This is a genomic window from uncultured Alcanivorax sp. (genome assembly GCF_947258575.1).
Taxonomy (GTDB): domain Bacteria; phylum Pseudomonadota; class Gammaproteobacteria; order Pseudomonadales; family Alcanivoracaceae; genus Alcanivorax.
Window position 1 is genome coordinate 57,072 of record NZ_CAMYIV010000006.1, and the last position, 184,830, is coordinate 241,901.

The 184,830-nt window shown below is 58.9% G+C and carries 181 protein-coding genes, 4 tRNA genes and 1 other RNA gene (1 of these 186 cut by a window edge); 115 read left to right on the forward strand and 71 right to left on the reverse strand.

What is annotated here, in order from left to right; all coding sequences use genetic code 11:
- The 4 genes from Q0Y02_RS06835 to Q0Y02_RS06850 all read right to left on the reverse strand — a co-directional run.
- Positions 1 to 119: the beginning of a DUF2804 domain-containing protein gene (locus tag Q0Y02_RS06835; RefSeq protein ID WP_297766296.1), read on the reverse strand. It extends 916 nt beyond the left edge of the window; only the first 119 of its 1,035 coding nucleotides appear in the window; it begins with the start codon at positions 117 to 119; its stop codon lies beyond the left edge, outside the window.
- Complete coding sequence (locus Q0Y02_RS06840) at positions 116 to 928, reverse strand: DUF1853 family protein (protein ID WP_297766299.1); 813 nt, start codon at positions 926 to 928, stop codon at positions 116 to 118. Before Q0Y02_RS06840 ends, Q0Y02_RS06835 begins: the two co-directional genes overlap by 4 nt.
- Complete coding sequence (locus Q0Y02_RS06845) at positions 925 to 1,473, reverse strand: PadR family transcriptional regulator (RefSeq protein ID WP_297766304.1); 549 nt, start codon at positions 1,471 to 1,473, stop codon at positions 925 to 927. The genes Q0Y02_RS06840 and Q0Y02_RS06845 overlap by 4 nt, the downstream gene beginning before the upstream one ends.
- Positions 1,474 to 1,750: 277 nt before the next feature.
- Positions 1,751 to 2,437, reverse strand: a complete 687-nt coding sequence (locus tag Q0Y02_RS06850; RefSeq protein WP_297766307.1) for a hypothetical protein — start codon at positions 2,435 to 2,437, stop codon at positions 1,751 to 1,753.
- A 167-nt stretch (positions 2,438 to 2,604) separates the two neighbouring features.
- Between Q0Y02_RS06850 and Q0Y02_RS06855 the strand changes: the two genes are divergently transcribed.
- The 5 genes from Q0Y02_RS06855 to Q0Y02_RS06875 all read left to right on the forward strand — a co-directional run bounded on the left by Q0Y02_RS06855 (position 2,605) and on the right by Q0Y02_RS06875 (position 7,130).
- Positions 2,605 to 3,072, forward strand: a complete 468-nt coding sequence (locus Q0Y02_RS06855; RefSeq protein WP_297766310.1) for a YbjN domain-containing protein — start codon at positions 2,605 to 2,607, stop codon at positions 3,070 to 3,072.
- A gap of 24 nt (positions 3,073 to 3,096) precedes the next feature.
- The gene (locus Q0Y02_RS06860) at positions 3,097 to 3,762 is read left to right on the forward strand and encodes a 2OG-Fe(II) oxygenase (RefSeq protein ID WP_297766313.1); all 666 of its coding nucleotides are present in this window, start codon (positions 3,097 to 3,099) and stop codon (positions 3,760 to 3,762) included.
- The gene (locus Q0Y02_RS06865) at positions 3,711 to 5,765 is read left to right on the forward strand and encodes a hypothetical protein (protein ID WP_297766316.1); all 2,055 of its coding nucleotides are present in this window, start codon (positions 3,711 to 3,713) and stop codon (positions 5,763 to 5,765) included. The genes Q0Y02_RS06860 and Q0Y02_RS06865 overlap by 52 nt, the downstream gene beginning before the upstream one ends.
- Positions 5,766 to 5,933: 168 nt before the next feature.
- On the forward strand, positions 5,934 to 6,383 hold the full coding sequence (locus tag Q0Y02_RS06870) for an Hsp20 family protein (RefSeq protein WP_297766319.1): 450 nt from the start codon (positions 5,934 to 5,936) through the stop codon (positions 6,381 to 6,383).
- Positions 6,384 to 6,611: 228 nt separating this feature from the next.
- On the forward strand, positions 6,612 to 7,130 hold the full coding sequence (locus tag Q0Y02_RS06875; RefSeq protein ID WP_297766322.1) for a hypothetical protein: 519 nt from the start codon (positions 6,612 to 6,614) through the stop codon (positions 7,128 to 7,130).
- A 99-nt stretch (positions 7,131 to 7,229) separates the two neighbouring features.
- Here the strand turns inward: Q0Y02_RS06875 and gap are convergent, their stop codons facing one another.
- Complete coding sequence (gene gap, locus Q0Y02_RS06880) at positions 7,230 to 8,246, reverse strand: type I glyceraldehyde-3-phosphate dehydrogenase (RefSeq protein WP_297766325.1); 1,017 nt, start codon at positions 8,244 to 8,246, stop codon at positions 7,230 to 7,232.
- Positions 8,247 to 8,416: 170 nt separating this feature from the next.
- Here gap and ffs point away from each other — a divergent pair.
- From ffs to Q0Y02_RS06905, 5 genes are all read left to right on the forward strand, one after another.
- An RNA gene (ffs, locus tag Q0Y02_RS06885) (signal recognition particle sRNA small type) lies at positions 8,417 to 8,513 on the forward strand.
- 156 nt (positions 8,514 to 8,669) lie between these two features.
- A complete protein-coding gene (dnaX, locus tag Q0Y02_RS06890) occupies positions 8,670 to 10,535 on the forward strand; it encodes a DNA polymerase III subunit gamma/tau (protein WP_297766327.1) in 1,866 nt (621 codons plus the stop codon).
- Between the two features lie 28 nt (positions 10,536 to 10,563).
- Complete coding sequence (locus Q0Y02_RS06895; RefSeq protein ID WP_272961727.1) at positions 10,564 to 10,881, forward strand: YbaB/EbfC family nucleoid-associated protein; 318 nt, start codon at positions 10,564 to 10,566, stop codon at positions 10,879 to 10,881.
- A 12-nt stretch (positions 10,882 to 10,893) separates the two neighbouring features.
- Positions 10,894 to 11,493 carry a recombination mediator RecR gene (gene recR, locus Q0Y02_RS06900; RefSeq protein WP_297766330.1) on the forward strand — a complete coding sequence of 200 codons (600 nt, stop codon included), beginning with the start codon at positions 10,894 to 10,896 and terminating at the stop codon, positions 11,491 to 11,493.
- A gap of 176 nt (positions 11,494 to 11,669) precedes the next feature.
- Complete coding sequence (locus Q0Y02_RS06905; protein ID WP_297766333.1) at positions 11,670 to 12,812, forward strand: acyl-CoA dehydrogenase family protein; 1,143 nt, start codon at positions 11,670 to 11,672, stop codon at positions 12,810 to 12,812.
- A 147-nt stretch (positions 12,813 to 12,959) separates the two neighbouring features.
- On the opposite strand, the gene Q0Y02_RS06910 is transcribed toward Q0Y02_RS06905, so the two are convergent.
- Both Q0Y02_RS06910 and Q0Y02_RS06915 read right to left on the reverse strand, forming a co-directional pair.
- Positions 12,960 to 13,952 carry a putative solute-binding protein gene (locus Q0Y02_RS06910; protein ID WP_297766336.1) on the reverse strand — a complete coding sequence of 331 codons (993 nt, stop codon included), beginning with the start codon at positions 13,950 to 13,952 and terminating at the stop codon, positions 12,960 to 12,962.
- A 125-nt stretch (positions 13,953 to 14,077) separates the two neighbouring features.
- Complete coding sequence (locus Q0Y02_RS06915; RefSeq protein ID WP_297766338.1) at positions 14,078 to 15,100, reverse strand: AraC family transcriptional regulator; 1,023 nt, start codon at positions 15,098 to 15,100, stop codon at positions 14,078 to 14,080.
- Positions 15,101 to 15,292: 192 nt separating this feature from the next.
- Here Q0Y02_RS06915 and Q0Y02_RS06920 point away from each other — a divergent pair, with 192 nt between their 5' ends.
- From Q0Y02_RS06920 to Q0Y02_RS06945, 6 genes are read left to right on the forward strand one after another with little or no spacing between them, the layout of a single operon-like run.
- A complete protein-coding gene (locus tag Q0Y02_RS06920) occupies positions 15,293 to 16,066 on the forward strand; it encodes a hypothetical protein (RefSeq protein WP_297766341.1) in 774 nt (257 codons plus the stop codon).
- Between the two features lie 13 nt (positions 16,067 to 16,079).
- Entirely contained in the window at positions 16,080 to 17,705 is a 1,626-nt protein-coding gene (locus Q0Y02_RS06925) for a GH3 auxin-responsive promoter family protein (RefSeq protein WP_297766344.1), read from the forward strand.
- Positions 17,702 to 18,793, forward strand: coding sequence for a hypothetical protein (locus Q0Y02_RS06930; RefSeq protein WP_297766349.1), 1,092 nt, complete (start codon positions 17,702 to 17,704; stop codon positions 18,791 to 18,793). Before Q0Y02_RS06925 ends, Q0Y02_RS06930 begins: the two co-directional genes overlap by 4 nt.
- On the forward strand, positions 18,790 to 19,749 hold the full coding sequence (locus tag Q0Y02_RS06935) for a hypothetical protein (protein ID WP_297766352.1): 960 nt from the start codon (positions 18,790 to 18,792) through the stop codon (positions 19,747 to 19,749). Before Q0Y02_RS06930 ends, Q0Y02_RS06935 begins: the two co-directional genes overlap by 4 nt.
- Positions 19,746 to 20,909 (forward strand): efflux RND transporter periplasmic adaptor subunit, encoded by a 1,164-nt coding sequence (locus Q0Y02_RS06940; RefSeq protein ID WP_297766355.1) that lies wholly within the window; start codon positions 19,746 to 19,748, stop codon positions 20,907 to 20,909. The genes Q0Y02_RS06935 and Q0Y02_RS06940 overlap by 4 nt, the downstream gene beginning before the upstream one ends.
- Positions 20,906 to 24,187: an efflux RND transporter permease subunit gene (locus Q0Y02_RS06945; RefSeq protein WP_297766358.1), complete on the forward strand. Its 3,282-nt coding sequence runs from the start codon at positions 20,906 to 20,908 to the stop codon at positions 24,185 to 24,187. The genes Q0Y02_RS06940 and Q0Y02_RS06945 overlap by 4 nt, the downstream gene beginning before the upstream one ends.
- Positions 24,188 to 24,435: 248 nt before the next feature.
- Here Q0Y02_RS06945 and gpmA read toward each other — a convergent pair whose 3' ends face one another.
- Positions 24,436 to 25,182 (reverse strand): 2,3-diphosphoglycerate-dependent phosphoglycerate mutase, encoded by a 747-nt coding sequence (gene gpmA / locus Q0Y02_RS06950; protein WP_272975507.1) that lies wholly within the window; start codon positions 25,180 to 25,182, stop codon positions 24,436 to 24,438.
- A 236-nt stretch (positions 25,183 to 25,418) separates the two neighbouring features.
- On the opposite strand from gpmA, the gene rnd reads away from it, so the two are divergent.
- The 5 genes from rnd (at position 25,419) to Q0Y02_RS06975 (ending at position 28,108) form a co-directional block, all read left to right on the forward strand.
- Positions 25,419 to 26,492 (forward strand): ribonuclease D, encoded by a 1,074-nt coding sequence (gene rnd, locus Q0Y02_RS06955; protein WP_297766363.1) that lies wholly within the window; start codon positions 25,419 to 25,421, stop codon positions 26,490 to 26,492.
- Positions 26,492 to 26,797 (forward strand): YcgL domain-containing protein, encoded by a 306-nt coding sequence (locus tag Q0Y02_RS06960; protein WP_272962194.1) that lies wholly within the window; start codon positions 26,492 to 26,494, stop codon positions 26,795 to 26,797. The genes rnd and Q0Y02_RS06960 overlap by 1 nt, the downstream gene beginning before the upstream one ends.
- Positions 26,790 to 27,242 (forward strand): YcgN family cysteine cluster protein, encoded by a 453-nt coding sequence (locus tag Q0Y02_RS06965; protein ID WP_297766368.1) that lies wholly within the window; start codon positions 26,790 to 26,792, stop codon positions 27,240 to 27,242. The genes Q0Y02_RS06960 and Q0Y02_RS06965 overlap by 8 nt, the downstream gene beginning before the upstream one ends.
- A gap of 66 nt (positions 27,243 to 27,308) precedes the next feature.
- Positions 27,309 to 27,656 (forward strand): hypothetical protein, encoded by a 348-nt coding sequence (locus Q0Y02_RS06970; protein ID WP_297766371.1) that lies wholly within the window; start codon positions 27,309 to 27,311, stop codon positions 27,654 to 27,656.
- The gene (locus Q0Y02_RS06975; protein ID WP_272962191.1) at positions 27,653 to 28,108 is read left to right on the forward strand and encodes an HIT family protein; all 456 of its coding nucleotides are present in this window, start codon (positions 27,653 to 27,655) and stop codon (positions 28,106 to 28,108) included. The genes Q0Y02_RS06970 and Q0Y02_RS06975 overlap by 4 nt, the downstream gene beginning before the upstream one ends.
- A gap of 191 nt (positions 28,109 to 28,299) precedes the next feature.
- Here Q0Y02_RS06975 and Q0Y02_RS06980 read toward each other — a convergent pair whose 3' ends face one another.
- From Q0Y02_RS06980 to Q0Y02_RS07005, 6 genes are all read right to left on the reverse strand, one after another.
- A complete protein-coding gene (locus Q0Y02_RS06980; protein ID WP_297766374.1) occupies positions 28,300 to 29,025 on the reverse strand; it encodes a class I SAM-dependent methyltransferase in 726 nt (241 codons plus the stop codon).
- Positions 29,018 to 29,380 carry a PilZ domain-containing protein gene (locus Q0Y02_RS06985; RefSeq protein ID WP_297766377.1) on the reverse strand — a complete coding sequence of 121 codons (363 nt, stop codon included), beginning with the start codon at positions 29,378 to 29,380 and terminating at the stop codon, positions 29,018 to 29,020. Before Q0Y02_RS06985 ends, Q0Y02_RS06980 begins: the two co-directional genes overlap by 8 nt.
- 5 nt (positions 29,381 to 29,385) lie before the next feature.
- A complete protein-coding gene (locus tag Q0Y02_RS06990; RefSeq protein WP_156964860.1) occupies positions 29,386 to 29,538 on the reverse strand; it encodes a hypothetical protein in 153 nt (50 codons plus the stop codon).
- Between the two features lie 172 nt (positions 29,539 to 29,710).
- A complete protein-coding gene (locus tag Q0Y02_RS06995; RefSeq protein ID WP_272975499.1) occupies positions 29,711 to 32,041 on the reverse strand; it encodes a TRAP transporter large permease subunit in 2,331 nt (776 codons plus the stop codon).
- Positions 32,042 to 32,227: 186 nt separating this feature from the next.
- On the reverse strand, positions 32,228 to 33,241 hold the full coding sequence (locus tag Q0Y02_RS07000) for a putative solute-binding protein (RefSeq protein ID WP_272975498.1): 1,014 nt from the start codon (positions 33,239 to 33,241) through the stop codon (positions 32,228 to 32,230).
- A gap of 64 nt (positions 33,242 to 33,305) precedes the next feature.
- Positions 33,306 to 34,334, reverse strand: a complete 1,029-nt coding sequence (locus Q0Y02_RS07005) for a hypothetical protein (protein ID WP_273009268.1) — start codon at positions 34,332 to 34,334, stop codon at positions 33,306 to 33,308.
- A 203-nt stretch (positions 34,335 to 34,537) separates the two neighbouring features.
- Here Q0Y02_RS07005 and Q0Y02_RS07010 point away from each other — a divergent pair, with 203 nt between their 5' ends.
- Entirely contained in the window at positions 34,538 to 35,872 is a 1,335-nt protein-coding gene (locus tag Q0Y02_RS07010) for an AarF/UbiB family protein (protein ID WP_337894137.1), read from the forward strand.
- A gap of 363 nt (positions 35,873 to 36,235) precedes the next feature.
- On the opposite strand, the gene Q0Y02_RS07015 is transcribed toward Q0Y02_RS07010, so the two are convergent.
- The 7 genes from Q0Y02_RS07015 to Q0Y02_RS07045 form a co-directional block, all read right to left on the reverse strand.
- Complete coding sequence (locus tag Q0Y02_RS07015; RefSeq protein ID WP_297766390.1) at positions 36,236 to 37,429, reverse strand: putative solute-binding protein; 1,194 nt, start codon at positions 37,427 to 37,429, stop codon at positions 36,236 to 36,238.
- Between the two features lie 129 nt (positions 37,430 to 37,558).
- Positions 37,559 to 38,641, reverse strand: a complete 1,083-nt coding sequence (locus tag Q0Y02_RS07020; protein ID WP_035246529.1) for a putative solute-binding protein — start codon at positions 38,639 to 38,641, stop codon at positions 37,559 to 37,561.
- Positions 38,642 to 38,765: 124 nt separating this feature from the next.
- Positions 38,766 to 39,932, reverse strand: coding sequence for a putative solute-binding protein (locus Q0Y02_RS07025; RefSeq protein ID WP_035246532.1), 1,167 nt, complete (start codon positions 39,930 to 39,932; stop codon positions 38,766 to 38,768).
- Positions 39,933 to 40,228: 296 nt separating this feature from the next.
- Positions 40,229 to 41,005, reverse strand: a complete 777-nt coding sequence (locus Q0Y02_RS07030) for a YciK family oxidoreductase (protein WP_035246535.1) — start codon at positions 41,003 to 41,005, stop codon at positions 40,229 to 40,231.
- Positions 41,002 to 41,682 (reverse strand): HAD-IA family hydrolase, encoded by a 681-nt coding sequence (locus tag Q0Y02_RS07035; RefSeq protein WP_272974467.1) that lies wholly within the window; start codon positions 41,680 to 41,682, stop codon positions 41,002 to 41,004. The genes Q0Y02_RS07030 and Q0Y02_RS07035 overlap by 4 nt, the downstream gene beginning before the upstream one ends.
- 172 nt (positions 41,683 to 41,854) lie before the next feature.
- A complete protein-coding gene (gene ubiG, locus Q0Y02_RS07040) occupies positions 41,855 to 42,553 on the reverse strand; it encodes a bifunctional 2-polyprenyl-6-hydroxyphenol methylase/3-demethylubiquinol 3-O-methyltransferase UbiG (RefSeq protein ID WP_035246877.1) in 699 nt (232 codons plus the stop codon).
- A gap of 13 nt (positions 42,554 to 42,566) precedes the next feature.
- Entirely contained in the window at positions 42,567 to 43,910 is a 1,344-nt protein-coding gene (locus Q0Y02_RS07045; RefSeq protein WP_297766399.1) for a TRZ/ATZ family hydrolase, read from the reverse strand.
- A gap of 327 nt (positions 43,911 to 44,237) precedes the next feature.
- Here Q0Y02_RS07045 and gyrA point away from each other — a divergent pair, with 327 nt between their 5' ends.
- The 12 genes from gyrA (at position 44,238) to Q0Y02_RS07105 (ending at position 58,630) form a co-directional block, all read left to right on the forward strand.
- Positions 44,238 to 47,006: a DNA gyrase subunit A gene (gene gyrA, locus Q0Y02_RS07050; RefSeq protein ID WP_297766402.1), complete on the forward strand. Its 2,769-nt coding sequence runs from the start codon at positions 44,238 to 44,240 to the stop codon at positions 47,004 to 47,006.
- 173 nt (positions 47,007 to 47,179) lie between these two features.
- Positions 47,180 to 48,262 carry a 3-phosphoserine/phosphohydroxythreonine transaminase gene (gene serC / locus Q0Y02_RS07055; RefSeq protein WP_277672736.1) on the forward strand — a complete coding sequence of 361 codons (1,083 nt, stop codon included), beginning with the start codon at positions 47,180 to 47,182 and terminating at the stop codon, positions 48,260 to 48,262.
- Positions 48,263 to 48,274: 12 nt separating this feature from the next.
- On the forward strand, positions 48,275 to 49,357 hold the full coding sequence (pheA, locus tag Q0Y02_RS07060; protein ID WP_277672737.1) for a prephenate dehydratase: 1,083 nt from the start codon (positions 48,275 to 48,277) through the stop codon (positions 49,355 to 49,357).
- A 124-nt stretch (positions 49,358 to 49,481) separates the two neighbouring features.
- Positions 49,482 to 50,594: a histidinol-phosphate transaminase gene (gene hisC / locus Q0Y02_RS07065; RefSeq protein WP_297766408.1), complete on the forward strand. Its 1,113-nt coding sequence runs from the start codon at positions 49,482 to 49,484 to the stop codon at positions 50,592 to 50,594.
- Between the two features lie 125 nt (positions 50,595 to 50,719).
- Complete coding sequence (locus tag Q0Y02_RS07070; RefSeq protein ID WP_297766412.1) at positions 50,720 to 52,963, forward strand: bifunctional prephenate dehydrogenase/3-phosphoshikimate 1-carboxyvinyltransferase; 2,244 nt, start codon at positions 50,720 to 50,722, stop codon at positions 52,961 to 52,963.
- Positions 52,960 to 53,643 carry a (d)CMP kinase gene (gene cmk, locus Q0Y02_RS07075; RefSeq protein ID WP_297766416.1) on the forward strand — a complete coding sequence of 228 codons (684 nt, stop codon included), beginning with the start codon at positions 52,960 to 52,962 and terminating at the stop codon, positions 53,641 to 53,643. Before Q0Y02_RS07070 ends, cmk begins: the two co-directional genes overlap by 4 nt.
- Before the next feature lie 174 nt (positions 53,644 to 53,817).
- Positions 53,818 to 55,500, forward strand: coding sequence for a 30S ribosomal protein S1 (gene rpsA, locus Q0Y02_RS07080; protein ID WP_297766419.1), 1,683 nt, complete (start codon positions 53,818 to 53,820; stop codon positions 55,498 to 55,500).
- Positions 55,501 to 55,568: 68 nt separating this feature from the next.
- Entirely contained in the window at positions 55,569 to 55,919 is a 351-nt protein-coding gene (gene ihfB, locus Q0Y02_RS07085; RefSeq protein WP_290511045.1) for an integration host factor subunit beta, read from the forward strand.
- Positions 55,920 to 55,976: 57 nt separating this feature from the next.
- Positions 55,977 to 56,207: a lipopolysaccharide assembly protein LapA domain-containing protein gene (locus tag Q0Y02_RS07090; RefSeq protein ID WP_297766424.1), complete on the forward strand. Its 231-nt coding sequence runs from the start codon at positions 55,977 to 55,979 to the stop codon at positions 56,205 to 56,207.
- A complete protein-coding gene (lapB, locus tag Q0Y02_RS07095; RefSeq protein WP_297766426.1) occupies positions 56,204 to 57,373 on the forward strand; it encodes a lipopolysaccharide assembly protein LapB in 1,170 nt (389 codons plus the stop codon). The genes Q0Y02_RS07090 and lapB overlap by 4 nt, the downstream gene beginning before the upstream one ends.
- Before the next feature lie 166 nt (positions 57,374 to 57,539).
- The gene (gene pyrF, locus Q0Y02_RS07100) at positions 57,540 to 58,235 is read left to right on the forward strand and encodes an orotidine-5'-phosphate decarboxylase (RefSeq protein ID WP_297766430.1); all 696 of its coding nucleotides are present in this window, start codon (positions 57,540 to 57,542) and stop codon (positions 58,233 to 58,235) included.
- 92 nt (positions 58,236 to 58,327) lie between these two features.
- The gene (locus tag Q0Y02_RS07105) at positions 58,328 to 58,630 is read left to right on the forward strand and encodes a helix-hairpin-helix domain-containing protein (protein WP_297766433.1); all 303 of its coding nucleotides are present in this window, start codon (positions 58,328 to 58,330) and stop codon (positions 58,628 to 58,630) included.
- A 168-nt stretch (positions 58,631 to 58,798) separates the two neighbouring features.
- Here Q0Y02_RS07105 and Q0Y02_RS07110 read toward each other — a convergent pair whose 3' ends face one another.
- Together Q0Y02_RS07110 and Q0Y02_RS07115 are read right to left on the reverse strand one after the other, a co-directional pair.
- Positions 58,799 to 60,085, reverse strand: coding sequence for a succinylglutamate desuccinylase/aspartoacylase family protein (locus tag Q0Y02_RS07110; protein WP_297766717.1), 1,287 nt, complete (start codon positions 60,083 to 60,085; stop codon positions 58,799 to 58,801).
- Between the two features lie 50 nt (positions 60,086 to 60,135).
- Complete coding sequence (locus Q0Y02_RS07115) at positions 60,136 to 62,016, reverse strand: ATP-binding cassette domain-containing protein (RefSeq protein WP_297766436.1); 1,881 nt, start codon at positions 62,014 to 62,016, stop codon at positions 60,136 to 60,138.
- A gap of 294 nt (positions 62,017 to 62,310) precedes the next feature.
- Between Q0Y02_RS07115 and Q0Y02_RS07120 the strand changes: the two genes are divergently transcribed.
- Together Q0Y02_RS07120 and Q0Y02_RS07125 are read left to right on the forward strand one after the other, a co-directional pair.
- Positions 62,311 to 63,441, forward strand: coding sequence for a sterol desaturase family protein (locus Q0Y02_RS07120; protein ID WP_297766439.1), 1,131 nt, complete (start codon positions 62,311 to 62,313; stop codon positions 63,439 to 63,441).
- Between the two features lie 111 nt (positions 63,442 to 63,552).
- Positions 63,553 to 63,960 (forward strand): SMI1/KNR4 family protein, encoded by a 408-nt coding sequence (locus tag Q0Y02_RS07125; RefSeq protein WP_035246574.1) that lies wholly within the window; start codon positions 63,553 to 63,555, stop codon positions 63,958 to 63,960.
- 251 nt (positions 63,961 to 64,211) lie between these two features.
- On the opposite strand, the gene trmY is transcribed toward Q0Y02_RS07125, so the two are convergent.
- Positions 64,212 to 64,811 (reverse strand): tRNA (pseudouridine(54)-N(1))-methyltransferase TrmY, encoded by a 600-nt coding sequence (trmY, locus tag Q0Y02_RS07130; RefSeq protein ID WP_297766442.1) that lies wholly within the window; start codon positions 64,809 to 64,811, stop codon positions 64,212 to 64,214.
- 451 nt (positions 64,812 to 65,262) lie between these two features.
- On the opposite strand from trmY, the gene Q0Y02_RS07135 reads away from it, so the two are divergent.
- From Q0Y02_RS07135 to Q0Y02_RS07145, 3 genes are all read left to right on the forward strand, one after another.
- Positions 65,263 to 66,105, forward strand: a complete 843-nt coding sequence (locus tag Q0Y02_RS07135) for a hypothetical protein (RefSeq protein WP_297766445.1) — start codon at positions 65,263 to 65,265, stop codon at positions 66,103 to 66,105.
- Between the two features lie 473 nt (positions 66,106 to 66,578).
- On the forward strand, positions 66,579 to 66,899 hold the full coding sequence (locus Q0Y02_RS07140; RefSeq protein WP_297766447.1) for a hypothetical protein: 321 nt from the start codon (positions 66,579 to 66,581) through the stop codon (positions 66,897 to 66,899).
- 125 nt (positions 66,900 to 67,024) lie between these two features.
- Positions 67,025 to 67,240 (forward strand): TIGR02450 family Trp-rich protein, encoded by a 216-nt coding sequence (locus Q0Y02_RS07145; RefSeq protein WP_297766449.1) that lies wholly within the window; start codon positions 67,025 to 67,027, stop codon positions 67,238 to 67,240.
- A gap of 75 nt (positions 67,241 to 67,315) precedes the next feature.
- Here the strand turns inward: Q0Y02_RS07145 and mscK are convergent, their stop codons facing one another.
- Positions 67,316 to 70,681 (reverse strand): mechanosensitive channel MscK, encoded by a 3,366-nt coding sequence (gene mscK, locus Q0Y02_RS07150; RefSeq protein ID WP_297766452.1) that lies wholly within the window; start codon positions 70,679 to 70,681, stop codon positions 67,316 to 67,318.
- A 354-nt stretch (positions 70,682 to 71,035) separates the two neighbouring features.
- On the opposite strand from mscK, the gene Q0Y02_RS07155 reads away from it, so the two are divergent.
- From Q0Y02_RS07155 to Q0Y02_RS07165, 3 genes are all read left to right on the forward strand, one after another.
- Entirely contained in the window at positions 71,036 to 72,058 is a 1,023-nt protein-coding gene (locus tag Q0Y02_RS07155; RefSeq protein WP_297766456.1) for a phospholipase, read from the forward strand.
- A 239-nt stretch (positions 72,059 to 72,297) separates the two neighbouring features.
- On the forward strand, positions 72,298 to 73,626 hold the full coding sequence (locus Q0Y02_RS07160; protein ID WP_297766459.1) for a peptidylprolyl isomerase: 1,329 nt from the start codon (positions 72,298 to 72,300) through the stop codon (positions 73,624 to 73,626).
- A complete protein-coding gene (locus Q0Y02_RS07165) occupies positions 73,623 to 74,231 on the forward strand; it encodes a hypothetical protein (protein ID WP_297766463.1) in 609 nt (202 codons plus the stop codon). The genes Q0Y02_RS07160 and Q0Y02_RS07165 overlap by 4 nt, the downstream gene beginning before the upstream one ends.
- On the opposite strand, the gene Q0Y02_RS07170 is transcribed toward Q0Y02_RS07165, so the two are convergent.
- The 10 genes from Q0Y02_RS07170 to Q0Y02_RS07215 form a co-directional block, all read right to left on the reverse strand.
- Positions 74,174 to 75,028: a PA2778 family cysteine peptidase gene (locus Q0Y02_RS07170; protein WP_297766466.1), complete on the reverse strand. Its 855-nt coding sequence runs from the start codon at positions 75,026 to 75,028 to the stop codon at positions 74,174 to 74,176. The genes Q0Y02_RS07165 and Q0Y02_RS07170 overlap by 58 nt on opposite strands.
- 153 nt (positions 75,029 to 75,181) lie before the next feature.
- A complete protein-coding gene (locus Q0Y02_RS07175; RefSeq protein ID WP_297766469.1) occupies positions 75,182 to 75,571 on the reverse strand; it encodes a PA2779 family protein in 390 nt (129 codons plus the stop codon).
- Positions 75,572 to 75,618: 47 nt separating this feature from the next.
- Positions 75,619 to 77,778 carry a selenide, water dikinase SelD gene (gene selD / locus Q0Y02_RS07180; protein WP_297766719.1) on the reverse strand — a complete coding sequence of 720 codons (2,160 nt, stop codon included), beginning with the start codon at positions 77,776 to 77,778 and terminating at the stop codon, positions 75,619 to 75,621.
- Positions 77,778 to 78,551 (reverse strand): PhzF family phenazine biosynthesis protein, encoded by a 774-nt coding sequence (locus tag Q0Y02_RS07185; RefSeq protein ID WP_297766472.1) that lies wholly within the window; start codon positions 78,549 to 78,551, stop codon positions 77,778 to 77,780. Before Q0Y02_RS07185 ends, selD begins: the two co-directional genes overlap by 1 nt.
- A 37-nt stretch (positions 78,552 to 78,588) precedes the next feature.
- Positions 78,589 to 80,085, reverse strand: a complete 1,497-nt coding sequence (locus tag Q0Y02_RS07190) for an ABC transporter permease (RefSeq protein WP_297766475.1) — start codon at positions 80,083 to 80,085, stop codon at positions 78,589 to 78,591.
- The gene (locus Q0Y02_RS07195) at positions 80,082 to 80,732 is read right to left on the reverse strand and encodes an ATP-binding cassette domain-containing protein (RefSeq protein WP_297766478.1); all 651 of its coding nucleotides are present in this window, start codon (positions 80,730 to 80,732) and stop codon (positions 80,082 to 80,084) included. Before Q0Y02_RS07195 ends, Q0Y02_RS07190 begins: the two co-directional genes overlap by 4 nt.
- Positions 80,733 to 80,744: 12 nt before the next feature.
- On the reverse strand, positions 80,745 to 81,617 hold the full coding sequence (locus Q0Y02_RS07200) for a putative selenate ABC transporter substrate-binding protein (protein ID WP_297766481.1): 873 nt from the start codon (positions 81,615 to 81,617) through the stop codon (positions 80,745 to 80,747).
- Between the two features lie 171 nt (positions 81,618 to 81,788).
- Entirely contained in the window at positions 81,789 to 82,892 is a 1,104-nt protein-coding gene (mnmH, locus tag Q0Y02_RS07205) for a tRNA 2-selenouridine(34) synthase MnmH (RefSeq protein WP_297766484.1), read from the reverse strand.
- A 391-nt stretch (positions 82,893 to 83,283) separates the two neighbouring features.
- Positions 83,284 to 84,153 carry a MaoC/PaaZ C-terminal domain-containing protein gene (locus tag Q0Y02_RS07210; RefSeq protein WP_297766487.1) on the reverse strand — a complete coding sequence of 290 codons (870 nt, stop codon included), beginning with the start codon at positions 84,151 to 84,153 and terminating at the stop codon, positions 83,284 to 83,286.
- Between the two features lie 234 nt (positions 84,154 to 84,387).
- Entirely contained in the window at positions 84,388 to 85,035 is a 648-nt protein-coding gene (locus Q0Y02_RS07215; protein WP_035246611.1) for a TetR family transcriptional regulator, read from the reverse strand.
- 300 nt (positions 85,036 to 85,335) lie between these two features.
- Between Q0Y02_RS07215 and Q0Y02_RS07220 the strand changes: the two genes are divergently transcribed.
- The 4 genes from Q0Y02_RS07220 to Q0Y02_RS07235 all read left to right on the forward strand — a co-directional run bounded on the left by Q0Y02_RS07220 (position 85,336) and on the right by Q0Y02_RS07235 (position 89,261).
- Entirely contained in the window at positions 85,336 to 86,454 is a 1,119-nt protein-coding gene (locus Q0Y02_RS07220; protein ID WP_297766494.1) for a ferredoxin reductase, read from the forward strand.
- A 64-nt stretch (positions 86,455 to 86,518) separates the two neighbouring features.
- A complete protein-coding gene (locus Q0Y02_RS07225) occupies positions 86,519 to 87,676 on the forward strand; it encodes an acyl-CoA desaturase (RefSeq protein ID WP_297766497.1) in 1,158 nt (385 codons plus the stop codon).
- Between the two features lie 125 nt (positions 87,677 to 87,801).
- On the forward strand, positions 87,802 to 88,821 hold the full coding sequence (locus Q0Y02_RS07230) for an AraC family transcriptional regulator (protein ID WP_297766499.1): 1,020 nt from the start codon (positions 87,802 to 87,804) through the stop codon (positions 88,819 to 88,821).
- 161 nt (positions 88,822 to 88,982) lie between these two features.
- Complete coding sequence (locus Q0Y02_RS07235; protein WP_297766501.1) at positions 88,983 to 89,261, forward strand: hypothetical protein; 279 nt, start codon at positions 88,983 to 88,985, stop codon at positions 89,259 to 89,261.
- 53 nt (positions 89,262 to 89,314) lie between these two features.
- On the opposite strand, the gene Q0Y02_RS07240 is transcribed toward Q0Y02_RS07235, so the two are convergent.
- From Q0Y02_RS07240 to Q0Y02_RS07265, 6 genes are all read right to left on the reverse strand, one after another.
- Positions 89,315 to 90,640 (reverse strand): Na+/H+ antiporter NhaC family protein, encoded by a 1,326-nt coding sequence (locus Q0Y02_RS07240; protein ID WP_297766504.1) that lies wholly within the window; start codon positions 90,638 to 90,640, stop codon positions 89,315 to 89,317.
- Positions 90,641 to 90,903: 263 nt separating this feature from the next.
- Positions 90,904 to 91,386 carry a redoxin domain-containing protein gene (locus Q0Y02_RS07245; protein WP_297766507.1) on the reverse strand — a complete coding sequence of 161 codons (483 nt, stop codon included), beginning with the start codon at positions 91,384 to 91,386 and terminating at the stop codon, positions 90,904 to 90,906.
- Positions 91,383 to 92,567 carry a sialidase family protein gene (locus Q0Y02_RS07250; RefSeq protein ID WP_297766510.1) on the reverse strand — a complete coding sequence of 395 codons (1,185 nt, stop codon included), beginning with the start codon at positions 92,565 to 92,567 and terminating at the stop codon, positions 91,383 to 91,385. Before Q0Y02_RS07250 ends, Q0Y02_RS07245 begins: the two co-directional genes overlap by 4 nt.
- Positions 92,567 to 94,786, reverse strand: a complete 2,220-nt coding sequence (locus Q0Y02_RS07255) for a TonB-dependent receptor (RefSeq protein WP_297766513.1) — start codon at positions 94,784 to 94,786, stop codon at positions 92,567 to 92,569. The genes Q0Y02_RS07250 and Q0Y02_RS07255 overlap by 1 nt, the downstream gene beginning before the upstream one ends.
- Positions 94,787 to 95,028: 242 nt before the next feature.
- A complete protein-coding gene (locus tag Q0Y02_RS07260; RefSeq protein WP_297766515.1) occupies positions 95,029 to 95,523 on the reverse strand; it encodes an FxsA family protein in 495 nt (164 codons plus the stop codon).
- A gap of 56 nt (positions 95,524 to 95,579) precedes the next feature.
- A complete protein-coding gene (locus Q0Y02_RS07265) occupies positions 95,580 to 96,494 on the reverse strand; it encodes a LysR substrate-binding domain-containing protein (RefSeq protein ID WP_297766518.1) in 915 nt (304 codons plus the stop codon).
- A gap of 95 nt (positions 96,495 to 96,589) precedes the next feature.
- On the opposite strand from Q0Y02_RS07265, the gene Q0Y02_RS07270 reads away from it, so the two are divergent.
- Entirely contained in the window at positions 96,590 to 97,507 is a 918-nt protein-coding gene (locus tag Q0Y02_RS07270; RefSeq protein WP_297766521.1) for a sterol desaturase family protein, read from the forward strand.
- Between the two features lie 311 nt (positions 97,508 to 97,818).
- On the opposite strand, the gene Q0Y02_RS07275 is transcribed toward Q0Y02_RS07270, so the two are convergent.
- Entirely contained in the window at positions 97,819 to 99,237 is a 1,419-nt protein-coding gene (locus Q0Y02_RS07275) for a 3-oxoacyl-ACP reductase (RefSeq protein ID WP_297766524.1), read from the reverse strand.
- A gap of 312 nt (positions 99,238 to 99,549) precedes the next feature.
- Between Q0Y02_RS07275 and Q0Y02_RS07280 the strand changes: the two genes are divergently transcribed.
- Together Q0Y02_RS07280 and Q0Y02_RS07285 are read left to right on the forward strand one after the other, a co-directional pair.
- On the forward strand, positions 99,550 to 100,836 hold the full coding sequence (locus Q0Y02_RS07280; RefSeq protein WP_272980385.1) for an acetyl-CoA C-acetyltransferase: 1,287 nt from the start codon (positions 99,550 to 99,552) through the stop codon (positions 100,834 to 100,836).
- A 160-nt stretch (positions 100,837 to 100,996) separates the two neighbouring features.
- Positions 100,997 to 102,004, forward strand: a complete 1,008-nt coding sequence (locus Q0Y02_RS07285; protein ID WP_297766530.1) for an alpha/beta hydrolase — start codon at positions 100,997 to 100,999, stop codon at positions 102,002 to 102,004.
- 4 nt (positions 102,005 to 102,008) lie between these two features.
- Here Q0Y02_RS07285 and Q0Y02_RS07290 read toward each other — a convergent pair whose 3' ends face one another.
- Positions 102,009 to 102,611: a TetR/AcrR family transcriptional regulator gene (locus Q0Y02_RS07290; RefSeq protein ID WP_297766532.1), complete on the reverse strand. Its 603-nt coding sequence runs from the start codon at positions 102,609 to 102,611 to the stop codon at positions 102,009 to 102,011.
- 223 nt (positions 102,612 to 102,834) lie between these two features.
- On the opposite strand from Q0Y02_RS07290, the gene Q0Y02_RS07295 reads away from it, so the two are divergent.
- The gene (locus Q0Y02_RS07295) at positions 102,835 to 104,853 is read left to right on the forward strand and encodes an NADPH-dependent 2,4-dienoyl-CoA reductase (RefSeq protein ID WP_297766534.1); all 2,019 of its coding nucleotides are present in this window, start codon (positions 102,835 to 102,837) and stop codon (positions 104,851 to 104,853) included.
- Between the two features lie 100 nt (positions 104,854 to 104,953).
- Here the strand turns inward: Q0Y02_RS07295 and Q0Y02_RS07300 are convergent, their stop codons facing one another.
- Positions 104,954 to 106,207, reverse strand: a complete 1,254-nt coding sequence (locus Q0Y02_RS07300; protein WP_297766536.1) for an NADH:flavin oxidoreductase/NADH oxidase family protein — start codon at positions 106,205 to 106,207, stop codon at positions 104,954 to 104,956.
- Between the two features lie 99 nt (positions 106,208 to 106,306).
- On the opposite strand from Q0Y02_RS07300, the gene Q0Y02_RS07305 reads away from it, so the two are divergent.
- Positions 106,307 to 106,642, forward strand: a complete 336-nt coding sequence (locus Q0Y02_RS07305) for a metalloregulator ArsR/SmtB family transcription factor (RefSeq protein WP_297766538.1) — start codon at positions 106,307 to 106,309, stop codon at positions 106,640 to 106,642.
- A 12-nt stretch (positions 106,643 to 106,654) separates the two neighbouring features.
- Complete coding sequence (locus Q0Y02_RS07310) at positions 106,655 to 107,089, forward strand: hypothetical protein (RefSeq protein WP_062817866.1); 435 nt, start codon at positions 106,655 to 106,657, stop codon at positions 107,087 to 107,089.
- A 35-nt stretch (positions 107,090 to 107,124) separates the two neighbouring features.
- On the opposite strand, the gene Q0Y02_RS07315 is transcribed toward Q0Y02_RS07310, so the two are convergent.
- On the reverse strand, positions 107,125 to 107,520 hold the full coding sequence (locus Q0Y02_RS07315) for a TM2 domain-containing protein (protein ID WP_035246668.1): 396 nt from the start codon (positions 107,518 to 107,520) through the stop codon (positions 107,125 to 107,127).
- A gap of 13 nt (positions 107,521 to 107,533) precedes the next feature.
- Positions 107,534 to 108,727 (reverse strand): formate-dependent phosphoribosylglycinamide formyltransferase, encoded by a 1,194-nt coding sequence (gene purT, locus Q0Y02_RS07320; protein ID WP_297766546.1) that lies wholly within the window; start codon positions 108,725 to 108,727, stop codon positions 107,534 to 107,536.
- A gap of 348 nt (positions 108,728 to 109,075) precedes the next feature.
- Here purT and tadA point away from each other — a divergent pair, with 348 nt between their 5' ends.
- Positions 109,076 to 109,528 carry a tRNA adenosine(34) deaminase TadA gene (gene tadA / locus Q0Y02_RS07325; protein ID WP_297766550.1) on the forward strand — a complete coding sequence of 151 codons (453 nt, stop codon included), beginning with the start codon at positions 109,076 to 109,078 and terminating at the stop codon, positions 109,526 to 109,528.
- A 168-nt stretch (positions 109,529 to 109,696) separates the two neighbouring features.
- On the opposite strand, the gene Q0Y02_RS07330 is transcribed toward tadA, so the two are convergent.
- The 4 genes from Q0Y02_RS07330 to Q0Y02_RS07345 all read right to left on the reverse strand — a co-directional run bounded on the left by Q0Y02_RS07330 (position 109,697) and on the right by Q0Y02_RS07345 (position 112,973).
- Positions 109,697 to 110,854, reverse strand: coding sequence for an OmpA family protein (locus Q0Y02_RS07330; protein ID WP_297766554.1), 1,158 nt, complete (start codon positions 110,852 to 110,854; stop codon positions 109,697 to 109,699).
- A gap of 194 nt (positions 110,855 to 111,048) precedes the next feature.
- Positions 111,049 to 111,846, reverse strand: coding sequence for a GGDEF domain-containing protein (locus Q0Y02_RS07335; protein ID WP_297766558.1), 798 nt, complete (start codon positions 111,844 to 111,846; stop codon positions 111,049 to 111,051).
- Between the two features lie 84 nt (positions 111,847 to 111,930).
- A complete protein-coding gene (locus tag Q0Y02_RS07340; RefSeq protein WP_272974460.1) occupies positions 111,931 to 112,443 on the reverse strand; it encodes a chalcone isomerase family protein in 513 nt (170 codons plus the stop codon).
- Positions 112,425 to 112,973: a nuclear transport factor 2 family protein gene (locus tag Q0Y02_RS07345; RefSeq protein ID WP_272974459.1), complete on the reverse strand. Its 549-nt coding sequence runs from the start codon at positions 112,971 to 112,973 to the stop codon at positions 112,425 to 112,427. Before Q0Y02_RS07345 ends, Q0Y02_RS07340 begins: the two co-directional genes overlap by 19 nt.
- A 98-nt stretch (positions 112,974 to 113,071) precedes the next feature.
- Here Q0Y02_RS07345 and Q0Y02_RS07350 point away from each other — a divergent pair, with 98 nt between their 5' ends.
- Genes Q0Y02_RS07350 through Q0Y02_RS07365 form a run of 4 tightly spaced genes read left to right on the forward strand, consistent with a single transcriptional unit; the run spans position 113,072 to position 116,677 of the window.
- Positions 113,072 to 113,611, forward strand: coding sequence for a DUF2878 domain-containing protein (locus tag Q0Y02_RS07350; protein ID WP_272974458.1), 540 nt, complete (start codon positions 113,072 to 113,074; stop codon positions 113,609 to 113,611).
- Positions 113,604 to 114,377, forward strand: coding sequence for a DUF1295 domain-containing protein (locus Q0Y02_RS07355; protein WP_297766566.1), 774 nt, complete (start codon positions 113,604 to 113,606; stop codon positions 114,375 to 114,377). Before Q0Y02_RS07350 ends, Q0Y02_RS07355 begins: the two co-directional genes overlap by 8 nt.
- Positions 114,374 to 115,396 carry a cyclopropane-fatty-acyl-phospholipid synthase family protein gene (locus tag Q0Y02_RS07360; protein WP_297766569.1) on the forward strand — a complete coding sequence of 341 codons (1,023 nt, stop codon included), beginning with the start codon at positions 114,374 to 114,376 and terminating at the stop codon, positions 115,394 to 115,396. Before Q0Y02_RS07355 ends, Q0Y02_RS07360 begins: the two co-directional genes overlap by 4 nt.
- An 18-nt stretch (positions 115,397 to 115,414) precedes the next feature.
- A complete protein-coding gene (locus Q0Y02_RS07365) occupies positions 115,415 to 116,677 on the forward strand; it encodes a HAMP domain-containing sensor histidine kinase (protein WP_297766572.1) in 1,263 nt (420 codons plus the stop codon).
- Between the two features lie 3 nt (positions 116,678 to 116,680).
- On the opposite strand, the gene Q0Y02_RS07370 is transcribed toward Q0Y02_RS07365, so the two are convergent.
- The 3 genes from Q0Y02_RS07370 to Q0Y02_RS07380 all read right to left on the reverse strand — a co-directional run bounded on the left by Q0Y02_RS07370 (position 116,681) and on the right by Q0Y02_RS07380 (position 119,399).
- On the reverse strand, positions 116,681 to 117,520 hold the full coding sequence (locus tag Q0Y02_RS07370; RefSeq protein WP_272974454.1) for a GAF domain-containing protein: 840 nt from the start codon (positions 117,518 to 117,520) through the stop codon (positions 116,681 to 116,683).
- A gap of 94 nt (positions 117,521 to 117,614) precedes the next feature.
- A complete protein-coding gene (locus Q0Y02_RS07375; protein WP_272974462.1) occupies positions 117,615 to 118,304 on the reverse strand; it encodes a response regulator transcription factor in 690 nt (229 codons plus the stop codon).
- A gap of 102 nt (positions 118,305 to 118,406) precedes the next feature.
- Positions 118,407 to 119,399 (reverse strand): helix-turn-helix domain-containing protein, encoded by a 993-nt coding sequence (locus tag Q0Y02_RS07380; RefSeq protein ID WP_297766580.1) that lies wholly within the window; start codon positions 119,397 to 119,399, stop codon positions 118,407 to 118,409.
- A gap of 126 nt (positions 119,400 to 119,525) precedes the next feature.
- Between Q0Y02_RS07380 and Q0Y02_RS07385 the strand changes: the two genes are divergently transcribed.
- Positions 119,526 to 121,313, forward strand: coding sequence for an acyl-CoA dehydrogenase (locus tag Q0Y02_RS07385; protein WP_297766583.1), 1,788 nt, complete (start codon positions 119,526 to 119,528; stop codon positions 121,311 to 121,313).
- Between the two features lie 381 nt (positions 121,314 to 121,694).
- Here Q0Y02_RS07385 and fabB read toward each other — a convergent pair whose 3' ends face one another.
- On the reverse strand, positions 121,695 to 122,909 hold the full coding sequence (fabB, locus tag Q0Y02_RS07390) for a beta-ketoacyl-ACP synthase I (protein ID WP_297766585.1): 1,215 nt from the start codon (positions 122,907 to 122,909) through the stop codon (positions 121,695 to 121,697).
- 9 nt (positions 122,910 to 122,918) lie between these two features.
- Positions 122,919 to 123,446: a 3-hydroxyacyl-[acyl-carrier-protein] dehydratase FabA gene (gene fabA, locus Q0Y02_RS07395; protein ID WP_272974742.1), complete on the reverse strand. Its 528-nt coding sequence runs from the start codon at positions 123,444 to 123,446 to the stop codon at positions 122,919 to 122,921.
- Positions 123,447 to 123,841: 395 nt separating this feature from the next.
- Here fabA and Q0Y02_RS07400 point away from each other — a divergent pair, with 395 nt between their 5' ends.
- The 17 genes from Q0Y02_RS07400 to Q0Y02_RS07480 all read left to right on the forward strand — a co-directional run bounded on the left by Q0Y02_RS07400 (position 123,842) and on the right by Q0Y02_RS07480 (position 139,376).
- Positions 123,842 to 125,812, forward strand: coding sequence for a heme lyase CcmF/NrfE family subunit (locus Q0Y02_RS07400; RefSeq protein ID WP_297766589.1), 1,971 nt, complete (start codon positions 123,842 to 123,844; stop codon positions 125,810 to 125,812).
- On the forward strand, positions 125,802 to 126,344 hold the full coding sequence (locus Q0Y02_RS07405; RefSeq protein ID WP_297766592.1) for a DsbE family thiol:disulfide interchange protein: 543 nt from the start codon (positions 125,802 to 125,804) through the stop codon (positions 126,342 to 126,344). Before Q0Y02_RS07400 ends, Q0Y02_RS07405 begins: the two co-directional genes overlap by 11 nt.
- Positions 126,341 to 126,787, forward strand: coding sequence for a cytochrome c-type biogenesis protein (locus Q0Y02_RS07410; protein WP_297766595.1), 447 nt, complete (start codon positions 126,341 to 126,343; stop codon positions 126,785 to 126,787). The genes Q0Y02_RS07405 and Q0Y02_RS07410 overlap by 4 nt, the downstream gene beginning before the upstream one ends.
- A complete protein-coding gene (locus Q0Y02_RS07415; RefSeq protein WP_297766598.1) occupies positions 126,787 to 127,812 on the forward strand; it encodes a tetratricopeptide repeat protein in 1,026 nt (341 codons plus the stop codon). Before Q0Y02_RS07410 ends, Q0Y02_RS07415 begins: the two co-directional genes overlap by 1 nt.
- Before the next feature lie 294 nt (positions 127,813 to 128,106).
- A complete protein-coding gene (gene adk / locus Q0Y02_RS07420; RefSeq protein WP_297766601.1) occupies positions 128,107 to 128,763 on the forward strand; it encodes an adenylate kinase in 657 nt (218 codons plus the stop codon).
- A gap of 749 nt (positions 128,764 to 129,512) precedes the next feature.
- Complete coding sequence (locus Q0Y02_RS07425) at positions 129,513 to 129,659, forward strand: hypothetical protein (protein WP_297766604.1); 147 nt, start codon at positions 129,513 to 129,515, stop codon at positions 129,657 to 129,659.
- Between the two features lie 257 nt (positions 129,660 to 129,916).
- Positions 129,917 to 130,684, forward strand: coding sequence for a hypothetical protein (locus Q0Y02_RS07430; RefSeq protein WP_297766607.1), 768 nt, complete (start codon positions 129,917 to 129,919; stop codon positions 130,682 to 130,684).
- 464 nt (positions 130,685 to 131,148) lie between these two features.
- Positions 131,149 to 131,382, forward strand: a complete 234-nt coding sequence (locus Q0Y02_RS07435) for a bacterioferritin-associated ferredoxin (protein WP_297766609.1) — start codon at positions 131,149 to 131,151, stop codon at positions 131,380 to 131,382.
- A 136-nt stretch (positions 131,383 to 131,518) separates the two neighbouring features.
- Positions 131,519 to 131,998: a bacterioferritin gene (gene bfr, locus Q0Y02_RS07440; protein WP_297766611.1), complete on the forward strand. Its 480-nt coding sequence runs from the start codon at positions 131,519 to 131,521 to the stop codon at positions 131,996 to 131,998.
- 90 nt (positions 131,999 to 132,088) lie between these two features.
- Positions 132,089 to 132,165: transfer RNA gene (locus Q0Y02_RS07445), tRNA-Arg, on the forward strand.
- 315 nt (positions 132,166 to 132,480) lie between these two features.
- Complete coding sequence (locus tag Q0Y02_RS07450) at positions 132,481 to 132,723, forward strand: OadG family protein (protein ID WP_052042634.1); 243 nt, start codon at positions 132,481 to 132,483, stop codon at positions 132,721 to 132,723.
- Between the two features lie 13 nt (positions 132,724 to 132,736).
- Positions 132,737 to 134,533 carry a sodium-extruding oxaloacetate decarboxylase subunit alpha gene (oadA, locus tag Q0Y02_RS07455; protein WP_297766617.1) on the forward strand — a complete coding sequence of 599 codons (1,797 nt, stop codon included), beginning with the start codon at positions 132,737 to 132,739 and terminating at the stop codon, positions 134,531 to 134,533.
- On the forward strand, positions 134,526 to 135,824 hold the full coding sequence (locus Q0Y02_RS07460) for a sodium ion-translocating decarboxylase subunit beta (RefSeq protein ID WP_297766620.1): 1,299 nt from the start codon (positions 134,526 to 134,528) through the stop codon (positions 135,822 to 135,824). Before oadA ends, Q0Y02_RS07460 begins: the two co-directional genes overlap by 8 nt.
- A gap of 251 nt (positions 135,825 to 136,075) precedes the next feature.
- The gene (locus Q0Y02_RS07465) at positions 136,076 to 137,074 is read left to right on the forward strand and encodes a DUF5924 family protein (protein WP_297766622.1); all 999 of its coding nucleotides are present in this window, start codon (positions 136,076 to 136,078) and stop codon (positions 137,072 to 137,074) included.
- Between the two features lie 353 nt (positions 137,075 to 137,427).
- Positions 137,428 to 138,306 (forward strand): hypothetical protein, encoded by an 879-nt coding sequence (locus Q0Y02_RS07470; protein ID WP_297766625.1) that lies wholly within the window; start codon positions 137,428 to 137,430, stop codon positions 138,304 to 138,306.
- 121 nt (positions 138,307 to 138,427) lie between these two features.
- Positions 138,428 to 138,712 carry a hypothetical protein gene (locus tag Q0Y02_RS07475; RefSeq protein ID WP_297766628.1) on the forward strand — a complete coding sequence of 95 codons (285 nt, stop codon included), beginning with the start codon at positions 138,428 to 138,430 and terminating at the stop codon, positions 138,710 to 138,712.
- Between the two features lie 265 nt (positions 138,713 to 138,977).
- Positions 138,978 to 139,376: a hypothetical protein gene (locus Q0Y02_RS07480; protein ID WP_297766632.1), complete on the forward strand. Its 399-nt coding sequence runs from the start codon at positions 138,978 to 138,980 to the stop codon at positions 139,374 to 139,376.
- On the opposite strand, the gene Q0Y02_RS07485 is transcribed toward Q0Y02_RS07480, so the two are convergent.
- On the reverse strand, positions 139,373 to 140,527 hold the full coding sequence (locus tag Q0Y02_RS07485; RefSeq protein WP_297766635.1) for a YbfB/YjiJ family MFS transporter: 1,155 nt from the start codon (positions 140,525 to 140,527) through the stop codon (positions 139,373 to 139,375). The two genes, Q0Y02_RS07480 and Q0Y02_RS07485, sit on opposite strands and share 4 nt — an antisense overlap.
- 617 nt (positions 140,528 to 141,144) lie before the next feature.
- Between Q0Y02_RS07485 and Q0Y02_RS07490 the strand changes: the two genes are divergently transcribed.
- From Q0Y02_RS07490 to Q0Y02_RS07515, 6 genes are all read left to right on the forward strand, one after another.
- Positions 141,145 to 142,473 carry a CmpA/NrtA family ABC transporter substrate-binding protein gene (locus Q0Y02_RS07490; protein WP_297766720.1) on the forward strand — a complete coding sequence of 443 codons (1,329 nt, stop codon included), beginning with the start codon at positions 141,145 to 141,147 and terminating at the stop codon, positions 142,471 to 142,473.
- A gap of 28 nt (positions 142,474 to 142,501) precedes the next feature.
- Positions 142,502 to 143,503, forward strand: coding sequence for an ABC transporter permease (locus Q0Y02_RS07495; RefSeq protein WP_297766638.1), 1,002 nt, complete (start codon positions 142,502 to 142,504; stop codon positions 143,501 to 143,503).
- Positions 143,504 to 143,523: 20 nt separating this feature from the next.
- Positions 143,524 to 144,363 carry an ABC transporter ATP-binding protein gene (locus Q0Y02_RS07500; protein WP_297766641.1) on the forward strand — a complete coding sequence of 280 codons (840 nt, stop codon included), beginning with the start codon at positions 143,524 to 143,526 and terminating at the stop codon, positions 144,361 to 144,363.
- 126 nt (positions 144,364 to 144,489) lie between these two features.
- Entirely contained in the window at positions 144,490 to 145,668 is a 1,179-nt protein-coding gene (locus tag Q0Y02_RS07505; protein WP_297766643.1) for an alginate export family protein, read from the forward strand.
- A gap of 109 nt (positions 145,669 to 145,777) precedes the next feature.
- Positions 145,778 to 146,428: an ANTAR domain-containing protein gene (locus tag Q0Y02_RS07510; RefSeq protein ID WP_297766644.1), complete on the forward strand. Its 651-nt coding sequence runs from the start codon at positions 145,778 to 145,780 to the stop codon at positions 146,426 to 146,428.
- A gap of 278 nt (positions 146,429 to 146,706) precedes the next feature.
- Positions 146,707 to 147,879 (forward strand): CmpA/NrtA family ABC transporter substrate-binding protein, encoded by a 1,173-nt coding sequence (locus Q0Y02_RS07515; protein WP_297766645.1) that lies wholly within the window; start codon positions 146,707 to 146,709, stop codon positions 147,877 to 147,879.
- 128 nt (positions 147,880 to 148,007) lie between these two features.
- On the opposite strand, the gene metE is transcribed toward Q0Y02_RS07515, so the two are convergent.
- The gene (gene metE / locus Q0Y02_RS07520; RefSeq protein ID WP_297766647.1) at positions 148,008 to 150,299 is read right to left on the reverse strand and encodes a 5-methyltetrahydropteroyltriglutamate--homocysteine S-methyltransferase; all 2,292 of its coding nucleotides are present in this window, start codon (positions 150,297 to 150,299) and stop codon (positions 148,008 to 148,010) included.
- A 147-nt stretch (positions 150,300 to 150,446) separates the two neighbouring features.
- Here metE and Q0Y02_RS07525 point away from each other — a divergent pair, with 147 nt between their 5' ends.
- Positions 150,447 to 151,370: a LysR family transcriptional regulator gene (locus Q0Y02_RS07525; protein WP_297766648.1), complete on the forward strand. Its 924-nt coding sequence runs from the start codon at positions 150,447 to 150,449 to the stop codon at positions 151,368 to 151,370.
- A 234-nt stretch (positions 151,371 to 151,604) separates the two neighbouring features.
- Here the strand turns inward: Q0Y02_RS07525 and Q0Y02_RS07530 are convergent, their stop codons facing one another.
- The 8 genes from Q0Y02_RS07530 to Q0Y02_RS07565 form a co-directional block, all read right to left on the reverse strand.
- Positions 151,605 to 151,991 (reverse strand): DUF6713 family protein, encoded by a 387-nt coding sequence (locus Q0Y02_RS07530; protein WP_297766649.1) that lies wholly within the window; start codon positions 151,989 to 151,991, stop codon positions 151,605 to 151,607.
- 71 nt (positions 151,992 to 152,062) lie between these two features.
- The gene (locus Q0Y02_RS07535; RefSeq protein ID WP_297766650.1) at positions 152,063 to 152,527 is read right to left on the reverse strand and encodes a DUF1456 family protein; all 465 of its coding nucleotides are present in this window, start codon (positions 152,525 to 152,527) and stop codon (positions 152,063 to 152,065) included.
- Positions 152,528 to 152,628: 101 nt separating this feature from the next.
- The gene (locus Q0Y02_RS07540; protein WP_297766652.1) at positions 152,629 to 152,946 is read right to left on the reverse strand and encodes a multidrug efflux SMR transporter; all 318 of its coding nucleotides are present in this window, start codon (positions 152,944 to 152,946) and stop codon (positions 152,629 to 152,631) included.
- 147 nt (positions 152,947 to 153,093) lie between these two features.
- Positions 153,094 to 153,939 (reverse strand): CHAD domain-containing protein, encoded by an 846-nt coding sequence (locus Q0Y02_RS07545; protein WP_297766653.1) that lies wholly within the window; start codon positions 153,937 to 153,939, stop codon positions 153,094 to 153,096.
- 75 nt (positions 153,940 to 154,014) lie between these two features.
- Positions 154,015 to 154,185, reverse strand: coding sequence for a hypothetical protein (locus Q0Y02_RS07550; RefSeq protein WP_297766654.1), 171 nt, complete (start codon positions 154,183 to 154,185; stop codon positions 154,015 to 154,017).
- Positions 154,178 to 154,651, reverse strand: coding sequence for a CYTH domain-containing protein (locus tag Q0Y02_RS07555; RefSeq protein WP_297766655.1), 474 nt, complete (start codon positions 154,649 to 154,651; stop codon positions 154,178 to 154,180). Before Q0Y02_RS07555 ends, Q0Y02_RS07550 begins: the two co-directional genes overlap by 8 nt.
- The gene (locus Q0Y02_RS07560; RefSeq protein ID WP_297766657.1) at positions 154,635 to 155,048 is read right to left on the reverse strand and encodes a DUF4279 domain-containing protein; all 414 of its coding nucleotides are present in this window, start codon (positions 155,046 to 155,048) and stop codon (positions 154,635 to 154,637) included. Before Q0Y02_RS07560 ends, Q0Y02_RS07555 begins: the two co-directional genes overlap by 17 nt.
- A gap of 3 nt (positions 155,049 to 155,051) precedes the next feature.
- Positions 155,052 to 155,603: a lipocalin family protein gene (locus Q0Y02_RS07565; protein ID WP_297766658.1), complete on the reverse strand. Its 552-nt coding sequence runs from the start codon at positions 155,601 to 155,603 to the stop codon at positions 155,052 to 155,054.
- Positions 155,604 to 155,761: 158 nt separating this feature from the next.
- Here Q0Y02_RS07565 and ccmA point away from each other — a divergent pair, with 158 nt between their 5' ends.
- From ccmA to Q0Y02_RS07605, 8 genes are all read left to right on the forward strand, one after another.
- Positions 155,762 to 156,319, forward strand: coding sequence for a cytochrome c biogenesis heme-transporting ATPase CcmA (ccmA, locus tag Q0Y02_RS07570; RefSeq protein ID WP_297766722.1), 558 nt, complete (start codon positions 155,762 to 155,764; stop codon positions 156,317 to 156,319).
- Positions 156,316 to 156,984, forward strand: a complete 669-nt coding sequence (gene ccmB / locus Q0Y02_RS07575; protein ID WP_035246779.1) for a heme exporter protein CcmB — start codon at positions 156,316 to 156,318, stop codon at positions 156,982 to 156,984. The genes ccmA and ccmB overlap by 4 nt, the downstream gene beginning before the upstream one ends.
- A complete protein-coding gene (gene ccmC / locus Q0Y02_RS07580; protein WP_297766661.1) occupies positions 156,985 to 157,743 on the forward strand; it encodes a heme ABC transporter permease CcmC in 759 nt (252 codons plus the stop codon). It abuts the gene before it with no gap.
- Positions 157,743 to 157,931, forward strand: coding sequence for a heme exporter protein CcmD (gene ccmD, locus Q0Y02_RS07585; RefSeq protein WP_035246784.1), 189 nt, complete (start codon positions 157,743 to 157,745; stop codon positions 157,929 to 157,931). The genes ccmC and ccmD overlap by 1 nt, the downstream gene beginning before the upstream one ends.
- Entirely contained in the window at positions 157,928 to 158,383 is a 456-nt protein-coding gene (ccmE, locus tag Q0Y02_RS07590; RefSeq protein ID WP_297766664.1) for a cytochrome c maturation protein CcmE, read from the forward strand. The genes ccmD and ccmE overlap by 4 nt, the downstream gene beginning before the upstream one ends.
- 235 nt (positions 158,384 to 158,618) lie before the next feature.
- Positions 158,619 to 160,106: a RimK family protein gene (locus tag Q0Y02_RS07595; protein WP_297766666.1), complete on the forward strand. Its 1,488-nt coding sequence runs from the start codon at positions 158,619 to 158,621 to the stop codon at positions 160,104 to 160,106.
- A 320-nt stretch (positions 160,107 to 160,426) separates the two neighbouring features.
- Positions 160,427 to 161,743: a DUF2157 domain-containing protein gene (locus Q0Y02_RS07600; protein ID WP_297766668.1), complete on the forward strand. Its 1,317-nt coding sequence runs from the start codon at positions 160,427 to 160,429 to the stop codon at positions 161,741 to 161,743.
- The gene (locus tag Q0Y02_RS07605; RefSeq protein ID WP_297766670.1) at positions 161,740 to 162,246 is read left to right on the forward strand and encodes a GDYXXLXY domain-containing protein; all 507 of its coding nucleotides are present in this window, start codon (positions 161,740 to 161,742) and stop codon (positions 162,244 to 162,246) included. Before Q0Y02_RS07600 ends, Q0Y02_RS07605 begins: the two co-directional genes overlap by 4 nt.
- Positions 162,247 to 162,398: 152 nt before the next feature.
- On the opposite strand, the gene Q0Y02_RS07610 is transcribed toward Q0Y02_RS07605, so the two are convergent.
- Positions 162,399 to 163,052 carry a glutathione S-transferase family protein gene (locus Q0Y02_RS07610; protein WP_297766672.1) on the reverse strand — a complete coding sequence of 218 codons (654 nt, stop codon included), beginning with the start codon at positions 163,050 to 163,052 and terminating at the stop codon, positions 162,399 to 162,401.
- A 185-nt stretch (positions 163,053 to 163,237) separates the two neighbouring features.
- On the opposite strand from Q0Y02_RS07610, the gene Q0Y02_RS07615 reads away from it, so the two are divergent.
- The 7 genes from Q0Y02_RS07615 (at position 163,238) to Q0Y02_RS07645 (ending at position 167,248) form a co-directional block, all read left to right on the forward strand.
- Positions 163,238 to 163,313: transfer RNA gene (locus Q0Y02_RS07615), tRNA-Glu, on the forward strand.
- Between the two features lie 34 nt (positions 163,314 to 163,347).
- Positions 163,348 to 163,423 (forward strand) — tRNA-Gly (locus tag Q0Y02_RS07620).
- Between the two features lie 103 nt (positions 163,424 to 163,526).
- Entirely contained in the window at positions 163,527 to 164,198 is a 672-nt protein-coding gene (locus Q0Y02_RS07625; RefSeq protein ID WP_297766674.1) for a histidine phosphatase family protein, read from the forward strand.
- Positions 164,199 to 164,242: 44 nt separating this feature from the next.
- Positions 164,243 to 165,175 carry an ABC transporter ATP-binding protein gene (locus Q0Y02_RS07630; RefSeq protein ID WP_297766676.1) on the forward strand — a complete coding sequence of 311 codons (933 nt, stop codon included), beginning with the start codon at positions 164,243 to 164,245 and terminating at the stop codon, positions 165,173 to 165,175.
- A complete protein-coding gene (locus Q0Y02_RS07635) occupies positions 165,172 to 165,945 on the forward strand; it encodes an ABC transporter permease (protein ID WP_297766677.1) in 774 nt (257 codons plus the stop codon). The genes Q0Y02_RS07630 and Q0Y02_RS07635 overlap by 4 nt, the downstream gene beginning before the upstream one ends.
- A gap of 55 nt (positions 165,946 to 166,000) precedes the next feature.
- Positions 166,001 to 166,840, forward strand: a complete 840-nt coding sequence (queF, locus tag Q0Y02_RS07640; protein ID WP_297766679.1) for an NADPH-dependent 7-cyano-7-deazaguanine reductase QueF — start codon at positions 166,001 to 166,003, stop codon at positions 166,838 to 166,840.
- A gap of 39 nt (positions 166,841 to 166,879) precedes the next feature.
- Positions 166,880 to 167,248 (forward strand): DUF4870 domain-containing protein, encoded by a 369-nt coding sequence (locus tag Q0Y02_RS07645; protein ID WP_297766681.1) that lies wholly within the window; start codon positions 166,880 to 166,882, stop codon positions 167,246 to 167,248.
- Between the two features lie 159 nt (positions 167,249 to 167,407).
- On the opposite strand, the gene Q0Y02_RS07650 is transcribed toward Q0Y02_RS07645, so the two are convergent.
- Entirely contained in the window at positions 167,408 to 168,889 is a 1,482-nt protein-coding gene (locus tag Q0Y02_RS07650; protein ID WP_297766683.1) for an AbgT family transporter, read from the reverse strand.
- A 575-nt stretch (positions 168,890 to 169,464) separates the two neighbouring features.
- Between Q0Y02_RS07650 and Q0Y02_RS07655 the strand changes: the two genes are divergently transcribed.
- From Q0Y02_RS07655 to Q0Y02_RS07675, 5 genes are all read left to right on the forward strand, one after another.
- On the forward strand, positions 169,465 to 169,869 hold the full coding sequence (locus tag Q0Y02_RS07655; RefSeq protein WP_297766685.1) for a hypothetical protein: 405 nt from the start codon (positions 169,465 to 169,467) through the stop codon (positions 169,867 to 169,869).
- Between the two features lie 225 nt (positions 169,870 to 170,094).
- Complete coding sequence (gene umuD, locus Q0Y02_RS07660) at positions 170,095 to 170,526, forward strand: translesion error-prone DNA polymerase V autoproteolytic subunit (RefSeq protein WP_297766687.1); 432 nt, start codon at positions 170,095 to 170,097, stop codon at positions 170,524 to 170,526.
- A gap of 4 nt (positions 170,527 to 170,530) precedes the next feature.
- A complete protein-coding gene (gene umuC, locus Q0Y02_RS07665; protein WP_297766689.1) occupies positions 170,531 to 171,796 on the forward strand; it encodes a translesion error-prone DNA polymerase V subunit UmuC in 1,266 nt (421 codons plus the stop codon).
- A gap of 66 nt (positions 171,797 to 171,862) precedes the next feature.
- On the forward strand, positions 171,863 to 172,954 hold the full coding sequence (locus Q0Y02_RS07670) for a DUF262 domain-containing protein (RefSeq protein ID WP_297766691.1): 1,092 nt from the start codon (positions 171,863 to 171,865) through the stop codon (positions 172,952 to 172,954).
- Positions 172,955 to 172,993: 39 nt separating this feature from the next.
- Positions 172,994 to 173,617 carry an MAE_28990/MAE_18760 family HEPN-like nuclease gene (locus Q0Y02_RS07675; RefSeq protein ID WP_297766724.1) on the forward strand — a complete coding sequence of 208 codons (624 nt, stop codon included), beginning with the start codon at positions 172,994 to 172,996 and terminating at the stop codon, positions 173,615 to 173,617.
- A 130-nt stretch (positions 173,618 to 173,747) separates the two neighbouring features.
- On the opposite strand, the gene Q0Y02_RS07680 is transcribed toward Q0Y02_RS07675, so the two are convergent.
- Entirely contained in the window at positions 173,748 to 174,017 is a 270-nt protein-coding gene (locus Q0Y02_RS07680) for a hypothetical protein (protein ID WP_297766692.1), read from the reverse strand.
- A 131-nt stretch (positions 174,018 to 174,148) separates the two neighbouring features.
- Here Q0Y02_RS07680 and Q0Y02_RS07685 point away from each other — a divergent pair, with 131 nt between their 5' ends.
- From Q0Y02_RS07685 to Q0Y02_RS07740, 12 genes are all read left to right on the forward strand, one after another.
- Positions 174,149 to 174,358, forward strand: a complete 210-nt coding sequence (locus Q0Y02_RS07685) for a hypothetical protein (protein ID WP_297766694.1) — start codon at positions 174,149 to 174,151, stop codon at positions 174,356 to 174,358.
- A 2-nt stretch (positions 174,359 to 174,360) separates the two neighbouring features.
- On the forward strand, positions 174,361 to 174,582 hold the full coding sequence (locus Q0Y02_RS07690) for a hypothetical protein (protein WP_297766696.1): 222 nt from the start codon (positions 174,361 to 174,363) through the stop codon (positions 174,580 to 174,582).
- Between the two features lie 2 nt (positions 174,583 to 174,584).
- Positions 174,585 to 175,292, forward strand: coding sequence for a hypothetical protein (locus Q0Y02_RS07695; protein ID WP_297766698.1), 708 nt, complete (start codon positions 174,585 to 174,587; stop codon positions 175,290 to 175,292).
- On the forward strand, positions 175,289 to 175,612 hold the full coding sequence (locus Q0Y02_RS07700) for a hypothetical protein (RefSeq protein ID WP_297766700.1): 324 nt from the start codon (positions 175,289 to 175,291) through the stop codon (positions 175,610 to 175,612). The genes Q0Y02_RS07695 and Q0Y02_RS07700 overlap by 4 nt, the downstream gene beginning before the upstream one ends.
- A gap of 2 nt (positions 175,613 to 175,614) precedes the next feature.
- On the forward strand, positions 175,615 to 175,926 hold the full coding sequence (locus tag Q0Y02_RS07705; protein WP_297766702.1) for a hypothetical protein: 312 nt from the start codon (positions 175,615 to 175,617) through the stop codon (positions 175,924 to 175,926).
- Between the two features lie 13 nt (positions 175,927 to 175,939).
- On the forward strand, positions 175,940 to 176,068 hold the full coding sequence (locus Q0Y02_RS07710; protein WP_297766703.1) for a hypothetical protein: 129 nt from the start codon (positions 175,940 to 175,942) through the stop codon (positions 176,066 to 176,068).
- A 312-nt stretch (positions 176,069 to 176,380) separates the two neighbouring features.
- The gene (locus Q0Y02_RS07715) at positions 176,381 to 176,623 is read left to right on the forward strand and encodes a major capsid protein (protein WP_297766704.1); all 243 of its coding nucleotides are present in this window, start codon (positions 176,381 to 176,383) and stop codon (positions 176,621 to 176,623) included.
- A gap of 492 nt (positions 176,624 to 177,115) precedes the next feature.
- On the forward strand, positions 177,116 to 178,027 hold the full coding sequence (locus tag Q0Y02_RS07720) for a virulence factor TspB C-terminal domain-related protein (protein WP_297766705.1): 912 nt from the start codon (positions 177,116 to 177,118) through the stop codon (positions 178,025 to 178,027).
- 4 nt (positions 178,028 to 178,031) lie between these two features.
- Positions 178,032 to 178,346: a DUF2523 family protein gene (locus Q0Y02_RS07725; protein ID WP_297766706.1), complete on the forward strand. Its 315-nt coding sequence runs from the start codon at positions 178,032 to 178,034 to the stop codon at positions 178,344 to 178,346.
- Entirely contained in the window at positions 178,346 to 179,401 is a 1,056-nt protein-coding gene (locus Q0Y02_RS07730) for a zonular occludens toxin domain-containing protein (RefSeq protein ID WP_297766708.1), read from the forward strand. Before Q0Y02_RS07725 ends, Q0Y02_RS07730 begins: the two co-directional genes overlap by 1 nt.
- 54 nt (positions 179,402 to 179,455) lie before the next feature.
- Complete coding sequence (locus tag Q0Y02_RS07735; protein ID WP_297766710.1) at positions 179,456 to 180,697, forward strand: hypothetical protein; 1,242 nt, start codon at positions 179,456 to 179,458, stop codon at positions 180,695 to 180,697.
- Positions 180,694 to 181,689 (forward strand): tyrosine-type recombinase/integrase, encoded by a 996-nt coding sequence (locus Q0Y02_RS07740; protein ID WP_297766712.1) that lies wholly within the window; start codon positions 180,694 to 180,696, stop codon positions 181,687 to 181,689. The genes Q0Y02_RS07735 and Q0Y02_RS07740 overlap by 4 nt, the downstream gene beginning before the upstream one ends.
- 43 nt (positions 181,690 to 181,732) lie before the next feature.
- On the opposite strand, the gene Q0Y02_RS07745 is transcribed toward Q0Y02_RS07740, so the two are convergent.
- The 3 genes from Q0Y02_RS07745 to Q0Y02_RS07755 all read right to left on the reverse strand — a co-directional run bounded on the left by Q0Y02_RS07745 (position 181,733) and on the right by Q0Y02_RS07755 (position 182,945).
- Positions 181,733 to 181,820, reverse strand: a tRNA-Ser gene (locus Q0Y02_RS07745).
- A 127-nt stretch (positions 181,821 to 181,947) separates the two neighbouring features.
- On the reverse strand, positions 181,948 to 182,391 hold the full coding sequence (locus tag Q0Y02_RS07750) for a YiiD C-terminal domain-containing protein (RefSeq protein ID WP_297766713.1): 444 nt from the start codon (positions 182,389 to 182,391) through the stop codon (positions 181,948 to 181,950).
- A complete protein-coding gene (locus Q0Y02_RS07755; protein WP_297766714.1) occupies positions 182,388 to 182,945 on the reverse strand; it encodes a nitroreductase in 558 nt (185 codons plus the stop codon). The genes Q0Y02_RS07750 and Q0Y02_RS07755 overlap by 4 nt, the downstream gene beginning before the upstream one ends.
- Before the next feature lie 238 nt (positions 182,946 to 183,183).
- Here Q0Y02_RS07755 and Q0Y02_RS07760 point away from each other — a divergent pair, with 238 nt between their 5' ends.
- Positions 183,184 to 184,728: an adenylate/guanylate cyclase domain-containing protein gene (locus Q0Y02_RS07760; RefSeq protein ID WP_297766715.1), complete on the forward strand. Its 1,545-nt coding sequence runs from the start codon at positions 183,184 to 183,186 to the stop codon at positions 184,726 to 184,728.
- The last annotated feature ends 102 nt before the right edge of the window (positions 184,729 to 184,830 follow it).

Here is a 184,830-nt window from a genome sequence, read left to right on the forward strand (position 1 = left end):
ATCGGGGTGCGGTAATCCGCATCGCGACCGTTGATGGTTGCGACGGTCTCGGGAAATACGCCAAGGGCGACCTGGCCCTGGTGGTCTACCAGTGCCGGAGGTTGAGGCTGAAAGTTCATGTGTTTGGCCAGCTGACAGGAACAATAAACCCCGGGGTATCACGGTGGCGTTGGGTCACCATGAGGGGGCGTTGACGGGTTTCAACATAGTCAATCAGGGTGGGGGTAGCAATCAAAGTGGTACTTTTGTCCGACATGAATGGACAGGGCCAGTAAGGCCGCTCAACAATTGACCATTCGCCGTCATCCAGCGCATCGCTGGGTAGCCACCAGCCCCGTTCATGGCCCGGGTGGGGTGGCTGGCCCGAGGTGGGGGTATGCTGCCGGTAGAACAGCCTTCCCCGGCTCAGCAGGGCAGTGCCATCCGGTTGCCAACCTTGCTCGGCAAGCTGGGCGCGCACTTCCGGCATGGAGGAACGCGGCAGCTGCTGGTCGAACAGATGACGTGCCTTGCGGTCCAGGGTGTCGTGGCTGTTGGGGCCAAACCAGGCCTGCTCTGTGCCCAGGTAAAATTTCAGGGCCAGCTCCCAGTGCCAAAGCGTTCCGTCCATATGATCGCGGACCAGCAGGTCCAGCTCCCCGAGGGTGCGGCCCTGGTGGCGAAAGGGCAGATTACTGGCGATTCGCTCCAGATTGTTGCTGGCATCCACCAGGGCGCAGACCCATTGCTCGAACATCAACCCCAGTCGTCTCGCTGGCGTGTGTGCCTGCAGGCGCAGTGAGGCTCGTTCCGGCAACCCCGGGTCGAGTTGGTATTCGCGTTTTAGCAGCTCGCCGGCATCATGGCAGGGAGAGGGGCAGGGCAGGAGGGATGGGGCCTCCACCAGCCAGCGCAACAGGCCGGCCGGTGTATGAGAGGCTGTGGTCATACTGAAGTGGATAGAATCTCGCGTTTGTTTAATGCCGTTTTTACCTCATCAGCCCAGTGAAGCCAGGCCTGTTGATCGAGAATACCCCGGCGCAGGGTTAGATAGGTAAACAGATCCTTTTCACGGCCCTGTTCATCCAGCTTCTTGGCCAAGGCCTCGAAGGTATGCAGGCGTTCACGACGCAGATCCGCCTGGTCATCCAGCTCGCGCAGGATCGACGACGAATCCGACAGGGCGCCACCGGCAATTTTTACCATAAAGGCGTCGCGGATGCGCGGTGGGGCTGCGGGTTTTCGAAGCCATCGAATCAACTCGTCGCGGCCTTCTTCCGTGATCCGGTACAATTTCTTGTCCGGTTTGCCATCCTGGGGGATATGGCGAAATTTCACCATATGCTGGTCATTGAGTTTTCCCAGCTCCAGGTAAATTTGCTGATGGGTGGCGTTCCATACCAGCCCGATGCTGTTAGCAAATTCGCGAGCGAGGTCGTAACCGCTGGCTTCCTGATCTTGAAGCAGGACAAGTATGGCATGGCGCAAAGACACGGCTCACTCCTCGTTTTATTATGTGACGTAATACTATTTTGATAGTAGAGAGCCGTGTTATTGCTGCGCAATCCGTTGAATAAGTAGTTTTGTAAAAACTTGGTGAACTTACACCACAGCCAAAGTGCAATGTAAGTAATTGTTATCAAAAGGCATGCACTCTGTAGGCCGAGCAGGCCATAAAGGAAAAGATTGTTTCTGTCAGGCTTACAAGGCGCGAAGCAAAAGAAGTAACCCGAAATCCTGTCAGTAACGTCAGGATTTCGGATTTTGCCGATCAGGAGGAGCGGGGAGTAAGCGGGATCAGCTGGCTTGCCTGAAACTCCGCGGAGGCCTTGAGCTGTTCAGCGTTCAGTTTGGGGACCAGGTTGTTGATCAGGCTGCGTGATGCCTTGCGGGTAGTTTCCACGCCCATGCTGGCCAACTTGCGCAGCACCGGGCCGAATTGCAGCAAGGCCATGGGCCGCTCGAAGTACCAGTCGATGGCCTGATCGGTCAGCGCCAGCAGGTAGCGCACCAGCTCTTTTCGCGCCTTTTCGGGGTTTTCTTCGCACAGACCGGGCAGGCTTTTTCCCAGGGCCGCCATTTCCTCATCCACCGGGAACGCCACGTACCAGAAATCCTCGCCGGGAGCGGGCTGACGAACCAGATCCATGTAGTCAGCGGCTGCGCGGTTCTGCTGCAGATCCAGCTTTTTGGCGCTGCGGCTGACCACCAGGTGGGTGGTCTTGCTGATGGTCTGGGTAGTCATGCGGACCACTTTCATCATCCCCGGGGATAACTGGGCTGCCTCGGCGGCTCGGGTCAGAAAGGCGGTGAGGGCCTCGTCGATGAAGATGCCCATGATCGCTTCGATCTCCTTGGGCTCTGGCCGGGAGGCGCCACCATGCATACGACGGATAAAACCGTCGGTTTTCTCATGCAGGATATCGCTTGAGCGGAAGGCAACGTGCGGTATTGTCATTATTCGGGTCCTGAAGCAAGGGATAAGGAATCATACCCAGCCTGACCGCGGGCTCAAATGACCGAAACTGGTGTGGCCTGACTATTCCTGATGGCACGACTCAGCTATTTCTTTTTGTGTTCCAATGGAAGATGATTCGCGCCCTGCGGGGTAGGCTAGGAGAAATCATGTTAGGCGTCGTCAATGCGGATGCGGAGCAGGTAAAACAGTGGCTCCAGCAAGCGAATATTCGGCATTACATCTGTGAGCACTGCCACGGGCTGCATCTGTCCGAGCTGCAGGAGCGAGAAGGGGTGGTGGATGCCCGTTTGTTCGTGGAAGAGGATGGCATCCTGCTGACCACCGAGCTGGAATTGCGCCCGTCGGCCCTGTTCGCCGTGCAGGCGGAGCTGACCCGGCTGAATATGGCGTATCCGTCCATCAAGCTGTTCCTGGATGTGAGCGATGATTCTCTGCCCCGGCTGGTTGCCTGCGACCTGCTGCTGGGCCGTCACGGCGTTTCCTTCGAGCAGTTTATCTACTTTGTCCAGGCCACCGTGGATGCCACGGTGCAATTGCTGGATGAAGGCCAGGAGTTTAACTGGCTGATCTGGCCGGACGAGATGGACAGCGGTGCCGGTGAGGCTCTGCACTAACGATTCGGTTCGGGAGGCACTGCGGTGCAAGACAATGCGGATTCACTGGGTGGCGTCGGCGGCGATCGCCTGGACGGACTGATCGACGGGCTGGTCCAGCATGGCTATGCCATTTCGCCCGGTTATGTCCCTTTGTCGCTGGTGCGAGCCCTGCGCGAGGAAGCGCAACTGCGCGACCGGCAGGGTGAGTTTCAGCTGGCCGGTATTGGTCGGCGCCAGGTGCACCAGAAAGACACCCGGGTCCGCAGTGATCGGACCTGCTGGCTAAGAGCAGAAACTCTTGCCCAGTGTCAGTTGCTGGAAGGGCTGGAAAGCCTGCGGGTAGCGGTGAACCGGTCGCTGTTCATGGGGTTGTTCGAGCTGGAATCCCACTTCGCCATTTACGGGCCCGGTGATTATTACCAGCGCCATCTGGATGCCTTTAACGGCAATAACGGGCGCCTGTTGTCCGTGGTGTTGTACCTCAACGAAGGCTGGCAGAGCCAGTGGGGCGGGCGCCTGCGGCTGTGGCCGGAACCTGATGCCCAGGGGGTGGCCACCGAAGTGGAGCCCCGCGGCGGTACCCTGGTGGCGTTCCTCAGCGAGAAAATTCCCCATGAAGTCTTGGCAGCCACCCGGGAACGCTACAGTATTGCCGGATGGTTTCGCTGCAACAACACCACCGCCGACTGGCTCGATCCGCCACGCTGATAATTGCCCTGCTGCTGGGGCAGAGTGGCGCGTGGGCGGCGGTCTGTGCCAACCCCGGTCGCGATGGCCAGGGTGGCAGTGATGCCTTGATCAACAGTTATTTCACCGGCCCCGACACCCAGACTCTCTCCCCCGGCACCCGAACCTTTTCCCTGACACGCCAACGCGGCCAGATCCCCCTGCATGCCGGTGATCTGGCTCTGCTACTGCAAGTGCAGAGCGCCTCCATGGACACTGCCAACCGTACTGGTTATGGCCAGCTTCAGGGGCATGGCCTGGTGGCCGAGTGGGTGCGGGTGGATCGTGTGGAGGGAGAGCAGGTGTGGATTCAGGGCGAGGGTGCCGGTGGTGGCCTGGTGCACAGCTATGTAAATGCACCGGCCAGTGGTGAGCAAGGGCGCCGTCGTTGGCAACTGGTGCGAGTTCCCCAGTACGAGCATTTCTCGTTGCAGCAGGATGCCCGGGCGCTGCCCTGGGATGGTCGCACCGGTGGGGTGCTGGCCCTGGATGTGCGACGCAAGGTGACCCTGAACGGGCACCGGTTGTCGGTGGCGGGTGCCGGTTTTCGCGGGGGGCCGGCGTTGTCGTTGCAGGGCGCGTTGGGGCGGCCGGCTGATTGGCGCTACCCGGCGCCGTCGGTTCAGGATCGACAAGCCGCGTACGGCCATCACGCCAGCAAAGGCGAAGGCCTTGCTGGCACGCCGGTGTTGCTGATGGATACCGGTGGCGGTTATCCCGGTGGCGACATGGGGCGCGGCGCACCGGCCAATGCTGGCGGCGGAGGTAATGGCCTGGATTTATCCCACCAGCGGTTGGGTAATGGTGGCGGTGGTGGCAACGGGTCTGCCGGTGGCCATGGCCTGCCGGCGGAAGGCGGTGGCCGGGGTGGTCATCCTGCCCCCCGGGTGTTGGTATTGGGCGGTGGCGGTGGTGCTGCCGCCAGACGCCAGGGTGATGGCGGTCAGGGCGGCGCCGGAGGTGGGCTTCTGTTGATCAGGGCCGCCGGCCTGCAGGGTCAGGGGGCGCTGGATCTACGCGGCGCAGCGGGCAGTGCTGCCGGTGATGTGGGCGGTGGCGGTGGTAGCGGCGGCACCCTGTGGCTGGATCTGCCGGTCACCGATTCACTGGCGGTTACTCCCGAGCACGCGGGTGGCGTCGGAGCCAAAGGGGGCGGTCAGGGTGGCGATGGCCAGTTGCTGTCGCGAGGCGAGCGTCAGTGGTCAGGATTTCAGTCCCTGACGGTGGCGGGTGCCGAGGCAGGATTCCGTTGCCGTCCCGCCGGCCACTGGGTTACCGGCGTGTTGTTCGAGGATAACGGTGCGAGCGACGGCCAGGCCTTCAATCAGCGTCGCGATGGCGACGAGGCCCCACTGCCCGGACTGACGCTGACCTTGCAGGATCCGGCCAGCGACTGGCAAAAAACCACCACCTCCGCTGCGTCCGGTGCCTTCCAGTTCCGCTTGTCGGAAGCGCAAAGTCGTGGCCAGGCACTATGGATGTCACTCACCTTGCCGCAGGGGTGGTCGTTGCCGGTACTGCCTTCACTGAACGGCAAGCCGGGTCAGCGCCATGGCAACCAGGTTCGCTGGCAGGTGACGGCCAGCGCCGATCGCCACTCCGGGCCGCTGCCTCTGGGACTGATTGCGGAACCGGGCTGGCAGGCGCCTGATGACACGATACTGCCACCGGGGAGCACCGCAGTGCTGGCCTTTGAATACCGCGCGCCGGTGACCGGGCAGGTACAGTTCCACAGTGATCACCCGGCGGTGCGTGGTTTGTTGATGGATCGGGCCTGTTCCGGCGACAGCGAGCAATGGCAAAGCGGGCAGAATGCCGGCTGGCCGGTGACCGCCGGTGAGCGGTTGTGCGTGCGGGTGCCGGTACGTTTTGATGGTCAGCCAGCCCGCATCCCGGTGACGGCCACAACACTGCCTGATAATGCGCCTGCCGATTTTATGATTACACCCCAGCAGACCTCGGTAAAAATTCTTCCCGGGTCTTGAAAGTTTTTCCACCATCCCCATTTATTTCACTGTGACAACCCGGCCGGTTGGAACCTTGCTGACATCGTGGATGGCAGCGGTTCCGTGTCACGCACAATTCTGTAAACCTTTTTTCAGTGGATGCCGAAAGAACCTGTGGGTCTGCTGAAGAGTATGGAGATATGTGTGATGAATACCGGATTTTCCCTTGCCCCCCTGTTTCGCCATTCCGTGGGCTTCGATCGTTTTGATGAACTGCTGGATGCCGCCCTGCGCGCGGACCAGTCCAACGGTTATCCGCCTTACGACATCATCCGCGAAAGCGATGGTCGTTACCGTATCGTGATGGCGGTGGCCGGTTTCGGCCGCGATGATATCGAGATCACGGTACAGGAAAACGAACTGCGCATTCGCGGCAGTCTGCCACCGCAGAATGACGGCGAGCGTACCTGGTTGCATCAGGGTATCGCCCGGCGAGCCTTCGAGCGTACCTTCAAGCTGGCGGACCACGTGGAAGTGGACGGCGCCGGCCTTAACGATGGCCTGCTCACGGTGACCCTGAACCGTGTGGTTCCCGAGGAAAAAAAGCCCCGGATAATCCCCGTTGAAGGTGAACAATCGCCAACAAATCGTAATTAAATCGCTGCACTTTGTGACGCGTTTTCTGTGACATAGTTAAGGGGCCGATAAGGCCCCTTTTTGCTAGTTTGGGAGTGATGTGTAGCGGCATCGACCCGATATAACCAAAGGGTCTTAAGCGGAGACTGATCATGCTCACCGGATCAGTGCAGAGTCGTTGTTATCCAGGTCAGGAGGGCCGGAACTCTGCCAACCCAATCCATTGTCAGCCACAGGGAGCGGCATGCAATGAAACGTCTGTATTACTTCGCAAAATCACTGACCTCTGTTCAGGGGATAACCACAGATCTGCGCCTGGCGGGGATCGGTGAAAACCGCCTGCATGTGATGGGCAATGACAGCTCGGCCATGGCCCAGGCCCATGTGCATACAGCTACCCCCTGGGAAGAAACCGATATCATGCACTCCGGCTTTGTGGGAGCGCTGGGTGGCATGGGTGTGGGCCTGGCGGCCGGGTTTCTGCTTGCTGGTGCGGATCCCTGGGGCATGCAGCTGGACACCGGTGCGATCATCGGCGTGACCCTGTTCGGCACCTGTTTCGGGGCCTGGCTGGGTGGCCTGCGTGGGGTATCGTCCCGCAACCATCACCTGACGCCCTATCTGGACCGGGTGGAGCAGGGTGACTACCTGATGATGGTGGATGCCGATGATGAGGTGCAGGCCAGCAAGGTGGAAAAAGTCATGCAGGGCCATCGCCACGAAGCGGAAGAGGCCGGCCGCGAGGAGCACTTCAGTCCGTTTGATTAAGACCTTTGTTGGAGCCTTGCTCGCAAGGCGAATGCCGTGACTGAACCCTTCGCCTTGCAAGCAAGGCTCCAACGGGCCTGATCATGCTGACGCCCGGTTTCAGGCGTCCATCCAATACGCTGCCACATCCAGCATGCGGTGGCTGAATCCCCATTCATTGTCGTACCAGGCCAGCAGTTTCAGCTGCTGGCCCAGCAATCGGCTATGGTTGGTATCCACTACGCAGGAGTAGGGCAGGTGATTGAAGTCGCTGGAGACCAGCGGCAGATGATTCACCGCCAATACGCCCTGCAGATCGCCATGGGCCGCATTGCTCAGTGCCTCATGGACTTGTTCCAGGGATTCCACCTGCTCCAGGGTGACGGTCAAATCCACCAGCGACACATTCAGGGTCGGCACCCTCACCGCCAGGCCATCCAGTCGTCCTTTCAGATGGGGCAGTACCAGCCCCACGGCTTTGGCGGCGCCGGTGCTGGTGGGGATCATGTTCACCGCCGCCGCCCGGGCGCGCAGCAAATCCCCGTGGGCCTTGTCCACCAGGTTCTGGTCGTTGGTATAGCTGTGGATGGTAGTCATCAGGCCCTGGCGAACCGTAAAGGCCTGGTCGAGCACTGCCACCATGGGCGCCAGACAGTTGGTGGTGCAGGAGGCGTTGGAGACAATCCGTTGTTCGCGGTTCAGTACCGAATGGTTGACCCCGTAGACCACGGTGGCGTCGGCGTCGTCCACCGGATAACTGGCGAGTACCCGCGGGGCTCCAGCGTCAAGGTGGGCGCTGAGGGCGTCGTGGCTCTTGTACTTGCCGGCGCATTCGATCACCAGATCCGGTGTCAGCGATTTCCAGGGCAGATCTTCCAGCCGGCTTTCGGCGAAACAGGGGATTCGGTGGCCGTTGATTTCCAGGTGGTTGCCGTCGTAATGCACGGAGTGGGGCCAGCGGCCGTGGGTGCTGTCGAATGCCAGCAAGTGGGCGAGCACATCAAAATCTGCCAGATCGTTAATGGCAACCAGTTCGAAACGGTCACCGGCGGGATGTTCACTGATCGCCCGGACAATACAGCGACCGATGCGGCCAAAGCCGTTGATGGCAATGCGAATCTTCTTGCTGCTTGTCATGGCACACTCTCCGTCCACCATAGACTTTCAGTGTAGACCCGGGTTGTCACCACGGCCAGCCTGATCAAGCTTTAGGCAGATGGACAGGGCGTATCTTGCAATGGCCGGTCGCTTTGGCCACAATGCGCCCTCGCTCTGCGGCTCCGGTCGCAGGCGCGTAATGGTCGACCCGTCGGTCCCCCCGCAACGACAGACTGTGAACTCCGCCAGGCCCGGAAGGGAGCAACGGTAGCAGTGGACTCGTGTGCCGGGGTGTGGCTGGCGGGAAGACCTCCAATCTTCCCCCCGCCGATACCCGGCATGCTTTTACCGAACACGCCTTCTGCACTGTCTTCCCTGCAGGAACTTCGTTAGCATTAAGCCCTTCATGAGACACCTCTTTTCCGCCGAATACCGGTGTCGATCCCTGTTGGTTGGAGTGCTATGAGTTATCAGGTTCTTGCCCGGAAATACCGTCCCCGCACTTTTGATGAGCTGGTGGGGCAGGAGCACGTCTCGCGGGCCCTGATGCATGCGCTGGACCAGGATCGCCTGCACCATGCCTATCTGTTCACCGGCACCCGCGGGGTGGGCAAGACCACCATCGCCCGCATCCTGTCCCGTTGCCTGAACTGCGAGCAGGGCGTCAGTGCCCGTCCCTGTGGTGTCTGCCCTACCTGTGTAGAGATCGGCGAAGGCCGCTTCGTGGACCTCATCGAGGTGGATGCGGCCAGCCGTACCAAGGTGGAAGATACCCGCGAGCTGCTCGACAACGTGCAGTACGCGCCGACCCGGGGCCGCTACAAGGTCTACCTCATCGATGAGGTGCACATGTTGTCAGCGCATTCCTTCAACGCGCTGCTAAAGACCCTGGAAGAACCGCCGCCCCATGTGAAGTTCCTGCTGGCCACCACCGATCCACAAAAGCTGCCGGTGACGGTGCTGTCCCGCTGTCTGCAGTTCAGCCTCAAGGCGTTGCCGGCGGAGCAGATCGCCGGCCATCTTCAGGCCCTGCTGGACAAGGAAATGATCCGCTACGAGGCGCCGGCCCTGCTGGCCCTGGGCAAGGCGGCCCAGGGGTCCATGCGCGATGCGCTCAGCCTGACCGATCAGGCCATTGCCTTCGGCAGCGAGCAACTCAGCAGTGAGGCGGTGAACGCCATGCTGGGTACCGTGGATCGCAACCATGTGCTGACCCTGCTGGTGGCGCTGGCGGAACAGGAACCGGCCGGTGTGCTGCAGGCGCTGGCCACCGTCAGCGAGCATTGCCCCGGGGAACTGGCACTACTGGACGAGTTGATCAGTCAGCTGCACCAGCTGGCAGTCTGTCAGGCGGTGCCGGGCAGCCATGACGAGACCATTACCCAGCTGGCGGCGGCGCTGAGCGCCGAGCAGGTACAGCTCTATTACGATGTGGCTGTGCGTGGCCGTCGGGATCTTCAGGATGCCCCTGACAGCCGCGCGGCGCTGGAAATGCTGTTGCTGCGCATGGTGCTGTTTACCCCCAAAGGGGTCTTGCCGACCCGGGGGGAACACGCCGGCGCAAAAAAGCCTGAAGCGGCGACGCCGTCGGCACAAGCCGGCGGCAAACCGGATTTGCGAGCCCTGCTGGACCGGCCCGCTGCTGCCCCCGCGCCGCCAACGCCGCCCACTTCCCAGCCCGCTGCCAGTCCGGTTGTGGAGTCGGTGCCTCAAGGTGGCGCCACCTCCGCCGCCCTGGCTCAGGTGGAACGTCCAGGTCGTGAGGAGCCCAGTCAGCAGACGGCGCCTGAGCCCGTTCCATCGGAGCCCGAGCCGCCCCAGCCTGAACCGGAGCCCACAGCGGAGCCGGTGCCGGAACCCGTTGCAGAGCGGCCGACGCAGAGCGCCGCAGAAGAGCCGCCGCTGGCGCCGCTGCAGGAACCGACCAGCGAATCCGAGGTGGCCACCTGGTGGGCCGCTCTGCTGCTGCGTCTGGACCTGGACGGCACCGTGCGCAATATCGCTCGCAACGCAGTGCTGGTGAGCCGGGAAGACACGGTCTGGACCTTGCGTATCAGCACCGGGCACGAGGTACTGGTTAACCGGGAACGGCTGGACGAGTTGAGTGGTGCGCTGGAAAATTATTTCCAGCGGCGCATCCAGATCCAGGTGGATTACGAACGCCGAGCCGGCGATACCCCGGAAGCTATGGCCGAAGCCCGGCGTCAGGAACTGCTGGTTGATGCCACCCGAACCCTGCATGAGGATCCGGTGGTGCAGCAGCTGGTAAGCACCTTTGATGGCCGGCTGGACGAAGGCAGCGTAACGCCAAAAGAAACAGTGGAATAACTCCCGGTCAGTCCGGGTGGAGACAATGATGGATTTCGATATCAACTCTCTCATGCAACAGGCTCAGGCCATGCAGGAGAAGATGAAAAAGATGCAGGACGAGGCCGCCAATGCGGAAGTCACCGGTGAATCCGGTGCCGGCCTGGTGAAGGTGACCATGAATGGTCGTCACGACGTCAAGGGCGTGGACATTGATGCGTCCCTGATGAGCGAGGACAAGGAACTGCTGGAAGACCTGCTGGCCGCTGCTGTTAACGATGCCGTGCGTCGGGTGGAAAAGCAGCAGCAGGACAACATGCAGAACATGGCCGGCGGTTTTCCCTTTCCGCCGGGCTTCAAGCCGTAAGGGGCACTGTCTGTGAAGCATGCGCCGCTGGTTGACCAGTTGATTCACGCCTTTACCTGCCTGCCCGGCGTCGGGCCCCGCTCCGCCCAACGCATGGCCTATGCCCTGCTGGACCGTGGCCGGGAAGAGGGCCGCCGGCTCGGCGATGCCCTGCATGCGGCCATGGATGGCGTGCAACACTGTCAGCGCTGCCGCAATTACGCGGAAGAGGACCTCTGCCCGGTGTGCAGCGATCCCAAGCGTGATTCCGCTCTGGTCTGTATCGTTGCCACCCCGGCGGATGTGCTGGCCTTCGAGCAGTCCGGTGAATACCGCGGTCAGTACTTCGTGCTGATGGGCGAATTGTCTCCCCTGGATGGTATTGGTCCCCGGGAATTGGGGCTGGATGTGCTGGAGCAGCGCTTGAAGCAGGGAGAGATCAATGAATTGATTCTGGCCACCGGCACCACCGTGGAGGGCGAAGCCACCGCCCACTATGTGCTGGATCTGGCCCAGGAGGCCGGCATCACCGTCAGCCGTATCGCCCAGGGCGTGCCCATGGGCGGCGATCTGGAGTTCGTTGATGGCGCCACCCTGGCGCAGGCCCTGCGCGGTCGTCGTCCATTTGCGTGAAACCGGCACCAGACCTCTGTGGGAAGCGATGCTTGCATCGCGAATAAGCCCACCCGGTTAACCCAAGCATCGCTTCTCACTGAAGAGCGCCAGATACCCCTCTGGCCTCTTGCTGCTTCCCTCTGCTATGTTAGCCACCAAGCAAGCGCTAGGTCAGCTAATAAAAAGGAGGCTCTGTGAGCGCGTTGGATTATTTCAATGAAACCCACCAGATGGTGCGCGAAACCGTTCGCAAATTCGTGGAAAGGGAAATCCTGCCCCATGTGGATGACTGGGAAGAAGCCGGTGAATTTCCCCGCGAGCTTTACAACAAGGCCGCCGATGCCGGCATCCTGAGCATCAATGCCCCGGAAGAGCTCGGTGGCACCGGCGAAGATGTGTTCATGAAGATCGCCGCCTGCGAAGAGCTGGTGCGGTGTTCGTCCGGCGGCCTGTGCGCCAGCCTGGGCTCCCTGGATATTGGTCTGCCGCCGATCTGGAAGTGGGGCAGTGATGCCATGAAGCAGAAGGTGGTGCCGGAGGTGATCGGTGGACAGAAGATCTCTGCCCTGGCCATTACCGAACCCAATGGCGGCTCCGATGTGGCCAACCTGCGCACTCGCGCGGTACGCGATGGCGACCACTATGTCGTAAACGGCGCCAAGACTTTCATCACCAGCGGTGTGCGTGCGGACTATTACACCGTGGCAGTGCGCACCGGGGACAAGGGCTACGGCGGTATCAGCCTTTTACTGGTTGAGAAGGGTACCCCGGGCTTTTCCGTGGGCCGCAAGCTGAAGAAGATGGGGTGGTGGGCGTCAGACACCGCCGAGCTTTTCTTCGAGGATTGCCGGGTGCCGGCGGAAAACCTGATCGGCCCGGAAAACGGCGGCTTCTACTGCATCATGAGCAACTTCCAGATGGAGCGTCTGGTGCTGGCGGTCACCGCCAACAGCACAGCCCAACTGGCGCTGGATGAGGCCATGCGGTACGTGAAAGAGCGGGAAGCCTTTGGTCGTCCCCTGGCCGGGTTCCAGGTCACTCGTCACAAGCTGGCGGAAATGGCCACTGATGTGAAAGCCAGCACCGAGTTCACCTATCGGGTGGCTGCCAAGATTGCCGCCGGCGAAAACTGCGTGCTGGATGTGTCCATGGCCAAGAACGTGGCTACCCGTTGTGCCGACCGGGTGACCTATGATGCGGTCCAGTTGTTTGGCGGCAGCGGCTATATGCGCGGTACCGTGGTCGAACGCCTGTATCGCGACAACCGCATCCTCTCCATCGGCGGTGGCACCCACGAGATCATGAACGAGGTGATCGCCAAGCAGTTGGGGCTTTGAGTGGCAAGCTCCAAGCTTCAAGCTGCAACACGGTAAAGGGTTTTGTATTCTGAAACGCAAGAGGCCGCGTCCAATCTATGGGCGCGGCCTCTTTGCTTTAGAGCGCCAACAAGCTTCAATCGCGTTGTAGCTTGTAGCTTGTAGCTGTCAGGTGCACTCCGCCCGTGTCTGATCCATCTTGCAGCGTACCTTGCGCAGCAGGCCGAGCATGTCCGGATCGTAATAGCCTTGCTCGCGCAGTTGGTCGCGGGCTTCCTGCATCATCACTTCGTATTCACTCTTGTCGGCATCCGGGATCTGCACCCACCAGCGCTTGTCGACCTTTTCGGCCTCCTTGTCCAGCTGCTCGGTGATGCGGTTCAGGTTGTTGTAGAAATACTCGCGGGACTTCTGTGCCATCTCGGCGGGGAAACGGTCCTTCTTGGCAACCAACTGAATGGTTAGCTGGGCCAGCGGGTAGTCGATGATGCCGCCATCCGGGCTCAGTCCCTTGTAGAGTTCCAGCGCATCATAGGCCACCAGTGGAGCGACGATGACATCGACCACGCCGTTGTTGAACTTGGTGGAGAAGTTGGTGATGTCGGATCCCACCGGGGTGGCGCCAACCTGGGAAACCAGAATGGCCTGGGTTTCATCATATTCCAGCACTGCTACACGCTTGCCGGCCGCCTTGGCCAGGGAGTTGACTTCCCGGTCGTTCACGAAGACATAGGCTGCACCGGCCGGGGCCACGCCCATGACTTGATAGGACCCCTGGGAGAGTTTGTCGGCGGTTTGCGGGTGCGCCAGCACTTTCAGGACAACGTTCATGTGTTCCATGGAGGGAATGGCGCCGATGGAATCGATGGTGCCGGCGTACTTGTTGAAGTTACGACCGCGGATACCCGTGATCAGGGCAGCATCACAGACGCCGGCCTTGAGATCTTCAGCAGCAATGGCTTCGTTGGTATGGGGAATCAGCTCCACTTCCAGTCCCCAGCCCAGGGCGGCAGTCTGCCAGTCTTTCATGGCACCCATTACCGGACCCACGTTGCCGACGATATCAAAGACACAGATTTTGCGTTTGATGGATTCGGCCTGGGCGGCCAGCGAAGCGGTGAGGGCAAAGGCCGTAGTGACGGCGATAATCAACTTCTTCATGGATCTATCCTGCTTGTTATTGCTGGTATGAAGGTGTGCAGCATGGTGCCCTTGATACTAGTGGGAATGATGGGGAAATGGAAAAACCCAAGCGCCTGCCCCTGGAGCGATTAGGTCAATTTCCATCAGTTACGGTCAGGGCGACTGGCACGACGGACTTCCCCCGGGGTACGTCCGGTCCAGCTGCGGTAGGCCTTGCTGAAGCTGGCCTGATCACTGTAACCGAGCTGGTCGGCGATCTTTTCCAGTGGCATGTCCGTTTCCAGCAGATAGCGGCTTGCGAAAGTTTCGCGGATGTCATTGCGGATGCCGCTGAAGGCAAAACCGGCCAGACCCAGATGACGCCGTACTGATCGCGGGCTCATGCCCAGTTTCTGAGCCACCCGCTCCAGGGTGCTGTCACGGCCCGGGCCGTTCATGATTTCGTGGCGCACCTTGATGACCACCTTCAGGCTGTTATCGCCCTGGATCTGTTCCCGGGAGCGGGCGGCGGCCAGGTAGGTGGCTACGCTGGCATCGTCATCCTTGGCCTGACGCCCCGATAGCGGCATCAATACCTGGTTATGTGGCCGGTTGAACTTTACCTCTACACCGTCGGCCAGCCGCTGCCAGGCGAGACTGTTGCCGGGGCAGGCAAAATCAAATTCGAACGTGAACGTTCGACAGACCAGTGATGCCAGTGCATGGATGCTGCCCATGTAGATCTTGGCCACCATGGGTTTTAGTTTTTTCAGGTCCCAGTTGTCATGCAGGCGGATGGAAATCAGTTCGCCAGTGCAGTGAATTTCCATATCCATCAGTGGTAGCGATACCCGTAGATACTGCACCACCATGTTCACCAGCTTGCGGTAATCCTGTTGTCGCAACAGCGCAAATCCGAACAGCCCATGACCTTGCAGGTCCAGCTCCTGACCGAAACGAAACGGTGCGGTGTGATCGTTGAGTAGACGGTTGCCGTTGTGTAGCAGATGTTGCACCTGCCGCATGGAAAGATAAGCGTCCGGATTGTCGAGCATATGACCATCAATGCCAGATCCTTCGAGCACTACCGTGCCATTAATTCCATGTTTTTGTACAAACCGCAAAAAGCGGCGGGCATAACGGACTGAGATGAGAGGAACGTCGAGTGCCATTCCGTCGTTTTTCATTTTTATTATGCCTGATGCAGTTGTTGTTATGCTTGTGATGAAGCTCTCATTAGGCTGGCTATCTTGCCGGTTTTAAATACTGCTTGCCCTTTTTAACAAAAAAATGGCCGCTTTAACTATTAAGTCGGTCACCTTCCATGGAGATGATGAGCCCCGCTTTTTTGTGCATAAAAATAATCATGGAGCAGAAAAATGCAAAGGGAAAAAACAGAAACCCTTAAAGCTCGTTATCTACCCCTTTCCAAAGTATCAGTTCCGATCATGCGAAGAATGTATGAGATTTATTCGGGGTACTACGAAAATATAAGTCTGGATATTTTTTGTCGGGACATGGTGGAAAAAAGTGGCGTGATCCTGGTGGAGGAAAAACCGACCAAGCGCGTGGTTGGTTTCTCTACCCTGAAAACCCTGGACATGAATGTGGCCGGCCGCCAGGTAAAAGGCGTCTTTAGTGGCGATACCATCATCGAAGAAAAATACTGGGGTAGCCGGGCTCTGCAGGTGACTTTTTTCTTTCGCATGATTCGTGAGAAGTTGCGTCATCCTTTTCGCCCCCTTTTCTGGTTGCTGATATCAAAAGGCTATAAAACCTATTTGTTGATGGCGAATAACTTCCACAATTACTACCCGCATCCGGAAGGAAAGAGTGACCAGCTTGCGCCTCTAGTGGATTCCTACTGTGAGCGCTTGTTTGCCGATTACTACTGTGAAGAGAAAAAACTGCTGGATTTCGGTGAGGGTTATACTCACTTGAAATCCGATGTGGCAAACATTACCGCAGAAATGCGCCAGGCAAATGAAAAGATTCAATTTTTCGAAAAACGTAATCCTACCTGGAACCGGGGTACCGAATTGCCTTGTATCGGGGAAATCAACTTTTCCCTGCTGTTCAGTTACCCGTTCTCTCTGTGGCGTAAACAACGAAGAAAAACAAAAACGCAAATTGCAGCTGTAGCCTGCGAATAAAACCGGGGTAACCATGTTCGGACATCGTTTGCTCAAAATGGCCGCCTGGCCGGGGGAGCGGCGCTTTGCCGCCGGGCGGGCACATCTGGAAAGCGTGCAAAGGCGAAAACTGGCGTTGCTGCTGCGCAAGGTGGCAGCCTGTGAGGTCGGGCAGCGCCAGGGCATAACGGCAGACTGGCACTGGGAGACCTTTGCCGAGCGCGTACCGGTCAGCGACTACGAGCACTGGCGTAACCCGGTTGATCGTGCTCGCGAGTCTGGTGGCAATGCCCTGATACAGTCTCCTGTGGTTCGCTATCAGCCCACCAGCGGATCCACTTCGGCGATCAAGTGGATTCCCTATACCCGCCATTTTCTCTCGGAACTGGATAACGCCATCAGCCCCTGGATCGTGGACCTGTACCGTCAGTTCCCCAGGCTCAGGCAGGGCCGTCACTACTGGTCCATGTCCTGGGTGCCGACCTCGCTGCGGGACAACATGCGGGAGGATATCAACGACGATATTCAGCTCATGTCCATGGGAAAGCGGTTGTTGGCTGGTGCTACCCAGGCAGTACCCCAGGATGTGTCTCTGGCGCGCACGTCCGAGGATTCCCTTTTTGCCACGCTGGCCTATCTGATCAGTGATTCTTCCTTGTCCATGATGTCCATCTGGAGCCCCACTTTCGGTTTGGGCTTGCTCAAGTCCATGGCCACGTGGCGTGAGGAATTGGCCGAGGTGTTGGCGACCGGCTCCTGGGGCAACCGCATGCTGGGCAGCAATACCCAGTCCTGCCCCCGATCCACCCGGGGGGCGGAACTACTGCGTCAGTGGGATGGCCGCCTGAGTGCGGATTTCTTTATGACATTGTGGCCGTCACTGGCGCTGGTCAGTGCCTGGGATACTGCTGCGTCCGGGCCCTGGGCCCGGCAGCTGCACGCCCTGTTGCCGCAGGCGGCGTTCCAGGGCAAGGGGCTGTGGGCTACCGAAGGGGTGGTCACCATTCCCTATCAGGGGCAACACGCGCTGGCCTATCGCAGCCATGTGTATGAATTTCAGGACCCGTCCGATGGCACCATCTATGCGCCCTGGGAACTGGAGCAGGGGCAGCAGGTGATGCCCTTGCTCAGTACCGGTAGTGGCCTGCTGCGCTATCGCCTGAAAGATCTGGTCCGTGTTGATGGCATGCCGGGGGGGATTCCTGCGCTGACCTTCCTGGGGCGTGCTGGTACCACGGACATGGTCGGTGAAAAACTCACCGCGGCGGCGCTGGATGCCGCGCTTGCCAGTATCGCCTTGCCGGTAAAAACCCTGCCTGTGTGCACGGTGGCAGTGGAGGATGCCGGTGAGGGTATTCCCGGTTATGTGCTGTTGCTGGAAGGGGAGAGCGCGGAAAGTGCAAAAGTGGCAACTGCCCTCGACAGTGCCCTGCAGCAACACTTTCATTACCAGCTGGCCCGCAATCTGGAACAGCTGGCACCGCTGCGTTGCGTCATTCACCCGGACATGCGCGAGCGTTACCTTCAGCAGTGCCGCGAGCGGGGCATGATCGAAGGCAACATCAAGATGGAGTCCCTGCAGTACTGGCCCGGAGAGTTGCCGGTATGGCTTCGCCACTCGCAGGCATCGGCTCGGGCAGTCGGGGAGGCAGTGCTGTGAGTTACCGCATACGCCAGGCCCGGCAGGAAGATAACGGCGCTATCCTGTCGCTGTTGCAGGGCACGCCTCAGCCCGGTGCAGTCACCCTGAATTTCGAACGTAATCCGGACTACTTTCGTGGCGCCCGGGTGACCTGTGAAGAGCCGGATGTCTGGGTGGCGGAGCCCCGTGAGGGCCAGGGCTCGATCGGCGCGGTCTACAATGTAGGCTGGCGCAATGTGTGGGTAAACGGGCAGGCGAAGCCGGTGCGTTACGCCCACGATTTGCGTATTGCACCACACTGTCGCGACGGCATGATTCTGCACCGGCTGTTTCGCCAATTGCGCAAGCAACTGGCGGACGGTGAGTGGATGCAGACCACGGTGTTGCGCGACAACATGGCGTCCCTGTCCACGGTGGCCAGTGGTCGAGCCGGGCTGCCCACTTATTATCCGTCGGGCACCATTGAAACCAGCATGCTTTATACCCGGGCTCGCCCCCGCAAACTGCCTGACGATGTGGTCATTCGCCAGACTGGTGAGACAGACCTGGATGCTATTTCCCAGCTGCTGCGCTATCAAGGCGCCCAGAAACAGTTTTTCCCCTATTGGGATGTGTCTCGCGTGCGGGGTGATGCCTATTGCTACGGGCTCAGCCCGAGCAACTTTATCGGCTTGTGGATTGGTGGAACGCTCAAGGGGCTGATGGGGTTCTGGGATCAGCAGGGTATCAAGCAGACACGAGTCCTGGCCTATGCCCGCGGCATGGGTGTCATGCGCCATCTTTACAACACCCACAGCCTGCTGCGTGGCGGTATGAAATTGCCGGCACCGGGCGGTGTGCTGTCCTACCTGACTCTGCACAGCCTGGTGGTGGAGGACAATCGCCCGGAGCTGCTCCGGCTGTTGCTGGACGATGCCATCAGCCGCTTCCATGGTCACTATGATGCACTGGTATGTGGTTTTTTTGCCCAGGACCCGCTGGCCCGGGTGCCAGCGAGTTACCGTCGCAGGCTGTTGCTCAGCGACCATTTTCTGGTGAGCTATGACGGCGATCCGCGAGACCAGCTCGACGGGCGCCTGCCCTATGTGGAGGTCGCTCGCCTGTGAGTGCCAGCGCAACAGACTACATCGGCATGTGGTATCGGGCCCGCGCCCGGCTCGGTATTGATGATCGTATCGAGTTTATCTTCATCACGCCGGGTACCGGCAAGCGCCATACCGTTGCGCTGCGCCATCGAGACCATGATGGCGTGGGGGGTATCGCCGAGTCCCTCAAGCGTATGGGGGTTCGTCAGCCAACCATGCCCCTCAGCCGTCAGACACGGGCGCCCTCGTTTTGGCGGCGCTGGCAGTCACGGCCAGAGCAACGTCTGCCACAATCGCCACAATGGCGTGCTTTTGACGCGTCTCTGCAGGAACAGCCGGATGAGCCACTGGTGCAGTGGCTGAGCCCGCAGCAGACCCGAGGGTTACGGCAGCGTGCCGACGCCAAGCGAGTGTCGCTCAACAGCCTGCTGTTGCTGGCTCTGCATCGTGCCGTGGCGGAGACCCTGATGACGGGCCCCGGTCCGGTGAGCTGGTGTTTCCCGGTGAATATGCGCGGGGTAGTGCCCATGGGGCGGCCGGGGATGAACCTGTCCAGCGCCTTTTATCTGACCGTGGATCGGGATGACACGCCAGAGCAGCTGGATCGCACTATCCGCAGCTACCTGAAAGCCAATATTCACTGGCGCTACTGGCACCTGGCCCGCATTGGCCGGGTGATCGGTCAGAGGGGGGTGGATTGGTTGTGTGGTCGCCTGCTCAACGGCCCCCAACACGCGGGGTCCTTTTCCAACCTGGGAGACTGGCAAATCGATTTTGTTTCTGGCGGCTTGCCTCCGGATACGGTGTTCGTTTGCTGCGGTCCGGGCAGCCCCAATCACCCGGTGGCTAATGGCATGATGATCGTCAACGGCAGCCTCAATCTGGCGCTGAAGCTGCACCCCTCCCTGGGGGCATCACAGGCGGTGGCCGAGCAATGCCTGCAACGCTGGGTTGAAGGGCTGGGAGTGACGGCATGAAACGGATTCTCAGTCTGCGTGCGTTGGTGGCCCTGCTAGCGTCCTTGGCCATGGGGCTGGCGGTGATCGCGCTCTATCTGGTGCCACCGGCTACCCCCACCCTGAAAACGGAAGACACCATACTCGCGCTAGATACCTGGCAAGTGGAATGGAAAGACGTGGTGATCCCGGTGCACAGTCAGGGCCTGGTTCGCGCTCGTCACGAATTACCCCTGAGTCTGGAAGTCTCCGGCCGGGTGCAGGAAGTATCGCCGCTGCTGGCGGACGGCGGGCGGGTCACTGCTGGCGAGGTACTGCTGAAACTGGACCCGGAGCCCTTTGCCCTGGAAGTCACCGCCCAGCAGAACGCGGTCCACGCCGCGCGCCTGCACCTGGAAGAAACCCGGGCGCGAGCGCGGGTGTCCGGGTCCTCCAAACGGTCTTCCGCACTGGGCCGTTTCGAGCCGCAACTGGACGAAGCCAACAGCCGGCTTGCTTCCGCCCGTGCCGGGTTGCGCCAGGCCCAGCGTAACCAGGAACAGACCGAGCTGGTGGCGCCCATCAGCGGGCGGCTCAAAGCCGTTCAGGTGATGGCCGGTCAGCAAATTCAGGCCGGCAGTGTGCTGGCGCGGTTATATCAGGAAGACATGGTGGAAGTGCGTCTGCCGGTGCGCGATGAATGGCTGGCTCTGCTTGGCATCATGCCCGGCGATGAAACGACCCTGCGGCGGGTCAACGTTACCCTGCGCGGCCGCTTTGCCGGCCGCGATGGCCAGTGGCAGGGCACGGTGGTGCGGCGTGAGGGCGGCCTGAACAAGAACCGCATGATGCATCTGATCGTCCAGGTCACCAATTCGCAAGACGGCCTCCCCCTTGAGCCTGGCGTGCTGGTGCAGGCGGAGTTGCGTGGAGCGCCGACGCGCAACGTGGCGATGCTGCCCCGGGCGGCTCAGGCCGGCGAAAATACGGTCTGGGTACTGGATAAGCACAAGCGCTTGCGTCGTCAGTCGGTGGCAGTGCTGCATCACGATGACGACTACCTCTACCTGCACGATGGAGTGACAGCGTCGTCACGGGTGGTACTGGCCGGTGATCTGCAACTGCTGGAAGGCATGCGTATCGATCCCCGCGTTCCTGCCAGTGGGCTGGCGGACCGTTCTGTCACTGAGACAACCCTGTGAATCGCAGTATTGCCTGGTTCGCCCGTAACGGCGCAGTAGCCAACCTGCTGATGATCACCCTGCTGCTGGCAGGGTTGATGGCCATCCCCCACACCCGCCAGGAAACTTTGCCCAACGTGCCGCTGGATCGCATCGGCATCTACGTGGCCTGGCCCCAGGCCACCCCGGAAAGCGTGGAAGCCATGGTCTGCACGCCGGTGGAAACCGCCATCGACGATGTGGAAGGGGGCTCCGAGCTGATCAGCGAAGCCCGCGAGGGGTTGTGCTCGGTGCAACTGGATGTGCTCAAGGGCCATGATACCCGCGCCGTGCTGGAGCAGATCCGTACCCGCCTGGAAGGGCTGGACACCTTGCCCCGCGACGCCGAGCGGCCCCGGGTGCAGGAGCTGATCGTGCGTAACCGGGTGGTGCGCTTGCTGCTCAGCGGCAGCCTGTCGCGCCAGGATATCTATCAGCTCGCTCACAATGTGCGCAGGCAGCTGCTCAATCATGAGGCGGTATCCAGCGTGGATATCGAGAACCTGCCGGAGCGGGAAATGGCGCTGACCGTGGCGCGGGATGATCTCTACCGCTATCAGCTCACTCTGGAAGGCATGGCCGCTGCGGCCAGCGAGAGCGTGGAGCGTATCGCCGGAGGGCTGTTGCGCAGCGACCGGGGTGATTGGCTGTTGCAGACCGGCCAGCAGCCGGGAGACGCCACCGCCTACGAGCAGCTGGTGATCCGCCAGTCGGAGCAAGGCGACCTGCTGCGGCTGGGGGATGTGGCGCATATCGAGGACGGTTTCTCCCGGGACAGTCAGGCTGCCTGGCTGGACGGGCAGCCGGCGGTGGCCCTGGATGTCTACCGGGTGGGCGACCAGAACGTGCTGGACGTGGCCGGGGCCGTGAGCGGCTATCTGCAGGAGGCGGAGCTGCCCCGTGGCGTGGCCCTGCGGGTGTGGACCGATGACGCCGCCCAGTTCCGCGAACGCTCCCACCTGCTGTGGCGCAATGCCCTGCAGGGGCTGGTGCTGCTGACCCTGATGCTGGGGGTGTTTCTCACCCTGCGCCTGGCGGGCTGGGTGGCGCTGGGGATTCCGGTGTGCATGCTGGGCGCCTGTGCCTTGCTGCCGGTACTGGGCGAATCCTTCAATACTATTTCCCTGTTCGCCTTTATTTTGGTGCTGGGCATCGTGGTGGACGATGCGGTGATCGTCGGTGAAAGCATCGATCAGCAACGTAGACAGGGCGGCATGAGTGGCCAGGAAGCGGCCATCGCCGGCGCCCAGCGGGTATCGAGGCCGATCCTGTTTGCGGTGCTCACGACCCTGTTTGCCTTTGCGCCGCTGTTGTTTCTGCCCGGCCCGGAAGGGGCCTTGATGCGCGTAATCCCCATCGTTTCTATGGCCATTCTGGTGCTGTCGCTGGTGGAGTCCCTCTGGATTCTGCCCTCGCACCTCAGCTATGACCGCCCGGCCCGGGGCATCTGGCGCAAGTCCGAGCAACTCTCCACCCGTATCAACGCCGGGTTGGACCGCTGGCTGGAACACCGCGCCCGGCCATTGCTGCGCCGCGCGCTACGTTGGCGCTATGTGCTGGTGGTGGTTTTCGTGGGGCTGTTTATTTTCTGCTGCGCCCTGGTCAACAGCGGCTGGCTGACCATGGTGCTGTTCTCCCGGGTGGAGGGGGATAGGGTGATGGCGGAAGTGGTGTTTCCGCAGGGTACCGGCGAGGCGCGGCTGCTGCGTGAAGTGCAGGCTCTGGAGGGCTCTGCCCGCAAGCTGTCTGCGCAGTTGCAGGGCGACGATCAGCCGGTGACCGTGGACGCGGTGTTTGCCGAGCAGGGGGTACGCCAGAAAACCTCCAATGCCCGCGATCCGGGTGCCCGTTTCCGGGTGCGGGTGACCCTGGCCATTGGTGGCGATACCAGTGCCCTGCCGCCCCGGGAGCTGGCCAGCCTGTGGCGCGACCAGCATGGGCCGATCGCCGATGCCCTGTCGGTAAAATTCCACGCCAGTCTGATGCAGGTGAAGCCGGACATTCACGTCAACCTGTTCCACCCGGACCTGGCCACCCTGCAACGGTTGAGTGAGCAGACGGCGCTGGCCCTGTCGCGCATGGAAGGGGTTCACGAGGTGGCCAACAACCTGCATGCGCGGCGCACCATTGTGGATATCGGCCTGCGCGAGGAGGGCAAGCTGGCGGGCCTGCGCGAAGAACAGCTTGGCTCACAGATCCGCAATGCCTTCCACGGCATCGAGCTGGACCGCTGGTTCGAACAGGACCAGGAGGTGCCGGTGATGCTGCGCCTGGCCAGCGGCGACAGCCGCCGTATCAGCGACCTGGAACGCCTGCCGGTGCAGCTGCCGGATGGGGAAATCACCGTGCTGGCGGCAGTGGCAGATCTGGATCGTCGCCAGGTACCGGCCATGATCAGTCATTACGATGGCCGCCGCAGTGCCACCGTCAGTGCCTTCGTGGATGAACATGTGACCTCGCCCGCCCAGGTTATGACGGCGTTGCGCGAACAGGTGCTGGCGCCCATGCAGACGGCGGATGAACAGGCCGGCTGGACCGTGGCTGGCAAGCAGGCGGCGATCCAGGATTTCCTCGATCATTTGTCGATCAGCTACCTGATTGCTCTGGCGGCCATCTTCTTCCTGCTCACGATACTGTTCGGCGGCTACGGCCAGCCGCTGCTGGTGATGGCGGCGATTCCCTTCGGCATGGTGGGCGCCTTCATGGGCCACTTCCTGCTGGGCTACAGCCTGACGCTGTGGTCTCTGGTGGGGGTGATTGCGGTGAGCGGGGTGGTGGTCAATGACAACCTGGTGCTGATCGATGCGGTCAACAGCTTCCGTGCCCACGGCATGCGCCTGCGTGATGCGGTGATCGAAGGGGTCAGTGGCCGTCTGCGACCGGTGATGCTGACCTCCATCACCACCTTCGCCGGGGTGGCGCCGTTGATGCTGGAAACCAGTGTCCAGGCCCGCTTCCTGATTCCCATGGCGGTATCGCTGGCGTTCGGCGTGTTGTTTGCCACTCTGGTCAGCCTGCTGCTGGTGCCCTGCCTGCTGGTGGTGAGCCATGATGCACGCACCCTGATCCAGCGCGGCCTGGCCCGCTGGCGGGCGCCGGAGGCTGCGGAGGACGACAGCGTGGACATGGCCTATGAGCGGGGCCGCATGACGGCCTGGTGGGTTACCACCAACCCTTACCAGGATGCCGTCCTGCGTTCCGCCTGGGAGGCCGGTCGGCAGGATCATGGAGCTACCAGCGACGCGACAGAACACCCGTAGGAGCCAGCGATGCTCAGAATCGCGAGTGACGAGTTACGAGGAGCGAACCCCGGTTTTCGAAACTCGTGACTCGTACCTCGTGACTTTTTCGCCAGCAGGCTGGGTTATTCGCTACGCTAACCCTTCGGGCCGCACGGAACTACATGCGTTACTTCGCTACGCTCCGTTCCTGCATGGATGGTTGTCCACAAAAAAGCCCGACCCGGTTTCCCGGGTCGGGCTTTTGCGTCAGGCCGTCAGCGTCTTGCTTATGCCTTGCCCTGATTGGCCACAGCTTCGGCTGCCTTGGCCACTTCCTCGGCGTCGCCCAGGTAGTAGTTCTTGATTGGCTTCAGGTTGTCATCCAGCTCGTAGACCATCGGCACGCCGGTGGGGATGTTGAGCTTGACGATTTCCTCGTCGGAAATGTCGCCCAGGTACTTAACCAGTGCGCGCAGGCTGTTGCCGTGGGCGCAGATCAGTACCTGTTTGCCGGCTTCGACCTGCGGCTTGATCTCGCTTTCGAAGTAGGGCACGAAGCGATCCACGGTGTCCTTGAGACTTTCGGACAGGGGGATCTCGTTCTCGCTGAGGCCCTGGTAGACCCGGAAGTTGCCGGCGTAGCGTTCGTCGTCGCGCTCCATCTTCGGCGGCGGGGTGTCGTAGCTGCGGCGCCAGATATGCACCTGATCGTCGCCGTACTTGGCGGCGGTTTCTGCCTTGTTGAGACCCTGCAGGGCACCGTAGTGGCGTTCATTGAGACGGTAATCGCGGATCACCGGAATCCACATCTGATCCATGTTATCGAGGATGGACCACAGGGTGCGGATGGCGCGCTTGAGCACGGAGGTGTAAGCCACATCGAACTCAAAGCCTGCTTCCTTCAGCAATTCGCCGGCCTTGCGGGCTTCCTCGCGGCCCTGATCAGTGAGATCCACGTCTTTCCAGCCGGTGAAACGGTTTTCCTTGTTCCAAACGCTTTGGCCATGGCGGACCAGTACCAGTTTCGTGCTCATGGGTTATTCCTGTGCGGTTTTCAGTGCGGCGCAAAGCGTAGCAGAAAAGCGCCGGGAAATTGAGCGTGAGCCGGGATATTTCGCTGGAATTCGATCCGCTGAGTGCAATTTTTCACACTGTCTTCAGGCGGTTATCTGGTCGACTCGCGGATAAATCCCATATCGGCGGCCTGCGTTGCTGAAATGTGCCGCCCTGAGCCCGTATAATCGTCGCCAATTCAGACTCAGGCGACTTCATGGCTTATCTCTGGTGTGACAACAGCGACGACATCACCTCCTGGCGCTCCGGGTTGGCGGCGACAACGCCTCTCTATCTGGACACCGAATTCATGCGCGAGCGCACCTTCTGGCCGCAACTGGCCCTGGTGCAGGTTCACGATGGTGAGCAGATCCGGCTGATCGATACCACCAAGGCGAGCGGCCCGGATCTGGCGCCTATGTTTCAGCAGCACACCCTGGTGATGCATGCCTGCTCCGAGGATCTGGAGGCCATCGCGGCGTTCAGCGGTGACTACCCGGCGGCCATCGAAGATACCCAGATCGCTGCCGCCCTCACCGGCGAGGACATGCAGCTGGGTTACCAGAGGGTGGTGCAGATGCTGCTCGGAGTGGACTTGCCCAAGGGGGCTACCCGCACCAACTGGCTCAAGCGACCGCTCAGCCAGGAGCAGTTGCTCTATGCCGAGGATGATGTGAAATACCTGCCCGAGGTGACCGACATCCTCCGGGGCCGGTTGGTAAACCTGGGCCGTGAAAGCTGGTGGCGGGAAGAATGCGAGCGGCTGCTGGCCCAGGCCCAGGCGGTAACCGCGCCGGAAAAGGCCTGGCGCAATGTGAAAGGCGCCGGCCTGCTACAGGGTCAGGCGCTGGCGGTGCTGGCGGTGTTGACCCCCTGGCGGGATCGCATGGCCCGGGAGCGGGATCTGCCCAAGGGCTTTGTGCTCAAGGATGCCCAGCTACTGGATCTGGCCCGCTCCAGCCGCAGCGACCGTGGTTTGTTTTCGGAGCTGGGTCTGCATCCCAAGGTGGTTCGCCGCGATGGTGATACCATTCTGGAATTGCTGGCAGAGGGCCGACGCGGCACGCCGCCGGAACCCTTGCCGGGGCCGCCGGATGCTCACCAGAAAAAACTGGCCAAGATCCTGCGTAAACGGGTCGGTGAGATTGCCGAGTCCATGAACATGAAGCCGGATGTACTGATGCGCCGTCGCTGGCTGGAGTCCTTGATCCGCCACCCGGATCAGGTGCCCGAGCCACTCACTGGCTGGCGCCATGAGATTGTCACCAGGCCCTTACTGGAGTTGCTTTGATGTTGAAGGGCAAGCTGTTCTGCTCGATCTATAAAAGCCGCCGCAAGGCTGGCATGTACCTGTATGTGGATCGGCAGAAGGGAACCGGAGACCTGCCCGAGGTGCTGTTGAAGCAGTTTGGCAAACCGGTGCATGTGAGCGACATGATTCTCAGCCCGGACCGGCCGTTGGCCCGGGCCGAGGTCGCCAAAGTCATGGACGACATCCGCATCAAGGGGTTTTACCTGCAAATGCCGCCGCCACCGGATGAAGACATGTTCATGGCCGATGGCCATCCTGACAAACCGGCAGGGCCGGATGCCTGAGAAGGGCCTGCGTGAACGTTTCTGGGAACTGCCTCTGGGGGAGTTGTCGAAACCGGAGTGGGAAGCCCTGTGTGACGGCTGTGGCCGTTGCTGTCTGGTGAAGTTGCAGGATGAGGACAGTGGCGAGCTGGCCTTCACGAACCTGGCCTGTCGTTATCTGGATAGCCAAAAATGCCAGTGCCGGGTGTACGATAATCGCTTTAGCAAGGTGCCCGATTGTATCCAGGTCACCGAAGCAGTGGCACGGAACACCGCCTGGTTACCGTCCACTTGCGCCTACCGACTGCGTGCCCACGGGCAGCCATTACCCGCGTGGCATCCGCTGATCAGTGGGGATGCGGGAACGGTCAGGCAGGCGGGAATCAGCGTGGCCGGGCGAGTGGTCTCCGAGCAGCTTGTGCACGAAGACGATTGGGAAGAGCATATTATTCACTGGATAGAGTAGACGGCTTTAATCTGGGCTCAGTGCGGCCTGCTTTATCTCTGATACCTGAACCGGATGGGAGTCATTGTGACAACACAAGCGTATATGTGGGGCTGGTTGGCGTACTTGTTGGGCTGTCTGGGTGTGCTCTTCGTCTGGTGGTGGCTGACCCGGCCGCTGGCCGTGTGGGCCAAGGTGCCGTTGCGTATCCTGCTGACAGCGCTGCTACTGACCCCCTGGTCGGTATCACCGCAGCATGATGAATGGGCGCCGGCCTGGGTGGTGACACTGTTCGACGGGTTGGCCCAGGAAGATGTGAGCCTGTGGCGTGCTGGAGGCCCGCTGCTGGCCATGCTGGTGGTGGCCCTGATCGTGGCGGCGCTGGAACTGTGGCGTCAGCGGCGCAAGCACAACGTCGGGGCCGCTGAGCAATGAGCGACTGCATTTTCTGTCAGATCCGCGACGGCAAGCTGCCTGCCAGTGTGGTCTACGAGGATGACCGGGCCATGGTGATTCTGGATCTGTTTCCGATCCGCGAAGCCCATTGCCTGGTGATTCCCAAGACCCATGCGCCCTTGCTGGAACAACTGGATAGCCCCTTGACGCACCATCTGATGGACTTGGCACGGCGTACCATCGTGGCCCAGAAAAAGGCCGGATTGGCGGTGAGAGCCCATAACGTGGTGGTCAATGATGGTCGTGAAGCCAATCAACACGTGCCCCACGTTCATGTGCACGTGATCCCCCGGCGCGGTGGCGACACCCTGGCGACCGCCTTCACCTGGGCTACCCGACTGCTCAACGTCTTCGGCCTGGCCCGCCGCCGCAAAAGACTGGATCGCCTGGCTGGCCTGCTGGCGGAGCATTTTCCGGAAGCCGCTAAATAGTTAACAGTGAATAGTTAACAGCGTCGCGAGTTGGCGGTGTTTTTGATCTGGAACGCAAAAGGCCGCGCGCAGCCTTTGGGCGCGGCCTGTTTTTGGAAAAGAACAACAAAAGACTTGATAGTGTTCCTCAGATCGCAGCCTGAGACTGTTCACTGTTCACTGTTCACTGTTCACTGTTCACTGTTCACTGTTCACTGTTTGCGCCAGGCACGTACCCGTAATGGCCAGTGTACCGTGCGCAGCCCGTCCCCCCAGGCTTGCCTGAGCGTTGGTGCGAAGTCGTCCAGCGGATGCTCCCCGGTCCGGGCGGCCTGGACCAGGGCGGACCAGGTGTCCAGATAGCCGAGCATGTCGCTAGCCGTCCAGTTGCGGGTAATGGCGTCGCCGGGGTAGGGCAGTGTGGGCCAGGGCAGGCTGGCATCCGGGTAGCCGGCCACCACTTGGGCCCTTTCAGGCGGCCACCAGGGCGCCAGCGGGCCGTCGTGAAAATCCTGGATCATGCTTCCCAGTCCTGTCACCTCACAGACCCCGTAACTGATCAGTGCCAGCATGCCGCCGGGGCACAAGGTGCGTTGCGCTTCAGCGTGAAAGGCAGCCTGATCAAACCAGTGGTAGGCCTGGGCGACGGTAATCAGGTCCAGGCTGGCGTCTGCCAGCGGTAATCGATGGGCCATACTAAGCAGATAGTGGCTGCGCGAGGCAGGGGCTGCCAGCAACTGCTCATGGCTGATGTCGGCACCTAGCACCTGCCGGAACCAGGGCTCCAGGCCCCGGCTGGCTTGACCGCTGCCGCAGCCCAGATCCAGTGCAAGATGATGGCCTGTGCTCTGATTGCTCAGCCACTGGAAAAGAGAAGGAGGGTAGGTGGGGCGAAACTGCTGGTACTGACTGCCGCGCTGAAACAGCGATTCAGTCACTGAAGAAACCGTCGTCATCGAAGTGGGCAGCCCACAGTCGGCCATCCGCCCGTTCCAGGTCCAGAGCAATACCCGCCATGAGCTGGCCTTCCGGAGCCGCACACCAGGCGACAGTGCCGTAGAGATGGTAAGTGCCGTGCTCTTCGAGCAGGGCCACCCATAGCTCCACATCGGTATTGGGCTTGATCGGGGCCGGTAGTTCAATGCTGATGCCCGCCAGCGAGACATCGTTTGTGGTCAGATACAGACGATCAGCGGGATCCAGCGACCCTGACTGGCTGGGAAGCAGCGTCAGCGCCAGGTTTTCTTCACGCGAAGTGCGAGGGAAGCGACGATTGTCCATTGCCGTTGCCATAGGATTTATCCGTAAATCATTCTGTCGACGGCATAGGCGGCAATCGCCATGGTGGCGACCACCCCTGCCAGGAACAGCAGGAACAGCAGAGCGGGTTTAACCGTTTTCGGCAAGGGTTCGGTTTCCCGTGGAGTGCGGGTCTCCTGCGTTTTGCTCATCAGCCATCTCCCTGATTTATCCCGATACTTTACAGTATCAGCTATCCGCGGACGATAGGAAACTGGTATCGAATCAGGCGGCTGCCTGAGTGCGGGATTGTCGGCCGAATGGCAGACAAAAAAGAAGGAGCCCTGAGGCTCCTTCTTTGGTGGGTTGAGATGAGCGCGGAATTTAGCCGCCAATCTCGATCTTCTGGAACATGTACTCATGCACCGAATCGGACATCAACGGTAGATAAGATACCAGCAGCAGCGCTGTCAGCATCACCGCGATGGGAAGCAGGAACTTCTCATAGCGACGGAAGAAGCTGCCTTCCTTCAGCTTGGCCGATTCTACCTCGGCTTCGCCGACTACCTGTCTCGTCAGCAAGTGGTTGAGTGCCACCGGTGGTGACAGATAACCCAGCTCAAAGGCTACCAGGGTAATCATCCAGAAGTGCAGCGGCGCAATGCCGTTGTCGAAGGCTATCTGTGCAATGGTGGCATTCACCAGGATCACCGCCCCGTAGGGGTCCATGATCATGCCGATGATCACCATGGTCACTACCAGCAGGGTCATGGCCAGCCAGACGTTGGCGAAGGTTTCCGGCAGGTTCTCCATGACACCGGAGCGCTCGATGATGCCGCCTACGCTTACGGACAGTGCCATCAGCATCAGCAGGGCACCAATATGGCCGGTGGTCTCGTTGGTGGCAAAACGCAGAGAGGTCTCCAGTTTTTCGCCAACCCCTTTCTCTGGTTCGTAATGGGTGTCGATATGCGGCTTTTTCATGAAGTACTGCAGCAATACCGCACCCCCGAGGAACAGGTTGCGCCACAACAGCCCCCAGAACAGGGACTCCAGATCCTCGGCGGAGGTGCCGGTGGGAATATTGCCAGCTTCCAGCATCGCATTGATGCCTACCAGGTTGTACATGGAGTACGCCAGGAGAGGAACCAGTACCACAGTAAACAAATGCAGGGATTTAGTGCTCAATTTCTCGTAGATGAGAATGGAAAGCAGCATTACCGGCAGGATGATTGGTGCATAGTTTTCGTTAAGCTCGGTATCCAGCAGGTCCCGGAAGAACACCAGCACCGTACCCATGATGATCACATAGGGCAGCAGTGGAACCAGGCGCTTGATGCTGGCCGGCACGGCTTCGGAGAAGGGGGCAATTCGGGCCGCTTCGGTCCGCGCAAACTGGCTGTAGATGAAGAACAGCAGCAGCGACAGGCCGAAGATCTTCAAGCCTGAGGTGAACAGTTCGTCCGTGGTTACGGAGTTGTTCAGGGCGGCAATGATGACCACCAGCAGACAGGGACGCAGTACCACACCCATGGAACCTGACATGGCAGTGGCAGCAAGAGCCAGCTGCTTGCGGGCGCCGGCACGGATCAGCTCGTTGTAGATAGTGGCACCGGCAGCAATAACGAAGATACCGGAGGCGCCGGTAAAGGCGGTAGGAATCGCAGTAACGGCGAGTACCACAAAGCACATCAGTTCCGGGGACATTTTCCACGGACGCAGTACATCAAACACCAGATGGGCCATCTTGGTCTGGCGCAGCATCATACCGATCCAGATGTACAGAGCCAGGCTCAGGAACAGGGTGGACAGTTCCATCATCATGCCCAGGTAGACACTGATACCGTGGTAATAGCCCTGGCTGACGAACTGGATGCCTGCGGTGATACACATGAAGCTGTACAGCGGAATGGTCAGCAGGGCTTTGCCCCAGCTACCGCCTTCTTCCAGATCCTTGGGGGGCTTGACCAACTGCCAGAGCGCGGCCAGGGACAGCAACGCGAAACCGGCGATCCAGAACTGGTGAAGATAGAAGTGGTTGACCTGAACCCCGTCGGCCATGGCGCTGACTTCTTCGCCACGGTAAATCCAGGCAGACATCAGCAACATCACATTGGCGGAAAGCTGGCCAAGACTGGAAACGAAATGGTCCTTGCGGGTCTGTGCCGGACGCAGGGAAATATGGTGACGTGTCAGGGTGGCTGTGGCAGCACAGATAATCACCAGAATACAGAGCAGCAGTCGCTTGTAGTGGCCTAGCGTGGTCACGATCTTGGCCACACCGCCTTCCAGGGTCCGGAATGCAATGACCCCAGGGGTCACTTTCTCCTGCACCATGGTGTAGGTGGCCCATTTCTCGCGGCAAATCTGCTGCGAGGATTCCAGCGAAGTACGCAGGGCGTCTTCATTGACCTCGGTGCCGAACATGCCGGCAAGAGGGTCATCTGCCATCTGTTGTTTCTTTCTGATGATGGCTTTTTCCAGCTGTTCATCAATATTGGCGTCTGGATTACAGGTCGGCTCCTGGAGAATGCCAGCACCCCGTAACTGGAAGTAGCCTTCCCAGGTATTTTCACCAATTTTCAGCAATTGAGAGTGAATGACTTCCCCTGACGCGAGAAATACCGTCAGCAACAGGAGAATCAGGGTTGGTAGCGATGACAACCATTCACCGACGGAACGGTTCGCCACTTTCATAGAAGAAGGTTTGTCCATTGTGCACCCGGTTATTGTTATACCGTCTTGGATTGGGGGAAGAGGCAACCCATGGGCCCTCAAAGCCTTTTGCCGCATTCCAGGACAGTGTAAACACCTTGACTACCCGGCAGACGCAGGCCGGGTGACAGAAGTAGGTTGCTAGGGAAAACGGGGCCGCGAGACCCCGCTTGAATCTTTATAGGCTTACTCGACCGGATTAACGCATTCCGCGCGGGAAGGCTCTTCCTTGCAGCGCACCTTGCGTAGCAGGGACATCATGTCCTTGCTGTAAACGCCATCATTGGTCAGTGCAATACGGGCTTCGCGCATCATTTCGTCATAACGCAGCTTGTCGGCCTCGGGGATGCGAATCCACCACTTCTTGTCGACTTCGTTGTTGGCGTTCTCAATGACGGTCATGGCACGGTCGAACTGGCCGAGCATGTACTTACGGGAGCTGTTTGCAAAACCGTCCGGGAACCGGTCTTTCTTCAGGATCACCTGGGCGGTCAGCTGGCCAAGCACGTAGTCGATCATGCCGCCGTCCGGCTGCATGCCCTTGTACAATTCCAGCGCGGAGTAGGCAGCAATGGGGGCAAAGCAGATGTCCACAGAGCCGTTGTTGAAACGGCCGGAGAAGTTGGTGATGTCAGACATTACCGGAGACATGCCAACACGGGACGCCATGCTGGCCTGGGCGCTGTCGTATTCCAGTACGGCGATGGATTTGCCTGACAGTTCGCTCACCGTGTCGATGGTGCGATCTTTCACAAACAGGTAGGCGGCACCCATGGGAGCAATGCCGCCCACTTCGTAGGGACCGGAAACCAGTTTCTCATTGATGGACGGGTTGCCGCTGGCCAGCACGGTTATGACGGTTCGCATGGCGTCATAGGAGGGGATGGCACCGATGGAGTCCAGGCTGCCGGTGTAGTTATTGAATTGGCGGCCACGGATACCGGTGAGCACGGCAGCATCACACTGGCCAGCTTTCAGATCCTCGGAGGCGATTTTCTCGTCAGTGTAGGGCTTCAGCTCCAGGTCAACACCCCAGCCGAGGGCTGCGGTCTTGTAATCCTTCATGATGTTATAGATGTCACCGTTGGCGCCGATGATGTCAAACACACACATGGTCCGCTCTTCAGCGGCTTGGGCAGGGCTGAATGTCAATGCAAGTGCAGCAGTGGCTGCAGTGGTAAACGCCTTCAAATAGCGCATGGCTTGTCTCCTGGTTACTTCTTAATCTAATTCAAAGCGGCCCCAACCGGGGCCGCAAACAGGCTTACAGCAAATCGTCAATATTGATCGCCGGTCCAGACTTGGCGGCGTCATCCCAGAAACTACCGAGACCACCAATAGGGGTGCGCTTACCGGTATTTTCTGTCCATTCCCGGTCGGAGATGCCAGTAACGATGAAGCCGGCAATGGCATCCATCATGGCATATTCCGGGTCCAGGTTTTGGTCGTTGGCGGCAAAGTCACGAATGGCTTTGCGCATACGTTCGTCATCGCCTTTGCTGAAGGCGCTCATGGCATACAGGGCACTGCCCAGACGAACGCCACCGTCAAAGCCGGCTTTGGCGGACGCTTCCAGTTCTTTCCATGGCTCGGCATTGGGCGGAGCCAGCATCGGCAACAGGTTCCAGACAGCAGCACGGGCACCGCGTGGCACACCCCACCACTTGTCGTTCTCCAGGCACTTCATGTTTCGCTCAACCTTGGCAGCCAGATCGCGGGGTACACCCACGGCGCCATCGGATGCGCCATCATTGAGCAGGGCCTGGACACCGGAGATATTGCCGACCATCCATACCAGTTCGTCGAAATCGGTTTTCAGCTTGGGACATTCGCCTTCTTTCTGTTCACCAAAGGCGGTGAGCATGTTCTGGTAGGCGGTATACTGTCGCTGTGCTGCAACCGCAGACCAGCGCTTCTGCTCGATGCGGGCGTCCTGGGCTTCGTTCACATTGCCATCCTTCACCGCACGCATGTAGCGCAACTCGGCATCGATGGCGATCTGTTCGGCACAGGTGGCGGCCGTGGTGAAGACCATGGCACCCAGCTTCTCGGGGTGAGAACCGACGCGTTCAAAGGCCATCAGCAGCGGAGTCTGGGCTTCGCCGGTGACACAGGCCATGCGTACATCATCAAACGTGAGCATGTAGGGAAGCATTTCGGAGCGGCCGAAGCTGATCAGCACGTCCCCGGTTGTCTTGTAGATGACGCCACAGCCTTGCAGAGCCAGGATGGCGCCCCCTACCAGGGCCAGACGGGAATGTCGTAGCATTTTTGTCAAGGTCAGAGAACCCATTCTAAAGCTCCTTAGTTATTGTTCTCGAATTAGCGGATTCAAAGGTACGAAAGTCCGTCTATTGGCACAAGCGGCAATTACAAAAAAGCCTGCAAGCAATTACAAACAATAAATTTGCTTTATGATGGAATACGTTACGTTGTGCAGCGCACCCACCAGGAAAGTAAGACTTTATTATGACCGACCATACTGATATCAAAGACATGAAGGCCTGGCTGGCAGGCGAGAGAAGCGGTGTTTCTCTGGCCATGAATACGGCCCGTGGCGGCTGGCGGATACTGGAGACGATCGGGGTGGTCGGTCGCCAGGGGTTAAGCTGGATGCTCGGCGATCGCCCGCCAGTACCGGCTTTGCTGCGCACGACCTTTGAATCCCTGGGTACCACCTACATCAAGCTTGGGCAGTTTATTGCCAGCTCGCCGTCGATTTTCCCGGAAGAGTATGTCGAGGAATTTCAGCGCTGCCTGGACCGTACCCCGGCACTGCCATTTCACTATATTCGCGAAACGATCGAGAAAGAGTTGGGTGGATCGCTGGAGTCTCTCTATCAGTCTGTCGACCCAAAGCCATTGGCCAGTGCGTCTATTGCGCAGGTTCATGCGGCGAAGCTCAAAAACGGCCAGGACGTGGTGATCAAGGTTCAGCGGCCCGGTGTCCGTAATGTGCTGCTGACGGATTTCAACTTTCTCTACTTTGCTGCCCGGGTTACCGAGCGGCTGGCGCCAGGTCTGTCGCGCTCCGCCATTTCCGGTGTGATCGAGGAGTTGCAGGCCGGCATGCTGGAGGAGTGCGACTTCATCAAGGAGGCTCACAATCTCCAGGCGTTCAATGCTTTCCTGCGTGACACCGGCAATACCTCGGCTGTCGCGCCGGATCCGGTCATGTCTCACACCACCGGCAAGGTGCTGACCATGGAGCGCTTCTTCGGGGTGCCCCTCACCGACATGAATGTGCTCAGGCAATATACGGATGATCCGGCGCAAACTCTGATCTCTGCACTGAATACCTGGTTCTCCAGCCTGATGCTGTGCGATTTCTTCCATGCGGATGTGCATGCTGGCAATTTGATGTTGCTGGAAGACGGTCGGGTGGGATTCATCGACTTTGGTATTGTCGGCCGGATCCGCCGTGAGGCATGGGATGGCATGGCCAAATTCTTTGATGCCATCGGACGTGGTGATGTTCGCCAGATGGCGGAGGCCATGGCGATCATTGGCATGACCCGGGAAGAGGTGGATGTGGATGCGCTGGCGCGGGATATCGAAAGCCTGCAAGGGGCGCTTGGCCAGGTCGATCCGTCTGCTCTGGTGCAGGCCGACCGCAACGACAAGGAAGTGAACCGCTTGCTGATGGATCTGGTGAAAATCGGTGAGGGCCACGGCATTCGTTTCCCTCGCGAATTCGCCCTGCTACTCAAGCAGTTCCTCTACTTCGATCGTTATGTGCAGGTGCTGGCACCTGAAATGGATATGTTCAGTGATAATCGCGTCGATATGTTCGGCGCGATTGATGATATGCCGGGCGGTTTTCTGCACTAAAAGCAGCTAGCTACAAGCTGCACTGGTAGGGTAGGCAAAGGTTGGAATGTTCCTCGTGCTTCGTCATTTCTACGAAGCCGCTGTAGGAGCGGCGCTTGAGCCGCGAATCGCGCTTGCGCGGAAATCGACCGCAGGGCGATCAGACATTTGAGTGTTCGACAGGTCTTTCCAGAAAGAACGGCGGCTAGGTTTCTCCTTTGCCGCCTCGCTCGCTACGCTCGGTTCGCCATGCAAGCGTGGGCTCCTACAGCCTTTACTGGACCGCCTACAAGTAACTTCATGGAAAAACCTCGGGCAGGGCGCTGCGTGCTTTGCAAGACCCTGCCGCGTCGCAGCTAGAAGCTTATAGCTCGTAGCTGCTTTTCACTCCACCGGATCCGCACATTCCCCTTTCGACGGATTGAGTTTGCAGCGAATCTTGCGTTGCAGGGTCAGCATGTCCGCATCGTAGTAGCCTTTTTCGCGCAAGGTCAGGCGAGCTTCCTGCATCATGGTTTCGTACTCGCGCTTGTCCGCATCCGGGATTTCGATCCACCAGCGGTCCGGTACCTTGGCAGCTTCCTGGTCCAGTCGTTCCTTGATCAGGTGATAGCTGTTGAAAAACTCCTCGCGAACCAGCTGGGCCACCTCGTTGGGGAATTTATCCTTGCGACCGATCAGTTGCATGGTGATCTGCGCCAGCGGGTAGTCGATGATGCCGCCATCCGGTGACATGCCCTTGTAGAGTTCCAGCACCTCGTAGGCCACCAGCGGGGCTGCCAGTACATCGACGACGCCGTTGTTGAACTTGTTAGGGGCAGAGACGATATCGGAGGCGACAGGGGTGGCGCCGATTTGCGAGACCATTTCCGCTTGGGTCGGGTCATAGTCGAGGACGGCTACCCGCTTGCCCGCTGCATTGGCCAGGGTGTTGATGGTTCTGTCGTTAACGAACACATAGGCGCCACCAGCAGAGGCCAGGCCGAGAATGACGTATTCGCCACTCACCATCTTGTCGGCAGACTTGGGGCTGGCCATGACCTGCAGCAGGATTCTCATGTGCTCGTCGCTGGGCACGCCGCCGATGGAATCAATGGTGCCGGTGTACTTGTTGAAAAGGCGACCGCGCAGGCCAGTGATCAGGGCTGCATCGCAGACGCCAGCCTTCAGGTCTTCCACCACCACACTTTCGCTGGTGTAGGCTTGAATATCAAGCTCTACGCCATATTCCAGCAGGCGGGTGCGCTGATCTTCGGCTGCCTTGTAGATGGGCCCGGCACGACCGGCAATATCCCAGATACAGATGCGTCGTTTCAGGGGTTCGCCCATGCTGAAGCCGGCCACTTTCTGCATCGCGTCGATGCGGTCGTCGAGACTGCGACTCTGATCGTAGGCAATGGCGCGCAGTTTCTCTGCGAGCTCGGGGGTAAGCGATACGCCGGGGGCAAACTTTTCCAGCTCGGCCTGTTGTGTCGGCGTCAGATTTAGTTGGTTGTCTGCGTGGGCGATGAGGGCGCCGAGCAGCAGGGGGAGAATGAGCAGTTGGCGAAAAAAAGTCACGCAAGCCTCCATGGGCATTTTATTGTTTGAACCGGAAGTCGTCGCTTCAGGTTGAACGCCCATTGTGACAGTCGTGACTGGTGAGTCGCTGGCTGGCCAGCCGGGGTGGCTGGCCGCGATGCCAACGATGACGTCACCGCATCAGCTTTATTCCGTATCCTGGCTGCATTCGGGGCGCTGAGGATCCACATTGCAACGAATACGTTTCATGATTTTCAACATGGTGGCGTCGTAATAGCCGGTTTCGCGCAGTTTCAAACGCGCAGCGCGCATCATGCTGTCGTATTCCTGTTTTTCATGGTGATCCACGTCAATCCACCAGGTTGCAGGGATCTGTCCCGCTTCTTTTTCCAGGGCATTCTGGATAGACGAAAAACTGTCTGCTGCCACTTCCCGGATCACTGCCGCGAATGCGGGAGGAAAACGATCAGTTTGACCAATCAACTGGGCGGTGAGCTGAACAATGGGGTAATCAACGATGCCGCCGTCGGGTTCCATGCCCTTGTAAAGTTCCAATACCTGATAAGCAACGAGAGGTGCGGGCAGTACATCCACGCTGCCGTTGTTGAACTGATTGGGCGCCGTGGCAAGGGTAGTAGCCACCGGGGTGGCACCAATCTGGGCAACCATCTTCGATTGGCCGGGATCGAAATCCAGTACGGCAATTTTTTTTCCTGCGACGCGCTCCAGTGAATTCAGTCTCTTGTCATTAACAAATAAATAGGCGGCGCCGGCGGGGGTAACTGCCAGAGTCTGATATTTGTTGCTGACCATGTTTTCGCTGAGCTGAGGCAGGGCGATGGATCGCATCAGCATATCCATGTGCTTCAGCGACGGCAGGGCGCCGATAGCATCGATAGTACCGCTGAAACGGACGAACTGGCGGGCGCGAAAACCGCTCATCAGGGCAGCATCGCATTGACCGTTTTTCAATGATGCGACCATGGCGCCTTCGTTGGTAAAGGCCTCCAGGCTGATATCAATTTTATAGCGCAGCAAATCCAGGCGGAGGTTGGTGGCGCCGTTGAAAATGGGGCCGGAGCGACCGGACAGATCCCACAAACAGATATGACGCTTGAGCATATCGTCCGGGCCCAAGCCCATTTCCTCACGCGCTTCCGCCAGGTGTTTTTCCTGCTTGGGAGTCAGTGTCAGAGCCTGACTGGTGCAAGCCAGAGACAGCAGGGCCGAGCCGAGAAGGCTGGTAAATAGGGTGCGATAATTCCCCATGACGCTTCCTTATTCATTCGTTGTCATGCTTATATCATGGGGAAGAGAAGGGAAGTTTTACCGCCTGTATGACAATTGTACGCGGCGCCAGGCGGCGCCGCGTACTACACGCCTTAACGTCTGCTCAAGTGATGCTGCATTCGGAGCGGGTGGGGTCGAATTTGCAGCGTATTTTGCGTTGCAGATCCAGCATGTCGCTGCTGTAGTATTTCTGCGCACGCAGTGCATCGCGGGCATCCTGCATCATCACTTCGTATTCCCGCTTGTCCTTGTCAGGAATGGCGATCATCCAGCGCTCAGGCACTCGGCGTGTTTCCACTTCAATGCGCTTTATCACGTCTGGGTAGGCTTCAAAGGAGGCCTCACGAATCAATTGCGCCACTTCATTGGGAAACTTGTCCAGGCGACCGATCAACTGCATGGACAGTTGTGTTAACGGGTAGTCGACCACCCCACCATCCGGGCTCATGCCTTTATATAGTTCGAGAAGCTCATAGGCGACCAGGGGGGCGGGCAGAATATCGATCTGGCCGTTGTTGAACTTGTTGGGAGCGCTGACGATATCGGTGGTAACGGGGGTAGCACCGATGGCCGCCACCATTTCTGCCTGGGTTTCATCATAATCGAGAACGGCAACCCGTTTGCCGGCAGCCTTGGCCAGGGAGCTGATGCTTCGGTCGTTAACAAAAATATGTGCGGCACCCGCCGGGTAGATGCCCATCACCACATAATCCCCCTGTACCATGTGACCAGCCTGTTTCGGATGAGCCATCACTTTAAGTAAGGTTTGCATATGCTTCTGGGACGGCACTGCGCCAATGGCATCCACACTGCCGCTGTAAAGATTGAACTGGCGAGCACGCAATCCGCTCATCAGGGCAGCATCGCAACGGCCGGCCTTGAGCTCATCCACCATGACGGTTTCGTTGGTGTAAGGCACCAGATCCAGGTTGATGCCGTATTCCAGGGCCAGCGCCCGTTGCTCCATAGCCGCATTGAATACCACGCCGTTACGCCCGCCGATATCCCAGATGCAGATGGTCCGTTTGAGGGTGCTGCCGGCGGGCATCTGATCCAGTCCCACCATCTGGCTGATGGCTTTAAGTCGGCTGCGAACCGGCATCTCTCTGGTGTAAAACACATCCTCGAGCTTTTCGAGGGTGGAGTCATTCAATGTGATGCCGGGCAGTAGTGCCTGGAGTTGCTGCTTTTGAGCTTGTGTCAGGTTGGCCGCGCTCAGTGATGAACACAGCAGACTGACTAGAAAGAAAAGGGTAATGGGGGTGCGCATGGTGATCTCCCTGATGCCGCATTCTTGTTATAGACAATACATTTATCACGCGCTGGCAGGATAAGGGAGAGCTTTGGCGCAGGGGGTGACCGCGTTACGGCAATCCCCGTCGAAAGGGTCAATGGTGGAGCGAGTTGAAAGTTCAAAGTTTAAAGTTGAAACGCGGGCAGGGCCGGGGGTTCATTTCAGTCCAGTGCCCGCGCTGCATTTGGCCGCTGGCACTGGACCGGACAGAGACGTTCCAAACGTGATCGCGCCTTTTCAACTTTGAACTTTTAACTTTCAACTCAGAGTTTTTACTTAGGCTGCGCGTCGATGGATTCCCCGTTCACATCGCGGCTGTCCGGGCCGAGCAGGAACAGGTAGGGGGCCATGATCTCGTCCGGGGTTTTCAGTGTCTGCGGGTCCTCGCCGGGGTAGGCCAGCGCGCGCATGTCGGTGCGGGTGCCGCCGGGGTTGAGGGTGTTGACGCGAATGTTGCTGGTGTTCTCCAGCTCTTCGGCCAGCACCTGTGCCAGGTTTTCGGTGGCGGCCTTGGAGACGGCATAAGCACCCCAGAAGGCGCGGCCCTTGCGACCAACACTGGAGGAGGTGAACAGCAGGCGAGCATCGTCGCTGGCACGCAATAGCGGCAGCATGGCCTGGGTCAGGTAGAAGGCGCTGTTCACGTTCACCTGCATGACCGAGTCCCAGGTGCCGACACCGTAGCGCTCCAGCGGAGTGATGTCGCCGAGCACGGAGGCGTTATGCAGGATGCCGTCCAGGCGTCCGAATTCCTTGTCGAACAGGCCGGCCAGTTCCTGGAAGTCTTCCGGGCGGGCCACCGCCAGATTCACCGGTGCCAGGGCTGGCTCCGGGCCGCCAGCGGCCTTGATCTCGTCGTAGACCTTTTCCAGCTTTTCCGGGGTGCGTCCCAGCAGGATCACGGTGGAGCCGTGGCGAGCCAGGGTCAGGGCGGCGCTGCGGCCGATGCCGGCGCCCGCGCCGGTGACAAGGATAATGCGATCCTTGAAAGCATCGGCGGGGCATTGGTAAGCCAGTGCTTGTGCATTCACGGATGATAATTCGCTCATGCGGTACTCCTTGTGTTCATCGTTTGCAGCAGAGGCAACAGATCGCTGCCCTGTTCCAGATAATAATCGGCCTGCCAGTCGTGGGGGTCATCATCCGCGTCGATATAACCGAAGGCCGCCACGGCGGTGGCCATACCGGCATTCTGGCCAGCCTGGATATCACGCAGATGGTCGCCCACGTAGAGGCAGTGGGCCGGGGTTACGCCGTCCTGGCGAGCCGCCATCAGCAACCCTTCCGGGTCCGGCTTGCGCTGTTTTACATGGTCCGGGCAGATTGCCGCGCTGACGCGCTGGTCTAGATGCAGGCCCGCCAGCACCGGCCCGGTGAACCGTGACGGCTTGTTAGTGACGATGCCCCAGGGCAGACCATTGGCATCCAGCCAGTCCAGCGTCTCTGCCATGCCGGGAAACAGGCAGGTATCCACAGCCAGATGCTGCTCGTAGGCGTTCAGAAGTTCATCCAGTAGCGGCGGAAATTCGGTATCCTCCGGCCCTGCGCCAAAACCAAGCTCGGTGAGCGCGCGGGCACCGTTGGAGACATTGGCGCGCACTGCGGAATAGCTGACTTCCGGCCGCCCATGTTGTTTCAGCAGGGTATTGAGCACCGTATAAAAATCCGGAGCGGTATCAATCAGGGTGCCGTCCAGGTCGAAATAAACGGCTTCAAGCTTTTCCATATAGTCTCTCTACAACGCCGCTGCAGGAGCGCCGCTTGAGGCGCGAAACGAGCGAAGCGAGTAACGAGGTTCGATTTGCGAAAAAGCAAAACCGGTTGTGCCTTTCGCAGCTCGTTACTCGTACCTCGAAACTGTTTTTTCGCGCTTCAAGCGGCGCTCCTACAGGGAAAAGTTATTCGCCTTTGACGGCGTGCATCAGGTAGTTCACCGACACATCCCGGTTCAGCTTGTAAACCTGGGTCAGCGGGTTGTAGACCATGCCGGTGGTGTCTTTTACTTCCAGCCCCGCGTCCCGGGCCCAGCCGGCCAGTTCCGAGGGCTTGATCAGCTTGGCGTATTCGTGGGTGCCCCGCGGCAGTAGGCGCAACACATATTCGGCACCGACGATGGCAAACAGAAAGGCCTTGGGATTGCGGTTGATGGTGCTGAAGAATATCTGCCCGCCGGGTTTCACCAAGGTGGCACAGGCCCGAATCACGGAGGAGGGGTCGGGCACGTGCTCGAGCATTTCCAGGCAGGTGACCACGTCATACTGCGCGGGCCGCTCCTCGGCGATTTGCTCCGCCGGAATCTGCCGGTATTCCACCGCCACGCCGGCTTTCTCCGCGTGGATACGTGCCACCGACAGCGGCGCTTCACCCATGTCGATGCCGGTGACCTCTGCGCCACGCCGGGCCATGCCTTCGGACAGCAGGCCGCCGCCGCAGCCGATGTCGATGACTTTCTTGCCGGGCAGGCTGACGCGCTCGTCGATGTAGTTCAGACGCAGCGGGTTAATGTCGTGCAGCGGGCGAAACTCGGAATTGGGGTCCCACCACTGTTCCGCCAGGGCATTGAATTTGGCGATTTCGCCAGCGTCTACATTGGGAATCTGCGGTTGTTGTTCAGTCACGGTCGGCTCCGGCAATTTTTTCCTGCCACTGCTGGGCATTCTTGAGGATCACGGCTTCGTTGAGGGTGGTGAGTGTGCGGTTGTCCATCAGGCAGCGCCCACCCACCCAGGTATGCGTCACCTGGTCGCGGCTGGCGGCATAGATCAATTGCGCCACCGGATCATAGACCGGCTGGGTCTCCAGACGGTTCAGATCTACCGCTACCATATCCGCCTGTTTGCCAATTTCCAGTGAACCGATCTGGTCGTCCCGGCCCAGGGCGCGGGCGCCGTTCAGGGTGGCCATCTGCAGTATGTCGGCGGCGGGCAGGGCATCGGCCTGGAGGCTGACTCCCTTGCCCAGGAAGGCGGCCATGCGGGCCTCGCCGATCATGTCCAGATCGTTGTTGCTGGCGGCACCGTCGGTGCCCAGGGCCACGTTGACCCCGGCCTTGCGCAGTTTTTCCACCGGTGCAAAGCCGCTGGCCAGCTTCAGATTGGATTCCGGGCAGTGCACGACCTGGGTGCCAGTTTCGGCCACCAGCGCAATTTCGTCCTCGGTGAGCTGGGTCATGTGCACTGCCAGCAGACGCGGCGAGAGCAGGCCCAGGTTTTTCAGGCGAGTGAGTGGCCGCTCACCGGTGTTGCCCACCGCCATCTGGATTTCTCCGGCGGTTTCGTGCACGTGCATCATCATCGGCACGTCCAGTTCCTCGGCCAGAGTCAGCACCTTCTGCAGCGGGCCATCGGACACGGTATAAGGCGCGTGTGGCCCGAAACCGATCTGAATGCGCGGATCATGGCGCCACTCGTCCATGGCATCGGTGGCCAGGCGCAGGTAGTCCTCCGGCCCGGCGCCCATGGGGGTTGGAAAATCCAGGATCGGACAGAACAGGCTGGCGCGCAGGCCGGCTTCCACGGTGGCGCGGGCGGCGCTGGCCGGGAAGAAGTACTGGTCGGCAAAGCAGGTGGTGCCGGAGCGGATCATCTCCGCCGCCGCCAGCCGGGTGCCGTCGAACACGAATTGCTCGCTGACGAACTGGCCTTCCGCCGGCCAGATATGTTTTTCCAGCCAGGTCATCAGCGGTAGGTCATCGGCAATACCCCGCAGCAGGTTCATGGCGGCGTGGGTATGGGCATTGATCAGGCCGGGAATCAGCAGGTGGCTGTCCAGCCGGGTGACCGTAGCGGCCTGCCATTTCTCATCGGCCAGGGCGCCGGGCAGCAGGTCGATAATCTGGCCATCACGGACGACCAGGGCATGGTTTTCCAGTACCTCGGCACTGGGCGCCTTGTCCTGCGCGACCGGGGCAATCCAGCGGGCGTGGACGATCAGGTCAGCCTGATTGTCGCTCATGCACAACTCCTTGATATCACAGAAGGGACTCCCCCTCGAATTGTGGGCGCAGTATAGCGTGTCAAAGGCGCTCTTGCCGCCACGATAACAATGCCGCCTGACTATGGCGCCGAAGCCGCCCGGTTGTGCTATCATCCGGGGCTTTTCCGGGCTTCGTGCCAGGAGCAGGAATGTACGCCCGGTCCGCCGCTGTTGGCAGCGAGCGGGCTGTCATAAGAACAGACTGCACAGGGTGCCATCGGCACGCTGTGAAATCGGCCCTGATCAGGGGCCGGCTTGGGAAAGCCGCAGGGGCTTTCCCGATACTTGTGGAAAGTAAGGATCGCTATGACGGATCTCGCCAGAGAAGTTACCCCGGTCAACATCGAAGACGAACTCAAACAGTCGTACCTGGATTACGCCATGAGCGTGATCGTGGGGCGGGCTCTGCCGGATGTGCGCGACGGCCTCAAGCCGGTGCATCGCCGCGTACTGTTCGCCATGCACGAGCTGAATAACGACTGGAACAAGGCCTACAAGAAGTCCGCCCGTGTGGTCGGTGACGTTATCGGTAAGTACCACCCCCATGGTGACTCCGCCGTTTACGACACCATCGTGCGGATGGCGCAGCCGTTTTCCCTGCGCTACATGCTGGTGGATGGTCAGGGTAACTTCGGTTCCATCGACGGGGATTCCGCAGCCGCCATGCGTTACACCGAAGTGCGCATGGCCAAGATCGCTCACGAGCTGCTGGCCGATCTGGACAAGGAAACCGTGGATTTCGTCGACAACTACGACGGCACGGAAAAGATTCCCGATGTGATGCCCACCCGGGTGCCCAACCTGCTGGTGAATGGCTCCTCCGGTATCGCCGTGGGTATGGCCACCAATATTCCGCCGCATAACCTGGGCGAAGTGGTAGACGGCTGTCTGGCGCTGATCGACGACGACAGCCTGACGCCGGACGACCTGATGGAATACATCAAGGGCCCGGATTTCCCCACCGCCGGCATCATTAACGGTCGCGCCGGGATCGTGCAGGCCTACCGTACCGGCCGTGGCCGCGTCTACATGCGTGCCCGTGCCGAGATTGAGCCGACCGACAAAAGTGGCAAAGAAGCCATTATCGTCCACGAGATTCCCTACCAGGTGAACAAGGCGCGGTTGATCGAGAAGATCGCCGAGCTGGTGAAAGACAAGAAGATTGAAGGTATCACCGAGCTGCGCGATGAGTCCGACAAAGAGGGCATGCGTATCGTGATCGAGCTGCGTCGCGGCGAGAACGCCGAGGTGGTGCTCAATAATCTCTACCAGCAGACCCAGATGGAGTCGGTGTTCGGTATCAATACCGTGGCACTGGTGGATGGTCAGCCCAAGACCCTCAACCTGCGTGAGTTGCTGGATGCCTTTATTCGTCACCGCCGTGAAGTGGTGACTCGCCGTACCGTGTTTGAACTGCGCAAGGCCCGCGAAAAGGCCCACTTGCTAGAAGGTCTGGCGGTGGCGCTGAGCAATATCGATCCGGTGATTGCGCTGATCAAGGCGTCCCCCAGCGGCGCCGAAGCCAAGGAAAAACTTCTGGGCAAAGGCTGGACCCCCGGCGATGTACTGCAAATGCTGGAGCGCGCCGGTGGTGAAAACGCGGCTCGCCCGGATGGCCTCGATGAGCAGTTCGGTCTGCGTGATGGCCTTTATTACCTGAGCCCGGAACAGGCCCAGGCCATTCTGGATCTGCGTCTGCAGAAGCTGACCGGTCTGGAACGGGAAAAACTGATCAACGATTACCAGGAACTGCTGGAGCAGATTGCCGAACTGCTGAAGATTCTGGGTAACCCCGAACGTCTGATGGAAGTGATCCGTGATGAACTGAAGGCGGTCCGTGAGGAATATGCCGACGAGCGCCGTTCCGAAATCGTCACCTCCCGTCTCGACCTGAGCATGGAAGACCTGATCGCCGAAGAAACCGTGGTTGTGACCCTGTCCAACGGTGGTTACGCCAAGATGCAGCCCATTGATACCTACCGGGCGCAGAAGCGTGGTGGCCGTGGCAAGTCTGCCGGCCAGCTCAAAGACGAGGATTACGTGGAGCACCTGCTGGTGGCAGGCACCCACGACACCCTGTTGCTGTTCACGGATGCCGGCAAGGTCTTCTGGCTGCGTACCTTCGAGCTGCCGCAAGGTGGCCGGGCGTCCCGTGGCAAGCCCATCGTCAATCTGCTGCCGGCACTGGGCAATGACGAGCGCATTACCGCCATCCTCCGTCTCGATGCGGAAATGGTACGTCAGCAGAAAGCCGCTGGCGTGGAAGCAGAAGTGGACGAAGACGACGTTATCGATGCTATCGATGCGGACGAGGTGGTCGAGGACGCAGTTGAAGATGGCGATGAGGCCGAAGTGGTGGCCGACGCCATTCCCGGTCCCTTTATCTTCATGGCGACCTCCAGTGGTATCGTCAAGCGTACCGCCCTGGCCAACTTCGCCCGTCCACGCAGCTCCGGCCTGATTGCCGTGAAACTGCAGGAAGGCGAGCATCTGGTCAATGTGGCGATTACCCACGGCGACGAAGATGTGATGCTGGTGGCCCGTAACGGCAAGGCCGTGCGTTTCCATCAATCCAAGGTGCGTGTCATGAGCCGTCTGGCCCGTGGTGTGCGCGGCATCAAACTGGCTGATGGCGTGGACGTGATTTCCCTGATCGTGCCGGAAGCAGAGGGTCAGATCCTGACTGCCTCGGAAAACGGCTACGGTAAGCGTACCCCGCTCACCGACTACCCGACCAAGGGTCGTGGCGGCCAGGGCGTGATCGCCATGGTGGTCAACGAGCGTAACGGTGAGCTGGTCGGCGCTGCTCAGGTGTTTGGTGAAGAGGACATCATGCTGATCTCCAACCAGGGCACTCTGGTGCGCACCGGCGTCAATCAGGTCAGCACGTCCAGCCGTAACACCCAGGGCGTGCGTCTGATTCGTCTGGGCGACGGCGAGAAGCTGTGTGGCCTGGCCACGATCCCCGAGCTGGAAGGCGACGAGGACGACATCGAAGAAGGCGAAGTGCTGGAAGAAGGGGATGTTACCTCTGAAGCACCGGAGTCTGACGCCTCTGACGACGCCGAGGAATAACCTGTAGGAGCACCTCTTGAGGTGCGAACCTTGTCCAATCGTGGGTGGTTCGCACCTCGAGAGGTGCTCCTACGGTGTTTTCTAAATGATTCGACGAATTACCCGAGCCCGGTGTTACCGGGCTTCTTTGATTCACCGGTTTGCTACTTTCAATCTAGTCACGGAGAAAATGCATGTCCCGCGCCTATAACTTCTGCGCAGGTCCGGCGGCGTTGCCGACGGATGTTCTGGAGCAGGCCCGTCAGGAAATGCTGGATTACCAGGGCATGGGCCTGTCCATCATGGAAATGAGCCATCGGGACAAGGTGTTCGTGGAAATTGCCGAAAAGGCCGAGCAAGACCTGCGCAGCCTGATGGGGATCAGCGACGACTACGCCGTGCTGTTCCTGCAGGGCGGTGCCTCCTCGCAATTCGCCATGGTGCCCATGAATCTGCTGGGCGAGGGCGAAACGGCGGATTACATCAATACCGGGCAATGGTCCAAGAAGGCGATCAAGGAAGCCGGTCGCTACGGCAACATCAACGTGGCCGCCAGCAGTGAAGACACCAATTTCACCACCGTACCGCCACAGGACAGCTGGCAGCTGTCGGCCAATCCGGCCTACGTGCATTACTGCCCCAATGAAACCATCGGTGGCCTGGAATACAGCTTTGTGCCGGACGTGGGGGATAGCCCCCTGGTGGCAGACATGAGCTCTACCATCCTCTCGCGCCCCATTGATGTGAACCGCTTCGGGGTCATCTATGCCGGTGCCCAGAAGAATATCGGCCCTGCCGGCCTGACCCTGGTGATTATTCGCAAGGACCTGCTCGGCAAGGCCGGCGCCCACGTGCCGGCCATGCTCAATTACCAGACCCACGCGGACAATGGCAGCATGTACAACACGCCGCCCACCTTTTCCTGGTACCTGGCCGGGCTGGTGTTTCAGTGGCTGAAGAAGCAGGGCGGGGTGGCGAACATGGCAGAAACCAACCAGCGCAAGGCCGAAAAGCTGTATGGTTTTATTGATAACAGCGGCTTCTACAGCAACCCGGTGGAGAAAATCAGCCGTAGCTGGATGAATGTGCCCTTTGTGCTGGCCGATGCCAACCTGGATAAACAGTTCCTCAGCGAAGCCGACCAGGCCGGCCTGTTGAACCTGAAGGGCCACCGCAGCGTGGGTGGCATGCGTGCCAGCATCTACAATGCGGTACCGGAAGCCGCAGTAGATGCGCTGATCGCCTTTATGGCGGACTTCGAAAAACGCAACGGCTGAGCGGGGACCGCCATGACCGAATCACTGGACAATTTGCGTAACCAGATCGACGAGCTGGACCAGCGGCTGCAGGATCTGCTCAACGAGCGCGCCACCCTGGCCCACAAGGTGGCCGAGGTGAAGACCGCCACCGACCCCAACCCGGTGTTTTATCGCCCGGAACGGGAAGCCCAGGTGTTGCGCCGGGTCAAAGAGCGCAACCAGGGGCCGCTGGATGGCGAAACCATGGCGCGGTTTTTCCGCGAGATCATGAGCGCCTGCCTGGCCCTGGAGCAGCGCATGAAAGTGGCGTTCCTGGGCCCGGAAGGCACCTTTACCCAGCAGGCCGCCCTCAAACACTTTGGCCATGCGGTGGAAAGCGTGCCGCTTGCCGCCATTGATGAAGTATTCCGGGAAGTGGAAGCCGGGGCTGCCCACTACGGCGTGGTGCCGGTGGAGAACTCCACCGAAGGGGTGGTCAACCACACCCTGGATACCTTCATGACCTCCAGCCTGAAAATCTGTGGCGAGGTGGAGCTGCGTATTCACCATCATCTGCTGGCCGGCGAGCACACCCGTCGCGACAAGGTCACCCGGGTTTATTCCCACCAGCAGACCCTGGCTCAATGCCGCCAGTGGCTGGATGCCCACATGCCCGGGGTTGAGCGCATAGCGGTCAGTTCCAACGGGGAAGCCGCTCGTCGCCTTAAGGACGAATGGAATGCCCTGGCCATTGCCGGGGAAATGGCGGAAGAGCTGTATGGGCTGGAAGCGGTGCAACGCAATATCGAAGACCGCCCGGACAACACCACCCGCTTCATCATCATCGGCCGGCAGGACACGCCGCCGTCCGGCAACGACAAGACCAGCCTGATGATCAGCGGCAAGAACCGCCCGGGCCTGCTCTATGAAGTGCTGGCGCCGTTCCGGGATGAAGGCATTAACCTGACCCGCCTTGAATCCCGGCCCTCGCGGACGTCCAATTGGAGTTATGTGTTCTTCGTGGACTGCGAAGGCCACAAGGAAGATGGCAAGCTGCAGCCGGTGCTGGACAAGCTGGAAGCGGCTGGCAATACCATCAAGCTGCTGGGCTCGTACCCGAAAGCGGTGTTGTGACACAGGGTTGGACAATGCTCTATCGGCTGGCGATAAGCTGTGGGAGCGGTCGTTCGACCGGGAAATTTCACCACAGGCCGGAAATTGCGGTCGAACGACCGCTCCCACAGTTCAAGGAGTCATCATGACTTGCGACTACATCGAACTCGCCAACAGTGGCGTTCAGCAGCTCAAGCCCTATGAGCCGGGCAAGCCCATCGAGGAGCTGGAGCGGGAACTGGGCCTCACCGATATCGTCAAGCTGGCCAGCAATGAGAACCCCTTGGGCGCCAGCCACAAGGCCCTGCATGCGCTCAAGCATCTGCATGAGCTGCACCTGTACCCGGACGGCGCCGGTTTTTCCCTGAAGGCAGCGCTGGCTGAAAAGCTGGGTGTGCAAACCAATCAGCTGACCCTGGGTAACGGCTCCAACGATGTGCTGGACCTGATCGCCCGTGCCTATCTGCAGCCCGGCGATGAAGCGGTTTTCTCCGAGTACGCCTTTGCGGTGTATCCACTGGTGACCCTGGCCTGCAATGCCAGGCCGGTGGCGGTGCCGTCCAATCTCTATGGCCACGATCTGGCGGCCATGGCCGAGGCGGTCACCGAGCGCACCCGGGTGATTTTCGTGGCCAACCCGAACAACCCCACCGGCACCTGGTTCAACGCCCATGCCCTGGATGAGTTCCTGTCGCGGATCCCGGAGCGGGTGATCGTGGTGCTGGACGAGGCCTACTTCGAATACGTGGAAGAAAGTCACTACCCGAACGGCATCGAACGCCTGCAAAAATACCCGAACCTGGTGGTAACGCGCACTTTCTCCAAGATTCATGGTCTGGCCGGCCTGCGTATCGGCTATGGCGTCTGCAACCCGCAAATTGCTGATGTGCTGAACCGGGTACGCCAGCCGTTCAACGTCAACACCCCGGCCATGGTGGCCGCCGAAGCGGCGCTGTCCGATGATGATCACATCGAGAATTCCCGCAGCGAGAACACCAGCGGCCTGGTGCAGATCGCCGAAGGCCTGCAGAAGCTGCACCTGGAACAGATCCCCTCGGTAGCCAACTTCATCGCCTTCGACTGCGGCCGTGAGGCACAGCCGGTCTACGAAGGCCTGCTGCGCGAAGGCGTGATCGTGCGCCCTCTGGGTGGCTACGGCATGCCCAATCACCTGCGCGTCACCGTGGGCACCAGCCGCGAGAACGAGCGTTTTCTGCAAGCCCTCAAGCATGTGTTGAAGGAAATGGCGGATGGGTAACGCCCAAACCTTGGAAATGCCCGCTGTAGGAGCACCTCTTGAGGTGCGAATCGTACTTGGCACGGCTTGTTGCAAGCAGGTTCGCGCCTCGAGAGGCGCTCCTACAACAAAATTGGGGTGTTGCCATGTCTGAACCCCTTTTCAACCGCATTGCCGTTATCGGCCTGGGCCTGATCGGCGGCTCCTTTGCCGCTGCTGCTCGCAAGCACGGGTTGGCCGGGTCCATCGTGGCCGGTTCCCGCTCGGCGCGCACCCTGGAGCAGGGTATCGCCCTGGGCGTGGTCGACGAAGGCAGCCAGGATCTGGCTGAAGCGGTCAAGGGCGCCGATCTGGTCTTTGTCTCCACCCCCGTTTCGGCCATGGGCAAGGTGTTGAGTGCGCTGAAGCCGGGCCTGTCCCGCACGGCAATCATCACTGACGGCGGCAGCGTCAAAGGCAATGTGATCACCGCGGCCCGTGTCTCCCTGGGCGAGCATTATTCCCGCTTCGTGCCCGGCCATCCCATTGCCGGCAAGGAAAAGAGCGGCGTTGGGGCTGCTGATGCGGACCTGTACCAGGATCACCGGGTCATCCTGACGCCCAACGAGGCCACAGATCCGGCTGCCACCGCCCGGGTGCGCGCGATCTGGACCGCCATGGGCGCGGAAGTGTTGCAGATGGCGCCGGATTACCACGATCAGGTACTGGCGGAAACCAGCCATCTGCCCCATCTGCTGGCCTTTTCGCTGGTGGATACTCTGGCCCGGCAGGGCGACTCCACGGAGATCTTCCGCTATGCTGCCGGCGGTTTTCGCGACTTCACCCGTATCGCCAGCTCCGATCCGGTGATGTGGCATGACATTTTCCGCGAGAACAAGGCCGCGCTGCTGCAGTCCCTGGACCTGTTCAGCGACGGTATCGCGCGCTTCCGCCAGGCGGTGAGTGACGATGATTCCGATGCCCTGATGGGCATCATGACCCGGGCCAATACGGCCCGGGCCCATTTTATGGCCATGAACGGGCGCACGTCCTATACCCGCGCCCACCATTCAGGTGACGACACAACCATGACAGACAGCAGCAACAGCAACCCCACCTTTGTGGTGACCCCGGGTGGCCGACTCACCGGCCGGGTACGGGTACCCGGCGACAAATCCATGTCCCACCGTTCCATCATGCTCGGCTCCCTGGCCGAAGGCGTGACCCAGGTAGAAGGCTTCCTGGAAGGCGAGGACGCTCTGGCAACGCTGCAGGCATTCCGCGATATGGGGGTGGTCATCGAAGGCCCCCACAATGGTCAGGTGACCATTCACGGTGTCGGCCTGCATGGCCTCAAGGCCCCGGGGAAGCCGCTTTATATGGGCAACTCCGGCACCTCCATGCGTCTGCTCACCGGCTTGCTGGCCGGCCAGGCCTTCGATGTGGAGCTCACCGGTGATGCGTCCCTGTCCAAGCGTCCCATGGAGCGGGTGGCCAGCCCCCTGCGCGACATGGGTGCCCAGATTTCCACCGGTAACGAAGGTCGCCCGCCGGTGCGCATCCGCGGTGGTCAGCCGCTCAAGGGCATTCATTACGATCTGCCGATGGCCTCTGCCCAGGTGAAGTCCGCCGTGCTGCTGGGCGGCCTGTACGCTGAAGGCGACACCTCGGTGACCGAGCCGGCCCCGACCCGCGATCATACCGAACGGATGCTGGGTGGCTTTGGCTACGACGTGCGCCGTGAGGGTGCCACCAGTGCGCTGAGCGGCGGCGGTACACTCACCGCCTGCAAGCTGGAAGTGCCGGCGGATATCTCCTCGGCGGCCTTCTTCCTGGTGGGTGCCTCCATTGCCGAAGGTAGTGAGCTGACGCTACCCCACGTGGGTATCAACCCCACTCGTACCGGCGTTATCGACATCCTCAAGCTGATGGGGGCGGATATTCGCCTGGAAAATCAGCGCGATGCCGGCGGCGAGCCGGTGGCGGACCTGGTGGTGAAAGCGGCGCGCCTGAAAGGCATCGAGATTCCCCAGGCGCTGGTGCCCCTGGCCATTGATGAATTCCCGGCCATCTTCATTGCGGCTGCCTGCGCCGAGGGCGACACCGTGTTGCGCGGCGCCGAAGAGCTGCGGGTGAAGGAATCCGACCGTATCCAGGTGATGGCGGACGGTCTGGCCGCGCTGGGCGTGGATCATGAAGTGTTCGAGGACGGCATCCGCATCAGCGGCGGCACCTTCGGCGGCGGCGAGATCCAGTCCCACGGTGACCACCGTATCGCCATGAGCTTCGCCATGGCGTCCCTGCGAGCCACTGGCCTGATTACCATTAATGACTGCGCCAATGTGGCCACCAGCTTCCCGGGCTTTGCCCAGCTGGCCGCCCATGCGGGCTTGAACCTGGAGGTGAAATGACTGCTCCGTCCACCGCGGTATTGACCATCGACGGACCGGTTTCCTCCGGTAAGGGCACCGTTGCCCGATTGGTGGCAATCCGTCTCGGCTGGCACCTGCTGGATTCCGGTGCCCTGTATCGGGTTCTGGGTTATCACGCGAGAAATCAGGGGCTTGCTCTGGATGATGAGCCCGCCCTGGTGGAACTGGCGAAAACCTTGCCGGTAAGATTTATTGAGCGGGAGGGCGAAACCGCGGTGATTCTGGATGGTGAGGATGTGTCCAACATCATCCGCCAGGAAAGCGTCGGTGAACTGGCCAGCCAGGTGGCCGTGCTGCAGCCGGTACGTGATGCGCTATTGGCCCGCCAGCGGGTGTTCGCCGAGGCCCCCGGCTTGGTGGCGGATGGCCGCGATATGGGTACCGTGGTGTTTACCTCTGCCCCCCTCAAGATTTACCTCACCGCCAGCGCTGAAGAGCGCGCCAGACGGCGCTTTGAGCAGTTGAAGGAAAAGGGCTTTGATGCTACCCTCGCGACCCTCGTCGAGGACATCCGCACCCGGGATGACCGTGACATGAACCGTGAGGTGGCGCCATTGCGCCCGGCAGACGATGCCGTGGTAATCGAATCCACCACCCTGACGGTTGATGAAGTGGTTAACCGGATCCTTGAAGAGGCTGCCGCACGCCAACTGGTGTGAAGGTAGCACACGTTGTTGAAACCCTTCGATAGTGCACTGTCGAGGGGTGATTCTGTGTCAAGCGGCCGATCTGCTCAACCCTGAAAAAGTAAGCCAGCTGGGGAAGGGCGGGTCTCATTTTTTTACTAACCCATGTCTGCTGGTTGGCATGTGCGAAAACACTGAGTGAATTTCATGACCGAATCTTTTGCTGATCTCTTTGAAGAAAGCCTTAAGGACCTGGACGTTGCCCGTGGTTCTATCATCAAGGGTACTGTTGTATCCATCGATAGCGACTGGGTAACCGTTAACGCAGGCCTGAAATCCGAAGGCATTATTGCCCGTGAAGAATTCCTTAGCGAGGCAGGCGAACTGGAAATCGCCGAAGGCGACGAAGTAGATGTAGCCGTAGATGCCATCGACGATGGCATGGGCTTCACCCGCCTGTCCCGTGAAAAAGCCAAGCGCGCCGAAGTCTGGGGCGAGCTGGAAAAAGCTTTCGACGAAGACGAGATCGTAAAAGGTATGATTTCCGGCAAGGTGAAGGGTGGCTTCACTGTCGATATCGGCCCGATCCGCGCGTTCCTGCCCGGCTCTCTGGTAGATATCCGTCCGGTTCGCGATGTCGCGCACCTGGAAGGCAAAGAGCTGGACTTCAAGGTCATCAAGCTGGATCCCAAGCGCAACAACGTTGTGGTTTCCCGTCGCGCAGTGATGGAAGCCGAGCACTCCCAGGAGCGTGAAGCTCTGCTGGAAACCCTCCAGGAAGGCATGGAAGTCAAAGGTATCGTGAAGAACCTGACCGACTACGGTGCGTTTGTGGACCTGGGTGGCATCGACGGCCTGCTGCACATCACCGACATGGCCTGGAAGCGTATCAAGCATCCGAGCGAGATCGTCGAAGTGGGTCAGGAAATCGACGTCAAGGTACTCAAGTTCGACCGCGAGAAGATGCGTGTTTCCCTGGGTCTGAAGCAGCTGGGCGAAGATCCGTGGCACGACATCGTGGGCAAGTACCCGGAAGGCACCCGCGTCAAGGCGAAGGTGACCAACCTGACCGATTACGGTTGCTTTGCCGAAATCGAAGAAGGTGTAGAGGGTCTGGTTCACGTATCCGAAATGGATTGGACCAACAAGAACATCCACCCGTCCAAGGTTGTAGAGATCGGCGACGAAGTGGAAGTGATGATCCTGGACATCGATCAGGACCGTCGTCGTATTTCCCTGGGTATCAAGCAGTGCCAGTCCAACCCGTGGGATGCCTTCGAAGAGAAATACCAGAAAGGCGAGCGCATTTCCGGCAAGATCAAGTCCATCACTGACTTCGGTATCTTCATCGGTCTGGAAGGCGGCATCGACGGTCTGGTGCACCTGTCCGACATTTCCTGGGAAGAGCAGGGCGAAGATGCCGTGCGTAACTTCAACAAGGGCGATGAGCTGGAAACCGTGGTTCTGTCCATCGACGCAGAGCGCGAAAGAATTTCCTTGGGTATCAAGCAGTTGACAGACGATCCGTTTGCTCAGTATGTTGCTGCTAATGACAAGGGCGCAATCGTTAAGGGCGTAATCAAGTCGGTAGACGCGAAAGCGGCCATCGTGGAGCTGGCAGAGAACGTGGAAGGCACCCTGCGTGCCAGCGAAATCAGCCGCGACCGCGTTAACGATGCGACCGAAGTGCTCAACGTCGGTGACGAAGTGGAAGCGAAAATCACCAACGTTGATCGCAAGAACCGTGTTCTGAGCTTGTCCATCAAGTCCAAGGACCAGGCCGACGAGCGTGAAGCCATTGACGGACTGTCTGAACAGCAGGATGCCAATGCGCCGAAGACCATCGGTGATCTGATCAAGAAACAGATGGAAAGCAGCAACGAGTCATAATACGGCTCCTCCCGGGGACCGGCATCGTGCCGGTCCCACTGGGCTGGGAGCCCAGGGAGAAAGCTGTAATGGCGTTAACCAAGTCAGAATTGATTGAGCGGATTGCCGATCGGCAAAACCAATTGTCGCCCAAGGATGTGGAGCTGGCAGTCAAAACGCTTATCGAACAGATGGCCGATTCTCTGGCCGGCGGAGGTCGTATCGAAATACGCGGCTTCGGCAGTTTTTCCCTCCATTTTCGTGCGCCCCGTGTGGGACGCAACCCCAAGACCGGTGCCAGCGTCGAGCTGCACGGCAAATATGTTCCCCACTTCAAACCCGGTAAAGAGCTGCGCGAGCGCGTTAACGATTCACTGCATGAAGAAAGTGGTGAAGGTGTTGATAATGGCGCAAGCGGCAATCAGGCTGCCGTTAACTAAACCCCGTTTGTTGTTACCGCCCGGCACAGACCTGGCCAGTAAAGAGGGAACCTTACGATGCGAAACCTGTACCGGATTCTGGTAATTCTGGCTGTACTGGCCGTCTTTCTTTTCGCTTTCCTGTTTGTCACCAGTAACCGTGATCTGGTGACGCTGGATATGCTGTTTTATCAATGGCACTGGGACGTGTCCCTGGGCGTGCTGGTGATCGGTGTACTGGCTATTGGCCTGTTTCTTGGCTTGCTGGCCGGTATCGGGCTGCGCGGCCTGAAGAGCCTGTTTTCATGAGTGAATCGTTCTGGCTGCTGCCGTTCTTTTTTGTTGCCATCGCCGCCGGGTTTTTCCTCGGCAAGCGTGAAAGTAAACGTCGGCAGCGTCGGCGCATGGCCTCCCTGTCCAAGGACTATGTGGCCGGCATCAACTTCTTCCTCAATGAAGAGCCGGACAAGGGCATTGAAGCCCTGCTCAAGAGTCTGGACGTGAGCGAAGAGGGTCTCGATACCCATCTTGCCCTGGGCAAGCTGTTCCGCAAGCGCGGCGAGTTTGATCGCGCTGCCCAGCTGCATACCCATCTGCTGGAACACGGCGACTATGGCCGCCCGGTGCAGGAAGAAATTCAGCTGGAACTGGCCCAGGATTACCTGGCCAGCGGCATCTTCGATCTGGCCGAGCAGGTCCTGCTGGAAATGCTGGACCAGGATTGCCAGGCCAAGGATGAAGTCTGCCAGCAGCTGATGGGCCTGTACGAGCAGGAACGCGACTGGGTCAACGCCATCAGCATGGGCGAGCGGTTGATCAAGAACCGCCCGGCGCTGGGGCCGGTACTGGCCCAGTATTGCTGCGAACAGGCAGAAAACCTGCGCCGCGACGGCGACATCAATCCGGCTCGCCGCATGCTGAGACGGGCGCTGTCATTCGATGAGAAGTGTGTCCGCGCCAGCTTTGCCGAAGGCGAGCTGGAAATGGGCGAGCAGAACTGGGACGCTGCCATCCAGGCCCTTCAGCGCATCTGGGTGCAGGACAGCGACTTCTTCGATGAAGCGCTCGACAAGCTGCGCACCAGCTACCAGCAGCAGGAGAAAGACGAGGAATTTATCCAGATGCTGGCGGACTACAGTGCCGAGAAACCCAGCACCAGCCGTATCCTACTGCTCGCCGAAACGCTCAAGGAGCGCTACGGCGACAAGGAAGCCGCGGACTTCATTGCTGAATACATGAAAGCCAACCCCTCGGTACGTGGCCTCAACCGGATCATCGACATGAGCCTGGCCGGCAGCGCCGAAGGAGAGGCCCGCGAGCACCTGGGTGTGCTCAAGCAACTGTCGGAGCAACTGCTCAACGACAAGAGCCTCTACAAATGCCGCCGCTGCGGTTTCGAAACCCCCTTGATGCAATGGCGCTGCCCAAGCTGCAAGCGCTGGGGCTCCATCAAGCCGGTGGTCAAGGAAGTCTAGCCGCCTCCTCCTTGTAGGAGCCATGCTCGCATGGCGAAGGCTCGCGCCAGTTCGCCATGCAAGCATAGCTCCTACGGTTATTCTTTCAGGCTGGCTTGCGGCACTGGTTGAACAGCTACCTCGCAACTCATACCATACCCGCCACCAATCCCCCGAGGACGCTCCCATGCCTATCTCCAGCCCTGTTATCGTCGCCCTGGACTATCCCGATGCCGCCCGGGCGCTGGCCATGGCCGATCAGCTGGACCCGGCCAAGGTGCGCGTTAAAGTCGGCAAGGAAATCTTCACCCGCAGTGGCCCGGCCATTGTCGAAGGCCTGCACAAGAAAGGCTTTGAGCTGTTCCTGGATCTGAAATTCCACGACATTCCTAACACCGTGGCCGGTGCCGTGTCCGCTGCGGCGGATATGGGAGTGTGGATGGTCAATGTGCACGCCAGCGGTGGTCAGCGCATGATGGAAGCCGCTGCCAATGCCATCGCCAACCACGCCAGTCGCCCCCACCTGATTGCAGTGACCGTGCTGACTAGCATGGAAGCGGCAGATCTGGAGCAGGTCGGGGTCACAGACGAGCCCCGGGTGCAGGTGCAGCGCCTTGCCGAGCTGGCCAAGCGCTCTGGCATGGATGGGGTGGTGTGCTCCGCCCAGGAGGCGAGCATGCTCAAGGCGGCTTGCGGTCAGCAATTCGAGCTGGTTACTCCGGGTATCCGCCCTGCAGGCGCTGATGCCGGAGACCAACGTCGCGTGTTGACGCCGGTGCAGGCACGGGATGCGGGTGTGGACTATATGGTGATCGGCCGTCCGATTACCCAGGCTGCGGAACCTACAGCGGTAGTGGACGAGATACTACAAAGTCTTGCCTGAGCCACTTACGCAATCTGTCACGCTCGACTGATAACGTCTCCTCGCTCGGCTTTCTATGGTGTGGTCTCCAACTGATAAAAATGGAGATCAACATGAAAGCATTGAAAGCGGTTGTGATGTCCCTGCTGCTGGCATTGAGCCTGCCGGCTCTGGCCGTGGAAGTGGACGCGGTCAAGGATGCAGCCAACACCCAGGTTGAAAATCGTATCGACCTGAACACGGCAGACGTTACCCAGCTGCAGGAACTCAAGGGTGTGGGGCCGAAAACGGCGCAAGCCATCGTGCAGTGGCGTGACAGCCAGGGGCCCTTTACCAATGTGGATCAACTGTTGGCCATCAAGGGCATCGGTGAAAAGACCCTGGCCAAGATGCGCGACAGCCTGGTGGTGCAGTAAACAAGTCCCCGCCCCGTTGGAGCTTTGCTCGCAAAGCGAAGAGGTAGCGGATACCGTTCGCCTTGTGAACAAGGCTCCAACGAATGGGAGTTGGGTGCAGGTTTTAAGGCATCCACAAAAAAGGCTTCCTGGAAGAAGCCTTTTTTGCTGTCTCTCTGCTTGATCGTCTCACTCTTCCGAATGACTTTCCTCTTCTTCCGCCTGGCTCAGGTCATCGGCCCGGTCTGCTTCAGGGTCCGGCGCCGGTGAGTCGTGGGCGGGACTGCCCTCGGATGGCTGGGTTTTCTGTTCTTTTTCCCGGGTGGCTTTTTCTGCCTTTGCTTCCACTTCCTCGGTGGTTTTTTCCTCGCCGATACGGAAGGCGGCAAAGCCGGCGTGGACCACCTGGTTCACCGCCATTCCCAGAACCCGGCCGTTATAAGGGGCAATGATGGCACTGCCGGTATTGCTGATCGGGTCGGTGACGGTGCCGAGCACCTGGCCTTTCTTCACTTTCTGGTTCAGCTCCACCTCGGCAAGCAGAATGCCGCCCTGGGTGGCGCGAATCCATTCCGACTCATAGAACACCGGTTGCGGCGCACTCCAGAAACGGCTGGCCTTACGCATACCCAGGTTTTCCAGCAGGGTGTCGATGGCCTGTACGCCGTAGCTGACGGCCTCGGTTTCCAGCCGGTTGGGGCCGCCAGCTTCCATGGTCACCGCGACAATGTCCTTTTTCACCGCCGCGTCGCGCAGCATGCCGGTGACACCGGGGCTGTGCAGTACGGTCATGCCGCCGAAGTGCTTGGCAAAGGCGACCACATCCGGGTTGTCCAGGTCGGCGCGAAGTTGCGGCTGGTTGACCCGTTTCTGGGAGCCGGTGTGCAAATCCACCAGGTAATCACAGTGGCGCACGATATTACTGAACAGGGAGTGAGCCACGCGACTGGCGGCACTGCCTTTCTTGTTGCCGGGGAAGTAGCGGTTCAGATCCCGGCGGTCACTCAGGTAGCGTGAGCCACTGCGAAAGCCATCCAGATTGACGATGGGCACGCCGATCACGGTGCCGGCCAGCTGGTCCGGTTCCAGCTCGTACATGAGCCGGCGCACCATCTCGATGCCGTTCAGTTCATCGCCATGAATGGCCGCAGTGAGACACAGCCGTGGCCCGGGCTTGTCGCCATGGGCGACCAGCACGGGCACCGGGGTGGCGATGGAGGCGAACGATTGATCCGGGGTCCAGTGCAGGGTGGCAAAGCTGCCCGGTTCCACTTGCCGTCCCAGCAGGGGCAAGGGCAGTGGAGCCGGTTCGGCCGGGTCATCCGCTACGGCGCTGTCGGCCTTGTCCGTGTCCGTATTGCCGTCACCGGCAGTGACCTGGCCATCGCTTTCCTGCTGGCGTTCCACGGCCCGTTCCTCGTCTTCCACTTCATTGGCCCAGCCTGGCGTTGCCGCCAGGCCGAACAGGACAAACATTGCCGTGATAGCGAATGAGGACCATGTTTTATACACAAAAACTCCTTGATTCAGCCAAGCTGATCCAGCTCGTCCCAGCGAGCGAAGGTGGTTTCCAGTTTCGCCTGCAGCTCGGTTTGTTGCTGTTGGGCGGCGCTGATCTCGGCCGGATCACCCTTGAAGAAAGCCGGGTCCGACATACGAGCCTGCACCGCTTCCAGTGCCGCTTCCAGTTGCTCGATCCGTTCCGGTAATTGCTCCAGCTCCCGCTGATCCTTGTAGGACAGCTTTTTGGCTTTGGGTGCAGTCGGGGCCGGTTCGAGCACTGGCTTGGCGGATTTGACGGTTTTTCCCTTCACAGGTTCCGGACGCTGCCGCAACCAGTCCTGATAACCGCCCACATAGCTGTTGAGCTCGCCGTTTTCGAACACCAGGGTGGAGGTCACCACATTGTCGATGAACTCCCGGTCGTGGCTGACCAGCAGCAGGGTGCCCTGGTAGTTCATCAGCTGCTCTTCCAGCAGCTCCAGGGTTTCCGCGTCCAGGTCGTTGGTGGGCTCATCCAGGACCAGCAGATTGAAGGGGTTGGTGAACAGCTTGGCCAGCAGCAGCCGGTTACGCTCGCCGCCAGACAGAGACTTCACCGGCTGGCGCACCCGGCTCGGGTCGAACAGGAAATCCTGCAAATAGCCGATCACATGCTTGCTCTGGCCGTTGATGGTGACCACATCGGAGCCTTCGGCCACGTTGTCGATCACGCTCTTTTCCTCGTTGAGGGTATCGCGCAGTTGGTCGAAATAGGCCACCTGTAGCTGGGTGCCCAGCTTCACGTTGCCGCTATCCGGTGCCAGCCGACCCAGCAGCAGGCGAATCACGGTGGATTTACCGCAGCCATTGGGGCCAAGGATACCGACCCGGTCGCCGCGCAGCAGATTGACCGAGAAATCCTCCACAATGGTCTTGCCGTCCACGGTGTAATTCAGGTGCTCGGCTTCCACCACCACCTTGCCGGAGTTGTCGCCGCTCTGGATGGTCAGGCTGGCGGTGCCGGTGCGGTTGCGGCGCTGGGCGAATTCATCACGCATGGCCTTGAGCGCACGTACCCGGCCTTCGTTACGGGTACGGCGTGCCTTGATGCCCTGGCGAATCCACTTTTCTTCCTGGCTGAGTTTCTTGTCGAACTCGGCATTGGCACGCTCTTCCGCTTCCAGAGCCGCCTGCTTGCCGCTCAGATACTTCTCGTAGCTGCCCGGCCAGCTGGTCAGCTTGCCCCGGTCCAGCTCGATGATGCGAGTGGCCAGCGAACGGATAAAGGCCCGGTCGTGGGAAATGAACACCAGGGTGGCGCCGTAGCTCTTGAGAAATTCTTCCAGCCACTGGATGGAATCCATGTCCAGGTGGTTGGTAGGCTCGTCCAGCAGCAGGATATCCGGCTCCTGTACCAGCGCTCGGGCCAGCAGCACCCGGCGTTTCATCCCCCCGGAGAGGCCGGCAAAGGCCTGATCGCCATCCAGTTTCAGTTTGGACAGCACCGTATCCACCCGCTGGGACAGCTGCCAGGCACCACAGGCCTCGATCTCACTGCTCAATTGTTCAAACCGGGCCAGCATTTTGTCGTCAGCATCGCCAAGGTGGTGGACCAGCTCGGCGTGCTCGCTGAGCAGGGCACCGTGCTCGCCCAGCCCTTCAGCTACCATGAAGTGGACGCTGTGATCCTGGTCGTCCGGCACTTCCTGCTCCAGGCGGGCCACGGTCAGCCCCTGGGTCTTCTCGATCTGGCCGTCATCCGCATGGATCTCTTCGGCAATCACCTTCATCAGGGTGGATTTGCCGGCGCCATTACGACCAATCAAACAAAGCCGCTCCCCCGGGTCGATGGACAGGGTGACGTGATCCAGCAGCGGCTGCTGCCCATAACTGAGCTGAATGTCGCGGAGGGTAATGAGAGGCATACTTTATGGATAACCAAATATGTGAATAATGGGGCGGAGCAGTTTCAAGCTACAAGCTGCAAGCTACAACGCGGGTCAGGCAGGCAGAATACTGTGAGCTCTCCGACCGCGATTATCGCAGGGTGGTCGCGGGCTCAATGCTGTTCCGTAACCCCATTGCTTGATCGCGTTGCAGCTTGCGGCTTGTAGCTTGCAGCTATGTTTCTTGAACGCGCAGTGTAGCAGCTTGTTACGGGCGTGTAGTGGTGTCTGAACGGATCATCGGGCAGCCTTGGCCCAGAAGGAGAACAACAGATGACAGACTTTTTGCGGGAACGTTACGAAGAGGTGGATCTGACCCCGGGCCAGGGCAAGATCACCGCCACCGTGTCCATTGGATTGGGGGTTCTGGCGCTGATGGGCAGCTTCTGTTTCCTCTACCCGGAGCTGCTAACCACCCCGGAATTCCGTGCCTTCTACAACGCCGAGGTGCTACGCATTGCCCTGTTCATCGGCATCGGTATTGGCTTTGTCTGTGGCTTTTTCAGTGTGCTGCGTCATCAGGAAAAGCGCTACGGCATTATCGGCATGGTGCTGGCCTGCATGGCCGCGCTGATCGGCTCCGGGCGGCTGGATGTGCCGCCGGTGGAAGGTCGCAGCCTCTATGCCGGGCTCGACTATTTCATCCTTACCCTGTTGGTACTGGCGCTGGTGTTTATCCCCCTGGAACGGGCCTTCCCCAAAGACCCGGACCAGAAAACCCTGCGCGGGGGCTGGGTCACGGATATCAAATACTTCCTGTTCAGCCATGTGGGCCTGCAGCTGATCAGCTTCTTCACCATCATCCCCATTCAGGTGGTGCTCCACGACAAGGTGGACATCGGCTTCCAACAGGCCATCGCCAGCCAGCCCCTGTGGCTGCAGTTCATCGAGATTCTTATCGTTATCGATCTGGGCAGCTACTGGATTCATCGGGCCTTCCACGAAGTGCCATGGCTGTGGAAATTCCATGCCGTGCATCATTCCACTACCCAGATGGACTGGCTGGCCTCCTCACGCCTACATGTGGTGGAAATCATCGCCAACCGCTTTATCGGCTACCTGCCCATCTTCATTCTGGGCTTTTCGCCGTCGGCGGTGTACGCCTACCTGGTGTTCGTGTCCTTCCACGCCATCTTTATCCACGCCAATGTGCGCTTCCGCTTTCCGGGCATCCGCTGGCTCATCGCCACCCCGGAATTCCACCACTGGCATCACTCCTCGGAAGACCAGGCCGTGGACAAAAATTACGCCGCGTTTCTGCCCATCTACGATAAACTGTTCGGCACCCTGATCATGCCCAACCGGCTGGCTGCCGAGTACGGCACCCGGGCCAGCACCAAGGTGCCGGAAGGCGTGGTCGACCAGTTCCTGTTCCCGTTCCGTCGGGATCACCGCCAGGAATAACATTTTCCTGTAGGAGCTATGCTTGCATGGCGAACCCGAAGTCGGAGTTCGCCATGCAAGCATAGCTCCTACAAAATATCGTCAACGAATATGCCAACCGGAACGCTGTAAATGGATGACCTGATCGACCTGCTGCGCGAACGCCACCAAGGCGCACTGGTGGCCCTGGAGCTGCCGGACGAAGACCGGCTGGTGGAAATCGAGGAACAACTGCTGATTTCCCTGCCAGGAGAGTACAAGGAATTCCTGCTCACCACCGGCGACATTATTTGCGGCAGCCTGGAACCGGCCACCGTCACCGACGACTACGCCCACAACTTCCTCCCCGAGCTGGCCGCCCAGGCCTGGAGCCAGGGCATGCCCCGTTCGCTGATTCCTGTCTGCCAGGCCGAAGAAGGCGTTTACGCCATCGGCCAGGACGGCCAGATCGTCTTCTGGGTACCGGGGGAGGGCGTCAACGAGGACGAGGATTGGAGTTCTATCTGGCAGTGGGCACGTGAGGTGTGGCTGGAAAGCTGATTAAGAGCAGTTAATAGTCAACAGTGAATAGTTAATAGCGAAAACCGCGGCATGACCTCTGACGGAGCCGCTGTAGGAGCGCCTCTTGAGGCGCGAATGACGCTTTGGACGAAGCCGCTGTAGGAGCGGCGCTTGAGCCGCGAATCCTCGTTTGCAAGGGCATCGCCCGTAGGGCGATCAGGGGCTTGGTTGCCACAACCGATTCGCGGCTCAAGCGCCGCTCCTACAGCGGCCCTGTAGAACCGTTCCTCCTACATCCCCGCCAAATCCAGCTCATTCTGAATCAACACCACACACTGCGACGCGAACAGCATCCGCGGCCCCAGGCTGATCTTCTCCGCCCCCAGGCGCTTCAGGCTGTTGAAGGTCTTCTTTGGCATGGGGATATGGTCGGTGAGCAGAAAGCAGGGGTTCTCCCCGAAATCCACCTCACGAATGCTGTCCCCCTTCTTGTCCATCACATACAGCTGATGATCCTCCGCCAGATCCTTCACCAGCCGCTCAAAACTCAGCGTCCGCACCCGGATGCCCGGTTCCACGGCCCGTTCCTGCTCCTTGCCCAGCCCCTGTGACACATCCAGCGCGTTGGCCACCTTGGCCAGCAACGCTTTCTCATGGAAGCCGCCAATACTCTGCATCTCCGCCCCGGTGAAGCTGATGGTGCGGGAGTAATCCTGGGTGCTTTCCAGCACCAGATGCACCACCACATCATCCCGGTGAGACTGGGCCACAAACAGGCTGTTCATCAGCGTATGGGCGAGAATTTCCGTATGGGCATCACCACCCACATTGGCCAGCAGAGCCTGGCTGTCGGTGGGGGCGGCGCGGGCGCGGAGGACGAAAGTACGCATATTACTCCTGGCTAAGATGACGCAGCCGACGATTGTAACCCCCTCGTTAGCGCTTTGCTCGCAAAGCGAAGGCCTGGGGTACGCCATAGGTGATGAGGGAAGGGAAGTAGTGACTTGTCGTAACGCCTCCTGTCGAGGTGTTAGACGATATTGCCCTCCTTTTTTCACCCGCGCGCAAGTTGAATATGTAGGATATGGCTTACATATTTTTGTAAGTGGCTGAGATAAAGTGATTTTTCAGATTTTTGGCTGCAAGAAAAGTCCGGGTAAAAATTCCCGTTCAACACGCAAATGCAAGAAAAGTCAGCTGAGAATGGTTCCTGAGTCGCGGTTAAAAGACTGATTGCCTTGGCTTTTCGGGTAGATTCAGAGAAAGCTGGAGACGGGGATATATTGCAAAGTGATATATCGCATCTGCAATTGAATACGCTGTTAGGGTAAAAGGAAAATTATGCAGCTTGATACCGGCTTTTCCTGTAATTCTGTTATTTGGTTAACCAGTCTTCCGGATTCTGAACTCGGTCCCACTCTCAGAATGGTGGAAGATATGGAGTCATTAAAGGCTGAAATATCTATCGGGTTTCAGCATATTCAGGTTACTAGCACGGCCCATCTCAAAAGCCTCTTGGCAGAGCTTTCTTGTCATGCATCTGAGAACGGAATGCGACCTTTATTGCACTTCGACATGCATGGCAACAAGGAAGAAGGGCTGCATATTGCTCAGTCCTCTGAATACTGCTCTTGGGATGAGCTTTATAGCAACCTTCAAGGTCTTAATCAGGCAACTGGAAATAACTTGGTTGTAGTCGGCGCAGCGTGCTTTGGTCTTCGATCAATTATGCCGATAAAGCTAGATAAGCCCGCTCCCTTCTTCGTTCTTTTAGCGCCAGAGGAAGAGGTTTGCGTTGGGTTTCTAGAAGATAATACCGTGCGCTTTTATCGCAAGCTTTTTGCGTCAGGAAGCCTTGATACTGCATATAGCCGTTATTTATCTGACGAATTCAAGTATTTTCATTGTGAGAAGATGCTTTTTATAGTTGTTGCCAAGTATATCAGGGCTGGGTGTAAAGGTAAGTCCGCCCAGGAACGGCGAGAACGGCTTCTTACAGAAGTGTTCAGTCAAGGTATGGAAAAGACAGAAGATAACTTGAGATCGGTACGCAATAAAATCAAGGAAGGACTGAAGCCTGACCAAGCATTATTAGATAGGTATGCAAAAAAATTTTTAGTGGGCAGAACATGCAGTTTCAGCATGCAGCAACTTCTAGGAGTCTTGGATGGCGATAAACCCTAACAAATTGCTGCACTCGGATAAATTACTCGCTTCGCTCACAATTTACCGGTGAGCAAGGCGCTAAGAGGCATCATGTTCTGGAAGCGGAAAGGATTATTCAGGCTAATTCCTGTGCTCCCCACGAACTATCGAAGTATTTGCCTACATGCTATAGAGATCGCGTCCGATCCCTGCGTGGTAGTAAATAATGATGTTATTACTGATTTCTCCGAGCGGGGTAAACTCACCCAAAAGGGAATCCGTAACTTCAACAATTTCGAGATTCGGGATCGGGATGTTGGAATCGTGGGTTTTCATGATCATCCCAATGAAATGTGGATCAATGAAAACTACCAAGATTTCGCCAATTACTGCGAACGTCAAGGTTGGCTTCAAATCCAAGGGCCGGCTTCTTAATAATCGGCTTTGCGACGCCCTACGCTGGCGCTCCGGTGCGTCGCAAAGCCGCTGCGTTAGAGTTCAAAGGTAAAACAATGAGAAAACTGCATATTGCAATCTCAACTGACAGAATCGATGAAACCATCGAGGATTATTCAGAGCGGTTAGGCGTGCGGCCCTGCTCCTCCATTCCAGGCGAATATGCTCTTTGGAGAACCGAGTCTCTTAATGTTTCCGTGCGCCAAGATTCCTCTTGTGCTCCGGGGTCTCTGCGGCATTTGGGTTGGGAAGATCCTTCGGCTACCGAGTTTTCACAGGACTCTGACGTAAACGGCATTGTGTGGGAACGATTCGCCGCACAACACCAAGCTGATGAGATCAACGAAATATGGCCAGAGGTCAAATATCAACCGTAAACTCTAAAAATAGCTGCAGGTGACGTTTGACCCGACCCCGCTCCCGTTCTTGCTACCGCAAAAGCAGGCGTCGCCTCAAACGTACCTGAGTTCAGGCGTTATTAAGTGACAATTGAAGGCTAGCAATGAATAAAATCAATCCCCAAAAGTTGCTTAACAGCAAGTGGACTGCGGTCAAGCCAGTGAAGAAAGAAAAACATTTTCTGGTGACAGAGGTCGAGTTTGATGAAGAGGGTGAGGTTATTCACTGCCTGATAGAGGCGGTGATATCAAACCGTTCAGATTCTATTGACTGGAAAGCACTAAGAGATGAATCGAACTGGAAGCAGGGCTGGAAGTAGTTATTTCGGTCGTGTGGCTTCTGGAGAGCCGGGCGCAGGGCGGAGATACCCGGTCGGTATTTCCGCCCTGCGGGTTTAGCGGGGGTCGTTACTTTCGTTGTGTTCGCCATCGTTGGCTTTGTGCGCCTGCGTATTGCCGTCTTGCTGTCCGGTTTTTTCCTGTTTTTCCCCCTCAATGCACAGCTTGTCGCCATCCCCATTGCGGATATGGATATCCAGCTGGCTGAAGGCGATTTCGATGTCGTGTTCCTTGCACAGGGCATCGATGTGGCGGTTGAGCTCGTCGGTGGCGGCCAGGCGGTCGCCGATGTCGTTCACGTGGACGCGCAGTTCGTGGTCCAGGGTGCTGGCGCCGAAGGTGAGGAAGAACACCACCGGTTCCGGATCACGTAGCACCCGTTTGTTTTCGCGGGCGGCCTGCATGAGGATGTCGCGGCATTTCTGCAGGTCGGAGCCGTAGGCGAAGCCCACCTTGATGATGATGCGGGTGACGGTGTCGGAGAGGGACCAGTTGATCAGTCGCTCGGTGACGAACACCTTGTTGGGCACCAGGATTTCCTTGCGGTCGAAATCGATCAAGGTGGTGGCGCGGATGCGGATGCGGCTGACGGTGCCATCCAGGTTGTTGATGGTGATCACGTCGCCGATGCGGATGGGGCGCTCGAACAACAGGATGATGCCGGAAATGAAGTTGGCAAAGATTTCCTGCAGACCAAAGCCCAGGCCCACACCCAGGGCAGCCACCAGCCACTGCATCTTGTCCCAGCTCAACCCCAGAGCACCGAACGTGATGATCACACCGCTGGCCACAATCACATAGGAGAGCAGGGTGGTGGTGGCGTAGCTGGTGCCCTGGCGCAGGTCCATGCGTGACAGCACCAGCACTTCCAACAGGCCGGGCAGGTTGCTGGCCAGCAGGAAGGTGACAGCGCCGATGATAAGGGCGGTCATCACATCGCCCAGGCTGATGGGTGAGGTGCCACTGGCCTGGCCGGCAGCGTCGGCGGTTTCCCAGAGCACGATGTTTTCGGTGTAGGAGAAGGCGTGGAACACATCTGCCCAGACCCAATAGACCAGCAGGCCGATACCGGCGATCAGTGCCAGGCGGATCAGGCGCAGGGATTGCTGGTTGACCTGTTTCAGGTCCAGCTGCGGTTCTTCCACTTCTACGGCTTCTGATGCAGCCGAGGAGGTGTCGGAGCCCTTCTGGTCGGCTTCCCGCTGGGCCACTGCGCGCCGGTAGGCCAGCCGCTGGGCGGCCACGGCCAGGCCGCGCACGGCCACGGCGTCGAGCAGAATCCACAGCACCACCAGATAGAGGCTGTAGATCATGTGGCCGGTCAGACGCACTGAGGTGTAGTAATAACCGATGCCGATCAGCACGGTGAGGATCAGCGGGGCGGTGGCGCACAGGCCGGTGGACAGGCCTTTCATGGTGCGACTGTAATGTCGCCCCGGGTAACTCTGCGCCACGGAGGGCAAGCTGATCATCACCACCACCAGGCTGACGACCATGATGACCAGGCCCAGGCGGTCGTTGCTCAGCTGGGCGGGCCACTGGTCGCCGAAGGCGATGATGAAGGTCATGGGGATTATGGCCAGGCCGGTGAGCGCCAGGCGGCGACGCATATGCTGATTATGCTCGCTGTCCCAGCGGAAATGGCGCTGGGCGATACCGCCGCTCTTTAGCAGCCGGTAAAGCATTTCGAACACCAGCCAGAGCAGGGCGAGTTGTGCCAGGGCGGCCCCCAGTACGCTGGTGATGGTGCTGGGCTGACGCCATAGTCCGGCGGCAATCACGGCCAGGGCGATGGGTGCGGGAGAGGAGATCAGCACGGTATAGATCAAGCTCAACGGCGTGTGCAGCTGGCTGTCACGGCGCAGGAAGCCCACATCCTTGTTCATGGTGTCGATGCGTTTTTTCAGTCGTGGGCGCAGCAGCAGGAGAATAATGGCGGGGATGGCGGCCAGCACCAGCCAGCCCCATTTTCCGGTAAGCAGGTCACGGGTGCCCTGCCAGAGGGCTTTCCAGGGCATGTCGCGCAGTTGCTGGGTAATGTGCCCGGGCAGCTTGCCGAGCCATTCCAGGCTCACTGGCTGGGTGCTGGGCATCCAGAAGGTTTGCTCGGAGATAATGCTGTGCAGGCTGCGCGACACCTTGTCCAGTTGCTCTTTGTTGAGCTGGGTACGCGTGAGGATGGCCAGTTGCCGACCCAATTCCTGATTGAGCTGGTCGTACAGCTCACGCCGCTCCCGATGCAGGATAGTAAAGGCCTGCTCCAGATCCGCAGAGAGCTCCCCTTTGAGTTTTTCCTGTTCCGGCAGGGGCGAGTTATCCAGCGACTGGATCTTTTGCTCCAGCTCGAATTGCTCCAGGCGGGCGTCGGAAATGCGCTTTTGCAGGTTCATGTCCGACTGGCTTTGCGGCAGCCGTTTCTGTTGCTGGTACAGCACCCGTGACAGTAGCAGGCTGCCATCCAGCAGGCGGATCTGATCGTTGACGGTGCTGGACAGGGCGCGGGCCTTGTCCAGTTGCGTCTTGGTGTCGATGGCGCGGCGCAGCAGACTGTTGACGGCCTGGCTGGTGCGGGCGAGTTGCTCACGCAGGGCCTGGTTTTCCGCCCTGGCATTCTGGATTCGCTTGTTTTCGAGCACGGTCTCCGGCAGTGATGATTCCGGCGAGTTGGCCATCTCTTCCAGCTGATTGATACGGCGTTTCTGGATCAGGGGCTGCACGGCATCAAGCTGCGCTTCCAGGGTGGCTTGCTCGGTACGCAGTAGCTGTTGTTCCAGGCGGGCCACATCCTGTTTCTTGTCGACGACGGTGAGTTCCTGATTGTAGCGCTCGATACGGGTTTCCAGGGCACGCAGTTCGGTATTGAGCCCCTGCTCCTGTTTGTCGTTGAGCGGCTCACCGTTTTCGTCGGTACCTTCATTGAGCCGCGAGCGGATGGTATCCATGCGCTCCATGGCCTTGCTGATCACATTCTGGGCCTGCTCGGGCAGGGTCTGGGCGCGGGTCAGCTCACCATTGACCTCAGCCAGGCGGCTCTGGTTCTTTTCCAGCGCATCCAGACGGCTGGTCAGTCTCTCGATCAGGGCCTGCAGCGCCAGGCCCTTGTACTGCTCGGCCCAGTCCTTGTCCTGCTGTTGCCGGGCCTTGGCCAGCTCGGCGTTGAGGCGCGCCCGCTGGGTGGATGCCTGGCGTGCGAAGGTTTCCAGATCCTTGATGGTTTGCTGGTTGCTGTCGATCTCGCGGCGTAGTTCCAGGGTCTGTTGCAGGATTTTCTTGTCAGGATTGGCGTTGTCACCGCTGCTGTCGTCGCTGCCGGAGATCTGTTTTTCCAGGTCGCCGACGCCGGGCAGGGAAAAGCCACCGATCTGTGCCTGTGCCATGACGGGGAGAAAAATCAGCAGGAAAAGGGCCAGACGTCGATCCATAACCAGAAAGCTCCAGTGGGTAAGGGGGGCTATCAATGTGTTTTGCAGGGGAAGGTCGCCGCGCCCTGCAGAGACGATTTTTTACGCCCAAGTCTGTGCAAGCTTACCAAGGCGTTGCAAGGGGCGCAGCAGTTGTTCCGCCTGTGCCGGCATCTGTTATCGGACAAACAACGGTGTCCCTGTTTTGTCATCCCTTTTGGGCAGGGTGAGTGTTGCCATTGTAAACAGGAGCTCTGCTGCCCCTGGCAGAAAATGTCCATTTTTTGTCCGGCTACGTCCTAGGGCGAAGCGGTAAGTGTGTTTATTGTTTAACCAATAAACACAACAAACTTCATAAGAATTGGGAGGGGACCCATGAACAAGCTCGCACTCTGCGGCCTGCTGGCCGCCGCTATCGTCACTGCGCCTGCCCAGGCGTTTCAGCAGATCACCCACAAGCGCATTGCTATCGATGCGGTGGACTACATGAAGAATCACCCGGGTAGCACCGAGTACAACCGCCTCAAGGCCTGGGTCAACGCCGCCGGTTACAGCATGGAGCAGTTCGCCGAAGTGATCGGGCAGGGCGCCTATGACGTGGATGATTTCCAGGATACCTACCTGTGTGGGGCGGTCTCCGGTGATTGCGTCTATGCGCCGGTATTCAACGCCGGTGCGTCGCTGGTGAACTACACCTCCTACTGGCACTTCCAGAATCACACTCGCAGTTCCGATGTGCACGGTAATGACTTGGGCGGGTACAACTACGATCTGCTCACGGTCTGGGGCGATATCGACAATATTGCCGCGTCCTGGCTGTATGGCGATTACCTGGATGATGGCCCCGGTGGCATGACCGGCTGGTGGTGGTCGGATGATCCGCAGTACAACACCTACGGTATTACCGAAGCCAATTATCGGCAGGGTAGCTATTCCAGCAAGTCCATGTACGACGACTTCGAGGAAATGCCGTTCCAGCCTATCGATAACCTGGGGCAGTACTGGTACAGCCAGTTCCTCAGCCAGCCCACCGCCCAGACCCTGGGGTTTGTGTTGCACACCACTGACTTGCTGCAGCCCCACCATGTGTGGACCACCTCGGCCCTGAATCACAGCGGCTGGGAGTCCTGGGTGGCGGATTACTACGACAGCGAAAACCTGAACGACACCGCCCTGGTGGATCAGGCCCTGCAGAACTTCACCCCGCTGTCGCCCACTGGCACGGATATCCGCCCGCTGCTCACCGAGGGTGGCGCCCTGGCCTATGGCAATGGCGGTATCGTGTTGTCCAGCACCGACCATGTAGACCGGGTGCAGGTAGGGCAGACGGTGATCCCCAACGCCATCGCCATGGTGGTGCATCTGCTCAACCACGCCGCGCACCAGGTTAATCCCTGATACCGGTAACCGGCTCATAACCGGGCCGGTGTTTCCCCGTAGGGTGCACTGAGCCTAAGGCGAACTGCACCATGCAAACGCCAGATCGGTGCAGTTCGCGTAGGGTGGATTAGGCCGAAGGCCGTAATCCACCATTATATGATCCGACGTCCGGGGTGGTGGCTTTGGTGGATTACGCCTTCGGCTAATCCACCCTACGGTAATGAACGAGCGATAAGAGAGGATGGAGGAAAACTTCCATGGCAATGCACCGATGGATGTTGGCGATGGTGTTGGCGCTGTTTGCAGTAGCTGGCTATGCCGGCTGGCAGCAGTGGGGGCCGCTGCCCGACAGCGTGGCCGCCCGTGTGGATGGTGATGCCATTCCCGCCGCAACCCTGGACGTGTTCGTGGCTGCCGCTCGTCGCAGTGATCCGGACATCAGCCGGGAAAGCGTGCTCAAGGGGCTGGTGGAAAACCGTCTGCTGGCGGCGGTGGCGAAGGCGCAGCATGACCATGACGCTCACCCTGAACGGGTGGGTTATGACAGTGCCACCCGACACGAGCAGCAACGTTTCAAACTGATTCGCACGGCCTATGCAGAGGAACTACGCGCAGCAGTCACCGAACATGGCATGCAGAACAGCCTGGACAGCCTGACCACACCGCTGGCCCTGTCCCGCGAGGCGCTGGCGCCCATGTTGACCCTGGAGCAGGCACTGTACAGCACCATGACTGACGCCCAGCAACAAGCGGCCAGCCACTATGTACTGGCCCGCTATCGCTTTGCCGACGACCAGCCGGAACAAACGCTGACCCTGTGGGATCTTTACCGGCGGCAGAACATCCAGTTGAAGGTGCAGATGCATAACCTCAACCTGGGTTTTATTCGTGAAGCAGTGAAACAGCAGCTGATCATGGCCTATGTGTTTTACTGGTTTGAGCAACAGGCCGGTCTGTCACGAGCGGCCATCGCCGCTGTGGATCGCAGCATCGACGATGCCCTGCAACGGGATACCCTGATGCATGACATGGGGCTGATGCAGGACATCCACGACGACAACCCTGAACTGCGAGAGTTGGCTGCCCAGGTGAGCGATGTGCAGCTTGCCGACTACTACGCGGCAAACAAGGAACAATTCACCCGTGTGGAGCGGGTGCGCGCGCGGCATCTGCGAGTGAATAGCCAGCAGCAGGCGGACCGGGTGCATGCCTTGATCCGCGATGGCCTGTCGTTTGACCAGGCAGTAGCGGATTACTCCGTAGCACCGGACCGGGATCAGGGCGGCGAGCTGGGCTGGATTGATCGGCAATCCCGGCAGGATCACTGGACTCGGGCACTGGCGTTTGTGCAGCCTGAAGGCGTAGTGTCGCCTCCGTTTCGCAGCCCCGGTGCTGATGCCGCTCCCTACTGGGAGCTGTTTCTGGTGGAAGAAAAAGTGACGGCCTACCAGAGCCTGGAGAGCGAATCGGTCCGCTACCGTGCGGGTCGGGCGGTGGCTCAGCAACTGTTGCAACAACGCTTCCAGAACCTGCTGGCGCAGGTCACTGAGCAGGCATCGCTGCGAATCAATCAGGAGGTGCTGTGATGAAGGCGCTGCTGGTTGCCCTGTTGCTGGGCGCGGTGGTCGCGGTGATGGCCAGGTGGTTGCCGAGTGCAGCACAGGCGCCGCTACCGGGGGTGACCGATGACGGCTCGGCGGTCGAAGGGATCGCAACGCACAAAGAGCAGGAAAAAACGGCCACGCCTTTGCCCATGACCGACACAGTGGCGGAACGTCAGCGGCCATCGCGCGCTTCCCGCGTGGCCGATCCTGCCGCCGGGCCGGTGCCCTCGCCACAAGCGGTAACGGCCCTGCGTGAAAGCATGCGCCATGGTGATCCGCGTAAGCCGCCGTTGGCCCCGCGCACGAATCTGCGTGAGCCGCCCAGCGCTGCCGAGCTGGCCGACCCGGCGCTGTATCAACAGTACGAGCAGCGCCAGCAACAGAGCGTGTATGCCTCGTTTGCCAACGCCGTTGATCAGCGTATTCCGGAACTGGAAGCGATGATTGCCAAAGGCCGCGCCAGCGGCATCAGCGAGGCGCAACTGGCGGAAGGCGAAGCCAAGCTGGCCAAGTTGCGTGAACAGCGTGATCAGTTATCGGCACTACAGGTAGAACCGGCCGACGAGGCCTCGTCGGAACAGGATTGACCGGTCAGCTCCACGACGCTCTCGCGGATGGCTTTGTCCTGCGGGGAAAGGGCATGGGCACGGCAGATGCTGTCGCTGGCTCCCTCCGCATCGCCCAGTGCCTGCTGGGCGTAAGCCAGGTTGTTCCAGGCGGCGGCAAAGTCCGGCGCCTGGCGGGTAGCGCGTTGGAAGGCGTCGAGCGCCGGTTGTTGTCGGCCCTGGTTCCACAGGCTGTTGCCATGGCCGAACCAGAGTTTTCCGCTGCTCGGGAACGCCTCTACCGCCGCCGGCCAGAAGGCCTCGGCATTGGGCAGGGCGGAAATCGCCCGGAACAGGGTGTCCGGTTCCGCACTGGCAGGCAGTTTACCCGGCTCGACCAGAGTGAAGCCCCATTGATCGGCGCGGGCCCAGGTGCGGATAAAGCGGTTCCAGTGGCTGGTCTTGCCGGCGTCGGTGCCACTGTGCAACACCATGGTGTTGCCCTGCTCCTGATAGCCGGTGACGACGGCAAAATGCCACTGGGGCCAGCGACGCAGGGCCAGGTTCTGTAATACCAGCACTGGTCGGCCTGCCTGCAGTTCGCGGAACAACGCCTCGCTATTTTCCACCGGATAAGCCATCAGACCGCGGCTGCGGGCGGCGGCACGCAACTCAATGCCCAGGCTGCCTTCCCGTTCCGGTAACCACACCTCGTCTACCAGGCTGTCGGCGCTTACCGGCTTGCCGGCCCATTGCAGCATCATGGCCAGAGCGGCGGGGCCGCATTGGTATTTTTCCTGGGGGACAAAGGGCACCACCAGCTGCTGCTCGGTCTCCACCTGGGCACTTTGCGGAGGCGGGACACTTTGGCATCCACTCAACGAAAGCAGAGCCAGCAGGCTGACAAGGCATGCCAGGTTAAAAGGGCGTGTAAACGTTGGGCGTGAAAGGCGAGGAGCGATGGGCTCCTCGCCGTAGGGGACAGCCATGGATCAGTTAATGGGATCGATGGCCGGAAAAACGTTGGTCGCGCCGAGCAGGTCGAGCAGGATCAAAATCAGGATGATGGCGAGGATTACGCCAACTACGCCCTGACCGGCGGGCAACTCTTCCGCTTTCTGGGCCAGCTGCTGCAACTCCTGATCCGTAAGACGGTCGAGACGCTGGCTCACCTGGTCCTTGCTGACACCGTAATCACCCAATGCCTTGGCGGCGACCTTGTGGTCCATCAGCTCCATTACCTGCGCCTTCATGGCCGCGCGGTCCTGTTGTTGAATGACCGTATCGTTACCGATCATGGCGGCCTGGGCGGCCGGCACAATCATCAACTGCATGAAAAGCAGCAATGATGCACTGAGAATACCGGTAATACGCTTGGTCATGGGATATCTCCATTCAGCTCGATTAATTCAACACTAACATCTTGACCCTAATGCAGAAGAATATCTCTCGAAGACTCGTTATTTTTTACAAGGACTTTACCAATTTCTGATGCGTTCACTGCGGCTTCACGCAATTGCGTCAGGGCCCGGGGCAGGGCCTCTTCGGGAATGCTGAATAGCAGGCCGCCGGCGGTCTGTGGGTCGCACAGGGTAGTCAGTAGCGGCTCTGCAACCTGCTGCGTATCGCAGTGCATCAACACGTTCCGGTTGGCCTCGTTGAGGGTGCTGCTCACCCCCTGTTCAATCAGCGACAGGGTGCCGGGCAGCAAGGGAATGCTGTCGGTATCGATGGCCATGGCCACATGACTTTGCTGACAAATTTCATGGAGGTGGCCGAGTAGACCAAAGCCGGTGACATCGGTGCAGGCATGCACGGGAAAATCCTGCATGACCTGTTGGGCGATGCGATTGCTGATCAACAAGTGGTCCAGAGTGGCATCCAGCCAGGGGCCGTGCAGTTTGTCTTTCTGCATCATGGCGGCCAGCTGTACGCCGCTACCCAGGGGTTTGGTGAGCAGCAGGCGGTCGCCCTCCCGGGCACCGCGCTTGTGCCAGAGTTGTTGCGGGTCCGCCTGACCGTTGACGGTAAGGCCGGCGGCCATCTGCGGGCCTTCGATGGTGTGGCCGCCCACCAGGGTGCAGCCGGCGGCGTTCAGTTCTTTCACCGCACCGGCCATCAACCGTTGCAGATCCCGGCCCTGCAATTTCGGGTGATGCCAGGGCAGGGTCACGTTGGCGAGGGCGGAGTGGGGCGTGGCGTTCATGGCGTACAGATCGCTGAGGCTGTGCAGCGCCGCTACCCGGCCGAACAAAAACGGTTCGTCGATAAAGGCCGGAAAAAAATCCAGGCTCTGCACGAGACGTTGGTTGTCGGCCCAGCGAATGATTGCCGCGTCATCGGCGGCATCCACCCCGGCCTCGATGCCTTCACGGATATGAGGCTGTAGATCCCGCAACGCATCATGGAGCGCACCACTGCCTACCTTGGCGCCACAACCGGCACAGTGCAGGGTATCCGGGTCCGCCGGTGGTGGCGTCATCGTGGGTAACTGATCGCCGAACTTGTTCATAAAGGCCCGGTCGATACGGTCTTTCCAGCGCCACACCCAGTGCCCGGCGGCGGACAGGGCGCCGCCACGGCTGGCCACCGCCTGTTTGCCCCCGGCGGAGAGCAGCGAGAGAAAATGTTTTTGTGGATGATAGACCTGCAATGGCTGACCGGTGATGGCGGCGCGCAGGTTATGGGCCAGCACCTTGGCCTGACGCACCGCGTAGACGCCGGCCTTGGGCAGACTGTCAGGAAAGGCGGCACAATCACCGGCGGCAAACACGCGGTTGTCGCTGCGGCTTTGCAGGGTGGCTTGTACATGCACAAAGCCTTTTTCGTCAAAGTCCAGATCGCTGTTGGCGATGACTCGGGTGCCACGCACGCCGGTGCACCAGAGCACTCGCGAGGCGTTCAGGGGGGCGTCGTTGGCGTAAAGGGTGCCATCGCGTTTTTCCACTCGCGTGTGCTCGCGCAGCTGGATACCGTAGTCATCCAGATACCGTCGCATGCGACGACGCACCGACTCCGGGTAGCTGGGCAGAAGGATGCCGCCGCTGATCAGTGACAAGGGTGTATGGCGTCCCTCACGGCGTTGAGACTCGGCGATGGCCAGGGCCATTTCGGTGCCGCCGGCACCGGCCCCGACCACCGCCAGAGGGCTGTCGCCATCGCGCCATTGTTGCCAGCGTTGATGGAAACTGGCCACCGGTTTTACTGGCACGATATCCGGGTGGTCTTCGCCCACCGGTTGCAGGTTCGGGGTGGCGCCCACATCCAGGCTCAGCCAGTCGTATTCCAGGGTGCTGCCATCGTCCAGAGTGAGGCGGCGCTCGGCGCTGCAGATCGTTGTCACCGCGGCGCGGATAAAGCGGGTGCCGGTGGCGATGCACAGCCGGTACAGGTCCACATGGGTATCGGTGAGGCTGTAGTGGCCGGCAATCAGGCCAGGCAACATGCCGGAGTAGGCACTGAGGGCATCCGGAGACACCAGGGTGATTCGCACACCGGGTACCGGTTTCATGGCCAGCATGCGCAGGGCCAGCGCATGGCTGTGGCCGCCGCCCACCAGTACCAGATCGTGATTGGCCGACGGAGTCATCACAGCAGGATATCGCCTTTCAGAAAGCAGCGAGCCTGGCCACTCAGGGTGACCCGGTCACCCTGTAGGGTGCAGTGCAGCTCTCCACCCCGGGCGGAAAGCTGGCGGGCGTGCAAAGACGTTTTGCCCAGCCGCTCGGCCCAGTAGGGGACCAGGGTGCAATGGGCGGAACCGGTTACCGGATCTTCCGGCACCCCCTTGGCGGGGGCGAAAAAGCGGCTGACAAAATCGCAGTCGTCACCGGGGGCGGTGATCATGATCGCAAAGGTATCCAGCTTGCCGATGGCGGTGAAATCCGGCTGAAAGTCGCGCACCTGGTCGGCGCTGTCCAGCACCACCAGGGTGTCACGGGCCTGTAGCACGTCCTTGAGAGGAATGCCCAGCGCCTGCTCGAAGGGCTCGTGCTGGCTGACCGGGTGCCCGGGGCGAGCAGGAAAATCCAGACTGAAGGTCTGGCCACTACGGTCTATATAGAGCGCGCCGGAGGCGGTGTTGAAACGAATCCGCTCACCGGGAAAGCCCAGCGCATTGAACACCACCCAGGCAGCGGCCAGGGTGGCATGGCCACACAGATCCACTTCCACACTGGGGGTAAACCAGCGCAGCGTGTAGCCGGTGTCGTCCGGCACCAGAAAGGCCGTCTCCGACAGGTTGTTCTCCATGGCGATGTTCTGCAGCAGGACATCGTCCGGCCAGCGTTCCAGCGGCACCACCGCTGCCGGATTGCCGGCAAACAGGGAAGAGGTGAAGGCATCGACTTGATAGAGTTTCATGAGCTGCCTTGAAAATAACGTGTTCGTTTCATTGGTTTCATAATCCCAACCCCGGCTTCAGCCGCAGCCGCTTGCGCAACCCCCGCGACAGCGCATCCACCGCCAGATTGAGCATGACCGTGGCCAGGATCAATAGCAGGGTCCGGTCGAAGCGGAATTCCGCCACGCTGGAATCAATATAGAAACCCAGGGTATGGATGCCAAGAATCCCCAGCACCGCCGTTTCGCGCATGATCACTTCCCATCGATAGAGCAGGAAGGCCAGCAGATTGGGAGTGACCCGGGGCAGCACTTCCCAGGCGTAGCGGTTGATGCCGGTAGGAGCGTCCGCGCGCAGTTTCAGGCTTTCGCTGAATCGGCCGGTGAGGTGGGCGACGATAGCGCCGGTGTGCAGGGCGAGAGCCAGAATGCCGGGCAGCATGGACGGGCCGAGCAGAATCAGGAAAAAGAAGGCGAGAAAGAATTCCGGGGTGGTGCGCATGACCACCAGCAGGCCATGCCCGGCGGTGCGACTGGCCCGGTTGCCGAACAATGGTGAGATCAGCGGGAACAGCAGCAGCGACAACAAGCCGGTGAGCAGCAGGGCGCCGAGGCCCAGTACCAGAGTCTGCCAGAGCCCCGGCCACAGTTGTTGTTGCCAGAGCATGGCGAACCAGTGCCACAGTTCCATGAGCCCACCGCCCTGGCGTAACGGTAGTGGCACCAAGTCCACGGTGACGAAGCGCACCAGATTATCGAGCCGGCCGGTGAACAACGGCGGTGCCCAGGCGATGGCGGCCAGCAGGTACACGGGGATCAAGGCCGGGCGCAGCCACCAGCGCAGGGTAAAGATGATGGCAAAGAACAGGTACAACAGGGCAGCGCCCTGGTCGTAGCTGCCTTCCCGAAAGGCGGTTTCCAGGTGAAAGCCCAGGGTGGGCAGGCCGATAAAACCGAGGATGGCGGAGGCGCGGATGGCGCATTCCAGCCGGTAGCCGCCGTAGGCCTTGAAGGCCTGCCAGACCAGCGGCAGGCGGGCATAGAAGAACACGCTCAGGCGCTGGCCGCTGGCAGGCAGGGCGCCGGCGGGAGCCGGGTCCGCCTCTTCCAGAAATTCACCGAAGACCTTGGCGAAGATGCCCGCGTAGGGAATGGCGATGGCCAGTACCCCGGTGACGGTGCTCAGCCCGGCTACCTGCAACAGCAGCAGGCCCCAGAACAGTTCGTGGACGGCGCGGATGCTGGCGGCAACGCCCCGCACCCAACGGTGATGCCAGGCCATGGCCATGAGAAAGCCAAACAGGGCGGCCAGGGCGGTGCCTTGCCAGGCGAAGGCCAGGGTGTTGGCCAGGGCCCGCCAAAGGTTATCGGTGGAGAAAAAATCCGGTACCAGAAAGCCCTGGCCCATGCGCAGTAGTTCGCTACCGGGGGAGGAGCGGGTGATGTCCAGGTCGGCCGCCGCCAGGGCGATCAGCCCGGCCACGGCCAGCCAGAAGCTGGCCCGACGCCACCGGGCGGCGGTGGTGTTGACGCGCTGCCGGACGGCGGAGCTCATTGGTAGAGCGTGTCCAGATCACCCAGGTTCAGGGTGCTGGCGGGGGCATCGAGCAGAATCTTGCCGTCGCCCAGACCGATGATGCGGTCGCAGCATTGCAGCGCCAGCTCACGATCATGCAGGGCGACCACGGCGGTTTGGTGGCGGGCCAGCGACCGTTGCAGCAGATCAAGCCCCTGATGTTCGTCCAGACTGGAGACCGGTTCGTCGGCCAGCAGCACCGCGCGCTGCGTATAGAGCGCCCGGCCCAGGGCAACCCGTTGCGCCTGACCGCCGGATAGCTGGTCCACGCTGGTGAACAGCTTGTCCTGTAACCCCAGTTCCCGGGCCAGTTCTCCCACGCTGGACTTTTCCCTGGCGCTGGGCCAGATCAGGTTGCGCAGGTTGGTCAGCGTCGGGTTACGGGGCAGGGCGCCCATGTAGAGGTTGTGGAAGACGCTGAGCATGGGTACCAAGTCACCGGCCTGGGGGCACCAGGCACAGCGGGCTTCCTGCTGCTGGCGCAGGGCGGCCAGCAATGTGGATTTGCCGGCACCGGAAGGACCCAGCAACGCCACCTTCTCGCCGTCGGCAATGGTCAGCGACAGGGACGCAAACACGACCTGGCCGGGATGGCCAAGCCGTGCGTTCTCAAGATGGAATGTCAAAATCCGATCCTGTTACTGCGCGTCCAGCAGGCCGATGGCTTCGGCGGTGTCCTCGATGGGCGCAAAGTCGTCATTGCTGGCAGGAATGAATTTTTCCCGCGGGAACGCATTCAGCAGAACCGGATCATCAATAGCCAGCAGGGCGTCGGTGACGCGCTGGGTGAAGCCGTCGCCGAACTTGTCATTCAGGTCGCCGCGCACGGTCCAGTGATAGTCCGGATAGCCAGGGGTTTCCCAGATGACCTGCACCTTGTCGGTGTCGATCTTGCCTTCTTCCAGTTCCCGCTCCCATACCTTGTAGTTCACTGCGCCGGTGGCGTAGGCGCCGCTTTGCACCAGGGCAATGGTGGCGCTGTGATCACCGGAGAAGCCGACTTTCTCGAACAGCTGGTCCGGGGACTCGTTGAAGGCCTCGCGCAGGTAGAACTCCGGCATCAAGCGCCCGGAGGTGCTGCCCTTGGAACCAAAAGTAAAGGACGTCTGCTCGACAAAGGCGTCGGTGAGCGTCTCGGACGGGCTCAGGCCAGTGCTGGTGTTGGCGATGAAGTAGGACTTGAAGTCAGGGTCTTCCAGGCCCTGGGCGATGGCCTGGGACCCGCGCACCAGACGACGGGCCTGGACACCGGACAGACCGCCGAACCAGGCCATCTGCACTTCGTTATTGCGGAAGGCCGTGACGGCGGCGGCATAGGATTTCACCGGCACATATTTCACCGGCACGCCCAGTTGCTCTTCCAGATAGAGGGCAACCACGCCGAAGCGTTTTTCCAGTTGCGATTCATCCTGATCAGGGATGGCGGTGAAAACGAAGGTCCCGGTATGGGGTTCGTTACAGGCAGAAAGCAGCAGTGCTGCAAACAGGGCGGCAAGAAGCTTGAAGCGCATTGTTGACTCCGTTCAATAGGGAGGCTTACCGGACAAAGTGAACATCTCATCGCGGGCCCGGCCAGACACGACAAGGGGATTATAGAGCGCTTAGCCGGGGATGCCAGCCAGGAACCTTGCCGAAAGAGAAATATCCGTTGGAGCTTTGCGAGCAAGGCTCCAACAGTCGCTTCAGGCTTCAGGTGTCAGGCGTTCTTCCAGAAACGCCATGACCTCGTCGCGGCTACCCTCAAAGACGATGTCCCCTTCCCGGCGGGAAAGCATGTAGTCGTACATGGGGTCGTAGTAGTCGCTGAGCAGAGTGCGGATCCAGTCTTCGTGTAGCACGGTGTCTCCGCTGATGCGCTGTACGGCCAGGGCTTCGGACAGTTGCTGGCGGAGCTGCTGGTGACGCAGCCCGCCCAGCCGGCGGCGGATGCGGTCCATGGCGGCGAGTAGCTCTTCCCCCAGATAGTGGAGAGCCTGTTTTTCGCCGAAGTGCTGGCGGTATTCTTCCAGCGGCCCCACCACATAATCTTCCAGGGTCACCTGCACCCGTGATTCCAGCGTCTCGTTGATGATGATGCGCGGGCAGGCCTTGATCTTGTCCTGCAGGGAAAAGGGCAGGTGGCAGCGGCCGATCAGCTTGCTTTCGTCTTCCAGTAATACCTGGGCCGGGTTCTGCGCCCGCTGCTTGAGCATGGCGATGGCCAGGGCATTGTCGAAATCGATCTGGGTAGGCTGGCCGCCGGGGCGTCGGCCGAACGAGGAGCCACGATGATGGGCCAGGCCTTCCAGATCCACGGCATTGGTCTGGCTTTCGATGACCCGGGTCTTGGCGCAACCGGTGCGGCCGCAGAGGATCTCGAAGGGCAGGGTGGCAATGCTGGCTTCCATCTCGTCGAGAAGGAAGCGGCGCATGGCCTTGTAGCCACCGGTAACCAACGGCGCATCGATCCCGGCTTCCCGTAGCCAGGCCTGGGTGGTCTGGCTGCGCAGCCCGCCCCGAAAGCAATACAGATAACCGTTCGGGTTGGCCTGCCACCATTGCTGCCAGGCCTGCATACGCTGTTCCCGTTCCTCGCCGCTGACTAGCTGGTTACCGAGGTCAATGGCCGCCTGCTGGCCATGCTGCTTGTAACAGATGCCGATCTGGTGGCGCTCGTCGTCGTTGATCAGAGCGATATTGGTGGTGCCGGGGAAGGCGCCCTTGGCAAATTCCACAGGGGCACGCACGTCCAGCAGAGGCGTGTCGTTCAGAAACAGGGACAGGTAATCACGGGTATCGTCGCGCATGGGAAGCGAGTTTAGTGCAGCTACAAGCTACAAGCTACAAGCCACGCTTGTAGGATAGGGAAAGGCTGGAAAATTCCCCGGACCTCGTCATTTCTACGAAGCTGCTGTAGGAGCTATGCTTGCATGGCGAACCGCGCTTGCGCGGAAATCGGCCGGAGGGCGATCAGGGATATCAGGGCTCGACAGGTTCCAGGAAGCATGGAGAATAGACGCTGATCTCTGCTGCCTCGCTTCGCTCGGTTCGCATGTCGCAGATCCCCTGGGGGGGGCAAGCATGGGCTCCTACATGTCATTGTTTGCCTGCATGCCACCCCCACAAAAAACGCGGGCAGGGCGCTGTGCGATTAGCACGGCCCTGACCGCGTTGCAGCTTGCGGCTTGAAGCTGTTTTTTACTCCGCCGGGCGGATCTGGCCGGCCAGGTGCGGCTTGATGCCGTCCTTGGCGAGCAGGCGGAAGTCGCTGCCGCCGTCAGCGGCTTTGTTCTCGAACTTCACGGTGGCAGGGATAAACATGGGCAGTTTGAACTGCACATCCACGGTGAAAGCTTCTTCCGGCAGCTGGTTCTGCAGCTCGGCCAGGCAGCGGGCCTTGGACCACATGCCGTGGGCGATCTGGCGTTTGAAGCCGAACAACTTGGCGGACAGCGGATACAGGTGAATCGGGTTGCGGTCGCCGGAGACAGCGCCGTAGCGACGGCCGGTATCACCGGGCACTTTCCACTCCACGGTATCGGTGGCCGGTTGCGGTTTGGGCGCATCCTTCTTCTTGCTGCTGCCACCGCCGCCGCTGCGGAAAAAGTTCACCGATTCGCTTTCCCAGACCCGTTCACCGCCGGTGCTGATGCTGGTGAAGATGGAGAACTCGTAGCCCTTTTCCACCTTGGTCAGGTTGCCAAGGAAACACTTCACGTTCAGCTGCTCGCGCTCGCTGATCGGACGGTACTGGGTGATGCTGTTGCGCACGTGCACCAGGCCCATGGCCGGGAACGGGAAGCCGTCGCTGAGGATCAGGGCCATATGCAGCGGAAAGGCGTGCATGTGCGGGTAGGTGACCGGCAGCTTGCCGTCGGCGGCAAAGCCACACACCTTGCGGTAGGCCGCCAGGTGTTTTTCATCCAGTGCCACGTCGTTCAGACGCAGGCCGATTTCCGGCAGGGTGGGGTTGCTGCCCGGCTTCACGGTGGCGCGCAGGACCGCCTTGGCGAAGTTGATCACCATGGGGGGCGCATTTCGCAGTTCGCGGAATTTTACCTCACTCATTACTCGATCCTTTCCCGTTGGTCGTGTGGTGGTCTCAGACCCATGATCTTTATGTCCCTGCGTTGTGACAGGCAGAGGCGCAAAGATCATGGAACGACGACACGGAAGGAGTATAGAGCAGGGTAGCCGGCACGCTATTGGCCGTGCAGACAAGCTGTATAGGGACTAAAGCACACGAAAAGAAAACTGTGATGGAGGTTTGCTGTCGGGAGGAAAGGGCCGCAAGCCCGGGGATCATTGATCCGCTTTGGACTTCCAGAAGCCGACGCCGAAATAGATAAGCCGCAGCTGTTTTTCCGCCGTGCCGAGCACCTGGTTCTGACCGAATTCGTCGTCTTCTTCCAGTTCCAGCATTTCCTGGGTCAGGGCCGTCACATTGTTGACCACCAGCCCGGCCATCATCTGCAGGTCTTCCGCGTTGACATGATTCAGAAACGGAAAGCGTGCCATGTCCATGGCCAGCTCGTTGGTGAACATGCGGATTTCCCGGCGAATGGCGTTGCGCATTGTGGGGGTGCCACCGGCCAGTTCCTTGGAGACGAACAGGAAGTGAGCGCGGTTGTTGCGGACATAGTTGAAGTACACCTCCAGGGAGCCGCGCAGCATGCGCTCGTTGGGCAGCTCTTCCTGGCGGACCTGGCGCATCATATGGCGCAGGGTGCGGAAAGATTCATCCAGCAGAGTCAGCCCCAGGGCGCTCATGTCCGGGAAATGCCGGTAGAAGGCAGTGGGTACCACGCCGGCACGCTTGGTGACTTCGCGCAGACTGAGGCTGGAGAAGGGGGCTTTCTTGACGACCAGATCCAGCGCCGCCGCCATCAGAGCCTCACGGGTCTGGCCCCGTTTCGGCTTGCGGGCTCTGCTGGTGGTTTCCTTGGTCATTACCGATCGCCTCTGCATTGGGGTTCAGGTCGCTGGTCAGGCCTGGCCGGCAGTTTTCCACCTGTTTCCGGCTGGCCGGGCAGGAATGTGCCGGGGTGGTGGCAGACTTAAGACACCAACAGACCCTGAAAATACGCTGTAAATTCTCCTCGTTGTGGGGCCGTGATGCAACTGGTGCGCAAAAAACATGTGTAACTGCATGATAATGCAGGTATTTACAAAATTAAGTGTACAGGTGTTGACTTGAATCGTGGGTCTATGAATAATGCGTACAACTGTTCACTTACAGGGATGAACCCAATGAACGCAATGACACAGACCTCCAGCCGTTTCCAGCAAGGCCTGACCCGCCTGCTGCAGTCCCGTGTGGCGGATATTCTTTCCTATCCCCACGGTGTTGACCGTTATCTGGAAGTGTTCAATCCGCTGTGGTCCGTTAATGAGGTGCGCGCCAAGGTTGAAGATGTGCGCTACCTGACCAACGACAGCGTGACCCTGACCCTGCGTCCCAATCATAACTGGGAAGGCTTTATTCCCGGTCAGTTTGTCCAGCTTTCCGTCACCATTGATGGCAAGCGTCAGACTCGCTGCTATTCACCGGCCAACTCCCTGCACCGCGCTGATGGCTGTATCGAGTTGACCGCGAAAGTGCACGCCAACGGCTTTGTTTCCCGCCATTTGCGTGAACAGCTGAGTGTTGGTGATGTGGTGCTGTTGTCTCAGGCGGACGGCGAGTTTGCCCTGCCGGCACAGCGTCCTGAGCAGGTGCTGCTGATCAGTGGCGGCAGTGGTATCACCCCGGTGATGTCCATGCTGCGCACCTTGTGTGACGAGGGCTTCAGCGGCCCGATCACCTTCCTGCATTACGCCAACAGCGCCGCCGACATGATTTACGCCAGCGAGCTGGAAGAGATTGCGCGGGCTCATGACAACGTGACCCTGGTGCGCTGCTTCAATAACGAGGGTGAACAGGGCGAACTTTCCGGTCTGTTTTCCCGTGAACACCTGTACATCGCTGCGCCGGAATTTGCACAGGCAACCACTTTTCTCTGTGGCCCGCCGCCGATGATGGCTGCGGTGGAAAAAGTCTGGGAAGAGGACGGCCTGGCAGAGCGTCTGCACAAGGAGCAGTTCACCCTGGCGGCGCCACAGATCGAAAGCGACAGCGCTGAAGGCGAAGTGCGCTTCGTCCAGAGCGAAAAAATGGCCATCAACAATGGCGCCACCCTGCTGGAGCAGGCCGAGTCCGCCGGTCTTACCCCGGAATCCGGTTGCCGCATGGGTATCTGCCACGCCTGTACCTGCCGCAAGACGGCCGGTGAAGTGCGCGATATCCGCACCGGTGAGATCACCAGTGGTGAAGAAGACATTCAAATTTGCATCAGCGTGCCGGTAGGCACGGTGACCCTCGACATCTAAACGGATTCACCCAAACCGAAGCGTCCCGAGACGAATCTTCAAACCGGGTTTAAGGAGAAAGCACATGAGTATTTTCAGCAACTTGACCGCCGAACAATTCGAGACCATTGGCCAGGAACTGGATGCCATCCGTAATCGTGAAATGGCGGACCTGGGCGAAGAAGATGCCACCTACATCCGCACTCTGATCAAGCGTCAGCGTCGCCTGGAAATCGCCGGTCGCGGCCTGCTGATGGCGGGTTTCCTGCCGCCGGCATGGCTGGCCGGTGTGGCCTGTCTGTCTGCGTCCAAGATTCTGGACAACATGGAAATCGGCCATAACGTGATGCACGGCCAGTACGACTGGATGGGTGACCCGGCCATCAACTCCAAGGTTTTTGACTGGGATAACACCTGCACCAATACGGCCTGGAAACAGACCCACAATTTCGAGCACCACACTTTCACCAACGTGCTCGACAAGGACCATGACATTGGTTACGGCATTCTGCGCATGTCGGAAGACCAGGAGTGGGAACCCCGCTTCATTTTCAACCCGATCCTGGCAGGCATCCTGGCCACCTTCTTCCAGCACTTTGTGGCGGTACAGAGCCTCAAGCTGGAGGACTACCTGATCTACAAGACCAAGACCAAGGAAGAGGTGAAGGCCGAATTCAAGCCGACCTGGAAGAAGATGCGCAAGCAGTTGGTCAAGGACTACCTGCTGTTCCCGGCCCTGGCGGGTCCGTTCGCCCCCTTCGTGTTCGCCGGCAATATGGCAGCCAATGTGGCGCGTAACTTGTGGTCTTCCCAGGTGATCTATAACGGACACTTCCCGGAAGAGGTGGAGCAGTTCCCCGAGTCCGTGATCGAGAACGAGACCCGTGGTCAGTGGTATGTGCGCCAGCTGCTGGGCTCTGCCAACTTTGAAGGCGGCCGTCTGATGCACGTGATGAGCGGCAACCTGAGCTTCCAGATCGAGCATCACCTGTTCCCTGATCTGCCGGCTCACCGTTACGCCCGCATTGCGCCTGAAGTCCGTGCCATCTGCGAAAAACATGGCCTGCCGTACAACACCGGCTCTTTCGTGAAGCAGTCCCTGAGTGTCTGGAAGCGGATCTTCAAACTGTCTTTGCCCAACAAGAGCAAGGATGACAGTGGCAAGGGCCCGCTCAATGGTCTGCGCGCCAAAGTGGTGTCTCTGACCCGTGAACCGCAGTCAGAAACCCGCAAGGCTGCCTGATCGCTTCAAAGCGGTCTGATCTCCTGGTTCGGGCCGGTGCTGCGCTGGTTCCGGCCCTGCCATCCTTATGCTACTCTCAGTCGATCTGAGAGTAGCTTTTTTTATTTGGGGACAAGGCAGAACGCATGGCAGAAATGACAGATTCCGGTGTGCTGTTGCGAATGGCCTATAAGGCCATGATTAACGCCGGTATTGATGCCGATGCCGTGTTGGCAGAAGTCGGTCTCGACAAATCCATCCTTCAGGTACCGGACCTGCGTACCCCCCATGACGCCCAGGAATGGTTCTGGCAGGCCCTGGAGAAGGTGTCCGGTGATGAACACATCGGCCTGCATCTGGGCGAGCATATTCCGGTCTATAAGGGCCAGGTGCTCGAATACCTGTTCCTCTCCAGCCCCACCTTTGGCGAAGGCCTCAAGCGAGCTCTGGATTACCAGCGCTTGCTGTCCGATGCCGCCCAAGGGGAATTGTTTGAAGAAGGGGATCGTGTCTTCCTCAAGCAGATGATCTGGAGCAAACGCCTCAGCCATCTCAACGAATGCATGATGATGGGCGTGATCAAATTTTTCCGCTTTGTTACCGACGGGGCTTTTGAGCCGCTGGAAGTGCATTTTGGTCATACCCGCCATGCGGACAAACAGGAATACGAGCGTCTGTTCGATTGCCCGGTGAAATTCGACATGCCGAGCATTGGTATGTACTTCGATGCCCGGGTCATGAATCTGCCGTCTGCCCACCACGAGCCGGAACTGCTGCACCTGCACGAACAGCTCGCCAGTGAGCAGGTGGCGCGGCTGGAAAAGCAGGACCTGGTGGCCCAGGTCAACCGGTTGATCGGTGAGCTGTTGGAATCCGGCCATGCCAATCTGGAAGAAGTGGCCGAACGCCTGGGTATCAAGGCCCGTCAGTTACGCACTCGCCTTGCGGATGCCGGCACCAACTTCAACCAGCTGGTCGCTGACTATCGTTGCCGTTTGGCCAAACGTCTTCTTGCCGGTACCGAAGAATCCATTGATGAAATCGTCTATCTCACCGGCTTCTCGGAACCGTCTACGTTCTACCGGGCTTTCAAACGCTGGGTCGGCATGACCCCGATTGAGTACCGCAAGTTGAAGGCGGAAGAAGACGCGGCGGAGAACCGTTGAGCGTTGCGAGTTGAAAGGTGAAAGCAAAAGAAAGGCGCCAGTGGCGCCTTTTTGCGATTTATCGTAGAAATATTTTCAGGCGTCACCATGCAAGGGTGCCGTTATTCTTCGCCTCACCGGGTGGTGGGGCATCCATCAAAACGTTTAGTCGGTGTTAACCAGTGAAAGAGTCTCTGCGCAAAGTTTTCTCTCCCATTCTCACCCCTTTTGAGTCTGGTGATGACAGCTATGCCTATCGCCCCTCGCATCGAAAAATTCTGATTGTGGTCGGTACCTTGTTTCTGGTGCTTGCCACCGGGGCCCTGGCGGCAACGCTGGTGGCGAAGCTGTATGGCGGGCTGATTCCGGTGGCTGTTTTCCTGGCGGTGGGTCTGGTGTGTGAAGTGGTGGGCCTGTTGGGCAGTGACAAGGCGGTGGCCCGGATGTGGAAGAGTAAGTAATTCGGAGCTGTAGCGTTTGAAGGCTCCAACGGTCAAGCTAGCGGACGCTTTATTCAGAGCACCATGGCGGCCAGCCAACCTGCGGCGATCAGTGGCAGGTTGTAATGAATAAAAGTGGGAATCACCGTGTCGCGGATATGGTCGTGCTGACCATCGGCATTCAGGCCGGCGGTGGGCCCCAGCGTGGAGTCCGAGGCCGGGGAGCCCGCATCTCCCAGCGCGGCAGCGCTGCCGACCAGGGCGGCGGTGGCCAGCGGGGAGAAGCCCAGTGCCAGGCAAAGCGGCACATACAGGGTGGTGATGATGGGGATGGTGGAGAACGACGAGCCAATCCCCAACGTCACAAACAGACCGAGCAGCAATAAGAGTGCTGCGGCCAATGGTGGACTTTGCAGGCCACTGGTCACGCTTTCCACCAGCACTGGCACCTGTCCGCTGGCGCCTACCACCGCGGCATAGCCGTTGGCGGCAATCATGATAAAGCCTATCAGGGACATCATTTTCACGCCCTGGGTAAAGGCATCCTGGGATTCCCGCCAGGGCACCACACCCCCTGCTGTAAACACCAGAAACCCGATCAATGCCCCGAGAATAATAGAGTCGCTGTAAAGCTGGAGTGCCAGGGCTGCGGCCAGGGCGATGGCGGCGACAACCACGTTGCGCGGCGAGAGCGGCGCGTGTTGCTCTTCGCCGGGCAGTTCCACTGGCCGGTAGTCGCGGGGCTTGCGATAGCGGATAAACGCCAGAATCAGCCCCACAACCATGCCGGCAGCGGGCAGCAGCATGGCCAGTGGCAGTTCCCCTTTGGGTATTTCAAGGCCCGCTTTAGCCAGGCTGGGGCCGAGCTGGGTATGCAGGAAAATACTGCCGAAGCCCACCGGCAACACCATGTAGGGCGTGATCAGCCCGAAGGTGAGAACGCAGGCGGCGAGTCGCCGATCCAGGCGCAATTGGTGCATCACTTCCAGCAACGGTGGCACCAGTATCGGGATAAAGGCGATATGAATGGGCACCAGGTTCTGGCTCATGATGGCGGCGGCAAGCAGTACGGTAAGCAGCAGGGTGCGAATCAGGCGCAGCTGGTGCGGGGCCGGAGTACGGCCCAGCCGGGCGATGATCCGTGCGGCCAGCCATTCGGTGATGCCGGAGCGGGCGATGGCCACCGCAAAGGCGCCAAGCAGGGCATAGCTCAGGGCGATATTGGCGCCGCCACCCAGACCATCGCCAAAGGCCGCCAGGGTACTTTCCAGATCCAGCCCGCTACCAACACCCGCCACCAGAGCCGCACACAACAGCGCCAGCACCACATTCATGCGCGCAATGCTCAGGCCCATGAGCAGAATCACGGACCAGACAATGGGATTGAGTAACGGGCTCATGGCGCCTCCGCCGGGCGGGCTGGGTCAGTTTGCAGGCGCGGAGTTTAGCAGGGGTGGGGGAGGGCTTGCTAACCCGCAATGTGCCGTGTCGCCGCTGTAAAAGATGTAGGAGCTATGCTTGCATGGCGAACTGCTTGCCCTGCCAGCGATCGGTTATTAAGCCGGCAGTTAGATAGACTGCAGGAGCGTCGCTTGCGGCGCGATTGACGACGTTAGAATCGCGCCGCGAGCGACGCTCCTACGAAAAGATAGGCTTAATAGCTTCAGAAGCTATGTTGGCTTTTATCGTCAGGCAGGCTTTGCAGCCACTGCCGCAGGCGCTCTTCGGTGAGGGCACCGCTGTGCCCCTGGGTGCTGTCCTCTTCAATCAGATAGCTGCGCGGTAGTTCGCCGTACCAGTTCGGGTCGATTTCCCGGCGCTGGCGGGCGGGGATCGGGTCGGCGAACTGGTAGTTGGGCAGGGCGTCAGTATTATGTCGCTGCAGGGTGGCGGCTACGTCATCGCTGCTGCGCAGGGTGTCTGTGTTGACCAGCACGACGGGCAACGCCTCACCGTCCTGATAAAGGCGGCCCAGCGCGGCCAGTTCGTCATAACAGGGCGGGCAGTCCACCGACCAGAGTACCACCAGCAAGGGCCGTGGTTGCTGGTCAAGAACCTGCTGATAGTCCCCCCGGTGCAGCGGCTCCAGTGCCGTGGCGAAGCAGGATACCGTCAGCAGCGCTATGCAAAGCGCACGGTTTTTCATTGGTGTTCTCCGCTAATCGCTACCAGCTGGTTGCCTTCATCGTCGGTGCGCCAGGCGAGAAAGATCTGTTCGCCATTGCTGATCAACAAGGGGTGATCGGAACCATTTCGGGTGTGCAGCAGGGTGCGTACATGCGCCCAGTGCGCACCGCCATCCCGGGACAGCTTCAAGCGGATAACGCTGCGGTCCCAATCGTCCAGATCCTTCCACACCAATGCCACGGTATCGCCCAGCACCGCCACCTGGCCGTGGGCCGCGGCGGCACCGCCCAGCTTTATTGGCGCATCATTGCTGCGCTGATAAAACAGCCCCTGACGTTTTTTCCCAGCGGTGAACCAGAGCTGATGACGGCGGTTGCCGTCCATGGCCAGGGCCGGACCATGATGAGGGCAGCCGTTGAGTTGCCATTGATCATCGCTGGCCCGTTCGACGGGCTGCGGGGTGGTGGCATCCTGAAAGCGGATCAGGGCGTGGTCGCGGATGCCGCCGGTGAACACCTGGCGATAGAGAATCACTGGCAGACCGCGCTCATCGATGCTCATTGCCAGACGGCAGCATTCGCAGGAATGGGCGGCCAGGCGCAGGTTGCGGGCAAAGCTGGCGCCATGGTCTTTGGAGTGGGTGTAGTAAAGCGCGGCGCCGACATAGTCCTGGCCCGCGTCCTTGGCGTTCTGTTGGTCGCGCTTGTCCACCCACACCAGGAACAGTTCGCCGTTGTCGTTGACGACCATGGCTGGAAAACGGTGGGCGATGGTGCGGCGATCGTCGTTGATGGTCACCGGTTCGCTGAAGCTGTTGCCGCCATCCAGGGAGCGACTGAAACGGATATGCCCGGTCCAGGGTTTGTCCGGTTTTTGGGTCCACAGCAGGTAAATCTGGTTGTCCGGGCCGAAGGCGATTTGCGGGCGGTCTTCGCCCTGATCGTCTACCACCTCCGGTTCCGGGTTGACGATTCTCGGGTGGCCGCCTTGCTGTTGCACGCGGATATGATCTTGCTGATACCAGACCCACCAGAGCTTGCCATCACGGTCGAAGGCCGGGGTCGGAGCCTGGCCGCAGGCGGGGGCAATGCGGTTCTCGCAGGCCATGTTGGTGTTGTGACTGTGGGCAGAATGCGCTGACACTGTGCTCGACATGGCCAGCAGTGTCAGCGTCAGGCAGGCGAGTGCTCGATACGACATCAGTAATCCCAGTTAACTTCGGCAAACAAGGTGCGGCCCGGGTAGGGGTGGAATACGTAGTAGCGATGGTCGGTGACATTATCCATGCCCAGCGCCACGCTGATGTGATTATCCAGTTGGTAGCGCCCGCGTACATCCAGCACCAGATAGTCGTCGGTAAAGCCGAAACCTTCCGCATCGCCGTCGCTGTTATCCAGGCTGTCGTAGGGATCACTGGCATAGCGCAGACCACTGCTCAGGTTCAGTTTTTGCGTGGCCTGATAGCGGGCCAGCAGGTTGGCGCGCCAGCGGGGCACACGGGGGAACTGCTTGCCTTCGGATGCCGGCTGGGCGGCGTTCTCTTCGATGATGGCGCGGGTGTAGGAGACGTTGAAGTCCACGGTCAGGCCCTCTACCCAAAGGTCCGGCCAGTTGGCGATGAACTCGATACCTCTTGAGCGTACCCGGTCGATGTTCTGGAAGTTGTTCACCCCGGTGAAAACGTTGGTCTGCCGGAAGATGGCATCGTCCACATCGTTTTCCCACAGGTTCACGGTCACCGTCGCCGCTGGGAAGAAGTGCTTCACCATCAGATTCTTGCTCAGACCCACCTCGGTTTTCAGGTTCGGGTCGAAGGCCGCGTTGAAGTCACCATTATTATCCAGACTGCCCTGGTAAAGTTCACCCACGGTGGCGAAGCGATGGGCCTTGCCCAGGGACAGGCTGGTGAGCCAGTCGTCGGTGGGCCGATAGCTCAGGCTGGCCTTGGGAGAAAAGGCCTGTTCGTTGCGTTGCGGATAGGCCGCGGAGGCACCGTTCTGGACCAGGCGACCGTCGCTGGCCTGCCACCACTCCTGGCGGCCACCCAGGGTGAGGTCCAGTTTGTCGTTGAGTGCCCATTGGTTTTCGATAAACAGGGCCTGGGTGCGGGTTTCGCCCTGGGAGGCGCTTTTCAGGGTGCGGCCCTGGGTGGTGCGCCACTCGTTGGTGTCGTAGTTGATCTCGTCCAGGCGGTAGCGGTCGATATGGTAACCGAAGGCCACTCGCTGCCCCAGCCAGCCGCCATCGTGGCGATGGCCCAGATTCAGGTCGAAGGTCTGCCAGCCGGTGCCCTGGTCGTCACTGAAGGTGCCGGGGCCGCCTGCCTTGGCCACCGCGAAATCGGTGCCGGAGCGACGGCTGGTGTCGTCCAGTACCCGGTAGTCGGATACGCCGGTCTGGATGTCCCAGCCATTACCCAGCTTGCCATCCACTTCCAGACCAGTGATCAGATCCTGGCTTTGGCTCAGACCCAGCCGCTGGCTGGTGACGGCAAAATCCTCACCATTGATGGTCACATCGCCATTGTAGATCAGGCCGCCATTGGCATCGCGCAGGTAGGTCTGGGGCTTCAGGGTTTCATCGCGACGGTCCAGCCAGGCCAGGGTGAGGCGGGCCTGCAGGTCACGGGTCAGGTCGTAGCCCAGTTTCAGCTTCAAGTTTTGCTCGGTCACCTCACTGCCGCTGGCCGCATTGTAGAGATAACCGCCCTGGGAATAGGGGAAAGCCCCGGTAACTGGCGTGCCGGGATTGGCGCCGGGTCCACGGGTGAGGCCAAAGCTCTGCGGATGGCTTTCGTTTTCCAGTCGGCTGGCGGCCAGCAGCAGGCTCCAGTCCCCTTTGCGATTGCCGACCACGGCGTTCAGCCGATGGCCCAGATATGACTCGTCGGTGCCGTAGTCGTCGAATTCCTGCAAAAAGGTACCGGCACTGAGATGGGCCATCGGCTGGCTGGGCATCGTTGTGTGGAACACGGTGACACCGCCCAGGCTGTTGCCGCTGTAACGGGCAGAGTAGGGACCGTAGAGAATCTCCACCCGGTCGATTTCCCGGGGCTGTACCACATCCCAGCGGGGAGCCGTGCCAAAGTTGGCACCGAGAAAATTACTGAGCAGCAGACCGTCGCTGTAAACCAGTGCGCGCGGGGTCTGGAAGTTGTGCATATCGCGGAAGGTAAGCAGGCCGTTGCGGTCGCCGATTAAGCGTTTCCGTACCATCAGGTTGGGCTGGTACTTGATCACGTCTTCGCTGTCGGCAGTGTTGATGTCCGCCACCTCGTAAGCGGTGATCTGACTGCTCAGCCCCACAGGCTCACTGTCCAGCGCGGAGGCGGACTGGCTGACGGAAATCGTTTCCAGTTCGTTGGCGTGCAATGAGGAAAAACTGCTGAGCAGAATACTGGCGAGAAGACGGCGACGCATATAACCCCCTGATTATGGCGGGGGCATTATTGGCAAAATCGGGGGCGCGGCCAATGCGGCAAAGTGTCGCAGCGGTGAAAGGCAGTGAATAGTTAACAGTTAATAGTGAATAGTTGCGCGAACACGCTTGGTGGTATCTGGACCGCTAGAGCCCGCGCCCAACTTCTGGTTGCGTCCTCCAGCGATTTGAACTCCCTCGAAGCGATCCCGCGCCGCTGTTAACTATTCACTGTTAACTGCTTTCACTCTCTGCGTGACTCCCCCTCAATGGTCACATTGCCATCGTCGTTCCGGCGGGGTGGCTGCTGGAACGGGTTGGGGCCCTGTCCGGTGTGGCTGGTGTAGGTGAAGCCACCGCCTTGCATGGTGGTAAAACCCTGCAGGGTGCCTTTCTCAATGACCTTGCGAGCCATGGCTCGGCGCGAGCCCGGCAGCAGCAGGGCAAAGCCCACCGCATCGGTGATGAAGCCGGGGGTGATCAGCAGGGCGCCGCCGAGCAGCAGCATGATGCCTTCCACCATTTCCTGGCCGGGCATATCGCCCTGTTGCATGCGCTGATTCAATCGCACCCAGGTTTCCAGCCCCTGGCGGCGGAACAGGTAGCTACCCAGCAGGGCAGTGACCACGGTGGCGATGATGGTGATGGGCCAGCCGATCAGGCCGGCGACTTTCGCCAGTACCAGTACTTCCAGCAGGGCAAAAGCGAAGATGAAGAAGAAAATGCGACCGAAACCCATGGGGCGTCCTGTTTTAGCGTATATGCCTACTAAGATGGTGATAGTCAGACAGGGATTCAAGGGGCAGGTTCAGTGGCCGCGGAATCGGTCAGTTGCTGGCGAAGCCAGCGATGGGCGGGGTCCCTGTCCAGGGCAGCAGGCCAGAGCATATAAACGGGCACCGGTGGCACGGTGACCGGGAAGGGCAGGACCTGCAGCTCCAGTGCGTCGGCGTACTGATGGGCCAGGCGCTCCGGCACGGTGGCAATCATGTCCGAACGGGCGCTGACGGCGAGCATGCTGGCAAACTGGGTGACCCGGGCGCCGGCGCGTCGTTGCCAGCCGGGGGCATTGAGAATCAGGTCCAGGGGCAGGCGCCGGTTACGCTCCGGCAGCACCACATGTTCGGCTTTCAGAAAGCGCGACTTGCTGCAGCGGCCCTGTATCTGTGGGTGTCCCCGTCGCGCCACTACCACCAGCGTCTCCTCCAGCAGCACCTTGCGGTGCAGCCGGCTGTCTTCGGGGACGAACGAATCCACGGCCAGGTCGGCATGGGCCTTGTGCAGGGCGTCGGCCATGCCATCGCCGGCAGGGGCTATCTCCAGCATCACATCCGGTGCCTGACGGCGGATCCGCTGCAGCAGCGGTGGCAGCAGCACCATCTCGAAGTAGTCCAGGCTGAGCAGGCGGAACTGGCGTCGGCTGCTGGCTGGATCAAAGCGGTTGCCCGGGTCCAGCGAGTCCCGCAGGGATGTCAGCTGGGGGGCAAGCAGCTGGTGCAGCTCGCGGGCCCGGGGGGTAGGCACCATGCCCTGGCGGGTGCGCACGAAGAGATCGTCGTCCAGGGTGTGGCGCAGGCGCTGCAGTGCCGCACTGATGGCGGGCTGGCTCATCCCCAGCTGGTCTGCGGCCCGGGACAGCTGCCCAGCCTCCATGATGGCATCAAAGACCGGCAGCAGGTTCAGGTCGATACTGCGTAAATTCAGTTTCATGGATATTACTTATATCAAATATCAATTAGGAAAAGGAGTACGCACTGTCTATTTTCTGGGGTGTGCGCAAAACACGCTCAAACCGGAGAATAACAATGGATCAGCAACTTACCGCCTTTGTCACGGCGTTTATTATTCTGACAGCGATCTGGGAAGTGGTTGCCGGCCGCACCCGGGACGGCAAGAAGACCCGGCAGGACTGGAAAATCGCCTTCCTGGCTACCTTGATGATGGTGGTAGTGCAGCGCCCGCTGGTGTTGCTGCTGCTCACCCTGGGCTTATCTGGCCTGTTTCCCGGCAGTGCCGGTTCGCTGGCCTGGCTGGAGGAGCAGTATTTTCTGCCGACGCTGATCGCCTTTTTCTGTATTGAAGAATTCATTCATGGTGCGTTTCACCTGTTCGCCCATAGCCGTCGACCGAAGAACCGACTCCTGCAATGGGTGCAGGCGTTCTACAAGATGAGCCATCGCCCCCACCATCTGGCGGGCGGCCAGGACAACAAGGGGCAACTGTCGGTGACCCAGACCTTTGTGAATGGTTGGGCCTGGTGGCTGATTATGCCGAATTACACCTTCCAGCTGGTGTGTCTGTATCTGGGCCTGGTGGAGGTGTTCCTGGTGGGCACGGCCATCAAGGGTATCTGGGCGGCTCAGACCCATGTGAACTGGAACTGGGATCTCTACTTCCATAATCACAAGTGGGCCTGGGTACGCAAAACCATGTGGGCGCTGGCCCATGTGCTGACCTTCCCGACCCAGCATCACCATCACCATTCGCGCGGCCCCAATTCCGCCAAGAACGTGACGTCCACGCTAGCCATCTATGACTGGCTGATTTTCGGCACCCTGGCCATCGAAAAGGAAAAACCGCAGACCTACGGCTGGCGTCAGAAGCATGACGAGGCCAGCAGTGTACTCAAGCGTTATTTCTTCTGGGATGTGCGCCAATACATGCCCGGTGGGGCGGCGAAAGCGAAAAAGAAGAGCGAAGACAAATTGCCAAAAGCGGCCTGAGAGTCACCGCGCTGATGTTGTAGCGTCTCGTTGCGGGAGAGCACGGGATCTTTACGCCCTGCCGGGTAATAGCCTGGTGGGGCTTTTTCGTTGCTGTCAGTGTCTTGCGTAGGGTGGATCAGCCGCAAGCGTCATCCACCGCTCTTTGCCTTTCTGCGCAATATGATGGTGGATTACGCCTGCGGCTAATTCACCCTACGTTAAGCGATGAGACAAACAAAAAAGCCGCACCTTGCGGCGCGGCTTTTTTGTTGATCGTGTGGCGAAAGCCTCAAACCGTGTTGCAGCTTGAGGCTTGCAGCTTGCGGCTGTTACGCACCCAGCAGCATCTGACCACACACACGCACCACGTTACCGGTCAGGCCCTGAGAGGCCGGGCTGGCAAAGAAGGCGATGGTTTCGGCCACGTCCACTGGCTGACCGCCCTGGTTCATGGCATTCATGCGACGGCCCGCTTCACGGATGGTGAAGGGGATGGCGGCAGTCATCTGGGTTTCGATGAAGCCCGGGGCCACGGCATTGATGGTGATGCCTTTCTCGGCGTACTCGTCCTTGTAGGCGTCGATCATGCCGATCACGGCGGCCTTGGAGGCACCGTAGTTGGTCTGGCCCAGGTTACCGGCGATACCGGCGATGGAGCTGATGGAGATAATGCGGCCACCTTTGCCCATGCCGCCGTCAGCCAGCAGTTTCTCGTTGATACGCAGCTGGCTGGCGATGTTGATGTTCAGCACCATGTCCCAGAATTTCTCCGGCATGTTGCCCAGCATCTTGTCGCGGGTGACACCAGCATTGTGCACGACCACGTCGTAGCCGCCGATGTCCTTGGCCTTGGCGGCGATGGTGGCGGGGGCGTCGTCTGCGGTGATGTCCAGTTCCAGGGTATCGCCACCGATCTGCTCGGCCACCTGGTTCAGGTCGTCGGCCATGGGCGGGATATCCAGCACGGTCACGATGGCGCCGTCACGGGCCAGTACTTCGGCGATGGCGGCACCGATACCACGGGAGCCACCGGTGACCAGGGCTTTCTTGCCGGCCAGCGGCTTGTCCCAGTCAAACTTGGCAGCCTTGAAGCCCGCTTCGGTGGCGCGAACCACCTGGCCGGATACATAGGCAGATTTCGGTGACAGGAAGAAGTGCAGGGGGGACGCCAGTTGCGCTTCTGCGCCTTCGTCTACATACACCAGCTGGGCGGTGGCGCCTTTCTTGATTTCCTTGCCCACGGAGCGGGTGAAACCTTCCAGAGCACGCTGGGCCACACGGGCGGCGCCAGTCTGTTTTTCCGGGGTGCGGCCGATGACTACCACACGAGCACATTTTTCCAGCTTGCGGATTACCGGGTGGAAGAACTCCCACAGGGCTTTCAGCTCATCCGGGTTCTGAATGCCGGTGGCGTCGAATACCAAGCCCTTGAACTTGGCATCGTCTTCGCGGTTGGCGGTGTAGTTGTCCGCGCTCACGCCCAGCTTGCCGGCTTTCTTCTGCAGCTCGGTGGCGTTACCGGTGTTGGCCAGTACCGCGACCTGTGCTTCCGGAGCCCCTTTCAGGGTCGCCAGGACGGTGTCGATACCGGTGGAACCGTTGGCGGCACCCACCAGCACACGGCCCTTGATGAAGGAAGCCTGGCCCGGCTGCCAGCGCTCGAGAATGACCGGAATAGGGAGGTTGATTGCGCCAAACAGCGCCTTGCCCATAGAGGAATTGGCAATCGCCTGATAGGTATCGCTCATGATCCTGTCCTTTGCCATCAGAAGATGAATGTGTCTGGCTACATTAGTGCAACCAGAGCGGGTTTAAAGAGGTGCTGCGGAATGAAGCGTCAAAATCAGACTTCTTTCGTAGGGCATGAGGATCAGCCCTGTCGCACACTGGCGCGTATTGAATCACTGCAATGTGGCGGGTGTATTGACCGGCGCCGGTAGTCAAACAGGCGTTTGAGCCAATGAGGCCGTGCCGGTTGCGGGTAGACTGCGCCCATTCGAGTGAATACTGTAGCGTTTTCACGCTGTCGTTGCTCACCGCCATCTTTAGAGGACATGACTATGCTGGCAGGTAAAGCCGTACGTAAGGTTGCCATTATCGGCGGTAACCGTATCCCGTTTGCCCGTTCCAACTCCGCTTATATCGATACCAGCAACCAGGACATGCTGACTGCTGCCATCGACGGTCTGGTGGATCGTTTCAAGCTGCACGGCGAGAAAATCGACGAAGTGGCTGCCGGTGCTGTGATGAAGCACGCCCGCGACTTTAACCTGGTGCGCGAATCCGTACTGGGTTCCAAGCTGGCCCCGGAAACCCCGGCCTATGACCTGCAGCAAGCCTGCGGTACCGGCCTGGAAGCGGCCATCCTGGTGGCCAACAAGATTGCCCTGGGGCAGATCGATTGCGCCATCGCCGGCGGCGTCGACACTACCTCTGATGCGCCGCTGGGTGTGAACGAAGACGCCCGCAAGGTATTCATGGCCCTGAACCGTGCCAAGACCAACGGCGAGCGCGCCAAGCTGGGCCTGAAGCTGCTCAACCCGAAATCCCTGATGCCCGACATCCCCAAGAATGGCGAGCCGCGCACCGGCCTGTCCATGGGGGAGCACCAGGCGCTGACCGCTAAAGAGTGGGGCATTGCCCGCGAAGATCAGGACGAGCTGGCGTGGAAATCCCACCAGAACCTGGCCAAGTCCTATGAAGATGGCTGGCAGGATGACCTGATCACCCCGTTCAAGGGTCTGGAGCGCGACAACAACATGCGCGGTGATTCCACCCTGGAAAAACTGGCCACCCTGAAGCCCTGCTTCGGCGGCCCGGACGGCACCATGACCCCGGCCAACTCCACCCCGCTGACCGACGGTGCCTCCACGGTACTGCTGGCCACCGAAGAGTGGGCCAAAGAGCGTGGCCTGCCGGTACTGGCCTACCTGACCATCGGTGAAGCCGCTGCCGTGGACTTCATCGGCAAGAAAGAAGGCCTGCTGATGGCCCCGGCCTACGCCGTGCCGAGCATGCTGGACAAGCTGGACCTGACCCTGCAGGACTTCGATTTCTACGAAATCCACGAAGCCTTTGCGTCCCAGGTACTGTCTACCCTGAAATCCTGGGAAGACGAGACCTTCTGCAAGGAAAAACTGGGCCGCAAGAAAGCGCTGGGCAGCATCGATCGCAGCAAGCTGAACGTGAAAGGCTCCTCACTGGCAGCCGGTCACCCGTTCGCTGCTACCGGTGGCCGTATCATCGCCAACGCTGCCAAGCTGCTGAACGAAAAAGGCTCCGGCCGCGCACTGATCTCCGTGTGTGCTGCTGGCGGCCAGGGCGTGGTAGCGATTCTCGAGAAGTAATCGCTGGCATGACTCAGAAAAACCGGCCCTCGGGCCGGTTTTTTTATGCCTGTTCATTACCGGCAATGGGCGTGAGTGGTCCGTGCTGAGTAGCAGGGTGCCAGGAACTCCTTGTCCCTCCCAGGTTCACATACTGTGAACACTATGCGGGAGAGAAGGGATGAAGCGATTGTTTGTGTGGTTGATCGGTGCGCTGAGCATTACGTTGTCAGGCTCGCTATGGGCCGATGAGTTGGCTCTGGATGCCCGCCTTGGGCAGTATGAGTACCCGTTTCCGGTACAGGTTCTGGCCATTGATGCACAACGCCAATCGCTGGACATGGCCTACATGGATGTGGCGCCGAAACAGAGTAACGGGCAGACGGTTCTGTTGTTGCACGGCAAGAATTTTTCCGGCGCCTACTGGGAACGAACCATCACCGAATTGCTGGCCGATGGCTACCGCGTGGTGGTGCCGGACCAGATCGGTTTCGGCAAGTCCTCCAAGCCGGACCATCTACAGTATTCCTTTCAGATGCTGGCAGATCAGACCCGACGGTTGCTGGATAGCCTGAAGGTGGATGATGTCACTGTAGTGGGGCACTCCATGGGTGGCATGCTGGCCACCCGCTTCGCCTTGATGTTTCCTGAGCGCACTCGCTCACTGGTGCTGGTCAATCCCATCGGCCTGGAAGACTGGCAGCACAAGCAGGTGCCGTGGCAGTCCGTGGAGGCCTGGTATCAGGTGGAGTTGAACAAGACCCCGGAGAAGGTCAAAGCCTATATGACCGCCAGCTATTTTGATGGTCAGTGGAAGGAGGCCTATGACCCGCTGCTGACCCTGCAACAGGGCTGGATGCGTGGCCCGGATTACCCCCGTATTGCCTGGAATTCGGCGTTGCACTACGAGATGATTTTCAGCCAACCAGTGGTGCAGGATTTTGACCGCCTTACGGTGCCCACGCTGCTTGTTATCGGTACCCGTGATCGTACTGCCCTGGGACGAAACCGGGCTCCCGAGGAAATTCGTGAGACTCTGGGCCGCTACGACCAGCTGGGCCAGAAAACCGTGCAGCGCATACCCGATGCCACCCTGGTGGAACTGGAGGGCATTGGGCATGTACCCCAGTTCGAAGCCTTTGATCGCTATATGGCGGCGCTACGGACATTTCTGCAACAAAGTCGTTAGCCGATCATGTTGAAGGGGCCAGGGCGGCCATGATCAGCGCCACTGACTGTTCGCTGACGGCCTCTATATCTTCCCGGTTGACGTAGATACCATCGATCAGCAGGCGGCACAGGCCATGGACGGTGGCCCAACTGGCCTGAGCCACACGCAGGGGATCAGTATCGGCAGGAAGTCGGCCCTGCAGCTGGCTCCCCAGCCGTTCGGCATAGTTACGGAAGCTGCGGTAGGCCACCGCCTTCAGTTCCTCGGTGGGTTCCCCACTTTTCCAGATGGTGCGCCCGAACATCAGCTCGTACTGTTCCGGGTGCTCGGTGGCAAAGCGAAGATACTCGCGGACAAAGTGCTGAATCCGTTCTTTCGAACCTTCCCCCTGTAATTGCCGCCCGATCATTTCATCCAGTTGGCTGAACGCCTGGGTCGCCAGGGCGCAGAGCAGGACATTCTTGTCACGGAAATGGTGGTAGGGTGCGGTACGAGAGACGCCGGCCCGTTCCGCGAGCTTGCGCAGGGACAGGCCGTCAATGCCGTCTTCGTCCAGCAGCCGGTTGGCCTCCCGGAGCAGGGTGGAATGCAGGTCACCGTGGTGATAGCGCGCGGGTCGTGACATGAAAATGATCCTGGCGTGATTATCCTGTGGCAAGTTACCCACCCGATAGAGTCTGCGGTGGTGCCCACTCAGCGAAGCCGGTGTTCTCTGTGGTAAAAATGCCTATTCTGTTTGAGCGCTAGTTTCAGCAATAATCTTGACAGTGTCAAAATAAGCCATTAACTTGACGCCGTCCAGATAATTAACGCGTAGCCATCTCTGGTGACGATACGGAGCACACACCATGACAGCCGACCGCTATTCCAACCTGCTTTCCCCCCTGGATCTGGGCCATACCCAGCTCAAGAACCGGGTGATCATGGGGTCCATGCACACCGGTCTGGAAGACCGTTTCTGGCAATTTCCCAAGCTCGCGGCTTACTTTGCCGAGCGTGCCCGTGGTGGTGTTGGCTTGATCGTTACCGGTGGCTTCAACCCGAACAAGAAAGGGTGGTTCTACCCGTTTTCTGGGCTGTTCAACAGCCGCTTTGATGTGATGAATCACCGCAAGGTCACCGATGCGGTGCACCGGGAAGGGGGCAAGATTGCCTTGCAGGTGCTTCATGCTGGTCGCTATAGCTACCACCCGTTCTCCCGTTCTGCCTCGGCGATCAAGAGCCCGATCAACCCGTTCAAGCCCAAGGCCATGTCCACCAAGGAAGTGGAGCAGACGGTGAAAGATTTTGCCCACACTGCCTACCTGGCCAAGAAAGCCGGCTATGACGGTGTGGAAATCATGGGGTCCGAAGGTTATCTGATTAACCAGTTCACCGCACCGCGCACCAACAAACGCAAGGACAAGTACGGCGGCAATGCGGAAAACCGTCGTCGTTTCCCGGTGGAAATCGTCCGCGAAACCCGCAAGCGTTGTGGCGACGATTTCATCATCATGTTCCGCATGTCGGTGATCGATCTGGTGCCGGAAGGCTCCACCCGTGAAGAAGTGCTGGAACTGGCCAAGGCCCTGGAAGCGGCCGGTAGCAGCCTGCTGAATTCGGGTATCGGTTGGCACGAGGCCCGTGTGCCTACCATCGTCACCTCCGTGCCCCGGGCTGCCTTTGCCGAAGCCACCCGTCAGGTGAAAGAGGTGGTGTCCATTCCGGTGGTCGCCTCCAACCGCATCAACGATCCAGATGTAGCAGAAGAGATTCTCAAGAGCGGTCAGGCGGATGCGGTGTCCATGGCCCGACAGTTGCTGGCGGACCCGGACTTCGTGAAAAAGACAGAACAGGGCAAGGCCGACGAGATCAACACCTGCATCGCCTGTAACCAGGCCTGTCTGGATCACACCTTCCAGCTCAAGCGGGCGTCCTGTCTGGTTAATCCCCGTGCCTGTCACGAAACCGAACTGCTTTATCTGCGCACTGCCAAGCCGAAGAAGGTGGCGGTGGTCGGCGCCGGCCCGGCGGGCCTGTCCTGTGCCACTGTGGCGGCAGAGCGGGGCCACGATGTGACCCTGTTTGATCAGGCCGGTGAGATCGGTGGCCAGTTCAACATGGCCAAGGTGGTGCCGGGCAAGGAAGAATTCCACAACACTATTCGTTATTTCAACAAGCGTATCGAAAACACCGGCGTGACGCTGAAACTCAATACCCGGGTGGCAGTGGCAGACCTGCAGGCCCAGGGTTTTGATGAAATCGTTATCGCTACGGGTGTGCTGCCGCGCACGCCGGGTATTCCCGGCATTGATCACCCCAAGGTGCTGTCCTATGTGGATGTACTGCGTGGCAAGGCCCAGGTAGGTGAAAAAGTGGCGGTAATCGGTGCCGGCGGTATCGGTTTTGATGTGTCTGAATTCCTGGCTGAACACCCCCGTGACGGCGAGCAACCTTTGCCGGAGTGGATGAAGGAATGGGGCGTGGACATGGATAGCGATGCACCCGGTGGCCTGGTGGAGCCGGAGGTGGAAAAGCCCGCCCGGCAGATCACGCTGCTGCAACGCAAGCCGACCCCGCTGGGCAAGGACCTGGGCAAGACCTCCGGCTGGGTACACCGCGCCACCCTGAAATCGCGCAACGTGGACATGCTGAAAGGCTGCAGCTACGAGAAAATCGATGACGCCGGCCTGCATATCAAGATCGGCGAGGAAAGCCGGGTGCTGGATGTGGATCACGTGGTGATCTGTGCCGGTCAGGAATCCCTGCGCGAGCTGTATCAGGAAGAAGCAAAAAACTTCCACCTGATCGGTGGCGCCGACCTGGCCGCAGAGCTAGACGCCAAACGTGCAATCCGCCAGGGCGCCGAGGTAGCCGCCGCCCTTTAAGGAATGCCGCTTCTACAAAAAAGCCCTTGCCGGCAAATCTCGGCAAGGGCTTTTTTTGTTTTTCGCTATTAACTATTCACTGTTAACTATTAATTGCTTCTCAGCTGTTTGCCCGCAACCGCCGGGTCTTGAAGCTGCCAATCCCCATCTCGGTGATCACCTTGAACAACGACAGCAGGACGCTCTCATCCGGTTTCGGGTCCTGCCCCTTGCCCATGCGATGCAGCTGCCGGGAAAACCAGGAGACTTCCATCATGGCCATTTCGTCGATCATCTTGATGCCGGTCTTGCGCGGTGTGACCCGGCTGATGACCCCTTCCTGGCCGGCGAGAATGCGGTTGGCCAGATCCGGTTCCACGGCCAGGGGGCGGGCAATGCCGACCAGGTCGGTGGCACCGCTTTCCACGGCCTGCGCCATGGCCTGGGCGGAGCGGAAGCCGCCGGTGACCATCAGTGGCGTGGAGACCCGCTTGCGAATCGCCTGGGCGTAATCCAGGAAATAGGCTTCCCGTTTAACCGTGCTTTCGCGTACGCCCCTGGCGCCGGCCATGGCCGGGTTTTCGTAGTTACCCCCGGAAATCTCCAGTAGATCCAGGCCTTCATTTGCCAGCGTTTCCGCCACGGTCATGGATTCTTCTTCGGTGAAACCGCCACGCTGGAAATCTGCAGAGTTGAGTTTGATGCTTACCGGGTAATCCGGGCCAACGGCGTCGCGGATGGCGCGATAGATTTCCAGCGGGAAACGCATGCGGTTTTCCAGGGAGCCGCCCCATTTGTCAGTGCGACGGTTATGGTGGCCGGACAGGAACTGGCTGACCAGGTAGCCATGGGCGCCATGAATCTGCACGCCGGTGAAGCCGGCCTTCTTCGCCAGCGCGGAGCTGGTAGCGAAACGGCGGATGATGTCGAAGATTTCGTCTTCGCTGAGCGCACGCGGCGTCTTGAAGGCGCTTTTGAGTTCCTTGCCGAAGGGGACGGCGGAGGGCGCCAGGGTGTCACCGCTGGCCAGCATGCGCGGGATCTGTTTGCCCGGGTGGTTGAGTTGTACCCAGATATCGTTGCCCTGGCTTTTACCGGCGTCGGCCCAGCGTTTCAGCAGGGTCATATCGCGTTCATCTTCCAGTACCACATTACGGGGCTCGCCGGTGTGGTTGCGGTCGACCATGATGTTGCCGGTAATCAGCAGCCCGGTGCCGCCCTGGGCCCAGCGACCGTAGAGCCGCTCCAGCGCCGGGGTGACATGATTATCGATGGTGCCCAGCGCTTCGCTCATGGCAGATTTGGCGAAGCGATTCTTCAGCGTTATTCCGCAGGGCAGGGCCAGTGATTGCCCGAGAGTGTCCGCGTGGCTCACGATTGTCCTCCAGCGACCTGTGCAGGTCAGCAGCTATATAGTTTGATGATGGTCAAACTATAAGTTAGTTTTATACCCGTCAAACTGTTTTGTGGGGAGGTGCCGGTTTTGGCACGGAAAGACATATCGGAGAGCTCGGCGGAGCAGTTGGCAGCGGCCTTTCGGGCCCTGTCCAATCCTAACCGCTTGCGAATCTACCAGGTGATTCTGGAGCATTGCCGGGCCCATGGTCATGCGGATCTGGCGAAAGTGCCGGCGGGTTGTGCCTTCGGGGACTTCATGCAGCGTCTCAATATCGGTGCCCCCACGGTATCCCACCATGTGCGTGAACTGGTGGAGGCCGGGCTGATCCGGGTGGAGCGGGAAGGGCGGCGGCGTTATTGCCATGCCCAACCGCAAATGCTGGCTACCCTGGCGCATTTTTTCGAATTATAAGGAGAGAGCAGAATGACAGCAGACCAGTGGGCGTTGTGGGGCTGTGGGATTTACTTTCTGACCGGCCTGCTGACCGGGGTGTGGAAGTACTGGCAGGTGGCTACCAGTGAAAAGGGGCGTGCCCATTACTACGTGGATGTGGCGCACCGGGCTAGCCTGATGTACGCCTTTGCCTGTCTGGTGCTGGAGCGGTTTGCGTTACTTAGCGTCTGGGACGACTGGATCAATACGTTGGCCGTTCTGGCGAGCCTGCTGTTCTTCGGCCTGGCCATTGGCAGTTATATTCTCCACGGTTTTCTGCAGGACACCCGTAACCAGTTGCAACGGCCCCACCGGCTGGGCGGCGGCAGTGTGCCGGAGTTGGCCATGTCCACATTCATGGTGTCGTTGATCGTGGCCGAGGTAGGTGGCTTCGCGGTGTTGTTTGCGGGGTTTGTGATGCGTTGACGCCACGCCCGTGATGGGCGCGGCGTATGCCGGGCTCAGGCCAGGCGGTTCTTTTCGGTGATCTGGCCGTTCAAGGTCCAGAAATCGTAGAGAATGCCCAGCCCGAACAGCCCGGCGGTAAGCAGATAGATGATGCCGGTGATCACCTTACCCATGTAGAAACGGTGGATGCCGAAGATGCCCAGGAAGGTGAGCAGAACCCAGCCGATGTTGTAGTCGATGCTACCGGGTTCGTAGCGTTCGTCCGCCGCATCATCCATCCCCGGGATCAGGAACAGATCGATGATCCAGCCGATGAAAAACAGGCCCAGGGTAAAGAACCAGATAGTGCCGGTGATCTGGCGACCATAGTAAAAGCGATGGGCGCCCATGAAACCGAAAATCCACAGCAGATAGCCGATCACCTTGCTGTGCGTGTCCTGATTTTGCATTTTTCTTATCCCCTTAAAGGTCGACTTTCAGAGCCGCACTGGCGGCATTGGCCTTGTCACGCGCTTCCTGGATGGATTCTCCCCGCGCCAGGGCAACACCCAGGCGGCGGCTGCCTTTGACTTCCGGTTTGCTGAACAAGCGAACTTCTGTTTCCGGTTGGGCCAGGGCCTTGTCCAGCCCACTGTAACGCATCTCTGTGGATTCCCCTTGCACCAACAGTACCGAGGACGCGCTGGGGCCGCGTTGTTCGATATCCGGAATCGGCAGACCAAGAATAGCACGGGCATGAAGCGCGAATTCTGACAGGTTTTGCGACAGCAAGGTCACCAGCCCGGTGTCATGGGGGCGGGGAGAGACTTCGCTGAAGTAGACCTGATCACCCTTGATAAACAGCTCTACACCAAAAATGCCCATGCCGCCCAGGGCTTCGGTGATGGCACCGGCGACCTCTTTCGAGGCCTGCAGTGCTTTTTCGCTCATGGGCTGTGGTTGCCAGGATTCCTGATAATCGCCGTTTTCCTGGCGATGGCCGATGGGTGCGCAGTAAGTGGTGGCATAGCGGGTGCCATCCCGGTGGCGCACGGTTAGCAGGGTGATTTCATAATCGAAATCCACAAAGCCTTCCACGATCACCCGACCCTCTCCGGCGCGGCCACCGGATTGGGCGTAGTCCCAGGCGGTCTGGATATCCGTTTGTGTTTTCACTGTGCTCTGGCCCTTGCCGGAGGAACTCATCACCGGTTTGACCACGCAGGGCAGGCCGATGTCGGCAACGGCCTGCTGGTAGTCTTCCAGGGTTTCTGCAAAGCGGTAGGGGGAGGTGGGCAGGGATAATTCCTCTGCCGCCAGCCGGCGAATACCTTCGCGATTCATGGTCAGCTTTGCCGCCCGGGCAGTGGGCACTACGGTAAAGCCTTCGCTTTCCAGTTGTACCAGTTCGTCGGTGGCGATAGCTTCGATCTCCGGCACGATCAGCGTTGGCTTCTCCTGTTCCACCAACTGGCGCAGGGCAGCACCGTCGAGCATGTTGATGACATGGCTACGCTGGGCCACCTGCATGGCAGGAGCGTGATCATAGCGGTCCACGGCGATCACTTCGCAGCCATAACGGATCAGTTCGATGGCCACTTCCCGGCCCAATTCGCCGCTGCCCAGCAGCATGACGCGGGTGGCGTTGTCGGTAAAAGGCGTTCCGATGGATGTCATAACAGCTCTCAATGCGATTGATGGCATGATTGTAACGAAATGGGGTGTTGGTGCTAGCCCGGACTTTTCATCCAATGCCATGTAGTAGGCGAGTGATAAAGTGCCGCCAGTGCGTTCAGCCAGCGCAGCGACAGGCTGGATGCCTTTTCAAGCTGTCTGGGCGCGCTGGCGGTGCTTTAGCGCTCGTCTAATGCATGGCAAGCGTGAGATACCAAATGGAATCTACTCTAAAATGGCTTTCTGTCTTGTATAGTAGTGCCAAACCCGAATTGAGGAGCGTTTGGGTGAGAAATCCGGGCTAGGGCTTGCTGGGACATACCATTGCCGCGCAACCATCAGGATAGAGCCATGAACGACGACATTTGGATGCAGCGGGCACTGGAGTTGGCCCGGCAGGGCGCCGAGGTGGGTGAAGTCCCCGTGGGAGCGGTGCTGGTTCGCGAGGATCAGGTACTGGGAGAAGGCTTCAATCAACCCATCACCGGCCATGACCCCACCGCCCATGCCGAGGTGGTGGCATTACGCGCCGCCGCCGATGCCGAGCAGAATTACCGCTTACCGGGAAGCACGCTGTACGTGACCCTGGAGCCGTGCACCATGTGTTTCGGCGCGCTGGTACATGCCCGTGTTGCTCGCCTGGTCTATGCGGCCAAAGAGCCCCGTGCGGGTGTCTGCGAGAGTCAGTTGCAGTTACCGCAAGTGGATTTTTACAACCACAAATTGCTGGTAGAGGGGGGAGTGATGGAGGCTGAGAGTGCCGCCATGCTGAAGGCGTTTTTTGCTGCTCGCCGCAAGGGGTGAGCTGTGTGTAGGGTGCACTGAGCCTCAGGCGAACTGCACCATTCAAACGCCGGGGTGGTGCAGTTCGCTTAGGCTCAGTGCACCCTACGGTTTCGGACAGGCTTGAGAGTTTTTGAGCATAAAAAAAGGGCCGGCAAATGCCGGCCCTTTTTTATTCAGGAAAGGCTCTTATTGGTACTGAGCTTCCTGGGTAGTGGCCTTCATGATGGCTTCTACGCGACGGTTTTCCGCGCGGCCTTCACTGGTGCCGTTGTCGGCGATCGGCTTCTCTTCACCGTAGCCTTCAGTGGTGATGCGGTCAGTGCTGATGGTGAACTCTTCCACCAGAACTTTCTTCACTGCATCAGCACGCTTCTTGGAGAGCGACTTGTTGTAGCTCGCTGCACCAGTGCTGTCGGTGTGACCTTCGAGTACCAGGTTGGCAGAGGGATACTTGCGCATCTCTTCAGCCAGACGCTCCAACTCGGGGTAGGAAGTCTGACGGACCTCAGCCTTGTCCAGGCCGAACTCAACGTACAGGGTTTCCTTAACGTCTTTTTCCAGATACTGCTGACAGCCTTTGTCGTCTACCAGTGCACCAGCCGGGGTGTCCGGGCATTCGTCGGCACTGTTAACTACGCCGTCACCGTCGTCGTCCAGTTCGCAGCCAGTTGCATCAACCTGGGCACCTGCAGGAGTGTTGGCACACTGATCACGATCATCAGGCACGCCATCACCGTCGCTGTCGGTTACCACGTTCTCAACGACCGGAGCGGGTTCTTCTTCTTTCTCGGATGCACCGATCAGGAAGTTCAGGCCAGCATAGACTTCAGCGTCCCAACGTTCGGTACGGAAGCTGTAGTAGGGACGAGCGCCCACGTCCAGCATGAAGTGCGGGTGCAGCATGGTCTGGAAACCGGTTTCCAGAGTACCGATGGTTTCCTTGAAATCATTGGAGCTGTCGCTGGTCGGCTCGGTGCGGAACTCACCGGCACCAATACCCACATAGGGTTCGAACGCGGAGTTGCCGGCAAAGTGCTTACGCAGCGTGCCGTGAGCAATGTTGATGTCCGCATCGCCAAGCAGATCGGTGTTGGAGTTGTTACGCTCCCACCAACCCTGGAAAGACCAGTCACGGTTGAAACGGTAGCCCATCTGGGCACCGGGAAGGGTTACACTGTTTTCACTGGTGTTCTCGTCGTAGTGATCACCGATATCAATCCAGTTTTCACTGATGTGACCACCAAAGTAGAAATAACGCTCGGGGATTTCGTCAGCAGTGACCGCAGTGGTCGCAGTGACGGATGCGCAAGCAATACTAGCCGCCAAAAAATGTTTAGCGTTCATAAGCTCCTTCCTTGTTTTGTCCAAATAGGCAGTACAAACACGGGGTCAGTGTTGTGCAGCCTGTCTCCCATGTAAATCCTCACATGACAGATTAATAAAAAAATTTACAAATATGGAAATTGTTTGGTAGCGGGAGGTCTTTATTTTGTAATTATCTAGTGTAAAAGCATTACTTTTTATTTTTTGGGTAAGCTTTAAAGGTTGTTTCTTGGCGGATCAGAACGGTCGCGTCCTTCGTTTCGGTTTTGATAAAGCGCGTAGTCGGCTTCGTTTAGTAGCGGGTTGATACTGCGACCACTGTTTTCTGTACTGGCAACGCCGATTTTTGCGCTTATTTTGACATTTTCCTGTTGCATGTCTTCAGGTTGCTCGCTGGTAAGCCTGATGCCGGCGGTGAGAGCGCGCAGACCTTCGCCCATGCGCGCGGCATCGTCATAGCTGGTGTGCGGGAGTACCAGCAGGAACTGGGCACCGTCGAAGCGCCCGAACAGGTCGCTTTCGCGAATTTTTTCACGAATACAGTCGGCAAACAGGCGCAGCGCCTTCTCGCCAGTGTGACGTCCGTACTCATCCAGCAACTGGGTGAAGTCGTTGATCTCGAGCAGCAGGATGGACACGGTGTAGTTGTGTCTCTGACTCAGCGCCAGTTCTCTTTCCAGCATGCTGAGCAGGTGAGGGCGGTTAAACAGACCAGTGAGATGGTCTTCCCGGGCAAGCTGTTGCAGCTGGTGGTTCTGTCGATCCAGAGACATCAACCGGCTGCCTACCAGGTAGAGAGGGGGCGGCAGTAGCAGCAGCGGTAGCAGAGTGGCCAGTACCAGAGCGGAAAGCCAGTCCCTTTCGCCAACCACAAGAATGGCGATGCTGGTAAGCACCAGAGAAAGTAGCACGGCACTGAGCGTAATCAGCAGGGTGCCCTTCAGCGAGGAGGCACGGTCGTGCCGACTGGTCTGCCTGGCAGAAGAGGCCACCACATGGAACAGCTTGGACATGCTGTGATATCCCCAAACAAGATATTGATTTTTATCTAATCAGTATCCCGATTGCCCTGCCCAGGCGCAATAGTGGAAGCACAGTCAGGGGTTACCCAGGAGGGCCTGCTTGAGGTTGTTTGAGTAGGGTCTCTCTCCGAACCAGATTCGCAGGTAGGCCTTGGCGAAACGATCTCCCTGTTCATCCGTGAGGGGCTCGTCATTGAGCATCAGCTGCAGCTGCTGATCCTGGTAGACCATGGCATAGGTGTCGCCATCGCCAATATCCCGGTAATGGCTGTTGAAACGTTCAAATCGGGGTTTCAGTTGCTCAAAATCGCTGTCGTTGAGGTTTTTCTCCAGAAAGTTCATGGCCGCCTTGGCAAAGGCATCGCCGGGAACCTCACGGTGGTAACTGAATTCCAGTCTCATTGGCGCTGCCAGCAGATCATCGACATTACAGTCCTGACGAAGCAGGCGGGCTTCTCCCACGGTGATAAAGCGCAATGCTTTTACATCGCTGCGGTGGCATAGCTGCCAGTCGCTCGCGTGGGCTGTGTTACCCAGCAGGCAGGCCAGTGAAAGCAGAAGAGGGCGTGTCAGTGATCGCGTAGCCATCGTGTCATCGGTCCTAATAGTGGCAGATGTTGGTCCAGGCCCTGGCTGCTGTCCCAGAAATCCTGGTGGAAGAAAACCTGTCCGTTACGGTTGAACCGTAGCTGGCTGATGCCGATGGTCCGCGACAGGCGCTCTCTGCCCAGCAAGGAGAAGCGTGCTTCCATCACCCAGACCAGATAAACCTGGTTATCGTCGCGGATCACATTAACCGGTTGCAGTGACATCTGACTCAACCGGTCGGCGGTAGCCAGCAGATGCTCCTGAAGCGCATTACGCTCGAGGAGAGTGACCAGGGTGTCATTGAAGTACAGGTCCTCGGCGTAGATCTTATCCACGCTGTCGGCAATCTGATCCCGGTCCAGGGGATTGTAGAAACTGATAAAGCGGGACAGGGTCTCGTCGTCAGGTAGCACAGCATCCTGGGTAGCATCACTGCTGCGCTCAAGGTAATGGTCTGTGTAGCCATAGGGGCCAAGTGGTGCCGTACTGCAGCCTGTTAGCAGCAGCGGCACGAGGAGGACGCTTGTCATCAGTAATGATTTCATCAGTCAACTGTGCCCCCAGGTGGGTGATTCGCCTGTGAAGGAATTTCACAGGCCATTGACGAGTGGTGGCGCACTGTTCGCGAATGAAACGATTACCTGCCCCTTTGATTATCAATTTTGTCGGCTTCCAGCTGTTGTGGGCGGCGGCTGTGTTTGGCGGTGCCAGGGACATGTCCTGGCCGTCCTGGGCTGTGCTGGCAGTGATGCTGGCAGGGCAGTGGTGGTTTGACCCCCGCTGGATCAAGAATACGTCCATGCTGCTATGGGGCCTTGTGCTGTGTCTTTTGCTTGAGCCGATCTGGCTGAGTAGCGGTTTATTGGCTTATACCAGCTGGGATCATCCCTGGCTGGCACCGGGATGGATCTGGGCATTGTGGTTGGGATTTGCCGTGAGCTTTCACTACAGCCTGCGCTGGTTATGTGGCAGGCCCTGGCTGGGTGCCGCCTTTGGCGCCGTAGGTGGTATCTTTTCCGTCACCATGGGCATCAGACTGGGGGCGGCCAGCGCGCCGCTCGACTGGCTGCCGATCGCAGTGACCTATGGTGTGGTCTGGGCGTTGGCGGTGCCGCTGCTGGCCTACGGAGCACAACTCACCGGTGAAAGGGAACATCATCATGCCTGAGATACACTATTTGCTACTCATCGCCCTGCTGATTGTGGCCTCGGTGTTGTGGTTGCAGCAGTTGCAGACTCGTAATGCGGGCTGGGTGGATGTGTTCTGGTCCTGGTCAGTGGGTGTGGTCGGGCTGATTTTTCTGGTGATGGGCAGTGGCGACTCCCTGCCGCGCTGGGTGGCCGGTGCATTGCTGTTGCTCTGGTCCGTGCGCCTGGGCAGCCATATTTTTCGGCGGGTGGCCAGTGAGTCCCACGAAGACGGTCGCTACGCGGCCATGCGCGAAGCCCTGCAGGAAAAAACCCAGCCGGTATTTCTGCTCTTCTACTGGGGCCAGGCTCTGCTGGCATGGGGCTTTGCCCTCACATTCTGGGTGATTGGCAGCCAGCAACACAGTTACGGCATTACGGTCGTCTTGGGCGCCTGTCTTGGCGTACTGGCCATTGCCGGCGAGAGCCTGGCCGACAGGCAGTTGTCGCGCTTCAAGCACAAGCCTGACAGTGCCGGGCGCACTTGCCGTGAGGGGTTGTGGCGCTATTCCCGCCATCCCAATTATTTCTTTGAATGGTTGCACTGGTGCAGCTACCCGCTGATTGCCATTGGCGCCAGTCAGGGGGCCTGGCTGTGGTGTCTGCCGCTGGCCATGTTCGTTTTCCTCTGGTTCGTCACCGGCATTCCTTATACGGAAAAGCAGGCACTGAAATCCCGTGGCGACGATTATCGAGACTATCAGCGCACTACCAGTGCGTTCTTTCCCTGGAGACCCAAATCATGATGATTCAAATGGCGGAGTCCGGCCTGTTGCCGGATGCCCTGGTACGTTTCGGTATCCGGCGTTTGCTGGGAAAGCGGCTTGAACAGGAGCGACAGAAGCACAATCGCGATGACCTGGAAAACGCGCTGAAGCAGGGCCCGGTGGCAGTGGGCCAGAATGAAGCCAACGAGCAGCATTACGAGGTGGATTCGCGTTTTTATGAACAGGTCCTCGGCCCTTATCTGAAGTATTCCAGCGCCTACTGGCCGGACGGGGTTAACGACCTGGCGGAGGCCGAGCGCGCCATGCTGGCGATGACCTGTGAGCGTGCCGAACTGGAAAACGGCCAGGATATCCTGGAAATGGGGTGTGGCTGGGGGTCACTGACCCTGTGGATGGCAGAACACTACCCGGGCAGCCGTATTACCGCCATTTCCAACTCGGCATCCCAGAAAGCCTTCATCATGGGGCGGGCCAAGGAAAAGGGCCTCACCAATGTGCGAGTGATAACGGCAGACGCGTCGTTGTTTCAGCCTGATCAGCCCTTTGACCGGGTCGTCTCCGTGGAGATGTTCGAGCACATGCGCAACCACAGTGCCCTGATGGCACGGATTCATGATTGGTTGAAACCGGGCGGCAAGCTGTTCATTCATGTGTTTTGCCATCTCAATCTGACCTACCTGTTTGAAGACGAGGGCAGCAGCGACTGGATGGCACGGTATTTCTTTACCGGCGGCATGATGCCCTCCTATGACTGGTTGCCCCACTGTGCGGGCAAACTGGAGGAAGAACAGCGCTGGGCCGTTAATGGAACCCATTACGCGCGGACGCTGGAAGGCTGGCTGGAACTGGCGGACCAGAAGCAATCCCGGCTGATCCCCTTGCTGGATGAAGTCTATGGCAAGGGCAACGGCAAGGTATGGCTGCAACGCTGGCGCATGTTTTTCATGGCCTGCGCGGAGTTGTTTGATTATCGTGACGGGGAAGAATGGTTCGTGGCCCATTATCTGTTTTCCCGTCCGGCGAATACTGCCGGCTGAAACCGTTGAGCATCTTGCATGAAGAAAACCGGCGTCCAGCATCGTATAACCCGCGTCTACCTGCTTCAGTTGTTGCTGATCAGTCTGGCTACGGTGCTGGGCGTGTGGGCCACGGCCAACATTATCGAACAGGTTCTGGTGAAGCAGGCACTGATCAAGGAAGCCGAGCACTACTGGACCCTGCTGGATGACAACCCGACGCAACCTCGCCCCAACACGCGTCACCTGCTGGGATTGTTGACCAGCGAAAAGGTCACCGATGACATCCCGCAGGTGCTGCAGTCCTTACCCGACGGTTACCAGCGGGCGGACCTGGCCGGCGAGCGTCCGATCGTTTATCTGGAGCGCAAAGGAGATGCCCGGCTGTATCTGATTTTCGATGAAAAGCGGGTGTCGGTACTGGCCTTTCTGTTTGGCATTTTGCCGCTCACCGGGGTGTTGCTGGTGATCTATATCACCTCGTTTCTGGGCTGGAAAAAATCCCGCGATCTGTTGTCGCCATTAGTGCAGTTGGCTGACCGGCTACGGCACACACCGGTGGAAGACCCCAGTATTGCACGGCCGGATCTCAGTGGTATTGATGCGGATACCGACAGTGAGGTGGCGGTGCTGGTGTCGGCACTGGATGCCTATGCGGACAGGCTGGTGAGCTTTGTGGAGCGCGAACGACAGTTTACCCGTGATGCCAGTCACGAGCTGCGCACGCCACTGGCCGTGTTCCGTGCCAACCTGGAATTGCTGGTCAGCCAGATCGGTGATCGCCCGTTGATCCGCCGCATGGAAGATACCGTGGAGGACATGGAAGCGACGCTGGAAACGTTGCTGATGCTGGCGCGTACGGAGCAGCGTCAGCCCGATAGCGAGGACGTGATCGTCAACGACCTGGCGGTCAACCTGATGGAGCGTCTCAGCCCGCTGGCAGACCGTAAGCAGATTCGCCTGCAAGTACGGCAGACGGCCCTGTTGACGGTCCATAGCCCGGAAGTGGCGCTGACCATTGTGCTAACCAATCTGGTGCGCAATGCCATCAACTACAGCGGCTCTGGCGACGTCACCATCCTGGTGGCGGAAAAGATGGTGCACGTGGTGGATTACGGGGCCGGTATGGATGCGGATGAGTTGGCGCGCATTCTGAAACCGTTCGAACGTGGGCAAAGCCAGGAAGCGGGCCATGGCCTGGGGCTGGCCATCGTGCAACGGCTGTGTGAGCGCTATCACTGGCACTTGATGGTAACCAGTGCCCCTGGTCGCGGTACCGAAGTGGCGATCCGTTTTTCCTAAGGATCAGCCGCTAACCAGCCTTTCCTGATCGATACGCACCAACAATTGCTTGGCATTCAGCGCATCACGGATCCGATCTGCCACGCGGCGGGATTTTTCCTCGTCGGTGTCGGCAAGAAGAATACCGAAACGGTTATTTCCCAGGTGGGCAATGCTGTCCTGTTCGCGAAGCAGTGCGGCCAGGGAGTCGGCAATGGTCAGGCTGTTGCCGTCTTCCGGTGCCTGTAGATAAAGAAGCGATGCCTGCAGACCAAAATCCCGGCAATTGCTGGCCTCCTGTCGACAAATATCCTCCCAGCCCTTACGGCCCGGCAGCCCGGTATCGTCACAGCGGTCCGGGTGTTCCACAAAGGTAGTCAGCCGTTTTTCCCTGGCTTCGCGCACCGCATTGTTGAGCAGGAAACTGATCAGGGCGGCTTCGTGGGTCAGAGAGGGAAGGGCGTTGGCAAGATCGGCCGGCTGGGCCTGCGGGTCCATGGCGCACAGTGTGCCAAACAGGCGGTTGTCACTGTCTACCAGCGGCAAACCGATGTAGGCACCGATATCCAGAGAGTGGTTCAGTGAGGCGAACTGGTCGTCCGGGTCCGTGCTCACATCCGTGGTGATACGGGGTTCACCCACTTCCACCATACGAACACAGTAGCTGTTCTGCCATTGCAGTCGTTCGCCTCGCTGCAGACCGTAATGGCCATCGCGCACTCGTAACAGGATCAAATCTTCACCGCTCAGGCGGGTAATCATCCAGGTGGCCATGCCGAAGCGGTTTTGCAGCTCCGCCAGATGTGCATCAAGCAGGGATTGGCAGGTGGTATAGGTCGGTAGAGGAATCACGTCGGCTGGCATAAAGGCTAGGAATATTGTTATTTTTGCACATTGTCAGGCCCTTGAGGCACACAGTGCAAGCCCTGCGGGACACAGGGCGTTTTCCAGAAGCCAACTATACAGCAGTAGGGCGGTCCGCTTGAATGCTGAAGCCGACACCGGGCAGGGTATTGAGCAACGCATTCTCGAAGGGCTTGTCCACCGCCTTGCGCAGATTGTACAGGTGACTGCGCAGGGCATCGGAGTCCGGCACCAGATCACCCCACAGCTCATGCTCAAGCTGTTCGCGGCTGACAACCCGGGGAGATTCGCGCATCAGGATGCGCAGAATACGGAAGGCGGTGGGAGAAAGCTTCAGTAGCTGGCCATCGCGGCGCACTTCCTGACGGGCCGGGTCCAGTTCCAGATCTGCCACCTGCAAGGTGTTGGCGGTGACTTCCTTGCGCTGGCGGCGAATCAGGGCGGAGACACGGGCTGCCAGTTCCGGCAAGGCAAAGGGCTTGACAATGTAATCGTCACCACCGCGGTCGAAACCTTCCAGCTTGTCTTCCAACTGGTCACGGGCAGTCATGAAGATTACCGGCAGGTCCAGGGCCAGATCCTTGCGCAGGTACTGGCAGAAGCTGTAGCCGTCTTCGCCGGGCAGCATCACATCCAGCAGCATCAGGTCGTAATGATGCTCCTGAACCAGTTCCCGGGCCAGGCTGGTGTTGCCGGCATAGTCCACCGTGGCACCTTCCTGTTCCAGAAATTCCACCACGGTCTGGGCCAGTTGGCGATGGTCTTCCACGAGTATGATGGACAGGTTTTCCACGGGCGCTCTCCTTTTTTTGATTATGGCTATCATCAGGCCCGAGTCGTCAATAACCCGTCAAGGTTCTTCACGTTCGTCGCCGCAGTGGTTTTGTCAGTCAGTGAGCGTTCCGGTGCGGGCAAAGCGCTGCCGGTAGTGGCTTGGCGACAGCCCGGTATGGCGTTTGAACAGGCGCGAAAAACTGCTCACGTCCTGGTAGCCCACCTGTTCTGAGAGCCGTGCCAGGTTGTTGGTGCCTCGCTCCAGCATCTTGCGCGCTGCTTCGATGCGTACCCGCTGCAGGTATTGCAACGGGGGTTCGCCCAGGGTGGTGGTAAAGCGTCGCTGCAGTTGGCGTGGGCTCAGGTGAACCATTTCCGCCAGTTGGCCAAGGCTGGTGCTTTCCTTGTAGTGCTCATGAATCCACGCCTGGATGGTCTGTACCTGGTCGTCCTGGTGATAGCTGTGGGCGGGCAGGCCGGCATAAATACTTTGCAGGTCGTTGCGCACATCAATGACAAAGGCCCTGGCCAGTTCCCGGGCCAGGTCGGCGCCGCAGTAACGCTCTACCAGCAGGATGGTCAGGTCCCGCCAGGCGGTACCGCCGCCGGCGCAGAAGATATTGCCATCGCGGGTAATCAGTTCGCGTTCGTTGAGTTTTACCTGCGGATAGTGATGACGAAACTGCTGGCTGAAGCCCCAGTGGGTGGTGGCGGTCTTGCCGTCCAGCAGACCGGCTTCGGCCAGCAGGAAGGCGCCGGTGCAGTTGCTGGCCAGGTCCGCTCCCCCTTGATGCAGAAAGCGCAGCCAGGGCAGAACGTCCTGTTCCTGGGCCAGTACGGTTTCCAGCTTGCCGCCGATGGTTGGCACGATCACCAGGTCTGCCTGATCCAGTTGTTCCAGGGAGCAGTCCACGGCCATGCGAATGCCGTTGGTACAGCGCACCGGGTTGCCGCCCCGGGAGACAACGCGCACTTCGAACTGCCGGTCCAGCGGCTGGTCGTGGATGCGGTTCCAGGTCACCCCGGTCAGGTTGAACAAATCCACCACCCCGGTAAGGGCAGAGGCAAAAACGCCATCGAAGGCTAATACGGCTACTCGGTACATCGTGTCGTATTCCACCATGAATAAGTCATAGGCGACAATGCCAGACCGGAAGGGGGGATGGCAAGCTGTTCAACCTGAATCCATGGGCAGCCAGGAATTCAGGTTCAAACCAACCGGAGCCAAACCGTGAGTGATGTGATTCTCGATCGTCGTGATCTCAGTTTTCAGCTGTTCGAAGTACTGGACACCGACGCCCTGTTCCAGCGCCCCCGTTTTGCGGAGCACAGCCGGGAGACCATCGAGGCAGCACTGGATACGGCAGAGAAACTGGCCCGGGAAAAGTTCGCCAATCACAACAGCCTGGCGGACAAGAACGAGCCGACCTTTGTGGACGGCAAAGTGGCCATGCTCGGGGAAGTGAAAACCGCCTTCGATGCCTATATCAATGCCGGTTTTCTCTCGTCACGTGCCAGTTTTGAAGAGGGCGGAATGCAGTTGCCGGAAATCGCGGCGGCTGCCTGCAAGGGCATGTTCACCTGCGTGAACCCCAGTTCTACCGCGTACGCCTTTTTGACCGCAGCGGCGGCCAATGTGATCCGCAATTTCGCCAGTGACACGCTGAAATCACAGTTTCTCGAACCGATGATGGCAGGGCGTTTTACCGGCACCATGGCGCTGACCGAGCCCCACGCCGGTTCTTCCCTGGCCGACATTCGCACCCGCGCGGTGCCTCAGGAAGACGGTAGCTATCGCCTCAAGGGCAACAAGATCTACATCTCCGGCGGTGATAACGAGCTGGCGGATAATATTGTTCACCTGGTGCTGGCCAAGATTCCCGGTGGCCCGGAAGGGGTGAAGGGGATCTCCCTGTTTGTGGTGCCCAAATATCGTCTCGATGCGCAGGGCAACCCGGGTGAGCGCAACGACGTGGTGCTGGCCGGTCTGATCCACAAGCTCGGTTACCGTGGCACCACCAGTACCGCGCTGACCTTTGGCGATAACGATGATTGCCATGGCTATTTGGTCGGCGAAGCCCATCAGGGCCTGCGCTACATGTTCCAGATGATGAATGAAGCGCGAGTGGGTGTGGGCTTTGGCGCGGCGGTGCTCGGCTATCGGGGCTATCGCTACGCGCTGGATTACGCTCGCGATCGTTTGCAGGGGCGTCATCCGGACCAGGCGGATTTCAGCAAACCGCAGGTACCCATCATCGAACACGCGGATGTGAAGCGTCTGCTGCTGACCCAGAAAGCCTACGCGGAAGCGGCCATCGCCATGAGCCTGTATGGCTATCGTCTGGTGGATGACATCGAGACCGGTGATGAGGCGGCAGCGAAGGATGCCCATCTGCTTCTGGACCTGCTTACGCCGGTACTGAAAAGCTGGCCCTCGGAGTTCGGTGTCAAAGCCAACGACATGGCCATTCAGGTGTTTGGTGGTGCCGGTTACACCCGTGAATACCCGGTGGAACAGGTGTGGCGTGACAACCGCCTCAATCCCATTCACGAAGGCACCACCGGTGTGCAGGGCATGGACCTGCTGGGCCGCAAGGTGTGGATGGCCAACGGCAAGGGTCTGCAACTGCTGGCCCGGCGGATCCTGGCGGATGTGGAACGCACCACCGATGATCGCTGCCAGCCGTTTGCCCAGGCGCTGAAAGCCATGCTGCCGCGCGTTGAAGCCGCCACGACAGCCGCAGGCAAGCTGATGGCGGAGCAGGGGCCGCGCATGGCGCTATCCAACGCCAATGCGTACCTGCAACTGATGGGGCATACCGTGGCCGCCTGGATGTGGTTGCGCCAGGCCAATGCGGCAGCGGCACTGGATGCCCCTGAAGATACGGATTTTGCTCACGGTAAATTGCAGGCAGCGCAGTACTTTTTCCACTGGGAGTTGCCCCGCGTGGAACTGGACGCGCAACGGCTGATTGATGCCGACGATACCTTTATCAACATGGACAATCGCTGGTTCTGATTGCGCAACATTGTGTGCCTATCGTCATCAGGCTCGGGACCTGCCTCGGCAGGAATAGCTATGACGGTATTTTCAAGCCTCCTCTGTGGAGGCTTTTTTTTGCTTTTTTGTCAGGGAGTCTCTGAAAAATTCTTTTACCCTGGGGCGTCCTTCTGGATGAAATAACCTTAATCCAGAATCGCTGACTGCCACCGCTAATTGCGTAGGGTGCACTGAGCCTAAGGCGAACTGCACCATCAAACGCCGGAACGGTGCAGTTCGCCTTAGGCTCAGTGCACCCTACGTTTCGAGAAGCTACGGGGTTTGCGACCATAAAAAAGCCCGGCAATGCCGAGCTCTTTTCGCTGTTAACTATTAATTGTTAACTATTCACTGCCTTTTTCACTCTTCCCACTTGCGCAGTACCAGGCTGGCATTGGTGCCACCAAAACCGAAGCTGTTGCTCAGCACGGTGGTCGGGCCGCTATCCTTGCCCTGCACCAGAATCGGCAGTCCGTCGGCCTTTTCATCCAGGGTTTCGATATTGGCGCTCAGGGCGGTGAAGTCATGCTGCATCATCAGCAGGCTGTAGATGGCTTCGTGAACCCCGGCGGCGCCCAGGCTGTGACCGGACAGGCTCTTGGTGGAGCCGATGTCAGGGCAATTGTCGCCGAACACTTCACGAATGGCTTTCAACTCTGCCACATCCCCCACCGGGGTGCTGGTGCCGTGGGCATTAATGTAATCCACGTTACCATCCATGGTGGCCAGTGCCTGGCGCATGCAGCGCGCGGCGCCTTCGCCATTGGGCGCGACCATGTCATGGCCATCACTGGTGGCGCCATAGCCGATCACTTCGGCATAAATTTTTGCGCCACGGGCTTTGGCGTGTTCCAGCTCTTCAACGACGACCATGCCGCCACCGCCTGCAATGACAAAGCCATCACGGTTGGCATCGTACGCCCGGGAGGCGGTTTGCGGTGTGTCGTTGTACTTGCTGGACAAGGCGCCCATGCCGTCGAACAGACAGCTCAGGGTCCAATGCTCTTCTTCACCGCCGCCGGCAAACACTACATCCTGTTTGCCCAGTTGAATCTGTTCCACCGCGTTACCAATACAGTGGGCGCTGGTGGCGCAGGCTGATGCAATGGAGTAGTTGATACCCTTGATCTTGAACGGCGTGGCCAGGCAAGCAGAAACGGTGGAGGCCATCACCCGGGGCACCATGTAGGGGCCAACGCGTTTTACGCCGCGATTGCGGGCAATGTCGGCAGCTTCCACCTGATTAAAGGAGGAGTGGCCACCGGAGCCAGCGACCAGACCGGTTCGCTCGTGACTGACCTGATCTTCTTCCAGGCCCGCATCGGTGATCGCCTGTTGCATGGCGATGTAGGCATAGGCCGCTGCATCACCCATGAAACGGCGGGGTTTGCGGTCGATGAAGTCTTCCAGTGCGATTTCCGGGGTGCCGGCAACGTGGCTGCGCATGCCCAGCTCTTTGTAGTCTTCCTTGAAGCGAATGCCGGAACGGCCCTCGCGCAAGGACCGGGTGACGCTATCGGTATCGTTGCCCAGGCAGGAGACAATGCCCATTCCTGTGATGACTACGCGGCGCATGATTGGCTCCTAAAATCCGTCGGTGGAAGTGAACAGGCCTACGCGCAGGTCTTCGGCAAGGTAGATCTCCTTGCCGTCCACGCTCACCGTTGCATCGGCGATGCCCAGAATCAGCTTGCGGGAAATGACCCGTTTCACGTCCAGTTTGTACGTTACCTTCTTGGCCGTTGGCAGAATCTGCCCGGAGAATTTCACACTCCCCACGCCCAGGGCGCGGCCGCGGCCCGGGTGGCCGAGCCAGCCCAGCAAAAAGCCCAGCAGTTGCCAGGTGGCATCCAGGCCCAGGCAGCCGGGCATTACCGGATCACTTTCGAAGTGGCATTCGAAAAACCACAAGTCCGGGCGAATATCCAGCTCGGCGATAATTTCGCCTTTACCGTACTTGCCGCCCTGATCACTGATATGGGTGATACGATCCATCATCAGCATGTTGGGCAGGGGCAGGCGGGCATTGCCGGGCCCGAAAAGCTCGCCGTGTGCGCAGGCAAGCAGGTCCTCGCGTTCGTAGGAGGATTTCTGTTCTGTTGTAGTGCTCAAAGTCTTACTCCGTGAAGGCCCGATGGCACATTCCGAGTATATGGATGATTTATGACGTTTTATCTTCACCGTTATGACGATCCTACGGTGTCATGATCGAACGCATACTAGCAAAGCCAAGTGAAAGCATACGAATAGCAAGCGTCTCAAAATATGTCGAAAGGATGGCTTTACCGAAAATGACCGATGAACGGACAATAAAGACCCTTGTCTATGATCTGTGACAATCAATTGCGGCTCGGGAACGGCTGAAATTCATTATATGTGGTTCAGCCACTCCCCCCACGCCACGGACTTGCAATTGCCGGACCATGTACCGATGCTATGCGCGCCGGACCGCGCGTAACGGCGGTTTGACAGGCATCGGACAGTAAAAAGCGGATTGAGGAGCTCTCGTGGCGGCAGAAATCGGGCATCTATCCCTGTGGTTGGCACTGGCTGCAGCCCTGTGTTTATCAGTATTCCCGTTGATCGGGGTGCATCGTAACATTCTTGCCCTGCAATGGTATGCCCGCCCGCTGGCCTGGGTGCAGTGGCTGGCACTGACCCTTTCCATGGTCTGCCTGGGCTACAGCTTCTACATTAACGACTTCTCTGTGGCCTATGTGGCCAATCACAGCAACTCCGCGTTGCCGCTGGCCTATCGGCTGTCCGCCATATGGGGTGGGCACGAGGGCTCGCTGCTGCTGTGGGGCTGGATGCTGGGCGGCTGGGCGGCCATGGTCGGGGTGTTGAGTCGCAGCGTTCCCCTGCACATGGTGGCCCGGGTGTTGTCCGTGATGGGCATGATCTCGGTGGGCTTTCTGTTGTTCATGCTGCTCACATCCAATCCCTTCGATCGAATCTTGCCCTGGTTCCCGCTGGACGGGGCGGATCTGAATCCGCTGTTGCAGGACCCGGGCCTGATCATTCACCCGCCCATGCTGTACATGGGTTATGTGGGCTTTTCTGTGGCCTTTGCTTTTGCCGTGGCCGGTCTGCTGGCAGGCAATATGGACCCGGCCTGGGCGCGTTGGGCCCGGCCCTGGACCACCGTCGCCTGGAGCTTTCTCACCGTGGGTATCGCCCTGGGCTCCTGGTGGGCCTACTACGAGCTGGGCTGGGGCGGCTGGTGGTTCTGGGATCCAGTGGAGAATGCCTCGTTGTTGCCCTGGCTGGCGGGCACTGCCCTGATCCATTCCCTGGCGGTAACGGAAAAACGCAACATGTTCCGGGCCTGGACCGTGCTGCTGGCCATCATCGCTTTCTCACTGAGCCTGCTGGGTACCTTCCTGGTTCGTTCCGGGGTGCTGACCTCGGTCCATGCCTTCGCCAATGATCCGGAGCGGGGCACCTTTATTCTGGCTTTCCTGAGCGTGGTGGCTGGCGGCGCACTGACCCTGTTTGCGTTTCGTTCCTCCGCCCTGACCAACAACAAGGGTTTCAAGCCGGTGTCCCGGGAAGCCTTCTTGCTGGGCAACAATCTGATTCTCCTCACTGCTACCTTTGTGGTGCTGGTGGGCACCGTGGCCCCGCTGTTCTTCGAGGCCATGGACCTGAAAATCTCCATCCGCAGTCCGTACTTCAACGGGTTCTTTGTGCCACTGACGCTGGTACTGATCCTGTTGATGGTGCCGGGGGTATTCAGTAACTGGAAGCGTCAGGATGGCAACGGCCTGCTCAAGCGCATGGCACTGTTGGCCCCGGCGGCGATCATTGCCGGCTGGTTTGCCGCGCGGCTCCCCGAGCCATCCCCGTGGCAGGGCGTGTTGGCGATCATGCTGGCCCTGTTCCTGGTGTTTGCTCATATGGATGACGTGGTGCGTCGGGCCCGAGCCTATAACCAGGGTTTCCTCAATGGCCTGGGCAAGCTGGGTCGTGGTTACTGGGGCATGGTCATGGCTCACTGTGGCCTGGCGGTGATGGTGGCAGGTATTACCCTGGTGAGTTTCCACGAAGTGGAAAGGGATATTCGTATGGCGCCCGGGGATCAGGCATCCATCGGTGACTATGCGTTTGTTTTTGACAGCCTGGACAGTTATGTCGGTCCCAACTTCGACTCTACCCGTGGCCACTTTCATGTGACCTATCAGGGAGAGCCGGAAGCGGTCATGCATCCGGAAAAACGTACCTATCACGCCAGCGGCCAGATCATGACGGAAGCTGCCATCGATGCCGGCTTCTGGCGCGACCTTTATGTCGCCATGGGCGAACCGCTGGAAGACGGCAACGCCTGGGCCGTGCGTATCTATTTCAAACCGGGTATTCGCTGGATCTGGCTGGGTGCGCTGATGATGGCGATGGGTGGTGCCGTAGCACTGTCTGACAAGCGCTACCGTCGTCAGCGATTTGCGAACAGCGAAGAAGGAGTGTCCCATGAAAGCTAATTCTCCCTGGGTATTCCTGCCGCTGGTCGGCTTTGTGTTGCTGGCGTTGCTGCTGGCCAGTGGTCTGGGGCGCGATCCGCAGGAATTGCCATCGGCCCTGGTGGGCAAACCGGTACCAACCTTCAGTCTGCCGTCGCTGATGACCGACGAAACCCTCACCCAGGACTCTCTGAAAGGTCGCTGGCAGTTGCTCAACGTCTGGGCTACCTGGTGCCCCACCTGCTATGTAGAGCATCCCTTTCTGCTGGAACTGGCCGCCCGCGGCGTTGCCATTGCCGGCCTGAACTACAAGGATGAAAGTGCACCGGCCCGCCAGTATCTGGCGGAACAGGGCAACCCCTTTACCCATGTGATCGTGGATGCCGATGGCCAGCTGGGTCTGGACCTGGGGGTTTACGGCGCCCCGGAAACTTTCCTGATCAACCCGGACGGCGAGATCGTGTTGCGCCATGCCGGCGACCTGAATGCGCGCGTCTGGCAGGAAAAGTTTGCTCCCTTGCTTGAGCAAAGCACGCAGGAGGGCGGAGCATGACCATGATCCTGCGTACCGTGTTTCTGCTTTGCCTTTCCCTGTCGGCAATGGCCGCTACCGACCTCTATGAGTTTGAGACTCCCGAACAGGAACAGCGTTTTCGCGTATTGCTGGATGAGCTGCGTTGTCCCAAATGTCAGAACCAGAGCCTGGCCGATTCCGATGCCGGCATTGCCCAGGACATGCGCGTTCGGGTAGAGAGCATGATCAAGGAAGGCAAAAGCGATGAAGAAATTGTCGATTATTTTGTCTCCCGCTATGGCGACTTTGTCAGCTACCGCCCACCAGTAACGCCCACCACTTCCATTCTCTGGCTGGCGCCATTGTTATTACTGGGCAGTGGCGCTGTGGTCATCGTGCTTCTGCTGCGCCGTGCCAGCGCCCGAGTGGATGACAATGATGCCGCTGATGAGAGCGACGTTAACCATGGGGGAGACCGGTAATGATGTGGATTGTGATTGCGCTGGTTCTGCTACTGGCCCTGGGTGTCTTGTTATGGCTGTTGTGGCAGCGCGAAGCCCGCAAGGCGGGCAAGGTGATGCGGGGCGCCATTGGCATTCCCCTGATCATGCTGGTACTGGCCGCCGCCGGGTATGGTCTGGTTGGCTACAATGAACATACCAGTGAATGGCTCAACGACCAGCAGGAATATCGGTCAGTGGCCCGAGCCATTATCGCTGGCGAGTCGCCGGAGCGGGCGGCGTCAGAGGTTCCTGTCGGCGCCCTGGTGCGTGTATTGCAGGCGGAGCTGGTGAAGAACCCGTCAGCCATGGGTTGGTATGCACTGGGTTCGCTGTACGATCAGCTCGGCGCGCCTGAGCAGAGCGAAGAGGCGGCCCGCAAGGCGGTGGCGAAGAGCCCGCAGGAACCGGCCATGCATCTGTTGCTGGCCCGGGCGCTGATCCAGAAAGCCGGTGGCAAATTAACCGACCCGGCCCTGGCCGAACTGCGCTGGGTACTGGATAGGGAGCCGACACACGATGGCGCCTGGATGATGCTGGCCATGTCTGCGGACCGGGCCGGGCGCTATGACCTGGCCGAGCAGGGCTGGCAAGCGCTGTTATCCCGGCACAGTCAGGGTGAAACCGGCGACCTGCTGCGTCGCGGCCTGGAAAATGCCCGTGAACAAAAGGCCCGCCAGGAAAAATTTGCCGGTATCCAGGCCGTCGTCACGGCGGAGGACCTGCCCGCGGGGGGCACTGTGTTTGTCTATCTCCGCGAGGCCGGCAGTAGCGGCCAGCCTCTCGCTGCCCGTCGCCAGGTGGTGCCCCATTTTCCCGCCACCGTGTCGTTGTCCGCCCAGGACTGGCTGCAACGCTATCCGGATGACAATGCGGCGCTGGTCATTGGTGCCCGCTACACCCCGGCGCCCGGTGGCGCAGTGGACCAGGCTGCCATCATGGCCCCGGTCAAACCCCTGGAACTGCCCCAGGGCGGCCCGGCCGTCCTGGTTCTCGAACGCCCCTGATCCCGCCAACTCCCCGGGGTGCTACCAAGGTAGCACCCTCCTATTACTTGTGAAGAACCGGGCCTCAGGGTAAAGTTGCACCCCTTCGGAGGCCCCTGAGTGGCCCAAACGGAAGGTTCTGCAACAATATTCGCGTCGTCAAAGTGCCCAGCTCTGCATGGAAACGCCTGAATCAGGTCTCTGATTCAGCGCTTTATTGCCTTGATGTGAGCGCTCCTGGCCGGCTCCCTTTGTGGCAGAGCATTTCACTTGGCCTTCTGATGCCTTTTCGACCACAGAAAGATGGAGAATCCTATGCGTGTCATCCTGCTTGGTGCCCCCGGTGCGGGCAAGGGCACCCAGGCGCAGTTCATCAAGGAACAGTTCAATATTCCTCAGATTTCCACCGGTGACATGCTGCGCGCTGCTGTTAAAGCAGGCACTCCCCTGGGTTTGGAAGCCAAGAAAGTGATGGATGCTGGCGGTCTGGTATCCGATGACATCATTCTGGGCCTGGTCAAAGAGCGTATCAGCGAAGACGACTGCGCCAACGGTTTTCTGTTCGACGGCTTCCCCCGCACCATTCCCCAGGCGCAAGCGCTGGTGGAGCAGGGTGTGGATATCGACTTCGTGGTCGAAATCGATGTGGACGATGAAGAGATTATCGAGCGCCTGAGCGGTCGTCGTGTGCATCCGTCTTCCGGCCGGGTTTACCACGTGAAATACAATCCGCCGAAAGAAGCCGACAAGGACGATGAAACCGGTGAAGAGCTGGTTCAGCGTGATGACGATAAGGAAGAGACCGTTCGCAAACGTCTCGAGGTATATCAGTCCCAGACCCGCCCGCTGGTAGATTTCTATCAGGACCTGGCGAAAAAGGACGATGCCAAGGCGCCCCGCTATGTGCGTGTGGCCGGTGTTGGCTCGGTGGATGATATCCGCAATCGCGTGCTGGAAGCTCTGCAAGCCTGAGCCTCTGCACAACAGCGATAAAGAGAAAGGGAAGCCACTGGCTTCCCTTTTTTTGTGCTGAATTCGCTGGCGGGGCGCCAATATCTGTTTCAGCAGGCGTTCAGCCTCCCTGGCAGCGCCAGGGAGCGCTTGAAAGGCTCTGAGCATTCCCTGGCATCGCGCCGCCTCAGGGCAGCGTTACACCCTTCCTTGGCGATGCAAACAACGCTTTGCGGTAGCAAGAGGTTTTCTTCTTTGCCGAGAGTTGTGCCGGCTCGTCGCTCTCAGCGGTTGTCTGGCGACATAAATTGCATAATTTCGAGGTTCTGCGAAGGGGGATGCCGGCTCTCCAGCCACCTGGTGAGCCAGTGATTTTTTGCCAGCCGTCACTCGGCCTTGCCGATCTCGTCGTCTCTTCTTCCTTGCGTTGCTTCTTTCTCGTTCTGTTAAACGACGGCCATGCCTGACACGTTGCCTGCGCTTTCTGATTTTCTGAAAGGTAACGCGCAGGGGAGGGCGAAAGTGTGGCGGTTACCCTCTTGATGGCTGCGACGATGACTGGGACACGCACGATCCGCTAATGCCGCTTGACCCTATGCGCGGATTTCCCTGATCTGTGGGGACGACGTTGTTATCGGTGTGTGCCCTCAGCGGTCATGACGGGGCGCCCATTTTGGTGCAGTGTTTCTCAAGCACAGTGTGTCTTTAACAAGGCCCGAAAATGTAACGTTTCTACACAGGAAAGCCGTGCATGGAGTTGTGGTGTCGCCTTGGGTGGAGTCGTTGTTGTTCTGGCATTGGCGGATGTTCGTTCTCTTTTGGGGGGCTTTGCCATGCAATCGAGACAGCGCTTCGTGCGCCAGCCGCCTCTGCCGATTGATGATTTTTTCTATGTGATGGTGCCGGGTTTTATTTAACAAAAGTGCGTAAATCAGCAGGAAAAATATTCCTTTGGGGTTTTTAGGCTGGCTCATCAGCCTGTCAGAACCCCCGCTGAAAATGTTTTTGCAGAAACAGAAAAGGAATCAGAAAAGGGGCATGGATAAATCGAGAGCATGGAAAATGAAAAAAACAAAAACGAATTGGTCAAATAATGTACCAACTGATTTTTTTTTATGCTATTTTTCGAATTGTCGCAGTACTGATGACAACGCCATAGCTTAGGAGATCAATCATGGCTCGAGCAAAGAAAGCCGCCGCGAAAAAAACTGCGGCGCGCAAGCCCGCAGCAAAGAAGGCTACCGCTGCAAAAGCACCGGCTCTGCCAAAGTCCGTCACTAACGCTGAATCCAAGGTAAAACTGCAACAGAAAGCCGTGGATCAGGCGCAGAAAAAAGCCGAACAGACTCAGGCGAAACTGGACAAGCACCGCGCCAAGATCGATACCGAGAATGGCAAGCTGTCCAAAATGCGTGCTGATGTTGCCGCCAAACGTGACAAAGCGAAGGCCACTCCGACTGCCGCCGCCAAGCGTGCAGTGGATACGGCACGCGGTCGCATGAATACCGTTCGTTTGAAACTGCAGGATCTGCGTGGTGAAGCCAAGCTGATTCGTGCAGAAATCCAGGCGGCCAAGAAAGTGGTCACTCGTGAGGTGAAAAAATTCCGCACCGCCGAGCGCAACCTGAAGACCAAGCTGCGTGAACACGAGCGTAAGCTGGCGAAAAAAGCCAAGGCCGAGCAGAAGAAAGCCGAGCAGAAAGCCAAGGCTGCTGCCAAGAAAGCCGCGGCTAAAGCCAAGCGCGCCGTAAAGAAAAAAACCACCCCTCGCAAGAAAGCGGCCACTCGCAAAGCGCCGGCCAAGAAAGCGGCCACCCGTAAGGCTCCTGCCAAGAAAGCCGCAGCCAAGCGCAAGCCAGCCACCAAGAAAGCCGCCGCTCGCAAGAGCCCGGCCAAGAAAAAAGCGGCAGCCAAGCGTCCAGCCGCCAAAAAATCGTCCTGATCCCACGATCCGGACTGATTTAAAAAGGCCCCGCAATCGCGGGGCTTTTTTTATGGCCGCAAACGCAAAACCCCGCGTCTTTCTAAAACGTAGGGTGCACTGAGCCTGGGGCGAACTGCACCATCAACCGCCCGATCGGTGCAGTTCGCCTTAGGCTCAGTGCACCCTACGCAACCGGTGGCGGTCAGGAGCCGCTACCGGGCTCCTTGTCCTGAATCACCGCAAAAACTCCCTGATTTCTGTCCCTGGCATAACAACCTTCACTGATTCGCTGCTTCCTCTGCGCCATATCCGTGCGCGCGTTGATAGGACAGGGCAGGAGTGGGCGTAAGCAAAAATGTGACTAGTGGCTGGCTTGACCATAACGAAGTGCTGTCAGGCCAATGTTTTCTTTCTTGAAAGCAGTTGATAATGATTCGCGTTAGGGTTAGCATGCCCACTAGAGATTGAGGGATGGCATTCTTATGTATGTATGCATTTGTAAGGGCATTACTGACAACCATATACGGGAAGCGGTCGGCAACGGCTGCGACAGCCTGCGTGATCTTCGTCGGGAACTTGGGGTTGGAAGTCAGTGTGGTAAATGTGCCCGTCATGCCCGCCAAGTGATGCGTGAAGCCCGTAGCGCCAACGAGGCCCCCTCATTCTCGCACCCTTCCCCTGACGGTGTGGTGGTTTACTGGCCGCAAACCGCATAACTAATCGTTCTCATTTGCATAAGCGCTTGTATTGCAAGCGCTTTTTTGCATTCCTGCCTTGTCTCTGTCATCCGCTTGCTGAACAATGGGGATTAACCCAAGTTTAGACCCAAGTTCATCGGACGGAGACACCCCCATGAAAGGCGACGCCAAGGCGATTGAGTACCTGAACCGGGCACTCGGCAACGAACTCGTAGCCATCAACCAGTACTTCCTGCATGCCAAAATGTACAAGGACTGGGGTCTCCAGGCGCTTTATGAGAAGGAGTACCACGAGTCCATCGACGAGATGAAACACGCGGACTGGCTGGTAGAGCGCATCCTGTTTCTGGAAGGCATTCCAAATCTGCAGGATCTGGGCAAGCTGATGATTGGTGAAAACACCAAAGAGATGCTTGAGTGCGATCTCAAGCTGGAAAAAATGGCGGTACCGGATCTGCGTGAAGGGATTGCCTACTGCGAATCCATTCAGGATTACATCAGCCGTAACCTGCTCAAGAACATTCTCGAATCCGAGGAAGAGCACATCGATTGGCTGGAAACCCAGCTTAGCCTGATCAAGCTGGTGGGCATTGAAAATTACCTGCAAAAACAAATGGAAACCGCAGAAGACTGATTGCTGAAGTTTTGAGCGACCGGCGCTTGACTCCCGGCGGGGCTTTGGGAATAATGCGCAGCCTCTCGGGGCGATACAGCAACGAGACATGCACCGGTAGCTCAGTTGGATAGAGCAACTGGCTACGAACCAGTAGGTCGGGGGTTCGAATCCTCCCCGGTGCGCCATATCCCTAAAAGGGCCCGCTACTTAGCGGGCCCTTTTTCGTTTCGGGCTGGCACAACATAAACCGCACCATCCCCCTTTCGCAGTGGTCCGGCACCGTCTGGGCCACGCCAATTGATCAAATCAATCACTCCCCCTGTACACTGGCCTCATTGCAGGTTGTCGACAATCCCTCTACATTCCCAGAAATCGACGAGAGACCTGGAGCGCTTCCCAATAACCCTGGCAGTGTTCCCGTGACGCCCGCTGACACGGCAGGCCGCCGCCTCTCGCCTGCGGTTACTCAAACCGCCACCGGAACCGTAAAGGAGTGTTCCATGAACACACTGATGGCTCAGGGCCTGGAGCTCATGCTGATCGGCATGGGTGTGGTCTTTTCCTTTCTGATTATTCTCGTGGCCGTAACGACGTTAATGTCGTTGCTGGTGAAACGCTTCGGGCAGGCGCCAGCCGTGAGCGCCGCGACAACGACCGCAGCACCCGCCGGAGACATGCCGTCCCCTGCGGTGATCAAGGCCATTGAAAAGGCGGTGCGTCAGCACCGGCAGTCCCAGCAATAACCGGAATTTTTCCATGAGTGATCACAAGCCTCTGGGCATCACCGATGTGGTGCTGCGCGACGCCCATCAGTCCCTGTTTGCCACGCGCATGCGTCTGGACGACATGTTGCCCATTGCCGCAGAACTGGACGACATCGGTTTCTGGTCCCTGGAATCCTGGGGCGGCGCCACCTTTGATGCCTGCATCCGTTATCTGGGCGAAGACCCCTGGGAGCGTATCCGCGAGCTGAAAAAGGCCATGCCCAATACGCCTCAGCAGATGTTGCTGCGCGGCCAGAACCTGCTCGGCTATCGGCACTACGCCGACGATGTGGTGGATGCCTTTGTGGAGCGCGCTGCGGAAAGTGGCGTGGATGTGTTCCGGGTGTTCGATGCCATGAACGACATGCGCAACATCGAGCGCGCTATCGCCGCCGTCATCAAACAGGGCAAACACGCCCAGGGCACCATCGCCTACACCGTCAGCCCGGTGCATACCCTGGATATGTGGGTAGAGCAGGGCAAAGTGATCGAGCAGATGGGCGCCCACTCCGTGGCCATCAAGGACATGGCCGGCCTGCTGCGCCCCAATGTGGCCTTTGAGCTGGTCAGCCGCCTCAAGCAGACGCTCTCCATTCCGGTGCACATGCAGTGCCACGCCACCACCGGTCTTTCCACGGCAACCGCACTGAAAGCCGCCGAGGCCGGCATTGATAATGTGGACACCGCCATCTCGTCCATGTCCATGACCTACGGCCACAGCCCCACCGAGTCCGTGGTGGCCATGCTGGAAGGCACCGACCGGGATACCGGCCTGGATCTGAAAAAACTCAATCGTATTGCCGGCTACTTCCGTGAAGTGCGCAAGAAGTACGCCCAGTTTGAAGGCAGCCTGCGCGGTGTGGATGCGCGCATCCTGGTCGCCCAGGTGCCCGGCGGCATGCTCACCAACATGGAAAGCCAGCTGAAAGAGCAGGGCGCCACCGACCGGTTCGACGAAGTGCTGCAGGAAATTCCCGCTGTGCGCGAAGACCTGGGCTTTATTCCCCTGGTCACGCCCACCTCCCAGATCGTCGGCACCCAGGCGGTGCTCAATGTGCTCTCCGGCGAACGCTACAAGGCACTGAGCAAGGAAACCCGTGGCGTACTGCGCGGCGAATACGGCGCGGCGCCAGCGGCCTTCAACAGCGAATTGCAGGCCCGTGCCCTGGACGGCGACGAGCCTGTCACCTGTCGCCCCGCCGACCTGATCGATGACGAAATGGACAGCCTGACCCGGGAAGTAGAAACCCTGGCCAGCGAAAAAGGGCTGCAACTGGCGGACGGCAAGCGCCGTATCGATGATGTGCTGACCTATGCGCTGTTTACGCAAATCGGCCTGCGGTTCCTGGAGCATCGCGGCGACCCCTCCGCGTTCGAGCCGGTCCCCGACGGCAAGGCGTTGCCTGTTGCCGGCAATAGCGACGGCGTTTATACCGTGGACGTGGATGGCCGGGAGTACACCGTCAAAGTCAGCGACGGTGGCGACGTGACAGGCATCAAGGCCCTGGGCGAAAGCGCCGGGGCCGGCCAGTCCAACCCGCCGGTGGTGCACAACCCGTCCCAGAGCACACCAATCCCGGCGCCCCTGGCCGGCAACATCTTCAAGGTGCTGGTGAAACCCGGCGACCGGGTTACCGAAGGGCAGAAGATCATGGTGCTGGAAGCCATGAAAATGGAAACCGACGTGTCCAGCCCGGAAGCGGGCATCGTCACCGAGATGGCGGTGAAAGAGGGCGATGCGGTCACCGTCGGCCAGACCCTGCTCAGCCTGGAGCCGGCCCATGGATAAATTGGAGACGCTTTGGCACAGCACCGGCCTGTTTCATCTGTCCGGTGGCCAGCTGATCATGCTGCTGGTCTGCCTCGGTCTGCTGTGGCTGGCCATCAACAAGAAATTCGAACCGCTATTATTATTGCCCATAGGCTTCGGCGGTCTGCTGGCCAACATCCCCGTGGCCGGGCTGGCGGAATCCGCCATCAGCCAGGCCATGCACTTCGGCAGCCAGGATCTGCTCGCCAGCATGGCCCAGGTGCTCGGCATGGATGCGGATGCCGGGCGAGAAGCGCTCTATAAAGCCGCTGAAGGCGCCGGGCCGGCAGTACAGGACCAACTTCACCACCTGGCGCAAAAAGCCAACTACGGCGATGGCATCCTCTACCTGATCTACACCGTGGGCCTGATGACCGGCATCTTCCCGCTGCTGATCTTCATGGGCGTGGGCGCCATGACCGACTTCGGCCCGCTGCTGGCCAACCCGCGCACCCTGTTGCTGGGCGCCGCAGCCCAGTTCGGCATCTTCGCGGCCCTGCTGGGGGCCCTGGCACTGAACTTCCTGGGCATGGAATTCTCCCTGGCGGATGCCGCGGCCATCGGCATCATCGGCGGCGCAGACGGCCCCACCTCCATCTATGTCACCACCAAGCTGGCCCCGGAGCTGCTCGGCGCCATTGCCGTGGCCGCCTATTCCTACATGGCCCTGGTGCCGATCATTCAGCCCCCCATCATTCGCGCCCTCACCACCGCCAAGGAGCGCACCATCAAGATGGAACAGCTGCGCCCGGTGAGCCAGACGGAGAAGATTCTCTTCCCCATTCTGCTGCTGGTTCTGGTGGCGTTGGTATTGCCCGATGCGGCGCCGCTGCTGGGCATGTTCTGCCTGGGTAACCTGATGAAGGAATCCGGCGTGGTCAGCCGCCTGGTGGATACCACCAGCAACGCGCTGATCAATATCGTCACCATCATGCTCGGCCTGGCAGTGGGCGCGAAACTCAGCGCCGAACAGTTCCTGGTCATGGAAACCCTGGGCATCCTGGTGCTGGGCCTGGTGGCCTTCATGATCGGCACCGCCACCGGCGTGCTCATGGCCAAACTGCTCAACCGCCTCAGCCGCCACCCGGTGAACCCCATCATCGGCGCCGCCGGCGTCTCCGCCGTGCCCATGGCCGCCCGCGTGGCCAACAAGGTGGGCCTGGAAGCCAACCCCCACAACTTCCTGCTCATGCACGCCATGGGCCCCAACGTAGCCGGCGTCATCGGCTCCGCCGTCGCCGCCGGCGTCCTCCTCAACTTCGCCGGCTAACCCGCGCGGCCCCAGGCCGCGCCACTCCAACCTCTCAACACCAACCTGTAGGAGCGGCGCTTGAGCCGCGAACCGCGCGTAGCGCGGAAATCGCCCGCAGGGCGATCAGGGATACCAGCCAACGAAACCCTCAAATGATACCAAGAGCCGGTATCGACCCTCCCAAAACAAATCCCTCCAGTTCTTACACCCATCGGGAACCCCTGCGCCTATAGTACGTCGAACAGCCAAACCCCGACGGAGCCACACCCTTGCCACCCGCCCTGCAAACCTTGACCGACAAGCTCTACCGGATCCGCCACCTGTGGGCGGTGATCAGCTTTGCGCTGGGGTTGAGCAGTTACTTCCTGGTGGAGCGCCAGCCCTGGCTGGCGGCGGTACTTACCGGCTTTCTGATCCTCAGCTGGTTGCTGCTGATTACCGAGAGCCTGTGGCAACAACGCCTGGCAGGCACCGCCATGGAGGGTATGTCCCAGGGCATGCTGAAGCTGCTGTTGCAGGCGGTTCACCAGGAGGCCTTCTTCTTCAGCCTGCCGTTCGTGCTGCTGCAATGGTCCGGCGGGGCGGAATACATCTTCTTCACCACCCTGGTGATCAGCGCCGCCCTGGTCAGCATCATCGACCCGCTGTACTTCTGGCTGGCCCGGCACCGGGCGCTGTACTTCGGCTTTCACGCCTGGGCGTTATTCGTGGCCTTGCTGGTGCTGCTGCCGCTGATCTTCCACTGGAGCACCGATGCCGCACTCACCTGGGCCGGTTGGCTCACCGCCCTGTTTGCGCTGCCCAGCTTCTGGCGCTTCGGCGGGCCGCGAAAATGGTTTCGCTGGGCGGGTTTGCTGGCCGTGTCCTGTGTGATCGCCCTGGCGCCACGCTGGCTGGCACCCCTGGTGCCACCGCTGACCCTGTCCCTGGAAGAGCGCGCCATGGCCCTGTCGTTCAACCGAGAGCAACGCCAACCCCTGGTCACCGGGCAAAGCTTCTCCAGCGACGAAGTCACCGCCGGCCTCTATGCCTACACCGCCATCAAGGCGCCGTTGGGGCTGGGGCAGGAGATTTACCATTACTGGTTCCAGAACGGCGAGCAGGTCGACCGGATTCCCCTCAAGCTCTACGGCGGCCGCGAATCCGGCTTTCGCACCTGGTCCCACAAACGCCATATCCCGGTGCCCTCACAAGGCCGCTGGCGAGTGGAAGTGCGCACAGCTGACAATCAGATCATCGGCGTCATGCGCTTCACCATCACACCCTGAGTTCAGTGGCTCCCAAGCGGCCCTTACCCCAACACTCTTCAACGCCTCAACCCCCCAACCCTCGTTGGAGCCTTGCTCGCAAGGCGAAGGGGCTGAAGTCACTGCCGTGCCTTCGAAACCCTCTGCGTCTTCGTAAGCTGGGCCCAGTGGTTCATTCAGACCCACTTGGGCGGTACCCCTCCAAACCGGTATCCGGACTATCCCGTGCTCAACAGAACGAGCCCTATCTTTGTAGGATATGGCTTACAGAAAATGCTAAACGGTTGATATAGAGTGGTTTTCAGAACGGGGTGATATCGGGGGAAGTCAGGAAATAGGCCGCTTCTTCGCGTTTTTTCAGACGAGAAGAGTTCTTGTTTGACGGCCTTGCGAATTTAAGTGTTTCTCCCGGAATTCATAAAAGAATTATGTCGAAGAAAGATATGTCGAATCGTTCGACTGAATACGCTGCCATGTTCACTAAGGAGAGTGCGGTGAAGCTTCAAGTAACAATCATTGCGGCGGCCGCCGCATTTGCGGTTGGCTGCGCGGCAACAGGCACCACCAGCGCAAAGCATGATGTCGTAACCAAAGCGGCGCCGGCACCAATAGCCGTCGAGCCGAAATGGGTGTCTCTGACAGAAGGAGCGGAGCTTAACTACGACGAGAACTACAAGTACCACCCTTCGGAAATGAAGCTCAGTAATGAGAGGCTGCTTCGCGGTGATGATTGGAACGGATACTTGAAGGCATATGTAGATTCATTCCCGCCGGAAAAGCGAGACACAATCCTTGAGGGCATTACTCGGCATGTAACTGACTACGATAAAGTCGAAGGATTCATTCGTTTTGAGCCAGTCCGCTATATGTCCGGGCCATATGCAAAGAAATCTTATGTGGCTGTGGTAGGGACTCTCCGCCCTGAAAAGGCAACTGTATTTCTTAAACTTCACTACTACGATGATTCTTGGCTTTTCGCCAAAAGCTTCAAGGTAGTAACAGACGGTGTTCCGTTTCAATCACCAGCCGTGAGATTCAATCGAGATAACTATGGCGGCAATGCTTGGGAGACCGCATATCTTGATCTGAGCAAGAAAAAGTATCGCGCCTTGGCTGATAAAATCGTTTCTTCCAAGGAGGCAATAATTCGCTTCCAGGGAAAACAGTACTACTCAGATTTAACCGTCACTGACCGTATGCGCGAAGATATTGGCTCCATGCTTAAGGCGCTTGATGTAATCGGTGCGAAGTGAACATAACAAACGGCTGGACCGGATAAATTTCCGCTGTCACCTTTTGTGCAGAATACGGCACAAAAGCCGCCATCAAAAATTCACCCGGTGAGCCGGACTATAACGCAATGGAGCAATACACATGAGAATCAATAAAGCGATCCTAATTGGCGCAACGATGTTGGCAATAGCGCTCCCAGTTATGGCCGATATGTTTACTCCTAGCCTTTCTTGCTCCACGCCTTATAAACCATATCAGTTCAACTCTCAGTGGGAGTTAGATAATTTCAATGATGAGGTTCAAAGTTTCAAGCGGTGCATTTCAGATTTTGTTGATGAGCAAAACGAAGCCGCTCGGAGGCATCAAGAAGCAGCCAGTGATGCCATTGATGAATGGAATAATTTTGTTAATTATGAGCTTAATTAAAAGCGTTATAACAAGGCGCTCAAGCAAGGACTGATCCTCTCCCCCTTTAGCGGACACCTTCTTCCTGCCCCAAAACCCTAAAACCGCACCTTTCCCAGCGGCACCAACAACAGCAAGCGGATCTAGGGTCAGGTCTACCATTTCCCGTTTTACTCGTTTTCAGAAGTGCAGGATTGAGAAAGGCGAGACCGGGATTTTAGACTTTTTATTTGGATGCTGTTGTCGCACTGTTAAGGCATAGAGTAATACGAAGACGGTTGTCCAAATGCGACTGATAAAACCCGCTCTCATCTACTTCACCCTGATCTTTGCCACAGGCTTCGCCCTGGCCATGATCCGCATTCCCTTCCTGGTGCCGCGACTTGGGGAACGCTGGGCTGAGCTGGTTGAATTGCCTTTCATATTGCTGGCCAGTTTTCTGGTGGCCCGCTGGCTGGTGCGGCGATTTGGGTTGGTGACGGTGATGCAGTGTATTGGCACTGGCTTGCCGGCCCTGTTGATGATGCTCAGTGCCGAGTTGGCGGTGATGCGGTTTCAAGGGCAGAGTCTGGGCGAGTATCTGGCCGGACGCGACCCGGTATCCGGTATGGCCTATCTCTTTTCTTTGCTGCTGTTTGCAGCCATGCCGTTGTTAGTCCGCCAGCAGGCCGTGAACCGGCTCTAAAACCGCACCTTCCCCAACGGCACCAACAACACCGCCGCCCCAATCAACGCCACTGCCGCCCCCAGCAACCCGGGCGCAAAACTCCCGCTGCTTTCCAGTAACCGCGCCGTCACCACCGGCCCCAGTATCTGCCCGACCCCATAGCAGGCCGTCAATGCGCCCAGGGCGGCGCTGGCGGCGTGGGGGGCCAGTTGGCGGCCGCAGTACATGCTCAGGGCGACCACGGCGGTGAAGGTGCCGCCCACCAGCAGGCCGCTGATGACCAGCCCGGTGAGGCCGGGTAGCCAGGCGGGGGCGCTGACGCCCAGGGCCTGAACCACCAGTGCGGTCATAAGTGCGTTGCGTTCGCTGGTGTGGCTGGCGAGTTTGCCCCACAGCAGGTTGGCGGGCACGGCGGCCAGGCCCACGGCCAGCCAGGTATAGAAGGCGGCGCTGTCCAGGCCCGGCAATTGCGCTTTGGCGATCACCGGCAGGTAGGTGGTGCTGGTGATGTAGCCGAAGCCGGCCAAGGTGTAGCTGGCGATCAGAAAGCCCAGGGCGGAGCGGTTCACCGGCGCCCGTTCGTGCTGACTGTGTTTGGCGTGGGGCAGGGCGGGGATGCGGCGCAGCAGTGGTAGCAGGACCAGGGCCAGGGCGCCACAGGCCAGCCACATGGTGGCGTAGCTGCCGTGCAGGGTTTCAATAAAAGCAACGGTGAGGGCGGCGATACTGATGCCCAGGCCGATGCCGGCATAGTGAATATTGCCGAGCCGGGCCCGCAGATGATTGGGCATGGCGCCCAGCACCAGGGCGGAACCGTTGACCATGATGATGGCGCTGGCTACCCCGGCCAGGAACCGGTTGATAGCCCAGGGCGTGAAGGTGGTGCTCAGGCCCATGAGCAGGCTGGTGACTACGCTCACCCACAGTGCCAGCCAGAACGCTGTGCGGGCCCGGTGGGCGGGTACCGCCATGGCGAGCATGGCGCCGGCCAGGTAGCCCCCATAGTTGATCGCCGCCAGGTAGCCGCCGCTGATGGCGGTGAGGGTGCTTTCCGCAATCATGTCGGGCAGGGCCGGGGTGAACAGGAAGCGGCCAATGCCCAGGGCAATCACCAGGCTGAAGGCGCCGGCTATGGCGGTGAGCAGGTGATCTCTTTCGGTGGTCGTCACGCAGTGTCTCGCAGGTAATCAAATGGGAAGGCGCACTCGGGAAAACCAATACAGGGCGACGTGCCGGGTCTCTCCGGTAATCCAGCGCGCAGCCTAACAGGCCATGGCGTCGTCGGCTTTATCATTCGAATGATGTTCATCATTCACCGCAGTGATAAATGCGGCTTTGGTCGCAAAGGCTCCCAAGCAGTGCGTGGTTTTTTCACCAGGTCGGGGCAAAACCCGGGGTTTGCGGCACGAAAGTGATGTTGCAGCAAAAGCGTGATGCATTTTGGTGAGGCGGGACTGACTCACAACGGTGCCGGCTGGGCAATAAGCGGGCGCTGAAGCCGGCCCGGCTTGCACCCGGTATCGGTAACGTCATGAAAAATCAGCCTTTTCAAAACTGGCACAGCATTTGCCTTATGACAGGGTAAGCACAACCACTGCGTTGTGCGCGAGATAACCATCTGTGTGGTCAACGGCGACCACACTCCGATGCGAGCAAAGGCGCTCAAAGATTCCTGCCAATGGTGGCGGGACGCTTTGAGCGCTTTTTTTATGCCCGAAAAAAACGGGCAGAAGAGGGAAGGATGATGAAAGGTTTCAAGAAAACATTCTGTGGTGTGTTGGCCGCGATGACACTGGGCCTGTCGGCAACGTCCGTGGCGGATGATGCGGTGGGCTGGCCGGAAAAGGCCGACCTCAAGTTCGGTTTTATCAAGCTGACGGATATGGCGCCGCTGGCCATTGCCTACGAGAAAGGCTACTTCGAGGAAGAAGGCCTGTTCGTGACCCTGGAAGCCCAGGCCAACTGGAAGGTGCTGCTGGACCGGGTGATTGATGGTCAGCTGGATGGCGCTCACATGCTGGCCGGCCAGCCGTTGGGGGCGACCATCGGGTATGGCACCGAAGCCCATATCATTACCGCCTTCAGCATGGATCTGAACGGTAACGGCATTACCGTTTCCAACTCCGTCTGGGAAGAAATGAAAAAGCATATTCCCAGCAAGGATGGCAAACCGGTGCATCCCATCAAGGCCGACACCCTTAAGCCGGTGGTGGAGCAATACAAGGACGCCGGCAAGTCTTTCAAGATGGGCATGGTGTTTCCGGTGTCCACCCATAACTACGAGCTGCGTTACTGGCTCGCCGCCGGTGGCCTGAACCCGGGCTACTACGCGCCGCACAAGGGCGATACCAGCGGCCAGTTGCAGGCAGACGTGTTGCTGTCAGTGACACCGCCGCCGCAAATGCCCGCCACCCTGGAAGCCGGCACCATTCATGGCTACTGCGTGGGTGAGCCCTGGAACCAGCAAGCCGTGTTCAAGGGCATCGGTGTGCCGGTGATTACCGATTACGAAATCTGGAAAAACAATCCGGAAAAAGTCTTCGGGGTCAGCAAGGCCTGGGCGGAGGAATATCCCAACACCCACATCCGTGTGGTCAAGGCGATGATCCGCGCCGCCAAGTGGCTGGACGAAAACAACAACGCCAACCGCCCGGAAGCAGTGAAGATCCTGTCCCGCCCCAACTATGTGGGCGCCGACTATGACGTGATCGCCAACTCCATGACCGGCACCTTCGAGTACGAGAAAGGCGACAAGCGGGAGATTCCGGACTTCAACGTGTTTTTCCGTCACAACGCCACCTATCCCTACTACTCCGATGCCATCTGGTACCTGACGCAAATGCGTCGCTGGGGACAGATCAGCGAGAGCAAGCCGGACAGCTGGTACATGGATATCGCGAAAAAAGTGTATCGCCCGGACATCTACACCCAGGCGGCCAAGTCACTGATTGCCGAAGGCAAGATGAGCGCCGATGAATTCCCGGACTTCGCCAGCGAAGATGGCTTCAAGCCGCCGCAGAGCGAGTTCATCGACAACGTCACCTATGACGGCCGCAAGCCCAACGAGTACCTGAGCAAGTTCCCCATCGGCCTGAAAGACGGCGACACCCTGTAACCGGGGACCCGAGAGGAAGGAGACAACCATGGTGACCCTGACATTTCCGACCTGGATGGAACCCTACCGCGCACTGGCCACGGGCAAGGTATCCCGTGACCAGTGGCAAGCGCTGATGCGCCAGCTGCTGTGGCCGGTGCTGGGGATAGGCCTGTTCCTGCTCCTGTGGCAGTTCGCGGCCCAGCGTATTGATACCTCGCTGGGTCAGTTCCCCGGCCCGGCCCAGGTCTGGGAGCAGGCGGGCAATCTGGTCAGTGAACACCAGCAGTCCCGTGAGCGGGAAGTGGCGTTTTATGAGCGGCAGGAAAAGTACATTGCCGCCCGGCTGCAACAGCAGCCGGACTGGGAGCCGGTCACCCGGGATTACACCGGTGCGCCTACCTTCTTTGATCAGATCGGTACCAGCCTGATCACGGTGATGAGTGGGTTTCTGCTGGCGTCGATGATCGCCATTCCGCTGGGCATCGTCATCGGCCTGAGCAGCACCGTGCATGCAGCGGTGAACCCGCTGGTGCAGCTGTTCAAGCCGGTGTCGCCGCTGGCCTGGTTGCCGCTGGTGACCATGGTGGTGAGTGCGCTGTATGTGAGCGATGACCCGATGGTGTCCAAATCCTTTCTCACTTCCATGTTCACGGTTTCCCTGTGCTGCCTGTGGCCCACGCTCATGAATACGGCGGTGGGGGTCACCTCGGTCAGCCAGGATCTGACCAATGTATCCCGAGTGCTGCGACTCAATGCTCTCAGCCATGTGCGCAAGATCGTGCTGCCGTCGGCGCTGCCGATGATGTTCACCGGCCTGCGTCTGAGCCTGGGGATCGCCTGGATGGTGTTGATCGCCGCCGAGATGCTGGCGCAGAACCCGGGCCTGGGGAAATTCGTCTGGGATGAATTCCAGAACGGCAGTTCCCAGTCCCTGGGCCGGATCATGGTGGCGGTGATCGTCATCGGCCTGATCGGCTTCCTGCTGGACCGCCTGATGCTGATGCTGCAGCGCGCGCTGGTGTGGGACAAAGCTTCAGCACAACGCTAGCAGCTGAAAGGAGAATCAACATGAAAGCCTTACTGGAACTGTCCAACGTGGGCATGCAATTCGATACCCCGAAGGGCAGCTTTGAAGCCCTGAAGGATGTGAATCTGAAAATTGCCGACGGTGAGTTCGTGTCCCTGATCGGTCACTCCGGCTGCGGGAAATCCACGGTGCTCAATATCGTCGCCGGCCTGCTGCACTCCACCGACGGCGGGGTGATTCTGGACAAGCAGGAAGTCACCGAACCCGGCCCGGAGCGGGCCGTGGTGTTCCAGAACCATTCGCTGCTGCCCTGGCTTACGTCGTTTGAAAACGTGGAGCTTGCGGTGAAGCAGGTCTTCAAGAAGACCAAGAGCCGGGCGGAAATTCGCGACTGGGTGGAGCACAACCTGGAGCTGGTGCACATGGCCCATGCCATGCACAAGAAGCCGGATGAAATTTCCGGTGGCATGAAGCAGCGCGTGGGCATCGCTCGGGCCCTGGCCATGCAGCCCCAGGTGTTGCTGATGGACGAACCCTTCGGGGCGCTGGATGCCCTGACCCGGGCCCACCTGCAGGATTCGTTGATGGAGATCCATGCTCAGCTGGGCACCACGGTGATCATGATTACCCACGATGTGGACGAGGCGGTGTTGCTGTCAGACCGCATTGTGATGATGACCAATGGGCCGTCCGCCACCATCGGCGAGATTCTGGATGTGAAGGTGCCGCGTCCACGGGACCGCCTGGCCCTGGCCGACGATCCCACCTTCGTCCGTTGTCGTCAGCAGGTGCTGCAATTCCTGTACGAGAAACAGCGCAAGGTGGAGCCGCTGCCCAAGCGTACTGACGCTGAGACTGGCGCCGTGCGAAAACGGGCCTGATAACCGTTCATGACTGATTTGATTCGCCTGCTTTTTCGCACACGGAAAAGCGGGCAGGGGGAAGGTGTGCCTGATTTCAGCACATCACTGTTTTTTATTTTGGGACGTTACATCGAGGAAATGACCATGAAATATTCTGCCATTGCTGCCGGCGTTATCCTTTCCACGCTCGGCTTTTCGGGGACGGCTCACGCCGAAGACGATGCGTTTATCACTGCGTTGAAAGAGGGCAAGCCGCTACTGAATCTGCGCTTGCGCCATGAGGAAGTGGATAGCGACGGTGCCGCGGAAGACGCCCAGGCACTCACCCTGCGCACCCGGCTGGGCTATCAAAGCGGCACGCTGCACGGTTTTGATGTGTTGGGGGAGTTTGAAGACACCCGCATTGTTGGAAAAGTCGATAACTTTGCACCGCACATGACGGGTTACCCGGTGATTGCCGATCCGGAAGTCACCGAGCTGAACCGGGCGGCGGTACGCTATACCGGTAGCGATGCCCTCGACGGCCTGGTGGCCACCTATGGCCGCCAGCGCATCATTTACGATAACGCCCGCTTCGTCGGCAACGTGGGCTGGCGCCAGGACGAGCAGACCTTTGATGGCGCCAAGTTGGATTACGGGACCGGTGATTTTTCTTTCTCAACGGCCTATCTCACCCAGGTAAACGGCATTACGCCCAAGTTCGATGCCAATGTGTCCAATACCCTGTTTAACGCCAGCTGGGCGGGAATGCCAGGGGGATCACTCACCGCCTACGGCTACCTGCTGGAAACCGATAACGTGCCCGATTCCGATAACGACACCTACGGCCTGCGGTATGCCGGTGCCTTCGATTTGGATGCCGTAAAGCTGCTTCTCACCCTGGAAGGCGCCCAGCAAGAGGTGGAAGCCGGCGATACCGAGTACTACTTCGCCGAAGTGGGCGCAGAAATGGCCGGGGTCACCGTGAAAATGGCGCAGGAAGTGCTGGGCTCTGATGACGGCCAGATTGCTTTCCAGACGCCGCTGGCCACCAAGCACGCCTTCAACGGCTGGGCGGACCAGTTCCTGGTCACCCCGGCGGATGGTCTGAAAGACAGCTTTGTCAGTGTCGGCACCAAACTGGCCGGGTTCAAGCTGGCGGCGGTGTATCACGACTTCCAGGCCGAAGAAGGCAGCAGTGACTACGGCACGGAAACCAACCTGCTGGTGGCACGGCCCATCGGCAAGCACTACGTGGTGGGCCTGAAATACGCCGACTACAACGCCGATGATTTCGGTGCCGATACACAAAAACTGTGGGCCTGGGCCGAACTGAAGCTCTGACCAATACAGCGCCGTTTTAGCGCCGCAGAGTGCACTGTCATGGTGCGCTTTGCGGGTGCTGTTGTGGTGAATAAGGAATAGCAAACAAAAACAGCGAGTTAAACCACCCATGACTGGCACAACCGTTGCAAACCACTCCAGTAACACTCAATCCCTGGATGCTTCCGACACTATGGCCCTGAAAATCATGCTGGTGGATGACCAGCCACCGCGCGCCGCCATTCTGGAACGTGCCCTGATCGACGAAGGGCACGAGATCCTCTGTCGCCTGACCAGTGCCGCGGGGCTGGCGGAGAAGGTGCATTCCAGTAACCCGGATGTGGTGATTGTGGACATGGACGCGCCGGACCGGGACACCCTGGAAAGCATGGCACTGGTGCAGCGGGATATGCCGCGGCCCATGGTCATGTTCTGCAACCAGGACGATGAGGATCTGATCGTGGCGGCCCTGCGTGCCGGCGTCAGTGCCTATGTGGCCGGGGAAACCGATCTGGCCCGGGTGCGTGGCGTGATGCGCGTGGCCACCGCCCGTTTCCGGGAATACCAGGCACTGCGCGAAGAGCTGGAACAGACCCGCGAAGCGCTGGCGGAACGCAAGATCATCGAGCGGGCCAAGGGCCTGCTGATGCAACGCCGCCGCCTCAATGAGCAGGATGCCTACAGCACCCTGCGGCGCCAGGCCATGAATACCGGTCAGCCATTAATCCAGGTGGCCAGATCAGTGCTGGATTATGCCGAGATGCTGAAAGCGCAGGGGTGATGGAATTGGCCAGCTTTCCCTGTGGGAGTGATGGTTCCATCGCGAATTATCTTGCCATTGTCGGTTGAGAGTCGCGGTCGCACCCGCAGGGCATAGCAAACGACTGGCCCCACAAAAAACGGAGCGAGCATGAGAAGAGTGAGCCCATTGAAAAAATCACGCAGCCTGATCGAGGCACCCAGCAAAAAAGTATGGCGTGCTACACCGGCTGAAGGTGTTCAGGTGGTCAAGCGTCAGGCATCCAGCGTTCGTCGTCAGCCCCTTGCGGAGCCAACCCCATGAAAATCCGTATCGGCTATATGCCGCTCACCGACAGCTTGCCGTTAGTTGTGGCCCAGGAAGCGGGCTACTTCGCGGCGGAAGGGTTGGATGTGGAGCTGCAGCCGGAGTGGAGCTGGGCCAGCCTGCGTGATCGTTTGCTGGTGGGCCAGCTCGATGCAGCCCCCATGCTGGCGCCCATGATGATGGCCACGTCGCTGGGGCTGGGGTGTATCAAGAAACCCCTGGCCACGGCATTCTCCATGGGGCTGAACGGCAACGGTATTACCGTGTCACCCATGTTGTTTCAGGGGCTGTGTGCCTTGTCTGAAGGGCCCACGCCCAACGACATGGCCAGTGCCATGAACAAGCTGGTGGCGGCCCGTGCCAGTAGTGGCGAGTCGCCGCTGGTGCTGGCGGTGGTGTTTCCGTTTTCCTGTCATGCCTATCAATTACGTCACTGGCTGAGCGTCGCCGGGCTGGATCCGGACCACGATGTGAAGCTGGTGGTGTTGCCGCCCTCGCAGATGGTAGATCACCTGCGCATGGGGCATATCGATGGTTTCTGTGTGGGCGAACCCTGGAACAGTCTGGCGGCGTTAACCGGCGCCGGGCACTGCATTCTTTCCGGTTACCAGATCTGGGAAAACGCACCGGAAAAAGTGCTGGCGGTGTCCCGTGACTGGGTGGCCCGTAATCCCGGGCCTCATCGCGCCATGTTGCGGGCACTCTATAAGGCCGCTCGCCATGCCGACGAGCATTTGCTGGAGAGCCTGTCGCTACTGGCGCATCCGGCCTGGCTGGATGTGCCGGCGGAAATCATTCGCGCACCGTTCAGCCAGCGCCTGCCCGGTGGCTTGACCGGACAACCGTTTCCGGCCCATCACTTCCATGTGTTCGCCGGTTTCCACGCCAATTTCCCCTGGCGATCTGACGCCCGTTTCCTGCTGGAAGAAATGCAGCGTTGGCGTCAGTGCAGCCTGGAAGAAACCCAGACCTTTGCTGCCCAATGCTACCGCACCGACCTGTTCCGCGACGCCCTGGCGGACCTCACCAGCCTGCCATTGATGGACAGCAAACCGGACGAGCGCCACGCAGGCCACTGGCAGTTACCCGGCGAACCCAAGCCGGTAGAGCTGGGGCCGGACCGGTTGTTGAAAGTGATTGAAGCGGAGGAGGGGGCGGCCGAATAGAACCCGCCCCGTTGGAGCTTTGCTCGCAAAGCGAAGGCGTTTGGTTTGGCACTGAGCCAGCTTCTTGCCTTTCGCCTTGCGAGCAAGGCTCCAACGGGGGCGTTGGTTTCGGTTTCGTTAGAGGATGTTTAACCCGCTTCGCGCAGCTGCTTGGCCGCATCCACCATGTTGGCCAACGCGCCCTGGGTTTCTTCCCACTTGCGGGTTTTCAGGCCGCAGTCCGGGTTGACCCACAGCCGTTCCTTCGGCAGTCGCTCGCCGGCTTTTTCCATCAGTTGCACCATCCAGCCCACATCCGGTTCATTGGGGGAGTGGATGTCGTACACGCCCGGGCCAATGTCGTTGGGGTACTGGAAATCCCGGAAGGCATCCAGCAGCTCCATGTTGGAGCGGGACGTTTCGATGGTGATCACGTCTGCATCCAGAGCGGCGATGGCCTCGATGATGTCGTTGAACTCCGAGTAACACATATGGGTGTGGATCTGGGTGTCGTCGGCCACGCCCACGGTGGCCAGGCGGAAACAGTCCACGGCCCAGTCCAGGTACTGGCCCCAGTCTGCCTTGCGCAGCGGCAGGCCTTCGCGCAGGGCGGGTTCGTCAATCTGGATCACCTTGATGCCGGCGGTTTCCAGGTCCTGCACTTCATCGCGCAGGGCCAGGGCGATCTGGCGACAGGTATCGGCGCGAGGCTGGTCATCGCGCACGAAAGACCACTGCAAAATGGTCACCGGCCCGGTGAGCATGCCTTTTACCGGTTTGTCGGTGAGTGACTGGGCGTATTGCGCCCAGGCCACGGTCATCGCTTCGGGGCGTTGCACGTCGCCGAAGATGATCGGCGGTTTCACACAGCGCGAGCCATAGCTCTGCACCCAGCCGAAGCGGGTGAAGACAAAACCATCCAGCAGTTCACCGAAGTATTCCACCATGTCGTTGCGTTCGGCTTCGCCGTGCACCAGCACATCCAGTTCCACCTCTTCCTGGTAACGAATGCAGCGGGCAATTTCCTGCTTCATCTGCTCGTTGTAGGTGGCGTCGTCCAGGCGACCGGTTTTCCAGTCGCGGCGGGCGGTGCGGATCTCCCGGGTCTGCGGGAAGGAGCCGATGGTGGTGGTGGGGAAGGCGGGCAATTGCAGCGACTTCTGTTGTTTGGCAATGCGTTCGGCAAAGGGGCTGTGGCGGTCGCGGGATATCTCGCCAGCGGCGGCCAGCCGTTTGGCGACTACCGGGTTATGAATGCGGTTGGACAAGCTGCGAGCCTGCAGGGCTTCGCGCTGACGCTGCAAGCCGGCATTGACGCTGCTGTCGCCATCGAGCGCGCCGCCCAGCAGGGCCAGCTCCTGCAGTTTTTGTTTGGCGAAGCTCAGCCAGCTTTTCAGTTCGCTATCCAGCTTGTCTTCCTGATCCAGATCCACCGGGCTGTGCAGCAGGGAACAGGAGGGCGCCAGCCACAGGCGATCGCCCAGTTCGTTGCGCAGGGAAATCAGCGCATCCAGAGCGGCATCCAGATCTGTGCGCCAGATATTGCGGCCATTGATGTAACCCAGCGACAGCACCTTGTCACCCAGTCGCGGCACCACCTGACCAAGATCATCGTTGCCGCGCACCCGGTCCAGGTGCAGGCCATCCACGGGCAGTTCCAGGGCGGTGAAGAGATTGTTTTCCAGGCCACCGAAGTAGGTGGCCAGCAGCAACTTGCAGTCACTGGCGGCGGCGAGCTGGTCGTAGACACGCAGGTAGCTGCGCTGCCAGCTGTCGGGCAGGTCCAGCACCAGGATCGGTTCATCGATCTGTACCCATTCCACGCCCTGATCCGCAAACCGCTGCAGGATCTGGCGGTACACGGGGATCAGGCTGTCCAGCAGGGCCAGCTTGCTGCTGTCGTCGGCGCCATCAAAGCTGTCGCCCTTGCTCAGGTACAGATAGGTGAGTGGGCCGGGGATCACTGGCTTGGGGGCGTGGCCTTGGGCTTTGGCGTCTTCTACCTGATCGAACAGGCTTTCCCGGGCAATGCGGAAGGTCTGGTCTGCCGCCAGTTCCGGCACGATGTAGTGGTAGTTGGTATCAAACCACTTGGTCATTTCACAGGCTGCCGCCGGCGTGCCGGTGGGGGCACGACCACGGGCCATGCGGAACAGGGTGTCCAGGCTGACCGGTTCGTCGTTGTTCTGCTGGAAGCGGTTTGGCACCACGCCCAACAGGCAGGAAAATTCCAGAATCTGGTCATACCAGGCGAAATCGCCCACCGGCACCAGATCCAGGCCGGCATCGGCCTGCAGCGTCCAGTGCCGTTCACGCAGGCTCTTGCCCACATGCTCCAGCTCGCTCTGTTGCAGATCGCCGGCCCAGTAGGCTTCCTGTGCCTGTTTCAGTTCCCGGCGTGCGCCGATACGGGGAAATCCCAGGTTGTGCAGGGTGGTCATGATGACATCCTTGGTTTGCTTGTACGCAACAGGTCTGCACGAGGACACACCGGAGTGAGTCCACGTGCAGACATCGATGGGGCTATTGTGTGCGCGATGCCACTTGAGGCAAAATCAAATATCTAATTATGAATATGAGATATTCTCATGCTGGAAGTGCGACACCTGACCACCCTGCTGGCCATCGAAGAGGCCGGTTCTCTGATGGAAGCGGCGGAACGCCTTCATGTGACCCAGTCTGCGCTGTCTCATCAGCTCAAGGATCTGGAGGGGAGGCTCGGTGCGGCCTTGTTGGTCCGGCGCACGCGACCGGTGCGATTCACGACTGCCGGTTTGCGGGTATTGGCCCTGGCGCGGGAGGTGTTGCCGAGAGTGCAGCAAACTGAAAGGGAGCTGAAACGGCTGGCAGCTGGCCAGACCGGGCGCCTGCACATCGCCATTGAGTGCCACTCCTGCTTCCAGTGGCTGATGCCGGCCCTGGATGCGTTCCGTGAACACTGGCCGGAGGTGGAGCTGGATCTGTCTGCGGCGTTCAGCTTTGCGCCCTTACCGGCGCTGGTGCGTGGTGATCTGGACATGGTGATCACCTCTGACCCGGTGGAAAACGAGGCGGTGAAATACCTGCCCCTGTTCCGCTACGAGCTGGTGCTGGCGGTGTCGCGGCAGTCGCCGCTGGCGGCAAGCAAGTGGATTGAACCGGAAGATATTACCGACCAGACCCTGATTACCTACCCGGTGGAGCGGGAGCGGCTGGACGTGTTCACCGCCTTCCTCAACCCGGCCAACGCGGAACCCGCCGCCATCCGCACCGCCGAGCTCACCCCCATGACCGCACAACTGGTGGCGGCGGGCCGTGGCGTGGCCGCGTTACCGAACTGGGCTCTCACCGAATACACCGAGCACGACCTGCTGAAAACCGTGCGGCTGGGTGAGAAGGGCGTCTGGCGCACGCTGTATGCGGCCGTGCGGGTGGAGGATGATCACACCCCGTACATGCAGGAATTCTGGGAAACCGCCAAGGAATTGTGTTTCAAGACATTGAGCGGTGTGCGGGCGGTGAAAGGCAGTTAACCCTTTCCTGTAGGAGCTATGCTTGCATGGCGAACACGGCGTAAAGGAGGCTCGCCATGCAAGCATAGCTCCTACAACTGTTTCTGTAGGCCGGGTTGGTTAATAGTGAACAGTGAATAGTGAATAGTTAATAGCGAAAACATAAAACCTGAAGGTGCTGGCAGGCCTACATTAGAAACGTTCGGCCCGGAGTGGTTCGCGAAGTGAATAACGTCGCTGGCGGCCCAATTTTCCTCAGGTTTGGTTGCTGTGGTTTGCAGGTGGCAATGTCATCCATTGAGTAAGAGACAAGATCAACGTGGCCGCCAGCAGTAGTAGTGACATGGGCTGCTGAAACTCAGGATGTCCGGCCAGGAAAAAACCGCTGTGAATCGCCACCGTCAGTAGTCCCAAGCCAGCCAGGAACTGATGGCAAAGGCGTTGATGGGGGCTGTGTGTGGCGACTTGCAGGAAGGCCAGTAATACCAGGGCGATGATGGGAAGGTTCAGTATCAGGTTGAGTTGGTTGCCGCCGGGTAAGTGGAAGAGGTTCCATTCGTTCCAGTAGGCGGCATCGATCTGATGGGTGAGCAGGACGGTGCTGTTGAGCAGGAAAAGGCTCTGGGGCAGGTCGGGTTTCATGGCATGTCTCCAGTGTCACTGCCATGAAACCCGTTATGGTTGGGTAACGCCATTACCTCTCAGGTAAGGGTTTATTCGCCGTCGCGAAACTGTACCTGCAAGCCTGCCAGGAAATTGCGCAGGATCTGGTCTTTGCATTCCCGGTAATGCTTGTGGCCGGGCTTGCGGAAGAAGGCGCTCAGTTCGTGTTTGCTCATGCGGAAGTTGGCCAGCTCCAGCACAGCCAGCACATCCTCGGCCTGCAGGTTCAGTGCGATTTTCAGCTTCATGAAAATCATGTTGTTGGTCAGGCGGGATTCGGGTTCCGGTTGTGGGCCGGGCTTTTTGCCGCGCAGGGCATTGATCAGGCCGTTGAGAAAAATGGCCAGGGTGCGATCGTTGCACTTCAGGAAGGCCGGATCGTCATCTTTTTTCAGCCAGTCGCTGATCTGTTCCCGGGTCACGGTTTCGCCGGCTTCGGCGAAGACGCCGATCATGCGGTTATCGTCAAAGTCGAAGATATAGCGAGCGCGGCGCAGAACGTCATTATTGAGCATGGAAAACCTGTAGTGAGCGACAAGAGAGGGCGTGGCCGCCATGTTACAGGGAACCGGTAACCGGGACACGCCCCTATTGTGTCGCTTCAGAGGGGCCGGGCTTACGGGCTGAAGATTTTCAGCCCGATAATGCCGGCCAGAATCAGCCCCAGGCACAGCAAACGCGGCGCGTTGACGGCATCCTGGAACAGCACAATCCCCAGCAGCACGGTGCCGATGGTGCCCATGCCGGTCCACACCGCGTAGGTGGTGCCCACGGGCAGGGTCTGCATGGCTTTGGCCAATAGCCAGAAGCTGGCGGCCATGCCGATGACGGTTAACAGGGAAGGAAGCGGGCGGGTGAAGCCGTGGCTGGCTTTCAGCCCCAGTGCCCAGCCGGATTCGAGAATGCCTGCGAGAATAACCAGTACCCATGCCATGAGAAACTCCTGCATGGGGTCGTCCCCTGGCAGGCTTTTCAACAGCCTGCCCGTGGATGCCGTGATCGAGGTCGTCCTCGGGCACCGGATTGGTGATTGTATCAAGCCCTTGGAAGTGGGCAAGGAAGGAAAAGTTCCCCTGAGCGGTCAGTGGGTGGCTACCCGGGCAATCCATTTTTTGGTGGGTGTCTGGAACAGGTGCTGGCTGTGGCTTTGGCATTTCTTCAGCAAGCGCTTTTCCCGCCCGTGAATGGCGTCCAGCGTATGGGTCAGGTCCTTCTTTTTCTCGATGGCGTGGCTGTGTGTCAGCACATGTTCGCGGAGCATGTGCAGGTCGTGGAGTTTGCCCAGGGTCTTGCCCAGGCGCTCCAGGTCCGCATCGTGGCACGGTGTGTGGATGTGCTGATCGGCCAGGGCCTGCTGCTGATAGAGCAGATATTTCACCCACTTGCGCAGGTCATGCCAGGGCTCTGGATCGCTGCCGCCCTGGGCCTTGATGGTGCGATTGCGGCACTGCTTGTAGGTGCGCGCCAGACCACTGACCAGCAACTCATGGTCGCTGATGCTCAGTGCCAGTGACTGCCAATATTGCTGGTCCTGGGCGAAGGCGGTGATGGCTTCCTGATGGTGGAGGGTTTCCGGCTGCGGGTCCGGGTCGCTGAACAGTGTGCTTGCCACCCGGCTCAGGGAGTGTCGCTGAGGTTTGTCAACTTTGCTGGCCAGTTTCTGCAAGGTGGCGGCCATGACGTGGTTGTCCCGGGCGCCGGCCAGCAGCCGGGCGGCACTGCGGATGCCATGATCAAAGGTGCGATGGTCGTCGCGGCTTAGCCAGGGCCGCAGCAGTTGCCACTGTGCACGCAGCCGTTTCACGGCCACCCGGCAGTCATGCACGGCGTTGGCGGGCAGGGGCTGATGCTGCAGATCCGCCAGTGCCTGCTCATTGATGTGGATGGCCTGCTGGCATAGCCGTGCAACCAGCGTGTTCTCGTCCATGGTTCCCTCCGTCCTCCTCCTGAGTCTGTCGGGACATTATGACTACGTCGTGATGTCCTGGGGCAATCTGCGAATTCACTCGTTGTCGCGTTGACGGTTTTCTTCCACCCAGTAGAGCTGCTTGTGCCCCAGGTTTTCATAGTGCTGGCGGGCCTGTTCTGCTGCCTGGCGACTCGGGTAGTCAGCCACTCTCGCCCGGATGCCGTTATCGTCCTGGCGCCAGAGGGTAAAGCGGTGCTCAGTCATCGGCCCACTGGTTGAAGGGCGTGCTGCTCAGCGCGCTGTTGTAATAGCGGGGATCACCGGTGACTTCTTCGCCCAGCCAGTCGGGTTTGTCGAAGGGGGTGTCTTCACTGGGCAGCTCGATTTCAGCGACGATCAGGCCATCGTTATCACCATGAAATACATCAATTTCCCAGCACAGCTCGCCCTGGGGCAGGCGGTAACGGGTCTTGTCGATGACGCCGGCGTTGCACAGCTCATCCAGCATTTGCCGGGCATCTTCCTCAGGCACCGGGTATTCGAATTCACTGCGGGTGGCGCCCACGGTTTTACCCTTGATGGTCAGCCAGCCGGTGGTGCCGGCAATGCGAACGCGTACGGTGACGTTCTTGTCGTGGCTGAGATAGCCCTGAGTCAGTCGCTCGCCGGCCAGTGAATCCACGATGCCTGCGTCCCTGATGAGAAACTTGCGCTCAATTTCCTGTGCCATGGCTGCCGTCCAGTCCCAGTTGATCGAAGGTGATGGCAAAGCCCAGGGTTTCATAGCCGTCGAGAATCTCGGCGGGCAGGTAGAACGCCGGGTCGTCCATCACGAAGTAGTGTGACACGCCGATACCGAAACGGTAGTCCGGCTCCAGTGTCTGTAGCTGCGGGGCCAGGCGCTTGAGCTTGTAGAGCAGTTTCTCGAAATGGTCCCGGTGGCTGGCGGTGTGATCCAGCTGGCTGGACAGGATCCAGCGATTTTCCCGGCGGCGGGCTTCGGGGAAGGCCTCGCTGAAGGTTTCGCCTTCATGCCAGTAGTCGTCGGCACTTTGTCCTAGCAGCAGATCCAGTTGGCGGGGATCATGGTCAAAGCCGAACACCGCAAAATAGACATGGTGTTCCATGGATCACTGTTCCGGTTGCAGGTCGCGGTTACGTTGCAGCTCGTCCACCGGAAAGCCCTTGTTCTCGGCCAGCTGCAGCAAAGCTTGATATTGATCATCCGGCAGTGTTGGGGTGCGTGCCAGAATCCACAGGTATTCCCGGCTCGGTTCGCCGATCACCACGGTCTGGTAGTCCTGATCCAGGGCGATGATCCAGTAATTGCCCTCGGTGATGGTGGGCAACAGCCGGGAGATCCAGCTGTCGAAACGCACCTTGAGTTTGGCGTTGTCGGAGCCGGGGACCACCCGGGCGGTGCCTTCCGCCTCGCTGGGTTCCTTGCCTTCTCGCTGGCAACGGTTCACCACGCGTACGGTGTCGTCCTCATTGAGGGAGTAGCTGGCGGTGGAATTGTAGCAGCCGCGCTGGAACCACTGGGGCAGCCGGGCGATTTCATACCAGGTACCGCTGTAGCGTTCCAGGTCCACCTGGTCGACGGTGGCCAGGGGTTTATCTGCGCCGCAGGCGCTGAGCAGGCCGGCAAGCAGCAGGGCAAAAAATCCCGGTATCAGGCGCATGGAGATTTCCTCTTATTAGGTAGAGTGACAGGCTAGCCTGAATCAAGCCTGACATGAATGGGCATGCTATACTGCCGCGCTGTTCCATGGAGGCAATTTTGTCCGATTCATCCACCAGACTGGAGCTTGTGCAACTGGGCTGCGAGCGCGACGATCGCATGCTGTTCAGTGGCCTGAGCCTGACCGCCCGCGCCGGGGAAATCTGGCAGATTACCGGTGCCAATGGCGCCGGCAAGACCACCCTGTTGCGGATTCTGGTGGGGCTGCATGGTTTCTTCGAGGGCGAGCGCCGCTGGTGGAAGCCCCAGTGGCAGCAGGACCTGCTGTATCTGGGACATCAGCCCGGTGTCCGCGAAGAGCTCAATCCGCTGGAAAACCTGCGCTACGCCTGCGCCCTTAGTGATCAGGCCGGCGACCCCATGGCGGCCCTGGCTGCGGTGGGGTTGCGGGGCTTCGAGGATGTGCCGGCAGCGCATCTGTCCGCGGGGCAGAAACGGCGCGTTGCCCTGGCGCGGTTGTGGCTGGAGCGCAAAGCGGTGTGGGTGCTGGACGAGCCCTACACCGCCATCGATCAGGATGGCGTGGCGCAACTGGACGCGCAGATGCAGCAGGCCGCCGAGGCCGGCTCCCTGGTGATTTATACCTCTCACCACCGGGTTGGCGAGGGGGTGCAGCGTCTGCATCTGGAGAATGGCCGTGCCGAGGTGCTGTCATGAATGCCTTTCGTGCAGCGCTGGGTCGGGAATTGCTGGTGCTGTGGCGTAGCCCGGCGGAGATCATCAATCCGCTGTTTTTCTTCGTCATGGTGATCAGCCTGTTTCCGCTGGCAATCTCTCCGAAACCGGAATTGCTGGCCACAGTGGCACCGGGCGTACTCTGGGTGGCGGCCCTGTTGGCAGTGATGCTGTCGCTGGATGGTCTGTTCCGCCGGGACCAGGAAAGCGGTGTGCTGGACATGCTGCTTACCGCGCCGGTGATGCCGGTGGTGCCGGTGCTGGCCAAATTGCTGGCCCACTGGCTGCTGACCGGTCTGCCGCTGGTGCTGATTTCGCCGCTGTTGGGGCACATGCTGCAGCTGCCGGATGCGGCCCTGGGGACAGTGATGTTGAGCCTGCTGCTGGGCACCCCGGCGCTGACCATAGTCGGTGCCATTGGCGCGGCGCTCACGGTGGGGCTCAACCGAGGTGGTATCCTGCTCGCCGTGCTGGTGCTGCCGCTGTATATCCCGGTGCTGATTTTTGGCGCCGGGGCGGTGAGTGCGGCGGCCGGTGGCGCCAATGTGGATGGCATTCTGGCGATTCTGGGTGCCTTGCTGGCATTAACGATCAGTCTGGGACCGCTGGCGGTGAGCGCCGGTCTCAAAATCAGTTCGGGTAATTAAATGGTTTGGCAAACATTGAAGCGCTGGTACCACATGCTGGGGTCACCGCGTTATTTCTACACCTTCAGCTCCCGGGTATTGCCCTGGCTGGTGCCCATTGCCGTGCTGACACTGGCTGCCGGCCTGGTGTGGGGGCTGGCGTTTGCCCCCAGTGATTACCAACAGGGCAACAGCTACCGGATCATCTTTATCCATGTGCCCGCATCCAGCGGTGCGCTGATGGGCTACATGGCCCTGGGCGTGTCCGGCCTGGTGGCGGTGGTCTGGCGCATGAAGATGGCGGAAGTGATGCTCAAGGCTATCGCCCCCTTCGGTGCGGCGCTGGCGGCCATTTCCCTGGTCACCGGCGCCCTGTGGGGAAAGCCCACCTGGGGCACCTATTGGCAGTGGGATGCGCGCATGACTTCCATGCTGATCCTGCTGTTCATGTATGTGGGGGTGATTGCCCTGCAGGCGGTGATCCGTGATCCTCGCCAGGCCGCTCGTGCCGCTGGCCTGCTGGCCATGGTGGGAGTGATCAATGTGGTGATCGTTAAATATTCCGTGGAATGGGTGCAGACCCTGCATCAGGGTTCCACCCTGAAGATGTTCGGGGAATCCACCATCGATCCGGCCATGAAGTATCCGCTGCTGTTGAGCATGTTGGGGCTGTGGTTGCTGTATGCGGTCAATGTGTTGCTGCGTGCGCGCACCGAAGTCATCTGGCGGGAACGACGCAGCAAGTGGGTGAACAAACTGGTGAAGGAGGACAATCGCTGATGGCTTTTGAAAGCTTTGCCGACTTCCTGGCCATGGGAAAACACGGGTTTTATGTCTGGAGCGCCTATGGAGTCAGCGCGCTTCTGATTATCGCCAACATGGCGTTGGCGATTCGCGCTCAGGGACAGGTGCGTCAACGTCTGGCACGGCAACAGCGCCGTGACACTCTGGGAGATTCTGAACAATGAACGCCGTACGCAAGCAGCGACTGATCCTGGTGATTTCGATTCTGGTGGGCCTGGCCATCGCCTGCGGGCTGATGTTTTACGCCCTGCGCCAGAACATCAATCTGTTCTTCACTCCCCAGCAGGTGATGGCCGGTGAGGCCCCGCTGGATACCCAGATGCGCGTGGGCGGCCTGGTGGAAGAGGGCAGTGTGGTACGCGACCAGCAGACCCTGGACGTGCAGTTCGTGCTCACCGACGGCAAGGGCAGCTTTACCGTGCACTACCAGGGCATCCTGCCGGACCTGTTCCGCGAAGGGCAGGGCATCGTCGCCAATGGCACCCTGATCAGCACCAACCGTTTTGAAGCCGAGGAAGTGCTGGCCAAGCACGATGAAACCTACATGCCACCGGAAGTGCAGGATGCGCTGGAAAAGGCCGGGCATCCGGGGGCGAAGGCAGTTAACAGTGAATAGTTAACAGTGAACAGTTCGCGAGTGGGCCTGGTCCTGCTTTGCAAGATGAGAGGCCGCGCCCATGCCATGGACGCGGCCTCTTTGCTTGTGGCTGAACAGGAGCTGGACCGCGCCGCTGCTAACTGTTCACTATTCACTGTTAACTGAATAAAACCGCTTGCTACCTCTCCCTCTCTGGCCCTACATTCGCGGTTATCGGCGCCACCTCCGGTGCCTCCCTTTTTCAGGGCTTTTCATGAGTCAGGTCATTATTCTGGTCGACGACCCCGCAGACTGGGCCGCCTACTATCCCGCCCGCCATCTGCTCTCTGCCCGGGAGTATTTGCAGGCACAGCAATCGGTCTGTACCGACAAGAAAGTGCAGGTGATCAACCTGTGCCGCAGCTATAAATACCTGAGCCCGGGCTATTACTGCTCCCTGCTGGCGGAAGCCCGTGGGCAGCGGGTGCTGCCATCCGTGCGCACGGTGAATGACCTGAGCCGCAAGGCACTCTACGGCCTGCATTTCGGCCAGTTCGAGGCGGCGCTGGACAAGGCCATGAAGCGCAAGGGCAGTGGCAGTGATCACTTCTCGCTGATGCTGTACTTCGGCCATACCACCCAGGAAGGCCTGGCCGATCTGGGTCGGCAGATTTTCGATCAGTTGCCTTGCCCGTTGTTGAAGGTGGATTTTCGTCGCCGTGAGCAGTGGACCATCGAAGCGTTGAAACCGCTGGCCCTGAAGCAGCTGAAAGGCGCGGAAGAAGATGCCTTTGCCCAGTCTCTGGAGCAGTTCAATGCTCGTGTCTGGCGCAACCCGCGCCGTCGCCGCAGCGATCGCTACGAGCTGGCCATGCTGGTCAATGAGGAAGAGGTGCTGCCGCCCAGTGACAAGGCGGCGCTGAAACGGTTTATCCGTGCCGGTCGCCAGCTGGGTATTCGCGTGGACCAGATTGGTCGTGATGCCTATACCCGCCTGGGAGAATACGACGGCCTGTTTATCCGCGAGACCACGGCGCTGGATCACCATACCTATCAATTCGCCCGCAAGGCGGAGCAGGAGGGCATGGTGGTGATGGATGACCCGGGCTCGATCCTGCGCTGCACCAACAAGATCTACCTGGCGGAGTTGATGCAGGCCAATGGGGTGCCGGTGCCACCCACCGCCTTTGTGTTCAGCGATGACGACGAGCAGATCGACCGGCTGATCGAAGAACTGAAACTGCCCATGGTGCTGAAGATTCCCGACGGCAGTTTTTCCCGTGGTATCAGCAAGGTGAAGACCCGCGAAGAGCTGGCCGCCAGCCTGCGTGATTATCTGAAGCAGTCGTCGGTGGTACTGGCCCAGGCCTTCATGTACACGGATTACGACTGGCGCATCGGCGTGCTCAACAACCGGCCGCTGTTTGCCTGCCAGTACTTCATGAGCAAGGGGCATTGGCAGATCTATCACCACCAGAGCGGCGGCAAGACCGAATCCGGCAACAGCCGCACCCTGCCGGTACAGGAAGTGCCGCCCAAGGTGCTGAAGGCTGCGCTCAAGGCCGCCAAGCTGATGGGTAATGGCCTCTATGGCGTGGACCTGAAACAGTCCGGTGATCAGGTGGTGGTGATCGAGGTGAACGACAACCCGAACATCGATGCCGGGGTGGAAGACGCCTGGCTGGGTGAGGACCTCTACCGTCAGGTGATGCTGGAGTTCCTGCGCCGCATGGAAGCCAAGCGCATCGGCCTGCCGGTGTGACCCAGCCCTTTCCGTAGGAGCGTCGCTGGCGGCACGATTCGGGTATTGGCGAGGAGTAATGTAGGAGCACCTCTTGAGGTGCGAACCTCGCGTAGCGAGGCAACAGAAATCCAGGTTGTCCGAGATTCTTTCTGGAACCTGTCGAGACCTGATATTCCTGATCGCCCTCCGGGCGATTTCCGCGCAAGCGCGGTTCGCACCTCAAGAGGTGCTCCTACAGGGGCCGCTATTGAACGGCTTGGCTCATTTCTCGCAACACCCTGGCGTTGCCTTTCGCCACCTCGTCAGGTCTGATCGAAGAAAAGCACAAGGGACTCTGCATGCAACTTCTCGGTTTATTGCGTCGCGAGCTGCGCAGCGAATGTCGCCAGTGGGTGGATGACGGCGATATCAGTGAAGACCAGGGCAACCGGATCCTGGCTCGCTACGGCACCCGTCTGGACGACGATTCGGACAGCTCACTGGCCTACAAGGTGCTGGTGACCGTGGCCTTGTTATTTGTCGGCATGGCTATCCTGTTACTGGTGTCGGCCAACTGGGAGGCGATTCCCCGGGCGGTGCGAATGCTGGGACTGATTGCCACCACCGTGGCGTTGAACGGGGTGGGGATCTATCAATACCTGCAGCGCCGTGAAGGCATTGGCTGGCTGTTTCTCGGCAGCATCAGCTACGGTGCTTCCATCATGCTGATCGCGCAGATCTATCACCTGGGCGAACACTTTCCCGACGGTCTGTTTTATTGGGCGCTGGGCGTGGCGCCCATGGCCTGGCTGGTACGCAGCCGGGTGATCGCCTTGCTGATGCTGGCGGTGGCCATGCTCTGGCTGTTCGCCGAAGGGCAGTTTGCGCCGCCCTGGGCCATGGCACTGTTTATGGCGGTGGGGCTGACCGTGGCGGTGCAGGCCCGGTCCGCCGGGCTGATGCTGGTGCTGGCGGCGGTGGGGGTGAGCTGGCTGAATCTGTTGCTGGGCTGGGCCTATGGCTACCCCCGTGGCCCGGATTTCGAGGCCGGTCATCTGACCCTGAATCTGGGCCTGCTGGCCTTGCTCTATGCGCTGGTGTGCTGGCTGGGCAGTCGTAGCGCATTGCACTGGCAACGTGCCGGCAGTCTGATCGGACTATGGACCCTGCGGGGCTATCTGCTGCTGTTGCTACCGTTCACTTTCAGCGCATTTTCCGAAGGCTACCTGCATGAACAGGCCGGTTTGACGGACCCGGGGTTGTGGCTGGGGCTGCTGGCCGCCTTGCTGGCGTCATCACTGTTGGTGTTCCGGCGGCTGGGGCAGACTGGTGGGCGGTTGCTGGTAATGCTGTTGCCGTTTGCCATGCTGGGCATTCATGGCCTGTTGAGCCGCGATGACGCCGCTTTGTTTGCGGTGGCGGTCAACCTGCTGGCGTTGCTGTCGGCCATTGTGCTGATTCAGGAGGGTTTGCGGCGAGGCCTCAGCCAGTTCTTCTACAGCGGCATTGCCCTGGTACTGGTGCTGGCGGTGATGCGCTATCTGGACCTGTTCGGTGATTACCTGGGCGCGGCGGCCATGTTCCTGGTGGCGGCGGCGGTGCTTTACGGCGCGGCGCGCTATTGGCGTCGCCAGCAACGCCTTGCGGGGCAGGCATCCGGGGAGGGGCAGGCATGAAGCAGCGCACTCTAGGTCTGGCCTTGCTGGCCGCACTTACCCTGCAGGTGGCGATTCTCGCCGGGGTATTCGTCAATGGTTTCTACCCGCTATGGCTGGGCAAGGAAATTCGCCTGGAAACCCGCCCGGTGGACCCGCGGGATCTGTTCCGCGGCAACTATGCCCGCCTGGGCTATGACTTCAGCACCCTGCCCACGGCGGGCTTTCGCCCCGGCGATGAGATCTACCTGCCGCTGGAACAGGACGGCGAGCTTTGGCGCGGCCAGACTCCCGCTCACCAGCCCCCGGAGCAGGGCATCTACCTGCGCGGCAGAGTCACCGGCTCGCCCTGGGGCGGCACCAGCCGGGTGACGTTCGGTATCGAAGCCTTGTTCGCCCCAAAGGAACAGGCACTGCAACTGGAGCGGGAATTACGCGATGGCGCTGTGGCGGTGGTGAAGGTGGCACCGAATGGGCGGGCGGCGTTGGTAGAGGTGGAGACGGAGGCAGTTAACAGTGAATAGTGAACAGTTAACAGCGCGCGTGGCTGGGTGGGTGTGACCTGGAATGTGAGAGGCCGCGTCCATGGTATGGGCGCGGCCTCATTGATTGTTAATGGCGACAGGCTTGAGCGCGTCGCTATTAACTGTTCACTGTTAACTATTCACTGCCTCATTCACCCCATCACTTTCTGAATAAACCCGGACTCCTTCTCAATGCTCTTGGCAAAGGGTTCCAGGGCGTGCATGCGCTCGGTGTGGGCGGCCAGGTTGGGGTATTTGCTCGGGTCGATGCTTTCGCCGCCATGTTTGAAGTTGACCAGCTGGCTGGCCAGGCTGATGTCGGCCACGCTCATGCTGTCGCCGACCAGGAATTCCCGGCCTTCCAGTTCCTTGTCCAGGTAGGCGAACAGGGGCGGAATGGTGTTTGTCAGGGCGTGCTGTACCTTCTCTTCATCGCATTCCTTGCCGATCAGGCGCATGACCACTCGGTTGCGGAACACCGCGAAGGTACAGCGCATGGCCAGGTCATAATCCACGTAACGCTGGAACCAGATGGCCCGGCCCAGTTCGAGGGGATCGGTGGGGTAGAGGGCCGGTTCCGGGTAGACCTTTTCCAGGTAGGCGCAGATGGCGGCGGAATCCGCCAGGTACTGGCCGTCCACTTCCAGGGCCGGAATGCGCTTCATGGGGCTGATTTTCTCGTAGCCTTCCGGCGGGTTGTTGGGGTCGATATGTACGGCCTCATAGTCCACACCTTTCAGTGCCAGGACCACACGGGTCTTGCGAACGAAGGGCGACAGGGCGGCTCCGTACAGTTTGATGGTCATGCGTCTCTCCCGGTAAATGGTTGTTTTTTCAACAGCATGGCGAAAGTTTCGCCGCTATAGCGCGCTAATATCAGAGCAGCACAGGTTTTTCGGGTCAATGACGGACCAAGCCAAAATTTTTCCTTGACGCTGGCCGATCAGATACCTATTCTACGCGCCGCTTTGACGTACCACGTCAAGCCCGGGTCCCCTTCGTCTAGTGGCCCAGGACACCGCCCTTTCACGGCGGTAACAGGGGTTCGACTCCCCTAGGGGACGCCACTAATTCGCTGGTAGTTAGCTGGCAAAAAGTTAAGCGGGAATAGCTCAGTTGGTAGAGCACGACCTTGCCAAGGTCGGGGTCGCGAGTTCGAATCTCGTTTCCCGCTCCAAATCAGAAGGGACCCTTTCGGGTCCCTTCGTCGTTTCCGGCCTGTTTATTTGCTTTCACCCTGACCGTTCGTACACTAGAGGTTGACTGAAAGCGAAGAGACTATGGCCCGCCTACACCCCCGATTGCTGGAAGCCCTTAACCTGTTGCCGAAGGACAAGCCTGTCCATCTGCTGACGCGTCATTCCGTGCGTGAGCTGGCCAAGAACGGCTTTGCCGATTATCGGCTGCCGCTGACCCCGGAAGGGATCGAGATGGCCCGTGAGTGGGGTACGCAACTGGCGCGGCCGGTGGAGGCGTTTTATTCCAGCCCGGTGGGGCGTTGCGTGAATACCGCCATCGCCATGGCGGAAGGGGCCCGCAAGGCCGGACTGATAGCGGATATCCCCGAGGTGACCACAGATACCACCCTGGTGGAGCCCGGGTGCTATGTGGAAGACCTGAATCAGGTGGGGCCTACCTTCCTGAAAATGGGTGCCTTCCGGTTTCTCAATCGGCACCTTCAAGAGCCGTTTGAGGGAATGCTGTCACCGGCGGAAGGCCGCTCCAAGCTGGCGGCTTACCTCAAGGCCCGTGAACCAGCCAGTGGCCATCTCAATGTTCACGTCACCCATGACACTATCCTGGCGGTGCTGGTGGCCGAGCTGCATGGCCGTCGACGTATCAGCGAAGAAGACTGGCCCTGGATGATGGAAGGGCTGTGGGTGTGGTTCAGCGGCGGGCAGATGCACTGGGTCTGGCGCGGTGAACATGGCCACCGGGTTCTGGATCACTGATCCCTCTCTTCATCATCCATTCGACTATTTTGGCGAGGTGATCCTTGTCTGCTCTGACGATTCGTAATCTGACCAAGACCTATGCCAATGGCGTGTATGCGCTCAAGGGCATTGATCTGCAAGTGGAGAAGGGCGATTTCTTTGCCCTGCTGGGCCCCAACGGGGCAGGCAAGTCCACCACCATTGGTGTGATCAGTTCCCTGGTGAACAAGACCGCGGGGGAGGTGAGCATCTTTGGCCATTCCCTGGATACCCAGCGTGCCCTGGCCAAGATGAAAATTGGTGTGGTGCCCCAGGAATTCAACTTCAACCAGTTTGAAAAGGTGTTCGACATTGTCGTCACTCAGGCGGGTTTCTATGGCATCCCTGTGCCCCTGGCACGGGAGCGGGCGGAAAAATACCTGCGCCAGCTGGGCCTGTGGGAAAAGCGCGACAAGCAGTCGCGGACTCTGTCCGGTGGCATGAAGCGTCGGCTGATGATTGCCCGGGCGCTGGTGCATGAGCCTGAGCTGTTGATTCTCGATGAGCCCACCGCCGGGGTGGATATCGAACTGCGCCGTTCCATGTGGGATTTTCTCACCCGTATCAACGGCGAGGGCAAGACGATCATTCTCACCACGCACTATCTGGAAGAAGCGGAATCCCTGTGTCGCCACATTGCCATCATTGATCACGGCATCATTGTGGAAAATACCGACATGAAATCCCTGCTGGAAAAATTGCAGGTGGAAACCTTCATTCTGGATCTGGCGCGGCCGGTCACCGAGGTGCCGGTACTGGAAGGGTTCGAGGTGTGGTTGAAAGATTCCCGTACGCTGGAAGTGGCCGTGCCGAAATCACAAAGCCTGAATACATTGTTTGTGGCGCTGGCGGAACAGCACTTTGAAGTGATGAGTATGCGTAACAAGGCCAACCGGCTGGAGGAGTTGTTTGTGCGATTGGTAGAGCAGAATCTGCCCGGGGAGCAGGCATCATGAGTGCACGCGAACAGTGGGTGGCCTTTCTCACCATCGTTACCAAGGAAATTCGTCGTTTTACCCGCATCTGGCCGCAGACACTGCTGCCACCGGCGATCACCATGACCCTGTACTTCGTGATCTTCGGTAATCTTATCGGTAGTCGTATCGGTGAGATGGGTGGCTTTAACTACATGCAGTACATTGTGCCCGGCCTGATCATGATGAGCGTGATACAGAACAGCTACGGCAATGTGGTCAGCTCGTTCTTTTCCACCAAGTTCCAGCACTCCATTGAAGAGATGCTGGTGTCGCCCATGCCGGCGCATGTGATTCTCAACGGCTTTATTGTTGGCGGTATGGTGCGCGGCATGCTGGTGGGGTTGATCGTCAGTCTGCTCAGTCTGTTTTTCACCCAGCTGTCCATGCAGCATCTGCTGATCACCATCACCGTGGTGATACTGACTGCGGCCCTGTTTGCCCTGGGAGGATTTATCAATGCCATCTTTGCCAACAAGTTTGATGACATTTCCATTGTACCTACCTTCATTCTGACGCCGCTGACCTACCTGGGCGGGGTGTTCTATTCCATCGACCTGTTGCCGGAATTCTGGCGAATGGTGAGCCTGGCCAATCCCATCGTTTATATGGTTAACGCCTTCCGATACGGCGTGCTGGGTGTCAGTGATGTGAATGTCTATGCCTCGCTGGGAGCGATCCTGGCATTTGTGGTGGCGTTCTATCTGTTGGCGCTGTGGTTATTGCAGCGTGGTACGGGTATTCGCCATTGAGCATTCGGATTATGATTAAGGTTCAAGCCAAGGACGGAAGTACCAAGAGGTTGCCATGAGCTACTTGAAGGAAACACCGCTGGGACGATCCAGCGATTACGTGGATGAATATACGCCCTCGCTGCTGTGTCCTGTGCCGCGCTGGGATGCCCGGGAATCCCTGGAGCTGGAAGAGCTGGGTGATGAAGATACCAGCCTGCCATTCCACGGCACCGATATCTGGAATGCCTACGAGCTGTCCTGGCTCAATGAAAAGGGCAAGCCGATAGTGGCCCTGTGTGAGCTGCGCATTCCCTGCTCCACCCCCAACATCGTGGAATCCAAATCGCTGAAGCTGTATCTGAATTCCTTTGCCAACACCCGTTTTGAAAGCCGGGATCAGGTGCGCGCGGCGATTGAAAAGGATGTGGCGCAAACGGTGGGTGGCAACATGGAAGTGTTGCTGTATTCCCTGGAAGAATCCGCCGGCTTTCCGGTTTGGGAAGATCGCGGCCAGTGCGTGGACAACATCGATATCGGTTTCGAGCACTATGAATACCGGCCCGACCTGCTGCTGTGTGATCAGGGTGCCGAACAGACCGGCCAGCTCTATTCCCACCTGTTGCGTAGCCACTGCCCGGTGACCAACCAGCCGGACTGGGCCACGGTAGTGGTGCGCTACACCGGCCGCGCCATCAGCCCGGCCAGTTTTTTGCGTTACGTGGTGTCCCTGCGTAATCATCAGGGCTTCCATGAACAGATCATCGAGCAGATTTTCGTGGATCTGATGCGCCAGTGTTCACCCCGCCACCTGACCGTGTACGGGCGCTTCACCCGTCGTGGTGGCATCGATATCAACCCGTTCCGCTCGAACAGTGAGCAGCCGTTACCGAACCGACGCACCATCCGTCAGTAACAACATCACCAAGCCAACATCGTTATCAAGGAGCGAACAATGTCCGATCTGGAACAGACCCAGGGTGAACCCAAACAGGAAGAACGCAGCCTGGGCCTTGCCTGCCACTTGCTGGCACTGGCGGGCCTGGTGGTGCCATTCGGCAATATATTGGGGCCACTGATCATGTGGCTGGTAAAGAAAGATCAAAGCAGCTTTGTGGATGATCAGGGCAAGGAAGCATTGAACTTCAACATCACCATCTCCATTGCCGGCTTTATCGCCTTCCTGTTGATGTTCGTGGTCATTGGCGGTCTTCTGCTACCGATCATCGGCATCTTCTGGTTGGTGATGACCATCATCGCTGCGGTGAAAGCCAATGGCGGTGAGCGCTATCGTTATCCGCTGACCATTCGGTTGATTAAATAGCAGTTGAAAGTTAAAAGTTGAAAGTTCAAACGAGGTCCTGTGTTTCAGGCTGCACGAACTTCTGGAGGCCGCGTCCATGGTATGGGCGCGGCCTCTTTGATTTTCAATGTAGAAGCGTTTCGGGGCGTTTCAACTTTGAACTTTTAACTTTCAACTGATTTACCCCGGCCCCAACGGCCAGCCAAACCCGATCCACACCCCCAGCAATACCGACCACCCCAACAACAACGTCAGGCTATAGGGCAGCATCAGGGCGATCAGGGTGCCGATGCCGGTGTCTGGCTGGTAGCGGCGGGCGAAGCCCAGTACCAGTACGAAATAGGGCATCAGCGGGGTGATGATGTTGGTGCTGGAATCGCCCACCCGGTAGGCCGCCTGGGTGGCTTCCGGAGAGATGCCCAGCAGCATCAGCATGGGAACGAAGATGGGTGCCAGGATGGACCATTTGGCCGAGGCACTGCCGATCAACAGATTGATCAGGGTGGTGAGCAGCAGGAACAGCAGTAACAGCACCACGTCGGGCAGTGTCAGGCTGCCCAGCCAGGCGGCGCCCTCGATGGCCAGCAGCAAGCCCAGCTGGCTGTAGTTGAACCAGGCCACGAACTGGGCGGCGAAGAACATCAGCACCAGGTAACCGGCCATGGAGGCCATGGTGGTTTCCATGGCGGTGATGATATCACCGGCATTGCGGAACTGGCCGCTGACCCGCCCGTACACCGCGCCACAGATTCCGGCGATCAGCGCCACGATCACCACCAGTCCATGAATAAACGGCGAGCCCAACACGCCGCCGGTGTCCTGGTGACGCAGGGGCGCACCGTCCGGAACCACCAGCAAGGCGATAGCCGCCAGCATGAACAGCAGTGTGACCAGCGTCCATGTCATGGCGCGGGCATGGCTGGTCGGTACCTCGGGGGAGGTGGACTGGTAAGCCGGCCGGTTGGCCAATCTGGGCTCGGTGATGCGTTGAGTCACCAGAGTCACCAGCGCGGTGACCAAAAAGGTAGAGACAATAATGAACCAGTAATTCCCGGTGGCATCCACGGTGCGGCTCGGGTCCACAATACGGGCCGCTTCCGTGGACAGGCCGGCCAGGGTGGCATCCACCGGGCCCACCAGCAGGTTGGCGCTGAAGCCGCCGGATACCGCCGCAAAGGCGGTGGCAATGCCGGCGATGGGGGAACGGCCGGCGAGCTGAAACACCAGTCCGGCCAACGGGATCAGCACCACATAGCCGGCATCCACGGTAAGGCTGGAGAGGACGCCGGCAAAGGCTACCGTGATCACCAGGGTGCGCCCGGAGGCCCGGCGTACCAGACTGGCCAGACTCACCGACAACAGCCCTGACTGCTCCGCCACACCCAGGCCCAGCATGGCCACCAGCACAATGCCCAGTGGCGCAAACCCGGTGAAGTTGCCCACCAGCGAGGTGAACAGATAGCGGATGCCGTCCCCGTCCACCAGCGAGCGCACCGTCACCGTCTCGTCGCTGAGTGGATGCAGGGTAGAAAGCTCCAGCGCTCCCAGTACTGCGGTCAGGGGAAGCAGCAACAGGCACAGCCAGACAAACAGCATGGTGGGGTGGGGCAGTTTGTTGCCCAGAATTTCCAGTCGGCCCAGCCAGCCGGTGGTGTTGGTCATGGTGTGCCCCCTAGTTGCAATCGGATTACTTTAGCGAGGAGCAGGTAGCAGGAACAAGGGTGATCGAGAGGAGTGTTTCGTAGGAGCTATGCTTGCATGGCGAACCTTCCACCCCCCCCTTCGCCATGCAAGCATGGCTCCTACGGAAGGCATATTCGTCGTTAGCGATTTTGCGGGGAAATATCGCCATAGCGATGTGAGGGTTAACTCCCTCATGGCGCCCACAAAAAAGCCCCGCATTGCGGGGCTTTTTTAAATTTGGCGGTGGGGGAGGGATTCGAACCCTATTTTGGCGTTCCTCATTGTGTCGCTATTCGCACCAAAGCCCCTCAATCACTGGCCCGCCATGCAGTCCCAAGCCACTATAAACCGCTATCCTTAGCTTTGTTTTCGACACTTTGTCGACTTCGTTTGTTACCTGCATTAGTCTAATTCCTGCTTGGTCAGATCGATCAAGCCGACATTTCTCTGGTTTGAGGATGTCGTTTCCGTGAGCGAGATGCTTCGGATTGCTGGTGATCAGATGAACTGTCTATCCAGCCAATCTCACTAAACCTCTCGCTTATGGAGCTAAAATGCCCTCTAGAACCACCCAGACCCTCTCTGGCACCCACCAAGCCCTTAAGAACACTTCATTCGAAATCACCGTAGCCTCGTGGCTTATGAACGATGGTTGGCAGGTCTTCCAGCCACTGCTCGATCATGGCCACCAGACAGATATCCTGATTTCAGACGGCCCCAATTTTTACCGAATCCAGGTCAAAACTGTTGAAGCCTCTGGTGGAGATCACAAGGTTCCCTGCCAGTGGAGTAACAACATCGACTGTGTCGTGTACTTCGCCAGAAACTCCAACTGGGGCTATGTCGCCCCTGCGTTTGAATCTAGGTGCCGCCGCCTTAACCACCCAGAGCACGTGCGCTTTGACCAGGATAAGAAGTCATTCCTGAAGGCTTTTCATAAATTGCCAGTCAAATCATAGCGTGAACACGGTTCACATTATTGTCTAATGTGATACGGTTCACAGCGTTGCATATGCGCACCCGTGCTCATATACAACACCTGACTGCGTCCAAACCTTGCGAGGCCATCCCTTGGCCTCGCTTTTTTGGCCGCCTGTCCGGTTCAAATAACATCATATTGATAGCCCCCTCACGCTTCCGGTTATACTGTCCATATAGACAGTATTCATATCGGAGTCACCCCCATGAAAGCGGAATATCTCGGCAAAGCGGGAGAGTACCCCCTGCTTGAACTGCCCCTGTTCGTCTCCACCATCAGCGCCGGCTTTCCCTCACCGGCACAGGACCACATAGAGCAGCGCCTGGACCTCAACACCCTATGCATCGAGCACCCCAATGCCACCTTCTTTGCCAGGGCCACCGGGGATTCCATGATTGATTCTGGCATCTACCCGGGGGATATCCTCGTTGTCGATCGCGCCATCGAGGCCAGTCACGGCGATATTGTCATCGCTGCACTGGATGGCGATTTCACCGTCAAAGAGCTCTGTCTGCACCCCCAGCCCTGCCTCAAGCCCCACAACAAGGATTACCAGGCTATCCCACTGAGCGACGAAACCCAGCTGGACGTCTTCGGCGTCGTCACCTACGCCATCCACAAGACCTATCGGAAATAGCCCCATGCTCGCCCTTGTGGACTGCAACAACTTCTACGCCTCCTGCGAGACCCTGTTTCGCCCGGACTTGCGTGGCCGGCCCGTGGTGGTCCTCTCCAACAATGACGGCTGTGTCGTTGCCCGCTCTGCTGAAGCCAAGCGCCTGGGCATCAAAATGGGTGTGCCCGCCTTCGAGATCAAAAAGGAGATCCGCCGCTATGGCATCGTGGTGTTCTCATCGAACTACGCGCTTTACGCCGATATGTCCGCCCGCGTCATGGATACCCTGGAACAACTGGCCCCAGAAGTAGAGGTCTACTCCATCGATGAAGCCTTCCTAGGGCTCGATGGCATCCCCGAACACCAGCTAGCTCCCTTAGGCTTTCAGATACGCCACACCATCAGCCGCCACCAGGGCCTAATGGTCTGTGTCGGCATCGCCCCCACCAAAACCCTTGCCAAGCTGGCAAACCACGGCGCCAAGCACTGGCCAGCTACCGGGGGAGTCGTTGCTCTCACGGAACGCAAACGCCAACGCAAGCTAATGAGCCTGCTACCGGTAAACGAAGTCTGGGGAGTAGGAGGACGCCTTACCAAACGCCTGAATGCCCTGGGCATCCATACCGCACTGGATCTTGCTGACACCAGCCAGAAAGCCATACACCGGGAATTCAACGTAGTACTGGCCCGCACCGTGAGGGAGCTCAACGGTGAGCCCTGCATCCCCCTGGAACTGGCCCCACCCCCGAAGAAGCAAATAGTCTGTTCTCGCTCCTTCGGTGAGCGCGTCACCGACAAAACCACCATGCAACACGCCATCACCACCCATGCATGGCGAGCCGCCGAAAAGCTCCGCGCCCAGCACATGGGCACAAAGCAACTGAGCATCTTTATCCGCACCAGCCCCTTTACACCAGGCGAACCCCAATACTCGAACATCGCCACCGGCAGATTCACCGCCCCCACGGCAGACGCCCGCGACCTGGTCGCCATGGCACGCAAACTACTGGATGAAATCTGGCGAGATAACTACCGCTACGCCAAGGCTGGCGTAATGCTCGGTGATATCTGTGACCCCACCTTTCATCAACCAAGCCTGTTTGATCGCCCTGTGAGTCCACAAAGGGCAAAAGTTATGGCAACCTGTGACAGGATCAATCAACTCGGGATCGGGAAGGTCTGGTTAGCTGCACAAGGTGTTGAGTCACATAAGCCTGGATGGTTTATGAGCCGAAAAATGCTCTCGCCATCGTACACAACCTCTTGGCGCAACTTGCTTTCCGTCAAATGATATATTGTAAATTCTAATAGTTGCACGTCACCCATGGCTCCTTAGATATTGAAGACAGGATGAAAAATGAGTCTCGAGAATCAAGTCTCCACTGCAAAGCAAGAAATCGTCAAAGATGGTTTGGATATGTCTCTTGGCGAAATTATGCGGATCTATGAGCGCGACGAGCTAATCATTAATCCCGCATATCAAAGATTGTTTCGGTGGGATGACAGTAAAAAAACTAAATTTATAGAGTCGTTAATATTAGGGATTCCTGTTCCCCCAATATTCGTATTTACTGACGAAAAGGGTCGCTGGGAGCTTATTGACGGCCTCCAACGACTATCGACTGTTTTTGAGTATGCAGGAATCCTAAAAAATGCCAATGGAGACGTCGTTGAAAATTTTTTACCGTCAGGAACCCAGCTCCTTCCTGACCTTGATGGAAAAAAATGGTACGCCGTCGACGATGATGACAATGACGCTCTTCCTATTCCAATCAGGCTTGATGTTGAGAGAGCAAGGTTAAGAGTTGAGATTCTTAAAAGAGAAAGTGATCAGCGCGCAAAATATGAACTATTTCAGAGGCTCAATACGGGTGGTGCAAAATTGTCACCTCAGGAAGTACGAAATTGCGTCATGGTTATGCTTAATGCATCCCTCTATGAAAAACTAGAAAAGGCAAGTGAGGACGCAAACTTTATATCAACCACAACACTAACCCGTAGGGCAATATCAGAACAAAGACCCTTGGAGCTATTGGTGAGATTTATCGCCTATAGATATAAAGAGTATAGGCAATCATATGATATACATGATTGGCTTGATGAAGCGGTAATTGATATCTCAACGGACAAAGATTTTGACATAGATTCAGAAATCGATATTTTTCACAGAACCTTTAATATTCTTAATGAGGCTGCTGGCGATTGTTCTTTCAAAAAATTTAATGGCAGCGCATTCGAAAGAGGATTCCTGATATCTGCTTATGAAGCAATATCAATAGGTGTTTCTAGGAATATTCAAAATCTGGAGAATGGCCAGCCTGGAGATTTGCTAGAAAAAATTAAGAAAATGTGGGCGGATGAGCGCTTCACCAATCATGCTCAAGCTGGCGTAAGAGGCACAACTCGCTTAGCAAATTTATTGCCAATTGCTCATGAATGGTTTGAGTAGATGCCAAGAATAAGAACAATTAGCCGTTTTCTACATTTGATGGACGAGGAGTCCGCATGGAGAAAGCACGAACTGATGCAGCTTCGTTTGAAAATAATTTCTGCTGAGCCCGCATTTCGTGAAGTATTAATCCGGGCAGGCATCGCGCTTAATTATGCGCACTGGGAAGGGTTCATTAAAACATCAACAGAACTATTGCTGAGCTTTATATCTGGCGCAAAAGAAAAAAACTCTACTCTATCCACTCGTTTCATAGTTCATTCTGTTAAAAGCGAGATTGAATCTGTTATTAATTCAAAGAACCCGGATCATGTTACGGAATCGTTAGATTCAATTATTGCATGCTTTGAAAAAGCATCGAATATACGTACCAGCAACTATGTTGATACAGAATCAAACTTAAGCTCCAAGGTGTTTGATCGTATAGCTAGATCTGTAGGCGTCGACACTTTGGCATATTCACATCTATACCCATTCATTGATGAAACCATATTGGCAAACAGACATAAAATTGCCCATGGGGAAAAAACCAATATGAGCACGGAAGATTATCAACGAATTTCTGATAGAGTCATGGATCTGATGTATCAGTATAAATCTGACATTGAGAACATTGCGGCGACAAAAAGTTATCTAAGAAAGGATAAAATCACAATACTGTAGTATAGAAATTCGGTTTTTCGTCTCTGAAATTTTCATTAAAAATAATAAAATATTATATGTATATAATTTTATGAACGATCAAAATTAATTCTTTTGCCAAACCATCGCTCTGCGGCGATCTTCGTTAATTCTATTCCCCGCTGCGTCCTTGCAATTTTGCATCAGCGATTTCGTATTCTGGGCTGACCTGCCCAGCTTCTGGAGCAATGTTGCCGCTGATAAGCCATAACTGAAATTCAGGAAACATCCCCTGGAGCACTTCAAGCTCTTCCGTGCTCATCCTGATGTTCTTATAGCGAACACTTTGCCATCTGCTGTAGCCGATCTCGCTCTCTTTAACCAAGCGATCCATCCCCGCCTTATCTATAAGCGATCTAGCGCGCTGCTGGATTGATTCCATATTCGTCTAATAAACCCGAGTGAAATAGTTGAACTGAAACAATTTCACTCGTATGGTTCTGCCATCGAGTTCAATTATTTCACTGAAATAAATCCACAAACCAATTTAACAAACATAGTGGAACAAAGCCGATGGTAGCGGAACTACAAGAATCAATCACCTCTCACCCGGACTGGCCACCCGTCATGCCCTGGCGTGAATTTGCTGACTGGTGCCGTGCTGAGCCCGGTGTCGTTCAAGGCTGGATCGAACGGGGCTACCTGCCCACCGTGAAATTCGGCAAACACCGCATGGTGAATGTGGCCGCTCTCATCGACCACCTGAAGGAAGGGGAGCTGTAGCCATGCATCCACTCAAGGACCTGTCCCAGCGCTACCCGCGCCTTGCCGAGATCCTGGACCAACTGTCCGCCGCCAAAGGAATGGACCGTCACGAGCACTACGTGAAGGCCTGCGGCTTCCTAGAAGGCCTTTGCGCCGCCGGCGTGTTCTCTCAGTCCGAGCTGTCCGCCCTGAATGTTGCCCTGTGCAACGTTCTCCTCGGCCTGGTTGTAGAGGGGGCTTAACCATGAGCGCCCAGCATCTCCAAAGCCTCGATCTGTTCCAGGGCAACTATCAGGACCCCGCCGTCCCTAAATGGCGCGCGGACCTGCAAGAAATGCTGGGCGATGCCTTCCACATGCGCCATTACCCGGACCTCTTCCCCCACGACTACGCCGCAGATATGTGCGCCAGCCTGGCAAAGCGTCTCTGGGAAGCCAACGCCATGAGCTACCAGGACTACGCCCGCTACTGCCGCTTTGCCAGCAAGATGCTGGGCACTGACCTCCGCCAGCGGCATATACGCATTGCCTACAAACTGGCCCTGGACGTCGGCCCCACCTTGCCCGAAGGGCATAACAGCCCGCAGGAAAGCGCCGCTAAGAACCCCAACGTCTCCCGGGCGGAACCTCGCCCCCGGCGCCCCGTTGCCCCCGCAACGCCCAAGCCCACCGCGTCCCAACGGTTCCTTCACCGTTTCGGCGCGGGTGACACCCTGCGAGCCACCACACCCCAGCCCCGTGCCATGAACAACCCACACCCCCAAGCCCGTCAGCACCTGTTGCTGGAGCTACAGGGTGACCTGCTCGCAGACAGCGCTACCAACACCACGACCACCGGGAACGCCCATGGAACAAGAGAAAATCAGCCTGCTGCTCATGCTGCTACTGGCCCTGCTTGTCACCCAGCAGCCCCCCAAACCGCTACCCAGCACACGGGAGGTGGCCAGCAATGAACGCTACTACCGCCAAGCTTATCTTTCGCCGTATAGCCAAACGCAGCTACAGCACCTGCGGCCTGTACCGAGTGCGCGAACTGCGCCCCGGACTGTTCGTTTCTGAACGCACCTGGCTGCCCTCCGAGAAGCCCGCCCACCTGTATGCCAAGGCGTGGTGCTTCGTTGGCTTCGCTGACACCGAAGCCAAAGCCAAAACCCTCTGCGAGCAGACAGAAACCCTGCTCCAGAAGAAAGCACCCAGTTTCCAACGCAGTACCCACACCCAAACGGGCCTGAACGCCCAACACGACCTGCTAACCACCCACAAAGGTAACTAACCATGCAATTCGAAATCCCTACAACTCTACTCGGCTGCCGTCTCGTTAACGTCGATGGCAACAAATACTGCTCCGTCTACACCGGCCAGATTCCGGAAGGCGACAACGCCAACAACTTCCGGGGCTATGAAGTCACCAAGCTCAGCGCCGACCCGGTGGTGTTCGACCAACTGGCCGACCTGAAAAGCCCCACCGAACGCCGCCTGCTGGCCGTGCTCAAGATGGCTGCCGGCGGCAAGTCCCAGCCCTACATCGTTGGCGTGGTCCCGGAAACGAAGACCGCTACCAGCACCAGCAAGCCCGACAACAAGTAAGGAGCCCTGAGCCATGACGGAGAAGCCTAAGGATCGCTATTTCTTCTTTCTTTTCCTCTTCTCCGTGGTGGGTATTCCGTTGCTCATCATTCTGGGCTTGTCGCTGCCATGCCTTCTGCAGATGGCCTCCATCGCAGTGTGATGCGCGGCTTGAGTGAACACAGAGAAACGACGGGTATTCATCCATGAACCAGATTGCGTGTACGGAAGGAGAGTGGCAGCAGGCCCCAGATGGTGCCGCCCTCTGTACCGGCACGCTCCAGATAGTGAGCCCGAGCGGTCCCTTTGGACTACCCGAGCTGACTTACGAGGACGCGAACTTAATCCTCGGCGCCGTGCTGCTGCTGTACGCCACGGTGTGGGGCGCAAAGAAACTCTTTGGCCTCGTTCGCTAGCAACACCAATGCAAGCAACTCAACCAAAACGCAACACCAAAACCAACTGGAGAAACACCATGAAAAACGCAATGAAAGCCCGTCTGGAGGCTATCCAGATGCAATCCCGCCGCCTGTACCTGGCTGGCGGCACCGCAATGGCACTGGCAGCCACTGGCCCCGCCAATGCCGCCATCGACGTCTCCGGCGTTACCAGCGAAATCGGGGCTCAGACCTCCAATGTGGAACTGATCGCCGTGGCCGTACTGAGTGTGTTGGCCGTCCTCGCAGGTGTGACCTACCTGCGCCGGACTATCCGCTAACCCACCCGCAACAGAAGGGGCCTTCGGGCCCCTTTTTTATCAAGGGGATTCGAGGTGAATAATGGAAACGGACTTTGGCCCATGGCTTTACTTAATCGTCTCTCTGGGGGCGTTCTACTTGTTATTTTCTTGAGCGCCAACACCGCAGTAGCGAGAACGATCGAGGATGTACAAAACACCCCGGGAACGTACTGCACCCTTCCCTCCGGGTGTGAAGCATCAAGCTCCGATTCCCGCTACGACACCCAACAGGATTTTGTAGACGGCTGGTGTGGTAGTGACTTCAACCCGCCTTCCAATTCCACTGCCCACTCATGCTCAACGGTAACGGTCGATAATAAATACTACGCAGTCGGCCGATGGTGCCGCTCTGTTCACACAGCATCCGGGCTTCCATATCAGCGTTCATATTCAACGGGGCCTCTTTCTGGGATCTGTGTTTATTCCGATGAAGTCCCCGAGTGCTCTATACCGGAAGGCACGGAAATGGGGTTGTCTGTCAAATACATGATGGGCTCGACCTGCTATTCCAACTGCGTCTTTACTCGCTCCGGTCGTGGTGCCTGTACCTATCTGGATGATGGCTCCACCTCTTGCTGGAGCAAGTACACCAGCACCGGGAATTACTGTGAAGATGAAGACGGCTCTTCGTCTCGTCCTTTCTCAGATCACACCGATGATAAAGGCTGCTACCGGTCTACCGCCGACGGTAAAGCCTACTGCGAGCAGCCCAACGACTACCAATGCCCTAACTTCGTCATTGTGGATGGCAAGAAGTACTGCCGAGAAACCAACGAGGACAAGTGGGATTCTGATGGCGATGGCAACCCGGACTCCACCGACCCGTCACCGGGTGACCCGAACCATGGCGGCGATCCAGGCGATGATGGTGGCGGTGGTGATGGAGGTGATAGCGGCGGTGATGATTCTGACGGTGGCAATGGCGAAAGCTCTGGCGGCGAATACGGTCAGGGTGTCTGTGAACCAGGGCAACAAGTTACCGAGCCCGAGTGTGAGCCCCACCTCGATGCAATCCAGTGCGGCATCTTCCTCAATAGTTGGAACCTACGCTGTGAAGAAAAGCAGCGCCATGAAGATTTTATAGGGACCGATGATTTCCGTGAGAGCGACTCTCTCGCTGACGGCGATAACCCCGATAACACCGTTGATACCAAAGAAGTGAGCTTTTCCGGCTTCCTCGATGGGCTGGATGATTCCGGCTCAGGCTTCGGTGGCGCCAGATCCTGCCCGCCCGATAAACAAATCAATCTGGGCTTCGGCTCCATCACCCTCCCGTTTACCTATATCTGTCAGTGGGCCGAGAAGATCCGCCCGCTGATCATTGCATTGGGCTGGCTAGCCGCTGGCCTTATCGCCCTGAAAGCCATGTCCGAGAAGGGGTAATCCTATGCCTAAGTGGTTAGAAGCAATTGGAGCCTTCCTTGCTCAGTACCTCGGCGCAGGTACTGCCCGTGTCCTTGGTTCCCTTGGTATGGGTGCTATTTCCATCACCGGGGTACAGATCACCCTCGATCAGATTATTACTCACATCAAATCCGCCATGGGGGGCGTTACCAGCGACATCCTCAGCATTCTGACTCTTGCGGGTTTTGATGTGTTTATTGGTCTTGTTATCAGCGCCTATCTCGGCCTGGTCACCATCCGCACCTTACTCGGTGCCTTCAAGCGCCTTGGCTTTATGGATGTCACAGGGGAAGGCTGATGTTTTGGCTATTTACCGGTAAACCCGGCACCAGCAAAACCAGCCATACGCTGGATTTTGTGCTGCATGACAAACGCTTTGCCGTCGAGAACAGCAGCACGCGCCGCCCAGTCTACTACCGTGGCATTCGTGATCTGTCCCCGGAACTGGGCTGGCATGAACTGAACGACACCGACACGCAGAACTGGCCCGAGCATCTACCGGATGGCGCCGTACTCATCGTTGATGAAGCCCAGCAGATCTGGCCGGTACGGGCCCCTAGCAAAGCCGTTCCCCCGGGACTTACCGCCCTGGAAACCCACCGGCACCATGGCTGGGATATCATATTCATCAGCCAGGACCCGTCCTTGCTTGATACCCACGCTCGCAAGATCTGCAACGAGCAGTACCATTTTAGTCGTCCCTTCGGTGCTCCTTTTGTCATCGAATACCACTCGGGCTCTGGCTATGTGAACCCCGGCAGTAAGGCCGAGCTGTCCACCTGCATACAGACAAAAAGAAAGTTACCAAAGCGCGTGTGGGGCCTCTACAAGTCTGCGGAGGTGCACACCCACAAATTCAAACCGCCCAAAATCATGTTTGTCCTGCCCGTAATCGCCGCCTTTGCTGGCTTCCTTATTTGGTACTTCCTGAACAACTACGCCACCGATACCCCGGCCACAGCCCAAGAAGCGGCCAAAAGTGGACAGCAGGTGCAGGTAGCGGCCCGGCAGAGTTATCAGCCAGAGGATTGGGGGGAGTTGTTGAAACCGGAAATCAGCGGACTGCCTTACACCGCCCCGATCTACAGCCCCAAATCCCGGCAACCCACCGTGATCCCCGTCGTCCAGGGCTGCATGTCCATGAAAGCCGATTTCAGCGATTGCACCTGCTACACCCAGCAGGGCACCACGATTTTGGATATGCCAGATCAAATGTGCCGACAGATCATCAAACACGGGATCTTTAACCACCTGGCCAATGAAGAACGAATCGAACGCGGCCAGCGGCAGGGCGCCGATGGCGAGGCACGAGCCACGGCGCCTGCGGCAGGCCCGCACCAGACGTCCCTGTAACACGTCTTACAAGTGACCTTTAGGTCCCACAATAAACCACATTAGGTACTCGTTATGGCAAGCGCTCCAAAACACTGCATCGCACTGGATAACGAACTGAAAGAAGCCCCTTGGGGAAAGCTGTTCATTGACCCGGCCTCGGGCAAAAGCTTCAACCTGAGTAACGTGGAAGTGGTCCATTTCGGCACGGATACCGTGCGCCAACTCTACAAAGGCCAGCTACAACCGGACGTCATGGCCCTGTTTGATGAACCAGGCATGGTGAGCTTCGCCGGGGAACGGTGGTCGGCGGGACGGATTGGCCGGGATTCGGGGTATCAATACCGCCTGCAGAACGCTGATCTTGGCTTGATCCTGCTGATCAAAAGTTTTCACGCCCAGATCGATGCCGTTGGCCCCCACCTCAAAATTGAAGTCTCCCCCCATTGCCTGCGATCACAGACCCCACAGCAACTACAGGCCACATTGAACCACTTTGCGGAACAGGTCCTGATAGACCCAGCACCCGCACAATGCGCTGTCCATATCGCCCTGGACGTGCAGGGATGGACACCCCCGAGAGACTTTGAAACCAAGCTGCACTGCCGATCCCGTCGCGTTCGCAGCTATCACGGCATCGATACCGTGGAATTCGATACCTCCAGCGCCGTCTATGGCCGTGGTGAATCCTTCCTGTTCGGCTCACCTGCAGGCATTCAACTTGCCGTGTACGACAAGACCCAAGAGGCCAAACTACGCGACAAACTCGACTACTGGCGCTCTGTCTGGTCCGAGAAAGAGAACTATCAGGATGACCAACCGGTATACCGGATCGAATTCCGATTCCATCACTCTGTGGTGGAGCAATTCGCCCAGGGATCGATCAACAAGGAAACCGGGGAAGTTCTCGCATTCCAGGACTATGCCGACCTGTTCGACCACCTGGACGCCCTGTGGCGCTATGGCTGCGACTCCTTCCGTTACCTCTATCGCCCCGGCTGGTTCGACCCCTTCTGGACCCTGATCGCCCGGCAGGCTCTGCCTACAGATCCGCCTGAAGTGGACTATAAGCGCTACTACAAGACCTCTTCCGGCTACTCAGGCAAGAATGTGGAATTGCTCCTGGGTAACTACATCAGCTGTGCAGCTCGTCACCGCATGTCCCACTGCCAGGCATGGAAAGCTCTGGAAGCCCTGCCATTCTTCCAACTGATCCTTGATCACTACCGGGACCGGGGTAAGAAAACATGGGAGGTAAAAAAACACGTTAAGGATCTGCTTGAAGAGCGCTATATCCGCTATGGGAAGGCCATATGATCAAGCAGCTACCGGACGGCCGTTGGCTTGCCGATATTGAGCCTGTAAAGGGGACCCGGTACAGGAAGCGATTCAGTACCAAAGCAGAGGCTAAACGCTTTGAAGCACATAAACGCAGCCAGCATATCAACAGGGCATGGGAGCCCAAAGCCAAGGATAAACGACGTCTTTCTGAGCTTGTAGACCGATGGTTCTCATTGCATGGACACACGTTAGCCGATGGAGTCCGCCGAAAGGAGATTCTCCTGCTGCATGTGAAAGAAGTAGGGGACTCGTTAGGGCATCAGTTCACCGCCAAGGAGTATCTGATAAAGCGTGGTCATCTTATGGCGGAGGGCATGAAAGGCAAGACCGTGAACAATCGGTTGGGATATCTCAAAGCGGTGTTCAATACCCTGATTGCGTTTGATGACATTACTTACCCAAACCCGCTGGCCAATGTTAAGCCGATAAAGTTTCAGGAGAGTCCGGTCACGTACCTGACCACGGGACAGATAAAAGAGCTGCTCAGCAGGGTAGGCGAGACAAATTCGCCTTCGGATCTGGAGTGCGTCGTTAGGGTGTGCCTTTCAACAGGAGCCCGGTGGTCTGAGGCACTGAGTCTGAGTCGTGAGCGAATCCGTAATGGGGGGGTAGAGTTCATAAACACTAAGAGCAAGAAAGTCCGCTCTGTACCGATTTCCCCTGAATTGGAAAGCCAGTTAATTGCCCACCTGGATAGCCATGGCTATTTCCGCGACTGCATTCGGGGTTTTCATAATGCGATGGATGCAGCTGCTATCAAATTACCGAAAGGGCAGGCAACGCATGTATTGCGCCATACCTTCGCGGCACACTTCGTCATGAATGGCGGGAACATTCTGGTACTGCAGAAGATACTGGGACACAGCACAGTGAACATGACGATGCGTTATGCGCATCTTGCGCCGGATCATTTAAAGGAAGCGGTCGTTCTGAATCCCCTGACTTTTTCGACACTTGATCGACAGTAATCAGGGGAGAGAGGCGTAAGCAGTTGATACTACTTAGGGAAATTGGCGGTGGGGGAGGGATTCGAACCCTCGATACGTTTCCGTATACACACTTTCCAGGCGTGCTCCTTCGGCCACTCGGACACCCCACCTTAAACTGATTGTGCTCAAGAGCCTTCTGGCCAACTCTTGAGGGCGCGTAGAGTACCGGAGGGTGGGGCTTGAGGCAAGCGCTCGGCGGCTGGTTGGTCAGGGTTTGAGCATTTGTTCAGCAGAGACTCAGGTTCGTGCCAGGTACAGGCCCTGATAAAGACAGACTACCTTGCCGTCCGCACCGCTGCCCTGGGCGTGCACCCGCAGGGTGGCCTTGCCGCGCCGGCTCAGGCGTTGGGCAAAGCGGTCCCGTTCTTCCTCGTTGATGGAAACGGCAATGTGCAGATCTCCGTCCAGGGGCAACTTGTATTCCAGAGACGTTTCCACGGCTACCACGTCGGCGGGGTGGCCGCTCTGTTGGGCCAGCAGGGTGGTCAGGCCCCAGCCGGCTAGGGTGAGCAGGGCCGACTGGCTGCCGGCGAAGAAGGTGCCCTTGTCGTTGTGGTTGGGCCCCAGGGGTGCGGTGACGACCAGTCTGAGGCCGTCGAAATCGGTAAAGGTGAAGTCCAGATGCCGGGTCAGGGGGATGGCGTCGCGGACCCGTTCTGCCAACGCATCCAGATCCATCATGGCAGGGTACGAATGAAGTCGGCGGGGGAATCGTCGGGCAGGTTTTTCTGGTTACCCATTGGGGTACCCAGGTACAGATAGGCCACCACCTGATCCTTGGGGGCGAAGCCCAGCATGCGTTTGGCCAGATCAGAGTTGGCCAGAGCGCCGGTACGCCACATGGCGCCCAGGTTCAGTTCATAGGCGGCCACCATCATGTTCTGTACAGCGGCCCCTACGGCCAGTACCTGTTCCCACACGGGAATCTTGTGGTTCTCGGTGACTTCCGCCACCACCACGATAATGGTGGGCGCGCGCAGGGCCTTGTTGCGGGCGATCTCCCGGCTGCGTTTGTCGGCCTCGGGCTGCTCTTCCAGCAGCTGGGCTTCCATGATGTCGCCGAGCCGTTCCCGTTGTTCGCCGTCCAGCACGATAAAGCGCCAGGGACGCAGCAAACCATGGTCCGGCGCGCGGATGGCGGCGCGCAGCAACAGGTCGAGCTGCTCGTCGCTGGGACCGGGCTGGTCCAGACGCGGGCTGGAAACACGGGTGGTCAGGGCGGTGATGGTGTCCATTCAGGGCTCCTTGTACTGGGGCGCCATGGTAGCCCGATTTGAAAATAAGTCCCAGTCACCCGTGGGAGCCTGTTCAGAAGTTCCCACGACCGTTACACCGCACCGTTGTCGCTGGAAATGACCTCCAGCTTGGGGGGCGAAGACATTGGGTAGGCTCCAGGCTACCTTTGATCCTGCCAGTCTTTTTTCTTAGACCCGAAACGGATAAGCTTCACGCAAATCACGTGAATCGGTTCACATGCCAAGTTCAATCAAAAAGAAAGCCCGCCGACCCCAGATCGGTCCGATGGAGCGGGCGCGCCGTCAGGCCAACTACATCCGTTTGCTGGCTTTCCTTGTGGCCGCCATGATTCTCATGGCGGGTCTGAAGCTGGAACTGTACCCGCAGCTGTACATGCTTGGGGTGGCAGGCCTGTTGGCCTATCCACTGATAGCCCAGGGCATGTTGTTTCTGGCCGAGAAACAGGATCGACCGCAAAAGCCGGTGCATCAACTGCTGATGCAGGCCGATGCGATGATCATCGGGGTGGTGTGCGCTCTGTTGCATTTTGCCCTGGTGCCATCGCTGGTGTTGCTGATCATTGTTCACGCCAATGCGGTGAGCAGCGGCGGTTTGAAACCCTGGCTGTTGAACCTGCTGATGACAGCTATTGGTGCCCTGGTGATGGGCTGGGTTTTGGGTTTTCCTGCCTTGCCGATGGAACAGTCCCCGGTGCTGCTGACAGTCATTTCTCTACTCGGGCTGGGTATTTATGTGGGCGCATCCTCAGCCTTTGCGCACCTTCAGGCCCGCTACCTGAAACAGGCGCAGGACGCCGTACGTCGCCAGCAGAAACAGGCGGTGGACATGTCCCGCAAGCTGGCCAAATATCTGCCACCGCAGGTGTGGGGCTCGATCTTTTCCGGCAAGCGTGATGCCAAGCTGGAAACCCGCCGCAAGCGGCTGACGGTATTCTTTTCCGACATCAAGGGCTTCAGCGCCATATCCGAAGAGCTGCCGCTGGAAACACTGACCAGCATGCTCAACACCTATCTCAGCGAGATGACCCGTATTGCCCTTCGCCATGGTGGCACCATCGACAAGTTTATCGGTGATGCAGTGATGGTGTTTTTCGGTGACCCGAAAAGCGCCGGTGCCCAGGAGGATGCGTTCCGCTGCGTGATGATGGCCATCGAAATGCAGGAGCAGATGAAATTGCTGCGTCAGCGCTGGAAGCGTGAGGGCATCGACCACAAGCTGGAAATCCGCATCGGCATTAACACCGGCTACATTACGGTGGGCAACTTCGGTACCGATTCCCGGATGGACTACACCATTCTCGGCACCGATGTGAACCTGGCCAGCCGCCTGGAATCTGCCTGTCGTCCGGGCGGTGTGCTGATTTCCGAAGCTACCCAGGACTTGGTAAAGGATCGCATCCAGTGTCGCAACATTGGCGATATCCAGGTCAAGGGTTTCAACCGACCGATTCCCGTATTTGAGGCTATGGGCGCCAAGAAGGATGCCGGCGCCAGAAATCGTTATGTCTCTGCGGAGACCCAGGGCTTCGGCATCCATCTGGACGTAGAACGCATTCGCAATTTCGACAAGAATTCGATCCTCAAGACCCTGGCCCGATCCGCCACGGATCTGAAACAGGAAAAGCCGGTGGACGTGGACTTCGAAGCCGAAGGTTTCAGTCTGCATGTCAAAAGCATCGAACTGAAAAAACGCGAACGGGAAAAGATCATCGACATGATGGGCCGCGCCGCGAAAAAGGTGCAGACAGAAGTGCGGGTTTGAGGGAATAGCTACGAGCTACGAGCTACGAGCTACGAGCTACGAGCTACGAGCTACGAGCTACGAGCTACGAGCTACGAGCTACGAGCTACGAGCTACGAGCTA

What these genes read in the sequence shown, in the direction of transcription:
- tadA (WP_297766550.1), top strand. Translation starts at nt 109,076, where the DNA reads ATGAACGACGACATTTGGATGCAGCGGGCACTGGAGTTGGCCCGGCAG.
- Q0Y02_RS07430 (WP_297766607.1), top strand. Translation starts at nt 129,917, where the DNA reads ATGGCTCGAGCAAAGAAAGCCGCCGCGAAAAAAACTGCGGCGCGCAAG.
- Q0Y02_RS07270 (WP_297766521.1), top strand. Translation starts at nt 96,590, where the DNA reads ATGGATCAGCAACTTACCGCCTTTGTCACGGCGTTTATTATTCTGACA.
- Q0Y02_RS07510 (WP_297766644.1), top strand. Translation starts at nt 145,778, where the DNA reads ATGACTGGCACAACCGTTGCAAACCACTCCAGTAACACTCAATCCCTG.
- fabB (WP_297766585.1), bottom strand. Translation starts at nt 122,909, where the DNA reads ATGCGCCGCGTAGTCATCACAGGAATGGGCATTGTCTCCTGCCTGGGC.
- umuC (WP_297766689.1), top strand. Translation starts at nt 170,531, where the DNA reads ATGCTCGCCCTTGTGGACTGCAACAACTTCTACGCCTCCTGCGAGACC.
- mscK (WP_297766452.1), bottom strand. Translation starts at nt 70,681, where the DNA reads ATGGATCGACGTCTGGCCCTTTTCCTGCTGATTTTTCTCCCCGTCATG.
- Q0Y02_RS07015 (WP_297766390.1), bottom strand. Translation starts at nt 37,429, where the DNA reads ATGCCCATGGAGGCTTGCGTGACTTTTTTTCGCCAACTGCTCATTCTC.
- Q0Y02_RS06865 (WP_297766316.1), top strand. Translation starts at nt 3,711, where the DNA reads ATGGTTTCGCTGCAACAACACCACCGCCGACTGGCTCGATCCGCCACG.
- Q0Y02_RS06910 (WP_297766336.1), bottom strand. Translation starts at nt 13,952, where the DNA reads ATGAAGAAGTTGATTATCGCCGTCACTACGGCCTTTGCCCTCACCGCT.
- Q0Y02_RS07700 (WP_297766700.1), top strand. Translation starts at nt 175,289, where the DNA reads ATGAACGCTACTACCGCCAAGCTTATCTTTCGCCGTATAGCCAAACGC.
- Q0Y02_RS07545 (WP_297766653.1), bottom strand. Translation starts at nt 153,939, where the DNA reads ATGGACGAGAACACGCTGGTTGCACGGCTATGCCAGCAGGCCATCCAC.
- Q0Y02_RS06920 (WP_297766341.1), top strand. Translation starts at nt 15,293, where the DNA reads ATGCAAAGGGAAAAAACAGAAACCCTTAAAGCTCGTTATCTACCCCTT.
- Q0Y02_RS06840 (WP_297766299.1), bottom strand. Translation starts at nt 928, where the DNA reads ATGACCACAGCCTCTCATACACCGGCCGGCCTGTTGCGCTGGCTGGTG.
- Q0Y02_RS07370 (WP_272974454.1), bottom strand. Translation starts at nt 117,520, where the DNA reads ATGCCAGCCGACGTGATTCCTCTACCGACCTATACCACCTGCCAATCC.
- Q0Y02_RS07560 (WP_297766657.1), bottom strand. Translation starts at nt 155,048, where the DNA reads ATGGAACACCATGTCTATTTTGCGGTGTTCGGCTTTGACCATGATCCC.
- Q0Y02_RS07365 (WP_297766572.1), top strand. Translation starts at nt 115,415, where the DNA reads ATGAAGAAAACCGGCGTCCAGCATCGTATAACCCGCGTCTACCTGCTT.
- Q0Y02_RS07535 (WP_297766650.1), bottom strand. Translation starts at nt 152,527, where the DNA reads ATGCTCAATAATGACGTTCTGCGCCGCGCTCGCTATATCTTCGACTTT.
- Q0Y02_RS07020 (WP_035246529.1), bottom strand. Translation starts at nt 38,641, where the DNA reads ATGGGGAATTATCGCACCCTATTTACCAGCCTTCTCGGCTCGGCCCTG.
- Q0Y02_RS07090 (WP_297766424.1), top strand. Translation starts at nt 55,977, where the DNA reads ATGCGAAACCTGTACCGGATTCTGGTAATTCTGGCTGTACTGGCCGTC.
- Q0Y02_RS07515 (WP_297766645.1), top strand. Translation starts at nt 146,707, where the DNA reads ATGAAAATCCGTATCGGCTATATGCCGCTCACCGACAGCTTGCCGTTA.
- Q0Y02_RS07135 (WP_297766445.1), top strand. Translation starts at nt 65,263, where the DNA reads ATGCAGCTTGATACCGGCTTTTCCTGTAATTCTGTTATTTGGTTAACC.
- Q0Y02_RS07405 (WP_297766592.1), top strand. Translation starts at nt 125,802, where the DNA reads ATGAAAGCTAATTCTCCCTGGGTATTCCTGCCGCTGGTCGGCTTTGTG.
- cmk (WP_297766416.1), top strand. Translation starts at nt 52,960, where the DNA reads ATGACTGCTCCGTCCACCGCGGTATTGACCATCGACGGACCGGTTTCC.
- Q0Y02_RS06985 (WP_297766377.1), bottom strand. Translation starts at nt 29,380, where the DNA reads ATGGCAACGGCAATGGACAATCGTCGCTTCCCTCGCACTTCGCGTGAA.
- Q0Y02_RS07750 (WP_297766713.1), bottom strand. Translation starts at nt 182,391, where the DNA reads ATGATGGATCTGGATGCGTTGGCAGAACGGGTCCGCGACGCCATCCCC.
- Q0Y02_RS07315 (WP_035246668.1), bottom strand. Translation starts at nt 107,520, where the DNA reads ATGCAAAATCAGGACACGCACAGCAAGGTGATCGGCTATCTGCTGTGG.
- Q0Y02_RS07410 (WP_297766595.1), top strand. Translation starts at nt 126,341, where the DNA reads ATGACCATGATCCTGCGTACCGTGTTTCTGCTTTGCCTTTCCCTGTCG.
- Q0Y02_RS07185 (WP_297766472.1), bottom strand. Translation starts at nt 78,551, where the DNA reads ATGAAACTCTATCAAGTCGATGCCTTCACCTCTTCCCTGTTTGCCGGC.
- Q0Y02_RS06995 (WP_272975499.1), bottom strand. Translation starts at nt 32,041, where the DNA reads ATGGACAAACCTTCTTCTATGAAAGTGGCGAACCGTTCCGTCGGTGAA.
- Q0Y02_RS07265 (WP_297766518.1), bottom strand. Translation starts at nt 96,494, where the DNA reads ATGAAACTGAATTTACGCAGTATCGACCTGAACCTGCTGCCGGTCTTT.
- Q0Y02_RS07140 (WP_297766447.1), top strand. Translation starts at nt 66,579, where the DNA reads ATGAGAAAACTGCATATTGCAATCTCAACTGACAGAATCGATGAAACC.
- Q0Y02_RS07260 (WP_297766515.1), bottom strand. Translation starts at nt 95,523, where the DNA reads ATGGGTTTCGGTCGCATTTTCTTCTTCATCTTCGCTTTTGCCCTGCTG.
- Q0Y02_RS07450 (WP_052042634.1), top strand. Translation starts at nt 132,481, where the DNA reads ATGAACACACTGATGGCTCAGGGCCTGGAGCTCATGCTGATCGGCATG.
- ccmE (WP_297766664.1), top strand. Translation starts at nt 157,928, where the DNA reads ATGAACGCCGTACGCAAGCAGCGACTGATCCTGGTGATTTCGATTCTG.
- Q0Y02_RS07680 (WP_297766692.1), bottom strand. Translation starts at nt 174,017, where the DNA reads ATGGAATCAATCCAGCAGCGCGCTAGATCGCTTATAGATAAGGCGGGG.
- Q0Y02_RS07505 (WP_297766643.1), top strand. Translation starts at nt 144,490, where the DNA reads ATGAAATATTCTGCCATTGCTGCCGGCGTTATCCTTTCCACGCTCGGC.
- gpmA (WP_272975507.1), bottom strand. Translation starts at nt 25,182, where the DNA reads ATGAGCACGAAACTGGTACTGGTCCGCCATGGCCAAAGCGTTTGGAAC.
- ccmC (WP_297766661.1), top strand. Translation starts at nt 156,985, where the DNA reads ATGGTTTGGCAAACATTGAAGCGCTGGTACCACATGCTGGGGTCACCG.
- Q0Y02_RS07530 (WP_297766649.1), bottom strand. Translation starts at nt 151,991, where the DNA reads ATGAAACCCGACCTGCCCCAGAGCCTTTTCCTGCTCAACAGCACCGTC.
- Q0Y02_RS06915 (WP_297766338.1), bottom strand. Translation starts at nt 15,100, where the DNA reads ATGAAAAACGACGGAATGGCACTCGACGTTCCTCTCATCTCAGTCCGT.
- Q0Y02_RS07355 (WP_297766566.1), top strand. Translation starts at nt 113,604, where the DNA reads ATGCCTGAGATACACTATTTGCTACTCATCGCCCTGCTGATTGTGGCC.
- Q0Y02_RS07740 (WP_297766712.1), top strand. Translation starts at nt 180,694, where the DNA reads ATGATCAAGCAGCTACCGGACGGCCGTTGGCTTGCCGATATTGAGCCT.
- Q0Y02_RS07290 (WP_297766532.1), bottom strand. Translation starts at nt 102,611, where the DNA reads ATGTCACGACCCGCGCGCTATCACCACGGTGACCTGCATTCCACCCTG.
- Q0Y02_RS07635 (WP_297766677.1), top strand. Translation starts at nt 165,172, where the DNA reads ATGAGTGCACGCGAACAGTGGGTGGCCTTTCTCACCATCGTTACCAAG.
- Q0Y02_RS06870 (WP_297766319.1), top strand. Translation starts at nt 5,934, where the DNA reads ATGAATACCGGATTTTCCCTTGCCCCCCTGTTTCGCCATTCCGTGGGC.
- Q0Y02_RS07070 (WP_297766412.1), top strand. Translation starts at nt 50,720, where the DNA reads ATGTCTGAACCCCTTTTCAACCGCATTGCCGTTATCGGCCTGGGCCTG.
- ihfB (WP_290511045.1), top strand. Translation starts at nt 55,569, where the DNA reads ATGGCGTTAACCAAGTCAGAATTGATTGAGCGGATTGCCGATCGGCAA.
- rnd (WP_297766363.1), top strand. Translation starts at nt 25,419, where the DNA reads ATGGCTTATCTCTGGTGTGACAACAGCGACGACATCACCTCCTGGCGC.
- selD (WP_297766719.1), bottom strand. Translation starts at nt 77,778, where the DNA reads ATGACTCCGTCGGCCAATCACGATCTGGTACTGGTGGGCGGCGGCCAC.
- rpsA (WP_297766419.1), top strand. Translation starts at nt 53,818, where the DNA reads ATGACCGAATCTTTTGCTGATCTCTTTGAAGAAAGCCTTAAGGACCTG.
- Q0Y02_RS07360 (WP_297766569.1), top strand. Translation starts at nt 114,374, where the DNA reads ATGATGATTCAAATGGCGGAGTCCGGCCTGTTGCCGGATGCCCTGGTA.
- trmY (WP_297766442.1), bottom strand. Translation starts at nt 64,811, where the DNA reads ATGCGTACTTTCGTCCTCCGCGCCCGCGCCGCCCCCACCGACAGCCAG.
- Q0Y02_RS06940 (WP_297766355.1), top strand. Translation starts at nt 19,746, where the DNA reads ATGAAACGGATTCTCAGTCTGCGTGCGTTGGTGGCCCTGCTAGCGTCC.
- Q0Y02_RS07705 (WP_297766702.1), top strand. Translation starts at nt 175,615, where the DNA reads ATGCAATTCGAAATCCCTACAACTCTACTCGGCTGCCGTCTCGTTAAC.
- Q0Y02_RS06875 (WP_297766322.1), top strand. Translation starts at nt 6,612, where the DNA reads ATGAAACGTCTGTATTACTTCGCAAAATCACTGACCTCTGTTCAGGGG.
- Q0Y02_RS07000 (WP_272975498.1), bottom strand. Translation starts at nt 33,241, where the DNA reads ATGCGCTATTTGAAGGCGTTTACCACTGCAGCCACTGCTGCACTTGCA.
- gyrA (WP_297766402.1), top strand. Translation starts at nt 44,238, where the DNA reads ATGACGGATCTCGCCAGAGAAGTTACCCCGGTCAACATCGAAGACGAA.
- Q0Y02_RS07565 (WP_297766658.1), bottom strand. Translation starts at nt 155,603, where the DNA reads ATGCGCCTGATACCGGGATTTTTTGCCCTGCTGCTTGCCGGCCTGCTC.
- hisC (WP_297766408.1), top strand. Translation starts at nt 49,482, where the DNA reads ATGACTTGCGACTACATCGAACTCGCCAACAGTGGCGTTCAGCAGCTC.
- adk (WP_297766601.1), top strand. Translation starts at nt 128,107, where the DNA reads ATGCGTGTCATCCTGCTTGGTGCCCCCGGTGCGGGCAAGGGCACCCAG.
- Q0Y02_RS07220 (WP_297766494.1), top strand. Translation starts at nt 85,336, where the DNA reads ATGAACGCAATGACACAGACCTCCAGCCGTTTCCAGCAAGGCCTGACC.
- Q0Y02_RS07175 (WP_297766469.1), bottom strand. Translation starts at nt 75,571, where the DNA reads ATGACCAAGCGTATTACCGGTATTCTCAGTGCATCATTGCTGCTTTTC.
- Q0Y02_RS07600 (WP_297766668.1), top strand. Translation starts at nt 160,427, where the DNA reads ATGCAACTTCTCGGTTTATTGCGTCGCGAGCTGCGCAGCGAATGTCGC.
- Q0Y02_RS07500 (WP_297766641.1), top strand. Translation starts at nt 143,524, where the DNA reads ATGAAAGCCTTACTGGAACTGTCCAACGTGGGCATGCAATTCGATACC.
- Q0Y02_RS06855 (WP_297766310.1), top strand. Translation starts at nt 2,605, where the DNA reads ATGTTAGGCGTCGTCAATGCGGATGCGGAGCAGGTAAAACAGTGGCTC.
- Q0Y02_RS07030 (WP_035246535.1), bottom strand. Translation starts at nt 41,005, where the DNA reads ATGAGCGAATTATCATCCGTGAATGCACAAGCACTGGCTTACCAATGC.
- Q0Y02_RS07435 (WP_297766609.1), top strand. Translation starts at nt 131,149, where the DNA reads ATGTATGTATGCATTTGTAAGGGCATTACTGACAACCATATACGGGAA.
- Q0Y02_RS07555 (WP_297766655.1), bottom strand. Translation starts at nt 154,651, where the DNA reads ATGGCACAGGAAATTGAGCGCAAGTTTCTCATCAGGGACGCAGGCATC.
- Q0Y02_RS06990 (WP_156964860.1), bottom strand. Translation starts at nt 29,538, where the DNA reads ATGAGCAAAACGCAGGAGACCCGCACTCCACGGGAAACCGAACCCTTG.
- Q0Y02_RS07330 (WP_297766554.1), bottom strand. Translation starts at nt 110,854, where the DNA reads ATGAACGCTAAACATTTTTTGGCGGCTAGTATTGCTTGCGCATCCGTC.
- Q0Y02_RS07255 (WP_297766513.1), bottom strand. Translation starts at nt 94,786, where the DNA reads ATGCGTCGCCGTCTTCTCGCCAGTATTCTGCTCAGCAGTTTTTCCTCA.
- mnmH (WP_297766484.1), bottom strand. Translation starts at nt 82,892, where the DNA reads ATGCGCGACGATACCCGTGATTACCTGTCCCTGTTTCTGAACGACACG.
- Q0Y02_RS07670 (WP_297766691.1), top strand. Translation starts at nt 171,863, where the DNA reads ATGAGTCTCGAGAATCAAGTCTCCACTGCAAAGCAAGAAATCGTCAAA.
- Q0Y02_RS07310 (WP_062817866.1), top strand. Translation starts at nt 106,655, where the DNA reads ATGACAGCAGACCAGTGGGCGTTGTGGGGCTGTGGGATTTACTTTCTG.
- Q0Y02_RS07280 (WP_272980385.1), top strand. Translation starts at nt 99,550, where the DNA reads ATGCTGGCAGGTAAAGCCGTACGTAAGGTTGCCATTATCGGCGGTAAC.
- Q0Y02_RS07760 (WP_297766715.1), top strand. Translation starts at nt 183,184, where the DNA reads ATGCCAAGTTCAATCAAAAAGAAAGCCCGCCGACCCCAGATCGGTCCG.
- dnaX (WP_297766327.1), top strand. Translation starts at nt 8,670, where the DNA reads ATGAGTTATCAGGTTCTTGCCCGGAAATACCGTCCCCGCACTTTTGAT.
- metE (WP_297766647.1), bottom strand. Translation starts at nt 150,299, where the DNA reads ATGACCACCCTGCACAACCTGGGATTTCCCCGTATCGGCGCACGCCGG.
- Q0Y02_RS07690 (WP_297766696.1), top strand. Translation starts at nt 174,361, where the DNA reads ATGCATCCACTCAAGGACCTGTCCCAGCGCTACCCGCGCCTTGCCGAG.
- Q0Y02_RS07200 (WP_297766481.1), bottom strand. Translation starts at nt 81,617, where the DNA reads ATGCGCTTCAAGCTTCTTGCCGCCCTGTTTGCAGCACTGCTGCTTTCT.
- Q0Y02_RS07275 (WP_297766524.1), bottom strand. Translation starts at nt 99,237, where the DNA reads ATGAGCGATACCTATCAGGCGATTGCCAATTCCTCTATGGGCAAGGCG.
- Q0Y02_RS07145 (WP_297766449.1), top strand. Translation starts at nt 67,025, where the DNA reads ATGAATAAAATCAATCCCCAAAAGTTGCTTAACAGCAAGTGGACTGCG.
- Q0Y02_RS06925 (WP_297766344.1), top strand. Translation starts at nt 16,080, where the DNA reads ATGTTCGGACATCGTTTGCTCAAAATGGCCGCCTGGCCGGGGGAGCGG.
- Q0Y02_RS07625 (WP_297766674.1), top strand. Translation starts at nt 163,527, where the DNA reads ATGGCCCGCCTACACCCCCGATTGCTGGAAGCCCTTAACCTGTTGCCG.
- Q0Y02_RS07250 (WP_297766510.1), bottom strand. Translation starts at nt 92,567, where the DNA reads ATGTCGTATCGAGCACTCGCCTGCCTGACGCTGACACTGCTGGCCATG.
- Q0Y02_RS07120 (WP_297766439.1), top strand. Translation starts at nt 62,311, where the DNA reads ATGACAGACTTTTTGCGGGAACGTTACGAAGAGGTGGATCTGACCCCG.
- Q0Y02_RS07610 (WP_297766672.1), bottom strand. Translation starts at nt 163,052, where the DNA reads ATGACCATCAAACTGTACGGAGCCGCCCTGTCGCCCTTCGTTCGCAAG.
- serC (WP_277672736.1), top strand. Translation starts at nt 47,180, where the DNA reads ATGTCCCGCGCCTATAACTTCTGCGCAGGTCCGGCGGCGTTGCCGACG.
- gap (WP_297766325.1), bottom strand. Translation starts at nt 8,246, where the DNA reads ATGACAAGCAGCAAGAAGATTCGCATTGCCATCAACGGCTTTGGCCGC.
- Q0Y02_RS07230 (WP_297766499.1), top strand. Translation starts at nt 87,802, where the DNA reads ATGGCAGAAATGACAGATTCCGGTGTGCTGTTGCGAATGGCCTATAAG.
- Q0Y02_RS07340 (WP_272974460.1), bottom strand. Translation starts at nt 112,443, where the DNA reads ATGGCTACGCGATCACTGACACGCCCTCTTCTGCTTTCACTGGCCTGC.
- Q0Y02_RS07715 (WP_297766704.1), top strand. Translation starts at nt 176,381, where the DNA reads ATGAAAAACGCAATGAAAGCCCGTCTGGAGGCTATCCAGATGCAATCC.
- Q0Y02_RS07695 (WP_297766698.1), top strand. Translation starts at nt 174,585, where the DNA reads ATGAGCGCCCAGCATCTCCAAAGCCTCGATCTGTTCCAGGGCAACTAT.
- Q0Y02_RS07480 (WP_297766632.1), top strand. Translation starts at nt 138,978, where the DNA reads ATGCGACTGATAAAACCCGCTCTCATCTACTTCACCCTGATCTTTGCC.
- Q0Y02_RS07240 (WP_297766504.1), bottom strand. Translation starts at nt 90,640, where the DNA reads ATGAGCCCGTTACTCAATCCCATTGTCTGGTCCGTGATTCTGCTCATG.
- Q0Y02_RS07210 (WP_297766487.1), bottom strand. Translation starts at nt 84,153, where the DNA reads ATGAGTGAGGTAAAATTCCGCGAACTGCGAAATGCGCCCCCCATGGTG.
- Q0Y02_RS07295 (WP_297766534.1), top strand. Translation starts at nt 102,835, where the DNA reads ATGACAGCCGACCGCTATTCCAACCTGCTTTCCCCCCTGGATCTGGGC.
- umuD (WP_297766687.1), top strand. Translation starts at nt 170,095, where the DNA reads ATGAAAGCGGAATATCTCGGCAAAGCGGGAGAGTACCCCCTGCTTGAA.
- Q0Y02_RS07010 (WP_337894137.1), top strand. Translation starts at nt 34,538, where the DNA reads ATGAAGGCCTGGCTGGCAGGCGAGAGAAGCGGTGTTTCTCTGGCCATG.
- Q0Y02_RS07655 (WP_297766685.1), top strand. Translation starts at nt 169,465, where the DNA reads ATGCCCTCTAGAACCACCCAGACCCTCTCTGGCACCCACCAAGCCCTT.
- Q0Y02_RS07460 (WP_297766620.1), top strand. Translation starts at nt 134,526, where the DNA reads ATGGATAAATTGGAGACGCTTTGGCACAGCACCGGCCTGTTTCATCTG.
- Q0Y02_RS06965 (WP_297766368.1), top strand. Translation starts at nt 26,790, where the DNA reads ATGCCTGAGAAGGGCCTGCGTGAACGTTTCTGGGAACTGCCTCTGGGG.
- Q0Y02_RS07550 (WP_297766654.1), bottom strand. Translation starts at nt 154,185, where the DNA reads ATGACTGAGCACCGCTTTACCCTCTGGCGCCAGGACGATAACGGCATC.
- Q0Y02_RS07115 (WP_297766436.1), bottom strand. Translation starts at nt 62,016, where the DNA reads ATGCCTCTCATTACCCTCCGCGACATTCAGCTCAGTTATGGGCAGCAG.
- Q0Y02_RS07190 (WP_297766475.1), bottom strand. Translation starts at nt 80,085, where the DNA reads ATGAGCTCCGCCGTCCGGCAGCGCGTCAACACCACCGCCGCCCGGTGG.
- Q0Y02_RS07490 (WP_297766720.1), top strand. Translation starts at nt 141,145, where the DNA reads ATGACACTGGGCCTGTCGGCAACGTCCGTGGCGGATGATGCGGTGGGC.
- Q0Y02_RS07755 (WP_297766714.1), bottom strand. Translation starts at nt 182,945, where the DNA reads ATGGACACCATCACCGCCCTGACCACCCGTGTTTCCAGCCCGCGTCTG.
- Q0Y02_RS07350 (WP_272974458.1), top strand. Translation starts at nt 113,072, where the DNA reads ATGAAACGATTACCTGCCCCTTTGATTATCAATTTTGTCGGCTTCCAG.
- Q0Y02_RS07285 (WP_297766530.1), top strand. Translation starts at nt 100,997, where the DNA reads ATGAAGCGATTGTTTGTGTGGTTGATCGGTGCGCTGAGCATTACGTTG.
- Q0Y02_RS07110 (WP_297766717.1), bottom strand. Translation starts at nt 60,085, where the DNA reads ATGTTTGTCCTGTTCGGCCTGGCGGCAACGCCAGGCTGGGCCAATGAA.
- Q0Y02_RS06975 (WP_272962191.1), top strand. Translation starts at nt 27,653, where the DNA reads ATGAGCGACTGCATTTTCTGTCAGATCCGCGACGGCAAGCTGCCTGCC.
- Q0Y02_RS07675 (WP_297766724.1), top strand. Translation starts at nt 172,994, where the DNA reads ATGGACGAGGAGTCCGCATGGAGAAAGCACGAACTGATGCAGCTTCGT.
- Q0Y02_RS06960 (WP_272962194.1), top strand. Translation starts at nt 26,492, where the DNA reads ATGTTGAAGGGCAAGCTGTTCTGCTCGATCTATAAAAGCCGCCGCAAG.
- Q0Y02_RS07525 (WP_297766648.1), top strand. Translation starts at nt 150,447, where the DNA reads ATGCTGGAAGTGCGACACCTGACCACCCTGCTGGCCATCGAAGAGGCC.
- Q0Y02_RS07475 (WP_297766628.1), top strand. Translation starts at nt 138,428, where the DNA reads ATGAGAATCAATAAAGCGATCCTAATTGGCGCAACGATGTTGGCAATA.
- Q0Y02_RS07710 (WP_297766703.1), top strand. Translation starts at nt 175,940, where the DNA reads ATGACGGAGAAGCCTAAGGATCGCTATTTCTTCTTTCTTTTCCTCTTC.
- queF (WP_297766679.1), top strand. Translation starts at nt 166,001, where the DNA reads ATGAGCTACTTGAAGGAAACACCGCTGGGACGATCCAGCGATTACGTG.
- Q0Y02_RS07725 (WP_297766706.1), top strand. Translation starts at nt 178,032, where the DNA reads ATGCCTAAGTGGTTAGAAGCAATTGGAGCCTTCCTTGCTCAGTACCTC.
- Q0Y02_RS07380 (WP_297766580.1), bottom strand. Translation starts at nt 119,399, where the DNA reads ATGTACCGAGTAGCCGTATTAGCCTTCGATGGCGTTTTTGCCTCTGCC.
- oadA (WP_297766617.1), top strand. Translation starts at nt 132,737, where the DNA reads ATGAGTGATCACAAGCCTCTGGGCATCACCGATGTGGTGCTGCGCGAC.
- Q0Y02_RS07735 (WP_297766710.1), top strand. Translation starts at nt 179,456, where the DNA reads ATGGCAAGCGCTCCAAAACACTGCATCGCACTGGATAACGAACTGAAA.
- Q0Y02_RS07035 (WP_272974467.1), bottom strand. Translation starts at nt 41,682, where the DNA reads ATGGAAAAGCTTGAAGCCGTTTATTTCGACCTGGACGGCACCCTGATT.
- lapB (WP_297766426.1), top strand. Translation starts at nt 56,204, where the DNA reads ATGAGTGAATCGTTCTGGCTGCTGCCGTTCTTTTTTGTTGCCATCGCC.
- purT (WP_297766546.1), bottom strand. Translation starts at nt 108,727, where the DNA reads ATGACATCCATCGGAACGCCTTTTACCGACAACGCCACCCGCGTCATG.
- Q0Y02_RS07650 (WP_297766683.1), bottom strand. Translation starts at nt 168,889, where the DNA reads ATGACCAACACCACCGGCTGGCTGGGCCGACTGGAAATTCTGGGCAAC.
- Q0Y02_RS06895 (WP_272961727.1), top strand. Translation starts at nt 10,564, where the DNA reads ATGGATTTCGATATCAACTCTCTCATGCAACAGGCTCAGGCCATGCAG.
- ccmB (WP_035246779.1), top strand. Translation starts at nt 156,316, where the DNA reads ATGAATGCCTTTCGTGCAGCGCTGGGTCGGGAATTGCTGGTGCTGTGG.
- Q0Y02_RS07495 (WP_297766638.1), top strand. Translation starts at nt 142,502, where the DNA reads ATGGTGACCCTGACATTTCCGACCTGGATGGAACCCTACCGCGCACTG.
- Q0Y02_RS07345 (WP_272974459.1), bottom strand. Translation starts at nt 112,973, where the DNA reads ATGACAAGCGTCCTCCTCGTGCCGCTGCTGCTAACAGGCTGCAGTACG.
- ccmD (WP_035246784.1), top strand. Translation starts at nt 157,743, where the DNA reads ATGGCTTTTGAAAGCTTTGCCGACTTCCTGGCCATGGGAAAACACGGG.
- Q0Y02_RS07005 (WP_273009268.1), bottom strand. Translation starts at nt 34,334, where the DNA reads ATGGGTTCTCTGACCTTGACAAAAATGCTACGACATTCCCGTCTGGCC.
- Q0Y02_RS07215 (WP_035246611.1), bottom strand. Translation starts at nt 85,035, where the DNA reads ATGACCAAGGAAACCACCAGCAGAGCCCGCAAGCCGAAACGGGGCCAG.
- Q0Y02_RS07335 (WP_297766558.1), bottom strand. Translation starts at nt 111,846, where the DNA reads ATGTCCAAGCTGTTCCATGTGGTGGCCTCTTCTGCCAGGCAGACCAGT.
- bfr (WP_297766611.1), top strand. Translation starts at nt 131,519, where the DNA reads ATGAAAGGCGACGCCAAGGCGATTGAGTACCTGAACCGGGCACTCGGC.
- ccmA (WP_297766722.1), top strand. Translation starts at nt 155,762, where the DNA reads ATGCTGTTCAGTGGCCTGAGCCTGACCGCCCGCGCCGGGGAAATCTGG.
- Q0Y02_RS07125 (WP_035246574.1), top strand. Translation starts at nt 63,553, where the DNA reads ATGGATGACCTGATCGACCTGCTGCGCGAACGCCACCAAGGCGCACTG.
- Q0Y02_RS07045 (WP_297766399.1), bottom strand. Translation starts at nt 43,910, where the DNA reads ATGAGCGACAATCAGGCTGACCTGATCGTCCACGCCCGCTGGATTGCC.
- Q0Y02_RS07160 (WP_297766459.1), top strand. Translation starts at nt 72,298, where the DNA reads ATGGCAATGCACCGATGGATGTTGGCGATGGTGTTGGCGCTGTTTGCA.
- pyrF (WP_297766430.1), top strand. Translation starts at nt 57,540, where the DNA reads ATGCCTATCTCCAGCCCTGTTATCGTCGCCCTGGACTATCCCGATGCC.
- Q0Y02_RS07415 (WP_297766598.1), top strand. Translation starts at nt 126,787, where the DNA reads ATGATGTGGATTGTGATTGCGCTGGTTCTGCTACTGGCCCTGGGTGTC.
- Q0Y02_RS07540 (WP_297766652.1), bottom strand. Translation starts at nt 152,946, where the DNA reads ATGGCATGGGTACTGGTTATTCTCGCAGGCATTCTCGAATCCGGCTGG.
- pheA (WP_277672737.1), top strand. Translation starts at nt 48,275, where the DNA reads ATGACCGAATCACTGGACAATTTGCGTAACCAGATCGACGAGCTGGAC.
- Q0Y02_RS07245 (WP_297766507.1), bottom strand. Translation starts at nt 91,386, where the DNA reads ATGAAAAACCGTGCGCTTTGCATAGCGCTGCTGACGGTATCCTGCTTC.
- Q0Y02_RS07225 (WP_297766497.1), top strand. Translation starts at nt 86,519, where the DNA reads ATGAGTATTTTCAGCAACTTGACCGCCGAACAATTCGAGACCATTGGC.
- Q0Y02_RS07595 (WP_297766666.1), top strand. Translation starts at nt 158,619, where the DNA reads ATGAGTCAGGTCATTATTCTGGTCGACGACCCCGCAGACTGGGCCGCC.
- Q0Y02_RS07605 (WP_297766670.1), top strand. Translation starts at nt 161,740, where the DNA reads ATGAAGCAGCGCACTCTAGGTCTGGCCTTGCTGGCCGCACTTACCCTG.
- Q0Y02_RS06850 (WP_297766307.1), bottom strand. Translation starts at nt 2,437, where the DNA reads ATGACAATACCGCACGTTGCCTTCCGCTCAAGCGATATCCTGCATGAG.
- Q0Y02_RS07025 (WP_035246532.1), bottom strand. Translation starts at nt 39,932, where the DNA reads ATGCGCACCCCCATTACCCTTTTCTTTCTAGTCAGTCTGCTGTGTTCA.
- Q0Y02_RS07105 (WP_297766433.1), top strand. Translation starts at nt 58,328, where the DNA reads ATGAAAGCATTGAAAGCGGTTGTGATGTCCCTGCTGCTGGCATTGAGC.
- Q0Y02_RS07155 (WP_297766456.1), top strand. Translation starts at nt 71,036, where the DNA reads ATGAACAAGCTCGCACTCTGCGGCCTGCTGGCCGCCGCTATCGTCACT.
- Q0Y02_RS07685 (WP_297766694.1), top strand. Translation starts at nt 174,149, where the DNA reads ATGGTAGCGGAACTACAAGAATCAATCACCTCTCACCCGGACTGGCCA.
- Q0Y02_RS07730 (WP_297766708.1), top strand. Translation starts at nt 178,346, where the DNA reads ATGTTTTGGCTATTTACCGGTAAACCCGGCACCAGCAAAACCAGCCAT.
- Q0Y02_RS07645 (WP_297766681.1), top strand. Translation starts at nt 166,880, where the DNA reads ATGTCCGATCTGGAACAGACCCAGGGTGAACCCAAACAGGAAGAACGC.